This window comes from Pseudomonas sp. FYR_2, from assembly GCF_043106425.1.
GTDB lineage: Bacteria > Pseudomonadota > Gammaproteobacteria > Pseudomonadales > Pseudomonadaceae > Aquipseudomonas > Aquipseudomonas monteilii.
In genome coordinates this window covers 1-226,808 of record NZ_JBICMM010000012.1, presented here as the reverse complement: position 1 = coordinate 226,808, position 226,808 = coordinate 1, and the positions used below count along the sequence as shown (strand labels likewise).

Below are 226,808 nucleotides of genomic sequence, written 5' to 3'. Positions count from 1 at the left end.
TCGAAAAGGCCAACCCGGACATCGAGATCAAGTGGGTACGCGACTCCACCGGCATCATCACCGCCAAGCTGCTGGCCGAGAAAGACCGCCCGCAAGCTGACGCCGTGTGGGGCCTGGCGGCGTCCAGCCTGGCCGTTCTCGACCAGAACGGCATGCTTGAAGCCTACGCGCCAAAAGACCTGGGCAAGATCGCAGCCAACTACCGCGATGCCGCCAACCCACCGGCCTGGGTGGGCATGGACGTGTGGGCCGCGACCATCTGCTTCAATACCGTCGAGGCCGAGAAGCAGGGCCTGAGCAAACCGGTGAGCTGGCAGGACCTGACCAAGCCGGAGTACAAGGGCAAGATCGTCATGCCCAACCCGGCCTCGTCCGGCACCGGCTTCCTCGACGTGAGCGCCTGGTTGCAGACCTTCGGTGAGCCACAGGGCTGGGCCTACATGGACGCGCTGCACCAGAACATCGGGCAGTACGTTCACTCTGGCTCCAAGCCATGCAAGCTGGCGGCAGCGGGCGAGTTCCCGATCGGTATCTCGTTCGAATACCCGGCCGTGCAGCTCAAGCGCCAGGGCGCGCCGCTGGACATCGTGCTGCCGAAGGAAGGCCTGGGTTGGGAGATCGAGGCGACTGCGGTGATCAAGGGCTCGCCCAAGGCGAATGCGGCCAAGCGTCTGGCCGATTTTTCGGCAAGCCCCGCAGCCATGGAGCTGTACAAGGAGAACTTCGCGGTGCTGGCGGCGCCGGGCATTGCCAAACCGCAGACCGAGTTGCCTGCGGACTATGAGCAGCGCCTGATCAAGAACGACTTTGCCTGGGCCTCGAAGAATCGCGACCAGATTCTGGCTGAATGGCGCAAGCGCTATGACGGTAAGTCGGAGAAGGTGGCCCAGCAGTAGCACTTCACTTTGCAGGTCTGGCCTCTTCGCGGGTAAACCCGCTCCCACAAGTACTGCGCAGGAACTGGGCTTTGCGCTATCCCTGTGGGAGCGGGTTTACCCGCGAAGAGGCCAGACCTGTTTACTCAAAACTGAGAAACCAACGCCTCTAGCTGTTCCTGCCGTTCAGCCTGATTCAGCTTCGCCCCTGGATTAAGGGTGGACCACTGCGGATGTGCCCGCGCCTTGACCAGCGCCTCTGGCAACCTGCCTTCACGCCACGTCTTCTCATCCAGCTCTCCCAGCCGAATGCTGTCCTGCGCCGCATGCCCACGGTTGTCCAGCGCAACCATCAACTGCTGCTGACGCAAGGCCAGCAAGCGCAATACCGTGTCGTCCACGGTCAGCTCGCGCTTGCCCTTAAGCTTGCCCATCAACCGCGACCCATAGTTGCGCGCGGTCTGCAGCGCGCCACCGGCAATTGCACCTGCCAAGGCCGCTGCACCGAGGGTAAGGCCGCCAACCAGCAAATCAACCCCGGCACCGGCGGCCGCCCCGGCCGCCACACCACTGCCCAGGCGCACGCCCAGCAGCTTCAGGGTTTCGGGGTTGAACAGGTCGTCACCCCAGCGGCCATCCAGCAAAGGCAGGTCGCTGGCATGGGCATCTTCGCGGCGGAAGGCATACAGCTTGAGCAACGCCTCGACGCAGCGCTGTTCCCGCTGGCGCACGTCCTGGCGCAATGCTTCGATGGCCCTGGCCTCGGCAGCCGGTTCTGCCTCGACGCTGCGCCGGCAGGCGGCGCAGTCCAGCAGCAGCTCGGCGATCAGGCGCTTGCCGCTGTGCTGGCGCGCCAGACGCTGCGCCTGCTGGTCGTCGATCAGCCGCTGCAGGGCAGGGCGAGCGTCTTCCAGCAACAGGGCCAGGCTCTCGTACAAACGCCGCTCGCCATCCTCGGGTGGGGCCACGCTGTCGAACCGCACCAACGCGTGAAGCCCAAGCCGGGCAAGGGCTTCACGCCATTGCGGCTCGCGGTGCTGGTGGCTGGCGACGAAGTTGAGCACTGGCAGCAACGGCTTGCCGCAGCTGGCCAGCACTTCCAGCTCGTCGCGGTATTTGGCCAACACCGGCTCACGCGCATCGATCACGTACAGGCCGGCATTGCTGGCCAGCAGCTGGCGTAGCACCTTGGCCTCCTGCTCGAAACGCTGGCGTGCCTCGCTGCCCTGCAGGAAGCGCTCCAGGCGGGCCGGGCCGTCCAGGCGCTCGCCCGGGCGCTCCAGGCGTTCGAGGTAGTCGAGCAAGGCGATGGCATCTTCCAGGCCCGGTGTGTCGTACAGCTCCAGCAAGGGTTCGCCGTCCACCGACAGGCGCGCACCTTCCACATGGCGGGTGGTGCTGGGGCGGTGGGAGACTTCGCCAAAGCCGACGTCACGGGTGAGGGTACGCAGCAGCGAGGTCTTGCCGACGTTGGTGTGGCCGACCACGGCCAGTTTCAGCGGCTCAGTCATGGCCATGCTCCAGCCAGGTCAAGGGCGAGGTGTCGGCGTGTGCCAGGCCAAGGCGGTCGAGGGCTTCGTGCCAGTCACCCAGGCGCTGGGCATCGAGAGCCTGACCAGGCGCGGCCTGTAATAGCCAGATTCGGGTCGCACCGGCATTGCGCGCCAGTTCGGCGAGTAGCGCCAGGCTGCCGCGGTCGGGTGAGCGCCGTGGGTCGCAGGCGATGGCCAGGCGAGCAGGCGGGAAGCGGCTAAGTTGTTCAAGCAGGCGGTTGCGCGATTCACGGCTGTCGAGCACACCGGCATCGGTCACGTTTTTGGGCAGGGCGGGCGGCCAGGGGCGCTGGTCGTCCAGTTCCAGGCCGACCAGCAGGGCACCGCTGCTGCCGCTTTCCAGCTGGCCGGCAGCAAACTGTGGCAAAGCCTCGGGGGCTGCGTCCTGCACGCCGATGCGCTCGCTGCGGGGCATCAGCGCATCTCGCAGGTGCGCGTAGCCGGGCAGGCTGAGGTCCAGCGTCAGGCGCTCGCGGCCCTGGCGCCAGCGCCACAGGCACAACGCGGCCAGCAGCAAGCGCGGCAGCAGGCCATACACCAGCACTACGCCGAGTAGCCAGCTGGCCCAGGCCTGGCGGGCCAGATCCAGCGCGGGCAAGGTGTCGCCGCTGGCGCGGATCATGGCCTCGTCGGGTATGGCAAAGCCCAGCAGCGAGGGCAGGGCGCCCAGGGCTTGGGTCAGGTGGATGAACGGGTCGGCGGCAAGCAGCGTGGTTTCCCAGACAAAGCCATAACGCCGGGTAGCCAGCAAGGCCAGGAGCATGCCCAGGGCGGTGAGCATCGCCAGCAGCCACAGGCCGTGTACCAGCAGGCCGAGCAACCAGCGGTTGAGGCGCTGGCGTTGCAGCAGCACCAGCAGCGCAGGTGCCAAGTGCGCGGCCTTGGCATCGCGGGCAAAGCGTTCGCTAAGCCATAACCACAGGCGGCCCAGCCCCGTGCCGTGGTTTCCACTGATGGCAAAGCCGACGGCCCAGCCCAGCAGCATCAGCAGGTTCAGCCCGAGCAGGCTGCCCAAGGCCCAGAATACGTTGACCGGCCGTTGCCCATCGCCCAGGGCGGCCAGCGCCATGCCTGCGCCGCTGAGCACGGCCAGCAGCAACAAGGGCAGCAGCGCCAGGCGCGCACCCTGTTTCCAGTGGTGCAAGGCGACAGTCATGCCGTCGCGTTCGGCCAGGCACAGCGCACGGGTTTCGATACGGGCCGCCAGGTCGCCGCCCAGTTGGCGGGCGCGGCGGTTGGCCTCCTGGTCTTCCAGAGGGCCGGCATGTTCTTCACGCAGGCGTACCGCTTCGGTGAGCCAGCGCTTGTCCAGTGAAGTGGGTGCAGTCACAAGGTCTTCCATTGCACAGGTCAGGGCAGAAGCATAACCCACACGCCCGGTGCTATCCTCGCCGGCATGAATACATCACTCCCCCTCAGCCTGATCGCGGCATACGCTGAAAACCGCGTGATCGGCATCGACAACTCCATGCCCTGGCATTTGCCGGGGGATTTCAAATACTTCAAGGCCACCACCCTGGGCAAGCCGATCGTCATGGGGCGCAAGACCTGGGACTCGCTGGGGCGGCCACTGCCCGGGCGGTTGAACATCGTCGTCAGCCGCCAGCCGGGGCTTGAGCTGGCAGGCGCCGAGGTGTTCGCGTCGCTGGAGGAGGCGCTGGTGCGGGCTGAACAGTGGGCGCGCGAGCAAGGCGTTGATGAGCTGATGCTGATTGGCGGGGCGCAGCTGTATGGGCAGGCGCTGGAGAAAGGGCTGGTCAGCCGCATGTACCTGACGCGGGTGGAAATGGCGCCGGAAGGGGATGCCTGGTTCCCTGCGTTTGATGAGGGGCAGTGGAAGCTGGCGTCGAGTGAGGCGCAGGCTGAAGAAGGTAAACCTGCCTATCACTTCGAGGTCTGGGACAAGGTTTGATATTACCGGGGCTGCTGTGCAGCCCATCGCCGGCAAGCAGCGCAAGGTGAGCGGTGATGCTCAGGTGAGCAGCTTGATGATCAGTGCGGTGACAGTCGCCACGGTGGTGACGAAACCGACGGCGATGGCAACCGGGTACCAGAAGGTTTCGCGGGTCATCTTGACGGCCTCGGCATTCAGCTTGCGTGTCTCGGCCATCAGTTTGTCGACTTCGACGCGGATCTTGGCCACCTCAATGCGGAGCTTTTCGGCTTCGGCCTGGGTCATGTCGTACTGGGGCATGGTGTTGCCTTTCCCTTGGAGTGTTCGATAAGGCGAGCTAGCAGTATAGCGATGCTGCCAGCCGCCTGTTGCCCACTTCCCATGCCATTGCGTTACGGGATATTGGGGCTGTATGGCAGCCCCGGGTGATCCGTCAGGTATGGCTCAACTCGGCATGCTCATCGCCCGCCAGCACAGACTTGTCGGTCTCTTTCAGCAGTTGGCTGGTGACCACGCCCGCCGTCATCGAACCGTTCACGTTCAACGCCGTGCGGCCCATGTCGATCAGCGGCTCTACCGAAATCAGCAACGCCACCAGCTCCACCGGCAAGCCCATGGCCGGCAGCACGATCAATGCAGCAAAGGTGGCCCCGCCGCCCACGCCGGCAACGCCTGCCGAACTCAGGGTGACGATGGCCACCAGGGTGGCGATCCACAGCGGGTCGAAGGTATCGATGCCTACCGCCGGCGCCACCATCACCGCCAGCATGGCGGGGTAGAGGCCGGCGCAACCGTTCTGGCCAATGGTGGTGCCGAACGAGGCGCTGAAGCTGGCGATGGATTGCGGCACGCCCAGGCGACGGGTTTGCGCCTCGATGTTCAGCGGAATGCTGGCAGCGCTGGAGCGGCTGGTGAAGGCGAAGGTCAGCACCGGCCACACCTTGCGGAAGAAGCGCAGCGGGCTCACGCCAGTGGCGGCGAGGATGATGCCGTGCACCACGAACATCAGCGCTAGGCCCAGGTACGACACCACCACGAAGCTACCCAGCTTGAGGATGTCTTCCATGTTCGAGCTGGCCACGACCTTGGTCATCAACGCCAGCACGCCATACGGGGTCAGTTTCATCACCACGCGCACCAGGCGCATCACCCAGGCTTGCAGGGTGTCGATGGCCGACAGGGCACGTTCGCCTTTCTCGGCATCGTCCTTGATCAGCTGCAAGGCCGCCAGGCCGATGAACACGGCAAAGATCACCACGCTGATGATCGAAGTCGGCTTGGCCCGCGCCAGGTCACCCACCGGGTTGCTGGGGATGAACGACAGCAGCAGCTGCGGGATGTTGAGGTCGGCGACCTTGCCGGCATAGTCGCTGTGGATAACCTGCATACGCGCGCTTTCCTGGGCGCCGGCCACCAGGCCTTCGGCGCTGAGGCCGAACAGGTTGGTCAGCACGATGCCGATCAGCGCGGCAATGGCGGTGGTCAGCAGCAGGGTGCCGATGCTCAGCACGCTGATGCGGCCCAGCGAAGAGGCATTGTGCAGGCGTGCCACGGCGCTGAGGATCGAGGCGAAGATCAGCGGCATGACGATCATCTGCAACAGGCCGACATAGCCGTTGCCGACCAGGTCGAGCCAGGCGATGGTGGCCTTGAGCGCCGGGTGGCCAGCGCCGTAGACCGTGTGCAGGGCAAGGCCGAAGAGCACACCCAGCACCAGGCCCAGCAGCACCTTCTTGGCCAGGCTCCAGTCGGTTCGGCGGGTTTGTGCCAGGCCCAGCAACAGGGCCAGGAACGCCAGCAGGTTAAGAGACAGCGGCAGGTTCATTGAAGCTCCAGCGGAAAAAAGCAAAGGAAGCATCGCCTCTGTGAGCGATTGCGAACGGAAATGCTAACAGGCTGAAAACAAACGAATTTATATCCAAATGGAATGTGTATAGTCGTTCATGGAATAACGGCGTGTCGCAGGTTGCAATGAACACGGCGTTTGCAGCTGCATGGAGGTCGTTATCGAGGGCCGTTGGCGGGGAATGTTGCACTAGCGTTTCCGGGTCATTTCAGGAGATTCGTAAATGAAGCGCGCCCCTAAAGCCGTGGCCCTCGGCCTGTCCCTGCTGTTCAGTATCGAAACCTTCGCCACCGAGCTCAAGCATTGGCCTGCAGAAGCAGCCAAGCAGCTCGACGGCATGATTGCCGCGAATGCCAACAAAGGTAATTACGCGGTGTTCGACATGGACAACACCAGTTACCGCTATGACCTTGAAGAGGCCCTGCTGCCATTCATGGAGAACAAGGGCCTGCTGAGCCGCGACAAGCTCGACCCGTCGTTGAAGCTGATGCCGTTCAAGGACACCGCCGAGCACAAGGAAAGCCTGTTCAGCTACTACTACCGGTTGTGCGAAGTTGACGACATGGTCTGCTATCCGTGGGTGGCCCAGGTGTTCTCGGGCTTTACCCTGAAGGAGCTGAAGGTGCAGGTGGATGAGCTGATGGCTTCTACCAAGCCGATCCCCAGCACCTACTACGAAGGCGACCAAGTCAAGACTATTGAGGTACAGCCACCCAAGGTCTTCAAGGGCCAGGCCGAGCTTTACAACAAGCTGATGGAGAACGGCATCGAGGTGTACGTGATCTCGGCGGCTTCGGAAGAGCTGGTGCGCATGGTCGCGTCAGACCCCAAGTACGGCTACAACGTGAAGCCGCAAAACGTGATTGGCGTGAGCCTGCTGCTCAAGGACCGCGCCAATGGCCAGCTGACCACGGCACGCAAGCAGATCAGCGCCGGGCACTATGACGCCAAGGCCAACGAAGGGCTGGAACTGACCCCGTACCTGTGGACCCCGGCCACCTGGATGGCGGGTAAGCAGGCGGCGATCCTCACCTACATCGATGAATGGAAGAAGCCGGTGCTGGTGGGCGGCGACACGCCAACCAGTGATGGCTACATGCAGTTTCATGGGGTGGATGTGGGCAAGGGCGGCATCCACCTGTGGATAAACCGCAAGGCCAAATACATGGACCAGCTCAATGGCATGATTGCCAGAAATGCCGCCGCTCAGGCCAAGGAAGGGTTGCCGGTGACGGCGGACAAGAACTGGGTGATCGTGACGCCGGAGCAGATTCAGTAGGCTCATGGTACGTGTACCGTGATTCGATAACTGCCGCTGGAAACACGTTTGCCGTAGCGGTCGTGGATGGCGAACGTGTGACCGGCCTGGGTCTCTTGATGAATGACCGTGGCATACTCGCCAGAGAAAATGTTCTTGGCTTGCAAGTGGGCAGGAGGTGCGTCTGATGGGGGGATGGCGCTGGGGCAATCAGTAAGCACCAAACGCCCTTGTTCGGCGTCCCAGGCATGGCGACAACCAGGTACATGTACCGAGCCCCTGAAACTGATGGCTCCGGTCATTGCGCGCTCCTGACCTTGGGTAGAGGTGGGTACCAGGCATACGTACCCTATGGTCACGCTGTACAGCAGGCTTTTCCAAGTCATGGCTGCCATTGCCCCCTAAGGCTGTTTTTAGGCAGTATGGGAGCGGAAAAGCAAAAAAACCGGCGCACGGGGCGCCGGTTGGTGTTTTCAGACGCTTCTTACAGGCCTTCCAACATAGCCTTGTTGCGCACGGCACCCTTGTCGGCACTGGTCGCCAGCAGGGCATAGGCCTTCAGCGCAGTGGTCACCTTGCGTGGGCGTACTTCGGCAGGCTTCCAGCCCTTCTTGTCCTGTTCGACGCGGCGTTCGGCCAGCTCTTCGTCGCTGACCAGCAGGTTGATCGAACGGTTAGGGATGTCGATCAGCACCTTGTCGCCGTCACGCACCAGGCCGATGGCGCCACCCGCAGCAGCTTCTGGCGAGGCGTGGCCGATCGACAGGCCCGAAGTGCCACCCGAGAAGCGGCCGTCGGTGAGCAGGGCGCAAGCCTTGCCCAGGCCTTTGGACTTCAGGTACGAGGTCGGGTACAGCATTTCCTGCATGCCCGGGCCGCCTTTCGGGCCTTCGTAACGGATGATCACGATGTCGCCGGCCTTCACTTCGTCAGCGAGGATGCCGCGTACGGCGCTGTCCTGGCTTTCGAAGATTTTCGCGGTGCCTTCGAACACGTGGATCGACTCGTCGACACCCGCGGTTTTCACCACGCAACCGTCGAGGGCGATGTTGCCGTACAGCACGGCCAGGCCGCCTTCTTGCGAATAAGCGTGCTCGAAGCTGCGGATGCAGCCGTTTTCGCGGTCGTCATCCAGGGTTTCCCAACGGGTCGACTGGCTGAACGCGGTCTGGGTCGGGATCCCGGCAGGGCCGGCCTTGAAGAAGGTGTGCACGGCTTCGTCATCGGTCTGGGTGATGTCCCATTTGGCGATGGCTTCTTCCATGCTGCGGCTGTGCACGGTCGGCAGGTCGGTGTGCAGCAGGCCGCCACGGGCCAGCGAACCGAGGATGCTGAAGATGCCGCCGGCGCGGTGCACGTCTTCCATGTGGTACTTCTGGATGTTCGGCGCCACTTTGCACAGCTGCGGCACTTTGCGCGACAGGCGGTCGATGTCACGCAGGTCGAATGCCACCTCGCCTTCCTGGGCGGCGGCCAGCAGGTGCAGGATGGTGTTGGTCGAACCGCCCATGGCGATGTCGAGCATCATGGCGTTTTCGAACGCCTTGAAGTTGGCGATGCTGCGCGGCAGTACCGACTCATCGTTCTCGCCGTAGTAGCGCTTGCACAGCTCGACGATGGTGCGGCCGGCGGTGAGGAACAGCTGCTCGCGGTCGGCGTGGGTGGCCAGGGTCGAACCGTTGCCCGGCAGGGCCAGGCCCAGTGCTTCGGTCAGGCAGTTCATCGAGTTGGCGGTGAACATGCCGGAGCACGAACCGCAGGTCGGGCAGGCGCTGCGCTCGTATTCGGCGACTTTCTCGTCGGAGGCCGTGGAGTCGGCGGCGATGACCATGGCATCGACCAGGTCCAGGCCGTGGCTGGCCAGTTTGGTCTTGCCGGCTTCCATCGGGCCGCCGGAAACGAAGATCACCGGGATGTTCAGGCGCAGGGCGGCCATCAGCATGCCGGGCGTGATCTTGTCGCAGTTGGAAATGCACACGATGGCGTCGGCGCAGTGGGCGTTGACCATGTATTCCACGGCGTCGGCAATGATCTCGCGGCTTGGCAGCGAGTACAGCATGCCGTCGTGGCCCATGGCGATGCCGTCATCGACCGCGATGGTGTTGAATTCCTTGGCCACGCCACCGGCGCGTTCGATCTCGCGGGCAACCAGCTGGCCCAGGTCCTTCAGGTGCACGTGGCCCGGGACGAACTGGGTGAACGAGTTGGCGATGGCGATGATCGGTTTCTTGAAGTCTTCGTCCTTCATCCCGGTGGCGCGCCACAGGGCACGGGCGCCGGCCATGTTGCGGCCTTGGGTGGAAGTCTTGGAACGATAATCAGGCATGAAACACTCCTGGCGGCTTAATCAGGTCACAAAAAGGGGAGTGAGCTTCTCTTGTCCTTTGCGCCGCAGGCCGGTTGCCACTGGCACGGATGAGGCCGAAGACCGCGCGGGATCGCCGCGTGCTTGGCCAGAGCTCATAAACCCGCCGGGGATGACTGGCGATGAATAGGCCGATTCTACACCGCTGGCGCGGCGAGGGAATGAAGATGTGTGCAGGCGGTGATTTTGGCCTAACGGCCGGCGTTTGTAGGACGCTTCCTAAACATGACCCAAGGGGCTGACCTGGCCACCATGAATAACTATTATCCGGCCGCCGCATGTGCGGCTTCACGAGATACCCCTCAATGGACCTTCCCAGTTACCGGTTCCATACGAACCTGCTATCTGGCACTGAGCGCGCCGTCGCCAGGGCTGTCGAAGGCTTGAGTCTTAAAGGCTGAGGTCTGTGGGCGCCTGGTTGGGCGCCTGGAGAACTTCATGCACTATCAAAACGACAAGAATACCCGGCAGCCTGTGAGCCAAGAGGCCTTGGACGCGATGCGTCGTGAGGCGACCGAGGACTTCCACAAGGGCGCCTCGATCACCAATCACGTTGGCAACCTGCGGGATGCGACCTTGGGGCTGCTCTACCGCAAGCGCGTGCTATGGCTGGTGTTGCTGGTATTTGGCAACCTGTTTTCTGGGGCGGGTATCGCCGCTTTCGAGGAAACCATCGCAGCACACATCGCCTTGGTATTCTTCCTGCCATTGCTGGTGGACAGCGGCGGAAACGCTGGCGCCCAGTCTGCAACGCTGATGGTACGAGGCCTGGCGACGGGCGAAGTGGCCATGCGTGACTGGTGGCGCATGCTGGGCCGGGAGTTCGGGGTTGCCTTGGCTCTAGGCTGCACCATGGCTGTTGCCGTGGCGTCCTTGGGGGTATTGCGCGGCGGGCTGCAAATTGCCCTGATCGTAGCCAGCAGCATGGTGATCATCGTGCTGGTCGGAAGCCTGATCGGCATGAGCCTGCCATTTCTGCTGAGTCGCTTCAGGCTCGACCCAGCGACAGCCAGCGGGCCACTGATCACATCGATTGCCGATGCCGCGGGGGTGCTGGTGTACTTCGGGATTGCAACGCACGTTCTGGACATTTGAAGCGTGCCGGGGGGCGTAAGGCCCCCCGGTCGATCGCAATCAGCTGTTAGGCAGCAACCGGCAGGTGATGCTCTTGATGTAGCGGGTCTCGGCAATGGCCGGGTGCACCGGGTGGTCCGGGCCTTGGCCGCCGCGCTCGAGCAGCTGCATGTTGCGGTCCAGGTGACGGGCGCTGGTCAACAGGATGTTGTGCAGGTCGTCCTCGGGCAGGTGCATCGAGCACGAGGCGCTGACCAGGATGCCGTCCTTGCTCAGCATGCGCATGGCCTGTTCGTTGAGGCGGCGGTAGGCCGCTTCACCGTTTTTCAGGTCTTTCTTGCGCTTGATGAAGGCGGGTGGGTCGGCAATGATCACGTCGAAGCGCTCTTCGGCGGCCTTCAGTTCGCGCAGGGCCTCGAACACGTCGCCTTCGATGCAGGTCAGTTTCTCGCTGATGCCGTTGAGTGCCGCGTTGCGCTCCACGCCATCCAGGGCAAAGCCCGAAGCATCCACACAGAACACTTCGCTGGCGCCGAAGGCACCCGCTTGCACGCCCCAGCCACCGATGTAGCTGAACAGGTCGAGTACACGCTTGCCTTTTACATAGGGGGCCAGGCGTGCACGGTTCATGCGGTGGTCGTAGAACCAGCCGGTCTTCTGGCCTTCACGCACCGGGGCTTCGAACTTGACGCCGTTCTCTTCCAGCGGCACCCAGTCCGGTACTTCGCCGTAGACGGTTTCGACATAGCGCTGCAAGCCTTCGGCATCACGCGCGGCGGAGTCGTTCTTGAACAGGATGCCGCTTGGCTTGAGCACCTGAACCAGGGCGGCGATCACGTCGTCCTTGTGCGCCTCCATGGTGGCCGAGGCCAGCTGCACCACGAGGATGTCGAAGAAGCGGTCGACTACCAGGCCCGGCAGCAGGTCGGAGTCGCCATAGACCAGGCGGTAGCACGGCTGGTCGAACAGACGCTCGCGCAGCGACAGGGCGACGTTCAGGCGGTGAACCAGCAGCGACTTGTCCAGCGGCAGCTTGATGTCGCGCGACAGCAAGCGGGCGCAGATCAGGTTGTTCGGGCTGAGTGCAACAATCCCCAGAGGCTTGCCATTGGCTGCCTCGAGAACAGCCTGCTGACCGGCCTGGAAGCCTTGCAGCGGGGTCGCGCTGACGTCGACTTCGTTGCTGTAGACCCACAGGTGGCCGGCGCGCAGACGGCGGTCGGCATTGGCTTTGAGGCGAAGGCTGGGCAGGGACATGACGTCGCTCCGGGAAAAAAGAGCGGGAGTATAACCTGTTGGCCCGCACTTCTGTTCGAGGCGCGACAAAGCGCTTGTGCACTCAACTGGGTTAGAATCCCCCGTCCTAAACGAGTGTGCACGTATGTCCCAAGAACTCAGCGCCGAACAGATCCAGCAAGCCTTGCAAGGCATCACCATCCCGCCGCAACCGCAGATCATGGTTGACCTGCAGTTCGAGCAGTACATGCCTGACCCGGACCTGGAAACCATCGCCAAGCTGATTTCCCAGGACCCGGGCCTCTCCGGCGCCTTGCTCAAACTGGTCAACTCGCCGCACTTCGGCCTGTCCAACAAGATCGGCTCGATCCAGCGCGCGGTGAACCTGCTGGGCAGCCGTTCGATCATCAACCTGATCAACGCCCAGTCGATCAAGGGCGAGATGAGCGACGAGACCATCGTTACCCTCAACCGCTTCTGGGATACCGCGCAGGACGTGGCGAACACTTGCCTGACCCTGGCCAAGCGCACCGGTATCCAGGCAGCGGACGAGGCGTACACACTGGGCCTGTTCCATGACTGCGGCGTGCCGTTGATGCTCAAGCGCTTCCCCAACTACATGGAGGTGCTGGAGGAGGCCTACGCCAAGGCCGGCGAAGAAACGCGCGTGGTCGATACTGAAAACCATACGTTCAACACCAACCATTCGGTGGTCGGCTATTTCACTGCCAAGTCCTGGCGCCTACCCGAGCACCTGAGCGCGGCCATCGCCAACCACCATAACGCCCTGGCCGTGTTCCGCGACGAGAGTTCGCGCAATACCCAGAGCCAGCTGAAAAACCTGCTGGCGGTGTTGAAGATGGCCGAGCACATTTGCGCGTCCTACCGGGTGCTGGGCAACCAGGCGGTGGACCATGAGTGGAATGTGGTGGGCCCGTTGGTGCTCGATTACATTGGGTTGTCGGAATACGATTTCGAAAACCTCAAGCAGAACATTCGCGAGCTGGGCGGGCACTGACACATGCCGGAATTGCCAGAAGTAGAAACCACCCGGCGCGGTATTGCGCCGCACCTGGAAGGCCAACGCGTCAGCCGTGTGGTGGTACGCGACCGGCGCCTGCGCTGGCCCATCCCGGAAGACCTGGATGTACGGCTGTCGGGGCAGCGCATTGTCAGCGTTGAGCGGCGTGCCAAGTACCTGTTGATCAATGCTGAAGTCGGCACGTTGATAAGCCACCTTGGCATGTCTGGCAACCTGCGGCTGGTCGAGCTGGGTTTACCGGCGGCCAAGCATGAACATGTCGATATCGAGCTGGAATCGGGGCTGATGCTGCGCTACACCGACCCGCGCCGCTTTGGTGCCATGCTGTGGAGCCTGGACCCGCTGAAACACGAACTACTGCTACGCCTTGGGCCAGAGCCGTTGACCGACCTGTTTGACGGCGAGCGCTTGTTCCAGCTGTCGCGCGGGCGGTCGATGGCGGTCAAGCCCTTCATCATGGATAACGCAGTGGTGGTGGGGGTGGGCAACATCTACGCCACCGAGGCACTGTTTGCCGCAGGCATCGACCCACGCCGGGAGGCGGGCGGGATTTCCCGGGCGCGTTACCTGAAGCTGGCGATCGAGATCAAGCGGGTGCTGGCGGCGGCGATCGAGCAAGGGGGCACCACCCTGCGCGATTTTATCGGGGGCGATGGGCAGCCGGGGTACTTCCAGCAGGAATTGTTCGTCTATGGTCGCGGCGGGCAGCCGTGCAAGGTGTGTGGCACGGAGTTGCGCGAGGTGAAGCTGGGGCAGCGGGCGAGCGTGTACTGCCCGCGTTGCCAGCGCTGAGGCAAGGGCGGAGGCCCTTGCCTGGTGATGGTCAGTCCTTGCCAGTAATGCGGCGGTACTTGGCCATCAGCTGCTCTTCGGTTTCCGGGTGGGCTTCATCCAGCGGGATGCAGTCGACCGGGCAGACCTGCTGGCACTGCGGCTCGTCGTAGTGGCCCACGCACTGCGTGCACAGGTTAGGGTCGATCACGTAGATCTCTTCGCCTTGGGAGATGGCCTCGTTCGGGCACTCGGGTTCGCAGACGTCGCAGTTGATGCAATCGTCGGTGATGATCAGGGACATGGGGACTCCGGCCGGGGCTCACCGCCCGGGCATGTTCAACGCAATGGGCACAATTGTGCCGCATTCGCGCCCGCAGTGCACGCGGGCGCGACAATCAGGCGATCAGGCTTACTTCTTGAAGCGTTCGGTCAGCGCCTCGGCCACCACCGGATGGACGAATTTGCTGATATCCCCACCCAGTGCGGCAATTTCCCGGACCAACGTCGAGGAAATGAACGAATAACGTTCCGAAGGCGTGAGGAACAGGCTCTCGACATCGGGGGCCAGCTGCCGGTTCATGTTGGCCAGCTGGAACTCGTACTCAAAGTCGGACACGGCACGCAGGCCACGCAGGAAGACGTTGGCGCCCTGTTCCTTGGCGAAATGCGCCAACAGGGAAGAGAAGCCGATGACTTCGACATTGGGCAGGTGCTTGGTGACCTCACGGGCGAGCTCCACCCGTTGTTCCAGCGGGAACAGGGGGTTTTTCTTCGGGCTGGCCGCCACTGCGATGATCACATGGTCGAACAGCCGCGAAGCGCGCTCGACCAAGTCGCCATGGCCTTTGGTAATGGGGTCGAAAGTACCCGGGTACAACACTCGGTTCATCGCGTCATCCTGGCTGGAGTGCGTTGGGGAGTCGGATGGTAGCGCAGCGACGGCGCCCCGGCCAAGTCATGCGGCCGGCTGATGGCACTATAGACAGGGGGCGTATTCGTTGTCATGCGTTGCGTGCCAGGCGGGCGACCAGTGCTTCGGTGAGCCTGGCGCTGATGGCATACACCGAGAGTTGCGGGTTGGCGCCGATGCTGGTGGGGAACAGCGAACCGTCGTGGACGGACAGGTTTTCCAGCTGGTGGTGACGGCCCAGGCTGTCACATACCGCTTGACGCGGGTCTTCGCCCAGCGCACAGCCCCCCATCACATGGGCACTGCCCAGGCGTGTGCGGAAGGGTTCCAGGCGCAACGTGTCGATCATGGCCAAGGCCTGTTCCAGGCTGGACGTGGCGCTGGCATCGCTGTGCACGGGGGTGACCTGGGTAGCGCCGGCGGCAAACTGGATCTGCGCCATGCTGCGGTAGGCACGACGCAAACCGTCGCGCAGGTAGTCGGTGACCGGGTAATCGAGCACCGGTGAGCCATCGCCACGCAGCTCCACGGCACCGCCCTGGCTCTCGGGGTGGAAGCCATCGCGCAGCAGCGCCAACATCACATGGGTGTGCGGCAACTCGGCCATACGCTGGGCGTTTTCTTGTCCGTGACCACCCAGCAGGGTGCTGGCCAAGGCCGGGTGCAACGGCGGCACTTCCAGTTTGTAGCCGACCGGGCCATCCGTGCCGCCTTGCCACTGGAAGTGGTCGCTGTAGATGGACTGCGGGGCGCCATAGAAGGGGTCGATACGGTCCTTGAAGCGCGCAGCGCTGAAGTTCACCAGGTGCAGGAAGGTGCGCTTGCCCAGGCGACCATGGGGGTCCGGTGCGTCGGAACGCAGCAGCAGGGCCGGGCTGTTGATCCCGCCGCCAGCGAGCAGGTAATGGCGCGCGCGGACGCTGACCTGCCTGCCGGTGGGGTGTATGCCTCGGGCATCCAGGGCCTGGCATGTGAGGCTCTGGATGCGCTCGCCGTTGTGGGTGAAGCGCTCGGCCCGGGCCAGGTACAGCAGTGCGCCGCCATGGTCGAGGGTGGCGGGAATACGGGTTACCAACATCGATTGCTTGGCATTCACCGGGCAGCCCATGCCGCAGTACCCCAGGTTCCAGCAGCCGCGCACGTTGCGCGGGATCACCGCCCAGCGGTAACCCAGTTGTTCGCAGCCCCGGCGCAGCACGTCGTTGTTGGCATTGGGCGGCATGGCCCAGGGTGTAATGCCCAGCTCTTGTTCCACGCGTTCGAACCAGGGGCGCAGGTCACCTTCACCCAGACCGCTCACGTTGTGGGCCGAGGCCCAGTGCGCCAGCGTCTGCGGCGGGGTACGAAAGCTTGATGTCCAGTTCACCAGCGTGGTGCCGCCTACGGCACGGCCCTGGAGAATGGTGATGGCGCCATCCTTGCTCATGCGCCCCAGGCCCTCCTGGTACAGGCTGGCGTAGGCTTCGCTCTCCAGCAGGTGGAAGTCGCTGCTGGTCTTGAGCGGGCCTTCTTCGATCAACAGCACCTTGAAACCGGCGGCGCTGAGCATTTGTGCGCTGGTGGCACCGCCGGCACCGCTGCCAATCACGGCAATATCGGCTTCCAGCAAAAGGTCGTGCTCCAGGCGTGACGCGTCATGGGTGATCCAGCCGCGTTCGAGGCCTTGGCGAAACGGGTCGGCTACAGGCATTGGCGATGCTCTTGTTGTTTTCAGATTTTCGGTGGGCCCGGGTAACCGCAGGCGGCCCAGGACTCGGGGCGTTCGTACCAGGCCATTTGCAGCAACTGCAGCAATGACGCGTGACCCATGCGCAGCAGGTTCAGTGAGCTGTCCTGCCAACGTTGCAGGAAGGCTGTGACTTGGGTGGGGCTGGCCTGTTCCCAGGCGCCCCAGACGCCGGTCAGCGGGCCACGGGTAAGCGGCAGGCTGAGCACGTCGAACAGTTGCCGGGTGAGCTTGAGCATTTCCGGCGACAAGGCCGCCAGCTTGTGGTCGAGGCTGTGCAGTACCCACGTCTCGGCGGCCTGCGTGCCGGCCAGCACCACCGGGATCAGCGCACGCAGCAGTGGCAGGTCGTCGTCGCGCAGTAGTTGGAAACCCTGTGCGCTGGTTTGCGCGGTGCAGCCGACCAGGCCGGTTGCACTCAGAAAGATGCTGGCGCCAAGGCTGAAACGCAGCAGATCACGACGGTGCATAGGCTGCCCCTCAGCGGATGAACAGCTTGTAGACCAGGCGCTGCAAGGCTTTGCCATAAGGCGGGTAGATCAGCCGCGCGGCGTTGAAACGTTGCTTGACCAGCACGGCTTTGGCCTTGCTGAAGGTCAGGAAACCGTCGTGGCCATGGTAGTGGCCCATGCCCGAGGGGCCGATGCCGCCGAAGGGCAGGTCGTCCTGGGCCACATGCAGCAGGGTGTCGTTCAGGCACACGCCGCCGGAGTGGGTGTGGCGCAGCACGCGTTCCTGCCCGGCCCGGTCATACCCGAAGTAGTAAAGCGCCAGCGGGCGCGGGCGTTGGTTGATGTAGGCCAGCGCCTGGTCGAGGCTGTCGTAGGGCACCAGCGGCAGCAGCGGGCCGAAGATTTCGTCCTGCATCACCTGCATGTCGTCACTCACCTCCAGCAGCAGGTGTGGTGGCAGGCGTCGGCCTTGGCGGGGCTCGCCAGGGTACAGGTCGAGCACTTGCGCACCTTTTGCGCGGGCATCCTCCAGCAGGTGCTGCAAGCGCTGCAGCTGGCGCGGGTTGATGATGGCGGTGTAGTCAGGGTTGTCGGCGACGCGCGGGTACAGGCGCTGAACGGCGCGCTGGTAGGCGTCGCTGAAGGCCGCCAGGCGATCACGTGGCACCAGCACATAGTCGGGGGCGACGCAGGTCTGGCCGGCGTTGAGGGTTTTGCCAAAGGCGATGCGCTCGGCGGCGGTGTCCAGGGGCACGTCGGCCGACACGATGGCGGGCGACTTGCCGCCCAGTTCCAGGGTGACCGGCGTCAGGTTCTGCGCCGCAGCCAGCATCACCTGGCGGCCCACGCTGGTGGCGCCGGTGAACAGCAGGTGGTCGAAGGGCAGGCGGGCGAAGGCCTGGCCCACCTCGACCTCGCCGAGTACCACGCTGACCAGGTCGCAGGGGAATACCCGTTCCAGGACTTGCTTCAAAGCCTGGCCACTGGCGGGTGTGGCTTCGCTGAGCTTGAGCATGACCCGGTTACCGGCAGCCAGCGCGCACGTCAGCGGGCCGATGGCGAGGAACAGCGGGTAGTTCCACGGCACGATGATGCCGACCACCCCCAGCGGTTGGTATCGCACCTGCGCGCTGGCTGGCTGGAAGGCCAGGCCAACGCGTCGCCGGCTGGCGCGCATCCAGCGTTGCAGGTGTTTTTCGGCGTGGCGCAGGCCCTGTATCGAGGGCAGCAACTCGGCCAACAAAGTCTCGTCGGCGCTACGCCCGGAAAAGTCCTCGCTGATGGCCTCGATCAACCCAGCCTGGTGGGCCTGCAAGGCTTCGCGCAGGCTTTTCAGCCATTGCAGCCGCTGGGCAGCCGGTGGCAGGGGGTTGCCGGCAAAGGCCTGGCGCTGGGCAGCGAACATCGCCGCAAGGTCGAGGTCGGATTGCACAGGGGGCAAGGCACTGGGCGAGTTCATGGCGGTGTCGAGTCCGGGCAGGGAATCTCTAGAGCCTATACTCTAATTTGCACGATGGTGCGAATTTTTCCACACGTTCGAACGGTGCATTCCACCTGCAATACGCCGTAAGATGGCCCTTTGAAGTAGGCCCGCAGACTGGGAGCTGAGCATGGCCCCGCGCATGAAGACCCGAGAGCGCATCGTGCAGAACAGCCTGGAGCTGTTCAACCAGCAGGGCGAACGCAGCGTCAGTACCAACCACATTGCCGCGCACATGGAAATCTCGCCCGGCAACCTGTATTACCACTTCCCCAACAAGCAGGCGATCATCGCCCTGTTGTTCAGCCAGTATGAAGAGTTGGTGGACAGCTTCCTGCGCCCGCCACAAGGCCGCACGGCCACCGTGGAGGACAAACGCTTCTACCTCAAGGCTTTGCTGGCTGCCATGTGGAACTACCGCTTCCTGCACCGCGACCTGGAGCACCTGCTGGACAGCGATGCCGAACTGGCCGCCCGTTATCGGCGTTTTTCCGAGCGCTGCCTGCGCCAGGGCCAGGCGATCTACCGTGGCTTTGTCGAGGCGGGCATTCTGGCCATGGCGCCGGCACAGATCGAATCGCTGACCATCAATGCCTGGATCGTGCTCACATCGTGGGTGCGCTTTCTCAGCACCACACGTGAACATTCCGCGCATTTGGGTGAAGAAGCGTTCAAGCGCGGCGTCTATCAGGTGCTGGTGCTGGAGCTCGGCTACGTGACCGACAACGCCCGCGCTGCCGTGGACGCCTTGTGCCAGGAATTCCATGTACCGTTCAACCAGGCCCTGGAGCTTTAGCCCAGGGCCCAAGTGCCATTGATCAGGAGATTGTCATGCCCCTTGCGCAATTGATCACCCCGCAGCAGTTGGCCGAGCGCCTGGACGCGCCCAAGCTGGTGATTCTCGACTGCCGCTTTGCCCTTGAGGATGTGGACTATGGCCAACGCAGTTATGCCCAGGGGCATATCGCCGGGGCGCATTTTGCCGACCTTGACCGCGACCTCAGCGGGCCGGTGAGCAAGGGGCGCACCGGGCGCCACCCATTGCCCGATGCGCAGCGGCTGGTCGCGCGCCTGCGTGAGTGGGGCCTGGACAACGACAGTGAGGTGGTGTTGTACGACGACGGCCCCGGTGCCTTTGCCGCCCGTGCCTGGTGGCTGTTGGTCTGGCTGGGCAAGCGCAGCGGTGTGGCGATTCTCGACGGTGGCCTGAAGGCCTGGCATGCCGCGCACCTGCCGCTGAGCCTGGACCCACCGCCCAAACGCGAGGGCAACTTCAAGGGTGAGCCGGACGCCAGGCTGCTGATCGATGCCGACCACCTGGGCAAGCGCCTGGGTAGCAGTGACCTGACCTTGATCGATGCGCGTGCCTTGCCGCGTTTTCGCGGTGAAGTGGAGCCGATCGATCCGGTGGCGGGGCATATTCCCGGGGCCCAGTGCGCAGCGTTTACCGACAACCTGGGGGCTGATGGGCGCTTTTTGCCGGCGGACCAGCTCAAGCAGCGCTTTGCCGAAAAGCTAGCCGGGCGCGCGCCGGAGCAGCTCGTGTCTTACTGTGGGTCTGGGGTGACGGCTTGCCACAACCTGTTTGCGCTGGCGCTGGCGGGGTACCCGTTGGGCAAGCTGTATGCCGGGTCCTGGAGCGAGTGGATCAATGACCCGGAGCATGGCGTAGCCACAGGCGAGTAATCGGTAAACGCTTTATTGACCGTCCACCAGCCACTGCGGAATCCGCCGCTCCAGGTAGTACCCCGGATTTCGCAGGCTGCCATCGACAAAGCCCACATGACCACCGCGGCTGTGCAGTTCGAAGCGGGTGTGTGGCGCCAGCTCACGGGCCGTTGGCAGGCTATGGCCGGACACGAACGGGTCATCGCTGGAATGGATGATCAGCGTTGGCGTGCGGTTCTGGCCGAGGAAGAAGTGGCTGGATGAGCGGCGATAGTAGTCGTGCGCATCGCGAAAACCGTTAAGCGGTGCTGTGACTTTGCCGTCGAAGTCCCAGAAGGTGCGCAAGTTGGTCAGTTGCCCCAGTCGCTCCAGCGCCGCCAGCCGATCATGCTGACCCTGCGCGTGGAAGTGCTGCTGTTTGAGCTGCACATACGCCAGCATTTCGCGCATGAAGTGCGCCTGATACACCTTGGAGAACCCTTGGCCGATACGGTCGGCACAGTGGTCCAGACGAAAGGGCACCGACACTGCAACCGCTGCTTCCAGTTGGCTGGCAACCCCGCTTTCGCCCAGGTATTTCAACAGTACATTGCCACCCAGCGAGTAACCCACTGCATACAGTGGCGCCAAGGGGCGTTGGGCGCGCAGGTGGCTGACAATTTCTGCCAGGTCTTCACTGGCGCCGGAGTGGTAGCTGCGTGGTAACAGGTTGGGTTCGCCCGAGCAACCGCGCCAGTTCGCTGCCACGCTGGCCCAACCGCGCCCTCGCAGCGCTTGCTGCAAGCCTTTCACATAGGGTGAATGCGACGAGCCGGTCAGCCCATGCAGCACAAGCACCAGTGGCGCATGGGGTTCATGGGGGCCATGCCAGTCGAGGTCGATGAAGTCGCCGTCGGCCAGCCACAGCCGCTCGCGGTTGCGCTGCAGTTCAGGCAGCTTGCGCCACAGGGGCCCCCACAGGGTTTGCAGGTGGGGGTTGGAAAGGCCGGTGGCCGGGCGAAATGTGGCGCTTTGGCTGGGCATACTGGGCGACTCGTGATGTGCCTGCCTAGATTGCCACGAAAAAGCGCCACAGTACCTGCGCTATTGGTCGGTTGTGGCCCTTTGCCAGAGCGCGTAGTGCACTTGACCGGTTTTCTTCTCGCGGTGCAGGCGCCAGTTGCCTGGCAATTGCAAGGTTGAAGGCGCGGCTTCGCTTTCGGTGTAGACCCATGCCTGTTCGCGCAGCCACTGGTTCTGCTCCAGCAGGTTGCAGGTGTTGGCCAGCAGGTCCTGGTGGAATGGCGGGTCGAGGAACACCACATCGAACTGCTGCTTGGCCGGGCCTTGCAGGTAGCGCAGGGCATCGGTTTGCAGGATCTGCCCACGTGGGCAGCGCAGGATTTCGAGGTTGTTCTTCAGGTTAGCGATGGCCGCCGGGTTGCTGTCCAGCGCCACGGCGTCTTCGGCCCCGCGCGACAGGGCTTCGAGCACCAGGGCGCCGCTACCGGTGAAGGCGTCCAGCACGCGGGCGCCCTCGATGTAAGGTGCCAGCCAGTTGAACACGGTTTCCCGCACGCGGTCGGGCGTTGGCCGCAGGCCTTCGCCTTCCGGCACCGCCAGTCGGCGGCTGCGCCATTCGCCGGCGATGATGCGCAGGTGGCCCTGGCCCTTGCTTTGGCCCGATTGCGGGCGGGCGGGAGGGGTGGATCTTGGCATTAGTGCTCCGGTACCCCGAGCGGCTGCTCGGAGGGCTTGTCAGTGGGGGCTGGCAGCGGTTTTTGTGGCACTTTCGGGCCAACGGTGACGATCACCAGTTTATCGGCTGACAGGTGTTTGTTCATGGCCGCCTTGACCTGTTCGACGGTGAGGGCCTGGGACTGCTGCATGAAGTCCTCCAGCCAGGTCAGCGGCAGGTTGTAGAAGCCGATGGCGCCCAGTTGGCCGACGATGCTGGCGTTGCTGGCATTGGACAGCGGGAAGCTGCCGGCCAGTTCACGCTTGGCATCGTCCAGCTCTCGCTGGGTAGGGCCCTGTTTGAGGTAGTCGGCAAGAATGTCCTGCACCAGCTTCAACGTGCCTTCGCTCTGCTCGGCGCGGGTTTGCAGGTTGATCATGAAGGGGCCGCGCACCTGCATCGGGCTGAACACCGAGTACACGCCGTAGGTCAGGCCGCGCTTTTCACGTACCTCGCTCATCAGGCGGGTGCCGAACGCACCGCCGCCGAGGATCTGGTTGCCCAGCGACAGGGCTGGCCAGTCTGGGTCCTGGCGGTCGATGCCCAGTTCGGCCAGCATCAGGTGGGTTTGCTTGGACGGGAAGTCGATGTGAGTCAGGCCAGCCTTGGCGTCAGTGGGCTGGGCTGGCGCGGCCAGTGCCGGGCCCTTCGGCAGGCCGGCAGATACCTGGGCCGCAATGGCTTCGGCTTCGGCGCGGCTCAGGTCGCCGACCAGCGCGATGACCGCGTTGCCGCCGGTATAGGCTTTGGCATGGAAGGCGCGCAGCTGTGCCAGGGTGATGCCCTCGATGCTTTCGGCGGTACCGTCGCTGGGGTGGGCGTAAGGGTGGTCGCCGTAAAGCTTGCCGAACAGCGCCTTGCCCGCGATCTTGCCGGGGTTCTGCTTTTCGTATTCGAAGCCGGCCAACATCTGGTTCTTGATGCGCTTGAGGGCGTCTTCGGGGAAGGTCGGCTTGCCGGCCACCTCGGTAAACAGCTTGAGGGCCGGTTCGCGCTTGTCCTTGGCGCTGAGGCTGCGCAGCGAGGCCACCGCCATGTCGCGGTAGGAGCCGTTGCCAAAGTCCGCCCCCAGGCCCTCGAAACCTTCGGCGATGGCGGTCACGTCTTTTCCGGCCACGCCCTCGTTGAGCATGGCGTTGGTCAGCGCGGCCACACCTGGCGTAACGCCGTCCTGGCTGCTGCCGGCGGCGAAGGTGACGCGCAGGTCGAACATGGGCAGTTCGCGGGCTTCTACGAACAGCACACGGGCGCCTTCGGCGGTGTTCCAGTGCTGAATGTTCAACTGGCGCCGGCTCGGTGCCTTGCCATCCAGTTCGGCCAAGGATTGCAAGGTGTTTGCTGGGCGAGCGGCGCTGCTGTCGGCCTTGGCGGCGTTGTCGGCCATGGCCGGGGCGGCCAGCACGGTCGCCAGCGCCAGGGCGCGGATGCCCGTGGCCAGCAGGGTTGGGCGTGGTGCGCGGCGATCACTCATGAGCGGACTCCTCGGGCAGTACATGGGCAACGCTCAGGCGTTCGCGGGTGAAATAGGTGCGCGCGGCGTTCTGGATGTCCTGCGGGGTGACACGCTTGAGCTCGTCCAGCTCGCTGTCGATCAGCTTCCAGGACAGGCCGACGGTTTCCAGCTGGCCGATGGTGGTGGCCTGGCTGCTGATGGAGTCGCGGTCGTAGACCAGGCCGGCGATGACCTGAGCGCGAACGCGTTCGAGCTCTTCGGCGCTGGGCGGGGTGGTCTTGAGTTCTTCAAGCAACTGCCAGATGCCTTTTTCGACATCGGCGAGGGTTTTCTGCTTCTGCACATTCGGCGTAGCCGAAATCAGGAACAGGCTGTCGCCGCGGGTGAAGGCGTTGTAGCTGGAAGAAGCGCCGGCCACCAGCTCCTGGCCACGCTCCAGGCGCGCCGGCATGCGGGCGCTGTAGCCGCCGTCGAGCAGGGCCGAGATCAGGCGCAGGGCTTGCACGGTGCGCGGGTCCTTGGCGGTGGGCAGGCCGGGCACGTTGAAACCGTAGATCAGGCTGGGCAGTTGGGTGCGTACATGCAGGGTCAACTGGCGCTGGCCAGGTTCGGCCAGTTCCAGAGGCAGTTTGGCCGGTGGCACGGCGCGCTTGGGAATACTGCCGAAGTACTTCTGCGCCAGGCCCTTGACCTCATCGGCGGTAACATCGCCGACCACCACCAGCGTCGCGTTGTTGGGCGCGTACCAGGACTCGTACCAGTGACGCAGCTCCTCGACCTTCATACGTTCAAGGTCGGCCATCCAGCCGATGGTCGGGGTGTGGTAGCCGCTGGCCGGGTAGGCCATGGCGCGGAACAGCTCAAATGCCTTTTGATTGGGCTGATCGTCCGTACGCAGGCGGCGCTCTTCCTTGATCACCTCGATTTCGCGGCTGAACTCGTCGGCGGGCAGGCGCAGGCTGGCCAGGCGGTCAGCCTCCAGCTCCAGGGCTACCGGCAGGCGGTCGCGGGCCAGCACCTGGTAGTAAGCGGTGTAGTCGTCGCTGGTGAAGGCGTTTTCGTCGGCGCCCAGGTCACGCAGGATGCGCGAAGCTTCGCCGGGTCCGACCTTGGCGCTGCCCTTGAACATCATGTGTTCCAGCGCGTGGGACAAGCCGGTCTGGCCCGGGGTCTCGTAGCTGGAGCCCACCTTGTACCAGATCTGCGAGACTACCACCGGAGCGCGGTGGTCTTCGCGCACGACCACTTTCAGGCCATTGTCGAGAATGAATTCGTGGGTGGGTTGCACATCGGCGGCGAGGGCCGCGAGCGGCAGGCAGAGCGTGCCGAACAACAGGCCAGCGGCGCGGCGGGCTAGAGCATTCATACGGTGTTTAACCTGTTCGGCGGCCCGCTGGGTTTAGCGTCGACGGGCCAGGAGGTGCTAGGATACTGATCCGGTTGCCTGGCGACCATGCCTGTCGCCGTTCTGGCCCACAGGACACTAAGACAAAACGTTGCGCATGAACCAGCAGGCTTCAAGATAGTCTGTTCTGCGTAGAGAGAATTCCCGATGTGCCATTGCTGGCTCATCGCTACCCTGAGATAGCCGTCCTCCATGTTTGGTTCCAACGACGACAAAAAAGCGCCGGCCGAGGCTGGCGGAAAGAAAGGCCTGTTCAGCTGGTTTCGAAAGAAGCCGCAGCAACCTGTCGCCGAACAGCCACAAGCCCCCGAACCCCAGGCTGCAGAACCCGTAGCGCCGCAGCCCGCCGTCGAGCGCCCTGAAGCCGCTCCGGTCGAGCCGGTGGTTGCAGCAGCCCCCGCAGCTGTAGCTGAGGCCCCTCGGGCTGCCGAGCCAGCCTTGGCCTCTGAGCCTGCAACGGCGCCAGTGGCGACGCCGGTATTCGAGCCAACCCCGGCCCCTGTGGGCGCGGGCGTGCCCGCGAATGCAGCGCCTGTCGCCCCGCAGGTTGAAACCTCTGCACCCGCAGCAGCCCCAGTCATTCATGCCGTCGAGCCCCCTGTCAGCAACCTGGTCCTGCCCGTTGCCGAAGAGCCCGTTGCTCTGGTTCCCGACCTGGAGCCAAAGGCCCCGCCGGCGATCCCCGAGCGCCCGGTAGCAGCGCCTGTCGAGCCAGAGCCGGCCCCTGTCGCTGCCCCAGCCGTTGTCGAACAAGCCAAACCCGGCTTCTTTGCCCGCCTGAAGCAGGGCCTGTCGAAGACCAGCGCCAGCATCGGCGAGGGCATGGCCAGCCTGTTCCTGGGCAAGAAAGTCATCGACGACGACCTGCTCGACGAGATCGAGACCCGTTTGCTGACGGCTGACGTCGGCGTGGAAGCCACCTCGGCCATCGTCCAGAACCTGACCCAGAAGGTCGCGCGCAAGCAGTTGGCCGACGCCGATGCCCTGTACAAGTCGCTGCAGGAAGAGCTGGCCGCACTGCTGCGCCCGGTCGAGCAGCCGCTTAAAGTACAGGCGCAAAACAAGCCTTACGTCATCCTCGTGGTTGGCGTGAACGGCGCCGGCAAGACCACCACCATCGGCAAGCTGGCCAAGAAGCTGCAGATGGAAGGCAAAAAAGTGATGCTGGCCGCTGGCGATACTTTCCGTGCGGCAGCGGTCGAGCAGTTGCAAGTGTGGGGCGAGCGTAACCAGATTCCGGTAATCGCCCAGCATACCGGTGCCGACTCCGCGTCGGTGATCTTCGACGCCGTTCAAGCCGCCAAGGCCCGTGGCGCCGACGTGCTGATCGCTGACACCGCCGGCCGCCTGCACACCAAAGACAACTTGATGGAAGAGCTGAAGAAGGTCCGCCGGGTTATCGGCAAGCTCGACGCCGATGCGCCGCATGAGGTGCTGCTGGTGCTCGACGCCGGTACTGGCCAGAACGCCATCAGCCAGGCCAAGTACTTCAACCAGAGCGTCGAACTGACCGGCCTGGCCCTGACCAAGCTGGACGGCACTGCCAAGGGCGGGGTGATCTTTGCCCTGGCCAAGCAGTTCAACATTCCGATCCGCTTCATCGGTGTGGGTGAAGGCATCGACGACCTGCGTACCTTCGAAGCCGAGCCGTTCGTCAAGGCTCTGTTCGCCGAGCGAGACTGACCATGATCCGATTCGAACAGGTTGCCAAGCGCTATCCCAACGGTCATGTGGGTTTGCATGAGCTGAGTTTCCGGGCGCGCCGGGGCGAATTCCTGTTCGTCACCGGGCACTCGGGTGCCGGCAAGAGCACCTTGCTGCGCCTGTTGCTGGCCATGGAGCGCCCGACCAGTGGCAAGCTCATGCTGGCCGGGCAGGACCTGGGCCAGATCAGCAATGCGCAGATCCCGTTCCTGCGCCGGCAGATCGGCGTGGTGTTTCAGAACCACCAGCTGTTGTTCGACCGCACGGTGTTCAACAACATCGCCTTGCCCTTGCAGATTCTCGGCCTGTCCAAGGCCGAGATCGCCAAGCGCGTGGATTCGGCCCTGGAGCGTGTATCGCTGTCGGACAAGGGCGAACTGTTCCCGGCTGACCTGTCCACCGGGCAGCAGCAGCGGGTAGGCATTGCCCGCGCCATCGTCCACCAGCCGGCCCTGCTGCTGGCCGACGAACCCACCGGTAACCTCGACCCGCGCCTGGCCGCAGAGATCATGGGCGTGTTCGAGGACATCAACCGCCTGGGTACCACGGTCTTGATCGCCAGCCACGACCTGGCACTGATTGCGCGCATGCGTCACCGCATGCTGACCTTGCAGCGCGGCCGCTTGATCGGCGATGGGGAGGCCGGGCAATGAGCACTACACGTACGCCGAAGGTTTCCGAGCGGGTTGCACCAAAGCCCGCTGACCCGCAACCGGCGAAGAAAAAGCGCGGCGAAGACGATGATGGCCCGGATTTCCGCACGCTGCTGCATGCCTGGCTGGAAAGCCACCGTGCCAGCATGGCCGACAGCCTGCGCCGCTTGGGCAAGCAGCCGATCGGCAGCTTTTTCACCTGCCTGGTGATGGCGGTGGCGCTGAGCATGCCCATGGGCCTGTCGTTGCTGCTGAAGAACATCGAGCAGCTTGGCGGCTCGTGGCAGCGCGCCGCGCAAATTTCGCTGTTCCTCAAGCTGGATGCCGGCAGCCGTGATGGAGAGGCGCTGCGGGATGAGATCAAGGGCATGCCCGGTGTGGCGGACGCGCAATATGTCAGCCGTGAGCAGGCGCTGGAGGAGTTCCAGCAGCAGTCCGGCCTGGGCGAGGCCCTGCGTGAACTGCCCGACAACCCGTTGCCTGGCGTGGTGGTCGTGACCCCGACCGAGGTCGACAAGCCGGCCCTGGACGCGTTGCGTCAGCGTCTGTCGGAGCTGCCACGGGTTGAAGTGGCGCAACTGGACCTGGTGTGGGTCGAGCGCCTGGCGGCCATCCTCAAGCTGGGTGACCGCTTCGTCTTCGGCTTGGCCGTGATGCTGATTTCTGCCCTGCTGTTAGTAATCGGTAACACAATTCGTCTACACATTGAAAACCGCCGGATCGAGATCGAAGTGATCAAGCTGGTCGGCGGCACCGACGCCTACGTACGCCGGCCTTTCCTGTACATGGGTGCCCTGTATGGCCTGGGTGCAGGCCTGTTGGCGTGGGGCATCCTGGCGTTTGGCCTGAACTGGCTGAACGAGGCGGTTGTAGGGCTTTCCGGGCTGTATGGCAGTGATTTCGCCCTGGGGGGGGTGCCGGCGTCCGATGGTCTGTCGCTCTTGATCGGAGCAGTGTTGTTGGGGTATATCGGTGCATGGATCGCAGTCGCTCGTCACCTGAACGAGTTGGCGCCGCGATAGTTTTTACGTGCCGGCATTGACATTTTCTTCACTGTGGAACTTGTACCGTCGTTCCAGGTCAATGTTGGCAGCGCCCACAAGGCGCGAGTTTAGTAAGTCGGAGGTTCTTGAATGACCACATCGTTGCAACCTGCCTATGCCCTGGTGCCCGGTGCAAACCTGGAAGCCTATGTGCACACGGTCAACAGCATCCCGCTGCTGACGGTCGAGCAGGAGCGTGATCTGGGCGAGCGTCTCTATTATGAGCAGGATGTCGAGGCCGCTCGTCAAATGGTGATGGCCCACCTGCGTTTCGTCGTACACATTGCCCGTAGCTATGCGGGTTACGGGCTGGCCCAAGCCGACCTGATCCAGGAAGGCAACGTCGGCCTGATGAAAGCCGTCAAGCGCTTCAACCCGGAAATGGGTGTGCGCCTGGTGTCGTTCGCCGTGCACTGGATCAAGGCAGAAATCCACGAATTCATCCTGCGCAACTGGCGTATCGTCAAGGTGGCGACCACCAAGGCCCAGCGCAAACTGTTTTTCAACCTGCGCAGCCAGAAGAAGCGCCTGGCCTGGCTGAACAACGACGAAGTGCATCGCGTGGCAGAAAGCCTTGGCGTAGAGCCGCGTGAAGTGCGTGAGATGGAAAGCCGCTTGAGTGGCCAGGATATGGCGTTCGACCCGGCAGCCGAGGCGGATGACGACAGCGCCTTCCAGTCGCCTGCACATTACCTGGAAGACCACCGGTACGACCCGGCGGTGCAACTGGAGGATGCTGACTGGAGCGACAATTCGACCAGCAACCTGCACGAAGCGCTGCAAGGGCTGGACGAGCGTAGCCGCGATATTCTCTACCAGCGCTGGTTGGCGGAAGAGAAGGCCACGCTGCATGAGCTGGCAGACAAGTACAGCGTTTCGGCTGAGCGGATTCGTCAGCTGGAGAAGAATGCGATGAACAAGGTCAAGGCGTTGATTGCGGTTTGATCAAACCTGGCTGCAAACAAAGCCGCTGGCCTGGATAGGGTCAGCGGCTTTTTTTTGCCTGTGAAATATTGGGGCCGCGCAGCAGCCCCAAAAGACTCAAAGCCTGCGCGAAGTGTCGAGCTGCATCAGGTAGCCAGGCCCACCCAACTGACTCATCTGGCGACGAATCCACCCGGCCCGGCTCGCCACATAGGCACTTGGCCGGCTGGCACTCCACTTGATCGGACTCGGCAGCACCGCCGCCAGTTGCGCCGCCTGCTGGCGGCTAAGCCGGCTGGCATCCACGCCAAAGTGATAGCGCGCCGCCGCTTGGGCGCCGAACACGCCCTTGCCCCATTCGGCGCTGTTCAAGTAGACCTCGAGAATTCGCTCCTTCGACCAGAACAGTTCGATCAAGGCCGTGAACCACGCCTCCAGGCCTTTGCGGAACCAACTACGGCCGGACCACAGGAACAGGTTCTTGGCCACTTGCTGGGTCAGGGTGCTGGCACCGCGAACACTGCCGCCGCGCTCGTTGTAGGCCAGCGCCGCCTGGATGGCCGGGATGTCGAAGCCCCAGTGGCTGGCGAACTTCTGGTCCTCGCCCGCAATGACGGCAACCTTCAGCTCATCGGAGATGTTCTCCCACGGTTCCCAGTCGCGTTGCAGGTCGATCGGCTCGCCACTGACCCACGATTGCACCTTGCGCTCGACCATCAGTGCCGTACCGGGCGGTGGCACCCAGCGGAACACCAGCACCAGCACGATGCTGCCGGCTGCGAACCAGAGCAGGGCACGGGAAAGGCGGCGCAGAAGAGTTGGAAGCATGGCGATGGCTTGGCCGTACGGGTGGAAGGGGCCATTATACAGACCCGATCCAAGGAGTCGTCCCATGCTTCGCAGCTTCCTGATGCTTGCCGCCTTTTTCGGCTTTACCGGGGTCGCCCTGGGTGCCTTCGCTGCCCACGGCCTGAAGAACCGACTGACGGCGGACTACCTGGCTATTTTTCATACCGGCGTGACCTACCAGTTGGTGCATGCCCTGGCGATCTTCGGCGTTGCCGTGCTCTCGGCACACCTGCCCGGGCGCCTGGTGGGCTGGGCTGGCGGCCTGTTTGCCCTGGGGATCGTGCTGTTCTCCGGCAGCCTGTACCTGCTGACTCTCAGCGGCCTGGGCAAGCTGGGCATCATCACCCCGATTGGCGGCCTGTGCTTCCTGGCCGGCTGGTTGTGCCTGGGCCTGGCAGCCTGGCGGCTGGGCTGACCGAGTGGTCCACAATCGCGACTAATGGCGCGCACCGCCCTTGGGTTGCAGGGCGGTTCGGCGCTAGAATGCGGGCCCCAAAGAACAATGGTGGCCGTGCGCATGCGCATTCAACTGAACGGTGAACCTTACGAACTGCCTGCTGGCGAGAGCGTTGCAGCCCTGCTGACGCGCCTGGAGCTTGCCGGGCGCCGTGTCGCAGTGGAACTGAACCTGGACATCGTGCCGCGCAGCCAGCACGACAGCACGCTGCTGAACGATGGCGACCAGGTCGAAGTGGTCCACGCCATTGGTGGCGGCTGACAGCAGCCCTGCGGTTCACAAGCTAGCCCTGCAACCTTTCCCGAGGAACAACGATGAGCAACGTTCGTAGCGACAAGCCCTTCACCCTGGCCGGGCGTACTTTCCAGTCGCGCCTGCTGGTGGGCACCGGCAAGTACCGTGACATGGAAGAAACCCGCCTGGCCACCGAGGCATCGGGCTCCGAAATCGTCACCGTCGCCGTGCGCCGCACCAACCTTGGCCAGAATGCGGGCGAGCCGAACCTGCTCGACGTGCTGTCGCCCGACAAGTACACCATCCTGCCAAACACTGCCGGCTGCTTTGACGCGGTGGAAGCGGTACGCACTTGCCGTCTGGCCCGCGAGCTGCTCGATGGCCGCAAATCGCACGAATCCCGCACGCTGGTAAAGCTGGAAGTGCTGGCCGACCAGAAAACCCTGTTCCCCAACGTGATCGAAACCCTCAAGGCCGCCGAAGTGCTGGTCAAGGAAGGTTTCGACGTGATGGTGTACACCAGCGATGACCCGATCATTGCTCGCCAACTGGCCGAAGCCGGCTGCATCGCGGTGATGCCGCTGGCTGGTCTGATTGGTACCGGCCTGGGTATCTGCAACCCCTACAACCTGCAGATCATCCTGGAAGAGTCCAAGGTGCCAGTACTGGTCGATGCTGGCGTGGGTACCGCATCCGACGCCACCATCGCCATGGAAATGGGCTGTGAAGCGGTGCTGATGAACTCGGCCATCGCCCACGCCCAGCAGCCGGTGCTGATGGCAGAAGCCATGAAGCACGCCATCGTTGCCGGTCGCCTGGCCTATCTGGCCGGCCGTATGCCGAAGAAACTCTATGCCAGCGCCTCTTCGCCGCTGGATGGTCTGATCAAGTAAGAGCCCCTGATGACTGAATCGCACGATACGCCGATCACCCCCGACGGCGACGCCCGCCCACACCGCCGCATCAAGAGCTTCGTGATGCGCGCCGGGCGCATGACCGAAGGCCAGCAACGCGGCCTGGACCAGGGCGGCCCACTGTACATCCTGCCGCTGGCCGACAGCCCGGTGGACTACGACCAGGTGTTTGGCCGCTCGGCGCCGCGCACCCTGGAGATCGGCTTCGGCATGGGCCACTCCCTGCTGGAAATGGCTGCTGCCGCGCCTGAGCAGGACTTTATCGGCGTGGAAGTGCACCGCCCGGGTGTGGGCGCGCTGCTCAACGGCGTGCTGACCCAGGGCCTGAAGAACCTGCGGGTATACGACTGCGATGCCATTGAAGTGCTGAACCGCTGCGTGGCGGACAACAGCCTCGACCGCTTGATGCTGTTCTTCCCCGACCCTTGGCACAAGGCGCGCCACCACAAGCGCCGCATCGTGCAGCTGGAGTTTGCCGAGCTGGTACGTCGCAAGCTCAAGCCTGGTGGCGTGTTCCATATGGCGACCGACTGGGAGCCGTATGCCGAGTACATGCTGGAAGTGATGAGTGCTGCGCCTGGCTATCGCAACCGTGCGGCCGATGGCACCTATGTGCCACGCCCGGAAGAGCGCCCGATCACCAAGTTCGAACGGCGCGGCGAGCGACTAGGGCATGGGGTGTGGGACTTGAAGTTCGAGAAGGTGGATTGAGCGGCTGATACGGCCGTTCAATTGCTGGTGCTTGCAGAAATGCAGGCGAAAAAACCGCTCTGAGAAGAGCGGTTTTTTTGTGAGCGGTAGGACTGAGTATCCGTCGCTCAGGACTTCACTGAAAACTCACACGGTCCAAGGATCTTAGGCAGGCCTGGATGCCGCGTCAATGCCCAGAAATCTTTAGCATCATGTGTGTCGGAGTGGTTAACAGTCTTGATCGGAGAATGCGAGTACCATCGCGCTGCTCCCGTTTAAGGATATTCAGTGATGGGCCGGGTAGGAGAAGAATTCTGCTTTCCGGCCCCTTCGACGCGGCTTGAGAACCGTGCCGGTGATGCTTTTCGAAGGGCCATTGACCTGGCCACTTCACTGAAGACTTACACGGTTTTCGAAAGGCATCGAAGTACCGGTTAGATGCTGGAAGACTGGCCCGCCAACACGGAGGCCAAGGCATATGAAGCTTTTGCTTGATGCGCTGAGCCGCGTCTGGAAGCTTGTCCGGATCTTGATAGTGCTCAAGACCGCTCGGGACTTCATGCGTGACCACTTCGATGATGCCCGTTAAGGGCTAGTCAGGTGGTAGGGCTGCCCTGGTACTCCGGGGCAGCTTTTAGCAATGCTTAACCCCTGCGATCAGCCACCACACCAATCAACACCAGCACCACCAACAACACCGGCGCCAGCGCGTAGTTGTTGAACTGGCTTAGCCCCTTCACCACCCACGGCGTGGCATAGATCAGCGCCGCACCGCTGCCGATCATCACCATTAGCGCCATGAACGGCACGCGCAGGGCGCCAGCCAAGCCACCTAGCCGCTGCTCGGCCCAGGCTTTGACATCGCTACCAAACAGCACCAGCAGGCAGCCTACCAAGGCCAGTGAAATCTCCGACAGGTTGCCGCGGCTCCAGCGGGAAACCGTCGCGAGCAGATCAAGTACCAGATCCATGGGTCATCCTTAGGTCAAGAAATACTGCAGCAGGTCATTGAGGAACAACTGGCCCCTCGGCGTGGCCATCAGTCGATCCGCTTCGACCTGCAAAAGGCCCTTTTGTTCGGCGGCGCGGCGTGCCTCGCGCAGTTGCTCCAGTGGCAAACCGGTGCGCTGGGTGAACAGCTCGGCTTCCACTCCGTCGGTCAGGCGCAGGGCGTTCATCAGGAACTCGAATGGCAGCTCGTCCACCGGCAGCAGCTTCTCGCCGGCCTTGAAAGGCTTGGCCAGGTTCAGGTAATCCTTGGGCAGGCGGGTCTTCCAGGTACGCAGGATACGCCCGTCGGCGAAGGTCAGCTTGCCGTGGGCGCCGGCTCCGATACCGATGAAGTCGCCGAAGCGCCAGTAGTTCAGGTTGTGCCGGGCAGCGCGGCCCGCCTGGGCGTAGGCCGATACCTCGTACTGGCGGAAACAGTGCTCGGCCATCAGTGCCTGGCCGGCTTCCTGAATATCCCAAAGGATGTCGTCCTCGGGCAGCTCAGGCGGCTGGTTCCAGAACACCGTGTTCGGTTCCACGGTCAGCTGGTACCACGACAGGTGTGTAGGGCCCAGGTCGATGGCCTGGCGCAGGTCGCCCAGCGCATCCTCCAGCGATTGGTCGGGCAGGCCGTGCATCAAGTCCATGTTGAAGTTGTCGAAGCCGGCCGCACGCGCCATGCCGGCAGCTCGGACCGCTTCATCGCCATTGTGGATACGCCCCAGCGCCTCCAGCTTGGCGGGCTGGAAACTTTGCACGCCGATGGACAGGCGGTTGATACCGGTTTGCCGGTAGGCCTTGAACTTGTCCTGCTCGAAGGTGCCCGGGTTGGCTTCCAGGGTGATTTCGATGTCGGGTGCGAACGGGATGCGTTGCTCTACGCCGCGCAGCAGCCGGCCCAGGGCGTTGGCACTGAACAGGCTGGGCGTACCGCCCCCGAAGAAGATCGAACTGATCGGGCGGCCCTGTACGGCGGCCAGCTCCTGATCGAGGTCGTCCAGCAGCGCTGTGACGTAGGCGTCTTCCGGCAGTTCAGGCCCGGCAGCGTGAGAATTGAAGTCGCAGTAAGGGCACTTGCGTACGCACCACGGAATGTGGATGTACAGCGCCAGCGGCGGCAGGCTGGTGAAACCCGCCGCGCCGGTGGTGGACAGCGTTGCGATCATGCCAGGCCCAGACGTTGGCGCAGCAGGGCCATGGCACGGGCGCGGTGGCTGAGCTGGTTTTTGTCCACAGGGGCCAGGTCGGCGCTGGAGCAGTTGCGCTCCGGCACCCAGAACAGCGGGTCATACCCAAAGCCATGCTCGCCGCTGGCCTCGAACAGGATGCTGCCGTGCCACAGGCCTTCGCACAGGATCGGCAGCGGGTCGTCGGCGTGGCGCACCAGCGCCAGTACGCAGACAAACTGCGCACCGCGCTCGGCTTTGGGCACGTCCTTCAAGGCTTCGAGCAGCTTGGCATTGTTGGCCGCGTCACCCCTGCCGTCGGCGTAGCGCGCTGAGTAGATACCCGGCGCACCACCAAGGAAGTCCACCGCCAGGCCGGAATCGTCAGCCAAGGCCGGCAGGCCGGAGATACGTGCAGCGTTACGCGCCTTGAGAATGGCGTTTTCAACGAACGACAGGCCGGTTTCTTCTGGCTCTACCTGGCTGAATTCGCCAATCGAACGCAGTTGCACGGACTGGCCGAGCATGGCCTGCAGTTCCTTGAGTTTGCCGGCGTTGTGGCTGGCCAATACGAGTTGCTGGAAATTCATCATTCGCCTGGGAACACGTCCTGGTTGAAGCTAAGGGAATTGCTGATACCGCCGGTTTCGATATTCAGGTCGAAGGTCACGGTTTCTGGCTGTTCGATCTTGAACTGGGCGATGTAGTACACCGCGCCCTGTTCGGTAATCTGTTTGAACGACAGCGGGCTGCTACGCCCGGTCAGGTCCTTGACCGTGCCGCTGACCACCGCCGTGGCAGGTTTGTTGGCCTTGAGTACGGCAATGTTGAGCACGCCCTGGTTCTTGCTGCGCACCAGGCCGGTGGCTGCGGCCACCTCGGGCGTGAGCATGCTCGACGTGAACGCGCTGTAGTGCACCGTCACGTCGCCAAACACTTCCTTGCGCTCGGGCCGGGCGGCATCGGCAGCCAGTACCGGCAAGGCCAGGCACAGGCTGATCAGGAACAGGGCTAGGCGACGCATGGGGCGATTCCTCCGGTGGGCGTCAGACCGCGAGCTGGTGCTCTTGCAGGCCCGGGCTGCTGACGCGATAGATGCCGATCTCACCTAGAAGATTAGGCCAAAGCCGGCCACCCCACCCGTTGCGGTGCAAGTGATCGACGGCCAGGCGGTCGAGCACCTTGGCCCTGCGCTCGTGCACCAGCTCTTCGAAGTCGGCGAAGGTGCAGAAGTGGATGTTCGGCGTGTTGTACCAGGTGTACGGCATGAAGTCCGATACCGGCATGCGTCCCTTGGTGGCCAGGTACCAGCGGCAGCGCCAATGGCCGAAGTTCGGGAAGGTGATGATGCACTGGCGGCCTACCCGCAGCATCTCGTCGAGGATGCGGTCGGGGTACTCCACGGCCTGCAGGGCCTGGGTCATGATCACTACGTCGAAACTGTTGCTGGCGAAGTTGCCCAGGCCTTTGTCCAGGTCCTGCTCGATGACGTTGACGCCCTTGGCCACGCAGGCGGCGATGTTGTCGGCGTCGATCTCCAGGCCATAGCCGGTGACCTGCTTGCGGTCACGCAGCGAGGCCAGCAGTTCGCCGCTGCCGCAGCCCAGGTCGAGTACCCGGCTGCCGGCGGGGATCCAGTCGTGGATGATTTCCAGATCGGCTCTCATGCTGTCCTCAGATGGCAATGCGGTTCATGTAGTTCGAGAAACCCTGCATGTAGCGAGGTGTGGGGATCAGGAAGGCATCGTGCCCGTAAGGCGAGTCGATCTCCAGGTAACACACGTTCTTGCGGGCCGCCATCAGGGCGTCGACGATTTCGCGCGAACGGGCCGGCGAGAAGCGCCAGTCGGTCGTGAACGACATGATGCAGTAGTCCGCCTTGACGTGGGCCAGCGTGGCAGCCAGGTCACCGCCCTGGGCGGCGGCCGGGTCGAAATAGTCCAGCGCCTTGGTCATCAGCAAATAGGTATTGGCGTCGAAACGGCCAGAAAACTCCTCGCCTTGGTAGCGCAGGTAGCTTTCGACCTGGAACTCGACACTGTGGAAGTCGTAGTTGAGCTTGTCGCTCTTGAGCTCACGGCCGAATTTTTCACCCATCGAGTCGTCCGACAGGTAGGTGATGTGGCCGACCATGCGCGCCAGCATCAGACCGCGCTTGGGGATCACGCCCTGGTCCTGGAACGAGCCGCCGTGGAACTCGGGGTCGGTAAGGATGGCCTGGCGTGCCACTTCGTTGAAGGCAATGTTCTGCGCTGACAGCTTGGGCGCCGAGGCGATGTCGACACAATGGCGCACACGCTCGGGGTAGGTCATGGTCCATTGCAGTGCCTGCATGCCACCCAGGCTGCCGCCGACGATGGCCGCCCATTGCGCAATGCCCAGGCGGTCTGCCAGGCGTGCCTGGCTGTGCACCCAGTCTTCGACAGTCAGCACCGGGAAATCGGCGCCGTAGGGCTTGCCGGTGGCCGGGTTGATGCTGCTGGGGCCGGTGCTGCCGTTGCAGCCGCCGAGGTTGTTCAGGCTGACCACGAAGAAGCGGTTGGTGTCGATGGGCTTGCCAGGGCCAATGCAGCTGTCCCACCAACCCGGCTTGCGGTCGGTGTCGGCATGGTAGCCAGCGGCATGGTGGTGGCCGGAAAGGGCATGACAGATCAGCACGGCGTTGCTCGCGCTGGCGTTCAGGGTGCCATAGGTCTCGTAGACCAGCTCGTAACTGGCCAGGGAACGGCCACAGGCCAGGGCCAGCGGTTCATCGAACCGGGCGGTTTGCGGTACTACCAGACCGACGGAATCTTCGGGAAAGACAGTGGACATCGACCCTGCTCACGCTTGACGGAGGCGTAAGTCTAAAGAGCGCTACCCCCAGCGGCAAGCAAAGGCTTGCCGCTGGGGGTAACCAGGGTCAGATCATGCGCCACAGTTCCTGTGGCATGCCGGCGTAGGCGGCCAGCGGGGGCATGACGAACGACTGGATCACCTGGATCGCCAGGAAGGCGAAGATCGGCGAAATGTCCATGCCACCCAGGTTAGGCACGAGGCGACGGAACGGTGCCAGCACCGGCTCGCTGATCTGGTAGGCCAGCTCGGCCGCCGGGTTATGGCTGTTGGGCGCGACCCACGAAACGATCACCATCACGATCATCGCCACCCAGAAAATCTTCAGGAACAGCGAGGTGATGCCGATGATCGCCCACATCAGCAAGTGCAGGATGTCGCCGAACGTGCCGTAGGTGACCATCAGCACGAAGCCCATCAGCAGGGCCTGGATAACGATGGCCAGCAGCAGCGACGAGGTGTCGAGCCCACCGACACTGGGGATGACCCGACGGATCGGCTTGAGCAGCGGCTGGGTGGCCCGCACCGCGAACTGGCAAAGCGGGTTGTAGAAGTTGGCCTTGACCAGCTGCAGCACGAAGCGCAGCAGGACGATCACCAGGTACAGGCTGACCAAGGTTTGCACCACGAAGATCGCGGCACCGGACAGTGCATTCATCTAAAGCTCCTTATTTGCCCAGTTGTTCGGCCAGCTCGGCAGAGCGCGTGGCCGCAGCCTGCAGTGCCTGCTCGACGATGGCTTCGAAACCGCTGGCCTGGAACGACTTGATCGCCGCTTCCGTGGTGCCGGCGGGCGAGGTGACGCGGCGGCGCAGTTCGGCGGCATCGACATCGCTGGCAACCGCCATGCGCGCAGCGCCCAGGGCCGTCTGCAAGGTCAGCTGCGAGGCGGTTTCGCGTGGCAGGCCGAGTTTTTCGCCTGCCGCTGTCATGGCTTCGATCAGCAGGAAGAAGTACGCCGGGCCACTGCCGGACACGGCCGTCACGGCATCCAGTTGCTGCTCCTGCTCCAGCCACAGTGCAGTGCCCACGGCCGACAGCAGTTGTTCGGCCTGCTGGCGCTGTTCGCCGGACACTTCAGCGGTGGCGTACAGGCCGCTCACGCCCTGACGCAGCAGCGCCGGGGTGTTGGGCATGCAACGCACGACCGGGCGAGCGCCCACCCAGCTTTGCAAGCTGGCGCAGGTGATGCCGGCGGCGATGGACACGATCAGCTGGCCATCCTGCAGGTTGGGTTGCAGGGCCTGGCACACGGCTTTCATGACCTGCGGCTTGACCGCCAGCACGATGACGTCGGCACCGTCGATGGCCTGGGCGTTGTTCTCGAAGGTTTCGATGCCGTGCTCGGCCTGGACGCGGCTGCGGGTCTCGGCGCCCGGGTCGCTGGCGCGGATCTGCGAGGCGTCCAGGCCCTGGGCACGCAGACCACCGATCAGGCTGGCGGCCATGTTGCCGGCGCCGATAAAGGCAATGCGAGTCTTGCTCATGTCAGGTCCTTGTGGAAAAGAGTGAGTGAAGCATGGAATCAGGTGTTGCCGTAGTCGCGTGCACCGAACAGGGCGGTACCGATACGCACCCAGGTCGCACTCTGAGCAATCGCCGCTTCCAGGTCGTGGCTCATGCCCATCGACAAGGTATCCAGGCCAAGGCCCAGGCCTTCTTGCAGCGTGCGCAGGCTGGCGAAGGCGGCCTCCTGGGCGGCGCGATCATCAGTGGGTTCGGGGATTGCCATCAGCCCGCGCAGGCGCAGGTTGGGCAGCGCGGCCACGGCCTTGGCCAGGGCCGGCAGGTCGGCGGGGGCGCAGCCGGACTTGCTGTCTTCGCCGCTGACGTTCACCTGCAGGCAGATGTTCAGTGGCGCCAGCCCGGCAGGGCGCTGCTCGGACAGGCGTTGGGCGATTTTCAGGCGGTCCACGGAATGCACCCAGTCGAAATGCTCGGCAATGGCTTTGGTCTTGTTCGACTGAATGGGGCCGATGAAGTGCCAGATCAAGGGCAAGTCGCTGAGCGCCTGCTGCTTTGTCAGCGCTTCCTGTAGGTAATTTTCCCCGAAGTGACGCACGCCGGCAGCATGGACCTCGCGGATGGCGCTGGCGGGCTTGGTCTTGCTCACAGCCAGCAACTGGACGCTGGCCGGATCACGCCCGGCTGCCTGGGCAGCGCTGGCGATACGGGCGGAAATCGCGGAAAGGTTGTCTGCTAGGGTGGACATGGATGGATGCCGGCAGCTGTAGGGTTTGCGGCATTCTACCTACTTGAAGGCCTTTGGGGAGTCTCATGGATGTGACCGACCTGTTGGCCCGTGCCGTGGAGGCGGGGGCTTCGGACCTGCACCTCGCGGCGGGCCAGATACCGATGCTGCGCCTGGACGGTGAATTGCAGCGCATGAACTTGCCGCCGCTGGTGGCGGCTGACCTGGCCGAGGGCATGGCGCCCTTGTTGGCAGAGCAGCAAAGACGGCAATGGGCCGAGGGTGATGAATTGGACCTGGCGCTGGCGTTGCCCGCGCTCGGCCGCTTTCGGCTGAACGTGTTTCGCCAGCTGAATGGCCCTGGGGCAACCTTTCGGCTGATCCCCGGGCGGATCGCCACGCTGGATGAACTGGGCCTGGAGGATGTGTATCAAGCTGTTGCGCACTGCCGTGATGGCTTGATCCTGGTGGGTGGGCCGACCGGCAGCGGCAAGTCCAGCACCCTGGCGACGTTGCTCGACCAACTGAACCGCGAGCGGGCGCTACATATCATTACCCTTGAAGACCCGGTGGAAGTTATCCACAGCAGCCAGCGCAGCTTGGTCAATCAGCGTGAGATCGGTCGCCACAGCGGCGGCTTCGCCCAGGGGCTACGCAGTGCCCTGCGTCAGGACCCGGATGTGATCATGATTGGCGAATTGCGCGACCTAGAGACCGTTCGCCTGGCTTTGCGCGCGGCAGAGACCGGGCATCTGGTGCTGGCGACGGTGCATACGCGTTCGGCCGTAAACAGCATCGATCGGTTGGTGGAGGTGTTTGCCGCCGAAGAAAAGCCGTTGGTGCGCGCGATGCTGGCCGAGTCGTTGCGCCTGGTGGTGGCGCAGGTACTGGTCAGGCGCGTAGGTGGCGGGCGGGTGGCGGCGCGGGAAGTGTTGGTGGCGACGACAGCGGTGCGTAACCTGGTGCGTGAGGGGCGGATGGCGCAATTGTGTTCGGTGATGCAGGCGGGTGGTGCAGAAGGGATGCGGACGATGGAGGGGGCAATGCGGGAGCTGAGAGAGAAGGGGCTGTTCAAAGATCTATAGGGCCCGCACCGGCCCTTTAGCGGGCTTGCCCGCGAAGAGGCCGGCGCAGGAAAGCGCCGATCAGCTCAGCGCTTGGCCAGGCTCAACTGCTGCTGTTCTTTCGGCAGCACCCGCTTGGCCACGACATAGTGCTTCTGCCAGTAAGGCTTGCTCAGGGTGTCGATGCTCACCCGCTTGCCACGCCGTGGCGCATGGATGAAGCGGTCGTTGCCCAGGTAGATGGCAACATGATTCACCCGGCGGCTCTTGATGTTGAAGAAGATCAGGTCACCAGGCTTCAGGTCACCCTTGGCCACCTTCACGCCGTGGCCTTGGGCCATGGCATTGGAGGTACGCGGCAGGTCGACGTCGGCAACATCGTTGAAGGCGTATTTGACCAGGCCACTGCAGTCGAAGCCTTTTTTCGGGCTGCTGCCACCCCAAACGTAAGGGGTGCCGAGCACATTCACCGCACGGCTGAGCACATCGCTGCTCTGCTTCGGCGACATGGCAGCAACAGGCGCACCGCGACTGCTGGCAGCGTTGCTCGGGCGCGCGCGCAGGGTGGCCTGCTTGGTTGGCGCATGTCTCACCGAGGCATTGCTGGTGTAGCCGGTGAAACCATTGGGAAGACGTTGCTCACGATTGGTGGCGTGGGCGGCCAGGGGCAATAATAGACAGAGGGTCAGCCATGTCTTGAATAAAGGCGGCATAGATGAAGCTCTTATGAATAGTTATGTGTTGGGCGCGCAACTTTATAACAGCTTTTCGATCAATCTTTGATCCGTTGGTCGATTGCCCGGCTGCCGTACGTCGGCCTGCGACGAGAAAGTCACATTTTTTTTTAGAAAATTTTCAGATAACCCACGAGGGCTATGAATGAACAGTTATCAACAGGGCGTGCCCTACCACGACACCCACAGCAAGACCATCGGCTACCTGCTGTGGATTTTCGGCTTCACCGGCTCACATCGCTTCTACTACGGCAAGCCGATTACCGGGACGATCTGGTTCTTCACCTTCGGGCTGTTAGGCATTGGCTGGTTGATCGACCTGTTTTTGATCCCGTCCATGGACCGTGAAGCCGATCTGAGGTTCCAGTCCGGGCGTATCGACTACAACATCGCCTGGATCCTGCTGACCTTCCTCGGGGTGTTTGGCCTGCACCGGCTGTATCAGGGCAAGTGGATCACCGCGATCATCTACTTCTTTACCGGCGGGCTGTTCCTGGTGGGGGTGCTATATGACTTCTGGACGTTGAACAGCCAGGTTTCCGAGAGGAATGCGTTGCGTTGAAAGGCTTCGCGGGGGAACCCGCGAAGCGGCCGGTAGCGCCCACAAAAAAGGCCTTGTCGCATAGAAGCGGCAAGGCCTTTTTTGTTACTGGCGGGTTTGTCGCTGCTGCAGCAACAGGTTGCTGAACCCTGCCCCGGACAATTGCTTTTGCGCCCCGGTCAGCTGCTCGCGGTTGCTGAACGGGCCCACCAGCACGCGGTACCAGGTTTCGTCCTTGACCGTACCCGACTCCACCTTCACTGACTGGCCCAGCAGGATGATCTGCGCGCGCACTTTGTCGGCATCGGCCTGCTTGCGGAACGAGCCGGCCTGCAGGAAGTACTGGGTGGTGGCCGCGGGCTTGATCACCGGTGGTGCTGGCGGCGGGGTCTGGCCGAGCAGGGCCGCTTGGGCCCGTGCGGTGTCGATTTTCGCCGCTTCTGCTGGCGTCACCGGGGTGACCGGCTGGGCCGGCACCGGTGGCGTTTTCTCCGGCACGGCCTCTGGCGGCACGATCACCTCGGACTCCGGCAGCAGGGTGTAGAAGTCGTATTTCGGCTTCACCGGCTGCTGCGGGGAGGGCTGCGCTGCCTTGCTCGCTTCGGCCACTTTCTCAGGTTTTTGCTGCTCGGGCTTGGCGCGCTTGATGTCTTCGCTACCAGGTTCGAGCTTCATCAGGAACACGATGAATGCGCCTACGGTCAGGCCGACGGCCAGCCATACCCAGCCGGGGATCGGCTGTTTGGCCGGCGCCGTCTGGCGGCTGGCACCGCGCTTGGGTGCGGGTTTTTTCTTGGCAGCCAACTTACATGCGCTCCAGGGTTTCCAGGCCGAGCAGTTCCAGACCTTGTTTGAGGGTGCGGCCGGTCAGGGCGGCCAGGCGTAGGCGGCTTTGCTGCTGCTCTGGGGTGTCCGCAGCGAGGATCGGGCAGTTCTCGTAGAAGCTGGAGAACAGGCCGGCCAGGTCGTACAGGTAGCTGCACAGTACGTGCGGCGTGCCCTTGTCAGCGACGTTGTTGAGGATTTCGCCAAACTGCGCCAGGCGTGCGGCCAGGTCCTGCTCGTGGGCAGCCTGCAGCACGATGTTGCCGTCGACTTCGTCAAAGCCCTTGCCCAGCTTGCGGAACACGCCAGCCACGCGGGTGTAGGCGTACAGCAGGTAAGGGGCGGTGTTGCCTTCGAAGTTGAGCATCAGCTCGAAGTTGAAGCTGTAGTCGCTGGTGCGGTGCTTGGACAGGTCAGCGTATTTCACCGCGCCGATGCCTACCACTTCACCGATGTGGCGCAGGTCTTCGTCGGCCAGGCTAGGGTTCTTTTCCTTGACCAGCGCATAGGCGCGTTCCTTGGCCTCGGTAAGCAGGTCGATCAGCTTCACGGTGCCGCCGTCACGGGTCTTGAACGGGCGGCCGTCGGCGCCGTTCATGGTGCCGAAGCCCATGTGTTCCATCTGCATCGGGTGGCCGACAAAGCCTGCACGGCGTGCCACTTCGAACACCTGGTTGAAGTGCAGGGCCTGGCGCTGGTCGACGAAGTACAGGGCGCGGTCGGCCTTGAGCACGTTGCTACGGTAGCGCACGGCGGCCAGGTCGGTGGTGGCATAGAGGTAGCCGCCGTCGGCCTTCTGCACGATGACCGGCAGTGGCTCGCCTTCGCTGTTCTTGAACTCTTCGAGGAACACGCACTGGGCGCCCTGGTCTTCGACCAGCAGGCCTTTGGCCTTGAGGTCGGCCACCACGTTGGCCAGGTCGTCGTTGTAGGCGCTTTCGCCCATCACGTCGGCCATGGTCAGCTTGACGTTGAGCAGCTCGTAGGTCTTCTGGCAGTGCGACAGCGAGATGTCCTTGAAGCGCGTCCACAGGGCCAGGCAGTCCGGGTCGCCGGCCTGCAGCTTGACCACCAGGCCGCGGGCGCGGGTGGCGAACTCTTCCGACTCGTCAAAGCGCTTCTTGGCGGCGCGGTAGAAGTTTTCCAGGTCCGACAGCTCGTCGCTGGTGATCGGGTTTTCCTGCAGGTAGGCCATCAGCATGCCGAACTGGGTACCCCAGTCGCCGACGTGGTTCTGGCGAATGACGTTGTCACCCAGGAATTCCAGTACGCGAGCCACGCTATCACCGATGATGGTCGAACGCAGGTGGCCGACGTGCATCTCTTTCGCCAGGTTCGGCGCCGACATGTCGATGACGACTTTCTCGCTCGGGCCGGCCTTGCGCACGCCCAGGTGGGCGTCGGCCAGGGCAGCGTCCAGGCGGTTGGCCAGGGCGTCGGTGTTCTGGAAGAAGTTGAGGAAACCAGGGCCGGCAATCTCGACCTTGCTGATGTCGGCGCTGGCCGGCAGGGCATTGATCAGCTTTTCGGCCAGGTCACGCGGCTTCATGCCCGCCTGCTTGGCCAGCATCATGGCGATGTTGCTGGCGAAATCGCCGTGGGTCTTGTCCCGGGCGTTTTCCACCTGAATCGCCGGCGACAGCCCTTCAGGCAGCACACCGTCGGTGACGAGTTGGGTGAGGGCTTGCTGGATCAGCTGGCGAATGGTGTCTTTCATGGGGATCTCTTTTCGACCGCAAGCGCGGTGAGCGCCTGGATGCGCAGGTGGAAAAACTGGGCATTATCCGTGGCTGGGAGCGGGTTGCCAACCTTTGGGGCTGCAAAGCAGCCCGGACGTCAGTACAGATCGACCGGGTCGACATCCAGTGACCAGCGCACCTGGCGCCCGCTCGGCATCTGCTCCAACACTAGCAACCAGGCGCTGATCAGTCGATGCAATGGCGCCCGGGTATTGGCCTGTATCAACAGTTGCGCACGGAAGCGCCCGGCGCGGCGCTCCATGGGCGCCGGTACTGGGCCTAGCAGTTCGATACCCGGCAGGCGTTGTTCGGCCACCAGGCGTTCGGCCGCGGCGCAGGCTTCATCGAGGAAGCCTTCGGCCTGCCCCGGCTTGTGCGCTTCGGCACGCAACAGCGCCAAATGAGAATAAGGTGGCAAACCGGCGGCGCGGCGCTCGTCCAGGGCCTGTTCGGCAAAGGCGAAGTAGCCCTGTTCGGTAAGCTGCACCAGCAGCGGGTGGTCGGCCAAGTGGGTCTGAATGATGACCTTGCCAGGCTCCTCGGCACGCCCGGCACGCCCGGCCACCTGCACGATCAACTGCGCCATGCGTTCGCTGGCGCGGAAATCACCCGAGAACAGCCCGCCATCGGCGTCGAGGATGGCCACCAGGGTAACCCGTGGGAAATGGTGACCCTTGGCAAGCATCTGCGTGCCCACAAGGATGCTCGGCTGGCCACGCTGGATGGTACTGAACAGGTTGTGCATGGCGTCCTTGCGCGCCGTGCTGTCGCGGTCCACCCGCAGTATCGGGTAGTCCGGGAACAGCACCTTCAGGCGTTCTTCGGCGCGCTCGGTGCCAGCGCCGACCGGGCGCAGGTCCACGTGGTTGCATTGCGGGCACTGGTGCGGCAGGCGCTCGTCATAACCGCAGTGGTGGCAGCGCAGTACGCCGGAGCGTTGATGCACGGTCATGCGCGCGTCGCAACGTGGGCATTCGGACAGCCAGCCGCAATCGTGGCACAGCAGGGTCGGGGCGAAGCCGCGGCGGTTGAGGAACACCAGCACTTGCTGGCCGGCTTCCAGGGTCTGGCGGATGGCTTGTTGCAACGGGCCGCTGATACCGCTGTCCAGCGGCAGGCTCTTCACGTCCAGGCGCAGCATGCGTGGCGGGCGTGCGCCGCCGGCGCGCTGGTTCATGCGCAGCAGGCGGTAGCGGCCGGTCAGGGCGTTGTGCAGCGTTTCCAGCGACGGCGTGGCGGAGCCGAGCAGGATCGGGATGTTTTCCTGGTGGGCACGCACCAGTGCCAGGTCGCGGGCGTGGTAGCGCAGGCCCTCCTGCTGTTTATAGGAACCGTCGTGTTCCTCGTCGATGATGATCAGGCCGGGGTTTTTCATTGGCGTGAACAGCGCCGAGCGAGTGCCGATGATGATGTCGGCCTCGCCGTCACGCGCCGCCAGCCAGGCGTCCAGGCGTTCGCGGTCGTTCACCGCCGAATGCAGCAGCGCGATGCGGGCGTTGAAGCGTTGTTCGAAGCGCGCCAGGGTTTGCGGGCCGAGGTTGATTTCGGGGATCAGTACCAGCGCCTGCTTGCCGGCTTCCAGGGTTTCGCGGATCAGTTGCAGGTAGACCTCGGTCTTGCCGCTGCCGGTGACGCCGGCCAGCAGGAACGCGCCGAAGCCGCCAAAACCCTCGCGTACGGCGTCGAAGGCATCGCGTTGTTCTTCGTTGAGCGGCAGTTCCGGTTGTGCCAGCCAGTGTTCGTGGCGCAGTGCCGGCAAGTGGCGACGGACCTCGACCTGTACCAGTTCCTTGGCCAGTAGCAGGTCGAGGCTGTCCTTGTTCAGGTTGAGCTTGGCCAGCAGGGTGTGGGCTACGCCATGCGGGTGCTGGGCCAGGGTCTTGAGGGCGTCGCGCTGGCGCGGCGCGCGGGCAATGCGAGGGTCTTCCAGGCGTGCGCCGGGGGCAATGTGCCAGAAGCGCTCCTGGCGCATTTCGGCGGGTTCGCCCTGGCGCAGCAGCGTGGGCAAGGCCCAGCTCAGGGTGTCGCCCAGGCTGTGCTGGTAGTACTGGGCGGTCCACAGGCACAGCTTGAACAGCGACGCCGGGATGGGGGACACCGGGTCGAGCAGGGCGCTGGCCGGTTTCAGCTTGTCGGCAGGCACTTCGCTCTGTGCGCATACCTCCACCAGCACACCGATCATTTCGCGGCGGCCAAAGGGCACGCGGATGCGCATGCCCGGGGTCAAGGCCTGGCGCGCCATGCTCGCCGGCGCCTTGTAGTCGAACAGGCGGCGCAGCGGGGAGGGCAGGGCAAGGCGCAGGATGACGTCGGACACGCAAAAAGTCTCGGAGGGCGTTACAAGAATTGGCGAGCCTAGCAGACGACGGTCGGTGCAAGCGACATCTTGCACTGACGCTGTGCTCTGGTATTATTCGCCGCCTAATTACGTGCGGTATTCAACAATTGGTGTTGGGTGGCGGCACGCAGCTCGAGGAAGTGACCATGAAAGAAGGTATCCACCCGAACTACGAAGTAGTTGCAGTCACCTGCAGCTGCGGCAACAAGTTCGAAACCCGTTCGACCCTGGGCAATGTCCTGTCGATCGACGTTTGCAACCTGTGCCACCCGTTCTACACCGGTAAGCAGAAAGTCCTGGACACCGGCGGCCGCGTACAGAAGTTCGCCGATCGCTTCGGTATGTTCGGTACCAAGAAGTAATCATGCGCATGGCGAACCCCTCAGGTTTCGCAATGCTGCAAAAAAAGGCGCCCCTTGTGGGCGCTTTTTTTATGGGCGTCATCTGGGCCTTTCCCGCCATGGCATTCTGCCCGCTGCCGCAGCAGCCACAGCAGGTGCTGGTGCGCCAGGTGGTGGATGGCGATACCGTGCGCCTGGCCGATGGCCGCAGTGTACGCCTGATTGGCATCAACGCCCCGGAAATTGGCCGCAACGGGCGCACCAGCGAGCCTTATGCCGAGGCCGCGAAGCGACGCTTGCAGGCGCTGGTCAAGGCCAGTGATGGGCGTGTCGGGTTGGTGCCCGGCGTTGAGGCCAAAGACAAATATGGCCGCACACTGGCGCATATCTACGGTCGCAATGGCGACAATCTGGAAGCACAGTTGCTGAGTGAGGGTTTGGGCTACCGCGTGGCAGTTGCCCCGAATGTACGTCTCAGCGGTTGCCAGCAACTTGCCGAGCAAGCGGCACGCAAGGCAGGCAGCGGCTTGTGGCGCCGTTCGCCCGTGGTGCCGGCAGGGGAGGTCAGACAGGCGGGTTTTGCTGTGGTTAGTGGCCGCATCGAGGGTATCGAACGCAACCGTGGCGGTGTCTGGCTGACGCTGGACGACGCCGTGGTGCTGCAGGTTCCCGCTCGTCTGCAACGCAACTTCCCCCCCAGCTTCTTCGATAACCTCAAGGGACGCCAGGTCGAGGCGCGTGGCTGGGTGCTTGATCGTTCCCGCAAGGGCGGCCTGAAGCCCGGGCAGCGACGCTGGGTGTTGCCATTGACCGATCCGAGCATGTTGGAACGTATTTCAGGCTAAAAGATGTAGACATTTCGCTATTGGATTGTACACACTGTGAGCCGTATGCCCCCGTGGGTTATAGCGTAAAGTCGTAGGCTAAAGGCCTTGACACAAGTGACCGACCAGTCTTGTGACTCCCCGGCTCTTTGCGTATCCTCGGCGGTCCGTCAGAACAGTAAATAGCGGAATGCCCACCATGTCAGACCTGAAAACCGCCGCTCTCGAATACCACGCTCAACCTCGTCCGGGGAAACTGAGCGTCGAGCTCTCCAAGCCCACTGCCACCGCCCGTGACCTCGCCCTGGCCTACAGCCCAGGTGTTGCAGAGCCCGTGCGTGAAATCGGCCGTGATCCAGAGCTGGCTTACAAATACACCGGCAAAGGCAACCTGGTTGCGGTGATTTCCGATGGCACCGCCATCCTCGGTCTGGGCGACCTCGGCCCACTGGCTTCCAAGCCGGTCATGGAAGGCAAGGGTGTTCTGTTCAAGCGTTTCGCCGGTATCGACGTGTTCGACATCGAAGTCGAATCGGAAAGCCCGCAAGCGTTCATCGACACCGTTCGCCGTATTTCGATCACCTTCGGTGGCATCAACCTCGAAGACATCAAGGCGCCTGAGTGCTTCGAGATCGAGCGCACCCTGATCGAACAGTGCGACATTCCGGTATTCCACGATGACCAGCACGGTACCGCCATCGTGACCGCAGCCGGCATGATCAACGCCCTGGAAATCGCCGGCAAGAAGCTGGAAGACGCCAAGATCGTCTGCCTGGGTGCTGGTGCAGCCGCTATCTCCTGCATGAAGCTGCTGGTGAGCATGGGTGCCAAGGTCGAGAACATCTACATGATCGACCGCAGCGGCGTGATTCACGCTGGCCGTGACGACCTGAACCAGTACAAGGCGCAGTTCGCCCACGCTACCGACAAGCGCACCCTGGCTGATGCCCTGAACGGTGCAGACGTGTTCGTAGGCCTGTCCGGCCCGAACCTGCTGAGCCCGGAAGGCCTGAAGTCGATGGCGGCCAACCCGATCGTGTTCGCTTGCTCGAACCCGGACCCGGAAATCTCGCCAGAGCTGGCGCACGCCACCCGTAAAGACGTGATCATGGCCACCGGGCGTTCCGACTACCCGAACCAGGTCAACAACGTGCTGGGCTTCCCGTTCATCTTCCGTGGCGCTCTGGACGTTCGCGCCAAGCGCATCAACGAAGAAATGAAGATCGCTGCCGCTATCGCCCTGAAAGACCTGGCCAAGCTGCCAGTGCCGAAGGAAGTGTGCGAAGCCTACGGCGTCGAAGGCCTGGAGTTCGGCCGTGAGTACATCATTCCGAAGCCGCTGGATGCACGTCTGATCACCGTCGTTTCCGACGCTGTGGCCAAGGCCGCCATCGAATCCGGCGTCGCTACCCTGCCGTATCCGAAGCACTACCCGCTGACCAGCGTGGATGACGTGTTCAACGGCTGATTGCCGCTGTAGCGACATGAAAAAGCCCCGGCTCGTATGAGCCGGGGCTTTTTATTGGCCGGGACATTTGGAGCGCCTGGAGGATCGAGCGCCGCCCGCGCGGCGCTCGATTTACGCGCCCACGCAAAACCTGAGTCAGGCACCCAGCCTCAGAACAGATCCATCGGCGCCGCTTCATCGGCTGGCAGCGGGCTGCCCGGTGCTGCGCCATTGCCCAGCTCATCCACCGACGGTGGCGAATCTTCGGCCTTGAACAGCTCGAAGTACGCATTCGGCGTACTCGGCGAGGCAGCGCGGCCACTGACCGGGTCGACCCGCAGGCTAAGGATGCCTTCCGGTTCTGCCGGTGCGTGATTCGGCTTGTCCTTCAGTGCCGCGCCCATGAAGCTCATCCAGATCGGCAAGGCCGCCGTACCGCCGTATTCGCGACGGCCGAGGGTTTCCGGCTGGTCGAAACCGACCCACACGGTGGTCACGTAATCGGCGTTGTAGCCGGAGAACCAGGCGTCCTTGGATTCGTTGGTGGTGCCTGTCTTGCCCGCCAGGTCGGTGCGGCCCAGTGCCAGCGCCCGGCGGCCGGTGCCGCGCTTGATCACGTCCTGCAGCATGCTGGTGAGGATGTAGGTGGTGCGCCCGTCGATGATTTGTTCGGCCACCGCAGGTGCTTGTGGTGCATTCGCAACCTGGCTGAAGGCCGGTGGCGCCTCACCTGGCATGGCGGCGGTGCTGATCGGCTGTTCGGGTGCGGCCAGGCCTGCCTGGTCCTCGGCACCCTGCGGTACGCGGGCCGGGTTGGCGGTGAACAGCGTTTCGCCGCTGCGGCTTTCGATGCGGTCGATCAGGTACGGGGTGATCTTGTAGCCGCCGTTGGCGAATGTGCTCCAGCCGGTGGCGATTTCCATCGGGGTCAGGGTGGCGGTGCCCAGGGCCAGCGACAGGTTGCGTGGCAGGTCCTGCTTGTTGAAACCGAACTTGGCAATGTAGTCGATGGTGCGGTCTACACCCATGGCCTGCAGCAAGCGGATCGACACCAGGTTACGCGACTTGTACAGCGCTTCGCGCATGCGGATCGGGCCGAGGAAGGTGTTGGTATCGTTCTTCGGCCGCCACACTTTATCCACCGACTCGTCGACGAACACGATCGGCGCATCGTTGACCAGGGTGGCTGCCGTGTAGCCGCTGTCCAGTGCGGCACTGTAGATGAATGGCTTGAAGCTCGAACCCGGTTGGCGCTTGGCCTGCATGGCGCGGTTGTAGTTGCTCTGCTCGAATGAGAAGCCGCCAACCAGCGCACGAATGGCGCCGTTGTAAGGGTCGAGGGTGACCAGGGCGCTTTGTGCGCCAGGCACCTGGCTGAACTTGAGCTTGCCATCGTCCAGCCGCTGCAGGCGCACGAGGTCGCCGACCTGGGCCACGTCGGCCGGCGACTGCGGTGTACGGCCCTGGGCGTTGCTGTTTATGAACGGACGCGCCCACTTCATGGTGTCCCAGGCAACCTCGGCTTGCTGGCCGTCGCGGGTCAGCACCTTTAGGCCGGTTTTCTCGACATGGGTGACGATGGCCGGCTCCAGGCCCCCAAGAATGCGCTGCTTGCCCAGTTCCTGTAGCCAGGCTGCCTGGGTGCGGCCCGGGAAGCGGGCTTCGGGGCCGCGGTAACCGTGGCGCTCGTCGTAGTCGGAGAGGCCGTTGAGGATGGCCTTGTTGGCCATTTCCTGCATGTCGCTGGGCACCGTGGTGGTGACGCGGAAGCCTTCGGTGTAGGCGTCGCTGCCGTAACGGCCGACCATCTCCGCGCGGGCCATTTCAGCGATGTAGGGGGCATTCACCTCAGGCGTCGGTACGTGATAGCTCGCATTGAGCGGCTCGGCCAGGGCAGCCTGGTAGCTGGCTTCGTCGATCTTGCCCAGCTTGTACATGCGGCCAAGGATCCAGTCGCGGCGCTCCTTGGCGCGCACCGGGTTGGCCAGTGGATTGAAGCGTGACGGTGCTTTGGGCAGGCCAGCGATCATGGCCATCTGCGCCAGGCTCACGTCGCGGATCGACTTGCCGTAATACACCTGCGCGGCAGCGTCGATGCCGTAGGCGCGGTTGCCCAGGTAGATCTTGTTCACGTACAGCTCGAGGATCTCGTCCTTGGTCAGCTCGCGCTCGATCTGCAGGGCCAGCAGGATCTCGTTGGTCTTGCGCGAGAAGCTGCGTTCGCTGGTGAGGAAGAAGTTTTTCGCCACCTGCATGGTGATGGTGCTGCCGCCGGTCTGGATATGCCCGGTTTTTACCAGCTGGGTCGCCGCGCGCATCAGGCTGCTGGGGTCGACACCGTAGTGGTTGAGGAAATTGTCATCCTCGGCTGACAGAAGTGCCTGAATGAACTGTGGCGGAATTTCCGCGAAGCGGATCGGCGAGCGGCGCATTTCGCCAAACTCGGCAATCAGCTTGCCATCGCTGCTGTACACCCGGAGGGGGATCTGCAACTGGATGCTTCTGAGCGACTCGACCGAGGGCAGGCTGGGGCTAAGATACAGAAACGCACCGCTCACACCGAGTACGAGCGCGCAGATGACTGCGACGGAAGACCACCAGAAGAACTTCAGCAGACGTATCAAGGCTTTTCGGTGTCCAGGTTGAGAGTGGATTGCACGCAGGTCCGGCGGACCAGAAAACGCTGGGCATTATAAGCATTTTTTCGCCTCTCCGGGTTACCGGCCAGGCTGCCCGTTGCCCCGATGAGCAGCCCTGGCCCAGTGTTACCGCGGGGTTGCGACAGATCGCTGCGACACGCAGCAAGGAAGCCGCGATGTTAGGACGCTTCGGCAAGGATGCCGGTTCACTGGTGGGGGTAGAAATTGCCCCGGACGCTGTCCGGGTTGTGCAGCTTCAGCAGCGCAGCCGGCGTTGTCGGGTGCTTGCCTCGGCTCAGGAACCGTTCGAGTCAGCGGCGGGCAATGATTGGACTACGGAGCCCGCTGCGGTGGTGGCAGCCTTGCGTCGTGCCTACCGGCGCAGTGGTCTCAGGCAACGACGGGTAGCGTTGGCGTTACCCGCCAACCAGGTGATCTGCAAGCTGTGCCATCTGCCGATGGAGCAGGCTGGTGTAGAGCTGGAGGCGCAGTTGCTGGCCGATGCCGAGCGACTGTTTCCGTTTCCGCTGGAGGACCTGGCCCTGGATTTTCAGGTGTTGGGGGCGTCTCGCGTGCAACCGGGATGCGCCGAGGTGATGGTGGCCGCATGCCGGCAAAGTGCGTTGGTGTCACTGGAGGCTATCGTCGACGAGGCAGGGTTGCAGCTGGAAGCCGTCGAGGTCGATAACATCGCCCTGTGCCGCATGTTGCCTCAGGGGTGCTTCGAAGGCTCAGCATTACTGCGTGTAGAGGCACATGGTGCAGTTCTGTATGACTGGCATCCCGGTCGGCCCAGCCAGCGGCGTGAATTGCAAACGCAGGGGCAGAAGGGGATGGGGCCGCTGTCGGAGGCGCTGCATAGGCTGCTTGCCGATGAGCATTTGCCTGCGGGCCTGTGGATAACCAGCAGTTGTTCGCTGGATCCTGACTGGCTGCAAAGCCTGGGCCGTCAACTGAAAACGACGTGCCGGCATTTGCCTGGCCGGGCTGGGCTTGAGCATGTCGACGGGTCGATGCTGCTGGCTTGCGCCCTCGCTTATGGAGGATTGCGGCCATGATGCGACTGAACCTGCTGCCTTGGCGTGAGCGGCAGCGCCAGGCCACGCTTCGGCGTTTTCGCTCCCGGTTGGTCGCTGGCGCCATTCTGGCGCTGTGCGCGGTGATGCTGGTCGACCAGTTGGCCCGTCAGCGCGGGCAGCAACAGGCGCTGTCCAACACCCGGCAACAGGCCGCGCTCGATCGCCTGGCCGAGCAATTGCGGCCGTTGGATGATGTGCGTGCACAGCATCAGGCGCTGCTGGAGCGTTTGGCTGCGCTTGAGCGTTTGCGCACTCAGCAGGGCATTCTGGGTGATGTGTTCACTGACCTCGAAGGGGCGCTGCCGATGGGCGTGCAGCTTCTTGACCTCAGCCTGGAAAACGGCCATTTGCAGCTGGCCGGGCTGGCTACCTCCGGCGCCGTGGTTGCGCAGTTCATGCGCGACCTGGAACATTCGCGTGTTCTGCTCGACCTGGAACTCAAGCGCATCAGGAGCGTGCCGGGTGGCGATGAGTTTCTGTTGGCTGCGCGCGTTTCGGCGTTCTGGTCGTGAATGTGGCGCCGATCTTTGCCTGGCTGGCGGTCGCCGAGCACTCCAGGCGTATCAGGTGCCTGGCGCCAGCCATGGTCGCTGTGCTGGTGTTCGGTCTGGGTTGCGCGTTGCGCCTGCCAGCAGCGCTCCAGCAACAGGGACAGGAGGCGTCCAGGCAAGCCTTATTAGATGAACAGCAGTCAGCCAGCACGGCGAAGCGGGTCGAGCTGGAGCAACTGCGGGCAGCGCTGATTGTTGCCGAGCAAGCGTTGCTGGAGGCTCACTGGCACCTGGCCAGCGGGGAGGACATGAGCGACTTGCTCGGCAGCCTGGCTTCGTCGGGGCATGCGCACGGCCTCCTGGTCGAGCGGTTCGATGTGCATGAAAGCGAGCAGCAGGCAGGCTACCGTAAAACACCCCTGCAGGTGCAGGTGATGGGGCCTTACACGGCCTTGCGTCAATGGCTGCACGACTGGCTGGGCCAGGCGCGCCTGCTGCGCAGTGGCGACATCAACCTTTCTATTGTCGAGGGGCAGCCAAGGCTTTTGCGCCTGCAACTGCGTGTAGAGGCCTTCGAGGCAGCCGCACCGGTGCCGGCACCCGAGGCGTTTGCACGCACCTCGGCCAGGGCCGCCACACCAGAACCTGTGGTTGACCCCTTCACGCCAGCAGCGAGACGAATGGCCGGCTTTGGGCTGGGCAGTGTGCCGTTGGCGCAACTGGAAATGGTCGGCAGCCTGTCGCGCGGGATGTCGCACGAGGCGCTGCTGATGGCGGCTGGCAGGCTCTATAGGGTTCGGGAAGGCGAGCGTTTAGGGCGTAACCACGGTGTGGTGGAGCGGGTCGACCAAGGCCAGGTCGAGGTACGCGAACGGCTATTCATGGCGGGGGTGTGGCACGAGCGCACAGCGTTTATCACCCTTGCAAAGCGCCTGGGCAAGGAGGCCCTGGACCAGAATGAAAATGTTGATGAAATGGGTGTTGGCAGCCCTGCTGCCGATCCCGCTGGCGTCGGCGATGCCTTACCAGGGTGAGCCCCTGTCGTTGAACTTCCAGGATGTGGAAGTGCGCTCGGTGCTGCAGGTACTGGCTGATTATGCGGGCGTCAACCTGGTTGCGGGTGACGACGTACAAGGCAACGTCACCTTGCGTTTACAGGATGTACCTTGGGATCAGGCACTCGACCTGGTGTTGCGAAGCAAGGGGCTGGCCCGGCGGCAGGAGGGTAATGTACTGCTGGTGGCACCTGCGGCAGCGTTTGCCGCGCAGCCGTTCGATGCCCCCGTGGGGCTGGAGCCGGATGCGCAGGTGCAGCCGCTGCGCCGTGAGCTGATACCGATCCATCATGCCAAAGCCGCCGAGTTGGTTGAGCTATTGCTGACCAGCCTGGCGGATGACGGCACCCTCACTGCCAGAGGCAGCCTGGCAGTCGACGAGCGCACCAACACACTGGTGGCGTACCAGCCCGCCGACCGCCTGGCGGAACTGCGGCAGCTGGTTGCTCAACTGGACGTGCCGGTGCGCCAGGTGGCGATCGAGGCGCGTATCGTTGAAGCCAACGTCGATTACGAGAAAAGCCTGGGGGTGCGCTGGGGCGGGCCGCTGTATAGCGAAAACCTGCGGCCGGGCCAGGAGCTGTTTGTCGATCTTGGTGTGGAGCGCGCGGGCAGTAGTCTCGGTCTGGGCCTGCTGCGTGGCGACGTGTTGCTCGACCTGGAGCTCAGCGCCATGGAAAAAAGCGGCAACGGCGAGATCATTTCGCAGCCCAAAGTGGTAACGGCCGACAAGGAAACGGCCAGGATCCTCAAAGGCACCGAGGTGCCTTACCAGGAGACCAGTCAGAGTGGCGCCACCTCGGTGTCGTTTCGCGAAGCCTCGCTGTCGCTGGAGGTGACTCCGCAGATCACCCCGGACAATAAGGTGATCATGACCGTCAGGGTGACCAAGGACGAGCCGGATTACGTCAATGCCTTGAACAACGTGCCGCCGATTCGCAAGAACGAGGTCAATGCCAAGGTTCGCGTGGCCGACGGTGAAACGATCGTGATTGGTGGCGTGTACTCGACTTCGCAAAACAATGTGGTCGACAAGGTGCCATTTTTCGGCGATCTGCCGTATGTTGGGCGGCTGTTTCGACGCGATGCATTACAAGAGAAAAAATCCGAGCTGCTGGTCTTCCTGACTCCGCGTATCATGAGTGACCAGGCGATTGCTGTGAGTCGTTGATTCTGTGCGAAATTTGATACTTGTGGGGCCCATGGGCGCTGGTAAAAGCACCATTGGACGCCTTTTGGCCAAAGAGCTGCGCCTGCTGTTCAAGGATTCCGACAAGGAAATCGAACTGCGGTGCGGCGCCAATATCCCGTGGATTTTCGACAAGGAAGGCGAGCCGGGTTTTCGTGATCGCGAGCAAGCGATGATCGCCGAACTGTGCGCGCTTGACGGCGTGGTCCTGGCCACCGGCGGCGGCGCGGTGATGCGCGAAGCCAACCGCCAGGCATTGCACCAGGGTGGTCGGGTGATCTACCTGCACGCCTCGGTGGAGCAGCAGGTTGGCCGTACCGCGCGCGACCGCAATCGCCCGCTGCTGCGCACCGCCAACCCCGAGGCGACCTTGCGCGCCCTGCTGGAAGCGCGTGACCCGCTCTACCGCGAGATCGCCGACCTGGTGGTGGAAACCGACGAGCGGCCGCCGCGCATGGTGGTGATCGACATTCTCGAGCGCTTGCAGCAGTTGCCGCCCCGTTAACCCGGGACTATTCTCGGCCACCAGCGCCGAGGCGAGGTTCAACGTTACCGCGCAGGTTGCCCGAACGGCGCCGCGCCCAAGTACATTGTGGGGATACATGCAGACACTTAAGGTCGACCTGGGCGAGCGTAGCTACCCGATCTACATTGGCGAAGGCTTGCTGGACCAGCCCGAGCTGCTGGCACCGCACATTGCCGGCCGGCAAGTCGCCATCGTTTCCAACGAGACCGTCGCGCCCCTGTATCTCGAACGCCTGACCAAGACCCTCGGCGCCTATTCGGTGCTGCCAGTGGTGTTGCCCGATGGTGAGGCCTACAAGAACTGGGAAACCCTGCAGCTGATATTCGATGGCCTGCTGACCGCCCGCCATGATCGCCGCACCACCGTGGTCGCTCTGGGCGGCGGTGTCATCGGTGACATGGCCGGCTTCGCGGCCGCCTGCTACCAGCGTGGTGTCGATTTCATCCAGGTGCCGACCACCCTGCTGTCCCAGGTCGACTCCTCGGTGGGCGGCAAGACCGGTATCAACCACCCGCTGGGCAAGAACATGGTCGGTGCCTTCTATCAGCCCAATGCAGTGCTGATCGACACCACCAGCCTGAAGACGCTGCCCGCGCGGGAGCTGTCGGCTGGACTGGCCGAAGTGATCAAGTACGGCCTGATCTGCGACAAGCCGTTCCTCGCCTGGCTTGAAGACAATATGCAGGCCCTGCGCGGCCTGGACCCTGTGGCCCTGACTGAAGCCATTCGTCGTTCCTGCGCAGCAAAGGCTGCTGTGGTCGGGGCCGATGAGCGTGAGTCCGGCGTACGGGCCACGCTGAACCTGGGGCATACCTTCGGGCATGCCATCGAGACCCACATGGGCTACGGCGTGTGGCTGCACGGCGAAGCCGTGGCAGCGGGCACGGCGATGGCCCTGGAAATGTCCATGCGCCTTGGCTGGATCGACCAGGCCGAGCGCGATCGCGGAATCCGCCTGTTGCAGGACGCAGGTTTGCCGGTGGTGCCACCACAGGAAATGACCCCGGCGCATTTCATGGAGCACATGGCGGTCGACAAGAAGGTGCTCGACGGTCGTCTGCGTCTGGTGCTGCTGCGCCAGATGGGCGAGGCCGTGGTGACCGACGACTATCCGAAAGAGATTCTACAGGCCACGCTGTCGGCGGATTACCGCGCGATCGTGGCCCAGCTTTGAGGTTGTGACAGCGCAATGACCAGTTTGCATGCCGATGAGGCCTTTCTCGACCATTACCAGTTGAGCCACGATCCGTTCGCACCCCGCGTGCCCGGCTTCAAGTTTTTCCCGGCCCAGCGCAAGCCCGTGCTTGGCCAGTTGCACCATCTGGCACGCTACAGCCACTTGATGCTGGTAGTCAGCGGCCCGCTGGGCAGCGGAAAGTCGCTGCTGCGCCAGGCCCTGGTGGCCAGTACCAACAAACAGGCGGTGCAGAGCGTGGTGGTGTCTGCCCGCAGTGCCAGCGATGCTTCCGGCATGCTGGCCCAGGTCGCCCAGGACCTGGGGGTGGACCAGGCTGAAGTGCAGGCGATTCTGTCCAAGGTCGTGCAACTGGCACTCACCGGGCAGGAAGTGTATTTGCTGGTGGACGATGCGGAACAACTCGACGAGTCGGCACTCCAAGCGTTGCTGGAATTGGCGGCCGGTGTGCCGGAAGGGCGCCCGCATGTGTTCCTGTTCGGTGAACCGTCACTGATTGCCGGGCTGGATGAGCTCAATATCGAGGAAGAACGCTTCCACATCATCGAGCTCGCCCCCTACAGTGAAGAGGAAACCCGTGAGTACCTGGAGCAGCGTCTGGAAGGCGCTGGCCGGGGCATCGAGGTGTTCAGCCGTGAACAGATCGTCGATATCCATGAAAACTCCGACGGTTGGCCTGGCAACATCAACCAGGTCGCCCGTGACACTCTGATCGAAGCCATGATCGCCAGCCGCTCGACGGCCAAGCGACCATCCATGGGGTTCAAGATGCCTAAAAAACATGTGCTCGCGCTGTCCGCTGTGGTCGTGGTCGCCGTTGGCGCCGCGGTGTTGATGCCCAAGAAAGGCGACAAGGCGCCGGCCGATGCGCCAGCCGCCCAAGCACAGTTGCCGCTTGGCGAAGGTAAGCAAGGTGCTGCCATCGAATTCTCTGGCTCGTCCCAGCCGATGCCACTGCCTTTGGTGGGCCAGTCCCAGCCGGTGATGCGCGAACCGCTGGCCCAAGCCGCAGGCATGGGTGAAGGTGAAGAAGGCAGCCCGGCAGGCGACACCGCCCTGCAGCCTGGCAACCCACCGCCCACCGTGACCACCATTGCCCCGCCGCAAGGCGTGCCGGCCGGCCCGGCACCTGCGCCTGCCCAGCCCGTTGCCAGTGTGCCTGCCCAGCCAGTGCAGCCGGTGGCGCCTGCGCCGAAACCCGTCGCAACCCAGCCAGTTAAACCGGTTGCACCTGCCAAGCCTGCGCCAGCACCGACCCAGGTTGCCGTGGCCAAGCCAGCCGCCAAACCGGCTGAAAAACCAGCGGCATCCGGTGGTGGCAGCGGTGGCTGGTACGCCGGGCAAAAGCCGGGTAACTATGTGGTGCAGATCCTCGGCACCAGCTCCGAGGCTTCGGCCCAGGCGTACGTCAAGGCCCAGGGTGGCGACTATCGCTACTTCAAGAAAAACCTGCAGGGCAAGCCGTTGTACGTCGTGACTTATGGCAGCTTCGCCAACCGCGATGCAGCGGTTGCGGCAATCAAGAACTTGCCAGCGAAGGTCCAGGCTGGTAAACCTTGGCCACGTACCGTCGCCAGCGTCCAACAAGAGCTGGCCTCGGCCCGCTGATACCTTCCGGGCGGCATCACCCCGCCGCCCAGTAGCTAAGCGAATTCTAGCTTTCGACTAGCCTGCTGCGTTTTAACGCGGCAGGCTTTTCTGTCCCAGACTGCCGGCCACAAGCCTTACTTGCAGTCATGGCTGAAACGCTTCAGACTCGAGCCAAGCCGCTATCACGGCGCATGGTGCAAAAACATTCAAAATTGCGACATAAATTTTCATTGGTGAGACATGAAAATTTGTGGGCATCGCTGTCGCTGTGCAACAATGGTTTTCCATGGCCACCGCAAAAAAGCTGGCGTTTGATCGGCGTGGATGGTAAGTGGTTGTTAAAAAAGAGATTTGCCTCCGTTGAGAGGTGAACCTGGTGAGAATGTGTCTATGAAAACAGGTCTGTACCATCCCGAAGAATTCAAGGACAACTGTGGTTTTGGCCTGATCGCCCATATGACGGGCGAACCGAGCCACCACCTTCTGCAAACCGCCATGCAGGCGCTGACCTGCATGACCCACCGCGGCGGCATCAACGCCGACGGCAAGACCGGTGACGGTTGCGGTCTGCTCATGCAGAAGCCCGATCAATTCCTGCGTGCCGTGGCCCAGGAGCACTTCGCCGTCGAGCTGCCCAAGCAGTATGCCGTCGGCATGGTGTTCTTCAACCAGGACCCAGTCAAAGCTGAAGCCGCCCGCGCCAACATGGACCGCGAAATCCTCGCAGCCGGCCTGAAACTGGTCGGCTGGCGCAAGGTTCCGATCGACACCAGCGTGCTCGGCCGCCTGGCCCTGGAGCGCCTGCCGCAGATCGAGCAGGTGTTCATCGGCGGTGAAGGCCTGAGCGATCAGGAATTCGCGATCAAGCTGTTCAGTGCCCGTCGCCGTTCGTCGGTGGCCAACGCCCACGATGCCGACCACTACATCTGCAGCTTCTCGCACAAGACCATCATCTACAAAGGCCTGATGATGCCGCGCGATCTCGCGGCGTTCTACCCAGACCTGGGTGACGAGCGCCTGCAAACCGCGATCTGCGTGTTCCACCAGCGCTTCTCCACCAACACCCTGCCGAAATGGCCGCTGGCGCAGCCGTTCCGCTTCCTCGCCCACAACGGCGAGATCAACACCATCACCGGCAACCGCAACTGGGCCATGGCCCGTCGCACCAAGTTCGCCAACGACCTGATCCCCGACCTCGAAGAGCTCGGACCGCTGGTCAACCGCGTGGGTTCCGACTCGTCGAGCATGGACAACATGCTGGAACTGATGGTGACCGGTGGCATCGACCTGTTCCGCGGCGTACGCATGCTGGTACCGCCAGCCTGGCAGAACGTCGAGACCATGGACGCCGACCTGCGCGCCTTCTACGAATACAACTCCATGCACATGGAGCCGTGGGACGGCCCGGCCGGTATCGTCATGACCGAAGGCCGCCACGCGGTGTGCCTGTTGGACCGTAACGGCCTGCGCCCGGCGCGCTGGGTGACCACCACCAACGGCTACATCACCATCGCCTCGGAAATCGGCGTATGGGGCTACCAGCCTGAGGAAGTGCTGGCCAAAGGCCGTGTCGGCCCGGGTCAGATCCTGGCCGTGGACACCGAAACCGGCCAGATCCTCGACACCGACGCCATCGACAACCGCCTGAAGTCGCGTCACCCGTACAAGCGCTGGCTGCGTCAGCACGCCACCCGTATCCAGGCGACGCTGACCGACGACCAGGGCGTGGCCAGCTATGACGCTGACCAGCTCAAGCAATACATGAAGATGTTCCAGGTCACCTTCGAAGAGCGTGATCAGGTGCTGCGCCCGCTGGGTGAGCAGGGCCAGGAAGCCGTCGGCTCGATGGGCGACGACACGCCGATGGCCGTGCTGTCGCAGCGCGTGCGTTCGCCGTACGACTTCTTCCGCCAGCAGTTCGCCCAGGTGACCAACCCGCCGATCGACCCGCTGCGCGAAGCGATCGTGATGTCGCTGGAAATCTGCCTGGGCGCCGAGCGCAACATTTTCCAGGAGTCTCCGGAGCACGCTTCGCGGGTCATCCTCAGCTCGCCGGTCATTTCGCCCGCCAAGTGGCGTTCGCTGATGAGCCTGGAGCGCGAAGGTTTCGACCGCCAGCTGATCGACCTCAACTATGAAGAGGGCGTCGGCCTCGAAGCGGCCATCCGCAATATCGCTGACCAGGCTGAAGAAGCCGTGCGCGCTGGCAAGACCCAGCTGGTGCTGAGCGACCGCTACATCGCCCCGGGCAAACTGCCGGTGCACGCTTCGCTGGCCGTGGGTGCAGTGCACCACCGCTTGACCGAACAGGGCCTGCGTTGCGACAGCAACATCCTGGTGGAAACCGCCACCGCCCGCGACCCGCACCACTTTGCCGTGCTGCTGGGCTTCGGTGCCTCGGCCGTTTACCCGTACCTGGCTTATGAAGTGCTGGCCGACCTGATCCGCACCGGCGAAGTGCTGGGCGACCTGGACGAAGTCTTCAAGTACTACCGCAAGGGCATCTCGAAGGGCCTGCTGAAGATCCTGTCGAAGATGGGCATCTCCACCATCGCCTCGTACCGTGGTGCGCAGCTGTTCGAAGCCATCGGCCTGGCCGAGGAAGTGGTCGGCCTGAGCTTCAAGGGCGTGTCCAGCCGCATCAAGGGCGCGCGCTTCGAAGACCTGGAAAGCGACCAGAAGCTGCTGGCGGCCGAAGCCTGGAGCGCGCGCAAGCCGATCCAGCAAGGCGGCCTGCTGAAGTTCGTTCACGGTGGCGAGTACCACGCCTACAACCCGGACGTGGTCAACACCCTGCAAGCCGCCGTGCAGCAGGGCGACTATGCCAAGTTCAAGGAATACACCACGCTGGTCGACACCCGCCCGGTGTCGATGATCCGCGATCTGCTGAAAGTGAAAGTGGCCGACCAGCCGCTGCCGCTGGAGCAGATCGAACCGCTGGAGGCCATCCTCAAGCGTTTCGACTCCGCCGGTATCTCGCTGGGGGCCCTGTCGCCGGAAGCCCACGAGGCGCTGGCCGAGGCCATGAACCGCCTGGGCGCGCGTTCCAACTCCGGTGAGGGCGGTGAAGATCCGTCGCGCTACGGCACCCTCCGCAGCTCCAAGATCAAGCAGGTGGCCACCGGCCGCTTTGGTGTGACCCCGGAATACCTGGTAAACGCCGAAGTGCTGCAGATCAAGGTCGCCCAGGGCGCCAAGCCCGGTGAGGGCGGCCAGCTGCCGGGTGGCAAGGTCAACGGCCTGATCGCCAAGCTGCGCTATGCGGTACCGGGCGTGACCCTGATTTCGCCACCGCCGCACCACGACATCTACTCGATCGAAGACCTGGCCCAGCTGATCTACGACCTCAAGCAGGTCAACCCGCAGGCGCTGGTGTCGGTCAAGCTGGTGGCGGAAGCCGGCGTGGGCACCATCGCCGCTGGTGTGGCCAAGGCCTATGCCGACCTGATCACCATCTCGGGTTACGACGGTGGTACCGGTGCTTCGCCGCTGACCTCGATCAAGTACGCCGGCGCCCCGTGGGAACTGGGCCTGGCAGAAACCCACCAGACCCTGCGTGGCAACGACCTGCGCGGCAAGGTGCGGGTACAGACCGACGGCGGCCTGAAAACCGGCCTGGACGTGATCAAGGCGGCCATCCTCGGCGCCGAAAGCTTCGGCTTCGGTACCGCGCCAATGATCGCCCTGGGCTGCAAGTACCTGCGCATCTGCCACCTGAACAACTGCGCCACCGGCGTAGCCACCCAGAACGACAAGCTGCGCAAGGACCACTACATCGGCACCGTCGACATGGTGATCAACTTCTTCACCTTCGTCGCCGAAGAAACCCGTGAATGGCTGGCCAAACTGGGCGTGCGCAGCCTGGGCGAACTGATCGGCCGTACCGACCTGCTCGACGTATTGCCAGGCGACACCGAGCGCCAGCAGTACCTGGACCTGTCGCCGCTGCTGGGCAGCTCGCACATCCCGGCTGACAAGCCGCAGTTCTGCGAAGTGGACAAGAACCCGCCGTTCGACCAGGGCGAGCTGGCCGAGAAAATGGTGGAAATGGCCATGCCGGCCATCCGTGACCAGGCCGGTGGCGAGTTCAACCTCGACATCTGCAACTGCGACCGTTCCATCGGTGCGCGTGTGTCGGGTGAAATCGCCCGCCTGCACGGTAATCAGGGCATGGCTGCGGCGCCGATCACCTTCCGCTTCAAGGGTACTGCGGGCCAGAGCTTCGGTGTGTGGAACGCCGGTGGCCTGAACCTGCACCTGGAAGGCGACGCCAACGACTACGTCGGCAAGGGCATGACCGGTGGCAAGCTCACCATCGTGCCGCCAGCCGGCAGCCCGTTCGAAACCCAGCACAGCGCCATCGTCGGCAATACCTGCCTTTACGGTGCCACTGGCGGCAAGCTGTTTGCCGCAGGTACTGCGGGCGAGCGCTTCGCTGTGCGTAACTCCGGCGCCCACGCTGTTGTCGAGGGCACTGGCGATCACTGCTGTGAATACATGACCGGCGGCTTTGTCTGCGTGTTGGGCAAGACCGGTTACAACTTCGGTTCTGGCATGACTGGCGGCTTCGCCTACGTGCTCGACATGGACAATAGCTTCGTCGACAAGCTCAACCACGAACTGGTGGAAATCCAGCGCATCAGTGGTGAAGCGATGGAGGCGTACCGCAGCCACCTGGCGCGTGTCCTTGCCGAGTATGTGGAAGAAACCGGCAGCGAGTGGGGGCGTGAGCTCTCGGAGAACCTGGACGACTACGTGCGGCGCTTCTGGCTGGTGAAGCCGAAGGCAGCCAACCTGAAGCAGCTGCTGTCCAGCACCCGTGCCAACCCGCAGTAAAAACAGCTGCAAGTGGCAAGCCTCACGCTGCAGGTAAAGGCAGTACGAGGTTTGCCCGGCTTAAGTGATCGTCTTGCGGCTTGCAGCGTCTAGCTTGCAGCTGCTGTAAAGAGGTTTTGAAAAATGGCTGAACGTCTGAACAACGACTTCCAGTTCATCGAAGTGGGCCGTAAGGACCCGAAGAAGAAGCTGCTGCGCCAGCGCAAGAAAGAGTTCGTGGAAATATACGAACCGTTCAAGCCGCAGCAGTCCGTGGACCAGGCACACCGCTGCCTGGGCTGCGGTAACCCGTATTGCGAATGGAAGTGCCCGGTACACAACTTCATCCCCAACTGGTTGAAGCTGGTTTCCGAAGGCAACATCCTGGCCGCCGCCGAGCTGTCGCACCAAACCAACACCCTGCCGGAAGTGTGCGGCCGCGTGTGCCCGCAAGACCGCCTGTGCGAGGGTGCTTGCACCCTGAACGACGGCTTTGGCGCGGTGACCATCGGTTCGGTGGAGAAGTACATCACCGACACCGCCTTCGCCATGGGCTGGCGCCCGGACATGTCCAAGGTCAAACCAACCGGCAAGCGCGTCGCCATCATCGGCGCCGGCCCTGCTGGCCTGGGCTGCGCCGACGTACTGGTGCGTGCCGGCGTGACCCCGGTGGTGTTCGACAAGAACCCGGAAATCGGTGGCCTGCTGACCTTCGGCATCCCCGAGTTCAAGCTGGAAAAAACCGTGCTCAGCAACCGCCGCGAAGTCTTCACCGGCATGGGCATCGAGTTTCGTCTGAACACCGAGGTGGGCAAGGACGTCACCCTGGAACAGCTGCTCGCCGAGTACGACGCGGTGTTCATGGGCATGGGTACCTACACCTACATGAAGGGTGGCTTCCCGGGCGAGGACCTGCCAGGTGTGCATGACGCGCTGGACTTCCTGATCGCCAACGTCAACCGCAACCTGGGCTTCGAAAAGTCGCCGGAAGACTTCGTCGACATGCAGGGCAAGAAGGTGGTGGTGCTGGGCGGTGGTGACACCGCGATGGACTGCAACCGCACGTCGATCCGTCAGGGCGCCAAATCGGTGACCTGCGCCTATCGCCGTGACGAAGCCAACATGCCGGGTTCGCGCAAAGAGGTGAAGAACGCCAAGGAAGAGGGTGTGAAGTTCCTCTACAACCGCCAGCCTATCGCCATCGTTGGCGAGGACAAGGTGGAAGGCGTAAAAGTGGTCGAGACCCGCCTTGGCGAGCCGGATGCCCGTGGCCGCCGCAGCCCCGAGCCGATCCCGGGTTCTGAAGAGATCCTGCCGGCCGATGCCGTGGTGATCGCCTTCGGCTTCCGCCCAAGCCCGGCGCCGTGGTTCGAGCAGCATGGTATCCAGCTGGACAGCCAAGGCCGCGTGGTTGCGCCGGAGAAAGGCAAGTTCAAGCACCAGACCAGCAACCCGAAAGTGTTTGCCGGTGGCGACATGGTGCGCGGTTCGGACCTGGTGGTGACGGCAATCTTCGAAGGGCGTACCGCTGCTGAAGGCATCCTGGACTACCTCGAAGTCTGAAATCATTTAGATTTTGTATACAAAATCTATTGATCCAGGACATACCCATAGAGAAAAGGCACGGCAATGAGCCGTGCCTTTTCTTTGTGCGTCTGAGAAAATGCCCGCACTATTTTTCCGGATGCCGACATGACTGCCCTGAAGAACGATCGTTTCCTGCGTGCACTGCTCAAGCAACCCGTAGACGTCACCCCGGTGTGGATGATGCGCCAGGCCGGCCGCTATCTGCCGGAGTACCGCGCCAGCCGCGCCAAGGCCGGCGACTTCATGAGCCTGTGCATGAACCCGCAGTTCGCCTGCGAGGTCACCCTGCAGCCGCTGGACCGCTACCCGCTGGACGCGGCGATCCTGTTCTCGGATATCCTCACCATCCCCGACGCCATGGGCCTGGGCCTATACTTCGAAACCGGCGAAGGTCCGCGTTTCAAGAAGGTCATCAGCACCCCGGCCGACATCGAAGCGCTGCCAATCCCAGACCCTCAGAAAGACCTGGGCTATGTGATGGACGCGGTCAGCACCATTCGCCGCGAACTCAATGGCCGTGTGCCGCTGATCGGCTTCTCCGGCAGCCCATGGACCCTGGCCACCTACATGGTCGAAGGCGGCTCGTCGAAAGACTTCCGCAAGACCAAGGCCATGGCCTACGACAACCCGCAAGCCCTGCACCTGCTGCTGGACAAGCTGGCCCAGTCGGTGACCAGCTACCTGAATGGCCAGATTCTGGCCGGTGCCCAGGCCGTACAGATTTTCGACACCTGGGGCGGCAACCTGTCGGCGGCGGCCTACCAGGAATTCTCCCTGGCCTACATGCGCAAGATCGTCAGCGGGCTGATCCGCGAGCACGAAGGGCGCAAGGTGCCGGTGATCCTGTTCACCAAGAACGGTGGCCTGTGGCTGGAAAGCATCGCTGAAGCCGGCGCCGATGCGCTGGGCCTGGACTGGACCTGCGAGATCGGCGACGCCCGCCGCCGCGTGGGTGACAAGGTGGCCCTGCAAGGCAACATGGACCCGACCGTGCTGTACGCCAAGCCGCAAGCCATCCGCCAGGAAGTGGCGCGCATCCTGGCCAGTTACGGCCACGGCACGGGCCATGTGTTCAACCTGGGCCACGGCATTACGCCGGAAGTCGATCCGGAGCACGCGGGTGTGTTCATCAACGCCGTGCATGAGCTGTCGGCGCAGTATCATCAGTGATCTGAAGCTGAAAACCCAAGCCCGGCCCTGTGCCGGGCTTTTTGTCGCATTAAGTTTTAATTCAGCGATCGTCGCTAATCTGGTCCCATCGAAACCCAAACAGGACCCGATCCTCATGAAAGCACGTTACCTCGCCCTGATCCTCGCCCCTCTGTTCAGCACCGCCGCACTGGCTGCGACCTATACCGGCCCCGGCGCTCAGTCGGTCACCACTGTTGCCGCTGCCAACGACGCTGCCGATGACACTCCGGTTGTGCTGCAAGGGTTTGTGACCAAGAAGATCAACAACGACGACAAGTACGAGTTCAAGGACAACACCGGCACCATCACCGTCGAGATCGATGACGAAGACCTGCCGTCGACGCCGTTCAACGACAAGACCAAGGTCAAGTTGACCGGTGAGGTGGAAAAGCACCTGATGAGCCGTGAGGTTGACGTGGATATTGTCGAGATCATCAACTGACTCATGAAAATGCCTGCTGTTCGGCAGGAATTTTCCTATGTTTTGCAGCCTTTCGCATTTTTAGAATGACGCACTCCTGTCGGGAGCCCCCGACGCAAACTCAGCAGTTTGGAGTGCGTCATGAGTACACGAAAGCATCTACGAAGGGTTGTTGCCAGCAGCGCATGGCTGGCGATTGCCGGGGTGGGCATGCATGCCCAAATGGCCAGTGCACACGGTTACGCCAATGAACCGCCTTCCAGGGCGTATGCGTGCCGACTTGGGTTGAACACCGAGTGTGGCCAGCCTATGTACGAGCCGCAAGCAGTCGGGGAGGCCGAAAAAGGCTTCCCGGCCCGCGGCCCGGCTGATGGCAAACTCGCCAGTGGTGGGGTGCGGTCCGACTTCGCACCGCTGGATGAGCAGTCTGCCAACCGCTGGTCGCTGACGCCCATCAAGCAGCGCGACGTCGCCTTCGACTGGTATTACACCGAAGGGCACAAGACGACGGGTTGGGAGTACTTCATCACCAAAGCGGGGTGGAACCCGAATGCACCCTTGGGGCGCGATGCGTTCGAGTCGACGCCTTTCTGTACCGTTGATGGGCATGGGAAGCCGGCTCGTGGTGAGGGGCAACCCACACATGGACCAGCCCTTGTAAAGCATCAGTGCACGTTGCCTGCTGACAAGACCGGGCAGCACATCATCCTGGGTGTCTGGACAGTCGATGACACTGCTGCAGCGTTCTACAACGTCATGGACGTGGATATTCAGACTGAAGGTGGCCCCGCCCCTGAGTGGCCGCAAGTGGGCAGCATCAACCCGCATCGTGACCTGCAGGTTGGCGACAAGGTCAGGGCTCGCGCGTTCGTGGCCGGCTCGGAAAGCGCTCAATTCAGCGTAGGTATCGTCATTGACAGCGCTGAGGAAGGCCTTGCAGCAAACTGGTCCTACAAGCTTGCAAAGCGCATCAATGAAACCCAGTCCTTGGTACAAGCGGGCCACCTTGATAGCGAGGGCAACATCAAGCCGGTCCAGGGCGCCAACAGCATCTTCGCCAAACCCGAGACGGGCATCAGCAGCTATCAGCTGGATTTCGAAGGCGTACCTGTCGATGACAGCTACCTGCACCTGCATGACCTCAAACCTGAATACGTGCTGGAAGACGGTAAGGCGAACCTGGACTTCACGGTAATGACCAACCGTAAGCTGCAGGTCAGTGCACGGCTGTTCGACAGTGCCAACCAGCAAGTCGGCTTCACTCGTCAGGACGTGGACGCCACCACCCGTCCGATGACGCTGCAAGCGAGCAGTGTCGAAGGCGAGCACCTGCTCAAGGTCGTTGGCGTGAACAAGGCCGGGCGCATCCTGTTGCAGGAAGAGCGCACGGTTCAGCTGAAGGCTGCGGGTGGCGAAGGCCACGACTTTGAATTCCCTCAATCGATTGCAAGCTACAAGGCCGGTACACGTGTACTGCAACCGAAGACGGGTGAAGTGTTCGAGTGCAAGCCGTTCCCGTTCGAGGGCTGGTGCAAGAGCTATTCGGCAAGTGCCACCCAATATGAGCCGGGTGTAGGCAGCCACTGGCAAGACGCCTGGATCAAACGCTGAAGGAATGTGCCCTGGCAGCCGGAGTAGCGGCTAGGGCACAACACGGTATTTTCGATGCAAGTACACAAATATTGCTGGCAGCAGATCCTGTTGCACTGGGTCTCTGCCTTGGTGATCGGCTGGGCGCTGGTCAGTGGCTTTTATGTTTCCGGCTTTGATGTCGAACCCGCCACTGCCCATCTGGTCGGTTTCGTGAATGTCGGGCTGACCACGCTGTTCATCCCGGTTTTCTTGCTGCGCTGGCTGGTGCGATTGGTCAAGGCCAGGCCGGGTGCGCTGAATGAGAACCCTCGGGCGCGCCGGGCTGCCCATGCTGTACACGAGGGTATGTACTGGCTGACCGCGCTGGTGCTGTTATCTGGTGTACTGATGATGGACCGCGCAATCGACGTGTTTGGATGGTTTGCCATCTCGCCGTTGATCAGCGACCCGTCATGGCTCAGTGCCTGGCTGAAGCTGCATGTTGCAGCCAACGTGGTGCTGACCATGGTTGTGGCGCTGCATGTCGGGGCCGTCATTCTGCACGAGTGTTCTGGGCGGCAGGTGCTTCGCCGGATGTTGCCCTGAGCCAATGAAGCCGTTTTCGATTCTGTCCTGGGTGGCAGCTCCCCTGTTGGCGATTGCTTTTCTGGTCGTGCGAGAAACGACCCGGCCCGTGGCAGAGCGCATCGGGCGGGAGCAGGTCGCGTCCGCATCAATTGCCCAGAAGCCATTACCCACAGCAACCCTGGCACTGGCATTTGGTTATAGCGAGCCAGTCGGCCAGGCTGCCAGCCAGGCCGAACTGGTTCTCAAGGCGTGTTTCGTATCAAGCCTGGGCCAGGCCCGTGCGCTGGTTGCAAGCCGCGAGGGTGAAAGCCTGTACCGGGTTGGCGACCGTATGCCGGGCGGCAGCGTGTTGCGTCGGATCGACGTGCGTTCCATCACCCTTTGGGACGGTGAGCGCGAGCAAACGCTGGCGTTGTCCGGCAGCCGCGCCAGCGTCTTCGTTCAATCCGGCAGTACCCCCACGCGTGGTCCTGCGTCTGCCGATTCACCCCGCCTGCTGCGGGAGGTGCAATGACATTTCAACGCTTTCTACGGGTGGCCTCGTTCGGGGCCTGTCTGACTTTGACCTGCCCGCTGGCCCTGGCTGATGCGCCGACCTGGCAACTGGCGATGAGCGATGCCGATGTACGCGATGTGGTGCGCGAAGTCGGGGCCATTCTTGACCAGACAATTGTGCTTGATCCGCGCGTACAGGGCCGGATTACAGTCTTGTCCAATGAAGCGCACGATCGTGAGGGCGTGCGCCGGCTGTTCTACTCGGTGCTGAATGCACAAGGGTTCGCCGCGGTGAACGATGGTGATCGCTTGCTGGTGCTGCCGGCGAGTGAGGCAAAAGCCTGGGCCAACCAGCAGGTCGATGCCATTCCTGCCGCATTCACCACGCGCGTGTTCAGCTTGTCTGGGAGCACTGCGGCTGATCTGGCGGGCTTGCTGAGGCCGTTGGTGTCCAGCAATGGTTACATTGGACCGTCCAGTTCGGCCAATGCCTTGGTCGTTACCGATTCGGCTGCAAACCTGGAGCGCCTGCAAAGCCTGGTGGCGCAACTGGACAGCGGTCAACGGCATGACTATGAGCTGGTGACCTTGCGTACAGCACAGGCCGTGGATGTGTTGCCTGTGGTAGAGGCTTCGGCGGGCGGCCCGGACAGTGGCGTGCGGGTGCTGTCCGACTCGCGCAGCAACCGCCTGCTGATACTCGGCCCGGAAAAGTCCCGGCAACGCCTTGCTCGCCTGGCCCGCGAGCTGGATGTGCCCGCGCCTGTCAGTTCGCAGAACTGGCGAGTGGTGCGCCTTCAGCATGGCAATGCCGAGCAACTGGCCGAGGTGCTCAGTGAAGTGGGCAAACGGCTGGATGCCAAGGCAGGTACTGAAACCTTGGGCCAGCCACTTGCGGCAGGGGCCATGGTCAAGGCCGATGTCAGCCAGAATGCGCTGGTGCTTCTGGGTGAGCCCCAGACGTTGGGTAATGTGGTACAGATCATCGAGCAACTCGACCAGCCACGCGCGCAAGTGCTGATACATGCGGCCATCGTCGAGGTCAGCGGGGATATCAATGAAGCCTTGGGGCTGCAGTGGGGGATAGATACAGGCAGCCTCAAGGGCGGTGTGACATTCCCCGACAGCGGTGTGGCCTGGGCTGACCTGCTGGGCGCAGACAAGGCACTGCCGAGCGGTGCGGCGCTGGCATTGGGTTCTGACCGTTTCGGCCTGCTGGTTTCCGCGTTGGCCAGCAATACCCGCAGCAATTTGCTGTCCACCCCCAGCCTGCTCACGCTAGACAACCAGGAGGCGCAGATCCTGGTGGGGCAGAACGTGCCCTTCAAGACCGGCTCGTATACCACATCAGGGAGTGGCGCCGACAACCCGTTCACGACCGTGGAACGCAAGGACATCGGTATTAGCCTGAAGGTGCGCCCGCACATCAATGAGGGCAGGAGTTTGCGCCTGGAGGTCGAACAGGAAAGCTCCGAACTGGCACCTGGCACGGTCGAAGGTGACCTGATCACCAGCAAGCGGACGCTCAAGAGCACCATCCTGGCTGCGGACGGCGAGATCATCGTGATCGGCGGCCTGATCAAGGACAGCGTGCGGACAGAGCAGCGCGCAGTGCCGTTGCTAAGCCGCATCCCGCTGCTTGGTGGCTTGTTCCGCTGGACCAGGGACACTCAGGAAAAGACCAACCTGATGGTGTTCCTGAGGCCTACCGTCTTGCGTACCCAGGAAGACCTGATCGACTCCGGCCGCCGCGCCTATGGCGACGTACAGGCGTCCGACCCGGCACGAGTACCGAAAGACCCCCGCCAAATGTTCGAGGCGCGCCCTGTACCGATGGGCGAGGAACCTGGCCGGTGAGCGATCTGATTCCATTCGGCTTTGCCCGGCGCTTTGGCATTTTGCTTGACCGCCACACGTTGCTGATGCGCAACGGCGCCTCGCTGGAGTCGCTTTCCGAAGCGTTGCGCGTGGTCGGGCAGCATGTTCCGCTACGGGTGGTGGACGATGACGCGTTTGCCATCCACCTGGCCGGTTGCTATGGCGGCGCCCAGGATGCGGCACAGTCGGTTATCCAGGAGCTGGATGACCACATCGACCTGTCACGCTTGGCTGAGGGCTTGCCGCAGGCCAGTGACCTGCTCGATCAACAGGACGATGCGCCGATCATCCGGTTGCTCAATGCGTTGCTCAGCGAAGCGGTCAGGTCACGCGCTTCCGATATCCACCTGGAAACCTTCGAGCAGCAGTTGCGTGTTCGCATGCGCATCGATGGTGTCATGCGCGAAGTGCTCACGCCGCCCAGGGCGCTCTCGGCACTGCTGGTATCGCGCATCAAGGTCATGGCGCGCCTGGACATTGCCGAGAAACGTGTGCCCCAGGATGGCCGCATCAGCTTGCGGCTGGCAGGCCATGAGGTGGATGTGCGTGTGTCCACCTTACCGGCGGCCCATGGGGAGCGGGTGGTGATGCGTTTGCTGGATAAGCAGGCGGTCCGCCTGGACATACAACACATGCAGATGCAGCCCTCTGTGCAGAAGGCGTTCCTGGCATTGCTGGACAAACCCCATGGCATTTTCCTGGTGACCGGCCCTACCGGCTCTGGCAAGACCACCACGTTGTATACGGCGTTGTCGGTACTGAACCGTGAGTCGCGCAACATTCTCACCGTCGAGGACCCGGTTGAATATCACTTGCCGGGCATCGGCCAGACTCAGGTCAACAGCAAGGTGGAGATGACCTTTGCGCGCGGGCTGCGGGCGATCCTGCGGCAGGACCCGGATGTCGTGATGGTGGGTGAGATCCGTGACAGGGAAACGGCCGAAATTGCCGTGCAGGCATCGCTGACGGGCCATCTGGTGCTGTCGACTCTGCATACCAACAGCGCACTGGGTGCCATCATGCGGTTGGCGGACATGGGTGTGGATACCTGCTTGCTCGCCTCATCGCTCGCCGGTGTCATGGCTCAACGGCTGGTGCGTGTGTTGTGCCCGCATTGCAAGGTCGCGTGCGAGGTGGATGACGCCATGGCCGCTGCACTGGGCAATCCCGATGACTTACCGCAGCAGCTTTACCAGGCTGTTGGTTGTGAGCTGTGCCAGTTGGGCTACAGCGGGCGTGTGGCTTTGCATGAAATGGTCGTGATCACCCCGCAGCTGGCACAGGCTATTCACGGCCGCGCATCCTTGGCACAGATGCGGGCATTGCTGTGCCCGCACTCGACCAGCTTGTTTCAGCACGGTATCGAGCGAGTCTGCCAAGGGCAGACCAGTGTCGAGGAACTGCTGCGCGTCACAGGCCAGGACTGAGCATGGCGGTTTTCCGGTATCAGGCTCAGCGCATCGATGGCACGCGTCAGCGCGGCACGCTAGAGGCAGCCAGTGCACGCCAGGCCCGACAGCAGTTGCGCGAGCAGGGCTGGTCGGTATTGGTGATCGAAGAGGTACAGCCGTCGCCCTTTGCCGCGCTGACTGCACGCAACCGCCTCTCGCTCGTGCAGCGTTGCCTGCTGACACGACAGCTGGCAACGCTGTTGCAGGCCGGCATCCCGTTGACTGAAGCATTGCAGGCGGTGGCTGCGCAGAGCGGCCAGCGTCTGGTCAGGCAGGTGTTGCTGGGCGTGGCTGAGCGGGTCGCCGAAGGTAATACCTTTGCCGATGCGTTGGCACATTACCCATCGGCATTCCCGTTGGTCTACCGCGCCACGGTCGAGGCGGCAGAGCGTTCAGGGCACCTGGCCGGCGTACTGGAGCGGCTGGCTGAGCATGGCGAAGATCAGCGGGCACTGCGCCAGAAGGTGCAGTTGGCGATGCTTTACCCCTTGATCCTGACGGCCGTGGCACTGCTGGTGGTGGGGTTTCTGCTTGGTTATGTGGTGCCGGACGTGGTGCAGGCCTTTGCCCGCGACCAGGCGCAGTTACCACTGGCAACGCAGGTGCTGATCGCACTCAGCGATGCCTTCGGCCGCTTTGGGCTGTTGGCCTTGCTGGTGATGCTGGCAGGCGCTACAACGGTCGTCTTGCTGTTACGCAAACCCGCCAGACGAAGGCAATGGCATGCCATGGTTCTGCGCATACCCGGTTACGCCGGTTTTGTGCTGGCCAGTGAAGCCGCACGTTTCATCAGCACCCTGGCAATTCTGGGGCGCAGCGGCGTCGTGCTGGTCGATGCCATGAACATCGCGGCCGGCGTGGTGGGCAATCTGGTGCTACGCGAACGCTTGCAAGCCGCTGTGCGTGAAGTGGGCGAAGGCGCAACGCTGGCCCATAGCCTGGCACGTAGCCAGACCATGCCTGACCTGATGCTGCACATGATCGCCAGTGGCGAGCGTGCCGGGGAGCTGGACGGCATGCTGGAACGTGCCGCCGATCTTCAGGCCAGGCAACTGGCAGGTCGTATAACCCTTCTGGTGAGCCTGTGTGAACCCCTGATGCTTTTGGTGATGGGCGGCATCGTGCTGTTCATCGTGCTGGCCATCCTGCTGCCCATTCTTAACCTCAACCAACTGGTCAACTGATATGTCCTACGGCTTTGCACGCCGCGCGCAACGCGGTTTCACGCTGATTGAAATCATGGTGGTGGTGATCATCCTGGGGGTACTCGGTGCCTTGGTGCTACCCAATGTGATGAGCCGCCCGGACCATGCCAAGCTCACCGCAGCGCGTACCGATATCCAGTCCATTGCCACGGCGCTGGAAATCTACCGCCTGGACAATGGGCGCTACCCCACTACGGCTCAAGGCCTGGAGGCGCTCGTCCGGCGTCCAACCTTGGCGCCACTGCCCCGGCAGTGGAGCGCCCAGGGTTACCTCAAGCGTCAGGCGATGGACCCGTGGGGGGCACCTTATCAGTACGCCAACCCAGGAACGCGATCAGGCCAGGGGTACGACTTGTTCTCTTTGGGGGCCGACGGCCAGCCCGGCGGTGAAGATGCGGATGCCGATATCGGTAACTGGGCCGAATGAGGCAGAACCGGTCGAGGGGCTTCACCCTGCTTGAAATCATGCTGGTGCTGCTGCTGGTGGGCGTTGTCCTGGCCATGGCCGGGCTACAGGTGGGGCAGGGCCCCCATCGGTTGGCACGGCAGGAAGCCGCCCTGTTTCTGCAACTGGTCCAGTACGCCAGGCAGCAGGCGGTCCTGGAGGGGCGGGATTTGGCTGTGCACGTCGACCCCCGCGGCTATCAGCTAGTGAAGGGTGAAGGGCACAGCGTGGCAGCGCAGGGGCAGCGCCGGGACACCGGGCTGGACCTGCATCTCGAAATCGACGGGCTGGCAGTGATGCCCGGCAAGCCGGAAGGCACTGCGCAACTGGTGTTTTCCCGTAGCGACGAGCACACCCCGTTTTCGTTGTCATTCCATGAGGCTGGCGTCAGCCTGGCCCAGGTATCAAGCGATGGCCTCAATGACCCCTGGCTCGAACGTTGAACGTGGGTTTACGTTGCTGGAAGTGCTGGTGGCGCTGTCTGTTTTTGCCGTGCTGGCTGCTGCTGTGACCACCGCCAGCCAGCATGTGCTGGAGCAGTCGCAGGGCCTGCGTGACCGGCTGTTCGCCAGCTGGATTGCCGATAACCACCTTGCTGAACTGCGTCTGCACGCGCCTGCGGCTGCACAGCGGCGCACCCTGGAGGTCCGGTTCGATGAGCGGGGCTGGTGGTTGGTCGAGGCGAGGCATCCTCTGGCTGATGCGCCCCTCGTCGAAGTGAACGTGAGTGTCGGTTTGGCGCCGGATCGGCAGCCACTTCATCACACGGTGGGCTGGCTGGAGGTTGTCGATGGTGCGCCGTGAGCCAGCCTGTACCCAACGCGGCTTTACCCTGCTGGAGTTGTTGCTGGCCGTCGCCATCTTCGCCTTGTTGGCGGCAGGCACCAGCCAGTTGCTGGCTGCATTCACCCGGGCCGATGCAGCGCGCCAGGCCCACGCCGACGAACTGCGCGCCTTGGGGCGGGCAATGAGTGTGATGCAGCGGGATGCACTGCAAGGGTACTGGCCCGCGAGCGGCAAGAACGGCACGAGCCACGGCATCTTGTTGACGCCGCATCGGGTGAGCTGGTTGTTGGGTGCCGAGCGTGATCGGCAGCCCTTGCCGCGCAGCGATCTGAGGGTTGTCGAATACTGGCTGGAAGACGGTGTGCTGTGGCGCCAGCGGCGTACTCTGGAGCACGGGCAGGTACGCCCGCAGCGCGTGCTCGACGGTATTGTGGCGTTGCGCTGGCGTATGTATGGCGCAGAGGGTGGCTGGGTTTCCAACTGGACGGCTGCGCAGCCGCCACAGGCGCTCGAAATCACGCTTTCGACCCAGCGTTTCCAGGGCATACGCCGCGTGCTGCCAATGGCGGGGGCAAGCCTGTGAAGAACACTCGGCAGCGGGGTGTGGCGCTAATCACCGTGCTGTTGGTCATGGCGCTGCTGACCGTGCTGGTTGCCAGCATGTTGCGTAGCCATCAAGGCATGCTGGGCAGCGTCAGGCAGCAAATCGATGCCTCGCGCCTGCTGCAGTTGGCACATGCGGGGGAACGCCAGGCCTTGGTGCAACTGAAACAGCAGGCTGCAACCCTGCTGCAAGTGACCCATGGTGGTCAGCCCTGGGCGAAAGCCCGGTTGCTGGACCTTGAGCAGGGGCAGGTTCGCCTGCGTCTGGAAGACCTTTCCGGGCGTTTCAACATTGCGGCGCTGACCGCACGGAAAAATCTCGACCCTGTGCTGCTAAAGCGTTGGCAGCGGTTGTGCCGTGCGCTGCAGATCGAGGCGCCAGTGCTGGATTCCCTGGCAGGCCAACGCATGCTCGACCCTAGCCAGCTGCGCGCCCTGCCAGGCGTTGATGATGAAGTGATGACACGCCTGCGGCCATGGGTTGTGGCGTTGCCTGCAAATGCGGGGCTCAACGTCAATACCGCCCTGGCGCAGGTGCTCGAAGGCCTTGAAGGCGTGGAAGCATCCACTGCCCGGCGTTTGATAGGCGAACGGCCCGAAGAGGGTTTTGCCAGCGTTCAGCAGTTTCTGGCGCAACCGCGTCTGGTCGGTCTTGGTATCGACAGCCATGGACTGTCGGTGACCAGCCGCTGGTACCGCTTGGAGGTGCGCGCAGCGCTGGCAGGCAATGTTGGTTACCTGTACAGCGACCTTGAGATCGACCTGAACACGCATCAGGTGCGTGTGTGGCGTCGTGTTTTTTCTGCACAGCCGGAGCAAATGCCAGATGAGTGATGTTTACCTGTTTCTACTGGCGGAGGGTATGGCCGCAGCCGACGGGACATGGCCGGTGCTTGTGCGCACAGCGCAGGGGCAGCTTGACCGGTCAACGTTGGGCGATCTGCCGCCAACACTGGCCGATGCTGGCGTGGTGCTCGTCCTGCCGATGGAGCTGGCAGGGTACTGCAGGGTTGGGCCAGTGCCGGGCAGGCGCCCCAGCCGGGAGGTGTTGGGCTATGCGGCCGAAGAGCAGTTGGCAGCCCCTTTGGAGGCCTCGCACCTGGCGTTCGGGCCAGAAGATGATGAGGGGCGACGAAAGGTGCTGGTGATAGCGCTGGAACGCCTGCGCCCGCTGATGTCGCTGCTGCTTGAGCAGGGTATCGACCCGGTCGCGGTGCACGTCGATGCCGACCTGCTGAGTGCCGCACAGGCGTGTGCCCTGTGGTTCGAGGGGCGCTGGTTGCTGGGAGGCACCGAAGGTGCGCGCCTTGCGGTCAGTGCCCAGGCTGCTCAGGTACTGAAGCAGAGCCATGCGTCGATACCCTGGATGGCCGAGGCAGGGGCAATGGGTGCGCACTGCTGCGATCAGGAGGTCGACAGTGCTGTGGAACTGCTGGTGCAGGGTAAAACTGGCGCCGTGGACCTGCGCCAGGGCACCTTGCGCCGACGGCGCAGTGCGCCGGCATGGCAAGCGATGGCAGGTAGTGTGGTGCTGGCATTGCTGATGGTTTGCCTGGCTGAATACTGGCGAACCGAGTGGTTGATGCGTCAGGTATCACTGCAGCACACCGACAATGTTCGGGTGCTGCAACGCTGGGCGCCTGAACCGCTGGCCGGAGGCGATTTGGCCACGCAAATCCGGTTGCTGGAACACATGCCCAGGCAGTCGACTGCTATGGAGCAGCTTGCGCAGTTCTCCGAGCAGCTGGTCAGCAGCGGTAATCTGGTGATTGAACGAGCGGAAACGACAGCTGGGCAGGGCTGGCGTGTTGATGTCATCGCTGAAGGCTTTGACGATCTCGAACGGCTAGGGGAGCGTGTTGCCGGCATGCGGATGGAACAGGGGCGACAGACTGCCCAGGGCGTGCGGGCAATCCTCGCCTGGCAGGAGGCAGAATGAAAAATCTCAACGAGCATGCATGGGTTCGCCAGTGGAAAGAGATACCAGCAGGCCGGCGTGCGCTGATGAGTGCAGCGTTGTGGGGCCTGCTGTTGATCGTGATCTGCCAGCTACTCTGGTTGCCAGGGCAGGCTCGCATGCAGCAAGCGGAACAAGCGCTGGCGCGTGAGCATGAGCTGGCGGCCACATTGCAGCGAATTGTACAGGGGCCGCGTCGGTCGCCAGGCGCCGTCGAGTTGCTGACACCGGCTGGGCTGAATGAGCGTGCCAAGGCGGCAGGGGTCTACATCGTCAGCCTGGAAGCCAAGGCAGGGCAAGTGGATGTCGGCCTGGAGGGGCCCGTCGCCGCAGTGCTGGCCTGGCTGCACGTACTGGAGCATGACGGTGGCGAAGCGCTGAACATCCAGTTGCAAGCCGAGGGCGAGCTGCTTCAGGCGCGCTTGGTGATGGCGTTGCCCGAAGCCTGAGCACGTGCGCCTATGCCTTGGGAGGTAGCTTGCTCAAGTGCAACGCCACCAGCAACGCCACCGCCAGCAAGCTGCCAATGAACAGCCCGATGCCATTCCAGCCCCACTGGTGCCAGAACACCCCACCCGCCGTACCGGCCACGCTGGACCCTGCGTAATAGCTGAAGAGGTACAGCGACGATGCTTGCCCCTTTGCCTTCAGCGCCCGGCGCCCGATCCAGCTGCTGGCCACCGAGTGCGCACCAAAGAAGCCGAAGGTGAACACCAGCATGCCGACGATCACCATCGCCAGCGGGCTGGCCAGGGTCATCAGCAAGCCACCTGCCATCACCACGATACTGGCCCAGAACACCTTGCGCCGGCCCAGCTTGTCCGCCAGTGCGCCGACCTGCGCCGAGCTGTAGATGCCAGACAGGTACACCACCGACAGCAGGCCGACCAGTGCCTGGTTCATGTGGTAGGGCTCAGCCAGCAGGCGGTAGCCGATGTAGTTGAACAGGGTGACGAAGGCTCCCATCAGCAGGAAGGCTTCAAGGAACAACCAAGGCAGGCCGGCATCCTTGAAGTGCATGACAAAGCCGTCCAGCAGGCTGCGCGGGTTCATCGACTGTGGGCGGAAGTTGCGCGATTCGGGCAGTACCTTCCAGAACACCAGGGCGGCCACCAGCGCCAGGCCGCCGATGGTCAGCATCGCCGTGTGCCAGCTGACAAAGTCGATCAATACGCCCGTGATGAGCCGTCCACTCATGCCGCCAATCGCGTTGCCCCCGATGTACAGGCCCATGGCCAGGCCGATGTGCTGCGGGTGAATTTCTTCACTGAGATAGGTCATTGCCACTGCCGCCAGGCCACTCAACGACAGGCCGACCAATGCGCGGGTGGCCAGTACCAGTTCCCAGCTCGGCATCACGGCGCTGGCCAAGGTGGAGAGGGCGGCGCAGACCAATGCAAAGACCATCACCGGCTTGCGCCCGATACGGTCAGAGATAGGGCCGGTGATCAACAGGCCGAACGCCAGCATGGCGGTGGACACCGACAGCACCAGGCTGCTTTGCGCCGCGTTGATGGCAAATTCCTTGGACAACAGCGGCATCATCGGCTGTACGCAGTACAGCAGGGCGAAGGTGGCGAAGCCGCCGCTGAACAGCGCCAGGACGGTCTTCATGAAGGCGGGGGTGCCTTTCTCGATCCACATTTCGTTCAGGGGGGCAGGTTCTGGCTCGGCGGGAAGGGGGGCTACAGCAGTTTTCACGGGCGGGTACCTCTGGCGCAATGAAAAAAGCATATAGCTGGCTAATGATTAGATCCAATATATTGTTCGACCTATTTGAGATGTTTTACGACCTGTTTGGAGCCGATCATGGAACTGCGCCATCTGCGTTACTTCATCGCCGTGGCCGAAGAGCTGCACTTTGGCCGTGCCGCGCAGCAGCTGGGCATTTCGCAGCCGCCGCTGAGCCAACAGATCCAGGCCCTGGAGCAGGAGCTGGGGGCTCGGCTGTTCGAGCGTACCAACCGTCGGGTGGAACTGAGCGAGGCAGGGCGGTTATTCCTTGAGGAAGCGCGTCAGGTGCTGGCGCAGGTGGAGAAGGCGGCCGATGTGGCCCGGCGTGCACAGCTGGGAGAACTGGGCGAGATGAAGATCGGTTTTACCTCGTCGGCACCCTTCACCTCGAAGATCCCCAAGGCCATCCATGCCTTTCGCCAGCGTTTCCCGGCGGTGCACCTGAACCTCAAGGAAATGAGCAGCCGCGATGTCGCCGAAGGGGTGTTCGATGAGTCCATCGAAGTGGGGCTGATGCGGCCGATGCCGTTGCCGGAAGGTCTGGTGGCCACGGAGTTGTTCCGCGAGCCCCTTGTGGCGGTTATCAACGCCTCGCATCCGCTGGCGGAGGGCTCTGACCAGGGTGTGTACATGGCGGCGTTGGCCCATGAGCCATTCGTGTTCTTCCCGCGCAGTTACGGCAGCGGCCTGCATGCGCAGTTGCTGAGCCTGGCACGACAGGCGGGTTTCAGCCCGCACTTTGCCCAGGAGGCGGGGGAGGCGATGACCATCATTGGCCTGGTGTCGGCGGGCCTGGGCGTGTCGGTATTGCCGGCGTCGTTCCAGCGCATGCGCATCGAAGGGGTTGTATATCGCACGCTGCTGGATGAGGGGGCGATGTCGGCGGTGTGGCTGGTGCAGCGCGAGCGCGGTCATTCGGTGATGGCCAAGGCATTTGCCGAGCTGTTGACTGGGCAGGTGGTCGGCCAGGGCTGATGCCGGTCAAATGGCACTGGCCATTGCCGCAGTGCCGCCACATACTCGGGCATTCGTTGAAACACGGAGGTCAATCATGCGGCGCGTGGTGTTCAATCAGAAAGGTGGCGTGGGCAAGTCGAGCATTGCCTGCAACCTGGCGGCGGTCAGTGCCAATGAAGGCTATCGGACCCTGTTGATCGACCTGGATGCCCAGGCCAACTCGACCCAGTACCTCACCGGCCTCACCGGCGAGGACATCCCCATGGGGATTGCCGACTTCTTCAAACAAAGCCTGTCCAGCGGGCCGTTCAGCAAGAAGAACAAGGTCGATATCTACGAAACCCCGTTCGACAACCTGCATGTGGTTACCGCCACGGCAGAACTGGCTGACTTGCAGCCCAAGCTTGAGGCCAAGCACAAGATCAACAAGCTGCGAAAGCTGCTGGACGAGCTGGATGAGGATTATGACCGGATTTATATCGACACCCCGCCAGCGCTGAATTTTTACGCAGTTTCTGCACTGATTGCCGCCGATCGCGTCTTGATTCCCTTCGACTGCGACAGTTTCTCACGCCAGGCCCTGTACGGCCTGTTGGCCGAGATCGAAGACCTCAAGGATGACCACAACGAAGACCTGATGGTCGAAGGCATCGTGGTCAACCAGTTCCAGTCCCGCGCCAGCCTGCCGCAGCAGATGCTCGACGAACTGCTGGCCGAAGGCCTGCCGGTGCTACCGGTGTACCTCGGCAGCTCGGTGAAGATGCGTGAATCGCACCATGCCAGCCTGCCGCTGATTCACCTGGAGCCAAAGCACAAGCTGACGCAGCAGTTTGTCGAGTTGCATTCGTTGCTCGAAGAGAGCGCTTAAACCCCTTGGCTACGCACCCACTCCAGCAACGACTGGAGTGGGAATGCCCCGGCCTGGCGGCTGATTTCGCGGCCGTTCTTGAACAGCAGCAGGCTGGGGATCGAGCGGATGCCCAGTTGCCCGGCGAGGTTGCGGTTGGCTTCGCTGTCGAGCTTGGCCAGTCGGCAACGGCCGGCCAGTTGGCGGGCGGCCTGTTCGAAGGTGGGGGCGAAAGACTTGCATGGGCCGCACCAGTCGGCCCAGATGTCGACCAGCAGCGGCAGGTCGCCTTTGATCTGGCTGGCGTAGCTGGCCTCGGTGAGCTCGAAAGGGGTGCTCAGCAGCATGTCTTGTTTGCAGCGGCCGCATTTCGGGGTGTCACCCAGGCGCTCGGCGGGCAGGCGGTTGAGGCCGTTGCAGTGGGGGCAGGGGATTACCAGTGGGTCAGACATGTCATCTCCGGGGTTGGATTCTCGTTTCCCTTGTGGGAGCGGGCTTGCCCGCGAACACCGGCGAAGCCGGTGCCATCCATCGCGTTACCTACTTCGCGGCGGTTCGACGCCTCGACAAGCCCGCTCCCACAGGATTGGGCATTAATCATGAAGAGCAGCTGATTTCCAGATGCTTGCCCCATTCCGGCGGTCGCTCAGCGTAGGCTTGCATGCCGGCTTGTTCCTCGAACGGTCTGGTCAGCACCTGATGCAACCGCCGCACTTCACTGTAATCCCCCGCTTCAGCCGCTTCGATGGCTTTCTGCGCCAGGTAATTGCGTAGCACATACAGCGGGTTCACCGCATGCATTCGCTCACGGCGCCCTTGGGCATTGCCGGGTTCGCGTTGGCAGCGGGCTAGATAATCTGCGCCCCAGGCATCGAAAGCGGCCAGGTCGATGAAGTCATCACGCACTACGTTCAGCGCATCGGCCACCGGCTGTTCGCCCAGCTTGCGGAAGAACAGGCTGTAGTCCACGCCACCCCGCTGCATGCACTGCAGCAGGCGCTCGACCAGCGCCATGTCGTCATCCTCGGCAGTGGTCAGGCCCAGGCGGCGGCGCATGAGGTCCAGATAGTGGGCCTGGTACAGCGGCAGGAACAGGCCCAGCGCTTCTTTCAGGGGCTCCACCTCGATCACCGTGGTCAGGGCCTGGGCCAGCGCGCTGAGGTTCCAGTGGGCGATGGGCACCTGGTTGGCGTAACTGTAGCGGCCCCGGTCGTCGGAGTGGTTGCAGATGAAGTTGGCGTCGAAGTCGTCGAGGAAGGCGTAGGGGCCGAAGTCGAAGGTGATGCCCAGGATCGACATGTTGTCGGTGTTCATCACCCCGTGGCAGAAACCATAGGCCTGCCAGCGGGCGATCAGTTCGGCATTGCGTTCGACGATGGTGCGGAACATGGCCAGGTACGGTTGCTCGGCAGCCTGGCATTCAGGGTAATGCTGCTGCAGTACATGGTCGATCAGCACGCGCTGCTGCTCGGGCTGTTTGGTGTAGTAGAAGTATTCGAAATGGCCGAAGCGCACATGGCTCTGCGCCAGGCGGGTGAGCATGGCAGCGCTTTCCCGGGTTTCGCGCCATACCGGGGTGCTGGAGCCGACTACGCACAGCGCACGGCTGGTGGCGATGCCGAGGGCGTGCAGGGCTTCGGAGGCGAGGAACTCGCGAATCGACGAGCGCAGCACAGCGCGGCCGTCGCCCATGCGCGAATACGGGGTCTGGCCGGCCCCCTTCAGGTGCAGGTCCCAGTGTTCGCCTTTGTCGTTGAGCACTTCAGCCAACAGCAGGCCACGGCCATCGCCCAGGCGTGGGTTGTAGGAGCCGAACTGGTGGCCGGAATACACCATCGCCCGTGGGTCGGCTTCTTCCCACAGTTTGTGGCCGCTGAACAGCTCGGCAAACACCGGCAGGTCGGCCTGCGCGGGGTCGAGGTCGAGCAGCGCCATGGCCGACTCGCTCGCAACGACCAGGCGCGGGTCTGCGATGGGTTCGGGCAGGACCTGGGTAGAGAACGCATCGCCCAGGCGGGCGAAGCGGTTGTCGAAAGTGAGTTGGTCGAGGGCTTTCACGGGCTGCTCCTGAGATTCAGCACAGAATAAAGCATTCGAGCCCACTCAGGCCGGTGCAGTGCCATCGGGTTTAGGTTGCTCCAGCGGAATCAGCTGCTGCTTGCCGTCCTTCTGGTCCATCAGGAACACCTCGACCTGGCGTACCGAGATCTTGATGTTGTGGGCCTTGAACTCGCGGTTGATGTAGCGGTTGATCTCGTCCAGCGTTGGGTTGCGGTCGCCCAGGTCGCGCACGTGCATGCGCAGTTCGTGGTCCAGCGAGCTTTCACCGAAATTGAGGAAGTACACGATCGGCTCCGGATCTTTGAGCACGCGCGGGTTTTCGTGCGCGCCCTTGAGCAGCAGGTCGCGCACCAGGTCCAGGTCGGAGCCGTAGTCGATGCCCAGTTTCAGCGTCACCCGGGTGACCGTGTCGGTCAGCGACCAGTTGATCAGCTGGCCGGTGATGAAGGTCTTGTTGGGGACGATGATGTCCTTGCGGTCGAAGTCGGTGATGGTGGTGGCGCGGATGCGGATCTTGCTGACCGTGCCGGACAGGTTGCCGATGGTGATGGTGTCGCCAATGCGCACCGGGCGCTCGAACAGGATCATGATGCCGGAGATGAAGTTGGCGAAGATTTCCTGCATGCCGAAGCCCAGGCCCACCGACAGTGCCGCCACCAGCCATTGCAGCTTGTCCCAGCTCACCCCCAGGGTGGACAGGGTGCTGACGATACCGACGCCGACGATGGTGTACGACAACAGCGTGGTGGTGGCGTAAGCGCTGCCCTGGGCCAGGTTCAGGCGTGACAGCACCAGGACTTCCAGCAGGCCCGGCAAGTTACCGGCCAGGGCGAAGGTGATGCCGACGATCACCAGCGCACCCAGCAGGTCGCCGAGGCTGATCGGTACCATGCTGGCGGCGGCGCCGGTGCCGCTGGTGTATTCGTAGAGGACGAAGTTGTTGAGGTAGGCGAACACCGAGATCAGGTCTGCCCAGACCCAGTACAGGCCGGCGATGAAGCCGCCGAGCAAGGCCAGGCGGATCAGGCGCAGCGACTGCTGGTTGACCTGCTCGATATCCAGCGTCGGCTCTTCGGTGATGACTTCGCCATCCAGCCCTTCCTTGGCCGCTGCCCGCTTGCTGAGCGCGCGCTGGTAGGCCAGGCGCCGTGCCGCCACCGACAGGCCGCGCACGAAGGCGGCTTCGATCACCAGCCAGAACAGCAGCAGGTACAAGGTGTAGATCAGCCGGTCGGTGAGTTTCAGCGCGGTGTAGTAGTAGCCGAAGCACACGGCGACGAACAGGGCGATGGGCAGGGCGGTGAACGCCACGCCCACGGCCCTGCGGAACAGCGAGGTGTCGCGGTGCGCGGGGCTGCTGAGCAGCAGGCGGCTGAGCAGCCAGGCCATCAGTGCGTAGCAGGTCAGCACCACGCCGATACCCAGCACGTCGTCGGCCAGCGCCGAAGGCTGGTGCTCGGCCACCGCCACCACGCCGACCAGCGCCAGTACCACGGTGCCCAGGCGGCGCACCCAGCCACGCAAGAACTCGACCTGCGGCTTGTGCCAGCGGAAGTGGATTTCGGCCACGCCACCGGGGGCGAGGATGCGGTAGGCGGTGTAGAACACCAGCCAGGCCTGGGCCAGTTGCCAGAGGGCGGCGCCGAGGTTGGCGTTTTGCCCGCGGGCGTCGATCTGCAGGGCGTAGCTGCACAGCGCCAGGCCAAGGCTGACCGGCATCGCCAAGAGGATGTTGATAAGAATCGCCTGGGGCGTGTGCCACTGGCTGTCACGGCGGAAATGGCCGATGTCCTGGTGCACCTTGCCCAGCCGTTGGTACAGGTACTGGCGCCGCCACAACAGGGCGCCAATCACCAGCAGCAATGGCAGGAACAGCAGCGGGCGCTGGCTGAGGCCGTCGGCCAGCTCTTTCAGGCCCGAACCCCACGGCAGGTTGGCGACCTGGTCGGCCAGGCGCTCTGGCACATAGCTCAGCCAGTCCCAGTCCAGCGGCTTGTTGCTGGGGATCCAGAACATCTGCTCGTCGAGGGTGGTGCGCAGGCTCTGCGCGGTGCCCAGCAACTGCTTCTGATTGAGCTGCAGGGTGATCGATTCGTTCAGCAGTGCCGACAGCTCGCGGTTCAACCGCTCCAGCAGGTCGCTACGGTTGATCGCCACTTCCAGCAGGGCCTTGCGCAGCTGAGGCGTCACCGCTTCCTGCGGTTGGGCGGCCAGCAGCTTGTCGACATAGGTGACCGGGCTGCTCATTTGCTCGCGCTGCTGGTTGACCTCGAACTGGTACAGGCGGGTGTCGGCGATCTGGTCGGCCAGGTCGCGGTCGACCTTCAGGTGCGGCAGGGTCTGCTTCTGCTTGTAGAGGATCTTGGACAGCAGCAGGCTGCCCTTGAGCACGTTGATCTGCTCGTCCAGCGCCTGGTCGGCCTGGGTCAGGCTGTCCAGTTGCTGTTTGGTGCGCAGGTTCTGCTGGGTCAGTTCGTTCAGGCGGTCGGTACTTTTCAGCAGGTAGTCGGAAAGCTTGAGGTTAAGCGCGCTTTCGGTGGCCAGCAGGCTGCTGCCGCCGGCCTTCTGGGCTTCGATGGACTGCTGGGTTACCGCCTCCTGGGACTGGGCCAGGCGCTTGTCGTTGATCAGGGTCTGCAGGTCCTGGATTTCCTGCTCCAGGCGTGTGGCGCGTTCGATCAGCAGGTCGTGGCGGGCGTTGCCCAGGTCTTGCAGCAGGCTGTTACCGGCCAACTCCTGGCGGCGCAGCAGGGTCAGCGCATTGAGCGAGGCCAGCTCGGCATTGAGCTGGTTGCGCTGGTCGGCGTTGATGGATTTGCCGCCGTCCTTGCCGGTTTTGAGGATGTTGTTGATCTGCTGAGCACGGGCCTGGCTGTTGCTGATTTCGGCCTGGGCGCGTTCCGGGCGGGTTTGCGAGTTGATGATCAGGCTGTTGGCTTCGGACAGCGCCTTTTGCAGCTCGCCCTGTTGGGTGTTGCGCTCGCTGAGCATCTGCTCAAGCTGCGGCACGCTCAGCGTGGCATAACGCTGGGCGACGGGCTGGGGCTTGCTTTCCTTGAGCCTGGCGAGCTCTTTCTGGCTGTCGCTGGTTTCTTTCGGGGCCCCGGCCAGCTGCTGCTTAAGTGCGACAAGCTTCTTCTCGCTGTCTTCCTTGCTGGCGAGCTGGCTCAAGGTCTGTTCGAGCACCTGCTGCAGGGCCTTCTGGTCGGCCTCGGGCAGCTTGCGCTCGGCGATCTTGTCGAGGCTGTTCTGGATGCTGGCGGTGGTCGGGGCCTCTGCGGCGGTGGCCGCAAAGGAAAGGGACAGGCACAGCCCGAGCAGGGCTGTGCGAAGGTACACGCGCAGGGACATAGGCAGACTACTTGTGGATCCGGCAGAAACGAAGTTTAGAGGAACAATCCTGGTCCGGGTCGCGTTCCTTCGGGGAATCTGACGCCCACTTTCTGGATCTTGTTCCCGTCCATGGTCGCCACGGTCCAGATCGTGCCATGCCATTCGACCTGGTCACCTACTACTGGAGCGCCTCCGACCTTCTGTCGGATGAACTGCGCCAACGGCATTTTCGCGTCCAGGCCATCGAGCTTCAGGCCGTACAACGCTGCAACCGCGCCCAGTTCGGCATCGCCTTCGAGTACGAAGTCGCCGAAAAAGCGCAGGTCCAGGCCGCGCTGGGGTGCCTGGCTGAACAGTTTGCCCAGGGCCGGCAGGTTGTGCTCGTGGCCGATCACGCAGAGCATGTCGCCTACTTCCAGCACGGTACTGCCCGACGGGTGCAGCAACTGCTCGTTACGGAACAGGGCGGCAATCCGCGTGCCTTCGGGCATTTTCAGCTCGCGCAGGGCGGCGCCGATGCACCATTTTTCGGCACCCAGGCGGTACACGAACAGCTCCCACTCGCTGGTGATGTGCACTTCCAGGGCAGAGCGGGAGATCGGTGCCGGGTCTGGCGGTACGGTCACTTTCAGCAGCTTGGCCATCCACGGCAGGCTGGTGCCTTGCACCAGCAGCGACACCAGCACGATGAAGAACGCCAGGTTGAAGAACAGCTGGGCGTCCGGCAGGCCGGCCATCAGCGGGAACACCGCCAGAATGATCGGTACCGCGCCGCGCAGGCCCACCCAGGAAATGAAGCCTTTTTCGCGGCCATGGAAGGCCTTGAAGGGCAGCAAGGCGGCGACCACCGACAGCGGCCGCGCCACCAGGATCATCCACAGCGCCAGGCCCAGTGCCGGCAGGGCGATGGGCAGCAGGTCGTGCGGAGTGACCAGCAGCCCCAGCACCAGGAACATGCCGATCTGGGCTAGCCAGGCCATGCCGTCGAGCATGTGCAGGATGCCATGGCGGCTGCGGATCGGCTTGTTGCCCAGCACCAGGCCGCACAGGTACACGGCGAGGAAACCGCTGCCGTGCAGGGCGTTGGTCAACGAGAACACCACCAGGCCACCGGCCACCACCAGGATCGGATACAAGCCGCCAGCCAGGTTGATGCGGTTGACCAGTTGCAGCATCAGCCAGCCGCCACCCAAGCCCAGCAGGCCGCCGATGCCGAACTCGCGCAGCAGGTGGCCCAGCAGGCTCCAGTGCAGGCCGGTCTGGCCGCTGGCGATCATGTCGATCAGGGTGACGGTCAGGAACACTGCCATCGGGTCGTTGCTACCCGATTCGATCTCCAGGGTGGCGGTAACCCGCTCGTTCAGGCCTTTGCCGCCCAGCAGCGAGAACACTGCTGCGGCGTCGGTGGAGCCGACAATGGCGCCAATCAGCAAGCCCTGGATCAGGCTGAGGTTGAACAGCCAGGCGGCGACCAGGCCGGTGAGGGCGGTGGTGATCATGACCCCGACCGTGGCCAGCGACAGCGCCGGCCACAGCGCCACGCGAAAACTTGCCACCCGCGTGCGCAGGCCACCGTCTAGCAGGATCACGGCCAGCGCCAGGTTGCCCACCAGGTAGGCGGTGGGGTAGTTGTTGAAGATGATGCCGCCACCATCCACACCGGCGACCATGCCGACGGCGAGGATAATGACCAGGATAGGGATGCCCAGGCGTGACGACAGCGAGCTGACCAGGATACTTGCACCCACCAGCAATGCGCCGATCAGGAACAGGCTATTGATGGTGCTTGCATCCAAAGGCAGGTACTCCGAAACAGCGGGGGAAGGGACGTGGTAGCGGATTTTTCAGCAAAAGCTAGCAGGTCGCGTGCCAATCGATTCTAACCTGAGGCTGATGCGGGCTGTAAAGCGATACCGCACTGTAGTTACGGCTTGCGGATGTAGTGGTGTCCCCCACAGTCAGGCAGCCGAATAGCATGAACGATAAACAACGCCTCCCTCTTGCCCAGGTGGCCCAGCGCCTGCTTGGGCAATTTCCTGATTTGCACGGCCTTGCGCGCCAGGCGGCGGGCCATGTGCTGCGCCAGCAGCTGGGGTACTGGCTGGACCCGGACACGCTCTACTGGCACGAGTTCCAGTCGGCGGCCAGCAGCTCGCACAGCTACACCGGCTGGTGCCACCGTGGGCCGCCGCAGCGGTCGCTGAGCCTGACCGAGCTGGTTATCCAGCGCTTCAGCCCACAGCAGCAGACCGCTGCCGATGAGTTGAGTGTCTATGGCGGTTTCTACCGGGTGGATGCCAGCCATGGCGATTATGACGAGCGTAACGAAGTGCGGCTCGACCCGCAGGCGATGCTGGAGGCGTTCTGGCAAATGGATTTTGCGGGGCGCTACAGCGAGGCACTGAGCCGTTTTCGTGAGCAGTGTGGCGAAGATTACTGCGTACTGGCCCGCGCCCGCTTTCTTGCCGTTGTCGGCCAGTCCGTGCTCAGCGAACTTGAGCGGCGTGAACTGCTTGCGGCAACGCTGCGTGTGACGCTGCTGCCGAGTAGCCTGAAAGCGCTGCGCGAGGATTATCCTGCAAATGCCCGGGGTGGCTGGCGTTCGCTTTCCAGCAGCGATCCCGGTGTCAGGCCGCTGTTTCTGTACTCACTCAAGACCGGCAGGCAGTGCGTCTATCTACCCGATGCGCAGAATGTGCTGGTGGTCTTCGACGATCGCGCAACGCTCCAGGCCTGGATAGAAGCGCATGTGGCCTCGAATGACACGCAGCGGCAAGCTGTTGTGGGTGACCTGTTTATTCGTGTTCGTGAGATGTTCATGGATCAGCTGACCCATGAGGCCCACGAACGGCTGACCACCAATGCGCAGCTGCGCAAGGCTGAATGGTTGGCTGGGTTACAGGCTGCAAGCACGCTGATTGCACCCATGGCGCCACTTGGCTGGCCGGTGATCCTCACGTCGCTTGGCCTTGGTACGGCAAGCCTGGTATTGCACCTGGACAGGGCAATCAATGGCAAGGCGGCCTGGCGCACGGCTGCCTGGTGGGCGGTGGCTGTGGATGTGCTGTTCATTCTGCTCGACGCGGCAGTGCTGCGTGTCAGTGAGCTGTTCACCGATGCTCGCCTGCCGCCACGCGTGGCAGGCCAGGCGCAAACCGGCGTTGCCAAGGTGGATTGGGCGCGCTACATGGCACCAGCTGCAGACGAGTTGCTGGCCATGTCGGATCAGGCCTTGGCTCGCCAGGAGGCTTTGCTTGGAACGGTGCCGTGGGCCGATCTCGACAGCGTTGGTGCCGGCGGTGCTTATCTCGATGCTTTCAGTGAGCCCTACCCGGTTTACCGCGATGAGCATGGCTTTGGCTCGGCCGCTATTGCCGAATACACCAGCTCGCCGGAGCGCTACAACAACTTGTGGCAAGGTTTGCCTCTGGAAGGCTCGCGTGCCGAGAGCATCCGGCGCAGCCACGACCTTTCACGTGCGCTTGGACAATTAGGCGTGAACAATCAAGTGCGGCTGTACCGCGCGGCGTCCGGCCTGCGTGGTGCTGGCATACCGACGACAGGCGAGGGTGCCCTCGCAGTGGGCGACGTGTTGGTGACCAGCGATTTTACGTCGTTCACAGAAAACCCTTATGCCCTGTGGGAGGTGTTCAACGACCCGCAGACCCAGGTGAGCGGCAAGGGGGCTTTTGGCGACAACGCGTTGGTGTATGTGCTGGAGCCGGGTGAGGACGTGCAGGCAATGCCGATCGAGCCGTTCTCAAGGCGTCCGGACGAGGCGGAGTCGCTGATGATGCCGGGGCGTTATTTGCAGGTTGAAAAGCTGACGCCGGTGAAGGGAGACAATCATCGCTTCATGGAGGTGTGCCTGAAGGCACTGGCGCGGGCGCCGGAGGGGGCGAGGGTGCGTGAGATGCGCACGGGGGCGTTGTTCAACCGTCAGGTGATGGCGGAACGATTGGGTGTGGAGGATGACGGGTTGATGCGTACATTCTTTGCGCTGCCGACCTGATGCCAGTCAACCAAGGGATTTGGGGCCGCGTTGCGGCCCTTCGCGGGCAAGCCCGCGAAGGGCTGCAAAGCAGCCCCAATGGTGCCGATGTCAGGCCTGCTTCACTTCACGCATCGGCTTGCCCTTCACCGGTGCATCGCCCGCCACATAGTACTTGGCAGTGCTGCGCGGCAATGGCTTGCGGCCACGGATCTTGTCGGAGATTTTCTCGGCGATCATGATCGTGGTGGCGTTGAGGTTGCCGGTGATGATCAGCGGCATGATCGACGCATCGACCACACGCAGGCCCTTCATGCCGTGCACACGGCCTTCGCCGTCGACCACTGCCATATCATCGGTGCCCATCTTGCACGAGCAGGACGGGTGGAAGGCAGTTTCGGCGTGCTCGCGGATGAACTTGTCCAGTTCTTCGTCGGTTTGCACGTGGGCGCCCGGGCTGATTTCGCGGCCACGGTACGGGTCCAGCGCAGGCTGGGCCATGATTTCACGGGTCAGGCGGATACCGTCGCGGAATTCCTGCCAGTCCTGCTCGGTGGACATGTAGTTGAACAGGATGCTCGGGTGCTGGCGCGGGTTCTTCGACTTGGCCTGGATGCGGCCACGGGCCGGCGAGCGCATGGAGCCCATATGCGCCTGGAAGCCGTGTTCCTTCACGCCATTGGAGCCGTTGTAGTTAATGGCGACCGGCAGGAAGTGGTACTGAATGTTCGGCCACTTGAACTCAGGGCGGGTACGGATGAAACCGCCAGCCTCGAACTGGTTGCTGGCGCCGATGCCGGTGCCGTTGAACATCCACTCCGCACCGATGGCCGGCTGGTTCCACCACAGCAGCGAGGGGTACAGCGATACTGGCTGGGTGCAGGCGTACTGCAGGTACAGTTCCAGGTGATCCTGCAGGTTCTCACCAACGCCCGGCAGGTCGTGTACCACCGGGATGTCCAGGCTTTCCAGCAAGTGACGCGGGCCGACGCCGGAGCGTTGCAGCAGTTGCGGCGATGCGATGGCGCCAGAGCTGACGATCACTTCCTTGCGGGCACGGGCTTCAACACGTTCTTCACTGTCGCCGACCAGGTAGGTCACGCCAATGGCGCGCTTGCCGTCGAACAGCACGCGGTCAGTCAGGGCGTGGGTGACGATGGTCAGGTTCGGGCGCTTCTTGGCCTGGTCCAGATAGCCCCGGGCGGTGCTGGAGCGGCGGCCGTTCTTGGTCACCGTACGGTCCATCGGGCCGAAGCCTTCCTGCTGGTAGCCATTCAGGTCTTCGGTGCGCGGGTAACCGGCCTGCACGCCGGCTTCGACCATGGCGTGGAACAGCGGGTTGTTGCCTGCTTTCGGCGTGGTCACGCTGACCGGGCCTTCGCCACCGTGGTAGTCGTTCGGGCCAATGTCGCGGGTTTCGGCCTTGCGGAAGTACGGCAGGCAGTCCAGATAGGTCCAGTCCTCCAGGCCTGGCAGTTCTGCCCAGCCATCGAAGTCCAGGGCATTACCGCGGATGTAGCACATGCCGTTGATCAGCGACGAGCCACCCAGGCCTTTGCCGCGACCGCATTCCATGCGGCGGCCGTCCATGTACGGCTCCGGGTCGGTCTCGTAGGCCCAGTTGTAGCGGCGGCCCTGCAGCGGGAAGGCCAGGGCGGCTGGCATCTGGGTGCGGAAGTCGAAGCGGTAGTCGGGGCCACCGGCTTCCAGCAGCAGTACGGTAACGCCGGCGTCTTCGGTCAGGCGGGTAGCCAGGGTGTTACCGGCGGAGCCTGCGCCGACGATGATGTAATCGAATTCTTGGGACATGAAAGTACCCTCGTGTTTGGCGGTGATCAGGGAGCGGGAACGCCCGTGCGCAGCGGCATGGGCGTGGCTAGACAGGGTTTAGAAAACCGAGTTGTAGCCGCCCAGCTCGACCTGGACCGACTTGATGCGGGTGTATTGAGCCAGCGAGCTGACGCCGTTTTCACGGCCGACGCCCGACTGCTTGTAGCCACCAACCGGCATTTCGGCCGGCGATTCGCCCCAGGCGTTGATCCAGCAGATACCGGCTTCCAGCTTGTGGATGATGCGGTGGGCGCGGGTGATGTCGTTGGTGCACACACCGGCGGCCAGGCCGTACTCGGTGTCGTTGGCACGACGGATCACTTCTTCTTCGGTTTCGTAGGTGAGAATGCTCATCACCGGGCCGAAGATTTCTTCCTTGACGATGGTCATGTCGTCGGTGCAGTCGGTGAACACGGTCGGGGCCACGAAGGCGCCCTTGGCGAAGTCACCGGCAGTCAGACGCTCGCCACCGCACAGCACACGGGCACCTTCCTCTTTGCCCTTGGCGATGTAGCCCAGCACGTTTTCCATGTGCGGGAAGCTGACCAGCGGGCCGAAGTTGGTGTTTTCGTCTTCCGGGTTGCCAACGCGAATGCGGGCTACGCGCTCGGCGATCTTGGCTTCGAAAGCCGCTTTCATCTCGGCAGGGATGAACACGCGGGTACCGTTGGTGCATACCTGGCCCGAGCTGTAGAAGTTGGCCATCATGGCGATGTCGGCGGCCTTGTCCAGGTCGGCGTCGGCGCAGATGATCAGTGGCGACTTGCCGCCCAGTTCCATGGTGACTTCCTTCAGCGACGAGCTGGAGGCGCTGGCCATGACCTTCTTGCCAGTGGTGGTGCCGCCGGTGAAGGACACTTTTTCAATGCGTGGGTGCTCGGTCAGCCAGGTGCCGACTTCGCGGCCGCTGCCGGTCAGGACGTTGAACACACCGTTCGGCAGGCCGGCTTCGGTGTAGATCTCGGCCAGTTTCAGGGTGGTCAGCGAGGTGACTTCCGACGGCTTGAAGATCATCGCGTTGCCAGCGGCCAGGGCCGGGGCGGACTTCCACAGGGCGATCTGGATCGGGTAGTTCCAGGCACCGATACCCACGGTGACGCCCAGTGGCTCGCGACGGGTGTAGACGAAGGACGATTCGCGCAGCGGGATCTGCTCGCCTTCGATGGCCGGTACCAGGCCTGCGTAGTATTCCAGCACGTCGGCGCCGGTGACGATGTCGACGTAGCGGGTTTCGGAGTAAGACTTGCCGGTGTCCAGGGTTTCCAACATGGCCAGCTCGTCGTTGCGCTCGCGCAGGATGTCGACGGCGCGGCGCAGGATGCGCGAACGCTGCATGGCAGTCATCGCTGCCCAGACTTTCTGGCCGCGCTCGGCGCTTTCCACAGCCTTCTCGACGTCAGCCTGGGTGGCACGCTGTACGTGGGCGAGGACTTCGCCGGTGGCCGGGTTGATGGCTTCGAAGGTGGCATCGCTGCCAGCGTCGACGTAAGCGCCATCAATGTAGAGTTTTTGCGTTCCGAAACGGGCCATAGTGTCCTCGCAAGTGCAGTGTGTGGTTTGGCTTGCGCGTCACGCTCCAGCCGGGTTGGCAAGGGCCGTGCGCGGTTGTTCAGCGGCCTGGTCGTTTGTACCCAGGGTGTGCTGTTTAGCCAGTTGTAGATCCATGTATTCGTAAGCAATCCGTATCGCCTGGTCGGTGTCGAATGCATCACCCGACAGGGCGCCACGCAGCCACAGTCCATCGATCAAGGCCGCCAGGCCGCGGGCTGCCTTGCGCGCATGGTAGAGCGGCAAGGCGCGGCGGAACTGGCAGCACAGGTTGGAATACAAGCGGTGGTCGTTGATCCGCTGCAACCTGTGCAAATCGGGCTGGTGCATGCTGGAAGCCCAGAAGGCCAACCAGGTTTTCATTGCCGGGCCGTTTACCTGGCTGGCATCGAAGTTGCCCTCGATGATCACTTTCAGGTGAGCGCGCGGGCTGTCGTCCGTCAGGGCCTGGCGACGTGCTCGAACACCTTCGTTGAGCATGTTCATGATGTAACCCATCGTCGCTGCAATCAGGCCGTTCTTGTCCTGAAAGTAGTGACTGATGATGCCGTTCGACACACCGGCCAAACGGGCAATCAGCGCAATGCTGGCGTCCCCCAGACCGACCTGATCGACCGCCTGCAACGTGGCTTCGATCAACTGCTGGCGGCGGATGGGTTGCATACCGACCTTGGGCATCTTGCTATCTCCTCAGGCCTGCGAGCAGACGACGGGCGGCTGACTCGGCGAAGGCCAGTCTATTTTGTTTTGATTGAACGTTCAATCAATAAAGAATAAGCTCTGCGACAATTTGTGCCATTGACAGTTTTTCAGGCGGTCGAGAAGGCACGAGTTGACACCCTAGGAAATCGCGTAACCACCGGAATACAAGGCGTTGACGGGCATGAGCGATGCGAAATGCAGATTCTGCCGTACGGTCACTGGCCCTGCGACAGGCCCTTGGAGCGGGCGAAGTGATCTGTGACGAATGCGCGCACCTCTGCCGAGGTGTGGCTTTTTCAGCAGGCCATCTGTCTGTTTTTTTGCAACGTATCGATTCGGGATCACGGTTTCCAGGGTGCTTTTATAACACCTGACGCAGTGGGGATATTCCACCAATTGCTCGGGAATGACTGATTAGCCTCCACAGCCGTACTGCCCGGAGCATTCGTGCAATGAGTTCTGCCTCACTTACCAAGCCCCCCGCCGAGAGGGTACGGGTCAACCGCGTGGTGTTCTTCACCTCCGCGCTGATGATCCTTGTTCTGACTGCCTTGCTGATCGCTGTACCCGAAACCGCCGGCCAGGTGCTGGGCGTGGCCCAGAAATGGCTGACGCGCACCTTTGGCTGGTACTACATGCTGGTGATCTGCGGTTACCTGGTGTTTGTCGTTTACCTGGCCTTCTCCGACTACGGCAGCCTCAAGCTGGGCGGCAAGGACGACCAGCCGGACTTCAGCTACGGCGCCTGGGCCGGCATGCTCTTCTCGTCCGGTATCGGTATTTCGCTGCTGTACTTCGGCGCTTCCGAGCCGCTGGACCACTACTTCAACCCGCCGGAAGGTACCCCGGCCAGCCTCGAAGCTGCGCGCCAGGGCCTGCAACTAACCTTCCTGCACTGGGGCCTGCACGGCTGGGCAATCTATGCCCTGGTCGGCCTGGCCGTGGGTTACTTCGCCTACCGCCACAACCAGCCGCTGGCACTGCGCTCGGCGCTGTACCCGTTGGTGGGTGAGCGTTGGGTCAAGGGCGCTGCCGGCAACGCCGTGGACATCTTCGGCATGTTCGTCACCCTGCTGGGCCTGGTGACCAACCTGGGCATTGGCTCGATGCAGGTGTCCTCTGGCCTGGAATACCTGTTTGGCATGGACCACAGCAAGACCAACCTGCTGGTGGTGATCCTGGTCATGGCGGGTGTGGCCACCGTGGCGGCGGTTTCGGGTGTGGAGAACGGCATTCGCCGCCTGTCCAACCTGAACATCATGCTGTTCAGCGGCCTGCTGATCTTCGTGCTGCTGGGCGGCGAAACCCTGCACCTGCTCAACGGCTTCGTGCAGAACATCGGCGATTACCTGAACGGCATCGTGCTGAAAACCTTCGACCTGTACGTGTATGAAGGCGAGGCGGGCAAGTCCGAGCGTTGGCTGGGCCTGTGGACCGTGTTCTACTGGGCCTGGTGGATTTCCTGGGGCCCGTTCGTCGGCATGTTCATTGCCCGTATCTCCAAGGGCCGCACCGTGCGCCAGCTGGTGATGGGCGTGCTGCTGATCCCGCTGGGCTTTACCCTGGCCTGGTTGTCGATCTTTGGCAACACCGCCCTGGATCTGGTGATCAACCAGGGCGCCGTGGAGCTGGGCAAGACCGCGCTGGAGCAACCGTCGATGTCGATCTACCAGCTGCTGGAATACTTCCCGGCAGCCAAGATCGTGATCGGTGTAGCGGTGTTCGTGGGCTTTGTGCTGTTCCTCACCCCGGCCGACTCCGGCGCGGTGATGATGGCCAACCTGTCGTGCAAAGGCGGCAAGGTCGACGAAGACGCCCCGCACTGGATGGTGGTGTTCTGGTCGGTGGTTATCACCCTGGTCACCATCGGCCTGCTGTTTGCCGGTAACTTCGAAGCCATGCAGACCATGGTGGTACTGGCGGGCCTGCCGTTCTCGGTGGTGCTGGTGCTGTTCATGTTTGGCCTGTACAAGGCCATGAAGCAGGACGTTGCAGTAGAAAGCGAGCGCGCCGAGCTGGCCGCCCGTGGCCGTCGCGGTTTCAGCGAGCGCCTGACCCAACTGGAGCTGCAACCGACCCAGGCTGTGGTGCAACGCTTCATGGACAAGCAGGTCAGCCCGGCGCTGAAAGAAGCGGCCGCGCAGTTGCAGACTCTGGGCTTTGAGGTGGAAACCCGCGTTGGCCAGTCGCGCAACATGATGGGCCTGCGGGTGATGATGGACGAGGGTAACCCGTTCGTTTACGAAGTGAGCCTTGACGGCTACATGGCCGCGCCGAGCGAGGCGCCGGTGGAAGGCGAGCCGGAGGTGCGCCAGCGCTTCTACCGTGCCGAGGTGTACCTGCACGATGGCAGCCAGGAGTACGACCTGATGGGCTTTGCGCCGGAGCAGATCGTGCGTGATGTGCTTGACCAGTTCGAAAGCCATCGCCAGCTGTTGGGGCGTGTGTACAGCTGATCAGCGTTATCGCCATATGAGAGGGCCCTGCCGGCAACGGCAGGGCCTTTTTTGTGCCGATTAAATAGATACCGCATGGCGTGGCGGCTGCTCTTCATCCTTGCTGATCGTCATTCACAAGGAGCCACCGCATGGCTTTCGAGCAAACGCCCATCCCGGATCTTCATGCCGCTGTCAGTGCCGAGTTCGCCAAACGCCCTACGATGCGTGAAGTGGCCAGCGAGCAGTTGCTCATGGTCCTGACCCGCCATGTTCCAATTCTTGCTACTGCCACCTTGCCATCGGCTGAGTACATCACGCTGCTGGTGCCTGTGGATAAAGCCGAGTCGTCCCGCCCTTACGACAGCTGGACGTCTCGGCCCTTGGTCGATTGCGTCATGGAAAGCCTGCAGTCAGGGCGCCCGCTTATGTCCCTCGGGGCAGCCGGAGGCACTTTCCATATTGCCGTACAAGCGCCCTACTACCTGAAGGATCAGCAGGGAAATTCGCTCACCTACAACATGGTGGCAATCACCAACGCCCTGAGCGACCTGGAAGACCTTGTGCTGACGCTGCCGGAGTATTTCAGCCAGGCCCAGGTGGACTACTGGTCGCAAACGGGCAGCATGGGCGCGCCTCGTGAACGTTGGTTGGCGCTGGCCATGCGTGCTGCGCTCTTGCAGAACTTGCCGTTGCAAGGCCTGGATGACCTGCAAAGGGCCTGTGTGCTCGGTCTGCTTCAGGGCGGTAAGCAGCAACCTTCGGTTTTTGTTGTTGAAGTTCACCTGCTGCTGGATGGGCAGACAGTCTCGCTACTGCTGCCAGACCTTCTGCTACAGGGTGAGTGTGATGAAGCGCAGGCCGTTGTGTGGTGTGCGCCATCGAGTGTGGTGTTGGCTTATGACACATTCGACGCATTTGCCTTGGCACTGCGTGAACGCTTGGCGGAGCGTTACCGTTTCGATTCGATGACGTGGGACCGCCATGAGCTGGAGGGCGACAGCTTTGCGCAGCAATGCACACTGCTGCTGGAGCGCATGCTTACCTCGGCGCGGCGCCTGCGGTACATGCACGTTGAGAGCGTGGAAGCCCTGGAGCAAGCCTACGCTCGCGTAACGGACCCCGCTCAGTGGTTCATCGAGGGTTACCGTGCGGGTAATGACAGCAAGCCTGATGTGCCGCCGGGGCTGCTGGCCGCCAGTGCACCGAACAGTTTCGCCTGCCAGGCTGCCCTGTTTGACCTTGCGCTGGCCCAGGCACAGTCGGATGGCACAGGTGCACTGGACGATGTGCTGGACCTGTACAGCTATGCCAGCCAACGGCTGAGAGCAGAAATGTTGGCTGACCATCCGGTGGATGCCAACTACTTTGCCGACGACTTGCAACTCACGCTCACCCTCGCCAGGGGAATACCAGGGGGCGCCGGTGCCGGGCCCGGTGGCGGCGCTGTGGAGCATCGCAGCATGAGCCTGACGGAGTTTGCCATCGGCAACCTGGCTTCGCTCGATGGCGCAACGTTGACGGGGGTCAGCCATTCGCAAGGCCAGCTGATCATGGATTGGCTCACACTGGATTACTTGAAAGCACTGGTCGCCAGGGTCGATATCGGTGCTCATTACCCCACGTACGTCGCCGACAAGCTGGACGAGCCCTATACACGTCAAGTGCGCATGGCCCGGTTCGCGCGTGAGTGGCGATGCTCACTGTTGTTCTGCGCCCTGTCGGCCAGAATGGGTGGCACATTGAGTGAGGCAGGCTTGCAGGCTGTGGGTGATTATTGCCGTGGCCTGCTGGATACGGAATTGCCAGCGAGTGTGCTGATGCCCTTGGCGTTCAAGCGAGCGCCGGATGCGCGTGAGCCCGACCAGGTAACGGGTATGTATGTGCTGAAATGCACGGAACCTTCGACGGTGCTGTTGTACCGCCCTCTGTATGGCAATGCGGCGCTGACAGAGTTCGCCAGCCTTTCGCACATGATGAAAGCCATCCGCCAAGCAGGCGCGTTGCAGGACAGCATTCTGACGTGGCTGCCGGCGTCGGCCAGGCCGGTCTACGACAATGGCGGTTTCCTGGAGCCGCACCTGGGCCGGCCGATCATCGATACCTCGATTTTGCCTGAGCCCGCTCAACCCGCCAGTTTCAGTGCACAGTTCTGGAAGGCGGATGTCGACACCTACCTGTACAACGCCAATCGGCAGCTGTTGATCGAGCTGGCGGACCGTAATGCCGTATCCAATGCAGAAAGCCGCTGGGCACTGTTGGTCAAGGGTGCCTGGCTGCTGTTTGATGTGGCGACGTTGCTGCTGCGTGGCCCTGTTGCCACCGTAGCTTGGCTGGCTCAAGCCATGTCAGGTATCACGCGTGACGTAGCGATCTGGCAGCACGGCAGTGAGTTTGAACGATCGGCAGCGGTGGTGGACCTGGTATTGAATGCAGCCATGGCCCTTCTGCATGCGCGCTTGCCTTCCGCTGTTGAGGGCACGACGCCGCCGGGTGGCCGGGTTGAGTACCCGGAGCTGCCATTGGCCGGTGCATTCGAGGCCGTAGCCGGCGACTCACCGGCCCAAGGCAAGGTAGGTTTGCCCAGTGGCTTGGGTGAACAGGTATCCACGTTGCTGGAAACCCGTTGGCGTGACATGCAGGGTTTCAACCTGCTTGCGCCTGAGCGGCGCAGCGCATTGCTGAAGTTGCGTTCACCCGTCTCGGTCAATGGCCTTGAAGTGATCCAGAGCGGCCCATGGCAAGGTCTCTATCAGATAGCACAGCGCTTGTACGTGACCCTTGCCGGTGATGTTTATGAAGTGCAGCCCGACAATGACCGTGTGCGTGTCGTGACCACGACGGGGGAGATGGGGCCTTGGCTTGAACCCAAGTACGGGCAGTGGCATATCGATGCGGGTTTGCGTTTGCGAGGGGGTATGCCCAAGAGCCGGCGCACACTGCTCAAGGAGCAAAACCAGCGCAAGATCGAGGCGCTAAAAGCCAAAGAAATAGAGCTTTCCCAGCGGCATAACGCGTTGGCTGAACCACTCAACCGGCACCGTGATTTGCTGATAGCCAAGGACAAGCGGATCCAGGTGCTGGAGGCGATCGAGCAGCCCGACGAGCTCAACCTGCAAGAGCTTGAACTGACCCGCCGCTTGCGCAAGCAGATCAACATCAAGCTTGCGTACGAACTGAAGGCTGTCATCGATAACCTGGTCCAGCATGACGCCGTTCTCGGCGAGCTTTATGCCTTCAGGCATGACGATCCTACCTTTACCGGTGCATTGGCTGACCTGCGTAATAGTAGTCGGCAGGACCTGATTGACAGTGTCGCGACCTTTTACAATGAGCTGGCCAAGTTCATTAACAATGCTGACATCGATACGCTCGCGGAGCAGATTACGGTTCACCCTGAGGGGGAGGCGGAAATTGCGCTGTATGTAGCGTTTCGTCAGGAACTTGTGACCGTTGTGAAATGGGAAATGGACATGGTCGATGCTTCCAGCCTGTTTGACCGTCTGCTCGAAGAAACGCTCAACGACGATACCTTCTCTTTCCGCGATCGTGAAACCGAGGCGCGTATAAGCAAGGACAGGGAGCTTAAAAGCCAGATCGAACAGCGGCGGCTGACGGCGGTGGACCTTAAGTTCCGCCTGCTCCAGGATCTGGGCGAGCTCACCCTCGATCGGCTTGCCGATGTCGAGGAACGTGTGTTGCAGGATTATTTCGAATACCTGTCGGGGAGCAACCTGAGAAGTGCCGGTAGTGCGCACGGTGACCTTGCCGGCAGCACGTTGGGCGTGGCGGACCGCATCGAGGTCTTGAAAGGGGTGCTGGAAGTTTATGAAGAAGCATCGACCATGGCGGACTACCTCGCCAGTGTAGGCGGTGCCGCGATCAAGGCGGAGCAGCTGAAGGCCTACCAGAAGGTGTTGGGTGAGTTGAAAGGCGCGGCTGAAAAGGAAATGGCTCAATGGGTTCGGGAAGAGCAGTTGCAGGAGTTGCGGCCCATGCGCGTCCAGGTTCATGCACCCAGAGGAGGGCGAAGGCACTTGGCGCGTACACAGCAGGGGCGCAGTGTGTTGGCCGAGGAAGTCGAAGTGGATGGCGTTGCGCTTGTGCAGCAGCGTGACTCTCGCACTCAACACGTGCTCAAGACATTTCGGCAGCAGGACGATGCATGGGTCGAGGACGCGCTTGAGCAAGCGCAGGAAGACCCGCGCTCACCGCTCGATCCGCATGTCAGCCGTAAACAGGCCCGGGCGTTTATAAATCAGACTGACGCGGTTGTCGGCCTGGCGCGAGGGTACCTGAAAGCCAATGAGCCCCTGAACCTGGCAACCATCATCGACGGGCATCTGGAAAAGCTCAATGAGGCATTGGCCGGGCATTCACCCGGGGATGAGCTATTCGAAGGGCTGACCGCCGCAGTCGAGCGGTTACAGACTGTCCGCCGTGATTTCCTGACGGCCTTGTACTACTCGACCAGTTCTCCCAACGCCAACGGCCTGCGCTATTTGCACGAGCAGAAACTGATAACCATCCAGCGTGTCGGGACGCGCAAGGCACTTGCGGCCAGCGATTATCTGGATATTTACGAAGTCCGGCGTTTGCCCAGGGAAGGCAGAGCCGTGGGTGAGGGGCTGTGGGAGGCGCACTTCCATTACCCCAGCAGCACTACACCAGCCAGCGATTTCACCAAGGGGCACCTGAAACTGTGGTCGCAGCGCAAGCTGGGGCGTTTGGCGCAGATGCGTGCGGCCGCCAGTGGGCGCGACTTGCTGGATATCTACCGGGGCGAACTGCGGCTGGCTGACGTGGCGGGCATTATCGACTTCACCTGAGCACTTCAGCGATTGCTGTACTGGCCGTGCTTGCCATGGGCGGGCATGGCCTGGTTGCTACGTTCGGCGATCATCTGCTTCAGGTTGATCAGCTCGATGCCCTGGCGCCTGAGCTGGGGCAGTTCACGTTCCAGTACTTGCAGGGTTTGCGGGTAAGGGTGGCCGATCAGCACGGCCGAACCCTGCTTGCGCGCCAGGGCGATGCCTTGCTGCAACTGGCCGGTGATGGCCTCGGTAGTGCGTACATCGTCGAGGAACACATCGCGCGAAACGTGGGCAAGGCCGATACGCTGGGCCTCGGCGGCGGCCACGGTGGCCGCGCTGGTGCGGCTGTCGACGAAGAACAGGTGACGTTGTTGTAACTCACCCATCAACCAGGTCATGGCATCACGCTGGGCGGTCATGCGGCTGCCCATGTGGTTGTTGATGCCGGCGGCGAATGGCACCTTGGCCAAGGCTGCGTCCAGCCTGCTGGCCAGGACCGGCAGCGGCAACTCGGGGTGCCAGGCATAGGGCCCGGTGGCAGGGTCCATGGGCATGTGCAGGATCACCGTCTTGCCGGCCTTATGGGCCTGGCGGGCGAAATCGCTGGCATGGGGGGTGTCGGGCATGATCGCCATGGTCACCGGGCCGGGCAGGGCGAGGGTGCGGCTGTCCCGCTCGGTGCTCTGGCCCAGGTCGTCGATGATGATGCTCATGTAGGCCTTGTTGGCCGGTGCCGCTTGCACGACCCCGGCCAACAGGCAGAACAACAGACACAGCAGATACCGCATAGGGTGAATCACTTGCCTGAGGTGATGTTCAGCCCTTTGAGCAGGCTCAGCGCCTGGCTCAACTGGAAGTCGTCATCCTGTGGGCGCTCCTTGCGCTTGCTGCTCCCGGTCGGGCGGTCGGCGCCGCCGTTGCCGTTGCCCAGGTGCCCCTGCAGGTCCGCTTCCTTGAAGTTGTCGGTGTCGACTTCAGCGGTGAGCTTGGCCGGGCGTACTTCGATATCGGGGACGATGCCCTGGGCCTGGATCGAGCGGCCATTGGGGGTGAAGTACAGCGCGGTGGTGAGCTTCAGGGCACGGTCGTTGGCCAGTGGCAACACGGTCTGCACCGAGCCTTTGCCGAAGCTGTCGGTACCCATCAGCACAGCGCGTTTCTGGTCCTGCAGGGCGCCGGCGACAATCTCGGAGGCCGAGGCACTGCCGCCGTTGATCAGCACCACCAGTGGCACGCCTTCGCTGGCGTCGGCCGGGTCGGCGGAGAAACGCAGTTCGGAGTTGGCGATGCGGCCTTTGGTGTAGACGATCAGGCCCTTGGTCAGGAAGTGGTCGGCCACTTCCACCGCCGATTGCAGTACGCCGCCCGGGTTGTTGCGCAGGTCCAGCACGACCCCGCGCAGCTTCTTGCCGTTGTCCTTGCGCAGCTTGGCCAGGGCCTTGCCCACTTCGTCACCGGTCTTGACCTGGAACTGGGTGATACGGATGTAGCCGTAGTCGTTTTCCAGCAGCTGGCTCTTCACGCTTTTGACCTGAATGACCGCGCGGGCCAGGGTCACGTCAAACGGGTTACCGCCGTCGCGCACCAAGGTCAGGGTGATTTTTTCGCCAACCTTGCCGCGCATCTTGTCGACCGCTTCGGTCATGGTCTGGCCGCGGGTCGGGGCGCCGTTGATCTTGACGATCAGGTCGCCGGCCTGCACGCCAGCCCGGGAGGCCGGGGTGTCATCGATAGGCGAGACCACCTTGATGAAGCCGTCTTCCTGGCCTACTTCGATGCCCAGCCCGCCGAACTCGCCGCTGGTGCTTTCCTGCAGCTCCTGGAAGTCTTCGGGGCCGAGGTAGGCCGAGTGCGGGTCAAGGTTGCTGAGCATGCCTTTAATGGCGTTTTCCAGCAGGGTCTTGTCGTCCACTGGCTCTACATAGGCCGCCTTGATGCGGTCCATGACCTCGGCGAAGGTGCGCAGCTCTTCCAGTGGCAGTGGCGCCTTGGCCGTGACCTCGGTGGCGGGCACTGCGGCGGCCTTGGCCGGCTCTGCAGCAACGGCCAGGGGCGCACCGACCGCCAGGGCGATGGACAGGGCCAGCTGGGTGAGACGAGGCGAGTGCAGCATGTCGAACGAACTCCTGATCCTGTAAGCGCTCCCTGGGGAGCATCGGCGCAGCACTCAGGCTACGCCGTTGAAATTTGACTAGCCCCGGCACCATTGCGAAGGGTCGGTCGGCCGGCCCTGCTGGCGGATGGCGAAGTACAAGCCTGCCGCGTCCTGGCCACCGCTGTCGCCAACGGTGGAAATGGCTTCACCGGCCTTGACGATATCACCGGCGCTCTTGAGCAGGCTCTGGTTGTGGCCGTACAGGCTCAGGTAACCGTTCCCATGGTCGAGAATGACCAGAAGGCCGGCACCGCGCAACCAGTCGGCAAACACCACGCGCCCGCCGTGTACGGCACGTACCTGGGTGCCTGGGTTGGCGCTGATCATCACCCCGTCCCACTTGGCACGGGCATCGCTGCCGCGGGCATCGCCAAAGCGTGCCAGCAGTCGACCATTGACGGGCCATGGAAGTTTGCCCCGTGCGGCAGAAAAAGCGCCGCCGTAGTTGGCGCCGTCGCTGGAAACCATCGGGCCCAGGGTAGTGCGTGCCTTTTTCGGTGGCTCCACCGGCTCCTTGGCCTGTTCGCGGGCAGCGGCGGCGGCCAGGGCTTCCTGCTGGCGGCGTTTTTCAGCTTCCTGCTGGGCCAGCAAGGCTTTCTTGCGTGCTTCTTCAGCTTCGCGGGCCTGCCGGGCCAGGGTTTCCTCGATGGTCTTGAGCACTTTGGACAGGTCGGCCTGGTCCTGCTCGCGGGCCTGCAACTTCTGGTCGCGGTCCTTCATGTCGCCATTGAGCTTGGCCAGCACCTGCTGGCGCTTGCCGCGCTCGGCTTCCAGGGCTTGGCGGCGGCTGTCGAGGTCGGCGCGCTGGGCCAGCAACTGCTCCTGCTGGCTGGCAATTTCCTGCTCGACGTTGGCCAGCTGGCGCAGGGTCTCGTTGAAGGTACGCAGTTGTTCCAGGCGCGCCTTGCTGATGTAGTCGTAATACGTAAGGGTGCGGGCGAACTTCTCGGGGTTCTGCTGGTTGAGCAGCAGCTTGAGGTATTCCTCGCGGCCGTTGTTCTGGTAGGCCGAGCGGGCCTGGATGGCGATCAGTCGCTGTTGTTCAACGCGGGCGCTCTGGAGTTTTTTTTTCTCGGTATCAAGGCGCTCCAGATCGCCCTCGGTCTTTTTTAGTTCTTGTTGCAGTGCCTCCACCTGCTTTTCGAGGTTACCGATGTCGGTCTCGGTGGCTTTGAGGTCCTTTTGCACACCGGCCTTTTCTTCCTGGAGCTTGCCCAGCGTCTTCTTGAGCTCGGCAATGTCCTGGCGGGTGGCGTCCAGTTGCTGCTGGGTCTGCGCACGCTCATCGGCAAAGGCCGGGCTGAGCAGGCAAGACAGGGCTAGGAGAATCAGGGCGCGAAGCATGGAGTTTGGCGTACCAAGGATGGAGACTGGCCTAGTATGCCCGCCCGGGCAGGCAAAAAAAACGCCTCGCTGCGGGTGCAGAGGGGCGTTTGTCTGGAATTCATGTGCAAAGGGGCTGCTTTGCAGCCCCAACACACCGAATCAGGCGTCGACCAGGATCGAAGTACCGGTCATTTCCACTGGTTTCTCCAGCCCCAGCAGCTTCAGCATGGTTGGCGCCACGTCGGCCAGCACGCCGCCATCACGCACTTTCACGTTGCGCTTGCCCACATAGATGAACGGCACCGGCTCGGTGGTGTGTGCGGTGTGCGCCTGGCCGGTGCATTCGTCTTCCATCTGCTCGACGTTGCCGTGGTCGGCGGTGATCAGCGCTTCGCCGTCCACCTTGGCCAGCGCTTCGACGATGCGGCCGACGCAGGTATCCAGCGCTTCAACTGCCTTCACCGCAGCCTCGAACACGCCCGTGTGGCCGACCATGTCGCCGTTGGCGTAGTTGACCACGATCACGTCAAAGCGCTGCTGCTCGATCGCTTCGACGATGCGGTCGGTTACTTCTGGCGCGTTCATTTCCGGTTGCAGGTCGTAGGTTGCAACCTTTGGCGACGGGATCAGGATGCGCTCTTCGCCTTCGAACGGTTCTTCACGGCCACCCGAGAAGAAGAAGGTGACGTGGGCGTACTTCTCGGTCTCGGCAATGCGCAACTGGGTTTTGCCGTGCTTGGCCAGGTACTCGCCCAGCACGTTGTTCAGGCTGGCCGGTGCAAAGGCTGCCGGCGCCGGAATCTTGGCCGAGTACTGGGTCAGGCCGATGTAGGCCGCCAGTTTTGGCAGGCGTGCACGCGGGAATTCGTTGAAATCGGCCTCGACGAACACACGCGACAGTTCACGGGCACGGTCGGCGCGGAAGTTCATGAAGATCACGGCATCGCCGTCTTCGACCTTGACCGCTTCGCCAATGCGCGTGGCCTTGACGAACTCGTCGCTCTCGTCACGAGCGTAGGCTGCTTCCAGGCCGGCTTGGGCGGTGTCGGCAGTGTATTCGGCGGCGCTGTCGACGATCAGGTTGTAGGCCGCGCTGACGCGGTCCCAGCGGTTATCCCGATCCATGGCGAAGTAGCGGCCGATCAGGCTGGCGATGCGGCCCTTGCCCAGCTTGGCGAAGGTGGCGTCGAGCAGTTCGATGGACGACTGCGCGCTGCGTGGTGGGGTGTCACGGCCATCGAGGAAGGCGTGCAGGTAGATTTTTTCCGCGCCGCGCTGTGCGGCCAGTTCGGCCATGGCCACCAGGTGGTCCTGGTGGCTGTGTACGCCGCCATCGGACAGCAGGCCGAGGATGTGAACGGCCTTGCCGGCGCTGGCGGCCTTGTCCACGGCACCCGTGAGCACCGGGTTTTCGAAAAATTCGCCGTCACGGATGGCCTTGGTCACCCGGGTGAAGTCCTGGTACACGACGCGACCGGCGCCCAGGTTCATGTGACCGACTTCGGAGTTGCCCATCTGCCCGTCCGGCAGGCCGACATCCATGCCCGAGCCGGAAATGAGGCCATGCGGCTGGGTAGCGCGCAGGCGGTCATAGACCGGCGTGTTGGCGGCAAAGATGGCGTTGTGTTCGGGGCTTTCGCTGTGGCCGAAGCCATCCAGGATGATCAGGACCAGGGGTTTGGGCGTACTCGTCATCAATCAAACTCACGGTTGTTCAAAGATGATAAAGACACGCATTTTAGGGCAAATCCGCCACCAGCGGCGAATATTCGTCCTATTGCCTGACCAGCGCGCCCGATGTAGCAACATGAAGGTACCTTTCCCTCCGGCCTGTCGGGCTTTGGTGGCACTGGGGGGCTGTGTATACTGGCCGGCATTTTCAATCGCCTGGAACACCGCTGATGGTTGCTCACCTGATTCAATTCGCGACAGATCACTACATCCTGGTTGCGATCTTCGTTGTTCTGCTGGTCCTGCTGCTGCTCAATGAAATCCGCCGTGGCGGCCAGAGCCTGAGCAACGGCCAACTGACCGCCCTGGTCAATGCCGACAAGGGCCTGGTCGTCGACATCCGTACGGCCAAGGAATACGCCGCCGGCCACATCGTCGGTGCGATCAACATTCCGCAGGACAAGCTGGCCACCCGCATGAGCGAGCTGGACAAGCACAAAGAGAAGACCCTGATCGTCGTCGACGCAATGGGCCAGCAGTCCGGCACCCATTGCCGCGAACTGCTCAAGGCTGGCTACACCGCTGCCAAACTGAGCGGTGGCGTTTCCAGCTGGAAAGCCGATAACCTGCCCCTGGTGAAGTGATATGAAGCCCGTCATCGTCTATTCCAGCGACTACTGCCCCTACTGCATGCGCGCCAAGTACCTGCTTGAGAGCAAAGGCGTGGCCTTCGAGGAAATCAAGGTCGACGGCAAACCGCAGGTGCGCGCCGAGATGAGCCAGAAGGCCGGTCGCACCTCGGTGCCGCAGATCTGGATCGGCAGCACCCATGTCGGTGGATGCGATGACCTCTATGCCCTGGAGCGCGCCGGCAAGCTCGACGCGCTGCTGGCGGCCTGATTTGCACTGCATTCAAAAACATTAGGATAAGGATCTGCCATGACTGACCAACAGACCAACGGCGCTGCTGCAGAAGACAACAGCCCTCAGTTCTCCCTGCAGCGCATCTACGTGCGCGACCTGTCGTTCGAAGCCCCGAAAAGCCCGCAGATCTTCCGCCAGAGCTGGGAGCCGAGCGTCGCGCTGGACCTGAACACCAAGCAGAAAGCCCTGGAAGGCGACTTCCACGAGGTGGTGCTGACCCTGTCGGTTACCGTCAAGAACGGTGACGAAGTGGCGTTCATCGCTGAAGTACAGCAGGCCGGTATCTTCCTGATCGCCAACCTGGATGCGGCTTCGATGAGCCACACCCTGGGTGCGTTCTGCCCGAACATCCTGTTCCCGTACGCCCGTGAGACCCTGGACAGCCTGGTGACCCGCGGTTCGTTCCCGGCCCTGATGCTGTCGCCGGTCAACTTCGACGCCCTGTACGCGCAAGAAATGCAGCGCATGCAGGAAGCGGGCGAAGTGCCGACTGTTCAGTAATCGCTGCCGGTATCAGGAAAGCGCCTCTCGGGGCGCTTTTTTATTGCCTGTTCCGGCCCTTCCGCGGGCATGCCCGCGAAAGGGCCCTTGCAGGTGAAAGATCAGCTCCCGGCAAACCCGTTCTGCCGCCAAGCCTCATACACTGTCACCGCCACGGTATTGGACAGGTTCAGGCTACGGCACCCTGGCCGCATCGGCAGGCGCAGGCGTTGTTCGGCTGGCAGGCTGTCCAGTACTTCGGCAGGCAACCCGCGACTCTCTGGCCCGAACAGGAAGGCATCGCCCGGCTGGTAGGCCACTTCATGGAACGGGTGCGAGCCCTTGGTGGTAAAGGCGAACAGCCGTGGGTTGCCCAGGCTTTCCAGGCATCCGGCCAGGCTCTCGTGGCGCTTGAGCGTGGCATACTCGTGGTAATCCAGCCCGGCGCGGCGCAGGCGCTTGTCATCCAGTTCGAAGCTGATGGGTTCGATCAGGTGCAGGTGGCAGCCGCTGTTGGCGCACAGGCGAATGATGTTGCCGGTATTCGGCGGAATTTCTGGTTGAAAAAGGATGACGTGAAACATGCACGGCTCCAAGCGTGAAGATGACGGGCATTCTACCCCTGAACCGGACGTGCGTTCGAAGGCCTTCCCACGGATGATGCTGTCGCTGGCGATCGTTGGCGTTATGGTCGGGTTGATGATTGGTCGCCTGACAACGCCCGAAGAGCGGGTATTGCAGCAGGTGGAGGTGGTGCAGGACGGCCTGGACCTTTGGTTCAATGAAGAACCGCAGCTGCACGGCGAGAACGTGGAAGGGACGGTTGCGTTGCTGTTCCAGGCCCAGGGCAAGGCCCAGCAAGGGCAATTGAGCCTGGCGGGGAAGCCGGTGAGCTGGCGGGTGCAGAAGAGCAAGGAAGGCTTGTTGCTGACAGTGGTGGCGGCGCGTCCCCTGCAGGGCGAGTGGGCCGGTGCAGAGGACGCTGGGCGCTGGCGTGTGCAGGTGAAACTGCACGAATAAAAGAGGGGATATCCCGGCCTGCCTGTACCAGGGTCCCCAAAAGGGGTACTGCGTGTTGCGTGTAAAGGGGGGATGTCCCGGCCTGCCTGTACCGAGGTCCCCAAAACGGGCGGTGTTGCGAATAAAAGAGGGGTTCACCCGGCCTGCCTGTACCAGGGCCCCCGAAACTGGGTATGTATTAGGTATTGCAGGGGGCGTGCCAATTTTGCAAAGCCCGTGAATATTGGGCTTTGAGGGGTATTTGGCCGGGTTTTGAGGGGATTTGTGCCTTCGAGAGGTGCATTGGGCACAGGATCGGTGCATCGGGAGGCTGAAATGGCTGGGGCCGCAAAGCGGCCCCAGGGATCTTGCAGGATTACCGAGCGTTAGTGGTCATCACCTTCCTCGTCATCACCGCCCGCCACATTCATCCCCAGCTCCTTGATCTTGCGGGTCAAGGTATTACGCCCCCAACCCAGTAAAAGCGCGGCATCCCGGCGGCGGCCGGCGGTGTGCTTGAGTGCCGTCTCGATCATGATCCGCTCAAAGCTCGGCACCGCGCTGTCTAGCAGGTTCGATTGCCCGCGCGCCAACGCCTGGTCGGCCCACTGGCGCAAAGCCTGCTCCCAGTTGGTGACCGGTGCGGCATCCTGCGGCAGGTTCAGCAGTTCAGGCGGCAGGTCGCCGATCAGCACCTCGCGGCTGGAGGCCATCACGGTGATCCAGCGGCAAGTGTTCTCCATCTGCCGCACGTTGCCCGGCCACGGCAGGTTGCGGATGAACTCTTCGGTCTCCGGCTTGAGGATCTTCGGCTCGACTGCCAGTTCCTGAGCGGCACGGGCGAGGAAGTGGCGGGCGAGGGCGGGGATGTCCTCACGGCGGTCGGCCAGCCGAGGAATATGGATGCGAATCACGTTCAGGCGGTGGAACAAGTCTTCGCGGAACTTGCCGGCCTGCACCAGCGACTCCAGGTTTTGGTGGGTCGCGGCAATGATGCGCACGTCGACCTTGACCGGCACGTGGCCGCCAACGCGATAAAACTCGCCATCGGCCAGCACCCGCAGCAGGCGGGTCTGGGTGTCGGCAGGCATGTCACCGATTTCGTCGAGGAACAGTGTGCCGCCATCGGCCTGCTCGAAGCGGCCCCGGCGCAGGTTGGCAGCGCCAGTGAAGGCGCCTTTCTCATGGCCGAACAGCTCAGACTCCATCAGGTCCTTGGGGATCGCTGCCATGTTCAGGGCAATGAACGGCGACGCCGCACGCGGGCTATGGCGGTGCAGGGCGTGGGCCACCAGTTCTTTACCGGTGCCGGACTCGCCGTTGATCAGCACGGTGATGTTGGAGTGGCTGAGGCGGCCGATGGCGCGGAACACCTCCTGCATGGCCGGTGCTTCGCCGATGATTTCCGGGGTGCGCGCCAGGTTCTGTGGCACATCCAGCCCTTGTTGCTCCTGCGCATGCTGGTTGGCACGTTTTACCAGCGAGACTGCCTCGTCCACGTCGAACGGTTTGGGCAGGTACTCGAAAGCGCCGCCTTGGTAAGACGCCACGGCGCTGTCCAGGTCGGAATGAGCGGTCATGATGATGACCGGCAGGCGTGGGTGCTGCTCGCGAATCTGTGCCAGCAGGTCGAGGCCGCTGGCACCCGGCATGCGGATGTCGGAAATGATCACGTCCGGTTGCTGGCGCGCAAGGCGGCCCATCACACCATCTGCGCTGTCGAAGCTCTGGGTGGTCATGCCTTCCTGTTGCAGGGCTTTTTCCAGTACCCAGCGGATGGAGCGATCATCGTCGACGATCCATACGGTTTCACTTCGGCTCATGAGGCGGTGGCTCCTTGTTCCAGAGGCAGGTAGATCGAAAAGGCGGTGTGGCCTGCGTGGCTTTCACACTCGATCAGGCCCTGGTGCTGGCTGATGATGTTCTGGGTAATGGCCAGGCCCAGCCCGGTACCGTCGGGGCGGCCACTGACCATGGGATAGAAGAGGGTGTCTTGCAGTTCCGGCGGGATGCCCGGGCCGTTGTCGATGATTTCCACCCGCGCCACCAGGCGATGGCGCACATGGCCGATGGTGAACTGGCGCAAGGCGCGGCTGCGCAGGGTGATGCGGCCCAGGCGCAGCTCGTTCTGCGAACTGATCGCCTGCATGGCGTTACGCACGATGTTGAGGACGGCCTGGATCATCTGCTCGCGGTCTATCAAGACGTCCGGCAGGCTTGGGTCGTAATCGCGCACCAAAGTGATGCAACCCTGGCTTTCGGCCTCGACCAGGCTGCAGACCCGCTCCAGCACTTCATGGATGTTGGTCATGGCCAGCGATGGCAGCTTGTTCGAGCCGAGCATGCGGTCTACCAGGTTACGCAGGCGGTCGGCTTCTTCGATGATCACGTTGGTGTAGTCGCGCAGGCCTTCCTCGGGCAATTCGCGTGACAACAACTGCGCCGCGCCACGGATGCCGCCGAGGGGGTTCTTGATTTCGTGGGCCAGGCCGCGCACCAGCATCTTGGTGGTTTCCTGCTTGCTCAGTTGGGCCTCTTCCTTGGTGATGCGCAGCAGCCGATCGCGCGGGTGCACCTCCAGCAACAGCAGGGTCTGGCCCTGGTTGAGGATAGGGGTTACCGCGTAGTCGACGGTGATGGTCTGCCCGGTCAGCGAGGTGAGCTGCGCTTCGCGCTTGGTGAACGGGTGCGCCTGTTCGACCGCCTGGCGCAACGAGCTGAGCGCTTCGGTCGACTCGGTGAACAGCTCGCTGATGAACTGCCCATGGCTACGTTGGCCGCTGACGGCCAGCAGCATTTCCGCGGCCGGGTTCATGTACTCCAGGCGCAGCTCGGCATTGAGCAGCAACGTGGCGGTGGTCAGGTTGTCCAGAAGCAGACGGTGCTGTGCATCGCTGATGGTCATAAGGCGTCGTTGACCTCTTTTGGCGCTTGCCTGGCCCTGCTTTGGCCAGGGCCAGGTGCGGTGGCCCCGCCGATGCGAGGCTCTCTACCTGCTAGAAATGCAAGAAACAAACCAAAGCTCCGAAAAGAAGCGGGATTTGCCGATAAAGGCCTGTATCTGCGCAAATTCGGATCAGAAACTCTGGATGAAACGTTTCATGTGAACCAGATTGGGGAGCAAATAGGGGCAAGGCGCTTTTTTGTGCACCAAGATAGAGCATAGCGTGGGTGAGGTGATTTCTGTGTGGCGCAGAAACGAAAACGGCCTCCCGAGGGAGGCCGTTCCAGATCAGGTCATCGGCGCGGGGCGCCGATCAGATCAGCAGCTGTAGTACAGCTCGTATTCCAGCGGGTGCACGAAGGTACGGACCTTGATCTCTTCTTCCGACTTCAGCTCGATGAAGGCATCGATGAAGTCGTCGGAGAACACGCCGCCCTTGGTCAGGAACGCACGGCCTTTGTCCAGCTCTTCCAGGGCTTCTTTCAGGCTGCCGCACACTTGCGGAATGTCCTTGGCCTCTTCTGGTGGCAGGTCGTACAGGTTCTTGTCGGCAGCATCGCCTGGGTGGATCTTGTTCTGGATGCCGTCCAGGCCAGCCATCAGCAGGGCCGCGAAGGCCAGGTACGGGTTGGCCGATGGGTCCGGGAAGCGTGCTTCGATACGGCGGGCTTTCGGGCTGCCGACGTAAGGAATACGGATCGAGGCGGAACGGTTACGCGCCGAGTAGGCCAGCATTACCGGTGCTTCGAAACCTGGAACCAGACGCTTGTACGAGTTGGTCGACGGGTTGGTGAAGCCGTTCAGGGCCTTACCGTGCTTGATGATACCGCCGATGAAGTACAGAGCGGTGTCGGACAGGCCGGCATAGCCTTCACCCGAGAAGGTGTTCTTGCCGTCTTTCCAGATCGACATGTGTACGTGCATGCCCGAACCGTTGTCACCGTACAGTGGCTTCGGCATGAAGGTGGCGGTACGGCCGTAAGCGTCGGCAACGTTGTGCACGACGTATTTCAGGGCTTGTACTTCGTCAGCCTTCTTCACCAGGGTGTTGAATTTGACGCCGATTTCGTTCTGGCCGGCAGTCGCCACTTCGTGGTGGTGAACTTCAACGGTCTGGCCCATTTCTTCCAGTGCGTTGCACATGGCAGTACGGATTTCGTGGTCGTGGTCGAACGGCGGAACCGGGAAGTAGCCGCCTTTCACGCCTGGACGGTGGCCTTTGTTGCCGCCTTCCACGTCAGCGCCGGTCATCCACGAGCCTTGCTCGGAGAAGATCTTGAACATCGAGCCGGAGATGTCCGACTGGAACTTCACTTCGTCGAAGATGAAGAACTCTGGCTCCGGGCCTGCGAATACGGTGTCACCGATGCCGGTGCTCTTCAGGTACTCTTCGGCGCGCTTGGCGATCGCACGTGGGTCGCGATCGTAGCCCTGCATGCTCGACGGGTCGACGATGTCGCAGGTGATGATCAGGGTAGGTTCTTCGGTGAACGGGTCCAGGACGGCAGTGTCGTCAACCGGCATCAGGATCATGTCGGAAGCTTCGATGCCTTTCCAGCCAGCAATGGAGGAACCGTCGAACATCTTGCCGACTTCGAAGAAGTCTTCGTCCAGCGCATCACGCGACGGCATGGTCACGTGGTGCTGAATGCCTTTGGTGTCCGTGAAACGCAGATCAATCCACTTGACGTCATGATCTTTGATGAGTTGAACCGACTTCGACATGTTGTCCTCCGGATGGTCTAGAGCGCGGTGGGCCGCTGCCCTGGAAAAAGGGTGTTGCCGGGCGCGGATAGTCGGCCAAGCTTACCTGCCTCACAAGGGAGCAAATTGCATGCCAGTGCCCGAAAATGGCGAGGGCGGGATAAAAGGGGGCGTTTGCGGGCATTTGGCACGCGGCTGACGGCGAATAATGCACCCTAAAGATGCGAGTTTTGGTGGTGATGCACCACAAATGTGCACTGTCAGGCGGATGTGCTTTTTTTAAGGGCCCCTTCGCGGGCAAGCCTGCTCCCACAGGTACGGTGTGCTCTTTGAAGCTTGCACGGCTCCTGTGGGAGCGGGCTTGCCCGCGAAAGGGCCGGAACAGGCACTGCAAAACCCCGGTCTTGCATTTATCTCAAAGCTTCTGATCAAAAGTTGGTCAAATCCTGAGCAATTTCCGCTATAATTCGCGCCCCTCATTTTCGGCAGGCCCTGCGCGCGCTGTTAACCAATGAAACTTATCGTCAAAGTCTTCCCAGAAATCACCATCAAGAGCCGGCCGGTGCGCAAGCGCTTTATCCGCCAGCTCGGCAAGAATATCCGCAATGTGCTCAAGGATCTCGACCCTGAGCTCGCGGTTGATGGTGTCTGGGACAATCTCGAAGTGGTCACCCGCGTCGAAGACGAGAAAGTCCAGCGCGAGATGATCGAGCGCCTCACCTGCACGCCGGGTATCACCCACTTCCTGCAGGTTGAGGAATACCCGCTGGGTGACTTCGACGACATCGTCGCCAAGTGTAAGCACCACTTCGGCCATCTGCTGGCCGGCAAGCACTTCGCCGTGCGCTGCAAGCGCGGTGGCCACCATGACTTCACCTCGATGGACGTCGACCGCTACGTCGGCAGCCAGCTGCGCCAGCAATGCGGCGCCGCCGGCATCGCGCTGAAGAACCCTGAAGTGCTGGTGCGCATCGAAATCCGCGACCAGCGCCTGTACGTGATCCACAACCAGCACAACGGCATCGGCGGTTACCCGCTGGGCGCCCTGGAGCAGACCCTGGTGCTGATGTCCGGTGGCTTCGACTCCACCGTGGCGGCCTACCAGATGATGCGCCGTGGCCTGATGACCCACTTCTGCTTCTTCAACCTCGGCGGCCGTGCCCACGAGCTGGGCGTGATGGAAGTGGCCCACTTCCTGTGGAAAAAGTACGGCAGCAGCCAGCGCGTGCTGTTCATCAGCGTGCCGTTCGAAGAAGTGGTCGGCGAGATCCTCAACAAGGTCGACAACAGCTACATGGGCGTCACCCTCAAGCGCATGATGCTGCGCGGTGCCGCGCACATGGCCGACCGCCTGCAGATCGACGCGCTGGTCACCGGCGAGGCGATTTCCCAGGTGTCCAGCCAGACGCTGCCGAACCTGTCGATCATCGACTCGGCCACCGACAAGCTGGTGCTGCGCCCGTTGCTGGCCAGCCACAAGCAGGACATCATCGACCAGGCCACCGAAATCGGCACCGCCGACTTCGCCAAGCACATGCCAGAATACTGCGGCGTGATCTCGGTAAACCCGACCACTCACGCCAAGCGCCACCGCATGGAACATGAAGAAAAGCAGTTCGACATGGCCGTGCTGGAGCGCGCCCTGGAGCGCGCCAAGTTCATTTCCATCGACCATGTGATCGACGAGCTGGGCAAGGACATCGAAATCGAGGAAGTGGCCGAGGCGCTGCCAGGCCAGATCGTCATCGACATTCGTCACCCCGATGCCCAGGAAGACGAACCCCTGGCGCTGGAAGGTATCGAAGTCCAGGCCATGCCGTTCTACGCGATCAACAGCAAGTTCAAGCACCTGGACCCCACGCGCCAGTACTTGCTGTATTGCGACAAGGGTGTGATGAGCCGTTTGCACGCACACCACCTGCTCAGTGAGGGACATGCCAATGTGCGTGTTTATCGTCCGACATAAGACGCCGGGGCTGTATGGCGGCAGTATCCGCCATCGCCCTCCCGACCGCCGGGCCCGCTGAGCCTTAAACAGTACATATTGGCCGCCTACACTGGGCGGCAACCGAATCCTCTGATCGAGATACACTTGTGATCGAAAATCTGCGTAACATCGCCATCATCGCCCACGTTGACCATGGTAAAACCACCCTGGTCGACAAACTCCTGCGTCAGTCCGGCACCCTGGAGCGTAACGAGCTCAACGACGAGCGCGTCATGGACTCCAACGACCAGGAAAAAGAGCGCGGTATTACCATTCTGGCGAAAAACACCGCCATCAACTGGAACGGCTACCACATCAACATCGTCGACACCCCCGGCCACGCCGACTTCGGTGGCGAGGTTGAGCGTGTAATGTCGATGGTCGACTCCGTGCTGCTGCTGGTCGACGCCCAGGACGGCCCGATGCCGCAAACGCGCTTCGTGACCAAGAAGGCCTTCGAAGCCGGCCTGAAGCCAATCGTCGTGATCAACAAGGTTGACCGCCCGGGCGCGCGTCCTGACTGGGTTCTGGACCAGATCTTCGACCTGTTCGACAACCTCGGTGCTACCGACGAACAGCTGGACTTCAAAGTCGTCTACGCCTCGGCCCTGAACGGCATCGCCGGCCTGGACCACACCGAGATGGGCGAAGACATGACCGCCCTGTACCAGTCGATCGTCGACAACGTACCTGCGCCGTCTGTTGACCGTGACGGCCCGTTCCAGATGCAAATCTCCGCACTGGACTACAACAGCTTCCTCGGCGTTATCGGCGTTGGCCGTATCGCCCGTGGTCGCGTCAAGCCGAACACCCCGGTTGTCGCCATCGACACCAACGGCAAGAAGCGTAACGGCCGTATCCTGAAGCTGATGGGCCATCACGGCCTGCACCGTGTAGACGTTGAAGAAGCCCAGGCTGGCGACATCGTCTGCATCAGCGGTTTCGACGAGCTGTTCATCTCCGACACCCTGTGCGCCCCGGATGCGGTAGAAGCGATGAAGCCGCTGACCGTTGACGAGCCGACCGTTTCCATGACCTTCCAGGTCAACGACTCGCCGTTCTGCGGTAAAGAAGGCAAGTTCGTCACCAGCCGTAACATCAAGGACCGTCTGGACAAGGAGCTGCTGTACAACGTTGCTCTGCGCGTTCAGGAAACCGATTCCCCTGACAAGTTCAAGGTATCGGGCCGTGGTGAGCTGCACCTGTCGGTACTGATCGAAACCATGCGCCGTGAAGGCTTCGAGATGGCCGTAGGCCGTCCTGAAGTCATCATCCGCGAAGTGGACGGCGTGAAGCAGGAGCCGTTCGAGAACGTCACCATCGACATCCCTGAAGAATCCCAGGGCAAGGTGATGGAAGAGATGGGTCTGCGTAAAGGCGACCTGACCAACATGGTTCCGGATGGCAAGGGCCGTGTGCGCCTGGAGTACAACATTCCAGCCCGTGGTCTGATCGGTTTCCGTAACCAGTTCCTGACCCTGACCAACGGTGCAGGCATCCTGACCTCGATCTTCGATCGTTACGACACCATGAAGTCGGGCCAGATGTCCGGCCGCCTGAACGGCGTACTGGTTTCGGTCGAAACCGGCAAGGCGCTGACCTACTCGCTGGAAACCCTGCAGGCGCGCGGCAAGCTGTTCGTTGAGCACGGTCAGGAGATCTATAACGGTCAGATCATCGGCCTGAACAGCCGTGACAACGACCTGGGCGTGAACCCGACCAAAGGCAAGAAGCTCGACAACATGCGTGCTTCGGGCAAAGACGAAGTCATCGCCCTGGTACCGCCAGTTCGCCACACCCTGGAACAGGCCCTGGAATTCATCCAGGACGACGAGCTGTGCGAAGTGACGCCTAAGTCGATCCGCCTGCGCAAGAAGATCCTGGACGAAGGCGAGCGTACCCGCGCTGCCAAGAAAGCCAAGAACTGAGTTAGCTCAGGCTGAATGAAAACGCCCCCGGTCGAAAGGCCGGGGGCGTTTTTTTATGCCTTCAGTAATTGTGCTGTCGGTGCTGGCCTCTTCGCGGGTAAACCTGCTCCCACAGGTACTGCACAGGCTCTGAACCTTGCAGAGATCCTGTGGGAGCGGGTTTACCCGCGAAGAGGCCGGAACAGGCTAACGATCAGCGCCCGACAACCTTGGGCTTATAGGCACAATACCCCGGCCGCGGCCCGACCTTTGGGTGGTTGCGGCAGGTATCCGGGCGCTTGTCATAAATGGTGCACAGCCGGCTCTTACGATCCAGATACATGCAGTCATCGTTGCTCATCCGGGTCAGGGTGAAGATGCCCGACTTCTGGTTGAAGCGCTCGATGATGCCTTCCTTCTGCAGGCGTTTGGCCACGTTTTTCGGCGGTTCGTCTTTTTCGAACTCGTCCACCACGCCGATACGGATCAGATCCTTGATCTTCACCTCCACCGGCAGGGTGCAACAGGTCGAGTGGCAGCCACCGCACATGTGGCTGGCATAGCGCTGCCAAGTCTCCAGGCGGTCGACTTCGGCGGCGGCGATCAGGGTCGTTTTCATCTTTATAGGGTGGATCACGGTCTTGGGGCGCGCGATGATACCGGAATTGTTCAATTTATGAACAACCTTTTGCCGGAATCGCAGAGTGGGCATGAAAACTGCGAACCGTAACTGTCACTCCCGGTCGAAGGGTCTAGTCTCAACAATCTCCCTCCGCTTTCGTCAACTTGCCCGAGGATGTCGCATGTCCCAGGAACCCAAAGCACGTGACGCCGAAGTCGCGGATTTTCGCGCCGCTGTACTAAACAAGCTGACCTATGCGGTCGGCAAGGACCCGGAGCACGCCTACGACCATGACTGGTTCGAAGCCATTGCCCTGGCTGCGCGCGATCACATGGTCGACCACTGGATGGACCATACCCGCCAGGCCTATCGACGCAGCCAGAAGCGGGTCTACTACCTCTCCCTGGAATTCCTTATCGGGCGCCTGCTGTATGACAGCCTGAGCAACCTGGGGCTGCTGGACATCGCCCGCGATGCACTGGAAGGGTTGGACGTGGACCTGGAGCGCATCCGCCTGCTCGAACCCGATGCCGCGCTGGGTAACGGTGGCCTTGGCCGGCTGGCGGCGTGCTTCATGGAAAGTATGTCCACCTTGGGTATTGCCGCCCATGGTTATGGCATCCGCTACGAGCATGGGCTGTTCCGTCAGGCCCTGGTCGATGGGTGGCAGCAGGAGCAGACCGAGAACTGGCTGGATTTCGGCAACCCGTGGGAGTTCGAGCGTGCCGAGGTGATCTACCCGATCAGCTTCGGCGGCAGCGTTGAAACCTTGAGCGATGATAGCGGTGCCCAGCGCCAGGTCTGGTCGCCGGGTGAGACGGTGCGGGCGGTCGCTTATGACACGCCCGTGGTCGGCTGGCGCGGGTCCAGCGTCAACACCTTGCGCTTGTGGCGTGCACGGGCGCTGGAAGAGCTGCACCTTGAACGCTTCAATGCGGGCGACCACCTGGGGGCCGTGGCCGAAGTGGCGCGGGCCGAGAGCATTTCTCGCGTGCTGTACCCGGCGGACAGCACCGAGGCGGGGCAGGAACTGCGCTTGCGTCAGGAGTATTTCTTCGTGTCGGCTTCGTTGCAGGACTTGCTCCGCCGCCACCTGAACATGCACAAAGACCTGCTCAACCTGCCCGATGCGGCAGCCATCCAGCTCAACGACACCCACCCATCGATTGCCGTGGCGGAGTTGATGCGGCTGTTGGTGGATCAGCATGAAATACCGTGGGAAAAGGCCTGGGAGCTGACCGTCGGCACGCTCGCCTACACCAACCACACGCTGCTGCCCGAAGCCCTGGAAACCTGGCCGGTCGCGCTGATGGAGCGCATGCTCCCCCGGCACATGCAGATCATCTATCTCATCAATGCCTACCATATCGACTCGCTGCGCGCCAAAGGCCTGCACGATTTCGACGTGCTGCGCGCCGTGTCGCTGATCGAGGAAGACAACGGCCGCCGCGTGCGCATGGGCAACCTGGCGTTTCTTGGCTCGCACAGCGTCAACGGCGTGTCGGCGCTGCACAGCAAGTTGATGAAGAGCACCGTGTTCTCCGAGTTGCACAAGCTTTACCCGCAGCGCATCAACAACAAGACCAACGGCATTACTTTCCGCCGCTGGTTGTACCAGTCCAACCCTCAGTTGACCGACATGCTGGTCGAGGCGCTTGGGCCAGAGCTCAAGGACGACCCTGAAGGGCGGCTTGCCGGCCTGGTGCCGTTTGCCGACAAGCCTGGTTTTCGCAAGCAGTTCGCCGCCCAGCGCCTGCACAGCAAGCGCGCCCTGGCCAGCATCATCCAGGACCGCATCGGCGTTACGGTAAACCCCGAGGCGTTGTTCGACGTGCAGGTCAAGCGCATCCACGAGTACAAGCGCCAGTTGCTCAACCTGCTGCACACCGTGGCGTTGTACCAGGCCATACGCAACGACCCCGGTACCAACTGGGTGCCGCGGGTGAAGATTTTCGCCGGCAAGGCGGCAGCCAGTTATCACCAGGCCAAGTTGATCATCAAACTGGCCAACGACATCGCCCGGGTGGTGAACAACGACCCGACCGTCCGTGGCCTCCTGAAGGTGGTGTTCCTGCCCAACTACAACGTCAGCCTGGCTGAAAGCATCATCCCGGCGGCAGACCTTTCCGAGCAGATTTCAACGGCCGGCTATGAAGCCTCCGGTACCAGCAACATGAAGTTCGGGCTGAACGGCGCGTTGACCATCGGCACGCTGGATGGCGCCAACGTGGAGATGTGCGAACAGGTGGGCGCCGACAACATGTTCATCTTTGGCTTGACCGCCCAGCAGGTCGAGGCACGCAAGAAGGCGGGTGATTTTGGTGCCAGTGCGGCGATTGCCGCGTCCAACCGCCTGAATGATGTGCTGCAGGCGATTCGCAGCGGTGTGTTCTCGCCGGACGACCCATCGCGCTACGCCGGGTTGATCGACGGGCTGGTGGCGTATGACCGCTTCCTGGTGTGCGCCGACTTCGATGCCTACTGGGATGCCCAGCGGCGGGTCGAGGAACTGTGGCACACGCCGCAGGAGTGGTGGCGCATGGCGGTGCTGAACACGGCGCGGATGGGGTGGTTCTCGTCGGACCGGACCATTCGTGAGTATGCCACCGAGATCTGGAAGGCTTTGGATTGATGTGGGGCCATTCGCGGGCGGTCCCGCGAATGGCCTCACAACCAGACCACCGGCCTGGCGAAGGCTGAACTAGCGACCTATTGTGCCGTCAGAGAGCCGTGGCGAGTCTCATTACTCGCTAGCCTGCAACTCTCCCTGTAAACTGCGGGGGTTTTTCATCCCCCCAATCCGTTCGGAGCCATACATGTCCCGCGTTACCCTGAGTCGCTATCTGATTGAGCAGACCCGCAGCAACAATACCCCTGCCGATCTGCGCTTCCTGATCGAAGTGGTGGCGCGTGCGTGCAAGGAAATCAGCCATCACGTGTCCAAAGGCGCCCTGGGTGGTGTGCTGGGCAGCATGGGCACTGAAAACGTGCAGGGCGAAGTCCAGAAGAAACTGGACGTGATTTCCAACGATATCCTGCTGGAAGCCAACGAGTGGGGCGGCCACCTGGCCGGCATGGCGTCCGAAGAAATGGACAACGCCTACCAGATCCCGGGCAAATACCCGAAAGGCGCCTATCTGCTGGTCTTCGACCCGCTGGACGGTTCGTCGAACATCGACGTCAACGTGTCGGTCGGCACCATCTTCTCGGTACTGCGTTGCCCTAACGAATACCTGAGCCAGAACGAAACCCTGAACGAAAACGCCTTCTTGCAGCCAGGCACCCAGCAGGTCGCCGCCGGTTACGCCATCTACGGCCCGCAGACCATGCTGATCCTCACCCTGGGCAATGGCGTGAAGGGCTTCACCCTGGACCGCGAGCTGGGCAGCTTCGTTCTGACTCACGAAAACATCCGTGTGCCGGAAAGCACCGCCGAATTCGCCATCAACATGTCCAACCAGCGCCACTGGGAAGCCCCGGTACAACGCTACGTGGGCGAGCTGCTGGCCGGCGAGACCGGCCCGCTGAAGAAGAACTACAACATGCGCTGGATCGCCTCGATGGTGGCCGACGTACACCGCATCCTGACCCGTGGCGGCCTGTTCATGTACCCACGTGACGCCCGTGAGCCAAGCAAGCCGGGCAAGCTGCGCCTGATGTACGAAGCCAACCCGATGTCCTTCATCATCGAACAGGCTGGCGGCGCTTCCACCAACGGTTACGATCGCATCCTCGACATCAAGCCAGAAAGCCTGCACCAGCGCGTGTCGGTGATCCTCGGCTCGAAGGAAGAGGTCGAGCGCGTTACCGCCTACCACAAGGAATAAGTCATGCTCGCACCTTGGCAGCCGTTGCTGGAGTGGTGGTTCGGTTGGGGCACCAGTCCCCAGGCCGTGGCTGACGAGAAGAGCACGCTGTGGTTCGGCAAGCATCACGATGCCGATGCCCATGCGCTGTTTGGCGAGCTGACCGAGCAGGCCTTGGCCGGCGGGCTCGACGAGTGGCAGCAAAGCCCGCAGGGCTGGCTGGGCCTGCTGATTCTGCTGGACCAGCTGCCGCGCATGATCTACCGCGACACGCCGCGCGCCTTCGAGGGCGACCGGCGTGCCCAGGTGGTGGCCATGCAGGGCCTGCAGAAGGGCTGGGACTACCAGTTGCTGCCCATCCAGCGCGTGTTCGTGCTGCTGGTGCTGGAGCATGCCGAGGTGCTGGACTGGCAGAACCTGTGTGTCGAGCGTTATCAGGTATTGCTCGACGAGCAGCCAGAGGCCCATCGCCGGCTGTTTGAAGGCTTCCTCGACTATGCCGAGCAGCATCAGCGCGTGATTGCCCGGTTCGGGCGCTTCCCGCACCGCAACCTGGTGCTGGAGCGGCCGAGCACCAGTGAAGAGATGGACTTTTTGCTGGAGCCCGGGTCCAGGTTCTGAGGCATTGGGCCTGCTGTGCAGGCCGTCGCGACGCAAGGCCGCTCCTGCAAGGGGCGGCCTTTTTTATTGGGAGATGACTATTACTTTGTGATTAATCGCACGGTAGTGGCCACCCGACCAATGGTGTAGGGGTAAATGGGGTGGGGTAGGGAACCCGGGAGGGTTTTTTCCGTCGAAGGTCACTGCAGGCCACTCGCCTGTATCCCCTCTCCAGGAGTGTCCTTCATGTCGTTGCGTTCCCTCGCCCTGTTGTCGCTGTGCGTCGTCCTGACTGCCTGCAGCAAGATCAACCAGGAAAACTATTCCAAGATCAAGGCCGGTATGAACAAGGCCGAGGTCGAGCAGTTGCTCGGCACGCCGACCGAGTGCTCTGGCGCGCTGGGCATGAGCAGCTGCACCTGGGGGGACGAGAAGAGCTTCATCAGCGTGCAGTACGCAGCTGACAAGGTGCTGATGTATTCAGGGCAGGGTCTCAAATGAGGCGTGCGTACCTGCTGATGGGGGTATGCCTGGCGTTGCTGCTGGGCGGTTGTGCAGGCTCCGTGCACGACCCGCTGGCGCCGAAAACCGCCGGCAATGTCGACCTCAAGCGCTATCAGGGCAAATGGTTCGAGTTGGCACGCCTGCCTATGCGCTACCAGACCGGTTGCGAGCAGTCCGAGGCGCACTACAACCTCAAGCCGGATGGCAGCTTTGGCGTGCTCAACCGCTGCCGCACCATGGGTGATGAATGGCTGCGTGCCGAGGGGCACGCCAGCATTCAGGAGCCGGGGCATACCGACAAGCTGTGGGTAGAGTTCGACAACTGGTTTACCAAGCTGGTGCCGGGCGTGGCTCGGGGCGAGTACTGGATTTTGTATGTGGATGAGCGTTACCGCACGGCGGTGGTCGGCAGCCCGGATCGCAAGCACCTGTGGATTCTGTCGCGTACGCCGACATTGCCGGCGTGGGAGCGCGAGAATCTGCTGTCCAAGGCACGACAGCAGGGGTATGACACCAGCCGGCTTATCTGGCGTGCGTCTGATCAGCAAATTGTAAAAATGCACTGATTTTTTGGGGTTGTTTTGCAACCCTTCGCGGGCAAGCCCGCTCCCACAGGTTATGCGCAAAACCCTGTGGGGCTTGCCCGAGAAGGGCTGCTAAGCAGCCCCAGTACACTCAACCCAAAAGCTGCCGCAGTACCTGAGCAAACGCCTGCGCGCTTTCCTCCTCCTGTGCATGCCGCCCCTGGCGCACTACCCACTGCCCATTCACCATCACATCCCGCACCTGGCGATCCCCACCCGCAAACAGCCAGCGGTTGAGAATGGCATCGCCATCCGCCAGGGCGATGTAAGGGTCGTGCCCGTCGAGCACCAGCCAGTCGGCACGCTTGCCCACGGCCAGCTCTCCAATTCCTTGCCCCAGCGCTTGCGCACCACCTGCCAGTGCCGCGTCATACAGCGTGCGCCCGACCATCGGTTGATCGCCGCGGTACAGGCGGTTTCGCCGCTGGTCACGCAGGCGCTGGCCGTATTCCAGCCAGCGCAGTTCTTCCACCACGCTCAGTGACACATGGCTGTCGGAACCAATGCCCATGCGCCCGCCCTGCGCCAAGTAGTCCACCGCCGGGAAAATCCCGTCACCCAGGTTGGCCTCGGTTGTGAGGCACAGCCCGGCCACGGCACCGCTGCGGGCCATGGCGGTGACTTCATCCGGCTCGGCATGGGTGGCATGCACCAGGCACCAGCGGGGGTCGACCTCCACATGTTCGTACAGCCATTGCAGCGGGCGCAGGCCGCTCCAGGCCAGGCAGTCGTCCACTTCCTTCTGCTGCTCGGCGATATGGATATGCACCGGGCATTGCTTGTCGCTGGCCGCCAGCACGTCGGCGATCTGCCCAGGCGTTACCGCACGCAGCGAGTGGAAGCACAGGCCCAGCTGCTGTGCAGGCTGCGCGGCTAGGATCGGGGACAGTTGCGCCTGCAGTTGCAGGTACCCTTCGGTGGAATTGATGAAGCGCCGCTGCCCGTCGTTCGGTGCCTGGCCGCCGAACCCGGCGTGGCTGTACAGCACCGGCAGCAAGGTCAGGCCAATGCCGCTGTCGGCCGCAGCCGCGCTGATGCGGCGGGAAAGCTCGGCCGGGTCGGCGTAGGCCTTGCCGGCATTGTCATGGTGCACGTAATGAAACTCGGCTACCGAGGTGTAGCCGGCCTTGAGCATCTCGATGTACAGCTGACGGGCGATGACCTGCAGCTGGTCCGGGGTGATCTGCCCGACCAGGCGGTACATCAGGTCGCGCCATGTCCAGAAACTGTCGTTGGGGTTGCCGGCGACTTCCGCCAGGCCTGCCATGGCGCGCTGGAAGGCATGCGAGTGCAGGTTGGGCATGCCGGGCAGCAACGGACCGGCCAGGCGTTCAGCCCCTTCGGCCGAAGCGCCCGGCTCGATGCTGGCTACATGGCCATCGCTGGCGACCTCGATACGGACATGGCTGGCCCAGCCCGTTGGCAGCAGGGCGCGTTCGGCGAAGTAGGCGGACATCGGTGAAATCCTGTTATTGTTAACTTGTATATACATATACAGGCGTTTGCCTGCCGGGTAAACTGCGGCAAGCTACCGCTCATTCCATTGCAAAGGACTCAACGCCGTGCCGACACCTCCTGTCTCCGCGCTGGTTGCCCAGATGGGCGAGGGCCCGGCGCCGCTGTATGCCCGGGTCAAACAAATGATCGTCCAGCAGATCGACAACGGCAGCTGGCCGCCACACCACCGGGTTCCCTCCGAGAGCGAACTGGTCAGCGAGCTGGGTTTCAGCCGCATGACCATCAACCGCGCCCTGCGCGAGCTGACGGCTGAAGGCCTGCTGGTGCGCATGCAAGGCGTGGGTACCTTCGTGGCTGAGCCCAAGGGCCGATCGGCGTTGTTCGAGGTCAACAACATTGCCGACGAAATTGCCGCGCGCGGCCATCAGCATAGCTGCCAGGTCATTACCCTTGCCGAAGAGGCCGCCGGCTCCGAACGGGCCCTGGCCTTGGACATGCGTGAAGGCCAGCGGGTGTTCCACTCGCTGATCGTGCATTTTGAAAACGGCGTGCCGGTGCAGATCGAGGACCGCTACGTCAACGCGGCCATTGCCCCTGACTACCTCAAGCAGGACTTCACCCGGCAGACGCCTTACGCCTACCTATCCCAAGTGGCGCCGCTGACCGAGGGCGAGCACGTGGTCGAGGCCATCCTGGCCGAACCGGACGAATGCACCCTGTTGCAGATCGAGCGGGGCGAGCCTTGCCTGCTGATTCGTCGCCGCACCTGGTCCGGCCGCCAGCCGGTGACCGCTGCACGGTTGATACACCCCGGTTCCCGTCATCGCCTGGAAGGACGTTTCAGTAAATGAGCCAACTGCAGTTGTTGCGTGCGCAGGATTACCCCCGCATGCCGTGGAAGAACGGTGGCGGTTTCACCGAAGAAATTACCCGCGACAGCGGTGAAGGGCTGGACGGTTTTGGCTGGCGCCTGTCGATTGCCGATATCGAGGAGTCGGGTGGCTTTTCCACGTTCGCCGGCTACCAGCGGATCATCACTGTGCTGCAGGGCGATGGCATGCGACTGCTGGTCGATGGCCAGGCCAGCCGACCGTTGTTGCCGTTGGATGCCTTTGCCTTCAGCGGCGAAAGCCAGGTCAGCTGCAAGCTATTGGGCGGGCCGATTCGCGATTTCAACCTGATCTATGCACCGCAGCGGTATCGGGCGCGGTTGCAGTGGTTCGATGGCACCAGCCGGTTGTACAGCTCGGCTTCGACGGTGTTGTTGTTTGCGGCCAGTAGCCAGGTTGAGGTGACCATGGCAGGGCATGAGGTGCAGCGGTTGGGGTTGCATGACTGCCTGCGGCTGGAGGGCAATGACGAATTGCTTGGGCTGGAGGTTCAGGGGCGGTTCTGCCTGATCGAGTTGGTTGGGCGCTGAGGGTTCGCCAGTAGATTTTTGGCGCCTGTGAGATCGAGCGCCGCCCGCGCGGCGCATCGCGAGCTACGCTCGCTCCTACGTTTGTTTCGGGCCAGTAACGCTTGTCACAGGCGCGCGCGACCGCCTGGTTTGTAAGACGCGATATTGCGCCTTGCGCCAAGGCGTACGCGCGCAAATCCCACAGGAATAATTGGCCAGAAACAAACGTAGGAGCGAGCGTAGCTCGCGATGCGCCGCGCGGGCGGCGCTCGATCTACGCACCACCACACACTCAAGTCAGGAACGGCAAGGTCCAATTATTTTGGTTGTCCGTGCTTGTACATACAAGTAAAGGTGTGTTTGTATATTGACCACGACATACCCGCCCGCGGACGACCGCAGAGGACCTTTCCCGTGACCGACAACAACAAATACCGTGACGTTGAAATCCGTGCCCCACGTGGCAACAAGCTGACCGCCAAAAGCTGGCTGACCGAAGCGCCACTGCGCATGCTGATGAACAACCTCGACCCGCAGGTCGCGGAAAACCCGAAAGAACTGGTGGTGTACGGTGGTATCGGCCGCGCCGCCCGTAACTGGGAATGCTACGACAAGATCGTCGAAACCCTCACCCGCCTGGAAGACGACGAAACCCTGCTGGTGCAGTCGGGCAAGCCGGTCGGCGTGTTCAAGACCCACAGCAACGCCCCGCGCGTGCTGATCGCCAACTCCAACCTGGTGCCACACTGGGCCAACTGGGAACACTTCAACGAACTGGACGCCAAAGGCCTGGCCATGTACGGCCAGATGACCGCCGGCAGCTGGATCTACATCGGCAGCCAGGGCATCGTCCAGGGCACCTATGAAACCTTCGTCGAAGCCGGTCGCCAGCACTACGGCGGCAGCCTGAAAGGCAAGTGGGTACTCACCGCAGGCCTGGGCGGCATGGGCGGCGCCCAGCCACTGGCCGCTACCCTGGCCGGCGCCTGCTCGCTGAACATCGAATGCCAGCAGAGCCGCATCGACTTCCGCCTGGAAACCCGCTACGTCGACGAGCAGGCCACCGACCTCGACGACGCCCTGGCGCGCATCGCCAAGTACACCGCCGAAGGCAAGGCCATCTCCATCGCCCTGCACGGCAACGCTGCCGAAATCCTGCCAGAGCTGGTCAAGCGTGGCGTGCGCCCGGACATGGTCACCGACCAGACCAGCGCCCACGACCCACTGAACGGCTACCTGCCAGCCGGCTGGACCTGGGAACAGTACCGCGACCGTGCGCAGACCGAGCCGGCTGCCGTGGTCAAAGCCGCCAAGCAGTCGATGGCCGTGCACGTACAAGCCATGCTGGACTTCCAGAAACAAGGCATCCCGACCTTCGACTACGGCAACAACATCCGCCAGATGGCCAAGGAAGAGGGCGTGGCCAACGCCTTCGACTTCCCGGGCTTCGTGCCAGCCTACATCCGCCCGCTGTTCTGCCGTGGTATCGGCCCGTTCCGCTGGGCGGCGCTGTCTGGCGATGCCGAGGACATCTACAAGACCGACGCCAAGGTCAAGGAACTGATCCCCGACGACGCCCACCTGCACCGCTGGCTGGACATGGCCCGCGAGCGCATCAGCTTCCAGGGCCTGCCGGCACGTATCTGCTGGGTTGGCCTGGGCCTGCGCGCCAAGCTGGGCCTGGCGTTCAACGAAATGGTCCGCAGCGGCGAGCTGTCGGCACCGGTGGTGATCGGCCGTGACCACCTGGACTCGGGTTCGGTCTCCAGCCCTAACCGCGAAACCGAAGCCATGCGTGATGGCTCGGACGCTGTTTCCGACTGGCCGCTGCTCAACGCCCTGCTGAACACCGCAGGCGGCGCCACCTGGGTGTCGCTGCACCACGGCGGTGGCGTGGGCATGGGCTTCTCGCAGCACTCGGGCATGGTCATCGTCTGCGACGGTACCGACGAAGCCGCCGAGCGTATCGCCCGCGTGCTGACCAACGACCCGGGGACTGGCGTGATGCGCCACGCCGATGCCGGTTACGACATCGCCATCGACTGTGCCAAGGAGCAGGGCCTGGACCTGCCGATGATCACTGGGTGATCGCCACGCTTTGGATCACACCCCACAAGGGGTGATACTGAACAACAAGAAGGAGCGCGCAGGCACCGAAAAACGGGCCTGCGGCTCCACGCGATTTGGAGTAGCAACGTGACCGAACTCACCCTCAAGCCTGGCACCCTGACCCTGGCCCAGCTGCGCGCGATCCACGCCGCGCCCGTGCGCCTGCAACTGGATGCCAGCGCCGCGCCGGCCATCGACGCCAGCGTTGCCTGTGTCGAGCAGATCATTGCCGAAGACCGTACCGCCTACGGCATCAACACCGGTTTCGGCCTGCTGGCCTCGACCCGCATCGCCAGCCACGACCTGGAAAACCTGCAGCGCTCGCTGGTGCTGTCGCACGCCGCCGGTGTTGGCGCGCCGCTGGATGACGACCTGGTGCGCCTGATCATGGTGCTGAAGATCAACAGCCTCAGCCGTGGTTTCTCCGGCATTCGCCGCAAGGTCATCGACGCGCTGATCGCCCTGGTCAACGCCGAAGTCTACCCGCACATCCCGCTGAAAGGCTCGGTGGGCGCATCCGGTGACCTGGCGCCGCTGGCGCACATGTCGCTGGTGCTGCTGGGCGAAGGCAAGGCCCGCTACAAAGGCCAGTGGCTGTCGGCCACCGAAGCCCTGGCGGTTGCCGGCCTCGAACCACTGACCCTGGCCGCCAAAGAGGGCCTGGCCCTGCTCAACGGTACCCAGGCCTCCACTGCCTACGCCCTGCGCGGTCTGTTCCAGGGTGAAGACCTGTACGCTGCTGCCATCGCCTGCGGTGGCCTGAGCGTCGAAGCGGCATTGGGCTCGCGTTCGCCGTTCGATGCGCGTATCCACGAAGTGCGTGGCCAGCGCGGCCAGATCGACACCGCCGCCTGCTTCCGCGACCTGCTGGGCGATTCCAGTGAAGTGTCGCTGTCGCACAAGAACTGCGACAAGGTCCAGGACCCTTACTCCTTGCGCTGCCAGCCGCAGGTCATGGGCGCCTGCCTCACCCAGCTGCGCCAGGCTGCCGAAGTGCTGGGCATCGAAGCCAACGCCGTGTCCGACAACCCGCTGGTGTTCGCCGCCGAAGGTGATGTGATTTCCGGTGGTAACTTCCACGCTGAGCCGGTGGCCATGGCTGCTGACAACATTGCCCTGGCCATCGCCGAAATCGGCTCGCTCAGCGAGCGCCGCATCTCGCTGATGATGGACAAGCACATGTCCCAGCTGCCGCCGTTCCTGGTGGAAAACGGCGGGGTCAACTCCGGTTTCATGATTGCCCAGGTGACCGCTGCCGCCCTGGCCAGCGAAAACAAGGCCCTGTCGCACCCGCACAGCGTCGACAGCCTGCCGACTTCGGCCAACCAGGAAGACCACGTGTCGATGGCCCCGGCTGCCGGCAAGCGCCTGTGGGAAATGGCTGAAAACACCCGTGGCGTGCTGGCCATCGAATGGCTGGGCGCCTGCCAGGGCCTGGACCTGCGCAAAGGCCTGAAGACTTCCACGAAGCTGGAGCAGGCGCGCAAGGCGCTGCGCAGCGAAGTGCCGCACTATGACCGTGACCGTTTCTTCGCGCCAGACATCGAAAAGGCCGTGGAACTGTTGGCCAAGGGGAGCCTGACCGGTTTGCTGCCGGCGGGTGTGCTGCCAAGCCTGTAATGCCCCCAGGGGCCGCTGTGCGGCCCATCGCCGGCAAGCCGGCTCCCACAGTTGCAGATGCGACACACCGTCTCTGTGGGAGCCGGCTTGCCGGCGATTGGGCTGCAAGGCAGCCCCCTTCGATCTCACGACCACAAAAACAATTTAAGGACGTGACATGCAACAAGCTCAAGGTCTCAAGCGCGGGCTGAGTGCCCGCCACATCCGTTTCATGGCCCTCGGTTCTGCCATCGGCACCGGGCTGTTCTACGGTTCCGCCTCAGCCATCCAGATGGCCGGCCCGGCCGTGCTGCTGGCCTACCTGATCGGCGGCGCTGCCGTATTCATGGTCATGCGCGCCCTCGGCGAAATGGCCGTGCACAACCCGGTGGCTGGCTCTTTCGGCCACTACGCCAGCACCTACCTCGGCCCCATGGCCGGCTTCATCCTCGGCTGGACCTACGCCTTCGAAATGGTCATCGTCGCCATCGCCGACGTCACCGCCTTCGGTATCTACATGGGCTTCTGGTTCCCGGAAGTGGCACGCTGGATCTGGGTGCTGGGCATCGTCTTCCTGATCGGCGGCCTCAACCTGTGCAACGTCAAGGTATTTGGCGAGATGGAATTCTGGCTGTCGCTGCTCAAGGTCGGCGCCATCGTGGCGATGATCCTGGCCGGCCTCGGCATCATGGCTTTCGGCTTCAGCCAGGTGGGTACCGGGCATGCCGTCGGCGTCAGCAACTTGTTCGACCACGGCGGCTTCATGCCTAACGGTGTGGGTGGCCTGATCGCGTCGTTTGCCGTGGTGATGTTCGCCTTCGGCGGCATCGAGATCATTGGCGTCACCGCTGGTGAGGCCAAGGACCCGCAGCGCGTCATTCCCAAGGCGATCAACGCCGTGCCGCTGCGCATTCTGCTGTTCTACGTACTCACCCTGTTCGTGCTGATGTGCCTGTACCCATGGCCGCAGATCGGCAGCCAAGGTAGCCCGTTCGTGCAGATCTTCAGCAACCTGGGCATTGGCTCTGCCGCCGCCGTGCTGAACATCGTGGTGATTTCTGCAGCCATCTCGGCCATCAACAGCGACATCTTTGGCGCCGGCCGCATGATGTATGGCCTGGCCCATCAAGGCCATGCGCCACGCAGCTTCGGCAAACTGTCGAAACATGGCGTGCCGTGGATGACCGTGGTGGTGATGGGCGCTGCACTGCTGATCGGCGTGCTGCTCAACTACCTGATCCCGGAAAACGTGTTCCTGCTCATCGCGTCCATTGCCACCTTTGCCACTGTATGGGTGTGGCTGATGATCCTGCTTACCCAGGTGGCCATGCGCCGCAGCATGAGCCGTGAGGAAGTGGCCCAACTCAAGTTCCCGGTACCGTTCTGGCCCTACGGCCCGGCCATCGCCATCGCGTTCATGGTGTTCATCTTTGGTGTGCTCGGCTACTTCCCGGACACCCAGGCGGCTTTGATCGTCGGCGTGGTCTGGGTGGTGTTCCTGGTGGCGTCCTACCTGCTGTGGTGCAAGCCGCGTGCAGGGCAGGGCAAGCCGGCAGCAGAGCCCGTCGAGCTGCACCGTTAGTAAAGGAGATTATGCATGAGAACCCTCTGGCAGCATTGCCATGTGGCAACCATGGCCGAGGGCCGTTATTCGGCCATCGAGGACGCGGCCATCGTCACCTGTGCCGGGCTGATCGAGTGGATCGGCCCGCGCGCCGAACTGGCGCCGGTCGATGCTGACCGCACGGTGGACCTGGACGGCGCCTGGGTCACCCCGGGGCTGATCGACTGCCACACCCACGCGGTGTTCGGTGGTAACCGCAGCGGTGAGTTCGAGCAGCGCCTGCAGGGCGTGAGCTATGCCGAAATCGCTGCCCAGGGCGGCGGTATCGCCAGCACCGTGCGGGCTACCCGTGCCGCCAGCGAAGACGAGCTGTTCGCCAGTGCTCGCCAGCGGGTTCAGGCGCTGATGCGCGATGGCGTGACCATGATCGAGGTCAAGTCCGGCTACGGCCTGGACCTGGCCAACGAACGCAAGATGCTGCGCGTGGCCCGGCGCCTGGCCGACGAACTGCCGCTGGCGGTGCGCGCCACCTGTCTGGCCGCGCACGCCTTGCCGCCGGAATACGCCGGCCGGCCCGACGACTACATCGCGCACATCTGTGACGAGATGCTGCCGGCCCTGGCTGCCGAGGGCCTGGTGGACGCCGTGGATGCATTCTGCGAACACCTGGCGTTTTCCCCGGCCCAGGTCGAGCGGCTGTTCATCAAGGCACGCGAACTGGGCCTGCCGGTCAAGCTGCACGCCGAACAATTGTCGTCGCTGCACGGCTCCAGCCTGGCAGCGCGTTACCAGGCACTGTCGGCCGACCACCTGGAGTTCATGACCGAGGAAGACGCCATTGCCATGGCCGCAGCCGGCACCGTCGCCGTGCTGCTGCCGGGCGCCTTCTATTTCCTGCGTGAAACCCAGCTGCCACCGATGGAGGTCTTGCGCCGCCACGGGGTGAAGATTGCCCTGGCCAGCGACCTCAACCCCGGCACTTCGCCAGGGTTGTCGCTGCGGCTGATGTTGAACATGGGCTGCACCTGTTTCCGCATGACGCCAGAAGAAGCCTTGGCTGGCGTCACCGTGCATGCCGCCACGGCGCTGGGCCTTGGCGACAGCCACGGCTCGCTGGAAGTGGGCAAGGTAGCCGACTTCGTCGCCTGGCAAATCGAACGCCCCGCCGACCTGGCCTACTGGCTGGGTGGCGACCTGCTCAAGCGCGTGGTGCGCAAGGGCCACGAAATTTCCCACTAAGCGAGGCACGATGGACAAGGTACTGAGTTTTCATCAAGGCCACCTGCCGCTGCTGATCAGCATGCCGCATGCCGGCCTGCGCCTGAGCGACGCCGTGCGCGATGGCCTGGTCGATGAGGCGCGCAGCTTGCCGGACACCGACTGGCACATCCCGCAGCTGTACGACTTCGCCCGCGACATGGGCGCCAGCGTGGTAGCTGCAGAGTACTCGCGCTTCGTCATCGACCTGAACCGCCCGGATGACGACAAGCCGCTGTACGTCGGCGCCACCACTGGCCTGTACCCGGCCACGTTGTTTGAAGGCGAACCGCTGTTCAAAGAGGGGCTGGCGCCGTCTGGCGAAGAACGCAAGCGCTACCTGGAGCAGATCTGGCGCCCGTATCACGGCACGCTTCGCCGTGAACTGGACCGCTTGCGCGAACAGTTTGGTTATGCACTGCTGTGGGATGCCCACTCGATCCGCTCGCGCATCCCGCACCTGTTCGATGGCAAGTTACCGGACTTCAACCTAGGTACCTTCAATGGCGCCAGCTGCGATCCGCTGCTGGCCGAGCGGTTGAAGGGCGTATGTGCCGAAGCCCAAAACTACAGCCATGTACTCAATGGCCGCTTCAAGGGTGGGCACATCACCCGGTATTACGGCGACCCGGCCAACCACATCCATGCCGTCCAACTGGAGCTGGCGCAGTGCACCTACATGAATGAGACCGAGCCATTTGCCTACCGCGAAGACCTGGCGCAACCGACTCAGCAGGTATTGACGCAGCTTTTGCAGGCACTGCTGGATTGGGGCAAGGCGCAGTATGGGCGTTGAAGTTCGCCCGTGAAGGTGGCGACGCGCTGCGGGCAATGCGCGTCGCCAGTTGCAGGGAGTGATCAGCTGTTAATCTGCGCTATCGTGAGCTCACGCAACAGTTCCTGCTCCTCCAGATTTTTATCGTTTTGCAATCTCTGCTGCAGGCTCAATTCCTCCTCAAGTGAGTGGTCCTTGCTGGCCAGTTCAAGCACAAGCTGGCGGAAGCGTGCCTCTACTTGTGCAAAGCGGTCGGCATGCTCGGCTCTCAGGCGTGCAACCCAGTCCGTGTTCGCCAGCATGTAGTCGACCAGGGGATCGCCCAGTTCACTTTTGCGCACCTTTTCCAGCACCTGCGACAGTTCATCCGGCGCCAGGTTTGCGGCACTTCGAAAACGCATGCTGTCGGCCAGTGGAAGGTCGAGCTCCCTGGCCAGTTCGCGGCGGTAGGCCAGTCGCACCGAAACCCTGTCGCCCGAGCCGGATCGCTGCTGGGCCAGTAGTTCCAGCTGCTCGACCCTGAACAGCTGCAACAGGCGCCTGCGCAACGTTTGCAGGGTATCGCCAGCCTCGATCATCAGGCGCTGTCCCATCAGGTACAACTCGATATTGTTGAACTCCTGCAGGGCACCATCGTGGCAAGTCTGCGAGCCGGTTTCCGGGTGAGGCAATGCGGCCGCGGCGATACTCTCCATCAACGGGCGCTCAGCTTCGTTGCTGGCGGCCACAACCAGCACCATGCGCACCCGCTCGCAGAAGCTGGCTTGCGAGGTCGGGTCCATATAGGGCGCAGCATTGCGCAAACGGCCTGCCAGGCGCAGCAGATCACTGCCTTCGAGCATTTCCCAGCAGTCGCGCAAGGCCTCGTTCTGGGCCTCGTTACCCAGCATCCAGTCTTCGAGCCTGGGCGTATCGTCGCTCATCAGAGGGAAGTGAGGATGGTCGAGTGATCCTTCGCTCGAAGAATTGACAAGCAACAGGTTGTCCGGGATGTCCAGCGCAAAGGAAAAACTGTGCTGGCTGTCCGAGAATGCGCGGACACGCATGATGGTCTCAAGGGGCAATGGATTGTCGAACAGCGAGATCGACGAAATCGGCATGGGATTGTTCAGGTTCGAGAGAATGTGCTCGGGCAATTGGGTAATGCGGTTGTTACTCAAGTCCAGCAGTTCCAGCGGCAGCAAGCTGTCGCACCAGCTGGGCCAGGCTTGCAGGTTCATGTTGGTCAGCGCAAGTGATTGCAGGTTGCTGGACAGCCGTGCGGGTACTTGGCTGATGGTACCGACGTGGTTACCGGACAAGTCCAGTGACGTCAGGTGTTCCAGGCCCGCAAAGACTTCCAGCATGGCCTGGTCGACGGCCAGCCCCATGTTGCGAAACTCCAGATAGTTGAGTTGGGGAAGGCGCGCCAAGGCAGAGGCCAGTGAGGAAGTGGCCGCCTGATGTGCATCGATGGTCAGCCGGGTGACATTGGGGAAGCGGCTGAGCAGGTCTTCGAGTTGCGACGCGGTGCCGATGGTGCGGGTCAGGACGAGTGCCTGAACCCGCTCATCAAAGAATGCTGGAAGCCGCCTGGGGAACTGATCGACAGCCACGTCCTCCAGTTGCAGGCGCAGGTATCGCTGGCCCTGCTCCTGTTGCTCCCAGAACTGGCTGATCGCTGCCTGAATGCGCTGCCTGTCCGCCAGCGCGGCCTGGGTCAGCGGGTTGCTGGAACTGGACGCCTGGGCCCAGCCTTCGATCGCGTCGCGCATCTGCTGGCGCTCATCGCGAATGCGTGCAAGCCGGCCTGTCAACTCTGCAGGCACATCCACGGTAATACCGGCTGTCTCGGCCCGCTCGTTCAGCAGCAAACGCTGTAAATGGGTTTCGTTGACAGGGTTGCCTTCGAGTGCGATCACCGTCGGGTTGGGCAGTGCGTCGGCTTCATTGAGCAGGAATGATGGCAATGACCTGAGGTTGTTGTTGCGCATGGACAGGCGGGCGATACGCCCCAGGGCATCACTGCCAATCCCGATCGGCCACTGTGCCAGTTGCATGTGATCCAGGCCCAGAAAATCCAGGGACAGTTCATGGAAGCTTGAGCTGTTGTTCGGGGCCAGGCGATTGCCACTCAGGTCCAGGTACCTCAACTGGCGAAGCCCCGCCAACAGGTTGAGTTCATTTTCGGAGAACGGCAGGTTCTGGTTGGTGAGCACCAGCCGTTGCAGCTCGGGCAGGATCTGGGTGATGGAAGGGACACTGAGCAGAAAGAAAGAAGGTGTAGACCTGGGGTTATAGGGCCGGCTGATTTCCAGTGATTCGAGCTGCGGCATCTGCCTGAGCAGGCGTTGTAGCAAGCGTTCGTGCTGTGCCCAGCCGGAGAGGCTGCCTGACGGTAGATCGAGCAGGCTCAGGCTGCGCACGCGATTGGTGAAGAAATCGGGCAGGGTGAGAGGGATATCGGCCAAGGGGACGCGGGTAACACGCAGCTCGGCCGTGTGCTGGGTGTCATCCGCCAGGGCGGTGTCATACCAGTGTTGCATGATCGACTCGTGCAGGCCGTTGTGGTCGCGTGCAGCCTGCGCTGTCTCGGGTGAAATGCCCTCGCTCCAGTCCGCCAGCCTGCTTTGCAGTTCATTGCGCTGCTCCAGCAGCACCTGCAGATGCTCGAGAATCTGTACTTGCGTGCGGCCACCACTGGCAAGCGAAAGCAGTATCTGGTCCGCCGATAGCCCGGTATGTTCAACGAGTCCTGTTGCTTCGACCGCGTCGATCAGGCGCTGGCGGGTAACGCCTTGTGTTGCCTGGCGGCCCCCACTCAGCGGATAGCCCAGGCGCCCATCGGCCAAGCGCATGGGCGAACGGTAGCCGGGACGAACCGGTTGCATGCCCAGTATCGTCCTCATGGTCGAACGGGGCAGTAGGGGGCTTTCCTGTACCAGGCGCTTCAGCGCTAGCTGATCTGCGAGGCCCAACTGCGTCATGGCCTCAGGCAGCGCCTGGTACAACGCGGCATAAAGGTCTGGGTATGCTGTTACCGCTGCATTGGGGCGGCTTTCATCGTGCACGATGTAGCCTGCCCCTGCATGGGTGATGGTCGGGTAGGGCCGCGTGTCCTGCGGGCCGATACGCTGCTCCTGGGCAGGCCAGGACATGCGCTGGAGCATCTGCAGTTTTGTTTCCGCGGGCCAGCCTGGCAGGCGCTCAAGCGTGTGCATGATCAGTCGGTCGCTGTCCCAGTTTGGCACACACGACAGGTATATCCCTTCGCGGGCGCGTGCAAGGCGGATGTGTTGCTGGTAGACGCGGATCTCCTCGCCAAGGCGCATGGGAACTTTGCCGCTGCCGAGCATTTGCCGTTCGCTGGCGTTGGCGCCGCGCTCCAGCTCAGCGATTATGGCGACTGGCAGGTTCGGATATACCCGCCGGATGGTCTCAGCTTCCGGCGGCAGTTCGCTCGATACGCGGGCGTAAGCCCGGGAAAACTCGGCTGGCCAGCTGCTTGCGTCCGGCGACCGGCGGATCGTTTCGTCCAGCTTGAAGCGTTGCAGCGTGTCTTCCAGCAAGGCCGGCAGCCGCTGGTTCTCGGCCAAAGCCCGACGCAGTACGTCTTCGTGGGTGTCGCTCACCGCAATTACTCGTTGCAACGTCGGTTCGTCGAATTGGGCATTCAAGTGACCGATGCGGCGCAGCAGTGCGATGCCCGACCAGCTCAGCGGCTTGTCCGTTACCTGCAGCCACGCCCCGGCGCCATTGTGCCGCAGTGGTGGCTCGTACCCGCCTGCCTTGGCGGGGTGCTCAATGCTGTAGGTGCCGGTGTCGGCATTCCATTTGAGTGAAAATGTCTTGCCTTCGAGGCGTAGCCAGATCTTGCCATCCTGACGGTACAGCCCAAGCCCATCGGGGCTGGCGTTTGATGGGAGCGTGACGTCTTGTTCGAAGGGGGTCAGGTCCTGGTTCCACAGGCGTGTGCTGCCATCCGGTAGCTCGACTTCCACCAGCTCTTCGATGAAGGAGGGTGTCGTCACCGCAACATTTTCTACCTCCGGCCCTTCCAGCGCACCGGCACCTTCACTACCTGACAGGCTTCCAGCTGCTTTGGCTGCTGCGGCCAAAGCGGCCATGATTGCCACGTTCTCAATGACATCGACCATGTAGGTGAACGCCATGTCGCGTTCGTCGTTCTTCCAGGCCTCGATGCCTTCGTATACCTCGTAAGCGAGTTGGGTCACGCAGACGGCAAGCATCAACTCGCCCAGTCCAGGCACGAAGAAACCGGCGATGTTCAGGCCCGTCAGCACACGACTGGCGATCAGCTCCCGGTGAGCCTGGGCGGTGCGCCGGTCGACGATTTCGGTTGGAGTTGCGTGGAACAGAACATCCTTTTCATGCCGTTCGGCTTTCTGGAAGGCCATGACGCCCTGGAACGCGTGGCTGAATGGCTTTTTAACCGGATACAGGGCGGCATGCGGGTCGGGGACACGCTCACGTACCCCGCGAACGCTCCACGCGATGGGCGTGAGACGGTCCTTGAGACGAGTGATCGTCGATGCCTTGTCGCGGTCGGCGATGTGCTTGTCCAGGTAACTGATGTTGGCCTGAAGCCTGTCGCGCAAGTCGGCCTGCAAAGCCTCCAGGGTTGTAAATTCCTTGAGGGGCTCTGCGCTGTCCTCCGGGATGTACAGTGCCACGGCCTGATGACCTGCGGCGCGCATGGTGATCAGCACAACCCCGGTCAGCTCCGCTTCCCACAAGTCGAGAAAGCTGAACGTTACGGGCGAGGATGCCGATAGCGGCTGGTCTACGGGGACTGCAAGGGCTGCGGTGTACAGCGCCTCGCTGATATCGCCTTTGAGGCGGGCGAAATGCAAAGACTGCCGGAAGGCCGAAACCTCTGCTTGCTCCAGGGTCTGGTAAACGGACTGCCTGGCTTCATCCGCGCTGCGCTGCGCGCCCGGAGGGTAATAGATCGCATGCACCAGGTCATGGAACTTGCCACCGATGTCCAGCGTGCGGCACAGGTCGGCGAAGGCTTCGGCGTTGATATCCACTGCATTGCGGATCGGGACGGTGCCCATGAAGCGCCGATGATCGAGGATGACGGACTTCTTCAGCAGCGCCTTGGGCGCGTCCATGCCTTGCTCGGCAGCGGCGTCCTGGTCAAAGTTGTGTAGGGCGCTTTGCAGCAGAGAGCGGGTGGCCTGGTTTACGGCCATGCGCGCGTCGCTTGCGTTGGTCGAGTCGATCAGGCGGGCATCGACCAGGTACGTGTTGTGCACATCCAGGTCGAGGCCGAATCGCTGCTTGATGGCTTCAGTCAGGGCCTGGGCGGCGTAGGCTTGCAGGTCAGGTAGCTGTTCGAACAGTTTCTGCACCTGTGCCTGGTGTTCGCGGTGACGGGCATGTTCTTCCTGCCACGCCTTGGCGATTTTCGGTAGCCGCTGGATCGCTGTGGCCAGCCAGGCTGGAGCCTGCTGCCCGTTGCGCATGGCGCGGTGAACCTCTGGCGGGGCGTGCCTGAGCCAGTTGGGGATCTTGCGCTCGATGGTGGTGTAATGAACACTAGGCGACGTGGTGGCTGAGGTTGGCATGGTGGGCCCTTGCTAGGTATGGGACAAGGGACTATCGCGGGGCTGCCTGGCCTGCTGGAGGTAAATATGTGTGCCCGGTTCGTGGCCGGATCCTAGAGGACGGTGCTCAAAGCGCAATTCAGGTTTATGATGCCCAACGGCAGTCAATATCCTCACACGGAGTGCGCAATGCAGACCCTCTACCCGCAGATCAAACCCTACGCCCGGCACGATCTGGCCGTGGAAGCGCCGCATGTGCTGTATGTCGACGAAAGCGGCTCGCCCGAAGGTCTGCCGGTGGTGTTCATCCACGGCGGCCCGGGCGCCGGTTGCGACGCCCAGAGCCGTTGCTACTTCGACCCCACGCTGTACCGCATCATCACCTTCGACCAGCGCGGCTGTGGCCGCTCCACGCCACACGCGAGCCTGGAGAACAACACCACCTGGCACCTGGTCGAGGACCTGGAGCGCATTCGTGAGCACCTGGGTATCGACAAGTGGGTGCTGTTCGGCGGTTCCTGGGGCTCCACCCTGGCCCTGGCCTATGCCCAGACCCACCCCGAGCGCGTGCATGGGTTGATCCTGCGCGGCATCTTCCTGTGCCGGCCGCAGGAGATCGAGTGGTTCTACCAGGAAGGCGCCAGCCGAATGTTCCCGGACTACTGGCAGGACTACATCGCGCCAATTCCGCCGGAAGAGCGCGGCGATCTGGTCAAGGCTTTCCACAAGCGCCTGACCGGCAATGACCAGATTGCCCAGATGCACGCCGCCAAGGCCTGGTCCACCTGGGAAGGCCGCACGGCCACCCTGCGCCCCAACCCGCTGGTGGTCGATCGCTTCTCCGAGCCGCAACGTGCGCTGTCGATCGCCCGCATCGAATGCCACTACTTCATGAACAATGCCTTCCTCGAGCCGGACCAGCTGATCCGCGACCTGCCGAAAATCGCCCACCTGCCGGCGGTTATCGTGCACGGCCGCTACGACGTGATCTGCCCGCTGGACAACGCCTGGGCACTGCACCAGGCCTGGCCGAACAGCGAGCTGAAAGTCATCCGCGACGCCGGCCACGCGGCTTCCGAGCCGGGTATTACCGATGCCCTGGTGCGTGCGGCCGACCAGATGGCCCGGCGCCTGCTCGACCTGCCGCTGGAAGAAGCATGAGGGGCCTGCTCCAGCGCGTGCGGGGTGCGCGGGTTGAAGTGGCGGGCGAGGTGGTCGGCGCCATCGACCAGGGTTTGCTGGTGCTGGTGGCCGTCGAGCCTGAAGATTCCCGTGAACAGGCCGATAAGCTGTTGCACAAGCTGTTGAACTACCGTGTGTTCAGCGACGAGCAGGGCAAGATGAACCTGTCGCTCAAGGATGTCGGTGGCGGTTTGTTGCTGGTGTCGCAGTTCACCTTGGCGGCGGACACCCGCAACGGCATGCGCCCGAGCTTCTCGACGGCAGCGCCACCGGCCCTCGGCGCCGAGTTGTTCGACTATCTTTTGCAGCAGGCAAACGCGCAGCACACCGACGTGGCCAGTGGCCGCTTCGGTGCGGATATGCAGGTGCACCTGGTCAATGATGGCCCCGTAACATTTATGTTACAAATGTGAACTCAAAAAACCCTTTGTTTATGGGAAAACAAGGGGTTTTGTACGATAAATAGTTGTTCCAGCCTGATGCGTTGTCACGCGACCTGCTGGATAATCGCGCGCTGCATGGACCTGCGTTCGCAGGTTCGTTTCACTCTGACTCGAGCATTGTCTGGATCCGTTTGGGGAATCATTACGCCCTCACGGGGTCCGAACAGTGCTCGCCAACCCGGCATTTGTCGCTGGCCGTTGGTTTCATGATCTGTTTTCGGCGAGGGTTGCTCGTGATTGTTAGTCCCCAAAAAGCATCAAGAATCCCCGGAACCGGGCTGCGCAAGGCTTTGATGGCCAGTGTGGCACTGGTCGGCCTGATGAGCGCGGGCCAGCTGTGGGCATTCAATCTTGACGATGTTGCAGCCAAGGCAAAGGATCTGGCCGGCCAGAAGTACGAAGCACCCAAAAGCAACCTGCCGGCCGTATTCCGCGACATGAAGTTTGCGGACTATCAGAAAATTCATTTCCTGCAGGAAAAGGCCGAGTGGGCCAAGGACAAGACCCCGTTCAAGCTGTCGTTCTATCACCAGGGCATGCACTTCGATACCCCGGTAAAAATCAACGAGGTCACCGCCACCAAGGTCGAGGAAATCAAGTACGACCCGAGCCGCTTCGAGTTCGGTGACGTGCCACACGACCCGGAAACCACCAAAAATCTGGGTTACGCCGGCTTCCGCGTGCTGTACCCGATCAACAAGGCCGACAAGCAGGATGAGATCATGACCCTGCTTGGCGCCAGCTATTTCCGTGTGGTCGGCAAGGGCCACGTGTACGGCCTGTCGGCCCGTGGCCTGGCCATCGACACCGCGCTGCCATCGGGCGAGGAATTCCCGCGCTTCACCGAGTTCTGGGTCGAAAAACCCAAACCGGCCGACAAGCACCTGGTGATCTACGCCCTGCTGGATTCGCCACGCTCCACCGGTGCCTACAAGCTGACCCTGCGCCCGGGCAACGATACCGTGGTCGACGTACAGTCCCAGGTCTTCCTGCGTGACCAGGTCAGCCGCCTGGGCATAGCCCCGCTGACCAGCATGTACCTGTTCGGCCCTAACCAGCCGTCCAAGGTGCTCAACTACCGCCCGGCCCTGCACGACTCCGAAGGCCTGTCGATCCACGCCGGCAATGGCGAGTGGATCTGGCGCCCGCTGAACAACCCGAAACACCTGGCCGTGAGCAACTTCAGTGTCGAGAATCCGCGTGGTTTCGGCCTGATGCAGCGTCAGCGCGCCTTCAGCGACTACGAAGACCTCGACGACAACTACCAGAAGCGCCCAAGCGCCTGGATCGAGCCGAAGGGTGATTGGGGCAAAGGTACCGTCGACCTGGTCGAAATCCCGACTGCCGACGAGACCAACGACAACATCGTTGCCTTCTGGAGCCCGGAAAAGCTGCCGGAGCCAGGCAAGCCGTTCGAGTACGCCTACCGCCTGCACTGGACCATCAACGAGGCGAAGTTCCAGGCGCCTGAGTTGGGCTCGGTCAAGCAGACCCTGCGTTCCACCGGTGACGTGAAGCAGTCCAACCTGATTCGCCAGCCAGACGGCAGCGTGGCCTTCCTGGTCGACTTCGCCGGCCCGGCCCTGGCCGCACTGCCGGAAGACACCGCCGTGCGCAGCCAGATCAGCGTGGGCGACAACGCCGAGGTGGTCGAGAACAATCTGCGCTATAACCCTGAGATCAAGGGCTGGCGCCTGACCCTGCGCTTGAAGGTCAAGGAAGCCAACAAATCGACCGAAATGCGTGCCGCGCTGGTGCGCGATGTGCCGGTCGAACCCGCCAAGCCTGCGCAGGACGCCAAGCAGGACAAGGCCGCAGCCAAACATGCCAAGGCCGAGAAAGCCGTCAAGGCTGAGCAAACTGCCAAGGCCGAACAACCTGCCGCCGATGCGGCGCCCACCAACGGGGCCCCGGCCACCACCGAGAAGGTGCTGACCGAGACCTGGAGCTATCAGTTGCCTGCCGATGAGTAACTCAAGCGCAAGGCCAGTATCGCTTGGCGAGTACCTGGCTCACCTACCACTGAGTGACGAGCAACGGGCGGAGCTCGCCAATTGCACGTCGTTCAGTGAGCTGCACCAACGTTTGGCGGCCAAACCGGCCGCCGACGCTGCCGAGGCCGTGCAGGCCTCGGTGGGCCCGCGCCTGACCGTGGGCAGCGCCGCCGAGCTGGAAGACGCCGAAATGCTCGGTGTCGACGGCAGCGGCCGCCTGTGCCTGAAAATCGCCCCGCCGATCAAACGCACCAAAGTGGTGCCAGAGCCTTGGCGCACCAACGTGCTGATCCGCATGTGGCGGCGCATGACCGGCCGCACCAATGCCCCGCAGCCACCCAAGCGCGAGCTGCCGCCGGCGCGCTGGCGCACGGTCGGCTCGATCCGCCGCTACATCTTGCTGGCCCTGATGATCGGCCAGACCATCGTCGCCGGCTGGTACATGAAGGGCATCCTGCCCTACCAAGGCTGGTCGTTCGTCGACCTCGACGAAATCCTCAACCAGTCGCTGTGGGATACGGTGGTGCAGGTGTGGCCGTATGCCTTGCAAACCTCCATCCTGATTCTCTTCGGCATCCTGTTCTGCTGGGTGTCGGCGGGCTTCTGGACTGCGCTCATGGGCTTCCTCGAGCTGCTCACCGGGCGCGACAAGTACAAGATTTCGGGCAGCAGCGCCGGCAACGAGCCGATTGCACCCGAGGCGCGTACCGCACTGGTAATGCCGATCTGTAACGAAGACGTGCCGCGCGTGTTCGCCGGCCTGCGTGCAACGTTCGAGTCGGTGGCCGCCAGCGGCAACCTCGACCGTTTCGACTTCTTCGTGCTCAGCGACACCAACGACACCGACATTGCCGTGGCCGAGCAACAGGCCTGGCTGGACGTGTGCCGCGAAACCAAAGGCTTTGGCCGCATCTTCTACCGCCGCCGTCGGCGCCGGGTGAAGCGCAAGAGCGGCAACCTCGACGACTTCTGCCGTCGTTGGGGTGGCGAGTACAAGTACATGGTCGTGCTCGACGCCGACAGCGTCATGAGCGGCGAGTGCCTGAGCAGCCTGGTGCGCCTGATGGAGGCCAACCCGGACGCCGGCATCATCCAGACCGGGCCGAAAGCCTCGGGCATGGATACCCTGTATGCACGTATGCAGCAGTTCGCCACCCGCGTGTACGGCCCGCTGTTCACCGCCGGCCTGCACTTCTGGCAGCTGGGCGAGTCGCACTACTGGGGCCATAACGCGATCATCCGTATGAAGCCGTTCATCGAGCACTGCGCCCTGGCGCCGTTGCCGGGCAAGGGCGCGTTCGCCGGTGCAATCCTTTCTCACGACTTCGTCGAAGCCGCGCTGATGCGCCGTGCCGGCTGGGGCGTGTGGATCGCCTACGACCTACCGGGTAGCTATGAAGAGCTGCCGCCAAACCTGCTGGACGAGCTCAAGCGGGACCGCCGCTGGTGCCACGGCAACCTGATGAACTTCCGCCTGTTCCTGGTCAAGGGCATGCACCCGGTGCACCGTGCGGTGTTCCTCACCGGGGTGATGTCGTACCTGTCGGCGCCGCTGTGGTTCCTGTTCCTGGTGCTGTCGACTGCGCTGCTGGCGACCAACACCCTGATGGAGCCTCAGTACTTCATCGAGCCGTACCAGTTGTACCCGCTGTGGCCGCAGTGGCACCCGGAGAAGGCCGTGGCGCTGTTCTCCACCACCATCGTGCTGCTGTTCCTGCCCAAGCTGCTCAGTGTCATCCTGATCTGGGCCAAAGGTGCCGTCGAGTTCGGCGGGCGCGTCAAGGTCACCTTGTCGATGCTGATGGAGATGCTGTTCTCCATGCTGTTGGCACCGGTGCGCATGATCTTCCACACCCGCTTCGTGCTGGCCGCGTTCCTCGGCTGGGCCGCGACCTGGAATTCGCCGCAACGTGACGACGACTCCACTCCGTGGGGCGAGGCTGTGCGCCGCCATGGTCCGCAAACCCTGCTGGGTATTGCCTGGGCTGGGCTGGTGGCGTGGCTGAACCCGAGCTTCCTGTGGTGGCTGGCGCCTATCGTTGGCTCGCTGGTGCTGTCGATCCCGGTTTCGGTGATTTCCAGCCGTACGCGCCTGGGCCTGGCAGCCAAAGACGAGAAGCTGTTCCTCATTCCCGAGGAATACGCTACCCCGCAAGAGTTGCTGGCCACCGACCGGTACACCCACGAGAACCGCTGGCATGCCCTGCATGACGGCTTCGTGCGGGCCGTGGTCGACCCACGCCAGAACGCCCTGGCTTGTGCCATGGCCACTGCCCGTCATGGTCAGGCGGCGCCGATCGAAGCGCTGCGTGCTGAGCGTGTGGCCAAGGCCATGGAGGTTGGGCCGAAAGGGCTGGACCTCAATACCCGCCTGGCCCTGCTCAGCGACCCGGTGGCCTTGAGCCGCCTGCACGAGCAGGTGTGGGCCGAGCCCAATGCGGCGTGGATCGATGTGTGGCGTGCGTCGATCAAGAACGACCCACATTCGCCGCTGTTGCCGCTGCATCCGGAGAACGAAGGCCAACCGGCACTCGTCGGCGCCTGATTGATCGCAATCGCGAGCTACGCTCGCTCCTACGATGAATACCCGTAGGAGCGAGCGTAGCTCGCGATGCGCCGCGCAAGCGGCGCTCGATTCTTCGGCCACAATCCGATTTTGGCCAACAAAGTCCCCCCCGGCTCTAGGTCCCCGAGCCGCCATGCGTTAGCATCCCATTCCGAAACGACGCCTCGGCCAGTACGGCCGTGCCAATACAATAAGATTCGCTACTTTTCTTGCTAGGGGACTTGGTGATGATCAAGAAATACCTTTCGCGACTGCTGGTCGGTGTTACCGCCCTGGTCGCCGTGACAGCGGCCCAGGCCGGCGCCATCGATGATGCAGTCAAGCGCGGCACCCTGCGGGTGGGCATGGACCCGACCTACATGCCGTTCCAGATGACCAACAAGCGTGGCGAAATCATCGGCTTCGAAGTCGATATCCTCAAAGCCATGGCCAAGTCCATGGGCGTCAAGTTCGAAGCTGTATCCACCGCCTATGACGGCATCATCCCGGCCCTGCTGACCGACAAGTTCGACATGATCGGCAGCGGCATGACCCTGACCCAGGAACGCAACCTGCGCCTGAACTTCAGCGAACCCTTCATCGTGGTGGGTCAGACCCTGCTGATTCGCAAGGAACTGGCGGGCGAGATCAAGTCGTACAAAGACCTCAACAACGAGAAGTACCGCCTGACGTCCAAGTTGGGCACCACCGGTGAAATGGTCGCCAAGAAGCTGATCGGCAAAGCCAAGTACCACGGCTACGACAACGAGCAGGAAGCGGTGATGGATGTTGTCAACGGCAAGGCTGATGCCTTCGTCTACGACGCACCGTACAACGTGGTGGCCGTTGAGAAGGCCGGCGCTGGCAAGCTGCTGTTCCTCGAAGAACCCTTCACCTACGAGCCGCTGGCCTTCGGCCTGAAGAAAGGCGACTACGACAGCATCAACTTCATCAACAACTTCCTGCACCAGATCAAGCATGACGGGACCTACGATCGTATTCACGACAAGTGGTTCAAGAACAAGGACTGGCTGAAGGAAATGGAATAAGGCCCAGGCCACAAGCTCGGCTTTATGACCCCGACGCGCAGGCAAACCCTGCGCGTTCGCATTTACGGAAGTACCCCACGTGATCAAACACAAGAAAGCCCAGTGGCCCTGGCACGGGCTGACCGCCCTGGTGCTGGTAGGCCTGGCGATCAGCCTGTACATGGCCACCTCGATGATTTCCTACGAGTGGCGCTGGAACCGTGTACCGCAATACTTCGCCTACAAGGCCGAGGAAACACAGCGCGCTGCCAATTACGGCACCGTGCAGGACATCGTCATCTCCGGCGATAACGCCCGCGTCACGCTGAAAGATGAAAGCGGCGCCGAACAAGTACTTGATGTGGCCAAGGACAGCCTGCAACTGAGTCGTGGCGACGATGTGGCCGAAGGCGACCAGATTGGCGTCACCCGTCATTGGGCGGCTGGCCCGCTGGCATGGGGCCTGTGGACCACGCTGTGGATCTCGGTAGTGTCCGGCGCCCTGGGCCTGGTAATCGGCCTGTTCGCCGGTTTGTGCCGTTTGTCGAACAACCCGACCCTGCGCGACCTGTCGACCGTTTATGTCGAACTGGTGCGCGGCACGCCGCTGCTGGTACAGATCTTCATCTTCTACTTCTTCATCGGCACCGTGCTCAACCTGTCCCGGGAGTTTGCCGGGGTGGCGGCACTGGCGCTGTTCACTGGCGCCTATGTGGCCGAAATCGTCCGTGCCGGGGTGCAGTCCATTGCCAAGGGCCAGAACGAAGCGGCCCGCTCGCTGGGCCTGAACGCCGGCCAGTCGATGCGGCACGTCATCTTGCCGCAGGCATTCAAACGCGTGCTGCCGCCGCTGGCCGGCCAGTTCATCAGCCTGGTCAAAGACACCTCGTTGGTTTCGGTGATCGCCATTACCGAACTGACCAAGAGCGGCCGTGAGGCCATCACCACCTCGTTCTCGACGTTCGAGATCTGGTTCTGCGTGGCAGGCCTGTACCTGCTGATCAACCTGCCGCTGTCGCACATTGCCAGCCGGCTCGAGCGGAGGCTTGCGCAAAGTGATTGAAGTCCGTGACCTGCTGAAAGTCTTCGACACCCGTGGCCAAGTGGTACGGGCTGTGGATAACGTCACCACCCATGTCGCCAAGGGCGAGGTGGTAGTGGTGCTCGGCCCATCGGGCTCGGGCAAGTCGACCTTCCTGCGCTGCCTGAACGGCCTGGAGCATTTCGACGAGGGCCATGTGGCCATCGATGGCCTGCAGCTGGCCGACCCCAAGACCGACATCAACGCGTACCGCCGTGAAGTGGGCATGGTGTTCCAGCACTTCAACCTGTTCCCGCACATGACCGTGCTGGAAAACCTGTGCCTGGCGCAGAAGGTGGTGCGCAAGCGCAGCAAGGCCGAGCGCGAGGCCAAGGCGCGTGCGTTGCTGGAGAAGGTGGGCATTGCCCAGAAGGCCAACGAATACCCGTCACGCCTGTCCGGTGGTCAGCAGCAGCGGGTGGCCATTGCCCGCGCCCTGGCCATGGACCCGAAGGTGATGCTGTTTGACGAGCCCACCTCGGCGCTGGACCCGGAAATGGTCGGCGAGGTGCTGGATGTGATGAAGACCCTGGCCCAGGAAGGCATGACCATGGTCTGCGTCACCCATGAAATGGGCTTTGCCCGGGAAGTGGCGGACCGGGTGCTGTTCTTCGATCACGGCAAGCTGCTGGAAGATGCCGCGCCGGCACAGTTCTTCGAGGCGCCGGAGGATGGGCGGGCGCAGGCGTTTTTGCGGCAGGTGCTGTGAGTGGAGGAGGGCGCATTGCGTCCCTCCTGTAAGCAGATTTTTGGCTGGTTAGGCTCTTTACGATTTCGGCCTAGAGCGTGACCGGCAGGCTCGTCAGGCTAATGCCAGTCAGTTAAGCTGACTGGCATTTTCATTTTCGGGTCGGATATTTTGCTGGTCGTTGCTTCACCACTCTCGGGAACCAACGATCAGGTCGTCGATGAGGCAAGACATACTGCGCCGCTGATGCCTGCAGATCCGTCAGAAATGCTGGCAGGTTACCGGGATGATTCAGTGACGTGCCATGCAACAAGCCCAAGATTGCCCAGCTGCAAGCGGTAAAGCTCATTTCGCAGGGGTAGACGCCCGGGCACTGCTTCGACATCTGAACCATCTGATAACGCAACAAGTTGTAGCCCAGCAGCACGCCCCACAACTCTTGCGCAATCATTTCTGGCGTCTTGCTTCTCATTGTGTATTCGCCGCCCAAGAGCCTTGCTTGATCTCCCGGTAACCCAATTCGATTTCCCAGCGCTGGCTGTAAAGATCGACGATCTCATCGCCCGGGAAGCGCAGCGGATCGGTCATCGAGGTCAAGACACTCACAACCTTTCCTTTGATCGTTTTGCTCAATAGTCGCGCTCGAATCTTGAGCGGTAAGCCCGGCCACTGCTTGCGGGCCTGGGGCGATGTGCGCAAAACGACCAGGGCATCATTACGCCCAAGCTTGTGCTCAACCTCATACTGAATGCCCTTTTTCAAGGGGATCAGCCAGTGGCGCTGATCGCCTTGCGATTGCCAGTGATGTAGCAAGCCCAACGAGTAGAAACCTTTATCGAAAAGGGGTCAATGACTGGTTAGGCGTCGTGGCGATCAGCTGTTTAGCCAGCTTCATTTCACTGCTGTGGTAACTTTCAAAAGTGCTGCTGATCAGCAAATGGCTAGTCAACTCCATCTGACAGACCATTCGAACTTGAGGAAAACCGCCGTCCCCATGCAGGTTGGTCGCACCACCGTAGAACGCGCGGTTTTCTGCCGTGTCAGGGGTGTTCCAAACAACCCCGTCCACGCCAAGCAGCGTCAGCCCCAACCATTGCGGGTGTTTGGCCTCTTCGTGCCATCGTTGCTGGGTGAGGGTAAAAACTTCACGTACCGCTTCGCTACCCAATCGCTGGCGACCTTGCACAACAGCGCTGAGGGCCACGAGTGGCCGTTTGCCGGGCAGCATGATGTCCATGTGCTTCACGACATCCCAGGCCTCGTGCGAGAGTTCATGCCGCTTTGCCATCACAGAATTCCTTTCCGTCGATGGCGGGGACTCTACAAAATCTCAGTGCTCAAAGGGCAGCGATTGGGGTTCTTGGGATTTCATACAGAGCCTAATATACAAATGTGTGACCCATGTTGCGGCTAATGACTTCGGTTGTATTAGCACTAGCTCTGATTTGGGCTGACACTATTGATATGTGTTCTAGAACTTGAGATTGTTTCCCTATCGGAAGGGTAGCTAAATTGAGCTGAGAGGTGTGGTAGTTGAGGTGCCCGAGAAGATCTTCAATAGTGCTTTTTATTTTTCTTAGTTCTCCGTTTGTATCTCTTTTTTTTAACTCTTTTAATTCCGATTTTCCAACTTGTATTTTAAGTTTCAGGTCTTTTCGTGTAGCGTAGTAGCCGCCGCCGTAATCGTCGATGGTTCTCAATCCCCACTTTCCTTCATTTATTTGTCTTAAAGCTTGCTCCCTACGTGAGAACTCATAATCGTATAAACCCTTTTGTCTTTTGATTTCTTCCATCAATACAAGGCTTGTTTTGGCAGATTTTTGGGTGCGTGAGTTATTTAGAAGACTGGGGGTATAGTTGGTTTCGCTGTAAGATGTTTGGATATATCGGAGCCGGATGCGGTCGAAACTTGAACCTGGCCTAAAAGTTTTATAATGACCTGATGGGTCGACGGCATTGATAGGATCATCTTCGCAGTAGGCATAATAGTTCAAGATTTCAAAGGGTGGTACGGTATCACTCGATTTGAAGCGATTGATCTCAGGCGAAAAAGCGCGGAAGCCTTTGCCAAGTAAATAGCTTTCACACAGCGGGTCGGGTAGTTCTCCCGCGTATGCGGGAATTCCCCTTTCACTGCTTTTGGTATACCCAAACGGCGCATAGTTGATGTTGCGGGTTTCGAGTGTGCTGTGTGTTGTCAAGATCGAGTGGTTTTGATCGTGGGCAAGTAGCGTCGGTGATGGGCGTGCGCTGCTGAGCACAGCAAGAGGGCCAGTGCGGCACCGGAGGAATAAAGAAGTAGAATCTTTATGCAAGGTGTTGAATACGTGATTGTTCTGGTAGAACATTTGCGTTTTAACCTTTGTACTCGTCATGGCTACGCCTCGATCTGGATGAGTGTCGCGGATACGCTACTGGCGCTGGAAATTAACGACAACTGGCATTTTTGTCAGGTGCTCTCGCGTTACGCCACGCGTGTCAGTGGGCTGCAAGGCAGCCCATGAGGGGGGGTGTCATAAATTTTGTGTTCGGGCATAACATGAGTAAGAGGTGCATGTATGCCAACCAAAAAGAAACCCCTGCGTGACCTGCCCAAAATCCCCAAAGAGCTGCTGGAGCAGTTCGGTGAGGGCCTGATGACCGCAGAGGCTATCGAGGATGCCTCTGCGGCGTTCAAGAAGGCCTTGATCGAACGCGCTCTGCATGCCGAACTTGGCTACCACCTGGGTTATCCGCCGGGCGCGCAGCGCCCAGAGGATGAAACCAACCAGCGTAACGGCAAGAGTGGCAAGACGGTTTTGACCGGTGATGGCCCGCTGCGGCTGGAAATTCCTCGTGACCGAGACGGCAGTTTTGCGCCCATTCTCATCCCCAAGCATGAGCGGCGGTACACCGGTTTCGATGACAAGATCATCGCCATGTACGCCCGTGGCATGACGGTCAGAGAGATCCGAGCCTTTCTGTCCGAGCAGTATGGGACGGACGTTTCACCCGATTTCATCAGCTCTGTGACAGACGAGGTCATGGAAGAAATTGGCGCGTGGCAGCAGCGGCCACTGGAGCCGATGTACCCGGTCATTTTCTTCGATGCACTGCGGGTGAAGATTCGCGAAGAAGGCTTGGTGCGCAACAAGGCCATTTACTTGGCGCTGGGCGTTCAACCCGACGGAACCCGCGATATCCTGGGCATCTGGATCGAGAACACCGAGGGCGCCAAGTTCTGGATGAAGGTCTTCAATGACCTCAAGACGCGTGGTGTCGAAGATGTACTGATTGCCGTGACCGATGGCCTCAAAGGCATGCCAGAGGCCCTCAGCGCCGTGTTTCCAGAGACGACGCTGCAGACGTGCATCGTGCACCTGATCCGCAACAGCCTCGACTTCGCGGCCTGGGACAAGCGGCGGGCACTGGCCAAGGAGCTCAAGCCGATCTACCAGGCCATCAACGCCGAAGCGGCTGAGCAGGCTCTCGATGAGTTCGAAAACGGGCCGTGGGGTGAGAAATATCCGACGGTTGTGACGGCTTGAAGACGGGCTTGGGATCGTGTGATTCCGTTCTTTGTTTTCCCGCCAGCCATTCGGAAGGTGATCTACACCACCAACGCCATCGAGAGCATCAACGCCCAGCTACGCAAGGTCATCAAGACTCGCGGGCATTTCCCGAATGATGACGCAGCGACCAAACTGATTTGGCTGGGATTGCGCAACATAACAGCCAATTGGGGAAAACCGGCCCATGACTGGAAAAGCGCGATGAATCAATTTGCGATTCTGTACGGAGATCGGTTCATCAGGCCAACCTGGTGAAAATCAGGGCCTGCCTGACGGCAGGCCGCTACCGGCCCGCACACAAAAAATCTGACAGTCCCATGAGGGGCTGATCATCAGGTACATCTGGCCTCTTGATTAGGGTCCCTTCAGATACTGAATCGCCCCACCATGCCCCGCAGTTGCTGCCCCAGCTGCTCCAGCTCGCCACTTGACGCGGCAGTCTGTTCACTGGCCGCACTGGTCTGGTCAGACACATCCCGCACATTCAGCACGCTTCGGTTGATCTGCTCGGCCACCACGCTCTGCTCCTCGCTGGCGGTGGCAATCTGCTGGTTCATGCTCTGGATGCTCGACACCGTGTGGGTGATCTGGCCCAGTGCATCACCGGCTTTGCGGCTGAGCTCGACGCTCTGCTCGGTCAGGCGTTTGCTGTTGTCCAGCAGGTGGGTGACCTCGTCGGTACCGTTGTGCAGGCTGCTGATCAGTTGGCTGATTTCTTCGGTGGCGGTCGAGGTGCGTTGCGCCAGGCCGCGCACTTCATCGGCCACCACGGCAAAACCACGGCCTGCTTCCCCTGCGCGGGCGGCTTCGATCGCCGCGTTCAGGGCCAGCAGGTTGGTCTGTTCGGACACCGACTTGATCACATCGAGGATGCTGCCAATCCGCTGGCTTTCGCCCGCCAGGTGCTGCATGGCCGTTAGGCAATGGTCCATCTGCCCGGCCAGTTGCTCGATACGGCCGATGGCTTCGGCTACCACCTGGTCACCCAGTTGCGCCTGCTGGTCGGCGTTGGTCGCGGCCAGCGAGGCCTGCTCGGCGTTCTGTGCCACTTCCTGCACGGTGGCGCTCATCTGGTTCATGGCGGTGGCCACCTGGTCCGTTTCCTCACGCTGCTGGTTGATGCGCAGCTTGGTGTCCTCGCTGCTGGTCGCCAGCTGTGTGGCAGCCTGCGACAGCTGACCAACACCCTGGTCGATGCCCCCGATCAGCTCGCGCAGGCTCAAGGTCATTTCGCGCATGCTGGTTTGCAGCTGACCCATTTCGTCGCGGCGTTGCACGGTGTCAACCTGGCTCAGGTCACCCTTGGCGATGCGCGCGGCCACGGCCAGTGTCTGACGTAGTGGCTGCGTGATCTGCAGGGTAATCAGCCAGGCGGCTACCACCCCAAGCAACAGCGCCAGCAGCGCCACGCTGGTGAGCAGCGAGCGGGCGGCCAGGGCTTCGCTGTCCCGTTGTTCAACTTTGCGCCCGGCCAGTTCTACACTCGCCACGCCCAGTTCGTCGCCCATTTTTTCCATGCTGTCCTGCAACTGCTCGGCGCGCACCGCTGCGCGGCGGTACTGATCCAGGCTGGCCCGGTATTTGGCCAACTCGACGCCGGGCTGCTCGGTCAGTGATCGTGGCAAGCTCAGCGGCGCCAGAGCCATTAGCAGTTGCTCAAGGCTCTTGTCGGCGGCGTCCAGTGCATCGTCGCCGACCTTGGTGAACGCCTCGACGGGCGAGAAGGTGTAGGCCGGTACAAGGCTTTGCTGGTTGGCGCCTTCGACATGGCGACTGAGGCTTTCCATCAGGCCCAGCGCGCTGCCTTGTTGGCTCTCAGACATCGTCAGCAAGGCTTGGGTCTGCAAGTCGTCGATGACATCGTCCAGTTTGAGCGCTTGCGCTTGCATGGCCTGGCGCAGTGTCGTACGGCTGGCGACGGTGCTTTGCAGCTCGGTGAAGTCTTCGCGCAGCTGTTGCAGCAATTGCAGTTTCTGCGTCAGCATCTGACGGGACTCGTCAACGCTGCTGCGCTGCTGCAACGTGGTCAGCATGCGCTCCAGTTGCTCGATGGCCTGCTGGATGCGTGCCTTGCTGGTGTCGTCGCTGAGTACGCGGAAGGTGATGCGCTCGGCACGCAGGTCTTTGACCAGATCGTTAATCTGGCCAATTTCACTGAGCTGTTGCGAGCGGTTGATGGCGCCATCCAGAGCACGCCAGCCGCTGATGGTGGTGGCCAGGGTGAGCAGCAGGACCACGGCGAAGCCGAGGGCCAGCTTGGCGGCGACATTGAGGTTGCCGAGCTTGCGGTTGAGGTAGCCGAGCATGGGAAGTCTCCGTGCGATTGGGGGAGGGCATGCAGGCGTATTACCGGCATGACACCTCTGCCAATCGGCAGCGGAGCTGTAGGACTTGACCTGATAATCAGGTAGGAAATTTCACTGCTGTATGTAGGAAGGTTCTCTGGCTCCTCGGTTTAGAGCCTGAACCGCCCCACCAACCCCTGCAGGTGGGTGCCCAGCCGCGCCAGCTCCACGCTGGAACTGGCTGTCTCTTCACTGGCTGCCGAGGTCTGGTCGGAAATGTCCCGCACATTCATCACGCTGCGGTTGATCTCTTCGGCCACGGCCGTCTGTTCTTCTGCAGCTGTGGCAATCTGCTGGTTCATCGCCTGGATCGACGACACGGTACGGGTGATGGTTTCCAGCGAACTGCCGGCGCGGCGGGTCAGCTCGACGCTGCTGTCGGTCAGCTGGCGGCTGTTGTCCATCACAGTGGCCACCCGTTGGGTGCCGCTTTGCAGGCCGGCAATCAGCTCTTCGATCTCTTCGGTCGACTGCTGGGTGCGCTGGGCCAGGCTGCGCACTTCGTCGGCCACCACGGCAAAGCCACGCCCGGCCTCGCCGGCGCGGGCGGCTTCGATGGCGGCGTTCAGGGCCAACAGGTTGGTCTGTTGAGCCACCGACTTGATCACATCGAGCACGCTGCCGATTTTGTCGCTCTCGGCCTTGAGCTGGTTCATCGCTTCGCTGGAGTTGACCACTTCGCCCGCCAGGCGCTCGATCTGCGCCACGGCCTCGCCCACCACACGGTCCCCTTCGCGGGCTTGCTGGTCGGCCATCAGGGCGGCTTCCGAGGCCTGCTCGGCGTTGCGCGCCACTTCATGCACAGTGGCGGTCATCTGGTTCATGGCGGTCGCCACTTGATCCGTCTCGACCTTTTGGTTGTTCACCCCGGCGCTGGTTTGCTCGGTGACGGCAGAGAGCTGTTCGGCGGCGCTGGCGATCTGCGTTACCCCGTCGCCAATGCCGCCGATCAACTCGCGCAGGCCTTGGGTCATGCGCTGCATGCTGGCCTGCAACTGGCCCAGCTCGTCGCGGCGTTGTACGGGCAGGTTCTGGGTCAGGTCGCCATTGGCCACCCGCTCGGCGGCGCGCAGGGTCTGGCGCAACGGGATGATGATCTGCCGGGTAATGGCCCAGGCGGCCACCAGGCCAAAGGCGAGGGCCAGCACGGTTGCAAGCGCGAGCAGGGTTTTGGCCTGGGCTGCAGCGGCGTCGCGCACTTCGGTTTGGGACGTGGTCATCGCCTGGCTGGTCTGCAGCAGTACCGTGCCTTGTTCGGCCATGCGTTGCAGGGCCTGCTCGCTGGCGGTCTGGGCATTGCCGAACTGGATGACCGCATCACGGTAGCCACCCATGGCTGTGGCGGCATCGTCCAGGCTGGCGGCATGTTCGGCAGGCACCTTGGACGGCAGCGCACGCAACTCGGCCAGTGCCTGGTCGATGGCCTTCAACGCCGTTTGCTGGAAGTCGGCGTTGCCGCTGTAGGTGTAGCCGCGCACCTGAAAACGTGCCTGCTGCAGCAGGGCGCTCACATCCACCGCATGCTGGTACTGGTTGATATCGCCACCTTGCTGCAGGCCTCGCTGCACGCGGCCGATCAGTTCCGCTGCCTTGTCGGCGCTGTCGCCGAGCACGTCACGGCTGGCTTCGCGGCGCTGGCCAGCCTGTTTCAGTTCGTTGAATGCCTGCTGGTAGGTGCGCACGGCTTCGCGCTGCTGCTCCAGGCGTTGGCGATCGGCGGGGTGCTCGATCAACCCGAGCATCAGCTGTACCTGGCGGTCGAGGTTGGCCAAGGCCTTTTCCAGTTCTGCCACCGAGGCATCGTCACGCCGGCGCTCGTAGTGCTGTCGAGCAATGCGCAGTTCCTGGGTGTACTGCTGGATGACCGAGATGTTTCCCAGCTTGTCGCCATGGTCGATGATGCTGTCCATGCCGTGCCAGCCGGTCAGGGTGATAGCCAGGGTCAACAGCAGCACCAGGCCGAAGCCCAGCCCCAGTTTGCGATTGACGCTCACATTGCCCAGCGATTGGGCTAACCATTGATACATGTACGACTCCCTGGCGACTTGGCAGTACAAATAGTTGTTGTATTGCCAAGGCATCGGCCTGGGAGAGGGAAACTTGATGGGCGAAAAAACGGCGTTTGCGTCAGAAAATACGCGAAAGCAGCGCTGTTACCGCGGTCTCGACCCGCAAGATACGGTCACCGAGTTGCACCGGCGCCAGCCCGGCCTTGCCTAGCAGGTCGACTTCGTAGGGGATCCAGCCGCCTTCGGGGCCGATGGCCAGGGTAACGGCTTGCTCCACGGCACGGGGGCAGGCGGGGTAGGGGCCGGGGTGGCCGACCAGGCCCAGGGTACCAGCCGCGATGGCGGGCAGGCGGTCTTCGACGAAGGGCTTGAAGCGCTTTTCGATGATGACTTCGGGCAGCACGGTGTCGCGCGCCTGTTCCAGGCCAAGGATCAGGTTTTCGCGAATGCTCTCGGGCTGCAGGAAGGGCGTTTGCCAGAAGCTTTTCTCGACCTTGTAGCTGTTCACCAGGATCAGGCGTGGCACGCCCAGGGTGGCCACGGTCTGGAACAGCCGACGTAGCATTTTCGGCCGCGGCACCGCCAGCACCAGGGTCAGCGGCAGCTTGGCCGGTGGGGGTTGGTCAAACGCAACTTCCAGCTCGGCTTCGTGCTTTTCCAGGCGTAGCACCGTGCCCTTGCCCATTAGGCCGTTGATACGGCCCACGCGCAGGTTGTCGCCCACCGCCACGCGGTGGATGTCCTGCATGTGGGTGAAGCGCCGGTCAGCAAGAACGACGCGGTCGGCCGAAACAAAGTCGGCCTCTTCAAGAAGCAGCAGGTTCACGGTTGGGTCGCAGGTGGCTGGTCGTTATGGTCGTCGGCGGTTTCGTCATGGGCGCTGCGTTTGCGAATCATGCTGCCGCACAGCACACCCACCTCGAACAGCAGCCACATGGGCACGGCCAGCAGGGTCTGGGAGAAGATATCCGGCGGGGTGAGCACCATGCCGACCACGAAGCAGCCGATGATCACGTAGGGGCGGATCTTCTTCAGGTACTTCACGTCGACCACGCCGATCCATACCAGCAGCACCACTGCTACCGGGATTTCGAAGGCCACGCCAAAGGCGAAGAACAGCGTCATCACGAAGTCGAGGTAGCTGGCGATGTCGGTCATCATCGACACGCCTTCCGGCGTGGCGCTGGCGAAGAAGCCGAAGATCAGCGGGAACACCAGGAAATAGGCGAACGCCATGCCGGCATAGAACAGGAAGATGCTCGACACCAGCAGCGGAATGGCGATGCGCTTTTCATGGCGGTACAGCCCGGGTGCGATAAAGCCCCAGATCTGCTGCAGGATGAACGGAATCGCCAGGAACAGCGACACGATCATGGTCAGCTTGAACGGCGTGAGGAACGGCGAGGCCACGTCGGTGGCGATCATCGTCGCATTGGCCGGCAAGTGCTCGCGCAGCGGCGCCGAGACCAGTGTGTAGATCTGCTGGGCGAAGGAGAACAGCCCGGCAAAGATCAGGAAAATAACGGCAACGCACCGCAGCAGGCGGGTGCGCAGTTCGGTCAGGTGCGAAACCAGCGGCATCGGCTGGTCGTGTTCCGGGATCTCGCTCATGGGGCTCGCGGCGGTTGAGGCGGTTCAGAAGGTGTGGCCGGGGCGGCAGGCGGCTCGACCGGCCTGGCTTCCAGCCCGGCAGGTGGCTGCACGCTGGCCGTGGTTACCGGCGGCTGTGCGGGTGGCGTCATCGGGTTGAGGATGCGCTTGGCTTCTTCTTCCATCTGCAGGATGTGTTCGTTGTGCAGCTGGCGGCGGATGTCGTCGGCGCCGATCTCGCGCTCCACTTCCATCTTGATGCTGTTGAAGCTGCGCTTGAGGCGGCCGATCCACAGGCCTGCCGTGCGCGCGGCACCCGGCAGGCGCTCGGGCCCGAGCACCAGCAGAGCGACCAAGCCGACGAGCAGCAGCTCGCTGAAACTGATGCCGAACATGGGTCAGTCTTTCCGCTGTGGCTCTTGGACCGGCTGGGCCTGGCCTTCGATGGTGTGGCCTTGGGTCTGCTGCGCAGTGTTCTGCACCGGCGGAACAGGTTGGGCAGGCGGCGGTGTTGGCTCGGCCGGCTTGTTCTCTTCGTCGTTCATGGCCTTGCGGAAGCCCTTGATCGACTCGCCCAGGTCGCTGCCGAAGTTTTTCAGCTTTTTGGTGCCGAACACCAGGACCACGACGACCAGCAGGACGATCCAGTGTTTCCAGTCAAAAATACCCATGGTGCTCTCCTAGAATGCGTTGTGCTCAAGCCGAAGGCTGTCGCGCGGCCTTTTCATCGTGCCCGGACAGCCCGAAACGGCGCTCCAGCTCATCGAGCACGGCCTGTGGGTGCTGTCCCAGCGCGCTGAGCATCACCAGGCTATGAAACCACAGGTCGGCGGTTTCGTAGATGACATCGCTGTAATCCTTGCTCACGGCGGCATCTTTGGCCGCGATGATGGTCTCGACCGATTCTTCGCCGAGCTTTTCGAGGATCTTGTTCAGGCCCTTGTGGTACAGGCTGGCCACGTAGGAGCTGTCAGGCGCCGCTTGCTTGCGTTCTTCAAGCACTTGGGCCAGGCGGTTGAGGGTGTCGCTCATGTCAGTGTCCTGCGCTGTAGATGGCATCGGGGTCCTTCAGGACCGGGTCGACGATTTTCCACTGGCCGTCTTCGTACACGCGGTAGAAGCAGCTTTCACGGCCGGTATGGCAGGCGATATGACCCAGTTGCTCGACCATCAGGATGATCACGTCGGCGTCGCAGTCCAGGCGCAGCTCATGCAGCTTTTGCACATGCCCGGATTCCTCGCCCTTGCGCCACAGCTTGCCACGCGAACGCGACCAGTAGATGGCGCGTTGCTCGGCGGCGGTAAGTGCCAGCGATTCGCGGTTCATCCAGGCCATCATCAGCACGCGTCCGGTCTTGTGGTCCTGGGCGATTGCCGGTACCAGGCCATCGCTGTTCCACTTGATCTCGTCCAGCCAGTCTTTCATCGTCGACTCCAAAACGGGCCCGCTCCTGTACCGGGCCCTTTGCGCTAGTGTGCCAGCCACGGGCGCGGCTGGCTATTGGCGTACGATCAGGTAAAGGCCTGCGGCCAGCATCAGCCAGGCCGGCCACGCAGCCGGGGCGGCCAGGCTGGCGGCTTCGGCGGCGCCAGCGGCCAGTACCGCACCTCCACCGAGCAGGCCGGCGCCCAGCAGGCGCAGTGCCCAGCGGTCGCCCTGGCGGCGCCGTTCCGGCAGTTGCGGGTCGTGCAGGTGCGGCTGTGACAGGCGTTCGAGCAGGTCGCGGGCCATGTCGGCCAGGTGCGGCAGTTGCTCGACCTGGCTGTGGATGTTGCCGAACATCGCCTTGGGGCTGTAACGGTCGCGCATCCAGCGTTCCAGGTACGGCTTGGCAGTGCTCCACAGGTCCAGGTCGGGGTACAGCTGGCGGCCCAGGCCTTCGATGTTGAGCAGGGTCTTTTGCAGCAGCACCAACTGCGGCTGCACTTCCATGTTGAAGCGCCGTGCGGTTTGGAACAGGCGCATCAGCACCTGGCCGAAGGAAATATCCTTTAACGGTTTTTCGAAGATCGGCTCGCACACGGTGCGGATCGCTGCTTCGAATTCGTTGACCTTGGTGTGCGCTGGTACCCAGCCCGAGTCGATGTGCAGCTGGGCGACGCGGCGGTAGTCACGCTTGAAGAAGGCAATCAGGTTACGCGCCAGGTAGTCCTGGTCCTCGGCGGTAAGGCTACCGACAATGCCACAGTCGATAGCGATGTACTGCGGGCTCCACGGCTTAACGGTGCTGACGAAGATGTTGCCGGGGTGCATGTCGGCATGGAAGAAACTGTCGCGGAACACCTGGGTGAAGAACACTTCCACGCCACGCTCGGCCAGCAGTTTCATGTCGGTGCGCTGGTCGGCCAGGGTGGCCATGTCGGTCACCGGCACGCCGTAGATGCGCTCCATCACCAGCACCTTGGGGCGGCACAGGTCCCAGTACACCTGGGGCACGTACATCAGCTCGGAGCCTTCGAAGTTGCGCCGCAGCTGGCTGGCGTTGGCCGCTTCGCGCAGCAGGTCGAGCTCGTCGTAAATGGTTTTTTCGTAGTCGCCAACGATTTCCACCGGGTGAAGGCGGCGGGCATCGGCGGAGGCGCGCTCGGCGGCCTTGGCGATCAGGAACAGCCAGGCCAAGTCCTGGGCAATGACCGGCTTCAGGCCCGGGCGCACCACCTTGACCACCACTTCTTCGCCGGTCTTGAGACGTGCAGCATGCACCTGGGCCACCGAGGCCGAGGCCAGTGGCTCCACGTCGAAGCGGCTGAACAGCTGCGCCACCGGGGCGCCCAGCTGTGCCTCGATCAAGGCCACGGCCTGCTTGGGGTCGAACGGCGGCACACGGTCCTGCAACAGCATCAGCTCATCGGCGATGTCGTTGGGCAGCAGGTCGCGACGGGTGGACAGCAACTGGCCGAACTTGATGAAGATTGGCCCCAGGTCCTGCAATGCCAGGCGCAGGCGCGCGCCACGGCTCAGCTCGGACGGCTTGCGCGGCAGCCAGCGCCACGGCATCAGCAGGCGCAGGCTCATCAGCCACCAGGGCAGCGGCAGGTCGAACAGCAGGTCATCGAGACGGTAGCGGATCACCACACGCTGGATGCGAAAAAGACGGCGGACGGCGAGCAGCTTCATGCGTTATCGCTGGTATCAAGGGATCGGGAGAGGCGCTTGAGGCGGGCCTCAAGGCGTTCTGTGTCGAGTTTCAGGGCATCGAGTTCGCTGAAGGCGGCTTCGGCTTCGCGTTTGCCCACCAGGGTGCGGGACTCTTCGGCCAGGTACTCGGACAGGTTCTGGCTGAAGCGCGCCAGGCCCTGGCGGGTCCAGCGTGCACGCAGGCGGATATGGCCGGCCAGCATGGCCGTGGCAACCGGGCCGAGCCAGCGTTGCAGCTCGTGCTCCCAGTCCAGCTCCAGATCCTGCAGCACGCCAAACAGGTCGAGCAGCACGGCGCTGTCGCCATGCAGTTCGACCTGCGGGCTGTGCAGCACGGCGGTCTTGTCCCTGGCCAGGGCCAGTTGCGCCAGGCTGCCAGCCGGGGCGCGCAGGCTGCAGTCGACGTCGCCCTGCCAGTGTGCGGCGAGCATCATGCCTTCTTCATCGGGCAGGATGAACACCTGCAGGGCCGGTTGGCGGCAGTCGATCTCGATGACCTTGCCTTCCAGCGCGGCCAGGCGCGGCAGGGCCGTGCTGTCCATGCGCAGGATGCGGTTCAGGCCATGTTCGACGCTGGCGAGCAGCCCGGCCAGCAGCATCAGGGTTTGATCCCCCGGTGCACGGCAACGATGCCGCTGGTCATGTTGTGGTAGGTGACGCGGTCGAAACCGGCCTCGACCATCATGCTCTTCAGGGTTTCCTGGTCCGGGTGCATGCGGATCGATTCGGCCAGGTAACGGTAGCTTTCCGAGTCGTTTGTGATCAGCTTGCCGGCCAGCGGCATGAAGGCGAACGAGTAGGCGTCGTAGGCCTTGGACATCAGCTTGTTGGTCGGCTTGGAGAACTCCAGGATCAACAGGCGGCCGCCCGGCTTGAGCACGCGCAGCATCGAACGGATGGCTTCGTCCTTATGGGTGACGTTGCGCAGGCCGAAAGCGATGGTCACGCAGTCGAAGTGGTTGTCCGGGAACGGCAGCTTTTCAGCGTCGGCCTGGACGAACTCGATGTTGCCGGCCACACCACGGTCGAGCAGGCGGTCACGGCCGACCTTGAGCATCGAATCATTGATGTCGGCCAGCACCACCTGGCCGGTCGGGCCTACAAGGCGCGAGAACTTGGCGGCCAGGTCGCCGGTACCGCCGGCGATATCCAGCACGCGGTTGCCGCTGCGCACGCCCGACAGCTCGATGGTAAAGCGCTTCCACAGGCGGTGCATGCCGCCGGACAGCACGTCGTTCATCAGGTCGTACTTGGCGGCCACCGAGTGGAACACTTCGGCGACTTTCTTCGCCTTCTGGCTTTCAGGGACGTCCTGGTAGCCGAAATGGGTGGTGGGTTCGGCGTGTTCGCCTTTGCGCTGGTCGTTCATATCGCTTCACCGGAAAAAATTACCGCCATTCTAGGGCGAACGGGCGGATTTGTCTTGGCGGGGTGTGCCAGTGGGCAGGGGCGGGCATAATGCCGATTATGTCTACATCTTCAGGAACACCCGCATGACCCAGATCAGCGTCGAACGCAAACACTCCCTCGGCCGCGATGCCGCCCGTGCCAAGGCCGAAGCCCTGGTCGACAAGCTCAGCCGCGAATACGACCTGAAGGCCACCTGGAACGGTGACTGGGTCGATGTGGCGCGCAGCGGTGCCAACGGCAGCGTGCACATTGGCGAGGACAGTATCCGTGTGGAGCTGAAGCTGGGCATGATGCTGTCGATGATGAGCGGCACCATCAAGGGTGAAATAGAGCGGGCGCTGGACAAGGCGCTGGCCTGACGCCCGCTGCGCTCAGTTGTCGGGAAACGGGACAAGGTCCTCGATCTGCTCCAGACGCAAGTCACCCCGATAGATCTGATAGCGCTCCGTGGGCGCCAGTGCCCGTTGCAATCGCTCGTCACGGCTCATGGCGTCCGGGAACTTCAAATGCCCTTTGACGAACCGCCGGGCATTGGCAGTGGCGCTGGTGTAATGAAAATGCGCTTCCCAGAGCTTGGCTCTGGGCTGCAGCCGATAAATGTCATACACATCCAGAAAGTCGTTGGCCTTGAGTTTCTTGCGGCTTCTGGTCAGCCTGACCTCGACTTCGCCGGCCTCTACCAGAAAGCGCAGCGCTTTGCTGTCCGGGTGTTGGGTGTTCAGGTAAGCAGTGGTCAACAGGCGCTTCTTTTCTGCCTGTACCTCGGTTATTGCCTGTTCCAGCCTGGCGGCCAGTGAATGCCCTTGATCCGGGCCGGCACGCAAAGGGGCGGCGATGTCCGCCATGTCCTGAATATAGAAGTCGAGTAGGTCCGCCAGGCTGTTGGGGCCGTCCAGGTGGCGAGAGGCGTGGGCGATTCTGGCAGTTTTCTGGGCCAGCAGGTCATTGCCGCTGCGACGCAGGCGAGCATAGTCAGGCGCTGGCGCAGCTTTCGGCACGGCTTCCCAGTGATCACCTTGTTGCTGGTAGCGCGCAATCGTCTGCTCGCTCATCGGGTCGATTTGCACGGCTTCGCTGTCCTCATCCGCCTGCTCGACGACCAGGGATCTGCCCCGGTTGGTACGGATCACCTTGCGCCTGATGGGACGTACCCTGTGGGTCAGGGGCTGGTCGGGCATTGCATCCTGCGTGTCGGCCGCAGCAGAAACGTAGGCAAGGTCATTTTCGGTCAGGTCTATCAGTGCATGCAGTTCAGCGATGTACTCATTGAGCTTGCGGCTGTCCACCGCCGGCAAGTTGCGCGAAAGCAGGTACTCGGCATTACCCAGTGTCAGTTTGTATTCGCCCAGAGCGCTTTCCAGCGGTGCTTTCTGTTCTTCGGCTGTCAGATGGGCAGCGGCCAGGCTGTCGTGGCTCAGCAGCGCTTCGTGCAAATGTTTGCTGCGCAAGGTTTTCTGCGAAAGCAGGGTGCTTTCGAAGTTTTCTACGGTGAGCAGGTCTCGCCTCACGATCAACTGATACAGGTCGCTAAGGATCTGTGCGCGGGTGATCAGGGTCGAATAACGCCTCTTCTGGATGATGGTGTCGAGTTTCTTGCGCTTGCCCGAGAACTGGATCTTGTCATCTGTCAGCGCTTCGCCGAGGTTCTGGTCAAGGCGCTGGCTGACGTTGAAAATGCGTCGATGAGTCGCCAGGGCGGCTTCGACGCGCTTGCTGTAGTCAAGGTAGAGTGCCGCTTGCTCCTGGCCTGCAGGCAATTGCACAAGCCTGTGCGACTGCTCCTTGAGTGCTTCATAGTCATTCATGTCGAGCAGGCGGCGGAACTGCTGCAGGTCCGAGGTCAGCAACTGTTCCCACCATTGACCACGGGCAAACGAGGCTGCGGCCTTGGGGTCGAACCTGGCGTATTTCGGGTCGCTCATGTCTGCATACAGTTGTGCCTGCTCCCTTATCAGCCTCGCCTGCTTTTCGTAGGTGAGTGCCAGCACATCGAAGTTTGCACGCCCCTCGTTGCGCAGGGCCCGCAGAGCTTGTCGCTGTTGCCGCAAAGCGGGCGGCAGGTTATCGAGGGTAGCGCCAGGGTGGCCATCCACGGCCTTCTCGAATGCCAGGAGCGCCTGATCATAGGCTTTTACCCGCTCCAGATAGCCATCAATGAAGGTCTCGGTGCTGGTGAGTTTCTTGTCATTCTCCGTTCGGCTTTCCAGCATTTTCTTGAAGGTTTCCTTTTTTTCGTCGACCAGTGCCTTGGCCGTTCTCGGCATGCCACCCGACATGTGCAGGTCGAGCATCCATTCGCCGTTCCAGCGCGTCAGCCAAGGCCCGCGGCTGCGTTCGCGGCCGACGATGTAGTAGCCGTCGGGCTCTGCGCCCCAGGTCTGCGACCATTCACTTTGGCTGACGTCCGGGCCAATGATGCGCATGCCGCCATAGCGCTCTTCGACTTCATAGGCGACATCCTGCAGCTTTACGTAGTACCGCGCGTTGACCTTGTACAGGCCGCGCATACGGCCACTGGCCAGCGCACTGAGCCCGTTCAGGCTAACGTTGGTGCGCAAGGTGTCCAGGGCTGCGCGGGCCTCACGAGGCAGGTTGCCGAGCCGCTGGTCATGGCCCCATTGGCTGACGTTAAGCGTTGCGCGGGATTGCTCAATCGGCGCTTGCCAAGCGCTTTGTTCGGGTGGCTGCGCTGCCGTGTTGCGCGATATACGGCGCGGCCTGGGTGGCAACGGCCGTTCAGGTTCAGGCCCGGAAGCGGCCGGGCCATGGGCCAGCAGCATGGCCAGGTTCAGCAGGATGTCGGTGCCAGCGAGCAACTTTTCTTCGGTGCTGCCCTGGGTCAATGCCGTCAGGTCATCCTTGATGCTGAGCAGGGCGGCCACCAGCCAGGCCAGCACACCCAAAGGGCCGCGCAGCAGTGGTGTGACCGTATTGAATGCCAGCCAGGCGGACCGTACGACCAGTGCCCAGCGTTGCTGTGCGTTCGAAACACTCTGCCAGGAGGCCAGCAACAGGAGCAAGTCGGCCCTGGCTTCGAACATTTTCTCGTCAACTGCATCGGGCCATGGCGTGAACGCCAGGGTGACCGGGGCCCTCAGGCGCTCGATGGCATCGGCGGCCAGCCCGGAAACGGGCCCCAGCAGGTGCGCCAGTTCCATGAGGCCGGCATGCAGGTGCGGGTGGTTGAAGCCATCGTCGGCATAGATGGAGCGGGCGTCGTCATCCAGCCACGGGAGGATGCCCTGCTGCAGGGATTGTTCGGTCCGTATGCTGCTCATCAACTGGAGGTGGCTGTCGAACTGCCTGATGGGCTGCGTGGTATTCATGGGGCAGTAGAGTAGCCAGGCCCCCGTTGCGGGTAGCTCGATGACGAACATGCCATGCACCCGGTTGGCGACCGGACCGTCTGGCACGCTATTGAACGACAGTGGCGCCAGTTTCAGCGATGCGCCGGCGTGGGCTTTACGGCGACAGAAATCAGCGACGACCTGCCAGTTGCGCTCGTTCAAATGCCCGGCAATCTTGGCCTGCAGCGCGCTCAGCAGCAGGGCACCACGCCATTCTTCGGCAAAGCGTTGGTGACGTTTGTCGGGGTCAGTCTTGAGTTGGTCATGGACATATTGCGGATACTGACCACCCACATCCACTGCAGCGACCAGTGCATGGACATAGTCGAGATCCATCCAGGTGTCAGACGCTTGTTGCCCGGAGAGTTGAATGGCCGAGGCAACCTGGTCGCTGCCCAACGGCAGGCGAGAGATAGCCAGTTCGGTCAGGCTGATCGTTCTCAGGTACTTAAGGGTTGCCGGACCCACGGAAGACGTCTGCACCACCTGCGAAATCGTGATCTCAACCTGATCAGGGTTGAGAGGCACTTGGGCAGGATGGTCATCGCGTATTTGCTCGCGCAGGCGGCGAACGGTGTATTGCTGCAAGTCTTCGATTCCATCCAGCGAGCCTTCGCCCTGCTCCAACATTTGCCTTGCCGACAGCTCCAGCAGTGCGATGTGGTACTGGAAGCGGTCGGTGACCGTGGCTTTGTCGAGCCAGTCAGGCCGCGTGATGGCGGGCGTGGTTTGCTCAAGACGAAAGCACGCAGGGAATATTGATGAGGGGTCGCTCAGCTGACTGAATTCGTCCTCCAGATCACTGACGTGTTCGATAGCGCCAAGCTGAACGCGGTCAATTTTTTGCAGCAGGCTGTTGAGCAGCTGCCGGGCCTGGTAGCCGAACGGGTCTTCGTCCAGGGCCGTGCAGGCCCACGACATCGTGTCGAATGCATGGCTTTCGGAAAGTTCGTCGCGCAGGGCGGTGGCGAATGCAGCGAGCCCGCTGAAACCGCGTACAGTGCCGGAGGGCTTGCACCACAAGACCAGGTCGCAAGCGTTTTTCTTGCCGGTGATGAGCAGGTCCGGCAAGACCTCGTGGACGGTATTGCCTGGTGCCCTCAACGAAACCTGCACACCTTGTACGGTTGCCGAGGTTTTTGCCTGAGCGAGCACTGCGTACAGCAAAGCTTTCTGGTCGCTGTCCAGGCCCTGACGCTCGAGCGTGCCGAGCAATGCGGCCTTGAGCACCTGCTGCATCCAGCGCAAACGGGTTACGTCCGAGTCCCCTTCGCAGCCGTTCCAGAAACTGACCTGTGCCTGCTGGAATGCTTCGCAGAGGGTTGCAAGCATATCGTCGTAGGCAATGTTCAGGTCGGCCATGCGAATGTCGATGGTTGGGGCTTGCGCTTTGGGTCGGAAGATTGCAGGTGGGTTCAGGCTGAGCCGATCGGTGGGCTTGAGTGCCATTTGCCGGCCGCTGAGGAAATGTTCAAGCAACGTGTCGACAAGGTTGTCTGGCTGTGTCGATGGTTCATCATCTGTGTCATGCAGGATGCTGAAACCTTTGATGGAGTGCAGTTGCGGGTGTTGCTCACGGGTCCATGGGTAGCGTGCTACGAGTGCGTCGAAGCCTATGGTGGCAACGACCTCTCGTAAGCTGGGGCGGTTGGCGAAGTACGTCGCAACCCATTGCCTGAACGATAGGGACGGTGTGGTGGGCGATTGGGGCATGGCATGAGGCTCCGGTCAAAGAGGAGCGAATGCTGAAATGCCAGCGTGATGCAGCTGCGGTAGATACATCTGTGCGGCGATCTTAGGGTGAAGTTTCTAATTCATCCTCCTACCTTATGCTCAAGCCCAACCTCCATGGGCGGTTCATCCCTCCACTCATGAACATGAGGTACAGAGCATGGCCAAAGTGAATGTGAAGAAGAAGGACGATGCCCAAGGCACCCTGGGCGAAGTTCGCGGCTACGCACGCAAGATCTGGCTGGCGGGTATTGGCGCTTACGCCCGTGTTGGCCAAGAGGGCTCAGACTACTTCCAGGAGCTGGTCAAGGCCGGCGAAGGCGTCGAGAAACGTGGCAAGAAACGTATCGACAAAGAGCTCGATGCTGCCAACAACCAGATCGACGAGGCGGCTGAAGAGGTCAGTCGCGTACGTGGCAAGGTAGAAATTCAACTCGACAAGATCGAAAAAGCTTTCGACGCACGGGTAGGGCGCGCCTTGAATCGCCTCGGCATTCCGTCTAAACATGACGTTGAGGCGCTGTCGATCAAGCTTGAACAGTTGCACGAGCTGCTTGAGCGCGTCGCGCACAAACCATAAGGAGAGCAGGATGGCTGGCAAGAAGAACACCGAAAAAGAAGGCAGCTCCTGGGTCGGCGGGATCGAGAAATACTCCCGCAAGATCTGGCTGGCGGGGCTGGGTATCTATTCGAAGATCGACCAGGACGGCCCGAAGCTGTTCGACTCGCTGGTGAAGGATGGCGAGAAGGCCGAGAAGCAGGCGAAGAAAACCGCTGAAGACGTGGCCGAAACCGCCAAGTCCTCCACCACTTCGCGCGTGTCTGGCGTGAAGGACCGTGCATTGGGCAAATGGAGCGAACTCGAAGAGGCGTTCGACAAGCGCCTGAACAGCGCCATTTCGCGCCTGGGTGTGCCGAGCCGCAACGAGATCAAGGCCCTGCACCAGCAGGTGGATAGCCTGACCAAGCAGATCGAGAAGCTGACCGGTGCTTCGGTTACGCCGGTTTCGTCGCGCACCGCTGCTGCCAAACCGGCTGCGAGCAAGGCGGCCAAGCCACTGGCCAAAGCGGCAGCCAAGCCTGCGGCAAAAACCGCAGCGGCCAAGCCGGCAGCTAAAACGGCAGCGGCGAAACCTGCTGCCAAGCCTGCAGCCAAGGTGGCGGCGGCCAAGCCTGCAGCCAAACCGGCAGCGGCCAAGCCTGCTGCGGCGAAGAAGCCTGCGGTGAAAAAGGCTCCGGCCAAACCGGCAGCAGCCCCAGCAGCCAGCGCCGCCCCGGCCGCTACCGCAGCTCCGGCACCTGCCGCTGCCCCGGTCAGCAGCACGCCGTCGGCACCAGCGGGTACCGGTACCCTGATCTAATACCGCGTCGCCTGCGTCGCGGGCAAGCCCGCTCCCACAGGTACATCACAGCCCTTGAGAGCAGTGATCTACCTGTGGGGGCGGGCTTGCCCGCGAAGGCCTTAGCGCCTAAACAACAGGCCTACCCCTCCAGATACCGCACCGCCAACTGCTCCGCCGCCGCCCGCGCCTGCGCCTGCAAATGCGGCGCCACCAGCATCATCACCTGATACACCACAATCCCCACATCCCCCTCGCGCCCCAGCACCCGCTGGTAATCCAGCGAGAACATTAACGTCAGGGTGATCTGCTCCACCAACTGCCCCAACGCCTGGGTCTCACTCTCCACCAGCCCCTGGCCTTTGAGGCTGGCCAGCAGCGCCGCCAACGTACGCTTGAGCGCGTTGATCAGGCTACGCATGCCCCGCGCCAGCTTGGGTAGGCGCCCGGTCAGGTTGGACAGGTCCTGGAACAGGAAGCGGTACTGGGCCATGTGCTCGACGATCAGGTGCAGGAACAGCCAGTAATCCTCGGCGTCCAGGCGTACTTCCAGGGGCGGGTCGAGCAAAGGCATCAGCGCTTCTTCAAAGCGCTCGAACAAGCCCAGCACCAACGGCTCCTTGCCGTGGAAGTGGTAGTACAGGTTGCCAGGGCTGATACCCAGTTCGTTGGCAATCTCCAAGGTGGAAACGTTCGGTTCGCCCTGCTGGTTGAACAGTTGCAGGGCGCATTCGAGGATACGGTCGCGGGTCTTCATCCAGTTGTCGGGCTCATCGGGTCAGGACATAGGTGCCTGGCGCCGGGCCGAGCGGTGGATACGTGCTGTTGCCCAGTTCGGTACGGGGTGCCTTGAGCGGGCCCGAACGTGGCGTGATCCATTCCAGCCACAGGGGCCACCAGCTGCCGTCGCTGCGTTTGGCTTCGTAGAACCAGGCGCGCGGGTCGCCCGAAAGCTTAGGGTTTTCCAGGTAGTAAGCCTTAGGGTTGCCCGGCGGGTTGATGATGCTCTGGATGTGCCCGCTATTGGCCAGCACGAAGCGCCGGTCGCCACCGAGCAGCAAGGCCGAGCGATACACGGCATCCCACGGGGTGATGTGATCGTTGCTGCCGGCCACGGTGAAACTGTCCAGGTCGACCTGCTTGAGGTCGATGGGCGTGCCGCACACTTCAAGGCCAGCGGGGTGGGTCAGGGGGTTGTGCTTGAAGAAGTCCAGCAAGTCGCCGTGCAGGGCTGCCGGCAGGCGCGTGTTGTCGGCGTTCCAGTAGAGGATGTCGAACGCGGGCGGCGCCTTGCCCAGCAGGTAGTTGTTGACCCAGTAATTCCAGATCAGGTCGTTGGGGCGCATCCAGGCGAAAATCCTGGCCACCTCGCCGCCATCCAGCACCCCCCGTTGATACGAGCGCCGTTTGGCGGCCTCGACGGTCTGCTCGTCGGCGAACAGGCTGGCCGGGCTGTCGAACTTGCTGTCCAGCAGGCTGACCAGGTACGTGGCGCTACGTACCCGGCGCAGTTGGCGCTTGGCCTGCAGATGCCCCTGCAGCGCGGCCATGGTCAGCCCGCCTGCGCAGGCGCCCATCAGGTTGGGATCGCGGTTGCCACTGATGCTGCGGCAGGCGTTGAGCGCTTCCTCCAGGGCCTGCACATACGAGGACAGCCCCCACTCGCGGTGGCGCGGGTCGGGGTTGCGCCAGCTGACCATGAACACCTGCAGGCCGTTCTTGAGCATGTACTGGACGAAGCTGTTGTGTGCCTGCAAGTCGAAGATATAGAACTTGTTGATTTGTGGCGGCACCACCAGCAAGGGCCGGGCGTGTTGCTTTTCACTCATCGGCTTGTACTGGATCAGCTCCAGCAGCTCATTGCGAAACACCACTGCGCCGGGTGTTGCCGCCAGGTTGCCCCCCACCTCGAAGGCGCGCTCGTCCACCTGGCGCGGCAGGCCGTCGTTATGGCGCAGGTCGTCGAGCAGGTGGGCCACGCCACGCACCAGGCTTTGCCCGCCGGTATTGAGCAGTTCCTTTACCGCCAGCGGGTTGAGCAGCGAGTTGCTCGGCGCCAGGGCGTCATTGATCAAGCCAAACAGAAAGTGCGCGCGGGCCCGGTCATCGTCGTCCAGGTGGCTTTCGTCGATCCATTGGCGGGTCTGCTTCTGCCAGGCCAGGTAGGCCTGCAGGCCACGGCGGTAAAACGGGTTCTGGCTCCAGGTCGGGTCGCTGAAGCGGGCGTCGCGGGGGTTGGGCTGGTAGGGCGAGTCGCCCAGCATCACGCGGCCCAGCTGGCCGCCGAGTGCCAGCAGGTGGCGCGCCGTATGCAGCGGGTTGGTCAAGCCGTGGCGGCCCACTCTGCGCAGGGTCGACACCAGGTCGCGCCCGCGCAGGCCGAGTATGGCGTTCTGTACGTTCATGCTGGTGGCGGGGAGCGTTTTCGTTCCTTTGGCCGGTTTGTCTGTCATGGCAACACTCCCTCGTCTTACCCGCTTTCCGGGCAGCGACAATCAACCGCCGGAGGCGGGGCGCGGATGCATGACCGCGCGCTGACGTTCTTCCTGGAGAAACTTCATGATGATCGGTGCGACCGCCTCGGCCCGGGTAATCAGGAACAGGTGGCCATCGTCGATTATGTGTAGCTGGGCGTTGGGAATCCGCCAGGCCAGCAGGCGCATGTTGATCAGCGGAATAAGCGGGTCGTCGTCACCGGCCAGCACCAAGGTCGGCTGGTGGATCTTGTGCAGCCAGTGGATGCTGGTCCAGCCCAGGCCGGCGAACAGCTGCCAGTAGTAGCCCAGCTTGCCGCCAGAGCGGACCTTGGACGCATGGTGCAGGGCCAGGTCCGGGTCGCGGCGGAAGGTACCGCCGTAGATCATTGGCGCGATGCGGATGACATGGGAGGGCTGCACGTAGCGCCTGGGGCTGGCCATCATCCACAACACTTTGGGCTTGCCCGGCACCATGACGGCACCGGCGGCAGTGGCAGCCAGCACCAGCTTCTTGCAGCGCTCCGGGTAGTCATGGGCGAACTGCTGGGCCAGGGCGCCGCCCCAGGACACGCCGATGGCGCTGACCTGGCCGTAGTCCAGGTAATCGAGCATGCGCGCGGTCAGCTTGGCCAGCCCCGGAAAGCGATAGGGATGACGCGGTGTGGACGAACCACCCACCCCGGGCACATCGAAGGCGATGACCTCAAGGTCCGGGTCCAGCGCCTCGATGAACGGGAACACCAGCTCCAGGTTGGCGCCGATGCCGTTGAAAATCAGCAACGGTGTCAGGTGCGGCTTGCCCGGGCGGACGGCGGTGCGAATGGATTGGTCGTCCAGTTCGACGGTCCTGAAGATGTAGGGTTCCGGCATGCATTCGACTCTTCGGTGAAAAAAGCACCGTGGCGCGCCGGTGGCGGCCACGGCAAGGCCACTCAACGCTCGTGAACGTAGGTACCCGGTGAGGCTTCGCCAGCGGCATAGGCGCGGTTGCCCAAGCGGGTCGGCGCCTTTTTAAGCTCCCCGGCACGTTCGCTCAACCAACTCTGCCAGTACAGCCACCAGGAGTCGGCATGCTTGGTGGCGTTTTCCTGCCAGGCCACCGGGTCACCTGGGCGATCGGCGCCGGTCATGAAGCGTGCCTTGGGGTTGCCTGGCGGGTTGAGGATGCTCTGGATATGGCCACTGTTGGAAAGCACGAACTCGATCTTGCCGCCAAACAGGTGCGCCGAGCGGTAGCACGACTGCCACGGGGTGATGTGGTCGGCGGTGCCGGCAACGCTGAAGATGTCGCACTGCACTTTCTTCAGGTCGATCGGGGTGCCGCACACTTCCAGGGCGTCCGCGCGGGTCAGCGGGTTGCTCTTGAACATTTCGATCAGGTCGCCGTGGAAGGCGGCCGGCAGGCGTGTGGTGTCGTTGTTCCAGAACAGGATGTCGAACACGGGCGGCTCGTTGCCGAGCAGGTAGTTGTTGACCCAGTAGTTCCAGATCAGGTCGTTGGGGCGCATCCAGGCGAACACCTTGGCCATGTCGCTGCCCTCCAGTACGCCGGCCTGGTAGGAATGGCGCTTGGCAGACTCCAGGGTCTGCTCGTCGACGAACAGCGCAACCTGGGTATCCATGGTGGTGTCCAGCACGCTGACCAGCAGGGTCAGGGCATTAACCTTGTTCTCACCGAGGGCGGCATAGTGGCCTACCAGTGCGGTGCAGGTGATGCCGCCGGAGCAGGCACCGAGCATATTCAGGTCCTTGCTGCCGGTAATGGCCAGCACGGCATCGACCGCTTCCTTGAGCGCATCGATGTAAGTGGACAGGCCCCACTCGCGCTGGGCCTTGGTCGGGTTGCGCCAGCTGATGATGAAGGTTTGCTGCTGCGAGCGCAGGCAGTAGCGCGCCAGGCTCTTCTCCGGGCTCAGGTCGAACACATAGAACTTGTTGATCTGCGGCGGCACCACCAGCAGCGGGCGGGCATACACCTGTTCGGTGATCGGGCTGTACTGGATCAGCTCCAGTACATCGTTGCGGTACACGACGGCACCTTCACTGGTGCCCAGGTTCTTACCCACTTCGAAGGCGTCCATGTTTACCTGGCTGGGCATGCCGCCGTTGTTGACCATGTCCTTGGCCAGGTTAGACAGGCCGTCGAGCAGGCTCTTGCCACCGGTTTCGAAGAAGCGTTTGACCGCTGCCGGGTTGGACAGGGTATTGGTCGGTGCCATGGCTTCGGTCATCAGGTTGATGACGAACTGGCCGCGGCTGATGTCTTGCGGTGACAGGTCGCTGCTGCCAATCCAGTCCTGCAGCTCCTTGCGCCAGGCCAGGTAGGTTTGCAGGTAGCGGCGGTACAGCGGGTTGTTGCTCCAGGCCGGGTCATTGAAGCGACGGTCGTCGCTTTCCGGGGCCAGGCTGGATTTGCCCAGCAGCACGTTCTTCAGCTCCAGGCCAAAGTGGGCCACATGTTTGGCGCTGTGCAGCGGTTGGCGCACGGCCTGGCGCAGCACGGTACGTGCCGAGCTCAACAGGTCCTTGCGGCGAATGCCGATGACCGGGTTCAGCCCCAGGGTATTGTCCGAGGCCTGCCGCTGCAGCTCATCGTTGTTCTTGTTACTCATCTACGACGCTCCGTTGTCCTGAGACGAGTACCGGTTGCTGTGACAGGAGCACAGCCCTGAGCCCGGTACTGCTACTCGGGTGACCAGTGATAAGGAACAGCGGTGCTGCGGGGGTTCTGACTGCCTGCAAAATGATGCAGGGAACTTGCCACACCCATTGGTTACCCGACTTTCATGTAATGCGCAAGACAGCCCTTCACTGGGCTGTCTGTAAGTCATTCAAACAGATGAATTTAGAAAATGCGCTCTAAACCCTGCAGCCCTTGCGCTAGAGCATGAGTTTCACGACCGATTCGGCCGGATCGCGGGATTTCCCGGCCTTGTGCAGTTCGTCGAGGTACTCGGCCCACAACTGTTCCTGGCGCAGGCACAGCTGTTCAAGGTACTCCCAGGTGAACAGGCCGCTGTCATGGCCGTCGTCGAAGGTCATTTTCAGTGCATATTGGCCGGCAGGTTCCAGGCCGACGAGGCCGACGTTGATCTTGCCAAATTGCAGGATGGGGTTGCCGTGGCCCTGGACCTCGGCGGAGGGGGAATGCACGCGCAGGAATTCGGCGGGCAGGGTGTACACCTCGCCGGGGGCGTAGGTGAGGGTGAGGGTTTTCGAGGCTTTGTGCAGGTTGATGGCGGTAGGTAGACGGGCCATGGGGGAATCTCTCGGGAGCTGATGAAGTACAGCTTCTGGAGATTTGGAGGAATGTGCAAGGGGCCGCAAAGCGGCCCCGTGCGGACTTACAGGATGTAACGCGACAAGTCTTCGTTCTGCGCCAGCTCACCCAGGTGGCTGTTCACATAGGCAGCGTCGATCTGGATCGGCGTTTCGTCGTGGGTGCTGGCCAGGTCGCCAGCACTGAACGACACCTCTTCGAGCAAACGCTCAAGCAGGGTGTGCAGGCGACGTGCACCGATGTTCTCGGTCTTCTCGTTCACCTGGTAGGCAATCTCGGCCAGGCGCTTGATGCCGTCAGCCTGGAACGCGATGTTCAGGCCTTCGGTTTTCAACAGGGCCTGGTACTGCTCGGTCAGCGAGGCATGCGGCTCTTGCAGGATGCGTTCGAAGTCTTCCGGGGTCAGTGCCTTCAGTTCCACGCGAATCGGCAGACGGCCTTGCAGCTCGGGCACCAGGTCGCTTGGCTTGCTCAGGTGGAATGCACCCGAGGCAATGAACAGAATGTGGTCGGTCTTGACCATGCCCAGCTTGGTGTTGACGGTGCAGCCTTCGATCAACGGCAGCAGGTCGCGCTGTACGCCTTCACGGGACACGTCAGCACCGCCAACGTTGCCGCGCTTGGCAACCTTGTCGATTTCGTCGATGAACACGATGCCATGCTGCTCGACCGCTTCCAGGGCCTTGGCCTTGAGCTCTTCCTCGTTGACCAGGCGGCTCGCTTCTTCATCGCGCACCATCTTCAGCGCTTCTTTCACCTTCAGCTTGCGCGCCTTGCGCTTGCCTTTGCCCATGTTGGCAAACAGGCTTTGCAGCTGGTTGGTCATTTCTTCCATGCCGGGTGGCGCGGCAATTTCGACGCCCACGGCATCGGCCACTTCGATTTCGATTTCCTTGTCGTCCAGCTGGCCTTCACGCAGGCGCTTGCGGAACAGCTGGCGGGTGTTGGAATCGGTGCTGGTCTGTGCGGCTTCTTCGGCGAAGCTGCTCACCCGTGCCTGTGGCAGCAGGGCATCGAGGATGCGGTCTTCGGCGGCATCTTCGGCGCGGTGGCGCACGCGGATGATCTCCTGCTCGCGCAGCATCTTCAGCGCGGCATCGGCCAGGTCACGGATGATCGACTCGACGTCACGGCCCACGTAGCCCACTTCGGTGAACTTGGTGGCTTCGACCTTGAGGAACGGCGCATTGGCCAGTTTGGCCAGGCGACGGGCGATTTCGGTTTTGCCGACGCCGGTAGGGCCGATCATCAGGATGTTCTTCGGGGTGACTTCGGCACGCAGCTCGGCAGGCAGCTGCATCCGGCGCCAGCGGTTGCGCAGGGCAATGGCCACGGCGCGTTTGGCGTCGTCCTGGCCGATGATGTGGCGGTTGAGTTCGTGGACGATCTCGCGGGGGGTCATGGACATGGTCAATACGGTCCTTGGGCAGATGAATCAGCGTGGAAAAGCCCCGTCACTGGGAAGGGGCGCCAGAACAGCTGAATCAGTCGGCCAGGTCCTGCTCCTCGATGGTCAGGTTGTGGTTGGTGAACACGCAGATGTCACCGGCGATGTTCAAGGCGGTTTCGGCGATTTCACGGGCCGAGAGGTCGGTCTTGTTCAGCAGGGCGCGGGCTGCGGCCTGGGCGTAGGCGCCACCGGAACCCATGGCGATCAGGCCGTCTTCGGGTTCGACCACGTCGCCGTTACCGGTGATGATCAGGGACGCGTCCTTGTTGGCCACAGCCAGCATGGCTTCCAGGCGGCTCAGGGAGCGGTCGGTACGCCATTCCTTGGCCAGCTCGACGGCGGCGCGGACCAGGTGGCCCTGGTGTTTTTCCAGTTGGCCTTCAAAGCGTTCAAACAGGGTGAAGGCGTCGGCGGTGGCACCGGCGAAGCCCGCAATGACCTGGCCGTGGTACAGGCGGCGCACTTTCTTGGCGTTGCCTTTCATCACGGTGTTGCCGAGGGATACCTGGCCGTCGCCACCCATGACGACTTTGCCGTTACGGCGGACAGAAACGATGGTGGTCAAGGGGAGAGTCTCCACGCAGCGGGGCGAAAGTGCCTGATGCAGACTCATATGGGGGTGGGGGGGAGGATTTCAACCGTGGGGGATGAATGGTCGCGCTTGGCAGGGGGAACCGTGCGAGGGCATTCGCGGGCATGCCCGCTCCCACAGGGTTACCACATGCCTTGGGTTAGTGGTGATCCTGTGGGAGCGGGCGTGCCCGCGAAGAAGGTTACTCAGGCCTCGTGGCAAACATGCCCATCGACCAAGGTATAACGCACGGCACCCGGCAGGCAGTGGCCGATGAACGGGCAGTTCTCGCCACGCGAGAACCACTGCTCGCCGGCAACGGTGGAGGCTTGAGGGTCGAACAGCACCAGGTCGGCCGCGCCACCCACTTTCAGCTCACCGGCCGGCAGGCGCAGTGCAGCCGCCGGGCCGCTGCTCAGGCGGGCGAGCAGGGTCGGCAGGTCGAGCAGGCCGTCCTGCACCAGCGTCATGGCCAGTGGCAGCAGCAACTCGACGCTGCTGATACCCGGCTCGGTGGCGCCGAACGGTGCCAGCTTGGCATCGCGTTCGTGCGGCTGGTGGTGGCTGGAGATCGCCTGGATCACGCCCGACTTCACCGCCGCACGCAGGCCGTCACGGTCGGCGGCGGTGCGCAGCGGTGGCTGCACGTGGTACAGGCTGGAGAACTCACGCAGCGACTCGTCGGTAAGGATCAGTTGGTACAGCGCCACATCGGCGGTCACCGGCAGGCCAAGCTGCTGGGCCTGCTCGATCAGCCGCGCGCCACGGGCGCTGGTGATCTGGGTGAAGTGAGCACGCACGCCGGTCTGTTCCACCAGCAGCAGATTGCGCGCCAGGGCCACGGTCTCGGCGGTTTCCGGAATGCCCGGCAGGCCGAGGAAGCTGGCCATGGCCCCTTCATGGGCCAGGCCGCCCTGGGACAGGTCGCGGTCCTGGGAGTGGAACACCACGGTCAGGTCGAAGGTGGCGGCGTATTCCAGGGCGCGGGCCAGGGTACGGTTGTTGGGGATTTCCTTCAGGCCGTTGCCAAAGGCCACGCAACCGGTGTCGCGCAGGGCTACCAGCTCGGCCAGTTGTTCGCCTTCCAGGCCTTTGGTCAGGGCGCCGATCGGGTAGACCTTGCTGTTGGCGGCTTCGCGGGCGCGGTCCAGGATCAACTCGGCCACGGCCGAGGTGTCCAGTACCGGCTTGGTTTGCGGCGGGCAGCACAGGCTGGTGACACCACCCGCCACGGCCGCGCGGGTTTCACTGGCGATGTTGCCTTTGCGGCTGTAGCCCGGCTCGCGCAGGGACACGCCAAGGTCGACCAGGCCGGGCGCGGCAACCAGGCCATCGGCCTGGATCGTGCGGCTGGCGCTGAAGCCGGCCGGGGCAGTGCCGATGGCGGCAATGCGGCCGCCGTCCAGGTGCAGGTCGGTCACCTGATCCAGGCCTGTCTTGGGGTCGATGACCCGGGCGCCGAGAATACTGAGGGTCACTGGGCGTTCTCCTGGTCGAATTGACGTTGCGCGTTCTGCCCGCTCATGGCCATGGACAGCACGGCCATGCGCACGGCGATGCCGTAGGTGACCTGGTTGAGGATCACCGAGTGCTTGCCGTCGGCCACCGCCGACTCGATTTCCACGCCCCGGTTGATCGGGCCCGGGTGCATGACGATGGCGTCGGGCTTGGCCCCGGCCAGGCGTGCGGTGGTCAGGCCGAACAGGCGGTAGAACTCGCCTTCGCTGGGCAGCAAACCACCTGCCATGCGCTCGCGTTGCAGGCGCAGCATGATCACCACATCGACGTCTTTCAGGCCTTCGGCGAGGTCGGTGTACACCTTCACGCCATACTGCTCGATGCCAATCGGAATCAGGGTTTTCGGGCCGATCACGCGGATATCCGGGCAACCCAGCGCCTTGAGCGCCAGCATGTCGGAGCGGGCCACGCGCGAGTGCAGGATGTCGCCGACGATGGCCACCGACAGGTTCTCGAAGCTGCCCTTGTGGCGGCGGATGGTGAGCATGTCGAGCATGCCCTGGGTCGGGTGCGCATGGCGGCCGTCACCGCCGTTGATCACGGCAACGTCCGGGCACACGTGCTCGGCGATGAAGTGTGCGGCGCCGGAGTCGGAGTGGCGCACGACGAACATGTCGGCGGCCATGGCTTCGAGGTTGCGCAGGGTGTCGAACAAGGTCTCGCCCTTGCTGGTCGAGGAGGTCGACACGTTCAAGCTGATCACGTCGGCCGACAGGCGCTGGGCTGCCAGCTCGAAGGTGGTACGGGTACGGGTGGAGTTCTCGAAGAACACGTTGCACACGGTCTTGCCGCGCAGCAACGGGACTTTTTTCACTGCCCGGGCACCAACTTCCAGGAAGGAGTCGGCGGTGTCGAGAATTTCGGTGAGCAGTTCGCGGGGCAAACCGTCCAGCGAGAGGAAGTGGCGCAGCTGGCCCTGATCATTGAGCTGCAGCGGGCGCTTGGCGTCGAATGGCGTCATCGCGGGGGACTCTTAAAGGGCGGAAGCGGAGGCGAGGTCCTGGCGCTCGAGGGCGAGCGGTGCGGGTCCGGTCAATTTTACCCGTTCATGGGCGGCCAGCGACAGGGTGGCACCCAGCACATTCGGGCGGATCGGCAGTTCGCCGGCATCCAGGTCCAGCAGGCAGACCAGGGTGACGCTGGCCGGGCGGCCATAATCGAACAGTTCGTTGAGCGCAGCGCGCACGGTGCGGCCGCTCATCAGCACGTCATCCACCAGCACCAGGTGCTGGCCTTCCACTTCGAACGGCAACTCGGACGGGCGCACTTGCGGGTGCAGGCCGTTCTGGCTGAAGTCGTCGCGGTAGAACGAAACGTCCAGGGTGCCCATGGGGCTGGTATCACCCATGGCTTCCTGCAGGGCCTGGGCAACCCAGACACCGCCGGTGCGGATGCCGATGTAACGTGGCTCGCTGATGTTGCGGCGGGCCAGGTGGACGCGAAGGTCGACAGCCATCTGCCGGATCAGCTCGGCGGGATTGGGTAGGCTCATTGCGGGCTCCTCGGAAGGGTGCGCCGGGCGGGCCCGGCGGCAAAGATGATCAGGTATTGGCCTCCAGCCAGCCTTGTAGCAACAAGGCGGCGGCGATGGCATCGACCGGGTTGTCGCGGTAGCTGCCGCGCTGGCCGCCACGGGCCATGCGCTCGCCTTTGGCCTCGAAGGTGGTCAGGCGCTCGTCGTGGGTGTGCACGGGCAGGTTGAAGCGGCCATTCAGGCGGCGGGCGAATTTTTCGGCGCGGGCGCTCATTTCGCTGGGCGTGCCGTCCATGTTCAGCGGCAGGCCGACGACGATGGCGTCGGGTTTCCACTCATTGATGAGCTTTTCCACCTGAGCCCAGTCCGGTACGCCGTTCTGCGCCTTCAGGGTGCACAGCTCGCGGGCCTGGCCGGTAATGACCTGGCCAACGGCCACACCGATCTGTTTGCTGCCGTAGTCAAAACCCAGCAGCAGGCGTAGTTCGGCCATCAGGCGTGGCCCGCCTGGCTGGTCAGCAGGTTCAGGTTGATCCCCAGGCTGGCGGCGGCGGCGTCCAGGCGCAGGTCGCTGGCCAGGCCAAAGATGATTTCCGGGTCGAACGGGCAGTTGAGCCAGGCGTTGTCGGCCAGCTCTGCTTCCAGCTGTCCGGCTTCCCAGCCGGCATAACCCAGGGTGATCAGGCTTTGTTTCGGGCCTACCCCGGCAGCGATGGCCAGCAAGATGTCCTGCGACGTGGTCAGCGCCAGCCCTTCCAGCGCCACGGTGGCCTGGAAGCTGCACTCGGTGCTGTGCAACACGAAGCCGCGGTCAGTCTGCACCGGACCACCCTGGTAGATCGGCACCTGCAAGGTGCTGGCCGGTGGTGTTTCATCCGGGCGCAGCTGCTCGAGGATGTCGGCCAGGTTCAGCTCCTGCGGCCGGTTGACCACCAGCCCCATGGCGCCATGCTCGTTGTGCTCGACGATGTACGTGAGGGTCTGGGCGAAGTTCGGATCGGCCATGTGCGGCATGGCGATCAGGAACTGATGCTTGAGGTAGCTCGGGGCGAGGGTTTTCATGGGGGATAGTGTGGCGCCAGGTGGCGAGGCTGACAAGGTGCGGATTTGTGTCGTTTGGTTGACGCCTGCCTTTAGGTTTTTGGCGCCTTTGAGATCGAGCGCCGCCCGCGCGGCGCATCGCGAGCTGCGCTCGCTCCTACGTTTGTTTCGGGCCAATTATTCCTGCGGGATTTGCGCGCGTACGCTTTGGCGCATGGCGCAATATTGCGTCGTACATACAAGGCGGTCGCGCGCGGCTGTCACAGGCGTTACTGGCCGGAAACAAACGTAGGAGCGAGCGCAGCTCGCGATGCGCCGCGCGGGCGGCGCTCGATCTCCGCGCCACCACACATCTCAAGCCCAACGCCCAAGCCTGCATTCAATTACTGGACAAACGGTCCCCACGGGCAAACCGCCAGGTACGAATGATCTCCAGCCGGTCAAACTCGGCCAGATCCCCGGTAAACGGCGCAAAAGGCGCCGCCAGTCGCACAATACGTTGCGCCGCCTGGTCCAGCACCGGCTGCCCCGACGATTCCAGCACCAGCACCTCATACAACGAACCATCGCGGTTGATCGACACCATCATCCGCAAATTGCCGTAAATCTGTTGCCGGCGCGCTTCGTCGGGGTAGTTCAGGTTACCCACCCGCTCGACCTTCTTGCGCCACTCTTCCTTGTACCAGGCGCCCTTGTCGCGCATGGTCGATGCAGCATTCAGCCGGTGAATCTTCGGCCGCTTGGCGTACATCTGCTGTTCGTTGGACAGCTCCGCTTCCAGGCTGGCGATCTGGCTGGACAGCTGCGAGCTGTCGAAGTCTGGCGCTGGCGCCGCCGGCTTGGGCTGTGGCTTGCTTTCCTTGGGTTTGGGCTCAACCTTCTGCGGCTTGGGCGCTGTGGTCACTACCGCCGACTTTTGTGGGGTAGGGGGCGGCACCACCTCGGGCTTGGCGGCAGGCGGCGGGGTGATCTTGTTGATCTTGCTGTCCTGGAACGGTGCCAATTCAGTGGTTGTGGGCACCGCTTTCTTGTCCAGGGTGCCGCTGCCCTGCTGGTTGTCCTGGGCCTGGAAATCGGCCTTCTCGGGCGGTTTCTCGCTCTTGAAGGTGGCCAGGGTGATGTCCATGGTGTGGCGGATTTCGGCAGGCTTGACCACGCTGAAGCCGACGCCAAGGATCAGCGCCAGGTGCACCAGGGCAGCCAGGAACAGGGTAAAGCCAAGCCGGTCCACCGGGCGAACACGGGGAGACAGCAGGGTGGCGGGGATGTCAGCGGGCAGCGTCATCAGGTATCCAGCAACCGCAGGGCGGGGCAGCAGCTCAGTCGAATAGGACCGGCATCATACCCCACTCTGCGGTTTTGCTTCGCGTTGGCTGTCAGCGCGCCTTCAGCTTGCGATCAATGGCATCCATCAACTTGCCACCGATATCGGTGTTGTAGGCGGCATCGATTTCGCGGATGCAGGTAGGGCTGGTGACGTTGATTTCGGTGAGGTAATCGCCGATCACGTCCAGGCCCACGAACAGCAGGCCCTTTTCGCGCAGGGTCGGGCCCACCTGGGCGGCAATCCAGCGGTCGCGGTCGGTCAACGGGCGGGCCTCGCCACGGCCGCCGGCGGCCAGGTTGCCGCGGGTTTCGCCGCTGGCCGGGATGCGCGCCAGGCAATAGTCCACGGGCTCGCCGTCGATCATCAGGATCCGCTTGTCACCGTCTTTGATCGCCGGCAGGTAGGCCTGGGCCATGATCTGCTGGGTGCCCAGCGCGGTCAGGGTTTCCAGGATCACCGACAGGTTGGGGTCGCCAGCCCGGTGGCGGAAGATCGATGTACCGCCCATGCCGTCCAGCGGCTTGAGGATCACATCGGCATGCTTGGCCGCGAATTCACGAATGATGTCCGGGCGGCGGCTGACCAGGGTCGGCGTGGTGCACTGCGGGAACAGCGTGGCGAACATCTTCTCATTGCAGTCGCGCAGGCTCTGCGGGCGGTTGACCACCAGCACGCCATCATTTTCGGCCTGTTCCAGCAAGTAGGTGCTGTAGACGAATTCCATGTCGAACGGCGGGTCCTTGCGCATCAGGATCACGTCCAGTTCGGCCAGGGGGCTGTCCTGCTCTTCGCCCAGTTCGAACCAGTGCGCCGGGTCGGCAAACACCTTCAGCGGGCGCATGCGGGCGCGGGCCTTGCTTTCGCCCTGGTACAGGTCTTGTTGTTCCATGTAGAACAGGCTCCAGCCGCGTGCCTGGGCGGCCAGCAGCATGGCCAGCGAGCTGTCCTTCTTGTAGGAGATGGACGCGATGGGGTCCATGACAATGCCGAGGCGTACGCTCATGGGGTGGTTCCTCTTGGCGGCAGGTGCCGCGATGGCTCGAAAGAAAAGTGGCTCAGGGTGGCGCCGCAAACGCCGCCGGTCAAGGGGCGGCGCAGATGGAATGGCCACCCGGAGTGTGCTAAAAATGCAGCTAATTTCCATTGGTAGGCGTCTATGGAACAACCCCTGAAGGTGATGGTGATCGACGATTCCCGCACGATCCGCCGCACTGCACAGATGTTGCTCGGTGAAGCGGGCTGCGAGGTGATCACCGCCAGCGATGGCTTCGATGCCCTGGCCAAGATCGTCGACCACCAGCCCGGCATCATCTTCGTCGATGTGCTGATGCCGCGCCTGGACGGCTACCAGACCTGCGCCGTGATCAAGCACAACAGTGCTTTCAAGGACACGCCGGTCATCCTGCTGTCGTCGCGCGACGGCCTGTTCGACAAAGCCCGCGGCCGGGTGGTCGGTTCTGATCAGTTTCTGACCAAGCCGTTCAGCAAAGAAGAACTGCTCGATGCGATCCGCGCCCACGTGCCCGGTTTTGCCGCAACCCAACAACCCGCACCCTGACCGTGCCCCGCCATGGCACGGCCTTACTTTTCTGATGGGGAAACAGCATGGCCCGAGTTCTGATTGTCGACGACTCGCCGACAGAGATGTACCGCTTGACCGAGTGGCTGGAAAAGCACGGCTACCAGGTGCTCAAGGCCAGCAACGGTGCCGATGGCGTGGCGCTGGCCCGGCAGGACAAGCCCGACGCGGTGCTGATGGACATCGTCATGCCCGGCATGAACGGCTTTCAGGCCACCCGCCAGCTCAGCAAGGACCCGGAAACCGCCGCCATCCCCGTGATCGTGGTCACCACCAAGGACCAGGAAACCGACCGCATCTGGGCCACGCGCCAGGGCGCCCGTGACTTCCTGACCAAACCGGTGGAAGAAGACGCGCTGATCGCCAAGCTCAAAGAAGTGCTGGGGGCTTGACCACCCGCCCGCAAGGCGCGTCGCTGACCGCCTTCGAGTTGTTGCTGGACATCGACCGGCGCTGCCGCCTGCTGGTCGCCGACCAGCCCCCGCAGGACAACCGCCTGCAACAGTGGAGCGGTATCGGCTTTCGCATTGCCGGGCAGTGGTTCGTCGCGCCCATGGGGGAGGTGGCCGAGGTACTGCGCGAACCGCGCAGCAGCCGCGTCCCGGGTGTGCAACCGTGGGTGTGCGGGGTGGCCAACCTGCGTGGCCGGCTGTTGCCGGTGATGGACCTGAGCAGCTTCTTCGGCCTGGGCCACGCCGCGCCGGGCAAGCAGCGGCGGGTGCTGGTGCTGGACCACGACGACCTGTTCGTTGGTTTGCTGGTGGACGAGGTACTTGGCCTGCAACACTTCGCCCTCGACAGCCTGCAACTGTCGCCGCCGCAGCCATTGATCCGCGCCGCTGCACGTTTCGTGCAGGGGCACTTCCCGCGTGAACGCAACTGGGCAATTTTCAGCCCCTTCGCCTTGGCCCAGGCGCCGGGCTTTCTTGATGTGGCGTTATAGGACCTGCGAACGTGAACAAGCCTGCCACCCCCGTCACTGCCACCACCGTGACCCCACGTACCCGCAGCATCGCGCAGATCACCGTGCTGTTTCTGATCCTGATCCTGTCGATCATCCTGCTGTTCGCCAACTTTGCCTACCTGAACACCCAGTCCAACTACGACAAGCAGTACATCGGCCATGCCGGCGAGCTGCGGGTGCTGTCTCAGCGCATTGCCAAGAACGCCACCGAAGCCGCCGCGGGCAAGGCCCTGGCCTTCAAGCTGCTGTCGGATGCACGCAACGACTTCGAGCGGCGCTGGGGCTACCTGCGCCAGGGTGACAAGTCCACCGGGTTGCCGGCTGCGCCGCCTACGGTGCGAGACGAGATGGAAGCGGTACGCCGCGACTGGGAAAACCTGCGCAAGAATACCGACACCATCCTGGCCAGTGAGCAGACCGTGCTGTCGCTGCACCAGGTAGCGGCCACGCTGGCCGAAACCGTGCCGCAGTTGCAGGTGGAATACGAAAAAGTGGTCGAGATCCTGCTGCAAAGCGGCGCTCCGGCCAACCAGGTGGCGGTGGCGCAGCGCCAACTGTTGCTGGCCGAGCGCATCCTCGGCTCGGTCAACACCGTGCTGGCGGGTGACGATACCGCCGCTCAGGCGGCGGATGCCTTTGGCCGCGATGCCGGGCGCTTTGGCCAGGTGCTGGAGGGGATGCTCAGTGGTAACGCGGCCATCCAGGTAACCCGTGTAGAGGACGCCGATGCCCGTGCACGCCTGGCCGAAATCGCCGAGCTGTTCCAGTTCGTCGCGGGCTCGGTCGACGAAATTCTCGAAACCTCGCCCGAACTGTTCCGCGTGCGTGAGGCCGCGGGCAACATCTTCAGCCTGTCGCAAACCCTGCTGGACGAGGCGTCACACCTGGCCAACGGTTTCGAGAACCTGGCCGGTGGACGCACCCTCGATACCGTTGGCGGCTATGCCTTGGGCCTGCTGGCGCTGGCCTCGATCATCCTCATCGGCTTGGTCATGGTGCGCACCACCAACCGCCAGCTGCGCGAAACGGCAGAAAAGAACGAACGCAACCAGCAGGCAATCATGCGTCTGCTGGATGAAATCGAAGAGCTCGCCGATGGCGATCTGACCGTGACCGTATCGGTGACCGAAGACTTCACCGGCGCCATTGCCGATTCGATCAACTATTCCGTGGACCAGCTGCGCGACCTGGTCGCCACCATCAACCACAGCGCCGTGCAGGTTGCCGCTGCCGTACAGGACACCCAGAACACCGCCCGCCAGCTGGCCAAGGCTTCCGAGCACCAGGCCGAGCAGATCAGCGAGGCCTCCGAGGCGGTCGGCGACATGGTCGAGTCGATCGACCGGGTTTCGGCGCATGCCTACGAGTCGGCCAAGGTGGCCGAGCGCTCGGTGGCCATCGCCAACAAGGGTAACGAGGTGGTGCATAACACCATCAACGGCATGGACAACATTCGCGAGCAGATCCAGGACACCGCCAAGCGGATCAAACGCCTGGGCGAGTCTTCCCAGGAAATCGGCGACATCGTCAGCCTGATCGACGACATTGCCGATCAGACCAACATCCTTGCACTCAACGCGGCCATCCAGGCCTCGCTGGCCGGCGAGGCTGGCCGTGGTTTTGCCGTGGTTGCCGACGAAGTGCAGCGCCTGGCAGAGCGCTCGTCGTCGGCCACCCGGCAGATCGAGGCGCTGGTGCGTACCATTCAGGCCGACACCAACGAGGCAGTCATCTCCATGGAGCAGACCACCGCCGAAGTGGTGCGTGGCGCTCGCCTGGCGCAGGATGCCGGGGTGGCGCTGGCCGAGATCGAAGGGGTATCGCAGAACCTGGCCGATCTTATCCACAGCATCTCTGACGCCGCCCAGTTGCAGACCTCGTCGGCCGGGCAGATTTCCCACACCATGGCGGTGATCCAGCAGATTACCGCGCAAACCTCCGCCGGCTCCGGTGCCACCGCCGACAGCATCCGCCACTTGGCCCGCATGGCCAGCGAGATGCGCCGTTCGGTGTCCGGTTTCACCCTGCCGCCACCTGCGCAAAGCCCCACCGATGCGCCGCGCTGAGGAGTGCCCATGGCTTCTGCTGCTGTAAGTCCCGAGCGCCACGACACGGTAGCGCTGGCCTGGACCAAGGCTGCCATCCTCGACTGCCTGGGCCAGGCGCGCCAGGCGCTGGAGCGTTTTGCCGGCGAACCGGGCGACCTGTCGATGCTGGCCTTTGTGGTCGACAACCTGCATCAGGTACAGGGTTGCCTGCGCATGCTTGAGCTGCGCGGTGCGACGCGCCTGGCCGAAGAGCTGGAACTGTTCGCCAAGGCGCTGGCCGACGGCCAGGTCAGCCCACGGGGCGATTGCCTGGGGGCGCTGTTTCGTGGCCTGGAGCAATTGCCCTCGTACCTTGAGCGCTTGCGCGGTGCCCGCCACGACCTGCCCTTGGTGATGCTGCCGCTGCTCAATCAGTTACGTGCCTGCCGAGGTATCGAGCCCTTGGCCCAAGCCAGCCTGATCAGCGGTGCAGCACAGCGTTTTGCCGGGTCTGACGACCTGGCCAACCTTGACCTGTCGCTGGGCAATTGGCGTGAACAACTGCAGGCCGGGCCGGGCCGCGATGCCCTGCGCTCGGTGGTGACCGCACTGTGCGACGACCTGATGCGCATCAAGGAGCGCCTGGACCAGTTCGTGCGCAGCGACCGCCAGCACAGCGAGCAGCTCGATGCCCTGCTGGCGCCGCTGCGTCATGTGGCCGATACCCTGGCTGTGCTGGGCTTCCAGCAACCACGGCGGGTCATCATCGACCAGGTGCTGGCGCTGCAGGCCCTGGCCCAGGGCGAGCGCGTGGTGGACGACGCGGTACTGATGGATGTGGCGGGCGCCTTGCTGTACGTGGAGGCTTCGCTGAACGGCATGGTCGGCCCGCTGGAAGAAAACGGGCAGGGCGGGCTGCCGGGCTCGGACTTGGCCGAGATACGTCAGCTGGTGCTGAACGAATCGCTGAACGTACTGCAGCAGGCCAAGGACCTGATCGGCGACTACCTGGAGTCCGACTGGCCGCGCCAACGTCTGCAACCATTGCCGGGGCTGCTGCAGCAGATTCGCGGCGCGCTGGCCATGTTGATGCTGCCCGCCGTAGCCGAGCTGTTCGCCGGCTGCGTCAGCTATGTGCAGCGCTGGTTGCAGCACCTGGATGTCGAGCCGCCCGCCGATGAGCTGGCCCACCTGGGTGAAGCCATGAGTGCCGCCGAATGCTACCTGCAATGGCGGGTGGCCGACCCGCTGGCGGATGCCCAGCCGTTCATCGACATGGCCCGTGCAAGCCTGGCAGCGCTGGGCGTGTATTGTGCGCAGGCCGACACCCGTGCAGGCCAGGATGCCAATGGCGACGGCATTGATGACGAGCTGCGCGGGGTGTTTCTCGATGAAGCCGGTGAGTTGCTGCCGGAGATCGAGCGGCACTGGCTGCGCTGGCGTGCCGACAACCAGCAGCGCGAGGCGCTGGGGGAAGTACGCCGTGCGCTGCATACGCTCAAGGGCAGCGGTCGCATGGTGCATGCCGAAGCGGTGGCCGAGCTGGCCTGGGGCGCCGAGCACCTGCTGAACCGGGTGCTGGAGGGCCGTAGCGTGCTGAGCCCGGAGGGCGTGGTGGCCCTGCAGCAAGTGTTCGTCCACCTACCCGATTTGCTGGCCGACTTTGCGGCTGGCCAGTTGCCGCAACTGACCGAAATCGAACAGTTGGCTGGGCACCTGCATGCCCTGGCAGAAAACGACGTACCGGGTGCTGCCGATATCGATGGCCTCGACCCGTTGCTGCTGGATATTTTCCGCACTGAGGCGCAAGGCCACCTGGCCAGCCTCGATGTGTTTCTGCAGGGCGCAGACGGCCACGATACGCCGGTCAGCGATGGCCTGCAGCGCGCCCTGCATACGCTCAAGGGCAGCGCTGCCATGGCCGGGGTGATGCCGGTCGCAGAGCTGGCCACCGCCTTCGACCGCCTGGTCCGGGAATACAAGGGCCACCAACTGCCTTTGCAAATGGCCGAGATCGAATGGCTGGAAGCCGCACGCTCGCTGTTCCACCTGGGCCTGGCGCAACTCGACAGCACGCCGTTGGCCGCCATCCCTGGTGCTGCGGAGCTGATCGAACAGGTTGGCCAGGCCGTAGACGCGCGCCTGGCCAGCTTGCATGACGACCCGCAGCATGTCCGGCGCGGCAAGCGCGACCCGCAGTTGGTCGCCAGTTTCCTGGCCCAGGCGATGGATATCCTGCTCGATGCCGAGTCGTTGCTGTCGCGCTGGCAGCAACAGCCTGGGCAACGTGATGCGCTGGACACCCTGCTCGACCAGCTGACCACCCTCGGCCACGCCGCGCACCTGGCCGACTTGTGGCAGATGGATGAGGTGTGCGAGGCCTTACTGGACCTGTATGGCGCCGTGGAAGAGGGCAGCCTGCCTGCCAATGCGCGCTTCTTCGCCCACGCCCAGCGCGCCCAGGAAGCCCTGCTGGACATGCTCGATGAAGTGGCGGCCGGGCAGGACATCGCGCCGCGGTCCGAAACGGTCGACGGCCTGCGCAATCTGCTGGACCAAGCGTTGGCGCCAGAGGCCACTGGCCTGGTGGGCATCGACACGGTCACGCCGTTGCACCCGGACATGGACGTGGCCGATACCCTGGGCCTGGGGCTGCCCCATCAGCCGCAGCTGCCTGACATGACCGAGCCTCTGGTTGAGGAGCCTGAAAGCCCAGGCGAAGAGCTGCTGGAAGTGTTCCTCGAAGAAAGCTCGGACATCGTCGAAAGCGCCGCCGCAGCCCTGGCGCGCTGGCAGGCCGACCCGCGCAGCAGCGTCGAGGTAGACAACCTGATGCGCGACCTGCACACCCTCAAGGGTGTGGCGCGCATGGTCGAAATTGCCCCCATCGGTGACCTGGCTCACGAACTGGAGTTTCTGTACGAACTGCTGGCTGCCGGCCGCTTGCCGCCGAGCGCGCCTTTGTTCGCGCTGTTGCAGAACTGCCACGACCGCCTGGCGCACATGCTCGATGCCGTGCGCCTGGGGCAGCCACTGCATGCCGCCACGGCGCTGATCGACTATATCCGTAACTTCAGCAGCGCGGCCCTGACCGACAGTGCTGCCGGCCAAGGGCCGGTCGAAGCCGCCGCCAGCGAGGTGCCGACAGCAGCGCCAGAGCGGGCGCCAGGCGACATGGTCAAGGTCGATGCCGAGTTGCTCGACGACCTGGGTAACCTGGCGGGTGAGCATTCGATCATTCGTGGGCGCATCGAGCAGCAAGTCAACGATGCACAGTTCACCCTCAACGAGATGGAGACCACCCTTGAGCGCATGCGCGACCAGCTGCTGCGCCTGGACATCGAGACCCAAGGGCGAATCTCCAGTCGTCAGCAGTTCGAAGGCGATGCCTATGACGATTTCGATCCGCTGGAAATGGACCGCCATTCACAGTTGCAACAGTTGTCGCGGGCCTTGTTCGAGTCCGCCTCGGACTTGCTCGACCTGAAGGAAACCCTGGCTCAGCGTGCCCAGGAGGCTTACAGCCTGCTGCAGCAGCAGGCGCGGGTGAACAGCCAGTTGCAGGAAGGCCTGACCGCGACCTTGATGGTGCCGTTCGAGCGCCTTGTGCCGCGCTTGCAGCGCGTGGTGCGGCAGGTGGCCAGCGAGCTGGGCAAGCAGGTAGAACTGGTGGTCGGCAACGCCCAAGGCGAACTTGACCGCAGCGTGCTGGAGCGCATGGTGGCGCCGCTGGAGCACATGCTGCGCAATGCTGTGGACCATGGCCTGGAAAGCCGCGAAGCGCGCCTGGCTGCCGGCAAGCCGGAGCAGGGCACCATCCACCTGAACCTGCTGCACGAAGGCGCCGATATCGTCATCGAAATGACCGACGATGGTGCCGGTGTGCCTCTTGAAGCCGTGCGGCGCAAGGCGATCAAGCGTGGCCTGCTGGACCCGCAGGCACAGTTGAGCGATCACGAGATCTTGCAGTTCATCCTGCGCCCGGGCTTTTCCACCGCTGAAAAGATCACCCAGATTTCGGGGCGTGGCCTGGGCATGGACGTGGTGCACGAAGAGGTCAAGCAGTTGGGGGGCTCGATGAGCATCGAGTCGGCCCAGGGCAAGGGCGCACGCTTCTTGATCCGCCTGCCGTTCACCGTATCGATCAACCGTGCGCTGATGGTGCATTTGGGCGAAGAGCAGTACGCGATCCCGCTGAATACCATCGAGGGCATCGTCCGTGTGCCGCCGGCAGAGCTGGCGGCGTGTTATCAGCTGGACCCGCCCCGCTATGTGTATGCCGGCCATGAATATGAGCTGCGTTATCTGGGCGAGTTGCTGCAAGGCCTGCCGCGCCCCGCCTTGCTGGGGCAGAGTGTGCCGTTGCCGGTGCTGCTGGTGCACGCCAAGGAGCAATCGTTCGCCATTCAGGCCGATAGCCTGTCGCCCAGCCGCGAGATCGTGGTGAAGAGCCTGGGGCCGCAGTTTGCTGCGGTTGCCGGGCTGTCGGGGGCGACGCTGCTGGGCGATGGCCGGGTCGTGCTGATTCTCGACCTGCTTGGCCAACTGCGCGGCCAGCAGCGGCGCCTGGCCCGTTTGCCCGGTGGCGGCACCCCGCGCCAGTTGCTCGGCCCGGTGCCGCGCCGCGCATTGTTGGTGATGGTAGTGGACGACTCGGTGACTGTGCGCAAGGTCACCAGCCGCTTGCTGGAACGCCACGGCATGAGCGTGCTGACGGCCAAGGACGGGGTCGATGCCATGGCCTTGCTGGAAGAGCACCGCCCCGACGTGTTGCTGCTGGATATCGAGATGCCGCGCATGGACGGCTTCGAGGTGGCCACCCGCATTCGCCGTGACGCGCGGCTGAAAGACCTACCGATCATCATGATCACCTCGCGTACCGGGCAGAAGCACCGCGACCGCGCCATGGCCATCGGCGTCAACGAATACCTGGGCAAGCCGTATCAGGAGTCGTTGTTGCTGCAGAGCATTGCACACTGGAGCCAGCCCCATGCTTGAACTGATTGCCGGGCAGCGCAGCAGCCTGACCGGGCTGTTGCTGCCCTTGGGCGACCGTACTTTGGTGTTGCCTAACGTTGCGGTGGCCGAGTTGAGCGGTCAGCGCAATTTGGTGTGCCAGCGCGGTGAGCCGGCCTGGCACCTGGGCTGGATCGACTGGCGACAGCAGCGCCTGCCGCTGATCGGGTTCGAAGCGGCGTGTGGTGGTGAGACGCCGTGCGGCGAGCGGGCGCGGGTTGTGGTGCTCAACGCCCTGGGCGACACCGGGCTGCGTTATTTGGCGCTGTTGCTGCAGGACATTCCGCGTTCGTGCAAGCTCGACAGCCAGCTGAATTATGTGGATGTGGCGCTGGGGCGCCTGGAACTGGCGGCGGTGCAGGTGGGGGAGCAAGTGGCGCGGGTGCCGGACCTGGCCGGGCTGGAAAGGCTGGTGCGTGACGCGGAACTGCAACCAGGAGCGCTGTAAGCTGCAGCGGAAAGTTGCAAGCCAGAGCGATGACATCAATGCTATCGCGATTCACTTGCTGCTTGCCGCTTGAAACTTACAGCTGTTGGGGGAGGTCTGTGTTTGCATGTATTACGGTGAACGCTTCAACGCCTGGACCCACCTGGTGGGTGCTGTCCTGGCCTGTATCGGTGCCATCTGGCTGATCGTGGTCGCAGGCCTGCAAGGCGACCCTTGGAAGATCGTCAGTTTCTCCATCTACGGCAGCACGCTGTTGTTGCTGTACAGCATCTCCACCTTGTACCACAGCACCCGTGGGCGGGCGAAGGTGATCATGCGCAAGCTCGATCACCTGTCGATCTACCTGCTGATCGCCGGAAGCTACACACCCTTCTGCCTGGTCAGCCTGCGCGGCCCCTGGGGTTGGAGCTTGTTTGGCGTGGTTTGGGGGCTGGCGGTGATCGGCATGCTGCAAGAGATCAAACCGCGCTCCGAGGCGCGGATTCTGTCGATCATCATCTACGCGGTGATGGGCTGGATCGTGCTGGTGGCGGTCAATCCCTTGCTCCACTCGCTGGGCACTGCCGGTTTTGCCTGGCTGGCTGCCGGCGGGGTGTTCTACACCGTCGGCATCATCTTCTTCGCCTTGGACAGCCGCTTGCGCCACGGGCACGGCATCTGGCACTTGTTCGTGATCGCCGGCAGCCTCATGCACTTCGTGGCGGTGTCGTTCTACGTACGCTAATTAAAAATCGCCCCACAGTTGCTGTGCCACCGACAGCGCCACCACGGGCGCAGTTTCGGTACGCAGTACCCTTGGGCCGAGGCGTGCGGCATGGAAGCCGGATGCCTTGGCCTGTTCGACTTCGGCCTCGCTCAGGCCGCCTTCGGGGCCGATCAGGAAGGCCAGGGTCGCAGGCTTTTCGTGGCTGGTGAGCGGCTCGGCCACCGGGTGCAATACCAGTCTCAGCTCGGCTTTGGTGCTGTTCAGCCATTCGGCCAGCGTGATCGGTGGGTGGATGACGGGCAAGGTCGACCGGCCGCATTGTTCGCAAGCGCTGATCGCCACCTGGCGCCAGTGGGCCAGTCGCTTGTCGGCGCGTTCGTCTTTCAGGCGCACTTCGCAGCGTTCGCTGACGATCGGGGTGATCTCGTTGGCACCCAGTTCGGTGGCCTTCTGGATCGCCCAGTCCATACGCTCGCCACGGGAGAGGCCCTGGCCGAGGTGCACGTGCAGTGGCGAGTCGGCCTGGCCGGGCAGGGCCCGGTCGAGGCTGACGCGTACGGTTTTCTTGCCCACTTCAAGCAACTGGCCGAGGTATTCCTGGCCGCTGCCGTCGAACAGCTGCACGGCATCGCCGGGGGCCATGCGCAGTACCCGGCCGATGTAGTGGGCTTGGGCTTCGGGCAGGTCGTGCTCGCCAAGGCTCAGGGGGGCGTCGATGAAGAAGCGGGACAGTCTCATGGATCAGCTCGAACGAAAAAGGATCATGTGACCCTGTGGGAGCGGGTTTACCCGCGAATGCGATGCTGGATCCACTATCGCATTCGCGGGTGAACTCGCTCCCACAGGGTTTGGTGGTTGGCCGCCGGACCTAGCCCGGGTCGCGGAAGTCGGGGTGGAAGTTGGCCGGCACGGCAACGCTGACGCTTTCCCGGGTAGCAATGTCGATGCCTTCACTGGCCACTTCCGCCAGGAAGTCGATCTGCTCGGGTGTGATCACGTAAGGCGGCAGGAAGTACACCACGCTGCCCAGAGGGCGCAGCAGTGCGCCGCGGGTCAGGGCATGCTCGAACACCTTCAGGCCACGCCGCTCCTGCCAAGGGTAGGCAACCTTGCCAGCCTTGTCCTTGACCATCTCGATGGCCAGGGCCATGCCGGTCTGGCGAATTTCGGCAACATGAGCATGATCGGCCAGGTGCGCGGTGGCGCTGGCCATGCGCGTAGCCAAGGCCTTGTTGGCCTCGATCACGTTGTCCTGCTCAAAGATGTCCAGGGTGGCCAGCGCTGCAGCACATGCCAGCGGGTTGCCGGTGTAGCTGTGCGAGTGCAGGAATGCGCGCAGGGTCGGGTAGTCGTCGTAGAACGCCTGGTACACCTTGTCGGTAGTCAGGCAGGCGGCCAACGGCAGGTAACCACCGGTCAGGGCCTTGGACAGGCACAGGAAGTCTGGGCGGATGCCCGCCTGTTCACACGCGAACATCGTGCCGGTGCGGCCAAAGCCCACGGCGATCTCGTCGTGGATCAGGTGCACGTCGTAGCGGTCGCAGGCCTCACGCAGCAGCTTGAGGTACACCGGGTGGTACATGCGCATGCCGCCAGCGCCCTGGATCAGCGGCTCGACGATCACGGCGCTGATGGAGGCGTGGTGCTCGGCCAGGGTCTGTTCCATGGCATGGAACATGTTGCGCGAGTGCTCTTCCCAGCTCATGCCCTCGGGGCGCAGGTAGCAGTCGGGGCTGGGCACCTTGAGGGTATCCAGCAGCAGCGCCTTGTAGGTTTCGGTGAACAGCGGCACATCGCCCACCGACATGGCGGCAATGGTTTCGCCGTGGTAGCTGTTGGTCAGGGTAACGAAGCGCTTCTTGCCTGGCTTGCCGACGTTTTGCCAGTAGTGGAAGCTCATCTTCAGCGCCACTTCGATGCACGACGAGCCATTGTCGGCATAGAACACCCGGTCGAGTCCGGCCGGCGTCATGGCCACCAGGCGCTCGGACAGCTCGATCACAGGCTGGTGGCTGAAACCGGCCAGAATCACATGTTCCAGCTGGTCGACCTGGTCCTTGATGCGCTGGTTGATGCGCGGGTTGGCATGGCCGAACACGTTGACCCACCAGCTGCTCACCGCGTCCAGGTAGCGCTTGCCTTCGAAGTCCTCCAGCCACACACCTTCGCCGCGCTTGATCGGGATCAGCGGCAGCTGCTCGTGGTCTTTCATCTGGGTGCAGGGGTGCCACAGGACCTTGAGGTCACGTTGCATCCACTGATCATTGAGGCCCATGGGCGCTTCTCCTGGCTTTGCGGCGTGGTTCGACCGCGTAAGCCTAAGCAAAGCCGCAGGGCAGGACAACCGCTGCCTTTCAATGGCGGTGAGTGCCGGTCCATTCGAGGCGCCGGATGTGTACGGTGCCGGCCTGGGAGGTAGAGATGGTCAGGCGGCGGAACGGGCCGTCGATCACCTGATGGTAGGGATGCGTGGCAATGGGGCCGGGGCGCAAGTCGCGTAAGCCGCTGCCTTCCACGGTGAGCCAGTAGAAGTTGCGTGGGATCGGGGCAATCAGGTCGTAGTCAACGCTTTCAGTATTGAACAACATGTGCAGGTCGTCGCAAAGAAAGTCGCTGACCACATAGTATTCCAGCCGCAGGCACTCGACTTCCTGGGCGAAGACGATTTCCACATCGCTGTGCTCACCGATCACCAGCTCGGTGCCATCTTCACCCTTGAACGCTTCATGAAAGCCGGTCCACGAGGTGCTATTCGAGCGGATGCTCAGGCCGGAGGCCATATGAAGCGTCTGCTTGTGCCACAGAAACTGCCGTTCGACGTGCTGGAAATGCTCCTCGAAGATCATGCGCATGCCCTCCTGGCGGGGCTTTTGGCCATCTTCGCCAGCTTCGCCTGCGGCCGTGTGACATGACTACTGGCAAAAATGTCAGTTGCCAAAAGCACTTGATGTCACTGCGCTGGCAGGGTTGGCGGAGGTGACGTATTCTTAACGCATTTCTCGGGGCATTCCTGCCTCTTCCCGTATCTGTAACCTCTGACTCGGAGTTCGCCGACATGGCTGCTGCTTGGGTGCGCCTGTGCGCGTTGGTATTGATTGGTGTGTCCAGCGGCGCCGCGCTGGCAAAGGACAAGACGCCTACGGCAATCGTGGTGGGTGGCGGCCTGGCAGGCCTGACGGCAGCCTACGAGCTGCAGAACAAAGGCTGGCAGGTGACCCTGCTGGAAGCCAAATCGGGCATGGGCGGGCGTTCGGGCCTGGCCACCAGTGAATGGATCGGCAACGCCAAGGCGCAGCCGGTGCTTAATCAGTACCTGGACCGTTTCAAGCTTGAAACACTGCCGGCGCCGGAGTTCGTGCGTACCCCCGGTTACCTGATCGACGGCGAGTATTTCAGCGCCACCGACCTGGCCACCAAGCAGCCGGCTACCGCCGAAGCACTCAAGCGCTACGAGAAAACCCTCGACGACCTGGCCCGCTCCATCGACGACCCGCTGAACCCGCAGGCAACCAGCACATTGTTTGCCCTCGACCAGATCAACGTCTCTACCTGGCTCGACAAGTTGCAGCTGCCGGCCACGGCCCGTCAGCTGGTCAACCAGCAGATCCGTACCCGCTACGATGAGCCGTCGCGCCTGTCGCTGCTGTACTTCGCCCAGCAGAACCGCGTGTACCGTGGCGTCAGCGACCGCGACCTGCGTGCCGCACGCCTGCCAGGTGGCAGCCCGGTGCTGGCCCAGGCGTTCGTCAAACAGCTGAAAACCATCAAGACCAGCTCGCCGGTTACCGCCATCGTCCAGGACAAGGACGGGGTAACGGTAAAAGTCGGCAGCGTCGGCTACCAGGCCGATTACCTGGTCATGGCCGTGCCGCTGCGCGCCCTGGCCAAGATCCAGATGACCCCGGGCCTGGACAACCAGCACCTGGCAGCGTTGAAGGGCACCAACTATGGCTGGCGCGACCAGCTGATGCTCAAGTTCAAGAAGCCGGTGTGGGAAAGCCGCGCACGCATGTCGGGCGAAATCTTCAGTAACGCCGGCCTCGGCATGCTGTGGATCGAGCCTGCGCTCAAGGGCGGCGCCAATGTGGTGATCAACCTGTCCGGCGACAACGCCCGCTTGCTGCAGGCATTTGGCGACAAGCAGATGGTCGACCAGGTGCTGATCCGCCTGCATGCGTTCTACCCACAGGCCCGTGGTGCGTTTACCGGTTACGAGCTCAAGCGCTACAGCACCGACGCCGGCACCGGTGGCGCCTACCTGGCTTATGGCCCGGGGCAGATCAGCAAGTACTGGCGCTTGTGGGAGCGCCCGGTGCAACGCATCACCTTTGCCGGTGAGCATACCGATGCCCTGTACCCTGGCACCCTGGAAGGTGCCCTGCGCAGCGGCCAGCGTGCGGCCAGCCAAGTGCAGGACCTGTTGGCCGGCAAGTCGTTCGACCCGGCCAAAGTGGCGCCGGTTGCGGCGGCAGCGGCAGCCGGTGCGGTGGCCGCCAAGGAAAGCAAGGGCGGTTTCTTCTCCAATCTGTTCGGTGGTTCGTCCGACAAGGCTGACAAGGCGCCAGTGAAAGAGGAGCCGAAAAAGGTCGAAGAGGCCAAGCAGGACAAACCGGGCTTCTTCAAGCGCCTGTTTGGCGGGGCGGACAAGCCGCAAGTGAAGGCCGAGCCGATCGCCAAGGCTGAGGAAGTGGCGCCGGCACCCGCGCCAGCTCCACAAGCCGCGCCGGCCCCGGTTGCGCCTGCACCTGTGGTCAAGGAGGCGGCTGCCAAGCCAGCAGCGACCAAGGCGGCCCCGGCCAAGCATGCGCCGGCGCACAAGCCTGCCGAGACCAAGAAGGCGACTGCCAAGTCCGAACCGACCAAGAAACCTGTGGCCAATACCCAGGCCAAGGCTGGCTGACTGATCGACAGTGCCGGCCCTTTCGCGGGTAAACCCGCTCCCACAGGTCCGGCATAGTTTTCAAGAGCAGCGCGATCCTTGTGGGAGCGGGTTTACCCGCGAAAGGGCCGGCACTGGCAACCCTGAACTCTCCGGCTATCGTTAATGTTTCCTTAATGGGAAGGTTACAGAATAACTATCGGATTTCTCGATAATCCGAAGCAATTTTTTCCGCTTTTATTCGATACATTTCGCGTTAGTCTGTGTACAGCTTTCACGGGGAAACACGCCAACATGCAACTGCGCAATTCATCTTCTCGCTACGGCGTGGTCAGCATCATCTTGCACTGGGGTGTGGCGCTGGCAGTCTTCGGCCTGTTTGGCCTGGGCTTGTGGATGGTCGGCCTCGACTATTACAGCCCTTGGCGCAAAGCCGGCCCGGACCTGCACAAGAGCATCGGCCTGGTGCTGTTGGCGGTGATGTTGCTGCGCGTAGTCTGGCGCTTCGTCAGCCCGCCACCTCCGGCGCCGGCCAACCATGGCGCCTTCACCCGCCTGGCGGCCAAGCTGGGGCACCTGGCCCTGTACCTTGGGCTGTTTGCGGTGATGGCGGCCGGTTATCTGATTTCCACCGCCGACGGGGTCGGCATTCCGGTGTTCGGCCTGTTCGAAGTGCCGGCATTGATCAGCGACTTGCCCGATCAGGCAGACGTGGCGGGTGTGATTCACCTGTGGCTGGCCTGGGGCCTGGTCATTTTTGCCGTGCTGCATGCCTTGGCAGCGCTCAAGCACCATTTCATCGACCGTGATGCGACCCTGACCCGCATGCTGGGCCGCAAAGCTTGACCCTCAACCTCAATTGCATAGGAAGGAACAGGATGTTGAAAAAGACTTTTGCCGCTCTGGCGCTCGGTACCGCACTGCTCTCCGCTGGCCAGGCCATGGCCGCCGAGTACAAGATCGACAAGGAAGGCCAGCACGCGTTCGTTGACTGGAAAATCAGCCACCTGGGCTACAGCTTCATCCACGGTACCTTCAAGGACTTCGACGGTAACTTCACTTGGGACAGCGCCAAGCCTGAAGCCAGCAAGATCAACGTCGACCTGAAAACCGCCAGCCTGTGGTCGAACCACGCCGAGCGTGACAAGCACATCGCCAGTGCCGATTTCCTCGACGTGAAGAAGTACCCGGAAGCCAAGTTCGTCTCCACCAGCGTCAAGTCGACTGGCGACAAGACGGCTGACGTGACTGGCGACCTGACCATGCACGGCGTGACCAAGCCGGTCACCTTCAAGGCTACCTTCAATGGCGAAGGCAAGGACCCATGGGGCGGCGAGCGTGCTGGCTTTAACGCCACCACCACGCTGAACCTGAACGACTTCGGCATCAAGGGCCCAGGCCCGACTTCGCAGACCCTGGACCTGGACATCAGTGTTGAAGGCGTGAAGCAGAAGTAAGTGATGCTTCGGCAATAAAAAACGCCGCCCTTTGGGCGGCGTTTTCGTTTCTTAGCCTTTTCGGGTCAACAAGGCTGGGCGTTCACCGCGCGGGCGGCTTGGCAGGTCATCCAGCTGCTCAGGCGTTGGGTAACGGTCGAGCTTGGATTCCTTGCGGATGATCACCGGCTGTTTTTCCGGCTGGCGCGGGTTGCGCACGGCCGGCTCTTGCCGGGCGGCATCGTCACGGGCAGGGCGGCCACGGCCTGCGCCGCCGCCATCGCGACGGGCACCGCCACCGTTGTTGGCGCGAGGTGGGCGTTTTTCGCCGCCGCCGCCACTGCGCTGTTGGCCACCACTGCGGGCCTGGCCCTGGCCACCGGCATTGCTGCGCTGGCCATTGCCCTGGCCCTGACCGGCACCACCTGGGCGGCGGTTGCGGCCCTGGTTCTTGCCCTGGTAGGGGCTGACGTAGTCAGCGCGGTTACCGAAGTTGTCGATATCGTCGTCCAAGAACTCTTCTGGGTCACGGTCGGCTGGCGCTTTCGGCACGCTGCTGTTGCTGGCCTGCTGCTGTTGCTGCTGGCGCGGCTTCTTGTCACGCGGCTTGCGCGGCTGCTGTTGCTTGTCGCCGCTCTTTTCCTTGTCAGCCGGCTTGTCCGCAGCCTGCTGCTTGGCCTTGCCTTTATCCTTGCCTTTGTCCTTGCGGCCGCCGTTGGCGTCTTTGCCGCCTTCGCCACGGGCCTGCTGGTTACGACCACCGCGTCCGTTGTTTTGCGGGCGCTCGCGCACTTCAGGCTTTTCGGCTTCTACCTGGCTGGCGTCAAAGCCCATCAGGTCGCCATCCGGGATGCGCTGCTTGGTCACCCGTTCGATGCTCTTGAGCAGCTTCTCTTCATCTGGCGCGACCATGGAAATTGCCTCGCCCGAACGACCGGCACGGCCGGTACGGCCAATGCGGTGAACGTAATCTTCCTCGACATTGGGCAGCTCGAAGTTGACCACATGAGGCAGTTGGTCGATGTCCAGACCGCGAGCGGCGATGTCGGTGGCGACCAGCACGCGCACGCTGTTGGCCTTGAAGTCGGCCAGCGCCTTGGTGCGGGCGTTCTGGCTCTTGTTGCCGTGGATCGCAGCGGCGGTCAGGCCGTGCTTTTCCAGGTACTCGGCCAGGCGGTTGGCGCCGTGCTTGGTACGGGTGAACACCAGCACCTGTTCCCAGGCACCCAGGGTAATCAGGTGTGCCAGCAGCGCGCGCTTGTGGCTGGCAGGCAGGCGGTAGACGCGTTGCTCGATACGCTCGACCGTGGTGTTCGGCGGGGTGACCTCGATACGCTCCGGGTTATGCAGAAGCTTGTCGGCGAGGTCGGTGATGTCCTTGGAGAAGGTGGCCGAGAACAGCAGGTTCTGGCGCTTGGCCGGCAGGCGGGCCAGTACTTTCTTGACGTCGTGGATGAAGCCCATGTCGAGCATGCGGTCGGCTTCGTCGAGCACCAGGATTTCCACGTGGGCCAGGTCGACCTTGCCTTGGCCGGCCAGGTCGAGCAGGCGGCCCGGGCAGGCAACCAGCACGTCAACGCCTTTGGCGATGGCCTGGATCTGCGGGTTCATGCCAACGCCGCCGAAGATGCAGGCGCTGACCAGTGGCAGGTCGCGGGCATACACCTTGAAGCTGTCGTGCACCTGGGCTGCCAGTTCGCGGGTCGGGGTCAGGACCAGCACGCGTGGCTGGCGCGGGCCGTGACGTTGCGACTTGTCGGGGTGGCCGGCCGGGAACAGGCGCTCGAGAATCGGCAGGGCGAAACCGCCGGTTTTACCAGTACCTGTCTGTGCGGCAACCATCAGGTCACGGCCTTGCAACACGGCGGGAATGGCCCGCTGTTGCACGGGGGTCGGCTGGGTATAGCCCGCAGCCTCGATAGCGCGGACAAGAGCCTCGGAGAGACCGAGGGAAGCAAAGGACATGGGCGATCCTGTTCTCGTGTGGGCTGGGCCCGTTGGGATGTTCTGCCTGGCGCGACGGGCATCGGCGGGATGCGATCGCGTCCGGTCCAGCTGGGCTTTCACTGCACATCCGGGAAACGGAGGGTGGACGCGAAGGGGCGTCGGTGCCGATCGGGATGCCTGTTGCGAGGCCGAGCGTCCGGGCGTGAGCCGGGCGGGAAGGCCCGAGTATAACAGAGCTAACGCGCTGTGCTGCTTTCCTGCTGCTCAACGGCGTTGAGAATGTTTCCGATGTCGCCGGTGTAGCGCTGGTTGATGGCGGCGAAGGCCGGTTCCTGTTTGAAGCGCTGCAGTGCTTCGGCAAAGGCCTGGGCCAATGCCTCACGCCCGGGTTTGCGTACCAGCCCCAGGTACTGGGCCTGGCGGTTGATCACCAGCGGCAGCGCCTCGACTTGCTGTTCCAGGCCCAGTTGCCGGAGCAGGTAATGACCAACCGTGCGATCGGTGATTGCCAGGTCGATACGGCCCAGCAGCAGCTTGCCGAAGTTGGCTTCCTGGGTGGGGGCGGCTTCCCGACGGAAATCTGTAGCCTCGTTGAACGCGGCGCCGTAGGCATAGCCGGGCGAGGTGCCGATGGTGAGGCCCGCGAGGTCGTCTGGGCCGGTCACAGGGTGGCGGCGTGCGCGCGCCTGGAACAACACGAATTCGACTTGCGACAAGGGCTCGGGGGCATAGACCAGGTAGGGGCGCCGGGCTTCGGTCTGGAAGATGTCCATAATCCCGTCAGCCAGGCCTTGCTCGATCATTGCCAGGCAGCGCTTCCATGGAAGGAACTGCCATTCCACCTGGACGCCGAGGCGTTTGAACACCTCGGTGGTGACTTCGTAGTCGATGCCGTGGGGTTGGCCATTCTGCTGGTAGATGTAGGGTGCCCAGTCATCGGACACCAGGCGCAGACGCTCGCCCAAGGCCGACGGGCTCAGGCAGGCGAGCAGCAGGGTGCAGAACAGGCGGGCGACGAGAGGCATGGCCGGAGATTACGCGCTCGGCCTGTTCTAGGCCAGAGGGGGCTGGCGTTCTCCTGTGCCGGCCCACTCAAATGTGGGAGGACCTCAGCAAATGTGTCTCGATTTCCTTGCGCCGCTCACCCAGCGACAGCCGCAGCCCTGGGTGGCGCAAGCACTGGCGCAGTTGCTCGGGCTGCAGCCGGCCGTAGCGGGCGTTGAGGTTTTCCAGGGCCTTGTCCCACCAGGCCGGCGCGCAAGCACGGTCGAACTCATTGGGGTAGGGGTAGCAGCCATAGAGCAACTCGCGGGCGAACTGGCGCTCGTGCCTGGGCAGGGTCATGCTCAACGCCTTGTAGCCCAGGCGGTGCAGCGCGGGTGGCCGGGGTAGCTGGTCGTTGACCAGCTTGACGTCAGCCAGCGCCGCCTGGCTCAGCGGGTCGTGGCCGTGCTTGCGCAGCCAGGCCTGGATCTTGGCACGGAATTGCGCCTTGCGGCTCCAGTAGTGGTGGATGACATCGGTGCACTCGGCCACCGCCATCCTACGGTATGCCGCCACCGCCAGGCAGAACTCTTCTAGCGTGTAGGCCTCGCGCGCCAGCGGGTAGAACTCGTCCATCATGGCGATGGAACTGTCGAGTGTGCTGGCGTCCTCGGCCGTAAGGCCGATCACGCCGGAGTTGATCAGTGGCATCTGGCAGTCGGCCAGGCCCCGGCCTTGCAAAATGGTCAGCAGGTTCTTGTACAGCAGGCACTTCTGGTTCGCGCCGTAGCGCGGGCCGATGGCATTGCACAGCAGCTTGCCCGGTGCCACGCGGGCGAACAGCTGCAGTGGCGAGGCCCGGAAAAAGGTGTCGGTGTCGATCAGCACCGCCAGCGGGTGTTGCTGCAGCACCTGGCGCAACAGCACGTGCTTGCTGCGAAAGTGATAACCGTGGGGGGCGTTCCATGCCTGGCGCGTGGCTTCGTCCAGCAGTTGGATGCTGACAGGCAGTTCGGCATAGGGCTGCGGGTTGTCGGTGTACACCTGGATGTCCATGGCTTCACGTGCCGTACCCAGGTGGGCAAGGGCGCTGACGATGCTGAAGCAGGCTTCCTGGTGATAGGTTGCCGGGCCAAAAGCCAGGTAGACAAGCTGTGGACGCGGTGGCTGGGGATGCTGCATGGCAGGCAAGACCTGTGTAACCCGAAAATGAATAAGGCTTTAGTCTATGACCAAAGCCTTAATCATTTCTTAAGCAGACTTTGCCAAAAGATTTCAGCGCGGCAGCTTGAGGTTGTTCCAGATCGCCAGGCTCGGTTCGGCCTGGTTCAAGGTGTAGAAGTGCAGGCCCGGTGCGCCGCCTTGCAGCAGCTGTTCGCACATGCGGGTGATCACTTCTTCGCCGAAGGCCTGGATGCTGGCGGTGTCGTCGGCATAGGCTTCCAGCTGCTTGCGGATCCAGCGCGGGATCTCGGCGCCACAGGCGTCGGAGAAGCGGGCCAGCTTGCTGTAGTTGGTGATTGGCATGATGCCAGGCACCACCGGGATGTCCACGCCCAGCTTCTGTGCACGCTCGACGAAGTAGAAGTAGCTGTCGGCGTTGAAGAAGTACTGGGTAATGGCGCTGTCGGCACCGGCCTTGACCTTGTGCACGAAGTTGGCCAGGTCGGCCTCGAAGTTGCGCGCCTGTGGGTGCATCTCAGGGTAGGCGGCCACTTCCAGGTGGAAGTGATCGGCGGTTTCCTGGCGGATGAACTCGACCAGGTCGCTGGCGTAGCGCAGTTCGCCACTGGCCATGCCCATGCCCGACGGCAGGTCGCCACGCAGGGCGACGATGCGTTTGATGCCGGCGGCCTTGTACTCGGCCAGCAGGGCGCGCAGGTCATCCTTGGAGTCGCCCACGCACGACAGGTGCGGCGCGGCAGGTACCTTCACTTCGCTTTCCAGCTGCAGCACGGTGTTCAGCGTGCGGTCGCGGGTGGAGCCGCCGGCACCGTAGGTGCAGGAGAAGAAGTCCGGGTTGTAGGTGGCCAGCTGGCGGGCAACGCCCATCAGCTTTTCGTGACCGGCGTCGGTCTTGGTTGGGAAGAACTCGAAACTGTAGCGGCGTTCTTGTGACATCACTCGTTCCTCAAGCAGCGAGCTTCTAGCGGCAAGCTGCAAGTAAAAGCCAGATCGGTGTTGGCCGATCTGGCTTGGGCATCATTCAAGATCCTTGAAGCGAGAGCTGCAAGCGGCAACGGCACGCGCTGCTTTTGCTTGCCGCTTGAAGCTTCAAGCTTGCCGCTTAGTAGCGGTAGGCGTGCGGCTTGAACGGGCCTTCGACGGTCACACCGATGTAGTCGGCTTGTTGCTTGGTCAGCTGGGTAACCACGCCGCCGAAGCCGCGGACCATTTCCAGGGCCACTTCTTCGTCGAGTTTCTTCGGCAGCACTTCAACGGTCAGGCGCTCGGCTTTCTTCTCGGCCGACAGGTCGGCGAACTTCTGCTCGAACAGGAAGATCTGGGCCAGAACCTGGTTGGCGAACGAACCGTCCATGATGCGGCTTGGGTGGCCGGTGGCGTTACCCAGGTTGACCAGGCGGCCTTCGGCCAGCAGGATCAGGTAGTCGTCGTTCTGTGGGTCGAAGCTGCCAGCGCCGGTACGGTGAATCTTGTGCACCTGCGGCTTGACCTCTTCCCAGGCCCAGTTCTTGCGCATGAAGGCAGTGTCGATCTCGTTGTCGAAGTGGCCGATGTTGCAGACCACCGCACGCTTCTTCAGGGCCTTGAGCATGTTGGCGTCGCAGACGTTGACGTTACCGGTGGTGGTCACGATCAGGTCGATCTTGCCCAGCAGGGCCTTGTCGATGCTGGCTTCGGTGCCATTGTTGATACCGTCGATGAACGGCGAGACCAGCTCGAAGCCGTCCATGCAGGCCTGCATGGCGCAGATCGGGTCAACTTCGGTGACCTTGACGATCATGCCTTCCTGACGCAGGGATTGGGCCGAGCCCTTGCCCACGTCACCGTAGCCGATCACCAGGGCTTGCTTGCCCGACAGCAGGTGGTCGGTGCCGCGCTTGATGGCGTCGCTCAGGCTGTGACGGCAGCCGTACTTGTTGTCGTTCTTGCTCTTGGTGACCGAGTCGTTGACGTTGATGGCCGGCACTTTCAGCTCGCCCTTGGCCAGCATGTCCAGCAGGCGGTGTACGCCGGTGGTGGTCTCTTCGGTCACACCGTGCACGCGGTCCAGTACCTGCGGGTACTTCTTGTGCAGCAGCTCGGTCAGGTCGCCGCCGTCGTCGAGGACCATGTTGGCGTCCCAAGGCTGGCCATCTTTCAGGATGGTCTGCTCCAGGCACCACTCGTACTCTTCTTCGGTTTCACCTTTCCAGGCGAATACCGGAATACCGGCGGCGGCGATGGATGCGGCGGCCTGGTCTTGAGTGGAGAAGATGTTGCAGGACGACCAGCGCACTTCGGCACCCAGGGCTACCAGGGTTTCGATCAGCACGGCGGTCTGGATGGTCATGTGGATGCAGCCCAGGATCTTCGCACCCTTGAGCGGCTGCTCGGCCAGGTACTTGCGACGCAGGCCCATCAGCGCAGGCATTTCCGATTCGGCAATGATGGTTTCGCGACGGCCCCAGGCGGCCAGGGAGATGTCGGCGACTTTGTAATCGGTAAAACCAGCAGGCATGTTTGCAGCGCTCATGAGAGCCTCCATTCGTAGTGTGCGAATGGGCGCCGTTGTGCGTTAAGCGCCCGCAAGCGCGAGCAACGCCCCATCCGAGCCTGACAGGCCTAGCCTGCTGCAGCGCCCCTCGGACAGGTGGCGGGCATGGCACCGCTGTGGGCAACCATGTGAAGCGGCGCAGATTATAGCCGCCCCCGCCCGCTTGCCCAAGGTTTTCTGTCGATTAATCGCGACGATAGTCGATGTTCAATGGAGCGATGGCGGCCGCTCTGCCATCATTGCTCTACGTTAGCCAAGCAGGTCAGGAGTACAGATGAACTTTCACACCCGCAAGTGGGTTAAACCCGAAGACCTCAACCCCAATGGCACCCTGTTCGGTGGCAGCCTGTTGCGCTGGATCGATGAAGAGGCGGCGATCTACGCCATCGTCCAGCTGGGCAACCAGCGCGTGGTGACCAAGTACATTTCGGAAATCAACTTCGTCAGCGCTTCGCGCCAGGGCGACATCATCGAGCTGGGCATCACCGCCACCGAGTTTGGTCGCACCTCGATCACCCTCAAGTGCGAAGTGCGCAACAAGATCAGCCGCAAGGCCATCCTCACGGTCGACAAGATGGTCTTCGTCAACCTGGGTGAAGACGGCCTGCCGGCGCCGCATGGGCGCACCGAGATCAAGTACATCCAGGACCAGTTCCCGGATTCTGCGGTGGAGTAAATAGACGCCGCAAGCCTTAAGCTGCAAGCTACAAGAAAAAGCAGACCGCACGCGGTTCGCTTGTAGCTTGTAGCTACTGAGGCTGGGCGCTGACCTTGCGCACCACCCGCCCGATGCTCAACCCCTGCACCAGAATCGACGACAGCACCACGATGTAGGTGATCGACAGCAGCAGGTCACGCTCCTCGCCCAGCGGCAATGACAGCGCCAGGGCCACCGACACCCCACCCCGCAAGCCACCCCAGGTCAGCACCCGCACCGTGCCTTTCGGCACCGGGCGCCAGCGCCGCAGCAGCACAATGGCCGGGGCCACGGTCAGCAACCGCGACAGCAGCACCGCCAGCGCCAGCACGCCGCCGGCCGCCAGGTGCATCCAGTTGAACGGCAGCAGCAACAACTCCAGGCCGATCAACGCGAACAACAAGGCGTTGAGCATGTCATCGATCAACTCCCAGAAACCGTCCATGTAGCGACGGGTCATGTCATTCATCGCCAGGTTGCGGCCCAGGTTACCGATGATCAGGCCGGCCACCACCATGGCGATCGGCGCCGAGACGTGCAGCTCGTAGCACATGGCCGAGCCACCAATGACCAGTGCCAGGGTCAGCATGACCTCGACCTGGTACTGCTCGACACTTTTGATCATGCGGTAGGTGGCGTAGCCGATCAGGCCGCCAAACACCACGCCGCCGATGGCCTCCCGGGCGAACAGGATGGCGGTGTCGGTCATGCTCGGTGTTTCACCCAGCTGGATGATGCCCAGCAGCACGGTGAACACCACTACCGCCGTGCCATCGTTGAACAGCGACTCGCCAACGATAGTGGTTTTCAGCGGTTTGGAGGCGTTGGCGGTGCGCAGCGCGCCCAGCACGGCAATCGGGTCGGTGGGCGAAATCAGCGCACCGAACAGCAGGCAGTAAATCAACGGCACCTGCCAGCCGAACAGGGCGAATACCCAGTGCGACAAGTAGCCGATAACCACGGTGGCGATCAGCACGCCCAATGTCGCCAGCAGGCCAATGGGCCAACGGTAACTGCGCAGGTCGCTGAGGTTGACGTGCAGTGCGCCGGCAAACAGCAGGAAGGCCAGCATCCAGTGCATCAGCAGGTCGTTGAAATCGATCTGGTTCATCAAGCCTTCGACGCGTTCTTCCAGGCCAGGGAAGCCGATCAGGCTCAGGCCCTGCAGCATCAGGGAGAACAGCAATGCCGTGACCATCACGCCGATGGCGGGGGGCAGGCCGATGAAGCGGTAATTGACGTAGGTAAGAAGGGTGGTGAGGCAGATAAACGCGGCAACTAATTCAAGCATCCCGAATCCTGTAACAGTGGCTTCCAAGTCGTTACCCGAATAGCTCGGGCAGTTCTTTGATGACCTGGCGCGGGGTTCGGGACACAGGGTTTGACCGGATTCCCTGAAATCGTTCCCATGCCGGGGGCGCAGCGGCCCCCGGAATGCCCTATATTCGACGCCTTACAACCCTGCAAGGATAAGAAGGCGTGTTGGCAACATCCCTGGTGCTGGTCGCCGCCCTGCTGCATGCGACCTGGAACACCCTGATCAAATTCAGCGGCGAGCGCCTGCTGGTAATCGCCAGCATGGACACGGTTGCACTCGCTTTCGCGGTGCTGGCCGTGGCGTTCGTCGATGTGCCGCCTGCTGAAATCTGGCCTTGGTTGATCGCTTCGGCACTCGCCGAGCAGTTGTACCGCTACTTGCTGATCCAGGCGTATCGCGTGGGCGACCTGGGGCTGGTCTATCCTCTGATGCGCGGGTTGTCACCATTGGTGGTGCTGGGGCTGACCCTGGCCTTCGCCGGGGAATCGCTGAGCCAGCAGCAAATCATCGGCATCCTGTTGATCCCGTGTGGCATGGCCTGCCTGTTGTGGCAGGGCGGTGGCGGCGACCGGCTGCCTTGGTCGATGCTGCCGGTGGTTGCCCTGATTGGCCTGTGCATCGGCTGCTATACCTGGTTCGATGGCCAGGCCGTGCGCTTATGGGGCAAGCCTTGGGACTACCTGGTGTGGTTGACCCTGCTCAGCGCCTGGCAATTTCCGCTGCTGGCCAGCGTGGCTCGGCGCGCACCGTTCATGCTGTTCTGGCGAACACAATGGCGCCTGGGGCTGGCGGTGGGCTTTTGTGTATTGTTCAGCTACGCCCTGGTGCTCTGGGCCATGCATCTGGGGTCGGTGGCCGAGGCAGCTGCGTTGCGGGAGTTAAGCGTGATCCTGGTGGTGCTGCTGGGCATGCGCTACCTCAAAGAACCTTTTGGTGGGCCAAGACTCCTAGCTTGCGGGCTGGTCCTGGCAGGCATGCTGGTGATGAAGCTCTAACCCATTTTCGAACAAGGAGTCCTGAGCATGACCGTTGCCCTCTGGTGCATTTTGATCGCGCTGCTGTTGAATCCGCTGTGTGCCTTGATCGCCAAGGTGAGCAGTGGCCGCTTTGGTCTCAAGGACAACCATGACCCGCGCGCCTTCCTCGATACCTTGTCGGGCTTGCCACGGCGTGCCCATGCTGCGCAGCAGAATGGCTACGAGGCGTTTCCGGCGTTTGCCGCAGCGGTCCTGGTGGCGGATATCGTCGGCAATGCCGAGCAGGTGACGCAGGATGTGCTGGGGGTGATGTATATCACCAGCCGCCTGCTTTACATCATCTGCTATCTGGCGGATTGGGCTGCCTTAAGGTCGCTGGTGTGGTTTGCCGGGTTGGCGCTGATTGTGGCGTTCTTTGTGGTTTCCATCTGAGACCGGGTTGCCTTCTTCGCGGGCTTGCCCGCTCCCACATGTACAACACAGCCCTTGAATACTTTGGTGTACCTGTGGGAGCGGGCGAGCCCGCGAAGAACCCAGCGCCGATCAAGGCACCTTAGGGACTTCTGGCAGTGGTTGCCCCTTAGGCCACAGCATCCAGATCTGCCCTTGCTGCTTCATGTTCCCGGCCAGCTCACCGGCTTGCGGCCCGGTACCCCAGAACAGGTCCGCACGCACTTCACCAGCAATCGCCCCGCCAGTGTCTTGCGCTCCCACCGGGCGCACCACTGGCGAGCCATCCGGGCGAGTCGTGGACAGCCACAACAAGCTGCCCAGCGGTATCACCTTGCGGTCGATGGCCACGCTGTAGCCGGCAGTCAGTGGCACGTTTAGCGACCCGCGCGGGCCTTCGTTGCTGTCCGGGCGGGTGCTGAAGAACACGTAGCTGGGGTTGCTGGCCAGCAGTTCCGGCACGCGCTGCGGGTTGGCCTGGGCCCAGGCATGAATGGCGCCCATGCTCACCTCTTCTTTTTTCAGCTGGCCCTGTTCCACCAGCCAGCGGCCGATTGGCCGGTAGGGGTGGCCGTTCTGGTCGGCGTAGCCCAGGCGCAGTTGCCGGCCGTCCTCCAGCTGGACGCGGCCAGAGCCCTGGATCTGCAGGAATTGCAGGTCCATCGGGTCGGTCAGCCAGGCCAGCACCGGCGCCTTGACGCCGTCACGGTTGATCACCTCGGCAGTGTCGTAAGGCTTGAGCACCCGGCCATCGAGGCGACCGCGCAGGCGTTTGCCCTTCAGCTCGGGGTACACGCTGGCCAGGTCGACCACGATCATGTCTTCAGGAATGCCATAAACCGCCACATGGTTGGTCGACGACTGCTTCAGGCTACCGGGGTAGACCGGCTCGTAGTAGCCGGTGATCAGGCCGTTGGGGTTGTTCTCGGCAGAGCGCAGGCCGTACACCTCCAGGTTCTGCTCCAGAAAGGTGCGCACTTGCGCGGCGCTTGCCGTGGCGCTTCCGGCTGCTTCGCAGGTGGCGGCCCAAACCGGGTCGCGCTTGAGCTTCTCGCAGCCACTGCGCCAGGCGTAGAAACCGGCCAGCAGGTCTTCATCGCTGACCGCCGGCAGGTCTTTCCAGGTGGCCGGGGCATAGGTGGCGATGGCGTGGGGCTCGGGCTTGGCGTTCTCGCCGCCATTGCAGCCGGCCAACAACGCCAGTACAGGGAGTGTCCAGGCCAGGTGGCGCAGGGCAGAGTTCATGAGTGCATTCCTGTCATGGGCGAACATGAATATTCGCCCCTGTATTTTATGTGGCTATTGGTCTTTGGCCTGTTGGCAGCGATACTGGCCACCCATTTGCGTAGGCCGAAGTGACCGTGATGTTGAAGCGATTGACCATTGTTCTGCTGGCAGCACTGGCCCTGGGGGGGTGTGACGGGGTTGACCCGAACTCGCCACTGGGCAAGCGCAAAGTGATTTTCAAGGACATGCTCAAGACCAGCGAGGACCTGGGTGGCATGCTGCGTGGCCGGTTGCCGTTCGACGGGATCAAGTTTGCTGACGGTGCGCTGAAGCTGGACAGCCTTGCACATCAGCCCTGGCAGCATTTTCCACAGGTACGCGATGGCGGCGACAGCGCCGCCCGCGCCGAAGTATGGGAGCGCCAGGCGCGTTTTCATGACCTGGCCCGGCAGCTGGAGGGCGTTACCGGCGAACTGGTCGGCGTCACCCGCAGCCAACCGCTGGATGCCGCGCAGTTGAAGGCGCCGATGGACAAGGTCGAAGCGGCGTGCAAGGCCTGTCATACCGAATTCCGCAATCACTGAACACTGCATCGCTTTTACATACCAGCGCATAACCGTCTGATCTGGCAGGAACCCTGTGGGAGCGGTGCTTGATCAAGCTATGTTCGTCTTATCAGCGATCCAGGTCGTCCACGGCTTCCTGCAATTCTTTACGCGACTCGGCCAGCTTGTCTTTACGCTTGTTGATCTTCTCGGCGTCGCCTTTTTTCTCGGCCTTCTTCAAGTCTTTTTCCCGCTGCGCCACTTCATGGCGGGCGTCGAGCACCTTCTGCTCACGTTCCTTGCGCAGACTGGCGTCGGTGCAGTTGTCCACCCCGCGCAGGGCTTCTTCCAGTCCGGCAACCTGGTCGCTGTTGCCATGGTCACGGGCAATTTTCAGCTGGTTTTCGATGGCACTGCGCTTGGCGGCGCAGCCGGTCAGGCCGGCATCCGGCTGGGCAGCCTGTGCGGTGCCTGCGGCCAGGCCAAGTGTCGCAAGCAGCAAAAGGGTCGAAATACGTTTCATGAAAAGCCTCCTGGACGGGGCGGGGCAGCAAAAGTTGGTGGAAATCCTGCCTTGGTTTTGCCCATTTAGAAACCCTTGTCGGTCTTTTCTGGTGCGATCTCAGGGTTTCCCTGCAAGTAAATTGGTAAAAAATCATTGCTCGATGGGTTCGCTGCCGTTCTGGAACCCGTTGATCCCTGCCAGGGCCAGCTCTGCGGCAAGGGCTTTGACCTCATCGGCAGCAATAAACGCCGCCAGTTGCTGCCCACGCTTTTCGCCAATCCCGGCCAAGGCTTGCCATTCACGGCTGCTGCGCTTTTCCAGCCCCGGCCAGTCGTCTGCCAGCTGCAGGCTCGACGGTAGGGGTGTACCCAGCCCGCGCAACCATTGGGCAAAAGGCCTTGAGCGGGCCGCATCGAAGCTGCTCGCCAACTGCGCAGATGTCGCATCACTGATGCCTGCCACCTGGCCCAGGCGCTCGGCATCCAGGTACAACCAGTCGGCCATCGATGTCACTAGCCCGGCGTCCACCAGCCGGCGCCAGGTGCCAGGCCCCGTGCGTGGCAGGGCCAGCCCGTGTTTGCCGCTGAGCCACGTCAGGCGGGCAATGAATTGCTCCTCGCAGCCCTCGCTGGCCTGCCAGCAACTGTGGGCGTGGTAACGGTCGGGCGCCGGTGCGCTGACCGCCTGGCGTTCGACTGCGCGATGCACCACCTGCTCCAGACGCGGAATGGTCAACCCGGCCAGGCTGATGGCCACTTGGTCACCGGGGCGGATGTCGAGGCTGTGCCAGCGCGCCAGCGAGCCCAGGCTCACCTGGGTAATGCGCCGGTCGTCCAGGGTAACCGGTAGCAATTGCAAAACTGGCGTGACCTTGCCGGTGCGACCGACCCGGAAGCGTACGTCACGCACTTCGGCCAAGGCCTGCGCGTAGGGGTATTTCCAGGCCGCAATCCAGTAAGGCGCCTTGGCCTGCCAGCGCGCTGCGGGCGGCCGACTGCCCTGGCGCAGCACCACACCATCGGTGGCGAAGGGCAGGGCAGAGCGGTACCAGTGGTCGCGCCAATGGGCTGCCTCGTCCGTGGTGCGAATGGCAATGCTGTAGCGCAGGCTTTCCGGAAAGCCCAGTTGCGCCAGTTGCTTGAGGCGCTCAGCCTGCTGGCTGGGGCCGTGCGGCCAGTCCCAGACGAACAGGCCGATGCCGGCGCCTTGTTCAGTTGTCAGCTGTTTGCGTGCGAGCAGCCCGGCCACGGTGCCCCGGGCGTTGGCGCTGCCTGCCCGGGCTTGCACATGCTGGTCCAGGCGCAGATACAGCTCACCCTGCAATTGCAGGTCGATTGCCTGAGGCAACTGCCGGGTGAGGGTGCCCAGCTGGGGAATGTGCCGGCTCCAGTCGTGCCCCTGCACGCCGTCTCCGCGACTGACCAACTGCACCAGCTGGCCTTGCCGATAGGTGAGCGAGACGGCAACACCGTCGATCTTGGGCTGCACCCATACACCGGTTTTGCCGACCAGCCAACGTGCGACGGCCTGGCGGTCGGCCAGCTTGTCGATGCCGGTGTGCGGTACCGCGTGGGGGATTGGGCCTCGCGCGCTGGCCAGGGGGGATGAAGCGGTAGCCAGGCCAAAGCATTGCTGCAAATGCTCCAGGCGTTGGCGGCTCTGGTCGTAAAGCGCGTCGGCCACCAGCGCAACGCCTTGTCGGTGGTAGTGATCGTCCCAGCGGGCAAGTGTGGCCCGCAGTTGCGCTACTTCGGCGTCGACGTGTTGTGCAGACCAGTCGGGGCACTGCTCGGCCCGGGCCAATGGGGCCTGCAGCAACAGCAGCAGGGTAAGCAACAGAGGGTAACGCATGGCCAGCATCCTTGCGTGGCGTGTAGGAGCCCCCAGCCTAGGCGGGTTCACTGGTGCTTGCCGCAGCGCGATTGTCAGCCGATATGTCACAAAAAAGCCCCTGCCGATCACTCGGCAGGGGCTTTCGCCAGCCTCTGTAGGAAACTTACAGGCCGGCAGCGTCACGCAGCGACTGGGCGCGGTCGGTGCGCTCCCAGGTGAAGGTGGTGAAGGTGTCGTCGCCGACAGTCTTCTGCTGCGGGGTGCGACCGAAATGGCCGTAGGCCGCGGTTTCCTGGTACATCGGGTGCAGCAGGTCGAGCATGGTGGTGATGGCGTACGGACGCAGGTCGAAGCACTCGCGCACCAGCTGGATGATCTTGTCGTCGGAAACCTTGCCGGTACCGAAGGTGTTGATCGAGATGGAGGTCGGCTGGGCCACGCCAATGGCGTACGACACCTGGATCTCGCAACGCTCGGCCAGGCCGGCGGCAACGATGTTCTTGGCCACGTAGCGGCCAGCGTAGGCAGCGGAGCGGTCGACCTTGGACGGGTCCTTGCCGGAGAACGCGCCACCACCGTGGCGGGCCATGCCGCCGTAGGAGTCGACGATGATCTTGCGGCCGGTCAGGCCGCAGTCACCCACCGGGCCACCGATGATGAAGTTGCCGGTCGGGTTGATGTGGTACTGGGTGCCCTTGTGCAGCAGCTCGGCAGGCAGGGTGTGCTTGACGATCAGTTCCATCACGGCTTCTTGCAGGTCTTTCTGCGAAACCTCAGGGTTGTGCTGGGTCGACAGCACCACGGCGTCGATACCGACCACCTTGCCGTCTTCATAGCGGCAGGTGACTTGCGACTTGGCGTCCGGGCGCAGCCATGGCAGCAGGCCGGATTTGCGCGCTTCGGCCTGGCGCTCGACCAGGCGGTGCGAGAAGCAGATCGGTGCCGGCATCAGCACTTCGGTTTCGTTGCTGGCGTAGCCGAACATCAGGCCTTGGTCACCGGCGCCCTGGTCTTCAGGCTTGGAGCGGTCCACGCCTTGGGCGATGTCCACCGACTGCTTGCCGATGATGTTCATCACGGCGCAGGTGGCGCCGTCGAAGCCAACATCGGAGCTGTTGTAGCCGATGTCGATGATGACTTTACGCACCAGGTCTTCCAGGTCGACCCAGGCCGAAGTGGTGACTTCGCCGGCGATGATGGCAACACCGGTCTTGACCAGGGTTTCGCAAGCTACGCGGGCGTATTTGTCCTGGGCGATGATGGCATCGAGGACTGCGTCCGAAATCTGGTCGGCGATCTTGTCCGGATGCCCTTCGGACACGGACTCGGAGGTGAAAAGGGAGTATTCGCTCATCTCGAAGGTTCCTGAAATTTACCGATGGTGTATGTCGCCAGCCGTCCGCTGGAAATGGCGGACCTGGATCTGGAAACCGTTACGCAAGCCTACGTACAGGCTGTCCCCGTGGGCCAGCCCGGCAGCGTTGGCCCAGCGGGCCAGGTCGTCCTGCTCGAAGCCAAGCCACAGGTCGCCGCAGGCTTCGCGCGCCCACCCCTGGTCATGGCTGCACAGTTCGGTGACCAGCAGGCTGCCGCCTGCCTTTACCCGTTTGGCCAGCTGGCGCAAGGCCAGGGCCGGGTCGCTGAAATGGTGCAGCACCATGTTCAGCACTACGCAGTCGGCGGCCACATCCGTTGCACCCAGTGCATCGGCCAACTGCAGGTTGACGTTGTGAAGCCCTTCGCGCTGGCACACCTGGCGCGCCAGCTCAAGCATGGTCGGGCTGTTGTCCAGGGCGGTGACCTGGGCAAAGCGCCGGGCCAGGTCTGGCAGGAAGCCGCCGTCGCCGGGGCCAACCTCCAAGGCGCTGGCGGCCGGGTCGAAATTGAGTTTGTCGAGCAGTGTCAGCAGGCTTTCGCGGTATTGCGGCAGGCCGGCGATCAGGTCTTGCTGGGCGCGGAATTTCTCTTCCACACGCAGGAAGAAGTCCTGGCTGGTGGCCGCGCGGCGCTGTTGCACCTGGGCGATCCGCGCTTGCACATCAGGCGGCAGGGCCATGTCATCCACTTCTTCAAGCAACGCCGCGTGCAGCCGGCCACCCAGGCGCAGCCCGTCGGGCAGGGCGCGGCGGTAGAAGATGGCGTTGCCTTCGCGACGGGTTGCCACCAGCTCGGCCTGGGCCAGCACCTTCAGGTGGTGGCTCATGCCCGACTGGCCGATGTCGAAGATCTGCGCCAGTTCCAGCACACCGAACGAGTCGTTGGCCAGGGCGCGCAATACGTTCAGGCGCAGCGCGTCGCCACTGGCCTTGCACAGGGCGGCCAATGCTTCGCGTTGCTCGGTGATCGATTGCGCACGGAGGTTCATGGGGCGGCAGTCTAGACAGGCATCAATGCCCTAGCAAGGCCAATATCAAAAAGTTTTGATATTGAGTGATGGGCGGGGCGGTTATCCCGGTTTTGCCCCGAATTGAAGGCCAATCACAGGAAAATCCCCCGACTGCGACCATACGTCATTGCCCCAAGCCCCCCCAGTGGGCGAAAATGGCCGCCTTTTTTCGTGACACCACCTATTCAAGCCCCCCAGGAGATCAGCGATGCCCAGCCGTCGTGAACGTGCCAACGCCATTCGTGCCCTCAGCATGGATGCCGTGCAAAAGGCCAACAGCGGCCACCCAGGTGCCCCTATGGGCATGGCGGATATCGCCGAAGTGCTTTGGCGCGACTATCTGAAGCACAACCCGAGCAACCCGAGCTTCGCCGACCGTGACCGCTTCGTGCTGTCCAACGGCCACGGCTCGATGCTGATCTACTCGCTGCTGCACCTGACCGGCTACGACGTCACCCTCGATGACATCAAAGGCTTCCGCCAGCTGCACAGCCGCACCCCGGGCCACCCGGAATACGGCTACACCCCAGGCGTCGAGACCACCACCGGCCCACTGGGCCAGGGTATCGCCAACGCCGTGGGCTTCGCCCTGGCCGAAAAAGTACTGGCTGCCCAGTTCAACCGTGAAGGCCACACCATCGTCGACCACAACACCTACGTGTTCCTGGGCGATGGCTGCATGATGGAAGGTATCTCCCACGAAGTCGCCTCGCTGGCCGGCACCCTGGGCCTGAACAAGCTGATCGCCTTCTACGACGACAACGGCATCTCCATCGACGGTGAAGTGCACGGCTGGTTCACCGACAACACCCCGGCGCGCTTCGAAGCGTACAACTGGCAGGTGATTCGCAACGTCGACGGCCACGATGCCGAAGAAATCAAGATGGCCATCGAGACGGCGCGCAAGAGCGACCGCCCGACCCTGATCTGCTGCAAGACCATCATCGGTTTCGGTTCGCCGAACAAGCAGGGCAAGGAAGATTGCCACGGTGCCCCGCTGGGCAACGACGAAATCGCCCTGGCCCGCAAGGAACTGAACTGGAACCACGGCCCGTTCGAAATCCCGGCCGACATCTATTCCGAGTGGGACGCCAAGGCCGCCGGTGCCAAGGCCGAAGCCGACTGGAACCAGCGTTTCGACGCCTACGCCAAGGCCTTCCCGGAACTGGCTGCCGAATTCAAGCGCCGTGACAGCGGCGAGCTGCCGGCCGACTTCAGCGAGAAGGCCCAGGCCTACATCAACGAAGTGGCCGCCAAGGGCGAAACCATTGCCAGCCGCAAGGCCAGCCAGAACGCCCTGAACGCCTTTGGCCCACTGCTGCCCGAGTTCCTGGGTGGTTCGGCTGACCTGGCAGGCTCCAACCTGACCCTGTGGAAGGGCTGCAAGGGCGTCGAAGCCAATGACGCCAGCGGCAACTACGTGTTCTACGGCGTGCGCGAGTTCGGCATGACCGCCATCATGAACGGCGTTGCCCTGCACGGTGGCCTGGTGCCTTACGGCGCGACCTTCCTGATGTTCATGGAATACGCCCGCAACGCCGTGCGCATGTCGGCACTGATGAAGCAGCGTGTGATCCACGTCTACACCCACGACTCCATCGGCCTGGGTGAAGACGGCCCGACTCACCAGCCAATCGAGCAACTGACCAGCCTGCGCAGCACGCCGAACCTGGACACTTGGCGCCCGGCCGACGCGGTGGAATCCGCCGTGTCCTGGAAACACGCCCTGGAGCGCAAGGACGGCCCTTCGGCGCTGATCTTCTCGCGCCAGAACCTGCAGCACCAGGCACGCGACGCTCAGCAGATCGCCGACATCAGCCGTGGTGGCTACGTGCTCAAGGACTGCGCTGGCGAGCCGGAGCTGATCCTGATCGCCACCGGTTCCGAAGTGGGCCTGGCCGTTCAGGCGTTCGACAAGCTGACCGAGCAAGGCCGCAAGGTGCGTGTGGTTTCCATGCCGTGCACCAGCGTGTTCGATGCCCAGGACGCTGCCTACAAGCAGTCGGTGCTGCCGCTGGAAGTGGGTGCGCGTATCGCCATCGAAGCGGCCCACGCCGACTTCTGGTACAAGTACGTCGGCCTGGAAGGCCGTATCATTGGCATGACCACCTACGGTGAGTCGGCGCCGGCTTCGGCACTCTTCGAAGAATTCGGCTTCACCCTGGAAAACATCCTGGGTACTGCCGAAGAGCTGTTGGAAGACTGATGTAAAGATCTGCGGGCGGTGTCGCCTGCATTCGCGGGCAAGCCCGCTCCCACAGGGTTACATGCGACCCCTGTGGGAGCGGGCTTGCCCGCGAATGCCACACAGCAATTCCCGCAGGCTGACGAAAATAATATTGTCTCGTGAGCCCCGAATGCCCCACCTGCGTCCCTACAAAGTTGCACTCAACGGTTATGGCCGTATCGGCCGCTGTGTCCTGCGCGCGCTGTTCGAGCGGGGGGCAAAGGCCGGTTTCGAGATCGTCGCGCTGAACGACCTGGCCGACCAGGCCAGCCTGGAATACCTGACACGCTTCGACTCCACCCACGGGCGTTTCCCCGGTGAGGTGAAGGTCGATGGCGATTGTCTGCATATCAATGGCGATTGCGTGAAAGTCATGCGCAGTGCTACCCCTGAAGGCATCGACTGGGCAGCGCTTGGCATCGACCTGGTGCTGGAATGCTCCGGCGCCTACAACACCCGCGCCGATGGCCAGCGTTTCCTCGACGCCGGTGCGCCCCGGGTACTGTTCTCGCAGCCCATGGCCAGCGAAGCCGACGTTGACGCCACGGTGGTCTACGGCATCAACCAGGCCTGCCTGACGGGTAGCGAACGCCTGGTGTCCAACGCCTCGTGCACCACCAACTGCGGTGTGCCGCTGCTGCGTGTGCTGGACCAGGCGTTCGGCATCGAATACGTGCAGATCACCACCATTCACTCGGCGATGAACGACCAGCCGGTGATCGACGCCTACCACCACGAAGACCTACGCCGCACGCGTTCGGCCTTCCAGTCGGTGATCCCGGTGTCCACTGGTCTGGCGCGTGGCATCGAGCGCCTGCTGCCGGAACTTGCCGGGCGAATCCAGGCCAAAGCGGTACGTGTGCCCACCGTCAACGTCTCGTGCCTGGACATCACCCTGCAGACCGCCCGCGACACCAGCGCGGCCGAGGTCAACCGGGTACTGCGCGAGGCGGCACTGGAAGGGCCGCTCAAAGGCTTGCTGGCCTACACCGAGCTGCCGCACGCCAGCTGTGATTTCAATCATGACCCGCATTCGGCGATCGTCGATGCCAGCCAGACCCGCGTTTCCGGCCCCCGCCTGGTGAACCTGCTGGCCTGGTTCGACAACGAGTGGGGTTTTGCCAACCGAATGCTCGACGTTGCCGAACACTTTCTGCACGTCGTTCACCCAACCCGCAACAAACAGCCCTGAAGGACTGCATTCATGACCGTGTTGAAGATGACCGACCTCGACCTGCAAGGTAAGCGCGTACTGATCCGCGAAGACCTCAACGTACCTGTGAAGGACGGTGTGGTAGCCAGCGATGCGCGTATCCTGGCAGCGCTGCCGACCATCAAGCTGGCCCTGGAGAAAGGCGCAGCGGTAATGGTCTGCTCGCACCTGGGCCGCCCGACCGAAGGCGAGTTCTCTGCCGAGAACAGCCTCAAGCCGGTTGCCGACTACCTGAGCAAGGCCCTGGGCCGCGACGTGCCGCTGGTTGGCGACTACCTGGACGGTGTCGCGGTACAGGCCGGTGACCTGGTGCTGTTCGAGAACGTGCGCTTCAACAAAGGCGAGAAAAAGAACGCTGACGAACTGGCGCAGAAGTACGCTGCCCTGTGCGACGTGTTCGTCATGGACGCATTCGGCACTGCTCACCGCGCCGAAGGTTCGACCCATGGTGTGGCCAAGTTCGCCAAGGTCGCTGCTGCCGGCCCGCTGCTGGCTGCCGAGCTGGACGCGCTGGGCAAAGCCCTGAAGGCGCCTGCCAAGCCGATGGCGGCCATCGTTGCCGGTTCTAAGGTGTCCACCAAACTGGACGTGCTGAACAGCCTGAGCGCCGTGTGCGACCAGCTGATCGTCGGTGGCGGCATCGCCAACACCTTCCTGGCTGCTGCTGGCCACCCGGTGGGCAAGTCGCTGTACGAGCCTGACCTGGTCGACACCGCCAAGGCCATCGCCGCCAAGGTCAGCGTGCCACTGCCGGTGGACGTGGTGGTTGCCAAGGAATTCGCTGAAACGGCCGAAGCTACCGTCAAGGCCATTGCCGACGTGGCAGCCGATGACATGATCCTGGACATCGGCCCGCAAACCGCGGCCAACTTCGCCGAGCTGCTGAAGTCGTCGAAGACCATCCTGTGGAACGGCCCGGTCGGCGTGTTCGAGTTCGACCAGTTCGGCAACGGCACCCAGGTACTGGCCAAGGCCATCGCCGACAGCGCTGCATTCTCCATCGCCGGTGGCGGTGACACCCTGGCAGCCATCGACAAATATGGCGTCAGCAAGGATATCTCCTACATTTCTACCGGTGGTGGTGCCTTCCTCGAGTTCGTCGAGGGCAAGGTCCTGCCCGCCGTGGCAATCCTGGAAGAGCGGGCCAAGGCCTGATGACGTCGGCGCTTGGCAAAGGGAGTGGCCTGATGGTCAAGCAATTGCCTGTGATGATGCTGGCCGGCCTGCTGAGCGCCTGCTCTGGCAGCCCGGCTTCCGATGCCGATCCGGCGCATTCGCCCAAGGGCGGCTGCTATCAGTCCGAATGGCAGGCCGAAACCGTGCCGGTCATCAGCAAGCGCGTGGGCCCGGAAGGCCTGGAAAAGTACGACGAAGACCACCAGCGCAAGGCGCTGGGTTGCCCTTGAGCCCGGCGTTTCGTCGGCTCAGGCAACCAAGCGACCGCTGTGTGGTCATCTAGAGGATATGTAATGAAAGCGCTTTTGGCCGCTACGGCCCTGGCGACACTGGCAGGATGCTCACTGCTGCAGCCGGCGCAACCCGCCCCGGCAGACAACTGGACCCGTTGGGTCTGCGACACCCAGGCCGAAGTGCTGTGGCGCTTCGCCGATGCACAACGCGACCAGGTCGACGTGCGCCTGGGTGGCGGCGACCAGGTCTACCGGCTCAAGTCCGAGCCGGGTGCCTCGGGTGCGCTGTACAGCGATGGCATGCTGGCCTTCCACACCAAGGGCGAAGAAGGCTTGGTGTACTGGGTGGCAACCAACGATCTGATTGGGCGGGGCTGCAAGGCACCGTGACTGGCCGGGCCGCGACGGTGGCCCACACTACTTGAACAGCAACCGCCCCTGCGGCAGGCTTGCACGAAACAAACGACGCTTGTCGGGAGAGAGATACACAATGGCACTCATTAGCATGCGCCAGATGCTGGACCACGCCGCCGAGTTCGGTTACGGCGTACCAGCTTTCAACGTCAACAACCTCGAGCAGATGCGCGCCATCATGGAAGCGGCCGACAAGACCGACTCCCCGGTGATCGTCCAGGCTTCGGCCGGTGCCCGCAAATACGCTGGCGCCCCGTTCCTGCGCCACCTGATTCTGGCGGCCATCGAAGAATTCCCGCACATCCCGGTGTGCATGCACCAGGACCACGGCACCAGCCCTGACGTCTGCCAGCGCTCGATCCAGCTGGGCTTCAGCTCGGTGATGATGGACGGCTCGCTGGGTGAAGACGGCAAGACCCCGACCGACTACGAGTACAACGTCCGCGTTACCCAGCAGACCGTTGCTATGGCACACGCCTGTGGCGTTTCGGTAGAAGGCGAGCTGGGCTGCCTGGGTTCGCTGGAAACCGGCATGGCCGGTGAAGAAGACGGCATCGGCGCCGAAGGCGTGCTGGACCACAGCCAGATGCTGACCGACCCGGAAGAGGCTGCCGACTTCGTCAAGAAGACCCAGGTCGACGCCCTGGCGATTGCCATCGGTACCAGCCACGGTGCCTACAAGTTCACCAAGCCACCTACCGGTGACGTGCTGGCCATCGACCGTATCAAGGAAATCCACAAGCGCATCCCCAACACCCACCTGGTGATGCACGGTTCTTCCTCGGTACCGCAAGAGTGGCTGGCGATCATCAATCAGTACGGCGGCGACATCAAGGAAACCTACGGTGTACCGGTTGAAGAGATCGTCGAAGGCATCAAGTACGGCGTACGCAAGGTCAACATCGACACCGACCTGCGTCTGGCCTCTACCGGTGCCATGCGCCGCCTGATGGCGACCAACCCGAGCGAGTTCGACCCACGCAAGTTCTTCGGTGAAACCGTCAAGGCCATGCGCGACGTGTGCATCGCCCGTTACGAAGCCTTCGGCACCGCCGGCAATGCCTCCAAGATCAAGCCGATCTCCCTGGAAGGCATGTACCAGCGCTACCTGAAAGGTGAGCTGGCCGCCAAGGTCAACTGATCGACCGGCAGCATGAAAACCCGCAGCGATGCGGGTTTTTTTATGGGCGACAGAACCTGCACATAATCCCGGCAGACTTACCGTTAGTCGGCTACGGTACAGTTGAGCCACTGATAGCGTTCTGATTGCATTGCGCGTTACGGCCTTGGGTCTAGAGTATTAATGGATCCAACCGTATTTTGAAGTCGGTCACATAACAGAGAAGCAGCATGGATGGCGCTCAAGCTCAAGCTCAACCGCAGCCACTGGATGGCAGCTCGGTTCTTCTGGTGGTAGACGACTACCCCGAGAACCTCATCAGCATGCGGGCCTTGCTGGCCCGGCAGGATTGGCAAGTGTTGACGGCAAGCTCAGGGATGGAAGCCTTGAGCGCGTTGCTCGAGCACGATGTCGACCTGGTCCTGCTGGATGTGCAAATGCCGGAAATGGACGGTTTCGAAGTCGCCCGGTTAATGCGTGGCAGCCAACGCACCCGGCTGACCCCGATTATTTTCCTCACCGCCAACGAACAGTCCGAAGCCGCCGTACTCAAAGGCTACGCCAGCGGCGCCGTCGACTACATGTTCAAGCCGTTCGACCCGCAAATCCTCAAGCCCAAGGTTCAGGCCTTGCTCGAACAGCAGCGCAACCGGCGCATGCTGCAACGTCTGAGCCGAGAGCTGGAAGCCGCGCGGGCATTCAACGCATCGATCCTGGAGAATGCTGCCGAGGGCATCCTGGTGGTAGATGCCCAAGGTGTCATCAGTTTTGCCAACCCGGCCATTTCGCGCTTGCTGGCGGCACCGGTGCAGCAATTGCAGGGCGCTCACCTGCTTGACCTGGTGCAACTGGCCAATGCCAGCCTGTGGGGTGAGTCCGACTTCTACCAGGCCTACCTGGGGCGGCGCATTTTCCGCGTACACGATGCCCAGTTGCGCACTTTGGGGGGCGAGCTGGTGCCGGTGGCGCTGTCCTGTGCACCGCTGCCGGCCGACCAGCAGGCCATGGTGGTGACGGTGCTGGACATGTCGGTGGTGCGCAACCTGCACCAGCAGCTGGAGTACCAGGCGGTTACCGACCCGCTCACCGGGTTGCTCAACCGGCGGGGTTTCTACCAGGCCGCCGAAGGTGCGCTGCTGCGTAACGAGCGCTCGGACAAGGCGCAGGCGCTGATGTACATGGACCTGGATGGCTTCAAGCGCATCAACGACTCGCTGGGCCACGAAACCGGTGATCGCGTGCTGCGCTGGGTAGGCGAGCAACTCAAGGACTGCCTGGGTAGCGAGGCGTTGCTGGCGCGGATGGGCGGTGATGAATTTACCGCGCTGTTTGATAGCCTGCCTTACCCCGAGCAGGCGGGCCGTTACGCCGAGAAACTGCTTGAGCGTATTTCGATCAGTCACCAGATCGAAGGGCTCGATGTGAGCCTTGGGGTGAGCATCGGCATCGCCACCTACCCGGACTGCGGCGCCAATGTGGAAGGCCTGTTGCGTGCAGCCGATGCGGCGATGTACGCCGCGAAGCAGGCCGGGCGCCAGCAGTACCGCTTCTATGACCAGGAACTCAACGGCCGGGCACGTTCGCGCCTGATGCTTGAAGACAGCGTGCGCGCCGCCATCGAGCAGCAGGACTTCACCTTGGTCTATCAGCCGCAGGTGTCGTTCATCGATGGCCGTCTGCGTGGTTTCGAAGCATTGTTGCGCTGGCAGCACCCTAGCGTTGGCGATGTGCCGCCGGGGCTGTTCATTCCGTTGCTGGAGGAAGCACGGCTGATCAACCGGCTGGCCAGCTGGATTTATCGGCAGGGGGCCGCTCAGCGCCAGGCCTGGTATGAACGCTTCCCCGCAGACCTGGTACTCGGCATCAGTTTGAGCCGTGCGCAGTTCGTCATGCCCAGCCTGGTTGAAGAGTTGCAGCGGGTCATCCAGCTTTACCAACTGGACCCGGCGCAGCTGGAGGTGGAAGTGGCGGAAACCTCGTTGATGTACAACATCGATGCGGCCGTGAAACAGATACACCGCCTCCGCGAGTTGGGGGTGCGGGTAGCGCTGGATGACTTTGGGGCGGGTGACTGTTCATTGCGCATGCTGCGCGACCTGCCAATCGACACCCTCAAGCTTGACCGCCACCTGGTGGCACGCCTGCCCGACTCGGCGGTGGATGCGGCCTTGGTCCGCAGTGTGATTGGCCTGTGTGCCGACTACCGCATCACGGTGATTGCCGAAGGGGTGGAGACCCCGGCTCAGGCGGCCTGGCTCAAGGCCAATGGTTGTGAATATGTGCAGGGCTTCCTGGTGGCTTACCCAATGATCGCAGCGGACGCCAGCGGCTTTCCGGCAATTTTCTCGTGGCCTGGGCCATGATTGGCTAGAATCGGCATTCGTTACGCCGAATGCAGCGCCATGACCGTATTACGTTACTTGCAAGCCTATCCCCCGCACCTGCAAGCGCAGGTGCGGCAGATGATCGACAGCGGCCGCCTGGGCGAGTACCTGCAGCGACGCTACCCCGACCGCCATGACGTGCAAAGCGACAAGGCGCTGTACGGCTATGCCCAGGACCTGCGCCAGCAGTACCTGCGCACCGCGCCGGGCCTGGACAAGGTATTGTTCGACAACCGCCTCGACCTGACCCATCGGGCCTTGGGCCTCAATACGGCGGTGTCGCGGGTGCAGGGCGGCAAGCTCAAGGCGAAAAAGGAAATCCGCATTGCCTCGTTGTTCAAGGAGGCCGCGCCACAGTTCTTGCGCATGATCGTGGTGCACGAACTGGCGCACCTGCGCGAGCGCGATCACAACAAGGCGTTCTACCAGCTCTGCCAGCACATGGAGCCGGACTACCACCAACTGGAATTCGACCTGCGCGTCTACCTGACTTATCGGGAGCTGCCGGGCAACGTTTAAGGACCACGCAGCATGGAAGTGAGCAAGACCAAGAGCAGCTTCTACCGCCGTTTGTACGTGGCCTGGCTGATCGACAGCCAGACCGCGACCAGCGTACCCGCGTTGATGGAGGCCACCGGGATGCCACGGCGCACGGCCCAGGACACCATCGCCGCCCTGGCCGACCTGGACATCGTCTGCGAGTTCGAACAGCAAGAGGGCGCACGCAACCACGCCGGGCATTACCGCATTCATGACTGGGGCGCCATCGACAAGCAGTGGATCATCCAGCATCTGCGGCAGATCCGGGAAGTGCTCGGGTATCCCTGAACGGCCAAAATAGAGGCAAATTGACACTATTGGCCGCTGCTCCCGGCAACAGGTTTGTGTAATCTCATCGCCAGTGTGTCCCCCCATTGCGAAAGGACGTGAGCATGCGGCCACTGCTTTGTGTTCTGGGTTTACTGGCAATGATGCTGGCAACACCCGTACCGGGTCACGCCAAGCTACGCCTGGTGGCCGACAACTGGCCACCGTTCACTGATGCCAGCATGCCGGGTGGTGGCTTGGCGACCAGTATCGTCACTACGGCGCTAACCCGAGCCGGTTATGCCAGTGCAGTCGAAGAGGCACCATGGGCCCGGGCGTTGCTGGGGATAAGCGAAGGGCGTTACGACGTGCTGATCAATGCCTGGCAGAGCGATTCGCGCGCCCGCATCGGGCAGTTCTCCAGCGCCTACCTGACTAACCGCATTCGCTTGCTACAACGCACGGGCGATGAGTTCCGCTATCAGCGTCAATCGGACTTGTACCCTTACAGCATTGCTGTGGTGCGTGATTACGCCTACTCACCTGAGTTCGACGGCGATACCCGGTTGAACAAGGTGGCGGTGCGCAACTTTTCGTCGGCGGTGCGCATGCTGGCGGCCGGGCGGGTGAACCTGGCGGTGGAGGACGAGTATGTGGCGCGTTACAACTTGCAGCGTGAACCGCAGGAGGTGCGCGATGGGGTGATGCTGGTGGAGCCGCCGCTGGGGGAGAACACCTTGCATATACTGGTTAGCCTGAAGCATCCGGAGCATGCGCGGATTGTCGAGCGGTTCGAACGGGCGGTTGTGGCGATGAAGGCGGATGGCAGTTATGCCCGGCTGCTGCGTGAACATGGCTTCTGAT

General features: G+C 62.7%; 196 protein-coding genes, 3 pseudogenes and 1 riboswitch (1 of these 200 running past the window's edge). Of the genes and pseudogenes, 103 read left to right on the top strand and 96 right to left on the bottom strand.

What is annotated here, in order from left to right; genetic code table 11:
- A protein-coding gene (locus tag ACF8R4_RS02935) for a putative 2-aminoethylphosphonate ABC transporter substrate-binding protein (protein ID WP_060498088.1) crosses the window boundary here: on the top strand, positions 1-896 show its 3' portion. Its footprint begins 130 nt before the window's first position; 896 of the gene's 1,026 nt are visible here — the last part of the coding sequence; the start codon falls outside the window, past its left edge; it ends in the stop codon at positions 894-896.
- Between the two features lie 125 nt (positions 897-1,021).
- On the opposite strand, the gene ACF8R4_RS02930 is transcribed toward ACF8R4_RS02935, so the two are convergent.
- Positions 1,022-2,386 carry a GTPase/DUF3482 domain-containing protein gene (locus ACF8R4_RS02930; RefSeq protein WP_392491655.1) on the bottom strand — a complete coding sequence of 455 codons (1,365 nt, stop codon included), beginning with the start codon at positions 2,384-2,386 and terminating at the stop codon, positions 1,022-1,024.
- Entirely contained in the window at positions 2,379-3,770 is a 1,392-nt protein-coding gene (locus ACF8R4_RS02925; protein WP_104833784.1) for a DUF2868 domain-containing protein, read from the bottom strand. The genes ACF8R4_RS02930 and ACF8R4_RS02925 overlap by 8 nt, the downstream gene beginning before the upstream one ends.
- A gap of 54 nt (positions 3,771-3,824) precedes the next feature.
- Here ACF8R4_RS02925 and ACF8R4_RS02920 point away from each other — a divergent pair, with 54 nt between their 5' ends.
- A complete protein-coding gene (locus ACF8R4_RS02920; RefSeq protein WP_060498085.1) occupies positions 3,825-4,340 on the top strand; it encodes a dihydrofolate reductase in 516 nt (171 codons plus the stop codon).
- A 60-nt stretch (positions 4,341-4,400) separates the two neighbouring features.
- Here ACF8R4_RS02920 and ACF8R4_RS02915 read toward each other — a convergent pair whose 3' ends face one another.
- Together ACF8R4_RS02915 and ACF8R4_RS02910 are read right to left on the bottom strand one after the other, a co-directional pair.
- A complete protein-coding gene (locus ACF8R4_RS02915) occupies positions 4,401-4,622 on the bottom strand; it encodes a hypothetical protein (protein ID WP_104833785.1) in 222 nt (73 codons plus the stop codon).
- A gap of 133 nt (positions 4,623-4,755) precedes the next feature.
- Entirely contained in the window at positions 4,756-6,147 is a 1,392-nt protein-coding gene (locus ACF8R4_RS02910) for an L-cystine transporter (RefSeq protein WP_060498084.1), read from the bottom strand.
- A 244-nt stretch (positions 6,148-6,391) separates the two neighbouring features.
- Here ACF8R4_RS02910 and ACF8R4_RS02905 point away from each other — a divergent pair, with 244 nt between their 5' ends.
- On the top strand, positions 6,392-7,447 hold the full coding sequence (locus ACF8R4_RS02905) for a phosphorylcholine phosphatase (RefSeq protein ID WP_104833786.1): 1,056 nt from the start codon (positions 6,392-6,394) through the stop codon (positions 7,445-7,447).
- A gap of 2 nt (positions 7,448-7,449) precedes the next feature.
- Here ACF8R4_RS02905 and ACF8R4_RS02900 read toward each other — a convergent pair whose 3' ends face one another.
- A complete protein-coding gene (locus ACF8R4_RS02900) occupies positions 7,450-7,728 on the bottom strand; it encodes a hypothetical protein (RefSeq protein ID WP_060498082.1) in 279 nt (92 codons plus the stop codon).
- Between the two features lie 182 nt (positions 7,729-7,910).
- Complete coding sequence (gene ilvD / locus ACF8R4_RS02895; RefSeq protein WP_060544907.1) at positions 7,911-9,752, bottom strand: dihydroxy-acid dehydratase; 1,842 nt, start codon at positions 9,750-9,752, stop codon at positions 7,911-7,913.
- 477 nt (positions 9,753-10,229) lie between these two features.
- Here ilvD and ACF8R4_RS02890 point away from each other — a divergent pair, with 477 nt between their 5' ends.
- Positions 10,230-10,886 (top strand): magnesium transporter, encoded by a 657-nt coding sequence (locus ACF8R4_RS02890; protein ID WP_156866842.1) that lies wholly within the window; start codon positions 10,230-10,232, stop codon positions 10,884-10,886.
- 39 nt (positions 10,887-10,925) lie between these two features.
- Here ACF8R4_RS02890 and ACF8R4_RS02885 read toward each other — a convergent pair whose 3' ends face one another.
- Positions 10,926-12,122: a class I SAM-dependent rRNA methyltransferase gene (locus ACF8R4_RS02885; RefSeq protein WP_060498080.1), complete on the bottom strand. Its 1,197-nt coding sequence runs from the start codon at positions 12,120-12,122 to the stop codon at positions 10,926-10,928.
- A gap of 178 nt (positions 12,123-12,300) precedes the next feature.
- Here ACF8R4_RS02885 and ACF8R4_RS02880 point away from each other — a divergent pair, with 178 nt between their 5' ends.
- Together ACF8R4_RS02880 and mutM are read left to right on the top strand one after the other, a co-directional pair.
- Positions 12,301-13,119 carry an HDOD domain-containing protein gene (locus tag ACF8R4_RS02880; protein WP_174244685.1) on the top strand — a complete coding sequence of 273 codons (819 nt, stop codon included), beginning with the start codon at positions 12,301-12,303 and terminating at the stop codon, positions 13,117-13,119.
- Between the two features lie 3 nt (positions 13,120-13,122).
- Complete coding sequence (gene mutM, locus ACF8R4_RS02875) at positions 13,123-13,935, top strand: bifunctional DNA-formamidopyrimidine glycosylase/DNA-(apurinic or apyrimidinic site) lyase (protein WP_025340985.1); 813 nt, start codon at positions 13,123-13,125, stop codon at positions 13,933-13,935.
- 31 nt (positions 13,936-13,966) lie between these two features.
- Here mutM and ACF8R4_RS02870 read toward each other — a convergent pair whose 3' ends face one another.
- The 5 genes from ACF8R4_RS02870 to ACF8R4_RS02850 all read right to left on the bottom strand — a co-directional run bounded on the left by ACF8R4_RS02870 (position 13,967) and on the right by ACF8R4_RS02850 (position 18,464).
- Entirely contained in the window at positions 13,967-14,218 is a 252-nt protein-coding gene (locus ACF8R4_RS02870) for a YfhL family 4Fe-4S dicluster ferredoxin (RefSeq protein WP_016489663.1), read from the bottom strand.
- A 108-nt stretch (positions 14,219-14,326) separates the two neighbouring features.
- The gene (coaD, locus tag ACF8R4_RS02865) at positions 14,327-14,806 is read right to left on the bottom strand and encodes a pantetheine-phosphate adenylyltransferase (protein WP_014861498.1); all 480 of its coding nucleotides are present in this window, start codon (positions 14,804-14,806) and stop codon (positions 14,327-14,329) included.
- A gap of 112 nt (positions 14,807-14,918) precedes the next feature.
- A complete protein-coding gene (locus ACF8R4_RS02860) occupies positions 14,919-16,517 on the bottom strand; it encodes a GMC family oxidoreductase (RefSeq protein ID WP_060498078.1) in 1,599 nt (532 codons plus the stop codon).
- A 20-nt stretch (positions 16,518-16,537) separates the two neighbouring features.
- Complete coding sequence (locus ACF8R4_RS02855) at positions 16,538-17,023, bottom strand: hypothetical protein (protein ID WP_060498077.1); 486 nt, start codon at positions 17,021-17,023, stop codon at positions 16,538-16,540.
- 10 nt (positions 17,024-17,033) lie between these two features.
- A complete protein-coding gene (locus ACF8R4_RS02850) occupies positions 17,034-18,464 on the bottom strand; it encodes a coniferyl aldehyde dehydrogenase (protein ID WP_060498076.1) in 1,431 nt (476 codons plus the stop codon).
- A 151-nt stretch (positions 18,465-18,615) separates the two neighbouring features.
- Between ACF8R4_RS02850 and ACF8R4_RS02845 the strand changes: the two genes are divergently transcribed.
- Both ACF8R4_RS02845 and ACF8R4_RS02840 read left to right on the top strand, forming a co-directional pair.
- On the top strand, positions 18,616-19,281 hold the full coding sequence (locus tag ACF8R4_RS02845) for a TetR/AcrR family transcriptional regulator (RefSeq protein ID WP_060498075.1): 666 nt from the start codon (positions 18,616-18,618) through the stop codon (positions 19,279-19,281).
- Positions 19,282-19,316: 35 nt separating this feature from the next.
- On the top strand, positions 19,317-20,171 hold the full coding sequence (locus tag ACF8R4_RS02840) for a sulfurtransferase (protein ID WP_104833789.1): 855 nt from the start codon (positions 19,317-19,319) through the stop codon (positions 20,169-20,171).
- A gap of 12 nt (positions 20,172-20,183) precedes the next feature.
- Here the strand turns inward: ACF8R4_RS02840 and ACF8R4_RS02835 are convergent, their stop codons facing one another.
- The 4 genes from ACF8R4_RS02835 to ACF8R4_RS02820 are packed head-to-tail and all read right to left on the bottom strand — an operon-like array spanning position 20,184 to position 24,689.
- A complete protein-coding gene (locus tag ACF8R4_RS02835; protein WP_164525177.1) occupies positions 20,184-21,176 on the bottom strand; it encodes a hydrolase in 993 nt (330 codons plus the stop codon).
- Positions 21,177-21,236: 60 nt separating this feature from the next.
- A complete protein-coding gene (gene rsmD, locus ACF8R4_RS02830; RefSeq protein ID WP_060498072.1) occupies positions 21,237-21,851 on the bottom strand; it encodes a 16S rRNA (guanine(966)-N(2))-methyltransferase RsmD in 615 nt (204 codons plus the stop codon).
- The gene (locus tag ACF8R4_RS02825; RefSeq protein WP_392491648.1) at positions 21,851-23,341 is read right to left on the bottom strand and encodes a M16 family metallopeptidase; all 1,491 of its coding nucleotides are present in this window, start codon (positions 23,339-23,341) and stop codon (positions 21,851-21,853) included. The genes rsmD and ACF8R4_RS02825 overlap by 1 nt, the downstream gene beginning before the upstream one ends.
- Positions 23,334-24,689, bottom strand: coding sequence for a pitrilysin family protein (locus ACF8R4_RS02820; protein WP_060498070.1), 1,356 nt, complete (start codon positions 24,687-24,689; stop codon positions 23,334-23,336). Before ACF8R4_RS02820 ends, ACF8R4_RS02825 begins: the two co-directional genes overlap by 8 nt.
- Positions 24,690-24,920: 231 nt before the next feature.
- Between ACF8R4_RS02820 and ftsY the strand changes: the two genes are divergently transcribed.
- The 4 genes from ftsY (at position 24,921) to rpoH (ending at position 29,073) form a co-directional block, all read left to right on the top strand.
- Entirely contained in the window at positions 24,921-26,411 is a 1,491-nt protein-coding gene (ftsY, locus tag ACF8R4_RS02815; protein WP_392491645.1) for a signal recognition particle-docking protein FtsY, read from the top strand.
- 2 nt (positions 26,412-26,413) lie between these two features.
- Positions 26,414-27,085, top strand: a complete 672-nt coding sequence (gene ftsE / locus ACF8R4_RS02810; protein ID WP_012274659.1) for a cell division ATP-binding protein FtsE — start codon at positions 26,414-26,416, stop codon at positions 27,083-27,085.
- A complete protein-coding gene (gene ftsX, locus ACF8R4_RS02805) occupies positions 27,082-28,107 on the top strand; it encodes a permease-like cell division protein FtsX (RefSeq protein WP_200928876.1) in 1,026 nt (341 codons plus the stop codon). Before ftsE ends, ftsX begins: the two co-directional genes overlap by 4 nt.
- A 111-nt stretch (positions 28,108-28,218) precedes the next feature.
- On the top strand, positions 28,219-29,073 hold the full coding sequence (rpoH, locus tag ACF8R4_RS02800; RefSeq protein WP_015272155.1) for an RNA polymerase sigma factor RpoH: 855 nt from the start codon (positions 28,219-28,221) through the stop codon (positions 29,071-29,073).
- 96 nt (positions 29,074-29,169) lie between these two features.
- Here rpoH and mtgA read toward each other — a convergent pair whose 3' ends face one another.
- On the bottom strand, positions 29,170-29,880 hold the full coding sequence (gene mtgA, locus ACF8R4_RS02795) for a monofunctional biosynthetic peptidoglycan transglycosylase (RefSeq protein WP_164525175.1): 711 nt from the start codon (positions 29,878-29,880) through the stop codon (positions 29,170-29,172).
- Between the two features lie 64 nt (positions 29,881-29,944).
- Between mtgA and ACF8R4_RS02790 the strand changes: the two genes are divergently transcribed.
- The 4 genes from ACF8R4_RS02790 to trmB all read left to right on the top strand — a co-directional run bounded on the left by ACF8R4_RS02790 (position 29,945) and on the right by trmB (position 32,217).
- Positions 29,945-30,316 (top strand): DUF423 domain-containing protein, encoded by a 372-nt coding sequence (locus tag ACF8R4_RS02790; protein ID WP_060498067.1) that lies wholly within the window; start codon positions 29,945-29,947, stop codon positions 30,314-30,316.
- 102 nt (positions 30,317-30,418) lie between these two features.
- Entirely contained in the window at positions 30,419-30,619 is a 201-nt protein-coding gene (gene thiS / locus ACF8R4_RS02785; RefSeq protein WP_012274654.1) for a sulfur carrier protein ThiS, read from the top strand.
- Between the two features lie 53 nt (positions 30,620-30,672).
- Entirely contained in the window at positions 30,673-31,485 is an 813-nt protein-coding gene (locus ACF8R4_RS02780) for a thiazole synthase (protein ID WP_060498066.1), read from the top strand.
- Between the two features lie 9 nt (positions 31,486-31,494).
- A complete protein-coding gene (trmB, locus tag ACF8R4_RS02775; protein WP_019097204.1) occupies positions 31,495-32,217 on the top strand; it encodes a tRNA (guanosine(46)-N7)-methyltransferase TrmB in 723 nt (240 codons plus the stop codon).
- Between the two features lie 623 nt (positions 32,218-32,840).
- Here trmB and ACF8R4_RS02770 read toward each other — a convergent pair.
- The 9 genes from ACF8R4_RS02770 to ACF8R4_RS02730 all read right to left on the bottom strand — a co-directional run bounded on the left by ACF8R4_RS02770 (position 32,841) and on the right by ACF8R4_RS02730 (position 39,399).
- Entirely contained in the window at positions 32,841-33,167 is a 327-nt protein-coding gene (locus ACF8R4_RS02770) for a DUF3392 domain-containing protein (protein ID WP_016712515.1), read from the bottom strand.
- A gap of 9 nt (positions 33,168-33,176) precedes the next feature.
- On the bottom strand, positions 33,177-34,352 hold the full coding sequence (gene hemW / locus ACF8R4_RS02765) for a radical SAM family heme chaperone HemW (protein ID WP_164525174.1): 1,176 nt from the start codon (positions 34,350-34,352) through the stop codon (positions 33,177-33,179).
- Positions 34,349-34,945, bottom strand: a complete 597-nt coding sequence (gene rdgB, locus ACF8R4_RS02760) for an RdgB/HAM1 family non-canonical purine NTP pyrophosphatase (protein ID WP_060498064.1) — start codon at positions 34,943-34,945, stop codon at positions 34,349-34,351. Before rdgB ends, hemW begins: the two co-directional genes overlap by 4 nt.
- A complete protein-coding gene (locus ACF8R4_RS02755) occupies positions 34,942-35,376 on the bottom strand; it encodes a DUF4426 domain-containing protein (RefSeq protein ID WP_060498063.1) in 435 nt (144 codons plus the stop codon). The genes rdgB and ACF8R4_RS02755 overlap by 4 nt, the downstream gene beginning before the upstream one ends.
- A gap of 22 nt (positions 35,377-35,398) precedes the next feature.
- Positions 35,399-36,019: a methionine biosynthesis protein MetW gene (gene metW / locus ACF8R4_RS02750; RefSeq protein ID WP_003249106.1), complete on the bottom strand. Its 621-nt coding sequence runs from the start codon at positions 36,017-36,019 to the stop codon at positions 35,399-35,401.
- A 7-nt stretch (positions 36,020-36,026) separates the two neighbouring features.
- Positions 36,027-37,166, bottom strand: coding sequence for a homoserine O-acetyltransferase (locus ACF8R4_RS02745; protein WP_028698440.1), 1,140 nt, complete (start codon positions 37,164-37,166; stop codon positions 36,027-36,029).
- Between the two features lie 88 nt (positions 37,167-37,254).
- Positions 37,255-37,845 carry a YggT family protein gene (locus tag ACF8R4_RS02740; RefSeq protein WP_012274648.1) on the bottom strand — a complete coding sequence of 197 codons (591 nt, stop codon included), beginning with the start codon at positions 37,843-37,845 and terminating at the stop codon, positions 37,255-37,257.
- A 10-nt stretch (positions 37,846-37,855) separates the two neighbouring features.
- Positions 37,856-38,674, bottom strand: a complete 819-nt coding sequence (gene proC, locus ACF8R4_RS02735; RefSeq protein WP_060498062.1) for a pyrroline-5-carboxylate reductase — start codon at positions 38,672-38,674, stop codon at positions 37,856-37,858.
- Between the two features lie 38 nt (positions 38,675-38,712).
- Entirely contained in the window at positions 38,713-39,399 is a 687-nt protein-coding gene (locus tag ACF8R4_RS02730; protein ID WP_060498061.1) for a YggS family pyridoxal phosphate-dependent enzyme, read from the bottom strand.
- A gap of 65 nt (positions 39,400-39,464) precedes the next feature.
- Here ACF8R4_RS02730 and ACF8R4_RS02725 point away from each other — a divergent pair, with 65 nt between their 5' ends.
- Entirely contained in the window at positions 39,465-40,463 is a 999-nt protein-coding gene (locus ACF8R4_RS02725; RefSeq protein ID WP_060498060.1) for a type IV pilus twitching motility protein PilT, read from the top strand.
- A 65-nt stretch (positions 40,464-40,528) separates the two neighbouring features.
- Here ACF8R4_RS02725 and ACF8R4_RS02720 read toward each other — a convergent pair whose 3' ends face one another.
- Positions 40,529-41,155, bottom strand: coding sequence for a C40 family peptidase (locus ACF8R4_RS02720; protein ID WP_060498059.1), 627 nt, complete (start codon positions 41,153-41,155; stop codon positions 40,529-40,531).
- 166 nt (positions 41,156-41,321) lie between these two features.
- On the opposite strand from ACF8R4_RS02720, the gene ACF8R4_RS02715 reads away from it, so the two are divergent.
- Positions 41,322-41,738, top strand: coding sequence for an NINE protein (locus ACF8R4_RS02715; protein WP_016712505.1), 417 nt, complete (start codon positions 41,322-41,324; stop codon positions 41,736-41,738).
- 84 nt (positions 41,739-41,822) lie between these two features.
- Here ACF8R4_RS02715 and ACF8R4_RS02710 read toward each other — a convergent pair whose 3' ends face one another.
- The 3 genes from ACF8R4_RS02710 to ACF8R4_RS02700 all read right to left on the bottom strand — a co-directional run bounded on the left by ACF8R4_RS02710 (position 41,823) and on the right by ACF8R4_RS02700 (position 46,598).
- A complete protein-coding gene (locus ACF8R4_RS02710) occupies positions 41,823-42,521 on the bottom strand; it encodes an SPOR domain-containing protein (protein ID WP_016712504.1) in 699 nt (232 codons plus the stop codon).
- Between the two features lies 1 nt (position 42,522).
- Entirely contained in the window at positions 42,523-44,259 is a 1,737-nt protein-coding gene (gene argS / locus ACF8R4_RS02705) for an arginine--tRNA ligase (RefSeq protein ID WP_016712503.1), read from the bottom strand.
- Between the two features lie 119 nt (positions 44,260-44,378).
- A complete protein-coding gene (locus ACF8R4_RS02700) occupies positions 44,379-46,598 on the bottom strand; it encodes a primosomal protein N' (protein WP_060498056.1) in 2,220 nt (739 codons plus the stop codon).
- 167 nt (positions 46,599-46,765) lie between these two features.
- On the opposite strand from ACF8R4_RS02700, the gene rpmE reads away from it, so the two are divergent.
- The 3 genes from rpmE to ACF8R4_RS02685 all read left to right on the top strand — a co-directional run bounded on the left by rpmE (position 46,766) and on the right by ACF8R4_RS02685 (position 49,252).
- Positions 46,766-46,981 carry a 50S ribosomal protein L31 gene (gene rpmE, locus ACF8R4_RS02695; protein WP_012274639.1) on the top strand — a complete coding sequence of 72 codons (216 nt, stop codon included), beginning with the start codon at positions 46,766-46,768 and terminating at the stop codon, positions 46,979-46,981.
- Between the two features lie 2 nt (positions 46,982-46,983).
- On the top strand, positions 46,984-47,805 hold the full coding sequence (locus ACF8R4_RS02690; protein WP_060498055.1) for a thermonuclease family protein: 822 nt from the start codon (positions 46,984-46,986) through the stop codon (positions 47,803-47,805).
- Between the two features lie 178 nt (positions 47,806-47,983).
- Positions 47,984-49,252, top strand: a complete 1,269-nt coding sequence (locus tag ACF8R4_RS02685; protein WP_392491638.1) for a malic enzyme-like NAD(P)-binding protein — start codon at positions 47,984-47,986, stop codon at positions 49,250-49,252.
- A gap of 149 nt (positions 49,253-49,401) precedes the next feature.
- On the opposite strand, the gene ACF8R4_RS02680 is transcribed toward ACF8R4_RS02685, so the two are convergent.
- Positions 49,402-51,855 carry a penicillin-binding protein 1A gene (locus ACF8R4_RS02680; protein ID WP_060498053.1) on the bottom strand — a complete coding sequence of 818 codons (2,454 nt, stop codon included), beginning with the start codon at positions 51,853-51,855 and terminating at the stop codon, positions 49,402-49,404.
- 191 nt (positions 51,856-52,046) lie between these two features.
- On the opposite strand from ACF8R4_RS02680, the gene pilM reads away from it, so the two are divergent.
- The 24 genes from pilM to ACF8R4_RS02560 all read left to right on the top strand — a co-directional run bounded on the left by pilM (position 52,047) and on the right by ACF8R4_RS02560 (position 78,438).
- Positions 52,047-52,928 carry a type IV pilus biogenesis protein PilM gene (pilM, locus tag ACF8R4_RS02675; protein ID WP_104833799.1) on the top strand — a complete coding sequence of 294 codons (882 nt, stop codon included), beginning with the start codon at positions 52,047-52,049 and terminating at the stop codon, positions 52,926-52,928.
- On the top strand, positions 52,925-53,461 hold the full coding sequence (locus ACF8R4_RS02670) for a PilN domain-containing protein (protein ID WP_060498051.1): 537 nt from the start codon (positions 52,925-52,927) through the stop codon (positions 53,459-53,461). Before pilM ends, ACF8R4_RS02670 begins: the two co-directional genes overlap by 4 nt.
- Positions 53,462-53,472: 11 nt before the next feature.
- Complete coding sequence (locus ACF8R4_RS02665; RefSeq protein WP_060498096.1) at positions 53,473-54,474, top strand: pilus assembly protein PilP; 1,002 nt, start codon at positions 53,473-53,475, stop codon at positions 54,472-54,474.
- Positions 54,398-55,666 carry a type IV pilus secretin PilQ gene (locus ACF8R4_RS02660; protein ID WP_082426354.1) on the top strand — a complete coding sequence of 423 codons (1,269 nt, stop codon included), beginning with the start codon at positions 54,398-54,400 and terminating at the stop codon, positions 55,664-55,666. Before ACF8R4_RS02665 ends, ACF8R4_RS02660 begins: the two co-directional genes overlap by 77 nt.
- A gap of 4 nt (positions 55,667-55,670) precedes the next feature.
- Positions 55,671-56,189, top strand: coding sequence for a shikimate kinase AroK (aroK, locus tag ACF8R4_RS02655; protein ID WP_028698445.1), 519 nt, complete (start codon positions 55,671-55,673; stop codon positions 56,187-56,189).
- 97 nt (positions 56,190-56,286) lie between these two features.
- The gene (aroB, locus tag ACF8R4_RS02650) at positions 56,287-57,384 is read left to right on the top strand and encodes a 3-dehydroquinate synthase (RefSeq protein WP_060498049.1); all 1,098 of its coding nucleotides are present in this window, start codon (positions 56,287-56,289) and stop codon (positions 57,382-57,384) included.
- A gap of 15 nt (positions 57,385-57,399) precedes the next feature.
- Complete coding sequence (locus tag ACF8R4_RS02645; RefSeq protein ID WP_104833802.1) at positions 57,400-59,013, top strand: SPOR domain-containing protein; 1,614 nt, start codon at positions 57,400-57,402, stop codon at positions 59,011-59,013.
- Positions 59,014-59,385: 372 nt separating this feature from the next.
- A complete protein-coding gene (gene gltB, locus ACF8R4_RS02640) occupies positions 59,386-63,831 on the top strand; it encodes a glutamate synthase large subunit (protein ID WP_223623554.1) in 4,446 nt (1,481 codons plus the stop codon).
- A 123-nt stretch (positions 63,832-63,954) separates the two neighbouring features.
- Complete coding sequence (locus ACF8R4_RS02635; RefSeq protein ID WP_060498046.1) at positions 63,955-65,373, top strand: FAD-dependent oxidoreductase; 1,419 nt, start codon at positions 63,955-63,957, stop codon at positions 65,371-65,373.
- A gap of 129 nt (positions 65,374-65,502) precedes the next feature.
- Positions 65,503-66,567, top strand: a complete 1,065-nt coding sequence (hemE, locus tag ACF8R4_RS02630; protein WP_060498045.1) for a uroporphyrinogen decarboxylase — start codon at positions 65,503-65,505, stop codon at positions 66,565-66,567.
- 115 nt (positions 66,568-66,682) lie between these two features.
- Positions 66,683-67,030, top strand: coding sequence for a YgiW/YdeI family stress tolerance OB fold protein (locus ACF8R4_RS02625; RefSeq protein WP_060498044.1), 348 nt, complete (start codon positions 66,683-66,685; stop codon positions 67,028-67,030).
- A gap of 120 nt (positions 67,031-67,150) precedes the next feature.
- The gene (gbpA, locus tag ACF8R4_RS02620; RefSeq protein ID WP_392491632.1) at positions 67,151-68,620 is read left to right on the top strand and encodes an N-acetylglucosamine-binding protein GbpA; all 1,470 of its coding nucleotides are present in this window, start codon (positions 67,151-67,153) and stop codon (positions 68,618-68,620) included.
- Between the two features lie 54 nt (positions 68,621-68,674).
- Entirely contained in the window at positions 68,675-69,187 is a 513-nt protein-coding gene (locus ACF8R4_RS02615; RefSeq protein ID WP_060498042.1) for a cytochrome b, read from the top strand.
- Between the two features lie 88 nt (positions 69,188-69,275).
- The gene (locus tag ACF8R4_RS02610; RefSeq protein ID WP_182408343.1) at positions 69,276-69,683 is read left to right on the top strand and encodes a type II secretion system protein N; all 408 of its coding nucleotides are present in this window, start codon (positions 69,276-69,278) and stop codon (positions 69,681-69,683) included.
- A complete protein-coding gene (gene gspD, locus ACF8R4_RS02605) occupies positions 69,680-71,521 on the top strand; it encodes a type II secretion system secretin GspD (RefSeq protein WP_104833804.1) in 1,842 nt (613 codons plus the stop codon). The genes ACF8R4_RS02610 and gspD overlap by 4 nt, the downstream gene beginning before the upstream one ends.
- Complete coding sequence (gene gspE, locus ACF8R4_RS02600; RefSeq protein ID WP_104833805.1) at positions 71,518-72,969, top strand: type II secretion system ATPase GspE; 1,452 nt, start codon at positions 71,518-71,520, stop codon at positions 72,967-72,969. Before gspD ends, gspE begins: the two co-directional genes overlap by 4 nt.
- Positions 72,970-72,971: 2 nt before the next feature.
- On the top strand, positions 72,972-74,177 hold the full coding sequence (gspF, locus tag ACF8R4_RS02595; RefSeq protein ID WP_060498039.1) for a type II secretion system inner membrane protein GspF: 1,206 nt from the start codon (positions 72,972-72,974) through the stop codon (positions 74,175-74,177).
- 1 nt (position 74,178) lies between these two features.
- Positions 74,179-74,625: a type II secretion system major pseudopilin GspG gene (gspG, locus tag ACF8R4_RS02590; RefSeq protein ID WP_060498038.1), complete on the top strand. Its 447-nt coding sequence runs from the start codon at positions 74,179-74,181 to the stop codon at positions 74,623-74,625.
- Positions 74,622-75,086, top strand: coding sequence for a type II secretion system minor pseudopilin GspH (gene gspH, locus ACF8R4_RS02585; RefSeq protein ID WP_200928870.1), 465 nt, complete (start codon positions 74,622-74,624; stop codon positions 75,084-75,086). The genes gspG and gspH overlap by 4 nt, the downstream gene beginning before the upstream one ends.
- Positions 75,064-75,447 carry a type II secretion system minor pseudopilin GspI gene (gene gspI / locus ACF8R4_RS02580; protein ID WP_060498036.1) on the top strand — a complete coding sequence of 128 codons (384 nt, stop codon included), beginning with the start codon at positions 75,064-75,066 and terminating at the stop codon, positions 75,445-75,447. The genes gspH and gspI overlap by 23 nt, the downstream gene beginning before the upstream one ends.
- Positions 75,434-76,012, top strand: coding sequence for a type II secretion system minor pseudopilin GspJ (gene gspJ, locus ACF8R4_RS02575; RefSeq protein ID WP_060498035.1), 579 nt, complete (start codon positions 75,434-75,436; stop codon positions 76,010-76,012). Before gspI ends, gspJ begins: the two co-directional genes overlap by 14 nt.
- On the top strand, positions 76,009-76,866 hold the full coding sequence (locus tag ACF8R4_RS02570) for a general secretion pathway protein GspK (RefSeq protein ID WP_060498034.1): 858 nt from the start codon (positions 76,009-76,011) through the stop codon (positions 76,864-76,866). The genes gspJ and ACF8R4_RS02570 overlap by 4 nt, the downstream gene beginning before the upstream one ends.
- Complete coding sequence (gspL, locus tag ACF8R4_RS02565) at positions 76,859-77,971, top strand: type II secretion system protein GspL (RefSeq protein ID WP_200928869.1); 1,113 nt, start codon at positions 76,859-76,861, stop codon at positions 77,969-77,971. The genes ACF8R4_RS02570 and gspL overlap by 8 nt, the downstream gene beginning before the upstream one ends.
- Positions 77,968-78,438, top strand: a complete 471-nt coding sequence (locus ACF8R4_RS02560) for a hypothetical protein (RefSeq protein ID WP_060498032.1) — start codon at positions 77,968-77,970, stop codon at positions 78,436-78,438. The genes gspL and ACF8R4_RS02560 overlap by 4 nt, the downstream gene beginning before the upstream one ends.
- 10 nt (positions 78,439-78,448) lie before the next feature.
- Here the strand turns inward: ACF8R4_RS02560 and ACF8R4_RS02555 are convergent, their stop codons facing one another.
- Entirely contained in the window at positions 78,449-79,633 is a 1,185-nt protein-coding gene (locus ACF8R4_RS02555; RefSeq protein ID WP_225521377.1) for an MFS transporter, read from the bottom strand.
- Between the two features lie 165 nt (positions 79,634-79,798).
- Between ACF8R4_RS02555 and ACF8R4_RS02550 the strand changes: the two genes are divergently transcribed.
- Together ACF8R4_RS02550 and ACF8R4_RS02545 are read left to right on the top strand one after the other, a co-directional pair.
- A complete protein-coding gene (locus ACF8R4_RS02550) occupies positions 79,799-80,698 on the top strand; it encodes a LysR family transcriptional regulator (protein ID WP_060498030.1) in 900 nt (299 codons plus the stop codon).
- A 76-nt stretch (positions 80,699-80,774) separates the two neighbouring features.
- Positions 80,775-81,548 carry a ParA family protein gene (locus tag ACF8R4_RS02545; RefSeq protein ID WP_060498029.1) on the top strand — a complete coding sequence of 258 codons (774 nt, stop codon included), beginning with the start codon at positions 80,775-80,777 and terminating at the stop codon, positions 81,546-81,548.
- On the opposite strand, the gene trxC is transcribed toward ACF8R4_RS02545, so the two are convergent.
- The 4 genes from trxC to ACF8R4_RS02525 all read right to left on the bottom strand — a co-directional run bounded on the left by trxC (position 81,545) and on the right by ACF8R4_RS02525 (position 88,717).
- On the bottom strand, positions 81,545-81,979 hold the full coding sequence (trxC, locus tag ACF8R4_RS02540; protein WP_104833812.1) for a thioredoxin TrxC: 435 nt from the start codon (positions 81,977-81,979) through the stop codon (positions 81,545-81,547). The two genes, ACF8R4_RS02545 and trxC, sit on opposite strands and share 4 nt — an antisense overlap.
- A 145-nt stretch (positions 81,980-82,124) precedes the next feature.
- Entirely contained in the window at positions 82,125-83,585 is a 1,461-nt protein-coding gene (gene selO, locus ACF8R4_RS02535; RefSeq protein WP_060498027.1) for a protein adenylyltransferase SelO, read from the bottom strand.
- A 45-nt stretch (positions 83,586-83,630) separates the two neighbouring features.
- A complete protein-coding gene (mscK, locus tag ACF8R4_RS02530) occupies positions 83,631-86,939 on the bottom strand; it encodes a mechanosensitive channel MscK (protein WP_060498026.1) in 3,309 nt (1,102 codons plus the stop codon).
- Positions 86,940-86,974: 35 nt separating this feature from the next.
- The gene (locus tag ACF8R4_RS02525; RefSeq protein ID WP_016712480.1) at positions 86,975-88,717 is read right to left on the bottom strand and encodes a potassium/proton antiporter; all 1,743 of its coding nucleotides are present in this window, start codon (positions 88,715-88,717) and stop codon (positions 86,975-86,977) included.
- Positions 88,718-88,896: 179 nt separating this feature from the next.
- Here ACF8R4_RS02525 and ACF8R4_RS02520 point away from each other — a divergent pair, with 179 nt between their 5' ends.
- A complete protein-coding gene (locus ACF8R4_RS02520) occupies positions 88,897-90,933 on the top strand; it encodes a dermonecrotic toxin domain-containing protein (RefSeq protein WP_392491628.1) in 2,037 nt (678 codons plus the stop codon).
- 90 nt (positions 90,934-91,023) lie between these two features.
- Here the strand turns inward: ACF8R4_RS02520 and betA are convergent, their stop codons facing one another.
- From betA to betI, 3 genes are all read right to left on the bottom strand, one after another.
- Positions 91,024-92,721, bottom strand: a complete 1,698-nt coding sequence (gene betA, locus ACF8R4_RS02515) for a choline dehydrogenase (protein ID WP_060498024.1) — start codon at positions 92,719-92,721, stop codon at positions 91,024-91,026.
- A 78-nt stretch (positions 92,722-92,799) separates the two neighbouring features.
- A complete protein-coding gene (gene betB, locus ACF8R4_RS02510; RefSeq protein ID WP_027614845.1) occupies positions 92,800-94,272 on the bottom strand; it encodes a betaine-aldehyde dehydrogenase in 1,473 nt (490 codons plus the stop codon).
- A gap of 39 nt (positions 94,273-94,311) precedes the next feature.
- A complete protein-coding gene (betI, locus tag ACF8R4_RS02505; protein ID WP_060498023.1) occupies positions 94,312-94,968 on the bottom strand; it encodes a transcriptional regulator BetI in 657 nt (218 codons plus the stop codon).
- A 533-nt stretch (positions 94,969-95,501) separates the two neighbouring features.
- On the opposite strand from betI, the gene ACF8R4_RS02500 reads away from it, so the two are divergent.
- Together ACF8R4_RS02500 and ACF8R4_RS02495 are read left to right on the top strand one after the other, a co-directional pair.
- Positions 95,502-97,448: a BCCT family transporter gene (locus tag ACF8R4_RS02500; protein WP_225850699.1), complete on the top strand. Its 1,947-nt coding sequence runs from the start codon at positions 95,502-95,504 to the stop codon at positions 97,446-97,448.
- A gap of 131 nt (positions 97,449-97,579) precedes the next feature.
- Entirely contained in the window at positions 97,580-102,256 is a 4,677-nt protein-coding gene (locus ACF8R4_RS02495; RefSeq protein ID WP_392491626.1) for a hypothetical protein, read from the top strand.
- A 5-nt stretch (positions 102,257-102,261) separates the two neighbouring features.
- On the opposite strand, the gene ACF8R4_RS02490 is transcribed toward ACF8R4_RS02495, so the two are convergent.
- The 4 genes from ACF8R4_RS02490 to gpmI form a co-directional block, all read right to left on the bottom strand.
- Positions 102,262-103,029, bottom strand: coding sequence for a divergent polysaccharide deacetylase family protein (locus tag ACF8R4_RS02490; RefSeq protein WP_060500665.1), 768 nt, complete (start codon positions 103,027-103,029; stop codon positions 102,262-102,264).
- An 8-nt stretch (positions 103,030-103,037) separates the two neighbouring features.
- Positions 103,038-104,354 (bottom strand): S41 family peptidase, encoded by a 1,317-nt coding sequence (locus ACF8R4_RS02485; protein WP_060500663.1) that lies wholly within the window; start codon positions 104,352-104,354, stop codon positions 103,038-103,040.
- A gap of 78 nt (positions 104,355-104,432) precedes the next feature.
- A complete protein-coding gene (locus ACF8R4_RS02480) occupies positions 104,433-105,740 on the bottom strand; it encodes a murein hydrolase activator EnvC (RefSeq protein WP_060500661.1) in 1,308 nt (435 codons plus the stop codon).
- A 141-nt stretch (positions 105,741-105,881) separates the two neighbouring features.
- On the bottom strand, positions 105,882-107,417 hold the full coding sequence (gene gpmI / locus ACF8R4_RS02475) for a 2,3-bisphosphoglycerate-independent phosphoglycerate mutase (protein ID WP_060500660.1): 1,536 nt from the start codon (positions 107,415-107,417) through the stop codon (positions 105,882-105,884).
- Positions 107,418-107,623: 206 nt separating this feature from the next.
- Here gpmI and ACF8R4_RS02470 point away from each other — a divergent pair, with 206 nt between their 5' ends.
- Genes ACF8R4_RS02470 through secB form a run of 3 tightly spaced genes read left to right on the top strand, consistent with a single transcriptional unit; the run spans position 107,624 to position 108,818 of the window.
- Positions 107,624-108,037 carry a rhodanese-like domain-containing protein gene (locus ACF8R4_RS02470; RefSeq protein WP_019098297.1) on the top strand — a complete coding sequence of 138 codons (414 nt, stop codon included), beginning with the start codon at positions 107,624-107,626 and terminating at the stop codon, positions 108,035-108,037.
- A gap of 1 nt (position 108,038) precedes the next feature.
- Positions 108,039-108,293, top strand: a complete 255-nt coding sequence (gene grxC / locus ACF8R4_RS02465; protein ID WP_003249204.1) for a glutaredoxin 3 — start codon at positions 108,039-108,041, stop codon at positions 108,291-108,293.
- 39 nt (positions 108,294-108,332) lie between these two features.
- Positions 108,333-108,818 (top strand): protein-export chaperone SecB, encoded by a 486-nt coding sequence (secB, locus tag ACF8R4_RS02460; protein ID WP_060500658.1) that lies wholly within the window; start codon positions 108,333-108,335, stop codon positions 108,816-108,818.
- A 101-nt stretch (positions 108,819-108,919) separates the two neighbouring features.
- On the opposite strand, the gene trmL is transcribed toward secB, so the two are convergent.
- Positions 108,920-109,381 (bottom strand): tRNA (uridine(34)/cytosine(34)/5-carboxymethylaminomethyluridine(34)-2'-O)-methyltransferase TrmL, encoded by a 462-nt coding sequence (gene trmL, locus ACF8R4_RS02455; protein WP_012274606.1) that lies wholly within the window; start codon positions 109,379-109,381, stop codon positions 108,920-108,922.
- On the opposite strand from trmL, the gene ACF8R4_RS02450 reads away from it, so the two are divergent.
- Entirely contained in the window at positions 109,380-109,817 is a 438-nt protein-coding gene (locus ACF8R4_RS02450) for a hypothetical protein (RefSeq protein WP_060500656.1), read from the top strand. The genes trmL and ACF8R4_RS02450 overlap by 2 nt on opposite strands.
- Before the next feature lie 365 nt (positions 109,818-110,182).
- On the opposite strand, the gene ntrC is transcribed toward ACF8R4_RS02450, so the two are convergent.
- The 3 genes from ntrC to glnA form a co-directional block, all read right to left on the bottom strand.
- Positions 110,183-111,619: a nitrogen regulation protein NR(I) gene (ntrC, locus tag ACF8R4_RS02445; RefSeq protein ID WP_016712464.1), complete on the bottom strand. Its 1,437-nt coding sequence runs from the start codon at positions 111,617-111,619 to the stop codon at positions 110,183-110,185.
- The gene (gene glnL / locus ACF8R4_RS02440; protein WP_016712463.1) at positions 111,616-112,701 is read right to left on the bottom strand and encodes a nitrogen regulation protein NR(II); all 1,086 of its coding nucleotides are present in this window, start codon (positions 112,699-112,701) and stop codon (positions 111,616-111,618) included. The genes ntrC and glnL overlap by 4 nt, the downstream gene beginning before the upstream one ends.
- A 357-nt stretch (positions 112,702-113,058) precedes the next feature.
- A complete protein-coding gene (gene glnA / locus ACF8R4_RS02435) occupies positions 113,059-114,465 on the bottom strand; it encodes a type I glutamate--ammonia ligase (protein WP_060500655.1) in 1,407 nt (468 codons plus the stop codon).
- 490 nt (positions 114,466-114,955) lie between these two features.
- Here glnA and thiI point away from each other — a divergent pair, with 490 nt between their 5' ends.
- On the top strand, positions 114,956-116,410 hold the full coding sequence (thiI, locus tag ACF8R4_RS02430) for a tRNA uracil 4-sulfurtransferase ThiI (RefSeq protein ID WP_060500653.1): 1,455 nt from the start codon (positions 114,956-114,958) through the stop codon (positions 116,408-116,410).
- A gap of 128 nt (positions 116,411-116,538) precedes the next feature.
- Positions 116,539-118,359, top strand: a complete 1,821-nt coding sequence (typA, locus tag ACF8R4_RS02425; protein WP_016712460.1) for a translational GTPase TypA — start codon at positions 116,539-116,541, stop codon at positions 118,357-118,359.
- A gap of 193 nt (positions 118,360-118,552) precedes the next feature.
- On the opposite strand, the gene ACF8R4_RS02420 is transcribed toward typA, so the two are convergent.
- A complete protein-coding gene (locus ACF8R4_RS02420; protein WP_016712459.1) occupies positions 118,553-118,957 on the bottom strand; it encodes a YkgJ family cysteine cluster protein in 405 nt (134 codons plus the stop codon).
- Between the two features lie 184 nt (positions 118,958-119,141).
- Here ACF8R4_RS02420 and ACF8R4_RS02415 point away from each other — a divergent pair, with 184 nt between their 5' ends.
- From ACF8R4_RS02415 to ACF8R4_RS02395, 5 genes are all read left to right on the top strand, one after another.
- Entirely contained in the window at positions 119,142-121,592 is a 2,451-nt protein-coding gene (locus tag ACF8R4_RS02415) for a glycogen/starch/alpha-glucan phosphorylase (protein WP_392491621.1), read from the top strand.
- Positions 121,593-121,776: 184 nt separating this feature from the next.
- Positions 121,777-122,787, top strand: a complete 1,011-nt coding sequence (locus ACF8R4_RS02410) for a class 1 fructose-bisphosphatase (protein ID WP_016712457.1) — start codon at positions 121,777-121,779, stop codon at positions 122,785-122,787.
- A 3-nt stretch (positions 122,788-122,790) separates the two neighbouring features.
- Positions 122,791-123,387 (top strand): DUF924 family protein, encoded by a 597-nt coding sequence (locus tag ACF8R4_RS02405; RefSeq protein ID WP_104833816.1) that lies wholly within the window; start codon positions 122,791-122,793, stop codon positions 123,385-123,387.
- A 225-nt stretch (positions 123,388-123,612) separates the two neighbouring features.
- Positions 123,613-123,867, top strand: coding sequence for an outer membrane protein assembly factor BamE (bamE, locus tag ACF8R4_RS02400; RefSeq protein WP_003249234.1), 255 nt, complete (start codon positions 123,613-123,615; stop codon positions 123,865-123,867).
- Positions 123,864-124,436, top strand: a complete 573-nt coding sequence (locus ACF8R4_RS02395; RefSeq protein ID WP_060500646.1) for a lipocalin family protein — start codon at positions 123,864-123,866, stop codon at positions 124,434-124,436. Before bamE ends, ACF8R4_RS02395 begins: the two co-directional genes overlap by 4 nt.
- Positions 124,437-124,545: 109 nt before the next feature.
- Here the strand turns inward: ACF8R4_RS02395 and ACF8R4_RS02390 are convergent, their stop codons facing one another.
- A complete protein-coding gene (locus tag ACF8R4_RS02390; RefSeq protein ID WP_156866827.1) occupies positions 124,546-125,910 on the bottom strand; it encodes a formimidoylglutamate deiminase in 1,365 nt (454 codons plus the stop codon).
- Positions 125,911-126,052: 142 nt separating this feature from the next.
- Here ACF8R4_RS02390 and hutC point away from each other — a divergent pair, with 142 nt between their 5' ends.
- From hutC to hutG, 7 genes are all read left to right on the top strand, one after another.
- Positions 126,053-126,763, top strand: coding sequence for a histidine utilization repressor (hutC, locus tag ACF8R4_RS02385; protein ID WP_156866887.1), 711 nt, complete (start codon positions 126,053-126,055; stop codon positions 126,761-126,763).
- Complete coding sequence (locus tag ACF8R4_RS02380) at positions 126,760-127,332, top strand: HutD family protein (RefSeq protein WP_060500640.1); 573 nt, start codon at positions 126,760-126,762, stop codon at positions 127,330-127,332. The genes hutC and ACF8R4_RS02380 overlap by 4 nt, the downstream gene beginning before the upstream one ends.
- Positions 127,333-127,725: 393 nt before the next feature.
- Positions 127,726-129,399, top strand: a complete 1,674-nt coding sequence (hutU, locus tag ACF8R4_RS02375; RefSeq protein WP_104833819.1) for a urocanate hydratase — start codon at positions 127,726-127,728, stop codon at positions 129,397-129,399.
- A 108-nt stretch (positions 129,400-129,507) separates the two neighbouring features.
- Entirely contained in the window at positions 129,508-131,040 is a 1,533-nt protein-coding gene (gene hutH, locus ACF8R4_RS02370) for a histidine ammonia-lyase (RefSeq protein WP_104833820.1), read from the top strand.
- Positions 131,041-131,197: 157 nt separating this feature from the next.
- Entirely contained in the window at positions 131,198-132,601 is a 1,404-nt protein-coding gene (locus tag ACF8R4_RS02365; protein ID WP_392491618.1) for an amino acid permease, read from the top strand.
- Positions 132,602-132,616: 15 nt separating this feature from the next.
- Positions 132,617-133,822: an imidazolonepropionase gene (gene hutI, locus ACF8R4_RS02360; RefSeq protein ID WP_156867879.1), complete on the top strand. Its 1,206-nt coding sequence runs from the start codon at positions 132,617-132,619 to the stop codon at positions 133,820-133,822.
- Between the two features lie 10 nt (positions 133,823-133,832).
- A complete protein-coding gene (gene hutG / locus ACF8R4_RS02355) occupies positions 133,833-134,636 on the top strand; it encodes an N-formylglutamate deformylase (RefSeq protein ID WP_392491616.1) in 804 nt (267 codons plus the stop codon).
- Between the two features lie 62 nt (positions 134,637-134,698).
- On the opposite strand, the gene ACF8R4_RS02350 is transcribed toward hutG, so the two are convergent.
- Positions 134,699-140,188 carry a dermonecrotic toxin domain-containing protein gene (locus ACF8R4_RS02350; protein WP_392491615.1) on the bottom strand — a complete coding sequence of 1,830 codons (5,490 nt, stop codon included), beginning with the start codon at positions 140,186-140,188 and terminating at the stop codon, positions 134,699-134,701.
- A 168-nt stretch (positions 140,189-140,356) separates the two neighbouring features.
- Here ACF8R4_RS02350 and pip point away from each other — a divergent pair, with 168 nt between their 5' ends.
- The 7 genes from pip (at position 140,357) to ACF8R4_RS02315 (ending at position 149,149) form a co-directional block, all read left to right on the top strand.
- A complete protein-coding gene (gene pip, locus ACF8R4_RS02345) occupies positions 140,357-141,328 on the top strand; it encodes a prolyl aminopeptidase (protein WP_060500625.1) in 972 nt (323 codons plus the stop codon).
- Positions 141,325-141,762 (top strand): D-aminoacyl-tRNA deacylase, encoded by a 438-nt coding sequence (gene dtd / locus ACF8R4_RS02340; protein ID WP_019098637.1) that lies wholly within the window; start codon positions 141,325-141,327, stop codon positions 141,760-141,762. Before pip ends, dtd begins: the two co-directional genes overlap by 4 nt.
- A 263-nt stretch (positions 141,763-142,025) precedes the next feature.
- Positions 142,026-143,765 (top strand): glucan biosynthesis protein G, encoded by a 1,740-nt coding sequence (locus tag ACF8R4_RS02335; RefSeq protein WP_338128655.1) that lies wholly within the window; start codon positions 142,026-142,028, stop codon positions 143,763-143,765.
- Positions 143,758-146,331, top strand: coding sequence for a glucans biosynthesis glucosyltransferase MdoH (gene mdoH, locus ACF8R4_RS02330; protein WP_060500623.1), 2,574 nt, complete (start codon positions 143,758-143,760; stop codon positions 146,329-146,331). The genes ACF8R4_RS02335 and mdoH overlap by 8 nt, the downstream gene beginning before the upstream one ends.
- Positions 146,332-146,582: 251 nt before the next feature.
- The gene (locus tag ACF8R4_RS02325; protein ID WP_060500637.1) at positions 146,583-147,380 is read left to right on the top strand and encodes a transporter substrate-binding domain-containing protein; all 798 of its coding nucleotides are present in this window, start codon (positions 146,583-146,585) and stop codon (positions 147,378-147,380) included.
- 79 nt (positions 147,381-147,459) lie between these two features.
- A complete protein-coding gene (locus ACF8R4_RS02320; protein WP_060500621.1) occupies positions 147,460-148,422 on the top strand; it encodes an amino acid ABC transporter permease in 963 nt (320 codons plus the stop codon).
- Positions 148,415-149,149 (top strand): amino acid ABC transporter ATP-binding protein, encoded by a 735-nt coding sequence (locus ACF8R4_RS02315; RefSeq protein WP_060500635.1) that lies wholly within the window; start codon positions 148,415-148,417, stop codon positions 149,147-149,149. The genes ACF8R4_RS02320 and ACF8R4_RS02315 overlap by 8 nt, the downstream gene beginning before the upstream one ends.
- A 130-nt stretch (positions 149,150-149,279) precedes the next feature.
- Here the strand turns inward: ACF8R4_RS02315 and ACF8R4_RS02310 are convergent, their stop codons facing one another.
- The 4 genes from ACF8R4_RS02310 to ACF8R4_RS02295 form a co-directional block, all read right to left on the bottom strand.
- On the bottom strand, positions 149,280-149,579 hold the full coding sequence (locus ACF8R4_RS02310) for a hypothetical protein (protein WP_198035930.1): 300 nt from the start codon (positions 149,577-149,579) through the stop codon (positions 149,280-149,282).
- Positions 149,580-149,596: 17 nt separating this feature from the next.
- The gene (locus ACF8R4_RS02305; protein ID WP_392491612.1) at positions 149,597-149,947 is read right to left on the bottom strand and encodes a transposase; all 351 of its coding nucleotides are present in this window, start codon (positions 149,945-149,947) and stop codon (positions 149,597-149,599) included.
- Positions 149,948-149,960: 13 nt separating this feature from the next.
- Positions 149,961-150,416: a transposase domain-containing protein gene (locus ACF8R4_RS02300; protein WP_392491611.1), complete on the bottom strand. Its 456-nt coding sequence runs from the start codon at positions 150,414-150,416 to the stop codon at positions 149,961-149,963.
- Positions 150,417-150,507: 91 nt separating this feature from the next.
- On the bottom strand, positions 150,508-151,476 hold the full coding sequence (locus ACF8R4_RS02295) for an RHS repeat-associated core domain-containing protein (RefSeq protein ID WP_392491609.1): 969 nt from the start codon (positions 151,474-151,476) through the stop codon (positions 150,508-150,510).
- A 210-nt stretch (positions 151,477-151,686) separates the two neighbouring features.
- On the opposite strand from ACF8R4_RS02295, the pseudogene ACF8R4_RS02290 reads away from it, so the two are divergent.
- A pseudogene (locus ACF8R4_RS02290) lies at positions 151,687-152,934 on the top strand (IS256 family transposase).
- A gap of 110 nt (positions 152,935-153,044) precedes the next feature.
- On the opposite strand, the gene ACF8R4_RS02285 reads toward ACF8R4_RS02290, so the two are convergent.
- The 13 genes and pseudogenes from ACF8R4_RS02285 to ubiE form a co-directional block, all read right to left on the bottom strand.
- The gene (locus ACF8R4_RS02285) at positions 153,045-153,758 is read right to left on the bottom strand and encodes a methyl-accepting chemotaxis protein (RefSeq protein ID WP_392491774.1); all 714 of its coding nucleotides are present in this window, start codon (positions 153,756-153,758) and stop codon (positions 153,045-153,047) included.
- 141 nt (positions 153,759-153,899) lie between these two features.
- Positions 153,900-154,985: pseudogene (locus ACF8R4_RS02280) on the bottom strand (methyl-accepting chemotaxis protein); the annotation flags it as partial.
- Between the two features lie 149 nt (positions 154,986-155,134).
- Entirely contained in the window at positions 155,135-155,848 is a 714-nt protein-coding gene (locus ACF8R4_RS02275; protein ID WP_371257697.1) for a methyl-accepting chemotaxis protein, read from the bottom strand.
- 141 nt (positions 155,849-155,989) lie between these two features.
- Positions 155,990-156,934 (bottom strand): annotated as a pseudogene (locus ACF8R4_RS02270) (methyl-accepting chemotaxis protein); the annotation flags it as partial.
- A 217-nt stretch (positions 156,935-157,151) separates the two neighbouring features.
- Positions 157,152-157,859: a 16S rRNA (uracil(1498)-N(3))-methyltransferase gene (locus ACF8R4_RS02265; protein ID WP_392491607.1), complete on the bottom strand. Its 708-nt coding sequence runs from the start codon at positions 157,857-157,859 to the stop codon at positions 157,152-157,154.
- Complete coding sequence (gene tatC, locus ACF8R4_RS02260; protein ID WP_016712436.1) at positions 157,856-158,644, bottom strand: twin-arginine translocase subunit TatC; 789 nt, start codon at positions 158,642-158,644, stop codon at positions 157,856-157,858. Before tatC ends, ACF8R4_RS02265 begins: the two co-directional genes overlap by 4 nt.
- Positions 158,641-159,018 carry a Sec-independent protein translocase protein TatB gene (gene tatB / locus ACF8R4_RS02255; protein WP_060500613.1) on the bottom strand — a complete coding sequence of 126 codons (378 nt, stop codon included), beginning with the start codon at positions 159,016-159,018 and terminating at the stop codon, positions 158,641-158,643. The genes tatC and tatB overlap by 4 nt, the downstream gene beginning before the upstream one ends.
- A gap of 3 nt (positions 159,019-159,021) precedes the next feature.
- Entirely contained in the window at positions 159,022-159,294 is a 273-nt protein-coding gene (locus ACF8R4_RS02250) for a twin-arginine translocase TatA/TatE family subunit (RefSeq protein ID WP_392491605.1), read from the bottom strand.
- Positions 159,295-159,319: 25 nt separating this feature from the next.
- Positions 159,320-159,655, bottom strand: a complete 336-nt coding sequence (locus tag ACF8R4_RS02245) for a phosphoribosyl-ATP diphosphatase (RefSeq protein WP_060500609.1) — start codon at positions 159,653-159,655, stop codon at positions 159,320-159,322.
- A gap of 1 nt (position 159,656) precedes the next feature.
- Positions 159,657-160,049, bottom strand: coding sequence for a phosphoribosyl-AMP cyclohydrolase (gene hisI / locus ACF8R4_RS02240; RefSeq protein ID WP_003249284.1), 393 nt, complete (start codon positions 160,047-160,049; stop codon positions 159,657-159,659).
- A gap of 72 nt (positions 160,050-160,121) precedes the next feature.
- A complete protein-coding gene (ubiB, locus tag ACF8R4_RS02235) occupies positions 160,122-161,741 on the bottom strand; it encodes a ubiquinone biosynthesis regulatory protein kinase UbiB (protein ID WP_060500607.1) in 1,620 nt (539 codons plus the stop codon).
- Positions 161,738-162,361, bottom strand: coding sequence for an SCP2 domain-containing protein (locus tag ACF8R4_RS02230; RefSeq protein WP_060500605.1), 624 nt, complete (start codon positions 162,359-162,361; stop codon positions 161,738-161,740). Before ACF8R4_RS02230 ends, ubiB begins: the two co-directional genes overlap by 4 nt.
- Positions 162,361-163,131 carry a bifunctional demethylmenaquinone methyltransferase/2-methoxy-6-polyprenyl-1,4-benzoquinol methylase UbiE gene (gene ubiE, locus ACF8R4_RS02225; RefSeq protein WP_016712431.1) on the bottom strand — a complete coding sequence of 257 codons (771 nt, stop codon included), beginning with the start codon at positions 163,129-163,131 and terminating at the stop codon, positions 162,361-162,363. The genes ACF8R4_RS02230 and ubiE overlap by 1 nt, the downstream gene beginning before the upstream one ends.
- A gap of 124 nt (positions 163,132-163,255) precedes the next feature.
- Between ubiE and ACF8R4_RS02220 the strand changes: the two genes are divergently transcribed.
- Entirely contained in the window at positions 163,256-163,531 is a 276-nt protein-coding gene (locus tag ACF8R4_RS02220; RefSeq protein WP_392491603.1) for a polyhydroxyalkanoic acid system family protein, read from the top strand.
- A 12-nt stretch (positions 163,532-163,543) separates the two neighbouring features.
- Here ACF8R4_RS02220 and ACF8R4_RS02215 read toward each other — a convergent pair whose 3' ends face one another.
- Positions 163,544-168,232 carry a hypothetical protein gene (locus ACF8R4_RS02215; protein ID WP_392491601.1) on the bottom strand — a complete coding sequence of 1,563 codons (4,689 nt, stop codon included), beginning with the start codon at positions 168,230-168,232 and terminating at the stop codon, positions 163,544-163,546.
- A gap of 178 nt (positions 168,233-168,410) precedes the next feature.
- Here ACF8R4_RS02215 and ACF8R4_RS02210 point away from each other — a divergent pair, with 178 nt between their 5' ends.
- Together ACF8R4_RS02210 and ACF8R4_RS02205 are read left to right on the top strand one after the other, a co-directional pair.
- On the top strand, positions 168,411-168,830 hold the full coding sequence (locus ACF8R4_RS02210; RefSeq protein ID WP_060500600.1) for a phasin family protein: 420 nt from the start codon (positions 168,411-168,413) through the stop codon (positions 168,828-168,830).
- Positions 168,831-168,840: 10 nt separating this feature from the next.
- On the top strand, positions 168,841-169,611 hold the full coding sequence (locus ACF8R4_RS02205; protein WP_060500598.1) for a phasin family protein: 771 nt from the start codon (positions 168,841-168,843) through the stop codon (positions 169,609-169,611).
- 121 nt (positions 169,612-169,732) lie between these two features.
- On the opposite strand, the gene ACF8R4_RS02200 is transcribed toward ACF8R4_RS02205, so the two are convergent.
- The 14 genes from ACF8R4_RS02200 to gshB all read right to left on the bottom strand — a co-directional run bounded on the left by ACF8R4_RS02200 (position 169,733) and on the right by gshB (position 183,731).
- Positions 169,733-170,347, bottom strand: coding sequence for a TetR/AcrR family transcriptional regulator (locus ACF8R4_RS02200; protein ID WP_016712425.1), 615 nt, complete (start codon positions 170,345-170,347; stop codon positions 169,733-169,735).
- Between the two features lie 13 nt (positions 170,348-170,360).
- A complete protein-coding gene (gene phaC / locus ACF8R4_RS02195; protein WP_060500596.1) occupies positions 170,361-172,043 on the bottom strand; it encodes a class II poly(R)-hydroxyalkanoic acid synthase in 1,683 nt (560 codons plus the stop codon).
- A gap of 42 nt (positions 172,044-172,085) precedes the next feature.
- Positions 172,086-172,937 carry a poly(3-hydroxyalkanoate) depolymerase gene (gene phaZ / locus ACF8R4_RS02190; RefSeq protein WP_060500594.1) on the bottom strand — a complete coding sequence of 284 codons (852 nt, stop codon included), beginning with the start codon at positions 172,935-172,937 and terminating at the stop codon, positions 172,086-172,088.
- A gap of 62 nt (positions 172,938-172,999) precedes the next feature.
- Complete coding sequence (phaC, locus tag ACF8R4_RS02185) at positions 173,000-174,679, bottom strand: class II poly(R)-hydroxyalkanoic acid synthase (protein WP_392491599.1); 1,680 nt, start codon at positions 174,677-174,679, stop codon at positions 173,000-173,002.
- Between the two features lie 268 nt (positions 174,680-174,947).
- On the bottom strand, positions 174,948-175,325 hold the full coding sequence (locus tag ACF8R4_RS02180; RefSeq protein ID WP_060500591.1) for a gamma-butyrobetaine hydroxylase-like domain-containing protein: 378 nt from the start codon (positions 175,323-175,325) through the stop codon (positions 174,948-174,950).
- Positions 175,326-175,411: 86 nt separating this feature from the next.
- On the bottom strand, positions 175,412-176,755 hold the full coding sequence (gene hslU / locus ACF8R4_RS02175; protein ID WP_060500589.1) for an ATP-dependent protease ATPase subunit HslU: 1,344 nt from the start codon (positions 176,753-176,755) through the stop codon (positions 175,412-175,414).
- A 76-nt stretch (positions 176,756-176,831) separates the two neighbouring features.
- A complete protein-coding gene (gene hslV, locus ACF8R4_RS02170; RefSeq protein WP_003249309.1) occupies positions 176,832-177,362 on the bottom strand; it encodes an ATP-dependent protease subunit HslV in 531 nt (176 codons plus the stop codon).
- A 212-nt stretch (positions 177,363-177,574) separates the two neighbouring features.
- On the bottom strand, positions 177,575-178,846 hold the full coding sequence (locus ACF8R4_RS02165; protein ID WP_392491596.1) for a dihydroorotase: 1,272 nt from the start codon (positions 178,844-178,846) through the stop codon (positions 177,575-177,577).
- Positions 178,843-179,847, bottom strand: a complete 1,005-nt coding sequence (locus ACF8R4_RS02160) for an aspartate carbamoyltransferase catalytic subunit (RefSeq protein ID WP_011536054.1) — start codon at positions 179,845-179,847, stop codon at positions 178,843-178,845. The genes ACF8R4_RS02165 and ACF8R4_RS02160 overlap by 4 nt, the downstream gene beginning before the upstream one ends.
- A 12-nt stretch (positions 179,848-179,859) precedes the next feature.
- Positions 179,860-180,378 (bottom strand): bifunctional pyr operon transcriptional regulator/uracil phosphoribosyltransferase PyrR, encoded by a 519-nt coding sequence (gene pyrR, locus ACF8R4_RS02155; protein ID WP_104833832.1) that lies wholly within the window; start codon positions 180,376-180,378, stop codon positions 179,860-179,862.
- Between the two features lie 49 nt (positions 180,379-180,427).
- Entirely contained in the window at positions 180,428-180,853 is a 426-nt protein-coding gene (gene ruvX, locus ACF8R4_RS02150) for a Holliday junction resolvase RuvX (RefSeq protein ID WP_016489546.1), read from the bottom strand.
- On the bottom strand, positions 180,853-181,422 hold the full coding sequence (locus ACF8R4_RS02145; protein ID WP_164525152.1) for a YqgE/AlgH family protein: 570 nt from the start codon (positions 181,420-181,422) through the stop codon (positions 180,853-180,855). Before ACF8R4_RS02145 ends, ruvX begins: the two co-directional genes overlap by 1 nt.
- Before the next feature lie 358 nt (positions 181,423-181,780).
- Positions 181,781-182,686 carry an energy transducer TonB gene (locus ACF8R4_RS02140; protein ID WP_164525151.1) on the bottom strand — a complete coding sequence of 302 codons (906 nt, stop codon included), beginning with the start codon at positions 182,684-182,686 and terminating at the stop codon, positions 181,781-181,783.
- Positions 182,687-182,777: 91 nt separating this feature from the next.
- A complete protein-coding gene (gene gshB, locus ACF8R4_RS02135; RefSeq protein WP_060501049.1) occupies positions 182,778-183,731 on the bottom strand; it encodes a glutathione synthase in 954 nt (317 codons plus the stop codon).
- A 153-nt stretch (positions 183,732-183,884) separates the two neighbouring features.
- On the opposite strand from gshB, the gene ACF8R4_RS02130 reads away from it, so the two are divergent.
- The 7 genes from ACF8R4_RS02130 (at position 183,885) to ACF8R4_RS02100 (ending at position 193,486) form a co-directional block, all read left to right on the top strand.
- Positions 183,885-184,286, top strand: coding sequence for a PleD family two-component system response regulator (locus ACF8R4_RS02130; protein WP_060501047.1), 402 nt, complete (start codon positions 183,885-183,887; stop codon positions 184,284-184,286).
- Between the two features lie 47 nt (positions 184,287-184,333).
- Entirely contained in the window at positions 184,334-184,699 is a 366-nt protein-coding gene (gene pilH, locus ACF8R4_RS02125; protein WP_016712413.1) for a twitching motility response regulator PilH, read from the top strand.
- Positions 184,696-185,250, top strand: coding sequence for a chemotaxis protein CheW (locus tag ACF8R4_RS02120; RefSeq protein WP_012274550.1), 555 nt, complete (start codon positions 184,696-184,698; stop codon positions 185,248-185,250). The genes pilH and ACF8R4_RS02120 overlap by 4 nt, the downstream gene beginning before the upstream one ends.
- 47 nt (positions 185,251-185,297) lie before the next feature.
- A complete protein-coding gene (locus ACF8R4_RS02115) occupies positions 185,298-187,337 on the top strand; it encodes a methyl-accepting chemotaxis protein (protein WP_223623663.1) in 2,040 nt (679 codons plus the stop codon).
- 9 nt (positions 187,338-187,346) lie between these two features.
- Positions 187,347-192,296 (top strand): Hpt domain-containing protein, encoded by a 4,950-nt coding sequence (locus ACF8R4_RS02110; RefSeq protein WP_156867871.1) that lies wholly within the window; start codon positions 187,347-187,349, stop codon positions 192,294-192,296.
- The gene (locus ACF8R4_RS02105) at positions 192,289-192,762 is read left to right on the top strand and encodes a chemotaxis protein CheW (RefSeq protein WP_060501042.1); all 474 of its coding nucleotides are present in this window, start codon (positions 192,289-192,291) and stop codon (positions 192,760-192,762) included. The genes ACF8R4_RS02110 and ACF8R4_RS02105 overlap by 8 nt, the downstream gene beginning before the upstream one ends.
- A gap of 106 nt (positions 192,763-192,868) precedes the next feature.
- A complete protein-coding gene (locus tag ACF8R4_RS02100) occupies positions 192,869-193,486 on the top strand; it encodes a hemolysin III family protein (protein WP_060501040.1) in 618 nt (205 codons plus the stop codon).
- On the opposite strand, the gene ACF8R4_RS02095 is transcribed toward ACF8R4_RS02100, so the two are convergent.
- From ACF8R4_RS02095 to ACF8R4_RS02085, 3 genes are all read right to left on the bottom strand, one after another.
- Entirely contained in the window at positions 193,487-194,206 is a 720-nt protein-coding gene (locus ACF8R4_RS02095; protein WP_060501038.1) for a 16S rRNA (uracil(1498)-N(3))-methyltransferase, read from the bottom strand. It lies immediately after the preceding gene.
- A gap of 130 nt (positions 194,207-194,336) precedes the next feature.
- Entirely contained in the window at positions 194,337-195,743 is a 1,407-nt protein-coding gene (locus ACF8R4_RS02090; RefSeq protein WP_060501036.1) for an adenosylmethionine--8-amino-7-oxononanoate transaminase, read from the bottom strand.
- 79 nt (positions 195,744-195,822) lie between these two features.
- Positions 195,823-196,314 (bottom strand): hypothetical protein, encoded by a 492-nt coding sequence (locus ACF8R4_RS02085; protein WP_060501034.1) that lies wholly within the window; start codon positions 196,312-196,314, stop codon positions 195,823-195,825.
- 209 nt (positions 196,315-196,523) lie between these two features.
- On the opposite strand from ACF8R4_RS02085, the gene ACF8R4_RS02080 reads away from it, so the two are divergent.
- The 3 genes from ACF8R4_RS02080 (at position 196,524) to ACF8R4_RS02070 (ending at position 199,804) form a co-directional block, all read left to right on the top strand.
- Positions 196,524-198,368 carry a flavin monoamine oxidase family protein gene (locus ACF8R4_RS02080; protein WP_060501032.1) on the top strand — a complete coding sequence of 615 codons (1,845 nt, stop codon included), beginning with the start codon at positions 196,524-196,526 and terminating at the stop codon, positions 198,366-198,368.
- Between the two features lie 273 nt (positions 198,369-198,641).
- Entirely contained in the window at positions 198,642-199,193 is a 552-nt protein-coding gene (locus ACF8R4_RS02075; protein WP_019096619.1) for a cytochrome b, read from the top strand.
- 32 nt (positions 199,194-199,225) lie between these two features.
- Entirely contained in the window at positions 199,226-199,804 is a 579-nt protein-coding gene (locus ACF8R4_RS02070; RefSeq protein ID WP_060501030.1) for a YceI family protein, read from the top strand.
- Between the two features lie 51 nt (positions 199,805-199,855).
- Here the strand turns inward: ACF8R4_RS02070 and ACF8R4_RS02065 are convergent, their stop codons facing one another.
- From ACF8R4_RS02065 to ahcY, 5 genes are all read right to left on the bottom strand, one after another.
- On the bottom strand, positions 199,856-201,748 hold the full coding sequence (locus tag ACF8R4_RS02065; RefSeq protein WP_060501028.1) for a DEAD/DEAH box helicase: 1,893 nt from the start codon (positions 201,746-201,748) through the stop codon (positions 199,856-199,858).
- A 218-nt stretch (positions 201,749-201,966) separates the two neighbouring features.
- Entirely contained in the window at positions 201,967-202,755 is a 789-nt protein-coding gene (locus tag ACF8R4_RS02060) for an ABC transporter substrate-binding protein (protein ID WP_060501026.1), read from the bottom strand.
- Between the two features lie 67 nt (positions 202,756-202,822).
- Positions 202,823-203,896 (bottom strand): hypothetical protein, encoded by a 1,074-nt coding sequence (locus ACF8R4_RS02055; protein WP_060501024.1) that lies wholly within the window; start codon positions 203,894-203,896, stop codon positions 202,823-202,825.
- A gap of 93 nt (positions 203,897-203,989) precedes the next feature.
- Positions 203,990-204,835 carry a methylenetetrahydrofolate reductase [NAD(P)H] gene (gene metF / locus ACF8R4_RS02050; protein ID WP_060501022.1) on the bottom strand — a complete coding sequence of 282 codons (846 nt, stop codon included), beginning with the start codon at positions 204,833-204,835 and terminating at the stop codon, positions 203,990-203,992.
- A 166-nt stretch (positions 204,836-205,001) separates the two neighbouring features.
- Positions 205,002-206,411: an adenosylhomocysteinase gene (gene ahcY, locus ACF8R4_RS02045; RefSeq protein ID WP_060501020.1), complete on the bottom strand. Its 1,410-nt coding sequence runs from the start codon at positions 206,409-206,411 to the stop codon at positions 205,002-205,004.
- Between the two features lie 20 nt (positions 206,412-206,431).
- Positions 206,432-206,528: riboswitch (S-adenosyl-L-homocysteine riboswitch) on the bottom strand.
- Between the two features lie 178 nt (positions 206,529-206,706).
- On the opposite strand from ahcY, the gene ACF8R4_RS02040 reads away from it, so the two are divergent.
- A complete protein-coding gene (locus tag ACF8R4_RS02040) occupies positions 206,707-207,108 on the top strand; it encodes an acyl-CoA thioesterase (protein WP_016712397.1) in 402 nt (133 codons plus the stop codon).
- Between the two features lie 73 nt (positions 207,109-207,181).
- Here ACF8R4_RS02040 and ACF8R4_RS02035 read toward each other — a convergent pair whose 3' ends face one another.
- Entirely contained in the window at positions 207,182-208,420 is a 1,239-nt protein-coding gene (locus ACF8R4_RS02035) for a sodium:proton antiporter (RefSeq protein ID WP_060501018.1), read from the bottom strand.
- 188 nt (positions 208,421-208,608) lie between these two features.
- Here ACF8R4_RS02035 and ACF8R4_RS02030 point away from each other — a divergent pair, with 188 nt between their 5' ends.
- Complete coding sequence (locus ACF8R4_RS02030; protein WP_016712395.1) at positions 208,609-209,442, top strand: EamA family transporter; 834 nt, start codon at positions 208,609-208,611, stop codon at positions 209,440-209,442.
- A gap of 27 nt (positions 209,443-209,469) precedes the next feature.
- A complete protein-coding gene (locus ACF8R4_RS02025; RefSeq protein ID WP_060501016.1) occupies positions 209,470-209,856 on the top strand; it encodes an MAPEG family protein in 387 nt (128 codons plus the stop codon).
- Positions 209,857-209,967: 111 nt separating this feature from the next.
- Here ACF8R4_RS02025 and ACF8R4_RS02020 read toward each other — a convergent pair whose 3' ends face one another.
- A complete protein-coding gene (locus ACF8R4_RS02020; RefSeq protein WP_060501014.1) occupies positions 209,968-211,119 on the bottom strand; it encodes a murein transglycosylase A in 1,152 nt (383 codons plus the stop codon).
- Positions 211,120-211,238: 119 nt separating this feature from the next.
- Between ACF8R4_RS02020 and ACF8R4_RS02015 the strand changes: the two genes are divergently transcribed.
- Positions 211,239-211,685 carry a cytochrome c gene (locus tag ACF8R4_RS02015; RefSeq protein WP_060501012.1) on the top strand — a complete coding sequence of 149 codons (447 nt, stop codon included), beginning with the start codon at positions 211,239-211,241 and terminating at the stop codon, positions 211,683-211,685.
- 91 nt (positions 211,686-211,776) lie between these two features.
- On the opposite strand, the gene ACF8R4_RS02010 is transcribed toward ACF8R4_RS02015, so the two are convergent.
- From ACF8R4_RS02010 to ACF8R4_RS01995, 4 genes are all read right to left on the bottom strand, one after another.
- On the bottom strand, positions 211,777-212,169 hold the full coding sequence (locus tag ACF8R4_RS02010; RefSeq protein WP_016712391.1) for a DUF1090 domain-containing protein: 393 nt from the start codon (positions 212,167-212,169) through the stop codon (positions 211,777-211,779).
- A 132-nt stretch (positions 212,170-212,301) separates the two neighbouring features.
- Entirely contained in the window at positions 212,302-214,002 is a 1,701-nt protein-coding gene (gene ligB / locus ACF8R4_RS02005; RefSeq protein WP_060501010.1) for an NAD-dependent DNA ligase LigB, read from the bottom strand.
- Positions 214,003-214,147: 145 nt separating this feature from the next.
- Positions 214,148-215,338: a methionine adenosyltransferase gene (metK, locus tag ACF8R4_RS02000; protein ID WP_060501008.1), complete on the bottom strand. Its 1,191-nt coding sequence runs from the start codon at positions 215,336-215,338 to the stop codon at positions 214,148-214,150.
- An 18-nt stretch (positions 215,339-215,356) separates the two neighbouring features.
- Positions 215,357-216,349, bottom strand: coding sequence for a metalloregulator ArsR/SmtB family transcription factor (locus ACF8R4_RS01995; protein ID WP_060501006.1), 993 nt, complete (start codon positions 216,347-216,349; stop codon positions 215,357-215,359).
- Between the two features lie 229 nt (positions 216,350-216,578).
- Between ACF8R4_RS01995 and tkt the strand changes: the two genes are divergently transcribed.
- The 10 genes from tkt (at position 216,579) to ACF8R4_RS01945 (ending at position 226,807) form a co-directional block, all read left to right on the top strand.
- Positions 216,579-218,576 carry a transketolase gene (gene tkt, locus ACF8R4_RS01990; protein ID WP_060501005.1) on the top strand — a complete coding sequence of 666 codons (1,998 nt, stop codon included), beginning with the start codon at positions 216,579-216,581 and terminating at the stop codon, positions 218,574-218,576.
- Positions 218,577-218,727: 151 nt separating this feature from the next.
- Entirely contained in the window at positions 218,728-219,789 is a 1,062-nt protein-coding gene (epd, locus tag ACF8R4_RS01985; RefSeq protein WP_012274524.1) for an erythrose-4-phosphate dehydrogenase, read from the top strand.
- A 12-nt stretch (positions 219,790-219,801) separates the two neighbouring features.
- A complete protein-coding gene (locus ACF8R4_RS01980; RefSeq protein ID WP_060501003.1) occupies positions 219,802-220,965 on the top strand; it encodes a phosphoglycerate kinase in 1,164 nt (387 codons plus the stop codon).
- Positions 220,965-221,216, top strand: coding sequence for a hypothetical protein (locus ACF8R4_RS01975; protein WP_060501000.1), 252 nt, complete (start codon positions 220,965-220,967; stop codon positions 221,214-221,216). Before ACF8R4_RS01980 ends, ACF8R4_RS01975 begins: the two co-directional genes overlap by 1 nt.
- 63 nt (positions 221,217-221,279) lie before the next feature.
- Positions 221,280-221,609, top strand: a complete 330-nt coding sequence (locus ACF8R4_RS01970) for an MliC family protein (RefSeq protein WP_016712384.1) — start codon at positions 221,280-221,282, stop codon at positions 221,607-221,609.
- Positions 221,610-221,709: 100 nt separating this feature from the next.
- Positions 221,710-222,774, top strand: a complete 1,065-nt coding sequence (gene fba / locus ACF8R4_RS01965) for a class II fructose-bisphosphate aldolase (protein ID WP_012274520.1) — start codon at positions 221,710-221,712, stop codon at positions 222,772-222,774.
- Between the two features lie 209 nt (positions 222,775-222,983).
- A complete protein-coding gene (locus ACF8R4_RS01960) occupies positions 222,984-225,116 on the top strand; it encodes a bifunctional diguanylate cyclase/phosphodiesterase (protein WP_060500998.1) in 2,133 nt (710 codons plus the stop codon).
- A 39-nt stretch (positions 225,117-225,155) separates the two neighbouring features.
- Complete coding sequence (locus tag ACF8R4_RS01955; RefSeq protein ID WP_060500996.1) at positions 225,156-225,656, top strand: M48 family metallopeptidase; 501 nt, start codon at positions 225,156-225,158, stop codon at positions 225,654-225,656.
- A 12-nt stretch (positions 225,657-225,668) separates the two neighbouring features.
- Entirely contained in the window at positions 225,669-225,965 is a 297-nt protein-coding gene (locus ACF8R4_RS01950) for a helix-turn-helix domain-containing protein (protein ID WP_016395304.1), read from the top strand.
- Between the two features lie 104 nt (positions 225,966-226,069).
- Positions 226,070-226,807 carry an ABC transporter substrate-binding protein gene (locus ACF8R4_RS01945; protein WP_060500994.1) on the top strand — a complete coding sequence of 246 codons (738 nt, stop codon included), beginning with the start codon at positions 226,070-226,072 and terminating at the stop codon, positions 226,805-226,807.
- Position 226,808 lies beyond the last annotated feature (1 nt).

What these genes read in the sequence shown, in the direction of transcription:
- ACF8R4_RS02930 (WP_392491655.1), bottom strand. Translation starts at nt 2,386, where the DNA reads ATGACTGAGCCGCTGAAACTGGCCGTGGTCGGCCACACCAACGTCGGC.
- ACF8R4_RS02925 (WP_104833784.1), bottom strand. Translation starts at nt 3,770, where the DNA reads ATGGAAGACCTTGTGACTGCACCCACTTCACTGGACAAGCGCTGGCTC.
- ACF8R4_RS02920 (WP_060498085.1), top strand. Translation starts at nt 3,825, where the DNA reads ATGAATACATCACTCCCCCTCAGCCTGATCGCGGCATACGCTGAAAAC.
- ACF8R4_RS02915 (WP_104833785.1), bottom strand. Translation starts at nt 4,622, where the DNA reads ATGCCCCAGTACGACATGACCCAGGCCGAAGCCGAAAAGCTCCGCATT.
- ACF8R4_RS02910 (WP_060498084.1), bottom strand. Translation starts at nt 6,147, where the DNA reads ATGAACCTGCCGCTGTCTCTTAACCTGCTGGCGTTCCTGGCCCTGTTG.
- ACF8R4_RS02905 (WP_104833786.1), top strand. Translation starts at nt 6,392, where the DNA reads ATGAAGCGCGCCCCTAAAGCCGTGGCCCTCGGCCTGTCCCTGCTGTTC.
- ACF8R4_RS02900 (WP_060498082.1), bottom strand. Translation starts at nt 7,728, where the DNA reads ATGACCGGAGCCATCAGTTTCAGGGGCTCGGTACATGTACCTGGTTGT.
- ilvD (WP_060544907.1), bottom strand. Translation starts at nt 9,752, where the DNA reads ATGCCTGATTATCGTTCCAAGACTTCCACCCAAGGCCGCAACATGGCC.
- ACF8R4_RS02890 (WP_156866842.1), top strand. Translation starts at nt 10,230, where the DNA reads ATGCACTATCAAAACGACAAGAATACCCGGCAGCCTGTGAGCCAAGAG.
- ACF8R4_RS02885 (WP_060498080.1), bottom strand. Translation starts at nt 12,122, where the DNA reads ATGTCCCTGCCCAGCCTTCGCCTCAAAGCCAATGCCGACCGCCGTCTG.
- mutM (WP_025340985.1), top strand. Translation starts at nt 13,123, where the DNA reads ATGCCGGAATTGCCAGAAGTAGAAACCACCCGGCGCGGTATTGCGCCG.
- ACF8R4_RS02870 (WP_016489663.1), bottom strand. Translation starts at nt 14,218, where the DNA reads ATGTCCCTGATCATCACCGACGATTGCATCAACTGCGACGTCTGCGAA.
- coaD (WP_014861498.1), bottom strand. Translation starts at nt 14,806, where the DNA reads ATGAACCGAGTGTTGTACCCGGGTACTTTCGACCCCATTACCAAAGGC.
- ACF8R4_RS02860 (WP_060498078.1), bottom strand. Translation starts at nt 16,517, where the DNA reads ATGCCTGTAGCCGACCCGTTTCGCCAAGGCCTCGAACGCGGCTGGATC.
- ACF8R4_RS02855 (WP_060498077.1), bottom strand. Translation starts at nt 17,023, where the DNA reads ATGCACCGTCGTGATCTGCTGCGTTTCAGCCTTGGCGCCAGCATCTTT.
- ACF8R4_RS02850 (WP_060498076.1), bottom strand. Translation starts at nt 18,464, where the DNA reads ATGAACTCGCCCAGTGCCTTGCCCCCTGTGCAATCCGACCTCGACCTT.
- ACF8R4_RS02845 (WP_060498075.1), top strand. Translation starts at nt 18,616, where the DNA reads ATGGCCCCGCGCATGAAGACCCGAGAGCGCATCGTGCAGAACAGCCTG.
- ACF8R4_RS02840 (WP_104833789.1), top strand. Translation starts at nt 19,317, where the DNA reads ATGCCCCTTGCGCAATTGATCACCCCGCAGCAGTTGGCCGAGCGCCTG.
- ACF8R4_RS02835 (WP_164525177.1), bottom strand. Translation starts at nt 21,176, where the DNA reads ATGCCCAGCCAAAGCGCCACATTTCGCCCGGCCACCGGCCTTTCCAAC.
- rsmD (WP_060498072.1), bottom strand. Translation starts at nt 21,851, where the DNA reads ATGCCAAGATCCACCCCTCCCGCCCGCCCGCAATCGGGCCAAAGCAAG.
- ACF8R4_RS02825 (WP_392491648.1), bottom strand. Translation starts at nt 23,341, where the DNA reads ATGAGTGATCGCCGCGCACCACGCCCAACCCTGCTGGCCACGGGCATC.
- ACF8R4_RS02820 (WP_060498070.1), bottom strand. Translation starts at nt 24,689, where the DNA reads ATGAATGCTCTAGCCCGCCGCGCCGCTGGCCTGTTGTTCGGCACGCTC.
- ftsY (WP_392491645.1), top strand. Translation starts at nt 24,921, where the DNA reads ATGTTTGGTTCCAACGACGACAAAAAAGCGCCGGCCGAGGCTGGCGGA.
- ftsE (WP_012274659.1), top strand. Translation starts at nt 26,414, where the DNA reads ATGATCCGATTCGAACAGGTTGCCAAGCGCTATCCCAACGGTCATGTG.
- ftsX (WP_200928876.1), top strand. Translation starts at nt 27,082, where the DNA reads ATGAGCACTACACGTACGCCGAAGGTTTCCGAGCGGGTTGCACCAAAG.
- rpoH (WP_015272155.1), top strand. Translation starts at nt 28,219, where the DNA reads ATGACCACATCGTTGCAACCTGCCTATGCCCTGGTGCCCGGTGCAAAC.
- mtgA (WP_164525175.1), bottom strand. Translation starts at nt 29,880, where the DNA reads ATGCTTCCAACTCTTCTGCGCCGCCTTTCCCGTGCCCTGCTCTGGTTC.
- ACF8R4_RS02790 (WP_060498067.1), top strand. Translation starts at nt 29,945, where the DNA reads ATGCTTCGCAGCTTCCTGATGCTTGCCGCCTTTTTCGGCTTTACCGGG.
- thiS (WP_012274654.1), top strand. Translation starts at nt 30,419, where the DNA reads ATGCGCATTCAACTGAACGGTGAACCTTACGAACTGCCTGCTGGCGAG.
- ACF8R4_RS02780 (WP_060498066.1), top strand. Translation starts at nt 30,673, where the DNA reads ATGAGCAACGTTCGTAGCGACAAGCCCTTCACCCTGGCCGGGCGTACT.
- trmB (WP_019097204.1), top strand. Translation starts at nt 31,495, where the DNA reads ATGACTGAATCGCACGATACGCCGATCACCCCCGACGGCGACGCCCGC.
- ACF8R4_RS02770 (WP_016712515.1), bottom strand. Translation starts at nt 33,167, where the DNA reads ATGGATCTGGTACTTGATCTGCTCGCGACGGTTTCCCGCTGGAGCCGC.
- hemW (WP_164525174.1), bottom strand. Translation starts at nt 34,352, where the DNA reads ATGATCGCAACGCTGTCCACCACCGGCGCGGCGGGTTTCACCAGCCTG.
- rdgB (WP_060498064.1), bottom strand. Translation starts at nt 34,945, where the DNA reads ATGATGAATTTCCAGCAACTCGTATTGGCCAGCCACAACGCCGGCAAA.
- ACF8R4_RS02755 (WP_060498063.1), bottom strand. Translation starts at nt 35,376, where the DNA reads ATGCGTCGCCTAGCCCTGTTCCTGATCAGCCTGTGCCTGGCCTTGCCG.
- metW (WP_003249106.1), bottom strand. Translation starts at nt 36,019, where the DNA reads ATGAGAGCCGATCTGGAAATCATCCACGACTGGATCCCCGCCGGCAGC.
- ACF8R4_RS02745 (WP_028698440.1), bottom strand. Translation starts at nt 37,166, where the DNA reads ATGTCCACTGTCTTTCCCGAAGATTCCGTCGGTCTGGTAGTACCGCAA.
- ACF8R4_RS02740 (WP_012274648.1), bottom strand. Translation starts at nt 37,845, where the DNA reads ATGAATGCACTGTCCGGTGCCGCGATCTTCGTGGTGCAAACCTTGGTC.
- proC (WP_060498062.1), bottom strand. Translation starts at nt 38,674, where the DNA reads ATGAGCAAGACTCGCATTGCCTTTATCGGCGCCGGCAACATGGCCGCC.
- ACF8R4_RS02730 (WP_060498061.1), bottom strand. Translation starts at nt 39,399, where the DNA reads ATGTCCACCCTAGCAGACAACCTTTCCGCGATTTCCGCCCGTATCGCC.
- ACF8R4_RS02725 (WP_060498060.1), top strand. Translation starts at nt 39,465, where the DNA reads ATGGATGTGACCGACCTGTTGGCCCGTGCCGTGGAGGCGGGGGCTTCG.
- ACF8R4_RS02720 (WP_060498059.1), bottom strand. Translation starts at nt 41,155, where the DNA reads ATGCCGCCTTTATTCAAGACATGGCTGACCCTCTGTCTATTATTGCCC.
- ACF8R4_RS02715 (WP_016712505.1), top strand. Translation starts at nt 41,322, where the DNA reads ATGAACAGTTATCAACAGGGCGTGCCCTACCACGACACCCACAGCAAG.
- argS (WP_016712503.1), bottom strand. Translation starts at nt 44,259, where the DNA reads ATGAAAGACACCATTCGCCAGCTGATCCAGCAAGCCCTCACCCAACTC.
- rpmE (WP_012274639.1), top strand. Translation starts at nt 46,766, where the DNA reads ATGAAAGAAGGTATCCACCCGAACTACGAAGTAGTTGCAGTCACCTGC.
- ACF8R4_RS02690 (WP_060498055.1), top strand. Translation starts at nt 46,984, where the DNA reads ATGCGCATGGCGAACCCCTCAGGTTTCGCAATGCTGCAAAAAAAGGCG.
- ACF8R4_RS02685 (WP_392491638.1), top strand. Translation starts at nt 47,984, where the DNA reads ATGTCAGACCTGAAAACCGCCGCTCTCGAATACCACGCTCAACCTCGT.
- pilM (WP_104833799.1), top strand. Translation starts at nt 52,047, where the DNA reads ATGTTAGGACGCTTCGGCAAGGATGCCGGTTCACTGGTGGGGGTAGAA.
- ACF8R4_RS02670 (WP_060498051.1), top strand. Translation starts at nt 52,925, where the DNA reads ATGATGCGACTGAACCTGCTGCCTTGGCGTGAGCGGCAGCGCCAGGCC.
- ACF8R4_RS02660 (WP_082426354.1), top strand. Translation starts at nt 54,398, where the DNA reads ATGAAAATGTTGATGAAATGGGTGTTGGCAGCCCTGCTGCCGATCCCG.
- aroB (WP_060498049.1), top strand. Translation starts at nt 56,287, where the DNA reads ATGCAGACACTTAAGGTCGACCTGGGCGAGCGTAGCTACCCGATCTAC.
- ACF8R4_RS02645 (WP_104833802.1), top strand. Translation starts at nt 57,400, where the DNA reads ATGACCAGTTTGCATGCCGATGAGGCCTTTCTCGACCATTACCAGTTG.
- gltB (WP_223623554.1), top strand. Translation starts at nt 59,386, where the DNA reads ATGAAAACAGGTCTGTACCATCCCGAAGAATTCAAGGACAACTGTGGT.
- ACF8R4_RS02635 (WP_060498046.1), top strand. Translation starts at nt 63,955, where the DNA reads ATGGCTGAACGTCTGAACAACGACTTCCAGTTCATCGAAGTGGGCCGT.
- hemE (WP_060498045.1), top strand. Translation starts at nt 65,503, where the DNA reads ATGACTGCCCTGAAGAACGATCGTTTCCTGCGTGCACTGCTCAAGCAA.
- ACF8R4_RS02625 (WP_060498044.1), top strand. Translation starts at nt 66,683, where the DNA reads ATGAAAGCACGTTACCTCGCCCTGATCCTCGCCCCTCTGTTCAGCACC.
- gbpA (WP_392491632.1), top strand. Translation starts at nt 67,151, where the DNA reads ATGAGTACACGAAAGCATCTACGAAGGGTTGTTGCCAGCAGCGCATGG.
- ACF8R4_RS02615 (WP_060498042.1), top strand. Translation starts at nt 68,675, where the DNA reads ATGCAAGTACACAAATATTGCTGGCAGCAGATCCTGTTGCACTGGGTC.
- gspD (WP_104833804.1), top strand. Translation starts at nt 69,680, where the DNA reads ATGACATTTCAACGCTTTCTACGGGTGGCCTCGTTCGGGGCCTGTCTG.
- gspF (WP_060498039.1), top strand. Translation starts at nt 72,972, where the DNA reads ATGGCGGTTTTCCGGTATCAGGCTCAGCGCATCGATGGCACGCGTCAG.
- gspG (WP_060498038.1), top strand. Translation starts at nt 74,179, where the DNA reads ATGTCCTACGGCTTTGCACGCCGCGCGCAACGCGGTTTCACGCTGATT.
- gspH (WP_200928870.1), top strand. Translation starts at nt 74,622, where the DNA reads ATGAGGCAGAACCGGTCGAGGGGCTTCACCCTGCTTGAAATCATGCTG.
- gspI (WP_060498036.1), top strand. Translation starts at nt 75,064, where the DNA reads ATGACCCCTGGCTCGAACGTTGAACGTGGGTTTACGTTGCTGGAAGTG.
- gspJ (WP_060498035.1), top strand. Translation starts at nt 75,434, where the DNA reads ATGGTGCGCCGTGAGCCAGCCTGTACCCAACGCGGCTTTACCCTGCTG.
- gspL (WP_200928869.1), top strand. Translation starts at nt 76,859, where the DNA reads ATGAGTGATGTTTACCTGTTTCTACTGGCGGAGGGTATGGCCGCAGCC.
- ACF8R4_RS02560 (WP_060498032.1), top strand. Translation starts at nt 77,968, where the DNA reads ATGAAAAATCTCAACGAGCATGCATGGGTTCGCCAGTGGAAAGAGATA.
- ACF8R4_RS02555 (WP_225521377.1), bottom strand. Translation starts at nt 79,633, where the DNA reads ATGTGGATCGAGAAAGGCACCCCCGCCTTCATGAAGACCGTCCTGGCG.
- ACF8R4_RS02550 (WP_060498030.1), top strand. Translation starts at nt 79,799, where the DNA reads ATGGAACTGCGCCATCTGCGTTACTTCATCGCCGTGGCCGAAGAGCTG.
- ACF8R4_RS02545 (WP_060498029.1), top strand. Translation starts at nt 80,775, where the DNA reads ATGCGGCGCGTGGTGTTCAATCAGAAAGGTGGCGTGGGCAAGTCGAGC.
- trxC (WP_104833812.1), bottom strand. Translation starts at nt 81,979, where the DNA reads ATGTCTGACCCACTGGTAATCCCCTGCCCCCACTGCAACGGCCTCAAC.
- mscK (WP_060498026.1), bottom strand. Translation starts at nt 86,939, where the DNA reads ATGTCCCTGCGCGTGTACCTTCGCACAGCCCTGCTCGGGCTGTGCCTG.
- ACF8R4_RS02520 (WP_392491628.1), top strand. Translation starts at nt 88,897, where the DNA reads ATGAACGATAAACAACGCCTCCCTCTTGCCCAGGTGGCCCAGCGCCTG.
- betA (WP_060498024.1), bottom strand. Translation starts at nt 92,721, where the DNA reads ATGTCCCAAGAATTCGATTACATCATCGTCGGCGCAGGCTCCGCCGGT.
- betB (WP_027614845.1), bottom strand. Translation starts at nt 94,272, where the DNA reads ATGGCCCGTTTCGGAACGCAAAAACTCTACATTGATGGCGCTTACGTC.
- betI (WP_060498023.1), bottom strand. Translation starts at nt 94,968, where the DNA reads ATGCCCAAGGTCGGTATGCAACCCATCCGCCGCCAGCAGTTGATCGAA.
- ACF8R4_RS02495 (WP_392491626.1), top strand. Translation starts at nt 97,580, where the DNA reads ATGGCTTTCGAGCAAACGCCCATCCCGGATCTTCATGCCGCTGTCAGT.
- ACF8R4_RS02490 (WP_060500665.1), bottom strand. Translation starts at nt 103,029, where the DNA reads ATGCGGTATCTGCTGTGTCTGTTGTTCTGCCTGTTGGCCGGGGTCGTG.
- ACF8R4_RS02485 (WP_060500663.1), bottom strand. Translation starts at nt 104,354, where the DNA reads ATGCTGCACTCGCCTCGTCTCACCCAGCTGGCCCTGTCCATCGCCCTG.
- ACF8R4_RS02480 (WP_060500661.1), bottom strand. Translation starts at nt 105,740, where the DNA reads ATGCTTCGCGCCCTGATTCTCCTAGCCCTGTCTTGCCTGCTCAGCCCG.
- gpmI (WP_060500660.1), bottom strand. Translation starts at nt 107,417, where the DNA reads ATGACGAGTACGCCCAAACCCCTGGTCCTGATCATCCTGGATGGCTTC.
- ACF8R4_RS02470 (WP_019098297.1), top strand. Translation starts at nt 107,624, where the DNA reads ATGGTTGCTCACCTGATTCAATTCGCGACAGATCACTACATCCTGGTT.
- grxC (WP_003249204.1), top strand. Translation starts at nt 108,039, where the DNA reads ATGAAGCCCGTCATCGTCTATTCCAGCGACTACTGCCCCTACTGCATG.
- secB (WP_060500658.1), top strand. Translation starts at nt 108,333, where the DNA reads ATGACTGACCAACAGACCAACGGCGCTGCTGCAGAAGACAACAGCCCT.
- ACF8R4_RS02450 (WP_060500656.1), top strand. Translation starts at nt 109,380, where the DNA reads ATGCACGGCTCCAAGCGTGAAGATGACGGGCATTCTACCCCTGAACCG.
- trmL (WP_012274606.1), bottom strand. Translation starts at nt 109,381, where the DNA reads ATGTTTCACGTCATCCTTTTTCAACCAGAAATTCCGCCGAATACCGGC.
- ntrC (WP_016712464.1), bottom strand. Translation starts at nt 111,619, where the DNA reads ATGAGCCGAAGTGAAACCGTATGGATCGTCGACGATGATCGCTCCATC.
- glnL (WP_016712463.1), bottom strand. Translation starts at nt 112,701, where the DNA reads ATGACCATCAGCGATGCACAGCACCGTCTGCTTCTGGACAACCTGACC.
- glnA (WP_060500655.1), bottom strand. Translation starts at nt 114,465, where the DNA reads ATGTCGAAGTCGGTTCAACTCATCAAAGATCATGACGTCAAGTGGATT.
- thiI (WP_060500653.1), top strand. Translation starts at nt 114,956, where the DNA reads ATGAAACTTATCGTCAAAGTCTTCCCAGAAATCACCATCAAGAGCCGG.
- ACF8R4_RS02420 (WP_016712459.1), bottom strand. Translation starts at nt 118,957, where the DNA reads ATGAAAACGACCCTGATCGCCGCCGCCGAAGTCGACCGCCTGGAGACT.
- ACF8R4_RS02415 (WP_392491621.1), top strand. Translation starts at nt 119,142, where the DNA reads ATGTCCCAGGAACCCAAAGCACGTGACGCCGAAGTCGCGGATTTTCGC.
- ACF8R4_RS02410 (WP_016712457.1), top strand. Translation starts at nt 121,777, where the DNA reads ATGTCCCGCGTTACCCTGAGTCGCTATCTGATTGAGCAGACCCGCAGC.
- ACF8R4_RS02405 (WP_104833816.1), top strand. Translation starts at nt 122,791, where the DNA reads ATGCTCGCACCTTGGCAGCCGTTGCTGGAGTGGTGGTTCGGTTGGGGC.
- bamE (WP_003249234.1), top strand. Translation starts at nt 123,613, where the DNA reads ATGTCGTTGCGTTCCCTCGCCCTGTTGTCGCTGTGCGTCGTCCTGACT.
- ACF8R4_RS02395 (WP_060500646.1), top strand. Translation starts at nt 123,864, where the DNA reads ATGAGGCGTGCGTACCTGCTGATGGGGGTATGCCTGGCGTTGCTGCTG.
- ACF8R4_RS02390 (WP_156866827.1), bottom strand. Translation starts at nt 125,910, where the DNA reads ATGTCCGCCTACTTCGCCGAACGCGCCCTGCTGCCAACGGGCTGGGCC.
- hutC (WP_156866887.1), top strand. Translation starts at nt 126,053, where the DNA reads ATGGGCGAGGGCCCGGCGCCGCTGTATGCCCGGGTCAAACAAATGATC.
- ACF8R4_RS02380 (WP_060500640.1), top strand. Translation starts at nt 126,760, where the DNA reads ATGAGCCAACTGCAGTTGTTGCGTGCGCAGGATTACCCCCGCATGCCG.
- ACF8R4_RS02365 (WP_392491618.1), top strand. Translation starts at nt 131,198, where the DNA reads ATGCAACAAGCTCAAGGTCTCAAGCGCGGGCTGAGTGCCCGCCACATC.
- hutI (WP_156867879.1), top strand. Translation starts at nt 132,617, where the DNA reads ATGAGAACCCTCTGGCAGCATTGCCATGTGGCAACCATGGCCGAGGGC.
- hutG (WP_392491616.1), top strand. Translation starts at nt 133,833, where the DNA reads ATGGACAAGGTACTGAGTTTTCATCAAGGCCACCTGCCGCTGCTGATC.
- ACF8R4_RS02350 (WP_392491615.1), bottom strand. Translation starts at nt 140,188, where the DNA reads ATGCCAACCTCAGCCACCACGTCGCCTAGTGTTCATTACACCACCATC.
- pip (WP_060500625.1), top strand. Translation starts at nt 140,357, where the DNA reads ATGCAGACCCTCTACCCGCAGATCAAACCCTACGCCCGGCACGATCTG.
- dtd (WP_019098637.1), top strand. Translation starts at nt 141,325, where the DNA reads ATGAGGGGCCTGCTCCAGCGCGTGCGGGGTGCGCGGGTTGAAGTGGCG.
- mdoH (WP_060500623.1), top strand. Translation starts at nt 143,758, where the DNA reads ATGAGTAACTCAAGCGCAAGGCCAGTATCGCTTGGCGAGTACCTGGCT.
- ACF8R4_RS02310 (WP_198035930.1), bottom strand. Translation starts at nt 149,579, where the DNA reads ATGATTGCGCAAGAGTTGTGGGGCGTGCTGCTGGGCTACAACTTGTTG.
- ACF8R4_RS02300 (WP_392491611.1), bottom strand. Translation starts at nt 150,416, where the DNA reads ATGGCAAAGCGGCATGAACTCTCGCACGAGGCCTGGGATGTCGTGAAG.
- ACF8R4_RS02295 (WP_392491609.1), bottom strand. Translation starts at nt 151,476, where the DNA reads ATGTTCTACCAGAACAATCACGTATTCAACACCTTGCATAAAGATTCT.
- ACF8R4_RS02285 (WP_392491774.1), bottom strand. Translation starts at nt 153,758, where the DNA reads ATGAACCAGATGAGCGCCACCGTGCAGGAAGTGGCACAGAACGCCGAG.
- ACF8R4_RS02275 (WP_371257697.1), bottom strand. Translation starts at nt 155,848, where the DNA reads ATGAACCAGATGACCGCCACTGTGCATGAAGTGGCGCGCAACGCCGAG.
- tatC (WP_016712436.1), bottom strand. Translation starts at nt 158,644, where the DNA reads ATGAGCGAGATCCCGGAACACGACCAGCCGATGCCGCTGGTTTCGCAC.
- tatB (WP_060500613.1), bottom strand. Translation starts at nt 159,018, where the DNA reads ATGTTCGGCATCAGTTTCAGCGAGCTGCTGCTCGTCGGCTTGGTCGCT.
- ACF8R4_RS02250 (WP_392491605.1), bottom strand. Translation starts at nt 159,294, where the DNA reads ATGGGTATTTTTGACTGGAAACACTGGATCGTCCTGCTGGTCGTCGTG.
- ACF8R4_RS02245 (WP_060500609.1), bottom strand. Translation starts at nt 159,655, where the DNA reads ATGAGCGACACCCTCAACCGCCTGGCCCAAGTGCTTGAAGAACGCAAG.
- hisI (WP_003249284.1), bottom strand. Translation starts at nt 160,049, where the DNA reads ATGAAAGACTGGCTGGACGAGATCAAGTGGAACAGCGATGGCCTGGTA.
- ubiB (WP_060500607.1), bottom strand. Translation starts at nt 161,741, where the DNA reads ATGAAGCTGCTCGCCGTCCGCCGTCTTTTTCGCATCCAGCGTGTGGTG.
- ACF8R4_RS02230 (WP_060500605.1), bottom strand. Translation starts at nt 162,361, where the DNA reads ATGCTGCTGGCCGGGCTGCTCGCCAGCGTCGAACATGGCCTGAACCGC.
- ubiE (WP_016712431.1), bottom strand. Translation starts at nt 163,131, where the DNA reads ATGAACGACCAGCGCAAAGGCGAACACGCCGAACCCACCACCCATTTC.
- ACF8R4_RS02220 (WP_392491603.1), top strand. Translation starts at nt 163,256, where the DNA reads ATGACCCAGATCAGCGTCGAACGCAAACACTCCCTCGGCCGCGATGCC.
- ACF8R4_RS02215 (WP_392491601.1), bottom strand. Translation starts at nt 168,232, where the DNA reads ATGCCCCAATCGCCCACCACACCGTCCCTATCGTTCAGGCAATGGGTT.
- ACF8R4_RS02210 (WP_060500600.1), top strand. Translation starts at nt 168,411, where the DNA reads ATGGCCAAAGTGAATGTGAAGAAGAAGGACGATGCCCAAGGCACCCTG.
- ACF8R4_RS02205 (WP_060500598.1), top strand. Translation starts at nt 168,841, where the DNA reads ATGGCTGGCAAGAAGAACACCGAAAAAGAAGGCAGCTCCTGGGTCGGC.
- ACF8R4_RS02200 (WP_016712425.1), bottom strand. Translation starts at nt 170,347, where the DNA reads ATGAAGACCCGCGACCGTATCCTCGAATGCGCCCTGCAACTGTTCAAC.
- phaC (WP_060500596.1), bottom strand. Translation starts at nt 172,043, where the DNA reads ATGACAGACAAACCGGCCAAAGGAACGAAAACGCTCCCCGCCACCAGC.
- phaZ (WP_060500594.1), bottom strand. Translation starts at nt 172,937, where the DNA reads ATGCCGGAACCCTACATCTTCAGGACCGTCGAACTGGACGACCAATCC.
- phaC (WP_392491599.1), bottom strand. Translation starts at nt 174,679, where the DNA reads ATGAGTAACAAGAACAACGATGAGCTGCAGCGGCAGGCCTCGGACAAT.
- ACF8R4_RS02180 (WP_060500591.1), bottom strand. Translation starts at nt 175,325, where the DNA reads ATGGCCCGTCTACCTACCGCCATCAACCTGCACAAAGCCTCGAAAACC.
- hslU (WP_060500589.1), bottom strand. Translation starts at nt 176,755, where the DNA reads ATGTCCATGACCCCCCGCGAGATCGTCCACGAACTCAACCGCCACATC.
- ACF8R4_RS02160 (WP_011536054.1), bottom strand. Translation starts at nt 179,847, where the DNA reads ATGACGCCATTCGACGCCAAGCGCCCGCTGCAGCTCAATGATCAGGGC.
- pyrR (WP_104833832.1), bottom strand. Translation starts at nt 180,378, where the DNA reads ATGAGCCTACCCAATCCCGCCGAGCTGATCCGGCAGATGGCTGTCGAC.
- ruvX (WP_016489546.1), bottom strand. Translation starts at nt 180,853, where the DNA reads ATGGCCGAACTACGCCTGCTGCTGGGTTTTGACTACGGCAGCAAACAG.
- ACF8R4_RS02145 (WP_164525152.1), bottom strand. Translation starts at nt 181,422, where the DNA reads ATGAAAACCCTCGCCCCGAGCTACCTCAAGCATCAGTTCCTGATCGCC.
- ACF8R4_RS02140 (WP_164525151.1), bottom strand. Translation starts at nt 182,686, where the DNA reads ATGACGCTGCCCGCTGACATCCCCGCCACCCTGCTGTCTCCCCGTGTT.
- gshB (WP_060501049.1), bottom strand. Translation starts at nt 183,731, where the DNA reads ATGAGCGTACGCCTCGGCATTGTCATGGACCCCATCGCGTCCATCTCC.
- ACF8R4_RS02130 (WP_060501047.1), top strand. Translation starts at nt 183,885, where the DNA reads ATGGAACAACCCCTGAAGGTGATGGTGATCGACGATTCCCGCACGATC.
- pilH (WP_016712413.1), top strand. Translation starts at nt 184,334, where the DNA reads ATGGCCCGAGTTCTGATTGTCGACGACTCGCCGACAGAGATGTACCGC.
- ACF8R4_RS02110 (WP_156867871.1), top strand. Translation starts at nt 187,347, where the DNA reads ATGGCTTCTGCTGCTGTAAGTCCCGAGCGCCACGACACGGTAGCGCTG.
- ACF8R4_RS02105 (WP_060501042.1), top strand. Translation starts at nt 192,289, where the DNA reads ATGCTTGAACTGATTGCCGGGCAGCGCAGCAGCCTGACCGGGCTGTTG.
- ACF8R4_RS02100 (WP_060501040.1), top strand. Translation starts at nt 192,869, where the DNA reads ATGTATTACGGTGAACGCTTCAACGCCTGGACCCACCTGGTGGGTGCT.
- ACF8R4_RS02095 (WP_060501038.1), bottom strand. Translation starts at nt 194,206, where the DNA reads ATGAGACTGTCCCGCTTCTTCATCGACGCCCCCCTGAGCCTTGGCGAG.
- ACF8R4_RS02090 (WP_060501036.1), bottom strand. Translation starts at nt 195,743, where the DNA reads ATGGGCCTCAATGATCAGTGGATGCAACGTGACCTCAAGGTCCTGTGG.
- ACF8R4_RS02085 (WP_060501034.1), bottom strand. Translation starts at nt 196,314, where the DNA reads ATGATCTTCGAGGAGCATTTCCAGCACGTCGAACGGCAGTTTCTGTGG.
- ACF8R4_RS02080 (WP_060501032.1), top strand. Translation starts at nt 196,524, where the DNA reads ATGGCTGCTGCTTGGGTGCGCCTGTGCGCGTTGGTATTGATTGGTGTG.
- ACF8R4_RS02075 (WP_019096619.1), top strand. Translation starts at nt 198,642, where the DNA reads ATGCAACTGCGCAATTCATCTTCTCGCTACGGCGTGGTCAGCATCATC.
- ACF8R4_RS02070 (WP_060501030.1), top strand. Translation starts at nt 199,226, where the DNA reads ATGTTGAAAAAGACTTTTGCCGCTCTGGCGCTCGGTACCGCACTGCTC.
- ACF8R4_RS02065 (WP_060501028.1), bottom strand. Translation starts at nt 201,748, where the DNA reads ATGTCCTTTGCTTCCCTCGGTCTCTCCGAGGCTCTTGTCCGCGCTATC.
- ACF8R4_RS02060 (WP_060501026.1), bottom strand. Translation starts at nt 202,755, where the DNA reads ATGCCTCTCGTCGCCCGCCTGTTCTGCACCCTGCTGCTCGCCTGCCTG.
- ACF8R4_RS02055 (WP_060501024.1), bottom strand. Translation starts at nt 203,896, where the DNA reads ATGCAGCATCCCCAGCCACCGCGTCCACAGCTTGTCTACCTGGCTTTT.
- metF (WP_060501022.1), bottom strand. Translation starts at nt 204,835, where the DNA reads ATGTCACAAGAACGCCGCTACAGTTTCGAGTTCTTCCCAACCAAGACC.
- ahcY (WP_060501020.1), bottom strand. Translation starts at nt 206,411, where the DNA reads ATGAGCGCTGCAAACATGCCTGCTGGTTTTACCGATTACAAAGTCGCC.
- ACF8R4_RS02040 (WP_016712397.1), top strand. Translation starts at nt 206,707, where the DNA reads ATGAACTTTCACACCCGCAAGTGGGTTAAACCCGAAGACCTCAACCCC.
- ACF8R4_RS02035 (WP_060501018.1), bottom strand. Translation starts at nt 208,420, where the DNA reads ATGCTTGAATTAGTTGCCGCGTTTATCTGCCTCACCACCCTTCTTACC.
- ACF8R4_RS02025 (WP_060501016.1), top strand. Translation starts at nt 209,470, where the DNA reads ATGACCGTTGCCCTCTGGTGCATTTTGATCGCGCTGCTGTTGAATCCG.
- ACF8R4_RS02020 (WP_060501014.1), bottom strand. Translation starts at nt 211,119, where the DNA reads ATGAACTCTGCCCTGCGCCACCTGGCCTGGACACTCCCTGTACTGGCG.
- ACF8R4_RS02015 (WP_060501012.1), top strand. Translation starts at nt 211,239, where the DNA reads ATGTTGAAGCGATTGACCATTGTTCTGCTGGCAGCACTGGCCCTGGGG.
- ACF8R4_RS02010 (WP_016712391.1), bottom strand. Translation starts at nt 212,169, where the DNA reads ATGAAACGTATTTCGACCCTTTTGCTGCTTGCGACACTTGGCCTGGCC.
- ligB (WP_060501010.1), bottom strand. Translation starts at nt 214,002, where the DNA reads ATGCGTTACCCTCTGTTGCTTACCCTGCTGCTGTTGCTGCAGGCCCCA.
- metK (WP_060501008.1), bottom strand. Translation starts at nt 215,338, where the DNA reads ATGAGCGAATACTCCCTTTTCACCTCCGAGTCCGTGTCCGAAGGGCAT.
- ACF8R4_RS01995 (WP_060501006.1), bottom strand. Translation starts at nt 216,349, where the DNA reads ATGAACCTCCGTGCGCAATCGATCACCGAGCAACGCGAAGCATTGGCC.
- tkt (WP_060501005.1), top strand. Translation starts at nt 216,579, where the DNA reads ATGCCCAGCCGTCGTGAACGTGCCAACGCCATTCGTGCCCTCAGCATG.
- epd (WP_012274524.1), top strand. Translation starts at nt 218,728, where the DNA reads ATGCCCCACCTGCGTCCCTACAAAGTTGCACTCAACGGTTATGGCCGT.
- ACF8R4_RS01980 (WP_060501003.1), top strand. Translation starts at nt 219,802, where the DNA reads ATGACCGTGTTGAAGATGACCGACCTCGACCTGCAAGGTAAGCGCGTA.
- ACF8R4_RS01975 (WP_060501000.1), top strand. Translation starts at nt 220,965, where the DNA reads ATGACGTCGGCGCTTGGCAAAGGGAGTGGCCTGATGGTCAAGCAATTG.
- ACF8R4_RS01970 (WP_016712384.1), top strand. Translation starts at nt 221,280, where the DNA reads ATGAAAGCGCTTTTGGCCGCTACGGCCCTGGCGACACTGGCAGGATGC.
- fba (WP_012274520.1), top strand. Translation starts at nt 221,710, where the DNA reads ATGGCACTCATTAGCATGCGCCAGATGCTGGACCACGCCGCCGAGTTC.
- ACF8R4_RS01960 (WP_060500998.1), top strand. Translation starts at nt 222,984, where the DNA reads ATGGATGGCGCTCAAGCTCAAGCTCAACCGCAGCCACTGGATGGCAGC.
- ACF8R4_RS01955 (WP_060500996.1), top strand. Translation starts at nt 225,156, where the DNA reads ATGACCGTATTACGTTACTTGCAAGCCTATCCCCCGCACCTGCAAGCG.
- ACF8R4_RS01950 (WP_016395304.1), top strand. Translation starts at nt 225,669, where the DNA reads ATGGAAGTGAGCAAGACCAAGAGCAGCTTCTACCGCCGTTTGTACGTG.
- ACF8R4_RS01945 (WP_060500994.1), top strand. Translation starts at nt 226,070, where the DNA reads ATGCGGCCACTGCTTTGTGTTCTGGGTTTACTGGCAATGATGCTGGCA.